Annotated in this window: 212 protein-coding genes and 5 pseudogenes; 89 read left to right on the top strand and 128 right to left on the bottom strand. The window is 55.6% G+C overall.

What is annotated here, in order from left to right:
- On the top strand, positions 1-392 hold a 392-nt coding region (locus CHR62_RS15600; RefSeq protein ID WP_158609104.1), incomplete at its 5' end, for a hypothetical protein.
- A 70-nt stretch (positions 393-462) separates the two neighbouring features.
- On the opposite strand, the gene CHR62_RS08730 is transcribed toward CHR62_RS15600, so the two are convergent.
- On the bottom strand, positions 463-1,956 hold the full coding sequence (locus CHR62_RS08730) for a PLP-dependent aminotransferase family protein (protein ID WP_123660666.1): 1,494 nt from the start codon (positions 1,954-1,956) through the stop codon (positions 463-465).
- A 111-nt stretch (positions 1,957-2,067) separates the two neighbouring features.
- On the opposite strand from CHR62_RS08730, the gene CHR62_RS08725 reads away from it, so the two are divergent.
- The 12 genes from CHR62_RS08725 to CHR62_RS08670 all read left to right on the top strand — a co-directional run bounded on the left by CHR62_RS08725 (position 2,068) and on the right by CHR62_RS08670 (position 15,212).
- The gene (locus CHR62_RS08725) at positions 2,068-2,925 is read left to right on the top strand and encodes a YggS family pyridoxal phosphate-dependent enzyme (protein ID WP_093971694.1); all 858 of its coding nucleotides are present in this window, start codon (positions 2,068-2,070) and stop codon (positions 2,923-2,925) included.
- A 44-nt stretch (positions 2,926-2,969) separates the two neighbouring features.
- Positions 2,970-4,295 carry a serine hydroxymethyltransferase gene (gene glyA / locus CHR62_RS08720; protein WP_093971693.1) on the top strand — a complete coding sequence of 442 codons (1,326 nt, stop codon included), beginning with the start codon at positions 2,970-2,972 and terminating at the stop codon, positions 4,293-4,295.
- Positions 4,296-4,368: 73 nt separating this feature from the next.
- Positions 4,369-5,046 carry a DUF1345 domain-containing protein gene (locus tag CHR62_RS08715; protein WP_233574922.1) on the top strand — a complete coding sequence of 226 codons (678 nt, stop codon included), beginning with the start codon at positions 4,369-4,371 and terminating at the stop codon, positions 5,044-5,046.
- Positions 5,047-5,184: 138 nt separating this feature from the next.
- Positions 5,185-6,075, top strand: coding sequence for a LysR family transcriptional regulator (locus tag CHR62_RS08710; protein WP_123660665.1), 891 nt, complete (start codon positions 5,185-5,187; stop codon positions 6,073-6,075).
- A 211-nt stretch (positions 6,076-6,286) separates the two neighbouring features.
- Positions 6,287-7,270, top strand: coding sequence for a DUF1852 domain-containing protein (locus CHR62_RS08705; protein WP_123660664.1), 984 nt, complete (start codon positions 6,287-6,289; stop codon positions 7,268-7,270).
- Positions 7,271-7,296: 26 nt separating this feature from the next.
- Positions 7,297-8,319 (top strand): methionine synthase, encoded by a 1,023-nt coding sequence (locus tag CHR62_RS08700; protein ID WP_123660663.1) that lies wholly within the window; start codon positions 7,297-7,299, stop codon positions 8,317-8,319.
- A 128-nt stretch (positions 8,320-8,447) separates the two neighbouring features.
- On the top strand, positions 8,448-8,945 hold the full coding sequence (locus CHR62_RS08695) for a flavin reductase family protein (RefSeq protein ID WP_233574920.1): 498 nt from the start codon (positions 8,448-8,450) through the stop codon (positions 8,943-8,945).
- Positions 8,946-8,982: 37 nt separating this feature from the next.
- Complete coding sequence (locus CHR62_RS08690) at positions 8,983-10,419, top strand: methylenetetrahydrofolate reductase C-terminal domain-containing protein (RefSeq protein ID WP_123660661.1); 1,437 nt, start codon at positions 8,983-8,985, stop codon at positions 10,417-10,419.
- Between the two features lie 389 nt (positions 10,420-10,808).
- A complete protein-coding gene (locus CHR62_RS08685) occupies positions 10,809-11,486 on the top strand; it encodes a type 1 glutamine amidotransferase domain-containing protein (RefSeq protein ID WP_123660660.1) in 678 nt (225 codons plus the stop codon).
- Between the two features lie 123 nt (positions 11,487-11,609).
- Positions 11,610-11,897 carry a twin-arginine translocation pathway signal protein gene (locus tag CHR62_RS08680; RefSeq protein WP_123660659.1) on the top strand — a complete coding sequence of 96 codons (288 nt, stop codon included), beginning with the start codon at positions 11,610-11,612 and terminating at the stop codon, positions 11,895-11,897.
- Positions 11,898-12,034: 137 nt separating this feature from the next.
- Positions 12,035-14,035 carry a LodA/GoxA family CTQ-dependent oxidase gene (locus CHR62_RS08675; RefSeq protein WP_123660658.1) on the top strand — a complete coding sequence of 667 codons (2,001 nt, stop codon included), beginning with the start codon at positions 12,035-12,037 and terminating at the stop codon, positions 14,033-14,035.
- A 7-nt stretch (positions 14,036-14,042) separates the two neighbouring features.
- Entirely contained in the window at positions 14,043-15,212 is a 1,170-nt protein-coding gene (locus CHR62_RS08670; protein WP_233574935.1) for an NAD(P)/FAD-dependent oxidoreductase, read from the top strand.
- A 112-nt stretch (positions 15,213-15,324) separates the two neighbouring features.
- On the opposite strand, the gene CHR62_RS08665 is transcribed toward CHR62_RS08670, so the two are convergent.
- Entirely contained in the window at positions 15,325-16,056 is a 732-nt protein-coding gene (locus CHR62_RS08665) for a spermidine synthase (protein ID WP_123660656.1), read from the bottom strand.
- Positions 16,057-16,676: 620 nt separating this feature from the next.
- Here CHR62_RS08665 and CHR62_RS08660 point away from each other — a divergent pair.
- Positions 16,677-17,348: a transporter gene (locus tag CHR62_RS08660; protein ID WP_158609103.1), complete on the top strand. Its 672-nt coding sequence runs from the start codon at positions 16,677-16,679 to the stop codon at positions 17,346-17,348.
- Positions 17,349-17,373: 25 nt separating this feature from the next.
- Here the strand turns inward: CHR62_RS08660 and CHR62_RS08655 are convergent, their stop codons facing one another.
- Both CHR62_RS08655 and CHR62_RS08650 read right to left on the bottom strand, forming a co-directional pair.
- Complete coding sequence (locus CHR62_RS08655) at positions 17,374-17,970, bottom strand: VOC family protein (protein WP_123660654.1); 597 nt, start codon at positions 17,968-17,970, stop codon at positions 17,374-17,376.
- A 97-nt stretch (positions 17,971-18,067) separates the two neighbouring features.
- A complete protein-coding gene (locus CHR62_RS08650; RefSeq protein ID WP_123660653.1) occupies positions 18,068-18,256 on the bottom strand; it encodes a hypothetical protein in 189 nt (62 codons plus the stop codon).
- A gap of 203 nt (positions 18,257-18,459) precedes the next feature.
- Between CHR62_RS08650 and CHR62_RS08645 the strand changes: the two are divergent.
- The 3 genes and pseudogenes from CHR62_RS08645 (at position 18,460) to CHR62_RS08635 (ending at position 22,581) form a co-directional block, all read left to right on the top strand.
- Positions 18,460-19,574, top strand: a pseudogene (locus CHR62_RS08645) (IS3 family transposase).
- A gap of 722 nt (positions 19,575-20,296) precedes the next feature.
- Entirely contained in the window at positions 20,297-21,007 is a 711-nt protein-coding gene (locus CHR62_RS08640) for a hypothetical protein (RefSeq protein ID WP_199722912.1), read from the top strand.
- A gap of 542 nt (positions 21,008-21,549) precedes the next feature.
- Complete coding sequence (locus CHR62_RS08635) at positions 21,550-22,581, top strand: aromatic ring-hydroxylating dioxygenase subunit alpha (protein WP_123660652.1); 1,032 nt, start codon at positions 21,550-21,552, stop codon at positions 22,579-22,581.
- Positions 22,582-22,732: 151 nt separating this feature from the next.
- Here CHR62_RS08635 and CHR62_RS08630 read toward each other — a convergent pair whose 3' ends face one another.
- Complete coding sequence (locus tag CHR62_RS08630; protein WP_119443155.1) at positions 22,733-23,482, bottom strand: IclR family transcriptional regulator; 750 nt, start codon at positions 23,480-23,482, stop codon at positions 22,733-22,735.
- 314 nt (positions 23,483-23,796) lie between these two features.
- On the opposite strand from CHR62_RS08630, the gene CHR62_RS08625 reads away from it, so the two are divergent.
- The 5 genes and pseudogenes from CHR62_RS08625 to CHR62_RS15820 form a co-directional block, all read left to right on the top strand.
- A complete protein-coding gene (locus tag CHR62_RS08625) occupies positions 23,797-24,564 on the top strand; it encodes an SDR family NAD(P)-dependent oxidoreductase (RefSeq protein WP_123660651.1) in 768 nt (255 codons plus the stop codon).
- 31 nt (positions 24,565-24,595) lie between these two features.
- Positions 24,596-26,044 carry an aldehyde dehydrogenase family protein gene (locus tag CHR62_RS08620; protein ID WP_123660650.1) on the top strand — a complete coding sequence of 483 codons (1,449 nt, stop codon included), beginning with the start codon at positions 24,596-24,598 and terminating at the stop codon, positions 26,042-26,044.
- Between the two features lie 243 nt (positions 26,045-26,287).
- Positions 26,288-27,559: a Rieske 2Fe-2S domain-containing protein gene (locus tag CHR62_RS08615; protein ID WP_119443158.1), complete on the top strand. Its 1,272-nt coding sequence runs from the start codon at positions 26,288-26,290 to the stop codon at positions 27,557-27,559.
- A 45-nt stretch (positions 27,560-27,604) separates the two neighbouring features.
- Positions 27,605-28,378: an SDR family NAD(P)-dependent oxidoreductase gene (locus CHR62_RS08610; RefSeq protein ID WP_119443159.1), complete on the top strand. Its 774-nt coding sequence runs from the start codon at positions 27,605-27,607 to the stop codon at positions 28,376-28,378.
- 109 nt (positions 28,379-28,487) lie between these two features.
- A pseudogene (locus tag CHR62_RS15820) lies at positions 28,488-29,536 on the top strand (IS3 family transposase); the annotation flags it as partial.
- Between the two features lie 249 nt (positions 29,537-29,785).
- Here CHR62_RS15820 and CHR62_RS08595 read toward each other — a convergent pair.
- The 6 genes from CHR62_RS08595 to CHR62_RS08570 all read right to left on the bottom strand — a co-directional run bounded on the left by CHR62_RS08595 (position 29,786) and on the right by CHR62_RS08570 (position 35,434).
- On the bottom strand, positions 29,786-30,742 hold the full coding sequence (locus CHR62_RS08595; RefSeq protein WP_123660648.1) for a PDR/VanB family oxidoreductase: 957 nt from the start codon (positions 30,740-30,742) through the stop codon (positions 29,786-29,788).
- Between the two features lie 96 nt (positions 30,743-30,838).
- Positions 30,839-31,549, bottom strand: a complete 711-nt coding sequence (locus CHR62_RS08590; protein WP_119442583.1) for an ABC transporter ATP-binding protein — start codon at positions 31,547-31,549, stop codon at positions 30,839-30,841.
- Positions 31,546-32,295 (bottom strand): ABC transporter ATP-binding protein, encoded by a 750-nt coding sequence (locus tag CHR62_RS08585; RefSeq protein WP_119442584.1) that lies wholly within the window; start codon positions 32,293-32,295, stop codon positions 31,546-31,548. The genes CHR62_RS08590 and CHR62_RS08585 overlap by 4 nt, the downstream gene beginning before the upstream one ends.
- Before the next feature lie 9 nt (positions 32,296-32,304).
- Positions 32,305-33,315 carry a branched-chain amino acid ABC transporter permease gene (locus CHR62_RS08580; RefSeq protein ID WP_179950537.1) on the bottom strand — a complete coding sequence of 337 codons (1,011 nt, stop codon included), beginning with the start codon at positions 33,313-33,315 and terminating at the stop codon, positions 32,305-32,307.
- 6 nt (positions 33,316-33,321) lie between these two features.
- The gene (locus CHR62_RS08575) at positions 33,322-34,203 is read right to left on the bottom strand and encodes a branched-chain amino acid ABC transporter permease (protein WP_123660673.1); all 882 of its coding nucleotides are present in this window, start codon (positions 34,201-34,203) and stop codon (positions 33,322-33,324) included.
- A gap of 76 nt (positions 34,204-34,279) precedes the next feature.
- Complete coding sequence (locus CHR62_RS08570) at positions 34,280-35,434, bottom strand: ABC transporter substrate-binding protein (protein ID WP_123660647.1); 1,155 nt, start codon at positions 35,432-35,434, stop codon at positions 34,280-34,282.
- A 521-nt stretch (positions 35,435-35,955) separates the two neighbouring features.
- Here CHR62_RS08570 and CHR62_RS08565 point away from each other — a divergent pair.
- Positions 35,956-36,210, top strand: a complete 255-nt coding sequence (locus tag CHR62_RS08565) for a hypothetical protein (protein ID WP_123660646.1) — start codon at positions 35,956-35,958, stop codon at positions 36,208-36,210.
- A gap of 285 nt (positions 36,211-36,495) precedes the next feature.
- Here the strand turns inward: CHR62_RS08565 and CHR62_RS08560 are convergent, their stop codons facing one another.
- The 3 genes from CHR62_RS08560 to CHR62_RS08550 all read right to left on the bottom strand — a co-directional run bounded on the left by CHR62_RS08560 (position 36,496) and on the right by CHR62_RS08550 (position 39,369).
- Positions 36,496-36,903 (bottom strand): LexA family transcriptional regulator, encoded by a 408-nt coding sequence (locus CHR62_RS08560; RefSeq protein WP_233574918.1) that lies wholly within the window; start codon positions 36,901-36,903, stop codon positions 36,496-36,498.
- 130 nt (positions 36,904-37,033) lie between these two features.
- The gene (locus tag CHR62_RS08555) at positions 37,034-38,248 is read right to left on the bottom strand and encodes a site-specific integrase (protein ID WP_119442588.1); all 1,215 of its coding nucleotides are present in this window, start codon (positions 38,246-38,248) and stop codon (positions 37,034-37,036) included.
- 176 nt (positions 38,249-38,424) lie between these two features.
- Entirely contained in the window at positions 38,425-39,369 is a 945-nt protein-coding gene (locus CHR62_RS08550; RefSeq protein WP_123660644.1) for a YicC/YloC family endoribonuclease, read from the bottom strand.
- Between the two features lie 134 nt (positions 39,370-39,503).
- Between CHR62_RS08550 and rph the strand changes: the two genes are divergently transcribed.
- The 6 genes from rph to ntrC all read left to right on the top strand — a co-directional run bounded on the left by rph (position 39,504) and on the right by ntrC (position 46,301).
- Positions 39,504-40,253 carry a ribonuclease PH gene (gene rph / locus CHR62_RS08545; protein WP_233574917.1) on the top strand — a complete coding sequence of 250 codons (750 nt, stop codon included), beginning with the start codon at positions 39,504-39,506 and terminating at the stop codon, positions 40,251-40,253.
- Between the two features lie 4 nt (positions 40,254-40,257).
- A complete protein-coding gene (rdgB, locus tag CHR62_RS08540) occupies positions 40,258-40,863 on the top strand; it encodes an RdgB/HAM1 family non-canonical purine NTP pyrophosphatase (RefSeq protein WP_123660643.1) in 606 nt (201 codons plus the stop codon).
- A 5-nt stretch (positions 40,864-40,868) separates the two neighbouring features.
- Positions 40,869-42,113, top strand: coding sequence for a radical SAM family heme chaperone HemW (gene hemW, locus CHR62_RS08535; protein WP_123660642.1), 1,245 nt, complete (start codon positions 40,869-40,871; stop codon positions 42,111-42,113).
- Between the two features lie 209 nt (positions 42,114-42,322).
- On the top strand, positions 42,323-43,735 hold the full coding sequence (glnA, locus tag CHR62_RS08530; protein WP_123660641.1) for a type I glutamate--ammonia ligase: 1,413 nt from the start codon (positions 42,323-42,325) through the stop codon (positions 43,733-43,735).
- Positions 43,736-43,757: 22 nt separating this feature from the next.
- Complete coding sequence (gene glnL / locus CHR62_RS08525; protein ID WP_123660640.1) at positions 43,758-44,810, top strand: nitrogen regulation protein NR(II); 1,053 nt, start codon at positions 43,758-43,760, stop codon at positions 44,808-44,810.
- A 3-nt stretch (positions 44,811-44,813) separates the two neighbouring features.
- Positions 44,814-46,301, top strand: coding sequence for a nitrogen regulation protein NR(I) (ntrC, locus tag CHR62_RS08520; RefSeq protein ID WP_123660639.1), 1,488 nt, complete (start codon positions 44,814-44,816; stop codon positions 46,299-46,301).
- A 111-nt stretch (positions 46,302-46,412) separates the two neighbouring features.
- Here the strand turns inward: ntrC and smpB are convergent, their stop codons facing one another.
- Complete coding sequence (gene smpB, locus CHR62_RS08515; RefSeq protein WP_093970109.1) at positions 46,413-46,871, bottom strand: SsrA-binding protein SmpB; 459 nt, start codon at positions 46,869-46,871, stop codon at positions 46,413-46,415.
- Between the two features lie 66 nt (positions 46,872-46,937).
- Here smpB and CHR62_RS08510 point away from each other — a divergent pair, with 66 nt between their 5' ends.
- Genes CHR62_RS08510 through CHR62_RS08500 form a run of 3 tightly spaced genes read left to right on the top strand, consistent with a single transcriptional unit; the run spans position 46,938 to position 48,869 of the window.
- The gene (locus tag CHR62_RS08510) at positions 46,938-47,369 is read left to right on the top strand and encodes a type II toxin-antitoxin system RatA family toxin (RefSeq protein WP_123660638.1); all 432 of its coding nucleotides are present in this window, start codon (positions 46,938-46,940) and stop codon (positions 47,367-47,369) included.
- The gene (locus tag CHR62_RS08505) at positions 47,362-47,712 is read left to right on the top strand and encodes an RnfH family protein (protein WP_123660637.1); all 351 of its coding nucleotides are present in this window, start codon (positions 47,362-47,364) and stop codon (positions 47,710-47,712) included. Before CHR62_RS08510 ends, CHR62_RS08505 begins: the two co-directional genes overlap by 8 nt.
- The gene (locus CHR62_RS08500; RefSeq protein WP_123660636.1) at positions 47,709-48,869 is read left to right on the top strand and encodes an enoyl-CoA hydratase/isomerase family protein; all 1,161 of its coding nucleotides are present in this window, start codon (positions 47,709-47,711) and stop codon (positions 48,867-48,869) included. The genes CHR62_RS08505 and CHR62_RS08500 overlap by 4 nt, the downstream gene beginning before the upstream one ends.
- Here the strand turns inward: CHR62_RS08500 and CHR62_RS08495 are convergent.
- Complete coding sequence (locus CHR62_RS08495; protein WP_123660635.1) at positions 48,845-49,822, bottom strand: folate-binding protein YgfZ; 978 nt, start codon at positions 49,820-49,822, stop codon at positions 48,845-48,847. The genes CHR62_RS08500 and CHR62_RS08495 overlap by 25 nt on opposite strands.
- A 133-nt stretch (positions 49,823-49,955) precedes the next feature.
- On the opposite strand from CHR62_RS08495, the gene mltG reads away from it, so the two are divergent.
- The 5 genes from mltG to CHR62_RS08470 all read left to right on the top strand — a co-directional run bounded on the left by mltG (position 49,956) and on the right by CHR62_RS08470 (position 54,425).
- Positions 49,956-50,954, top strand: a complete 999-nt coding sequence (mltG, locus tag CHR62_RS08490; protein ID WP_123660634.1) for an endolytic transglycosylase MltG — start codon at positions 49,956-49,958, stop codon at positions 50,952-50,954.
- A 1-nt stretch (position 50,955) separates the two neighbouring features.
- Positions 50,956-51,627, top strand: coding sequence for a dTMP kinase (tmk, locus tag CHR62_RS08485; RefSeq protein WP_123660633.1), 672 nt, complete (start codon positions 50,956-50,958; stop codon positions 51,625-51,627).
- Positions 51,628-51,629: 2 nt separating this feature from the next.
- Positions 51,630-52,673 carry a DNA polymerase III subunit delta' gene (gene holB, locus CHR62_RS08480; RefSeq protein ID WP_123660671.1) on the top strand — a complete coding sequence of 348 codons (1,044 nt, stop codon included), beginning with the start codon at positions 51,630-51,632 and terminating at the stop codon, positions 52,671-52,673.
- 77 nt (positions 52,674-52,750) lie between these two features.
- Positions 52,751-53,545: a TatD family hydrolase gene (locus CHR62_RS08475; RefSeq protein ID WP_123660632.1), complete on the top strand. Its 795-nt coding sequence runs from the start codon at positions 52,751-52,753 to the stop codon at positions 53,543-53,545.
- A complete protein-coding gene (locus CHR62_RS08470) occupies positions 53,535-54,425 on the top strand; it encodes an ankyrin repeat domain-containing protein (protein WP_123660631.1) in 891 nt (296 codons plus the stop codon). Before CHR62_RS08475 ends, CHR62_RS08470 begins: the two co-directional genes overlap by 11 nt.
- A 137-nt stretch (positions 54,426-54,562) precedes the next feature.
- Here CHR62_RS08470 and CHR62_RS08465 read toward each other — a convergent pair whose 3' ends face one another.
- The 4 genes from CHR62_RS08465 to CHR62_RS08450 are packed head-to-tail and all read right to left on the bottom strand — an operon-like array spanning position 54,563 to position 56,807.
- Entirely contained in the window at positions 54,563-55,375 is an 813-nt protein-coding gene (locus CHR62_RS08465) for an RsiV family protein (protein ID WP_123660630.1), read from the bottom strand.
- A gap of 12 nt (positions 55,376-55,387) precedes the next feature.
- A complete protein-coding gene (locus tag CHR62_RS08460; RefSeq protein WP_123660629.1) occupies positions 55,388-56,086 on the bottom strand; it encodes a glutathione binding-like protein in 699 nt (232 codons plus the stop codon).
- Positions 56,083-56,574 carry a glutathione peroxidase gene (locus CHR62_RS08455; RefSeq protein ID WP_123660628.1) on the bottom strand — a complete coding sequence of 164 codons (492 nt, stop codon included), beginning with the start codon at positions 56,572-56,574 and terminating at the stop codon, positions 56,083-56,085. Before CHR62_RS08455 ends, CHR62_RS08460 begins: the two co-directional genes overlap by 4 nt.
- A gap of 29 nt (positions 56,575-56,603) precedes the next feature.
- On the bottom strand, positions 56,604-56,807 hold the full coding sequence (locus CHR62_RS08450) for a heavy-metal-associated domain-containing protein (RefSeq protein ID WP_123660627.1): 204 nt from the start codon (positions 56,805-56,807) through the stop codon (positions 56,604-56,606).
- A 156-nt stretch (positions 56,808-56,963) separates the two neighbouring features.
- Here CHR62_RS08450 and cueR point away from each other — a divergent pair, with 156 nt between their 5' ends.
- Positions 56,964-57,371 (top strand): Cu(I)-responsive transcriptional regulator, encoded by a 408-nt coding sequence (gene cueR / locus CHR62_RS08445; protein ID WP_123660626.1) that lies wholly within the window; start codon positions 56,964-56,966, stop codon positions 57,369-57,371.
- Positions 57,371-58,330, top strand: a complete 960-nt coding sequence (locus CHR62_RS08440) for a glutathione S-transferase family protein (protein ID WP_123660625.1) — start codon at positions 57,371-57,373, stop codon at positions 58,328-58,330. The genes cueR and CHR62_RS08440 overlap by 1 nt, the downstream gene beginning before the upstream one ends.
- A gap of 13 nt (positions 58,331-58,343) precedes the next feature.
- Here CHR62_RS08440 and CHR62_RS08435 read toward each other — a convergent pair whose 3' ends face one another.
- On the bottom strand, positions 58,344-58,535 hold the full coding sequence (locus CHR62_RS08435; RefSeq protein ID WP_093970125.1) for a hypothetical protein: 192 nt from the start codon (positions 58,533-58,535) through the stop codon (positions 58,344-58,346).
- Between the two features lie 59 nt (positions 58,536-58,594).
- Between CHR62_RS08435 and CHR62_RS08430 the strand changes: the two genes are divergently transcribed.
- The 4 genes and pseudogenes from CHR62_RS08430 to CHR62_RS08415 form a co-directional block, all read left to right on the top strand.
- Entirely contained in the window at positions 58,595-60,052 is a 1,458-nt protein-coding gene (locus tag CHR62_RS08430; RefSeq protein WP_123660624.1) for a cytochrome ubiquinol oxidase subunit I, read from the top strand.
- Position 60,053: 1 nt separating this feature from the next.
- Complete coding sequence (gene cydB, locus CHR62_RS08425; protein WP_123660623.1) at positions 60,054-61,061, top strand: cytochrome d ubiquinol oxidase subunit II; 1,008 nt, start codon at positions 60,054-60,056, stop codon at positions 61,059-61,061.
- Complete coding sequence (locus CHR62_RS08420) at positions 61,061-61,207, top strand: DUF2474 domain-containing protein (RefSeq protein WP_123660622.1); 147 nt, start codon at positions 61,061-61,063, stop codon at positions 61,205-61,207. Before cydB ends, CHR62_RS08420 begins: the two co-directional genes overlap by 1 nt.
- 80 nt (positions 61,208-61,287) lie before the next feature.
- Positions 61,288-63,522: pseudogene (locus tag CHR62_RS08415) on the top strand (heavy metal translocating P-type ATPase); the annotation flags it as partial.
- Here CHR62_RS08415 and CHR62_RS08410 read toward each other — a convergent pair.
- Positions 63,498-64,685 (bottom strand): MFS transporter, encoded by a 1,188-nt coding sequence (locus CHR62_RS08410; protein ID WP_370318049.1) that lies wholly within the window; start codon positions 64,683-64,685, stop codon positions 63,498-63,500. The pseudogene CHR62_RS08415 and the gene CHR62_RS08410 sit on opposite strands and share 25 nt — an antisense overlap.
- Entirely contained in the window at positions 64,658-67,051 is a 2,394-nt protein-coding gene (locus tag CHR62_RS08405; protein ID WP_123660619.1) for a phosphoketolase, read from the bottom strand. The genes CHR62_RS08410 and CHR62_RS08405 overlap by 28 nt, the downstream gene beginning before the upstream one ends.
- 238 nt (positions 67,052-67,289) lie before the next feature.
- Between CHR62_RS08405 and CHR62_RS08400 the strand changes: the two genes are divergently transcribed.
- The gene (locus CHR62_RS08400; RefSeq protein WP_123660618.1) at positions 67,290-68,060 is read left to right on the top strand and encodes a response regulator transcription factor; all 771 of its coding nucleotides are present in this window, start codon (positions 67,290-67,292) and stop codon (positions 68,058-68,060) included.
- Positions 68,061-68,159: 99 nt separating this feature from the next.
- Here the strand turns inward: CHR62_RS08400 and CHR62_RS08395 are convergent, their stop codons facing one another.
- The 6 genes and pseudogenes from CHR62_RS08395 to CHR62_RS15810 all read right to left on the bottom strand — a co-directional run.
- Positions 68,160-68,864 carry an ABC-type transport auxiliary lipoprotein family protein gene (locus tag CHR62_RS08395; protein ID WP_123660617.1) on the bottom strand — a complete coding sequence of 235 codons (705 nt, stop codon included), beginning with the start codon at positions 68,862-68,864 and terminating at the stop codon, positions 68,160-68,162.
- Positions 68,861-69,781 carry an MlaD family protein gene (locus CHR62_RS08390; protein ID WP_123660616.1) on the bottom strand — a complete coding sequence of 307 codons (921 nt, stop codon included), beginning with the start codon at positions 69,779-69,781 and terminating at the stop codon, positions 68,861-68,863. The genes CHR62_RS08395 and CHR62_RS08390 overlap by 4 nt, the downstream gene beginning before the upstream one ends.
- A 3-nt stretch (positions 69,782-69,784) precedes the next feature.
- Entirely contained in the window at positions 69,785-70,570 is a 786-nt protein-coding gene (locus CHR62_RS08385) for an ABC transporter ATP-binding protein (protein WP_123660615.1), read from the bottom strand.
- The gene (locus tag CHR62_RS08380; protein WP_199722911.1) at positions 70,567-71,721 is read right to left on the bottom strand and encodes an ABC transporter permease; all 1,155 of its coding nucleotides are present in this window, start codon (positions 71,719-71,721) and stop codon (positions 70,567-70,569) included. The genes CHR62_RS08385 and CHR62_RS08380 overlap by 4 nt, the downstream gene beginning before the upstream one ends.
- Before the next feature lie 32 nt (positions 71,722-71,753).
- Positions 71,754-72,260 (bottom strand): arsenate reductase ArsC, encoded by a 507-nt coding sequence (locus tag CHR62_RS15815; RefSeq protein WP_233574933.1) that lies wholly within the window; start codon positions 72,258-72,260, stop codon positions 71,754-71,756.
- A 126-nt stretch (positions 72,261-72,386) separates the two neighbouring features.
- Positions 72,387-72,587, bottom strand: a pseudogene (locus tag CHR62_RS15810) (ArsR/SmtB family transcription factor); the annotation flags it as partial.
- Positions 72,588-72,687: 100 nt separating this feature from the next.
- On the opposite strand from CHR62_RS15810, the gene arsC reads away from it, so the two are divergent.
- Together arsC and arsH are read left to right on the top strand one after the other, a co-directional pair.
- The gene (gene arsC, locus CHR62_RS08370; protein ID WP_123660613.1) at positions 72,688-73,116 is read left to right on the top strand and encodes an arsenate reductase (glutaredoxin); all 429 of its coding nucleotides are present in this window, start codon (positions 72,688-72,690) and stop codon (positions 73,114-73,116) included.
- Positions 73,117-73,121: 5 nt separating this feature from the next.
- Entirely contained in the window at positions 73,122-73,838 is a 717-nt protein-coding gene (gene arsH, locus CHR62_RS08365) for an arsenical resistance protein ArsH (protein WP_123660612.1), read from the top strand.
- Between the two features lie 25 nt (positions 73,839-73,863).
- Here arsH and arsB read toward each other — a convergent pair whose 3' ends face one another.
- Complete coding sequence (gene arsB / locus CHR62_RS08360; protein ID WP_123660611.1) at positions 73,864-74,949, bottom strand: ACR3 family arsenite efflux transporter; 1,086 nt, start codon at positions 74,947-74,949, stop codon at positions 73,864-73,866.
- Positions 74,950-75,146: 197 nt separating this feature from the next.
- Here arsB and CHR62_RS08355 point away from each other — a divergent pair, with 197 nt between their 5' ends.
- On the top strand, positions 75,147-75,497 hold the full coding sequence (locus CHR62_RS08355; RefSeq protein WP_370318048.1) for a metalloregulator ArsR/SmtB family transcription factor: 351 nt from the start codon (positions 75,147-75,149) through the stop codon (positions 75,495-75,497).
- Between the two features lie 267 nt (positions 75,498-75,764).
- Here the strand turns inward: CHR62_RS08355 and CHR62_RS08350 are convergent, their stop codons facing one another.
- The 8 genes from CHR62_RS08350 to CHR62_RS08315 all read right to left on the bottom strand — a co-directional run bounded on the left by CHR62_RS08350 (position 75,765) and on the right by CHR62_RS08315 (position 86,733).
- Positions 75,765-76,226, bottom strand: coding sequence for a nucleoside deaminase (locus CHR62_RS08350; protein ID WP_123660610.1), 462 nt, complete (start codon positions 76,224-76,226; stop codon positions 75,765-75,767).
- 178 nt (positions 76,227-76,404) lie between these two features.
- The gene (locus CHR62_RS08345) at positions 76,405-76,890 is read right to left on the bottom strand and encodes a heme-binding protein (RefSeq protein WP_123660609.1); all 486 of its coding nucleotides are present in this window, start codon (positions 76,888-76,890) and stop codon (positions 76,405-76,407) included.
- Positions 76,891-76,995: 105 nt separating this feature from the next.
- Positions 76,996-77,604, bottom strand: coding sequence for a response regulator transcription factor (locus tag CHR62_RS08340; protein ID WP_123660608.1), 609 nt, complete (start codon positions 77,602-77,604; stop codon positions 76,996-76,998).
- The gene (locus CHR62_RS08335; RefSeq protein WP_123660607.1) at positions 77,601-79,145 is read right to left on the bottom strand and encodes an ATP-binding protein; all 1,545 of its coding nucleotides are present in this window, start codon (positions 79,143-79,145) and stop codon (positions 77,601-77,603) included. Before CHR62_RS08335 ends, CHR62_RS08340 begins: the two co-directional genes overlap by 4 nt.
- Positions 79,146-79,285: 140 nt before the next feature.
- Positions 79,286-81,877, bottom strand: coding sequence for an EAL domain-containing protein (locus CHR62_RS08330; RefSeq protein ID WP_123660606.1), 2,592 nt, complete (start codon positions 81,875-81,877; stop codon positions 79,286-79,288).
- Complete coding sequence (locus tag CHR62_RS08325; protein ID WP_123660605.1) at positions 81,877-83,205, bottom strand: HD domain-containing phosphohydrolase; 1,329 nt, start codon at positions 83,203-83,205, stop codon at positions 81,877-81,879. The genes CHR62_RS08330 and CHR62_RS08325 overlap by 1 nt, the downstream gene beginning before the upstream one ends.
- Before the next feature lie 14 nt (positions 83,206-83,219).
- Positions 83,220-84,485, bottom strand: a complete 1,266-nt coding sequence (locus CHR62_RS08320; protein ID WP_123660604.1) for an ATP-binding protein — start codon at positions 84,483-84,485, stop codon at positions 83,220-83,222.
- 19 nt (positions 84,486-84,504) lie between these two features.
- The gene (locus tag CHR62_RS08315) at positions 84,505-86,733 is read right to left on the bottom strand and encodes a diguanylate cyclase domain-containing protein (RefSeq protein WP_123660603.1); all 2,229 of its coding nucleotides are present in this window, start codon (positions 86,731-86,733) and stop codon (positions 84,505-84,507) included.
- Between the two features lie 268 nt (positions 86,734-87,001).
- On the opposite strand from CHR62_RS08315, the gene CHR62_RS08310 reads away from it, so the two are divergent.
- Positions 87,002-87,721, top strand: coding sequence for a Crp/Fnr family transcriptional regulator (locus CHR62_RS08310; RefSeq protein WP_123660602.1), 720 nt, complete (start codon positions 87,002-87,004; stop codon positions 87,719-87,721).
- Between the two features lie 29 nt (positions 87,722-87,750).
- Here CHR62_RS08310 and CHR62_RS08305 read toward each other — a convergent pair whose 3' ends face one another.
- Positions 87,751-88,203 carry an Hsp20/alpha crystallin family protein gene (locus CHR62_RS08305; protein ID WP_123660601.1) on the bottom strand — a complete coding sequence of 151 codons (453 nt, stop codon included), beginning with the start codon at positions 88,201-88,203 and terminating at the stop codon, positions 87,751-87,753.
- Positions 88,204-88,489: 286 nt separating this feature from the next.
- Between CHR62_RS08305 and CHR62_RS08300 the strand changes: the two genes are divergently transcribed.
- Both CHR62_RS08300 and CHR62_RS08295 read left to right on the top strand, forming a co-directional pair.
- Positions 88,490-89,644, top strand: a complete 1,155-nt coding sequence (locus CHR62_RS08300; protein WP_093970150.1) for an ABC transporter substrate-binding protein — start codon at positions 88,490-88,492, stop codon at positions 89,642-89,644.
- A gap of 137 nt (positions 89,645-89,781) precedes the next feature.
- Positions 89,782-90,204, top strand: a complete 423-nt coding sequence (locus tag CHR62_RS08295) for a universal stress protein (protein WP_093970151.1) — start codon at positions 89,782-89,784, stop codon at positions 90,202-90,204.
- Positions 90,205-90,209: 5 nt separating this feature from the next.
- Here the strand turns inward: CHR62_RS08295 and fumC are convergent, their stop codons facing one another.
- From fumC to CHR62_RS08280, 3 genes are read right to left on the bottom strand one after another with little or no spacing between them, the layout of a single operon-like run.
- Positions 90,210-91,625, bottom strand: coding sequence for a class II fumarate hydratase (gene fumC / locus CHR62_RS08290; protein ID WP_123660600.1), 1,416 nt, complete (start codon positions 91,623-91,625; stop codon positions 90,210-90,212).
- A gap of 32 nt (positions 91,626-91,657) precedes the next feature.
- Positions 91,658-92,695: a type I glyceraldehyde-3-phosphate dehydrogenase gene (locus CHR62_RS08285; RefSeq protein ID WP_123660599.1), complete on the bottom strand. Its 1,038-nt coding sequence runs from the start codon at positions 92,693-92,695 to the stop codon at positions 91,658-91,660.
- 10 nt (positions 92,696-92,705) lie between these two features.
- Positions 92,706-93,479, bottom strand: a complete 774-nt coding sequence (locus CHR62_RS08280) for an SDR family oxidoreductase (protein WP_123660598.1) — start codon at positions 93,477-93,479, stop codon at positions 92,706-92,708.
- 95 nt (positions 93,480-93,574) lie between these two features.
- Between CHR62_RS08280 and CHR62_RS08275 the strand changes: the two genes are divergently transcribed.
- The gene (locus CHR62_RS08275) at positions 93,575-94,183 is read left to right on the top strand and encodes a glutathione S-transferase family protein (protein WP_093970155.1); all 609 of its coding nucleotides are present in this window, start codon (positions 93,575-93,577) and stop codon (positions 94,181-94,183) included.
- A 143-nt stretch (positions 94,184-94,326) separates the two neighbouring features.
- Here CHR62_RS08275 and CHR62_RS08270 read toward each other — a convergent pair whose 3' ends face one another.
- The 6 genes from CHR62_RS08270 to CHR62_RS08245 all read right to left on the bottom strand — a co-directional run bounded on the left by CHR62_RS08270 (position 94,327) and on the right by CHR62_RS08245 (position 100,081).
- Positions 94,327-94,893 (bottom strand): VUT family protein, encoded by a 567-nt coding sequence (locus CHR62_RS08270; protein ID WP_233574916.1) that lies wholly within the window; start codon positions 94,891-94,893, stop codon positions 94,327-94,329.
- Complete coding sequence (proC, locus tag CHR62_RS08265; protein WP_123660597.1) at positions 94,890-95,729, bottom strand: pyrroline-5-carboxylate reductase; 840 nt, start codon at positions 95,727-95,729, stop codon at positions 94,890-94,892. Before proC ends, CHR62_RS08270 begins: the two co-directional genes overlap by 4 nt.
- A 36-nt stretch (positions 95,730-95,765) precedes the next feature.
- Positions 95,766-96,722, bottom strand: coding sequence for a LysR substrate-binding domain-containing protein (locus tag CHR62_RS08260; RefSeq protein WP_093970157.1), 957 nt, complete (start codon positions 96,720-96,722; stop codon positions 95,766-95,768).
- 36 nt (positions 96,723-96,758) lie between these two features.
- A complete protein-coding gene (gene recG / locus CHR62_RS08255; RefSeq protein ID WP_123660596.1) occupies positions 96,759-98,795 on the bottom strand; it encodes an ATP-dependent DNA helicase RecG in 2,037 nt (678 codons plus the stop codon).
- A gap of 39 nt (positions 98,796-98,834) precedes the next feature.
- The gene (locus CHR62_RS08250; RefSeq protein ID WP_123660595.1) at positions 98,835-99,221 is read right to left on the bottom strand and encodes a Rid family detoxifying hydrolase; all 387 of its coding nucleotides are present in this window, start codon (positions 99,219-99,221) and stop codon (positions 98,835-98,837) included.
- 83 nt (positions 99,222-99,304) lie between these two features.
- Complete coding sequence (locus tag CHR62_RS08245; protein ID WP_093970519.1) at positions 99,305-100,081, bottom strand: ferredoxin--NADP reductase; 777 nt, start codon at positions 100,079-100,081, stop codon at positions 99,305-99,307.
- A gap of 267 nt (positions 100,082-100,348) precedes the next feature.
- Here CHR62_RS08245 and CHR62_RS08240 point away from each other — a divergent pair, with 267 nt between their 5' ends.
- From CHR62_RS08240 to CHR62_RS08230, 3 genes are read left to right on the top strand one after another with little or no spacing between them, the layout of a single operon-like run.
- Complete coding sequence (locus tag CHR62_RS08240; RefSeq protein ID WP_093970160.1) at positions 100,349-101,389, top strand: Fe(3+) ABC transporter substrate-binding protein; 1,041 nt, start codon at positions 100,349-100,351, stop codon at positions 101,387-101,389.
- Positions 101,390-101,444: 55 nt separating this feature from the next.
- Positions 101,445-103,127, top strand: coding sequence for an iron ABC transporter permease (locus tag CHR62_RS08235; RefSeq protein WP_123660594.1), 1,683 nt, complete (start codon positions 101,445-101,447; stop codon positions 103,125-103,127).
- Positions 103,128-103,140: 13 nt separating this feature from the next.
- On the top strand, positions 103,141-103,926 hold the full coding sequence (locus CHR62_RS08230; RefSeq protein ID WP_123660593.1) for an ABC transporter ATP-binding protein: 786 nt from the start codon (positions 103,141-103,143) through the stop codon (positions 103,924-103,926).
- Between the two features lie 83 nt (positions 103,927-104,009).
- On the opposite strand, the gene CHR62_RS08225 is transcribed toward CHR62_RS08230, so the two are convergent.
- From CHR62_RS08225 to CHR62_RS08215, 3 genes are all read right to left on the bottom strand, one after another.
- Positions 104,010-104,963, bottom strand: coding sequence for an SPFH domain-containing protein (locus tag CHR62_RS08225; protein ID WP_093970163.1), 954 nt, complete (start codon positions 104,961-104,963; stop codon positions 104,010-104,012).
- A 62-nt stretch (positions 104,964-105,025) separates the two neighbouring features.
- Positions 105,026-105,451, bottom strand: a complete 426-nt coding sequence (locus CHR62_RS08220; protein ID WP_093970164.1) for an NfeD family protein — start codon at positions 105,449-105,451, stop codon at positions 105,026-105,028.
- Between the two features lie 123 nt (positions 105,452-105,574).
- Positions 105,575-106,201: a methylated-DNA--[protein]-cysteine S-methyltransferase gene (locus tag CHR62_RS08215; protein WP_123660592.1), complete on the bottom strand. Its 627-nt coding sequence runs from the start codon at positions 106,199-106,201 to the stop codon at positions 105,575-105,577.
- 61 nt (positions 106,202-106,262) lie between these two features.
- Between CHR62_RS08215 and CHR62_RS08210 the strand changes: the two genes are divergently transcribed.
- Positions 106,263-106,949, top strand: a complete 687-nt coding sequence (locus CHR62_RS08210) for a TetR/AcrR family transcriptional regulator (protein WP_158214018.1) — start codon at positions 106,263-106,265, stop codon at positions 106,947-106,949.
- Positions 106,950-106,992: 43 nt separating this feature from the next.
- On the opposite strand, the gene ppsA is transcribed toward CHR62_RS08210, so the two are convergent.
- Positions 106,993-109,356 (bottom strand): phosphoenolpyruvate synthase, encoded by a 2,364-nt coding sequence (ppsA, locus tag CHR62_RS08205; RefSeq protein ID WP_123660591.1) that lies wholly within the window; start codon positions 109,354-109,356, stop codon positions 106,993-106,995.
- A 159-nt stretch (positions 109,357-109,515) separates the two neighbouring features.
- Here ppsA and CHR62_RS08200 point away from each other — a divergent pair, with 159 nt between their 5' ends.
- Positions 109,516-110,349 (top strand): pyruvate, water dikinase regulatory protein, encoded by an 834-nt coding sequence (locus CHR62_RS08200; RefSeq protein WP_093970166.1) that lies wholly within the window; start codon positions 109,516-109,518, stop codon positions 110,347-110,349.
- A gap of 48 nt (positions 110,350-110,397) precedes the next feature.
- Here the strand turns inward: CHR62_RS08200 and CHR62_RS08195 are convergent, their stop codons facing one another.
- From CHR62_RS08195 to rpsB, 16 genes are all read right to left on the bottom strand, one after another.
- Positions 110,398-111,174 (bottom strand): RNA methyltransferase, encoded by a 777-nt coding sequence (locus tag CHR62_RS08195; protein WP_123660590.1) that lies wholly within the window; start codon positions 111,172-111,174, stop codon positions 110,398-110,400.
- The gene (gene rnhB / locus CHR62_RS08190) at positions 111,171-111,806 is read right to left on the bottom strand and encodes a ribonuclease HII (RefSeq protein ID WP_233574915.1); all 636 of its coding nucleotides are present in this window, start codon (positions 111,804-111,806) and stop codon (positions 111,171-111,173) included. Before rnhB ends, CHR62_RS08195 begins: the two co-directional genes overlap by 4 nt.
- Entirely contained in the window at positions 111,778-112,968 is a 1,191-nt protein-coding gene (lpxB, locus tag CHR62_RS08185) for a lipid-A-disaccharide synthase (RefSeq protein ID WP_123660589.1), read from the bottom strand. Before lpxB ends, rnhB begins: the two co-directional genes overlap by 29 nt.
- A complete protein-coding gene (gene lpxA / locus CHR62_RS08180) occupies positions 112,965-113,759 on the bottom strand; it encodes an acyl-ACP--UDP-N-acetylglucosamine O-acyltransferase (RefSeq protein ID WP_123660588.1) in 795 nt (264 codons plus the stop codon). Before lpxA ends, lpxB begins: the two co-directional genes overlap by 4 nt.
- Positions 113,759-114,211, bottom strand: a complete 453-nt coding sequence (gene fabZ / locus CHR62_RS08175; protein WP_093970170.1) for a 3-hydroxyacyl-ACP dehydratase FabZ — start codon at positions 114,209-114,211, stop codon at positions 113,759-113,761. Before fabZ ends, lpxA begins: the two co-directional genes overlap by 1 nt.
- Before the next feature lie 48 nt (positions 114,212-114,259).
- Complete coding sequence (gene lpxD, locus CHR62_RS08170; protein WP_093970171.1) at positions 114,260-115,354, bottom strand: UDP-3-O-(3-hydroxymyristoyl)glucosamine N-acyltransferase; 1,095 nt, start codon at positions 115,352-115,354, stop codon at positions 114,260-114,262.
- Between the two features lie 6 nt (positions 115,355-115,360).
- A complete protein-coding gene (locus CHR62_RS08165; protein WP_093970172.1) occupies positions 115,361-115,921 on the bottom strand; it encodes an OmpH family outer membrane protein in 561 nt (186 codons plus the stop codon).
- Positions 115,922-116,004: 83 nt separating this feature from the next.
- Entirely contained in the window at positions 116,005-118,341 is a 2,337-nt protein-coding gene (bamA, locus tag CHR62_RS08160) for an outer membrane protein assembly factor BamA (RefSeq protein WP_093970173.1), read from the bottom strand.
- A gap of 52 nt (positions 118,342-118,393) precedes the next feature.
- The gene (rseP, locus tag CHR62_RS08155; RefSeq protein ID WP_123660587.1) at positions 118,394-119,728 is read right to left on the bottom strand and encodes an RIP metalloprotease RseP; all 1,335 of its coding nucleotides are present in this window, start codon (positions 119,726-119,728) and stop codon (positions 118,394-118,396) included.
- 192 nt (positions 119,729-119,920) lie between these two features.
- Entirely contained in the window at positions 119,921-121,129 is a 1,209-nt protein-coding gene (ispC, locus tag CHR62_RS08150) for a 1-deoxy-D-xylulose-5-phosphate reductoisomerase (protein WP_123660586.1), read from the bottom strand.
- A 4-nt stretch (positions 121,130-121,133) separates the two neighbouring features.
- On the bottom strand, positions 121,134-121,979 hold the full coding sequence (locus CHR62_RS08145) for a phosphatidate cytidylyltransferase (RefSeq protein ID WP_123660585.1): 846 nt from the start codon (positions 121,977-121,979) through the stop codon (positions 121,134-121,136).
- 14 nt (positions 121,980-121,993) lie between these two features.
- On the bottom strand, positions 121,994-122,758 hold the full coding sequence (gene uppS / locus CHR62_RS08140; RefSeq protein WP_123660584.1) for a polyprenyl diphosphate synthase: 765 nt from the start codon (positions 122,756-122,758) through the stop codon (positions 121,994-121,996).
- A gap of 37 nt (positions 122,759-122,795) precedes the next feature.
- Positions 122,796-123,356, bottom strand: a complete 561-nt coding sequence (frr, locus tag CHR62_RS08135; protein ID WP_093970178.1) for a ribosome recycling factor — start codon at positions 123,354-123,356, stop codon at positions 122,796-122,798.
- Between the two features lie 13 nt (positions 123,357-123,369).
- The gene (gene pyrH / locus CHR62_RS08130) at positions 123,370-124,086 is read right to left on the bottom strand and encodes a UMP kinase (protein WP_093970179.1); all 717 of its coding nucleotides are present in this window, start codon (positions 124,084-124,086) and stop codon (positions 123,370-123,372) included.
- 131 nt (positions 124,087-124,217) lie between these two features.
- Positions 124,218-125,090 carry a translation elongation factor Ts gene (gene tsf, locus CHR62_RS08125; protein ID WP_123660583.1) on the bottom strand — a complete coding sequence of 291 codons (873 nt, stop codon included), beginning with the start codon at positions 125,088-125,090 and terminating at the stop codon, positions 124,218-124,220.
- Between the two features lie 89 nt (positions 125,091-125,179).
- Positions 125,180-125,932 carry a 30S ribosomal protein S2 gene (rpsB, locus tag CHR62_RS08120; RefSeq protein WP_093970181.1) on the bottom strand — a complete coding sequence of 251 codons (753 nt, stop codon included), beginning with the start codon at positions 125,930-125,932 and terminating at the stop codon, positions 125,180-125,182.
- 330 nt (positions 125,933-126,262) lie between these two features.
- Here rpsB and map point away from each other — a divergent pair, with 330 nt between their 5' ends.
- From map to CHR62_RS08100, 4 genes are all read left to right on the top strand, one after another.
- The gene (gene map / locus CHR62_RS08115; protein ID WP_093970182.1) at positions 126,263-127,072 is read left to right on the top strand and encodes a type I methionyl aminopeptidase; all 810 of its coding nucleotides are present in this window, start codon (positions 126,263-126,265) and stop codon (positions 127,070-127,072) included.
- A gap of 118 nt (positions 127,073-127,190) precedes the next feature.
- Positions 127,191-129,770, top strand: a complete 2,580-nt coding sequence (locus CHR62_RS08110; RefSeq protein ID WP_123660582.1) for a [protein-PII] uridylyltransferase — start codon at positions 127,191-127,193, stop codon at positions 129,768-129,770.
- 178 nt (positions 129,771-129,948) lie between these two features.
- Positions 129,949-130,428 (top strand): disulfide bond formation protein B, encoded by a 480-nt coding sequence (locus CHR62_RS08105; RefSeq protein ID WP_123660581.1) that lies wholly within the window; start codon positions 129,949-129,951, stop codon positions 130,426-130,428.
- A 377-nt stretch (positions 130,429-130,805) separates the two neighbouring features.
- Complete coding sequence (locus CHR62_RS08100; protein ID WP_123660580.1) at positions 130,806-131,948, top strand: porin; 1,143 nt, start codon at positions 130,806-130,808, stop codon at positions 131,946-131,948.
- Between the two features lie 393 nt (positions 131,949-132,341).
- Here CHR62_RS08100 and CHR62_RS08095 read toward each other — a convergent pair whose 3' ends face one another.
- The 12 genes from CHR62_RS08095 to CHR62_RS08040 all read right to left on the bottom strand — a co-directional run bounded on the left by CHR62_RS08095 (position 132,342) and on the right by CHR62_RS08040 (position 144,126).
- Entirely contained in the window at positions 132,342-133,301 is a 960-nt protein-coding gene (locus tag CHR62_RS08095; protein WP_093970523.1) for a VOC family protein, read from the bottom strand.
- Between the two features lie 79 nt (positions 133,302-133,380).
- A complete protein-coding gene (locus CHR62_RS08090; protein WP_123660579.1) occupies positions 133,381-134,880 on the bottom strand; it encodes an aldehyde dehydrogenase in 1,500 nt (499 codons plus the stop codon).
- 21 nt (positions 134,881-134,901) lie between these two features.
- Positions 134,902-135,720, bottom strand: coding sequence for an aspartate dehydrogenase (locus tag CHR62_RS08085; RefSeq protein WP_123660578.1), 819 nt, complete (start codon positions 135,718-135,720; stop codon positions 134,902-134,904).
- Positions 135,721-135,729: 9 nt separating this feature from the next.
- The gene (locus CHR62_RS08080) at positions 135,730-137,415 is read right to left on the bottom strand and encodes a thiamine pyrophosphate-binding protein (RefSeq protein WP_123660577.1); all 1,686 of its coding nucleotides are present in this window, start codon (positions 137,413-137,415) and stop codon (positions 135,730-135,732) included.
- Entirely contained in the window at positions 137,408-138,199 is a 792-nt protein-coding gene (locus CHR62_RS08075) for an SDR family oxidoreductase (RefSeq protein WP_093970189.1), read from the bottom strand. Before CHR62_RS08075 ends, CHR62_RS08080 begins: the two co-directional genes overlap by 8 nt.
- Positions 138,200-138,222: 23 nt before the next feature.
- Positions 138,223-139,200 carry an IclR family transcriptional regulator gene (locus tag CHR62_RS08070; RefSeq protein ID WP_123660576.1) on the bottom strand — a complete coding sequence of 326 codons (978 nt, stop codon included), beginning with the start codon at positions 139,198-139,200 and terminating at the stop codon, positions 138,223-138,225.
- On the bottom strand, positions 139,197-140,048 hold the full coding sequence (locus tag CHR62_RS08065; protein ID WP_123660575.1) for an alpha/beta fold hydrolase: 852 nt from the start codon (positions 140,046-140,048) through the stop codon (positions 139,197-139,199). The genes CHR62_RS08070 and CHR62_RS08065 overlap by 4 nt, the downstream gene beginning before the upstream one ends.
- A gap of 13 nt (positions 140,049-140,061) precedes the next feature.
- Positions 140,062-140,595: a cupin domain-containing protein gene (locus tag CHR62_RS08060; RefSeq protein WP_093970192.1), complete on the bottom strand. Its 534-nt coding sequence runs from the start codon at positions 140,593-140,595 to the stop codon at positions 140,062-140,064.
- Between the two features lie 16 nt (positions 140,596-140,611).
- On the bottom strand, positions 140,612-141,397 hold the full coding sequence (locus CHR62_RS08055; RefSeq protein WP_123660574.1) for an SDR family oxidoreductase: 786 nt from the start codon (positions 141,395-141,397) through the stop codon (positions 140,612-140,614).
- 12 nt (positions 141,398-141,409) lie between these two features.
- A complete protein-coding gene (locus CHR62_RS08050; protein WP_233574914.1) occupies positions 141,410-142,186 on the bottom strand; it encodes an ABC transporter permease in 777 nt (258 codons plus the stop codon).
- A gap of 77 nt (positions 142,187-142,263) precedes the next feature.
- A complete protein-coding gene (locus tag CHR62_RS08045; RefSeq protein ID WP_093970195.1) occupies positions 142,264-143,259 on the bottom strand; it encodes an ABC transporter substrate-binding protein in 996 nt (331 codons plus the stop codon).
- An 84-nt stretch (positions 143,260-143,343) separates the two neighbouring features.
- Positions 143,344-144,126, bottom strand: a complete 783-nt coding sequence (locus CHR62_RS08040; RefSeq protein ID WP_123660573.1) for an ABC transporter ATP-binding protein — start codon at positions 144,124-144,126, stop codon at positions 143,344-143,346.
- Between the two features lie 399 nt (positions 144,127-144,525).
- Here CHR62_RS08040 and CHR62_RS08035 point away from each other — a divergent pair, with 399 nt between their 5' ends.
- The 5 genes from CHR62_RS08035 (at position 144,526) to CHR62_RS08015 (ending at position 147,502) form a co-directional block, all read left to right on the top strand.
- Positions 144,526-144,846 (top strand): hypothetical protein, encoded by a 321-nt coding sequence (locus CHR62_RS08035; protein ID WP_093970197.1) that lies wholly within the window; start codon positions 144,526-144,528, stop codon positions 144,844-144,846.
- Positions 144,847-145,083 (top strand): recombinase-like helix-turn-helix domain-containing protein, encoded by a 237-nt coding sequence (locus CHR62_RS08030; RefSeq protein ID WP_093970198.1) that lies wholly within the window; start codon positions 144,847-144,849, stop codon positions 145,081-145,083.
- Positions 145,084-145,102: 19 nt separating this feature from the next.
- Complete coding sequence (locus CHR62_RS08025) at positions 145,103-146,140, top strand: aromatic ring-hydroxylating dioxygenase subunit alpha (RefSeq protein ID WP_093970199.1); 1,038 nt, start codon at positions 145,103-145,105, stop codon at positions 146,138-146,140.
- Positions 146,141-146,575 carry a RidA family protein gene (locus CHR62_RS08020; protein WP_123660572.1) on the top strand — a complete coding sequence of 145 codons (435 nt, stop codon included), beginning with the start codon at positions 146,141-146,143 and terminating at the stop codon, positions 146,573-146,575.
- Between the two features lie 108 nt (positions 146,576-146,683).
- Complete coding sequence (locus CHR62_RS08015; protein ID WP_123660571.1) at positions 146,684-147,502, top strand: IclR family transcriptional regulator; 819 nt, start codon at positions 146,684-146,686, stop codon at positions 147,500-147,502.
- Here CHR62_RS08015 and CHR62_RS08010 read toward each other — a convergent pair.
- From CHR62_RS08010 to aceE, 9 genes are all read right to left on the bottom strand, one after another.
- Entirely contained in the window at positions 147,479-148,252 is a 774-nt protein-coding gene (locus tag CHR62_RS08010) for an IclR family transcriptional regulator (RefSeq protein WP_123660570.1), read from the bottom strand. The two genes, CHR62_RS08015 and CHR62_RS08010, sit on opposite strands and share 24 nt — an antisense overlap.
- 3 nt (positions 148,253-148,255) lie before the next feature.
- Positions 148,256-149,392: an FAD-dependent monooxygenase gene (locus tag CHR62_RS08005; protein ID WP_123660569.1), complete on the bottom strand. Its 1,137-nt coding sequence runs from the start codon at positions 149,390-149,392 to the stop codon at positions 148,256-148,258.
- Between the two features lie 241 nt (positions 149,393-149,633).
- The gene (purF, locus tag CHR62_RS08000; protein WP_123660568.1) at positions 149,634-151,136 is read right to left on the bottom strand and encodes an amidophosphoribosyltransferase; all 1,503 of its coding nucleotides are present in this window, start codon (positions 151,134-151,136) and stop codon (positions 149,634-149,636) included.
- A 21-nt stretch (positions 151,137-151,157) separates the two neighbouring features.
- Positions 151,158-151,646: a CvpA family protein gene (locus CHR62_RS07995; protein ID WP_093970205.1), complete on the bottom strand. Its 489-nt coding sequence runs from the start codon at positions 151,644-151,646 to the stop codon at positions 151,158-151,160.
- The gene (locus CHR62_RS07990; protein ID WP_123660567.1) at positions 151,643-152,488 is read right to left on the bottom strand and encodes an SPOR domain-containing protein; all 846 of its coding nucleotides are present in this window, start codon (positions 152,486-152,488) and stop codon (positions 151,643-151,645) included. Before CHR62_RS07990 ends, CHR62_RS07995 begins: the two co-directional genes overlap by 4 nt.
- A gap of 17 nt (positions 152,489-152,505) precedes the next feature.
- A complete protein-coding gene (folC, locus tag CHR62_RS07985) occupies positions 152,506-153,816 on the bottom strand; it encodes a bifunctional tetrahydrofolate synthase/dihydrofolate synthase (RefSeq protein WP_093970207.1) in 1,311 nt (436 codons plus the stop codon).
- A gap of 30 nt (positions 153,817-153,846) precedes the next feature.
- Entirely contained in the window at positions 153,847-155,658 is a 1,812-nt protein-coding gene (lpdA, locus tag CHR62_RS07980; protein ID WP_123660566.1) for a dihydrolipoyl dehydrogenase, read from the bottom strand.
- A gap of 8 nt (positions 155,659-155,666) precedes the next feature.
- On the bottom strand, positions 155,667-157,373 hold the full coding sequence (gene aceF, locus CHR62_RS07975) for a dihydrolipoyllysine-residue acetyltransferase (protein WP_123660565.1): 1,707 nt from the start codon (positions 157,371-157,373) through the stop codon (positions 155,667-155,669).
- 13 nt (positions 157,374-157,386) lie between these two features.
- Positions 157,387-160,098, bottom strand: coding sequence for a pyruvate dehydrogenase (acetyl-transferring), homodimeric type (gene aceE / locus CHR62_RS07970; RefSeq protein WP_123660564.1), 2,712 nt, complete (start codon positions 160,096-160,098; stop codon positions 157,387-157,389).
- Positions 160,099-160,334: 236 nt separating this feature from the next.
- Between aceE and CHR62_RS07965 the strand changes: the two genes are divergently transcribed.
- The 5 genes from CHR62_RS07965 to CHR62_RS07945 all read left to right on the top strand — a co-directional run bounded on the left by CHR62_RS07965 (position 160,335) and on the right by CHR62_RS07945 (position 166,452).
- Positions 160,335-162,089: a PAS domain-containing sensor histidine kinase gene (locus CHR62_RS07965; protein WP_093970211.1), complete on the top strand. Its 1,755-nt coding sequence runs from the start codon at positions 160,335-160,337 to the stop codon at positions 162,087-162,089.
- Entirely contained in the window at positions 162,086-162,709 is a 624-nt protein-coding gene (locus CHR62_RS07960; protein WP_123660563.1) for a response regulator transcription factor, read from the top strand. Before CHR62_RS07965 ends, CHR62_RS07960 begins: the two co-directional genes overlap by 4 nt.
- Entirely contained in the window at positions 162,706-163,566 is an 861-nt protein-coding gene (gene folD, locus CHR62_RS07955; RefSeq protein WP_093970213.1) for a bifunctional methylenetetrahydrofolate dehydrogenase/methenyltetrahydrofolate cyclohydrolase FolD, read from the top strand. The genes CHR62_RS07960 and folD overlap by 4 nt, the downstream gene beginning before the upstream one ends.
- A gap of 73 nt (positions 163,567-163,639) precedes the next feature.
- Entirely contained in the window at positions 163,640-165,727 is a 2,088-nt protein-coding gene (locus tag CHR62_RS07950; RefSeq protein WP_123660562.1) for a M3 family metallopeptidase, read from the top strand.
- A 53-nt stretch (positions 165,728-165,780) separates the two neighbouring features.
- Positions 165,781-166,452 carry an SCO family protein gene (locus CHR62_RS07945; protein ID WP_123660561.1) on the top strand — a complete coding sequence of 224 codons (672 nt, stop codon included), beginning with the start codon at positions 165,781-165,783 and terminating at the stop codon, positions 166,450-166,452.
- Positions 166,453-166,510: 58 nt separating this feature from the next.
- Here CHR62_RS07945 and CHR62_RS07940 read toward each other — a convergent pair whose 3' ends face one another.
- The 11 genes from CHR62_RS07940 to xth all read right to left on the bottom strand — a co-directional run bounded on the left by CHR62_RS07940 (position 166,511) and on the right by xth (position 179,638).
- Complete coding sequence (locus CHR62_RS07940) at positions 166,511-167,902, bottom strand: dihydrolipoyl dehydrogenase (RefSeq protein ID WP_123660560.1); 1,392 nt, start codon at positions 167,900-167,902, stop codon at positions 166,511-166,513.
- A complete protein-coding gene (locus CHR62_RS07935; RefSeq protein ID WP_123660559.1) occupies positions 167,899-168,471 on the bottom strand; it encodes a nitroreductase in 573 nt (190 codons plus the stop codon). The genes CHR62_RS07940 and CHR62_RS07935 overlap by 4 nt, the downstream gene beginning before the upstream one ends.
- A 17-nt stretch (positions 168,472-168,488) precedes the next feature.
- On the bottom strand, positions 168,489-169,223 hold the full coding sequence (locus CHR62_RS07930) for a pyridoxine 5'-phosphate synthase (protein ID WP_123660558.1): 735 nt from the start codon (positions 169,221-169,223) through the stop codon (positions 168,489-168,491).
- Positions 169,220-170,689: an efflux transporter outer membrane subunit gene (locus CHR62_RS07925; protein WP_123660557.1), complete on the bottom strand. Its 1,470-nt coding sequence runs from the start codon at positions 170,687-170,689 to the stop codon at positions 169,220-169,222. Before CHR62_RS07925 ends, CHR62_RS07930 begins: the two co-directional genes overlap by 4 nt.
- On the bottom strand, positions 170,686-173,853 hold the full coding sequence (locus CHR62_RS07920) for an efflux RND transporter permease subunit (protein ID WP_123660556.1): 3,168 nt from the start codon (positions 173,851-173,853) through the stop codon (positions 170,686-170,688). Before CHR62_RS07920 ends, CHR62_RS07925 begins: the two co-directional genes overlap by 4 nt.
- A gap of 60 nt (positions 173,854-173,913) precedes the next feature.
- Positions 173,914-175,149 (bottom strand): efflux RND transporter periplasmic adaptor subunit, encoded by a 1,236-nt coding sequence (locus tag CHR62_RS07915; protein WP_123660555.1) that lies wholly within the window; start codon positions 175,147-175,149, stop codon positions 173,914-173,916.
- A 182-nt stretch (positions 175,150-175,331) separates the two neighbouring features.
- Complete coding sequence (locus CHR62_RS07910; RefSeq protein ID WP_123660554.1) at positions 175,332-176,126, bottom strand: ABC transporter ATP-binding protein; 795 nt, start codon at positions 176,124-176,126, stop codon at positions 175,332-175,334.
- Positions 176,127-176,130: 4 nt separating this feature from the next.
- The gene (locus CHR62_RS07905; RefSeq protein WP_123660553.1) at positions 176,131-177,021 is read right to left on the bottom strand and encodes an ABC transporter permease; all 891 of its coding nucleotides are present in this window, start codon (positions 177,019-177,021) and stop codon (positions 176,131-176,133) included.
- Positions 177,022-177,060: 39 nt separating this feature from the next.
- Positions 177,061-178,026 (bottom strand): ABC transporter substrate-binding protein, encoded by a 966-nt coding sequence (locus tag CHR62_RS07900; RefSeq protein WP_370318047.1) that lies wholly within the window; start codon positions 178,024-178,026, stop codon positions 177,061-177,063.
- Positions 178,027-178,079: 53 nt separating this feature from the next.
- Positions 178,080-178,850, bottom strand: a complete 771-nt coding sequence (locus CHR62_RS07895) for a spermidine synthase (RefSeq protein WP_123660552.1) — start codon at positions 178,848-178,850, stop codon at positions 178,080-178,082.
- Positions 178,847-179,638, bottom strand: coding sequence for an exodeoxyribonuclease III (gene xth, locus CHR62_RS07890; protein WP_123660551.1), 792 nt, complete (start codon positions 179,636-179,638; stop codon positions 178,847-178,849). Before xth ends, CHR62_RS07895 begins: the two co-directional genes overlap by 4 nt.
- A gap of 94 nt (positions 179,639-179,732) precedes the next feature.
- Between xth and CHR62_RS07885 the strand changes: the two genes are divergently transcribed.
- From CHR62_RS07885 to CHR62_RS07870, 4 genes are read left to right on the top strand one after another with little or no spacing between them, the layout of a single operon-like run.
- The gene (locus CHR62_RS07885) at positions 179,733-180,056 is read left to right on the top strand and encodes a hypothetical protein (protein WP_123660550.1); all 324 of its coding nucleotides are present in this window, start codon (positions 179,733-179,735) and stop codon (positions 180,054-180,056) included.
- A gap of 38 nt (positions 180,057-180,094) precedes the next feature.
- Positions 180,095-180,730, top strand: coding sequence for a guanylate kinase (gene gmk / locus CHR62_RS07880; protein WP_123660549.1), 636 nt, complete (start codon positions 180,095-180,097; stop codon positions 180,728-180,730).
- Between the two features lie 37 nt (positions 180,731-180,767).
- Positions 180,768-180,971 carry a DNA-directed RNA polymerase subunit omega gene (gene rpoZ, locus CHR62_RS07875; RefSeq protein ID WP_123660548.1) on the top strand — a complete coding sequence of 68 codons (204 nt, stop codon included), beginning with the start codon at positions 180,768-180,770 and terminating at the stop codon, positions 180,969-180,971.
- A gap of 13 nt (positions 180,972-180,984) precedes the next feature.
- Positions 180,985-183,261 carry a bifunctional (p)ppGpp synthetase/guanosine-3',5'-bis(diphosphate) 3'-pyrophosphohydrolase gene (locus CHR62_RS07870; protein WP_123660547.1) on the top strand — a complete coding sequence of 759 codons (2,277 nt, stop codon included), beginning with the start codon at positions 180,985-180,987 and terminating at the stop codon, positions 183,259-183,261.
- Positions 183,262-183,274: 13 nt separating this feature from the next.
- Here CHR62_RS07870 and CHR62_RS07865 read toward each other — a convergent pair whose 3' ends face one another.
- From CHR62_RS07865 to CHR62_RS07855, 3 genes are all read right to left on the bottom strand, one after another.
- Positions 183,275-184,111, bottom strand: a complete 837-nt coding sequence (locus CHR62_RS07865) for a peptidoglycan DD-metalloendopeptidase family protein (protein ID WP_199722910.1) — start codon at positions 184,109-184,111, stop codon at positions 183,275-183,277.
- A 75-nt stretch (positions 184,112-184,186) separates the two neighbouring features.
- Positions 184,187-185,050 carry a DMT family transporter gene (locus tag CHR62_RS07860; protein ID WP_123660546.1) on the bottom strand — a complete coding sequence of 288 codons (864 nt, stop codon included), beginning with the start codon at positions 185,048-185,050 and terminating at the stop codon, positions 184,187-184,189.
- A gap of 80 nt (positions 185,051-185,130) precedes the next feature.
- Positions 185,131-185,811, bottom strand: coding sequence for an ABC transporter ATP-binding protein (locus CHR62_RS07855; RefSeq protein ID WP_123660545.1), 681 nt, complete (start codon positions 185,809-185,811; stop codon positions 185,131-185,133).
- Between CHR62_RS07855 and CHR62_RS07850 the strand changes: the two genes are divergently transcribed.
- Entirely contained in the window at positions 185,810-186,487 is a 678-nt protein-coding gene (locus CHR62_RS07850) for an arylesterase (RefSeq protein ID WP_123660544.1), read from the top strand. The genes CHR62_RS07855 and CHR62_RS07850 overlap by 2 nt on opposite strands.
- Positions 186,488-186,605: 118 nt before the next feature.
- Here the strand turns inward: CHR62_RS07850 and CHR62_RS07845 are convergent, their stop codons facing one another.
- Positions 186,606-188,570 carry a SurA N-terminal domain-containing protein gene (locus tag CHR62_RS07845; protein WP_123660543.1) on the bottom strand — a complete coding sequence of 655 codons (1,965 nt, stop codon included), beginning with the start codon at positions 188,568-188,570 and terminating at the stop codon, positions 186,606-186,608.
- Positions 188,571-188,705: 135 nt separating this feature from the next.
- Here CHR62_RS07845 and CHR62_RS07840 point away from each other — a divergent pair, with 135 nt between their 5' ends.
- Positions 188,706-189,593, top strand: coding sequence for a 23S rRNA (adenine(2030)-N(6))-methyltransferase RlmJ (locus CHR62_RS07840; RefSeq protein ID WP_123660542.1), 888 nt, complete (start codon positions 188,706-188,708; stop codon positions 189,591-189,593).
- 83 nt (positions 189,594-189,676) lie between these two features.
- Here CHR62_RS07840 and CHR62_RS07835 read toward each other — a convergent pair whose 3' ends face one another.
- The 6 genes from CHR62_RS07835 to CHR62_RS07810 all read right to left on the bottom strand — a co-directional run bounded on the left by CHR62_RS07835 (position 189,677) and on the right by CHR62_RS07810 (position 194,093).
- Entirely contained in the window at positions 189,677-190,408 is a 732-nt protein-coding gene (locus CHR62_RS07835) for a pseudouridine synthase (RefSeq protein WP_093970528.1), read from the bottom strand.
- A gap of 91 nt (positions 190,409-190,499) precedes the next feature.
- Positions 190,500-191,234: an amino acid ABC transporter ATP-binding protein gene (locus tag CHR62_RS07830; protein ID WP_123660541.1), complete on the bottom strand. Its 735-nt coding sequence runs from the start codon at positions 191,232-191,234 to the stop codon at positions 190,500-190,502.
- Positions 191,235-191,249: 15 nt separating this feature from the next.
- Positions 191,250-191,939: an amino acid ABC transporter permease gene (locus CHR62_RS07825; protein ID WP_123660540.1), complete on the bottom strand. Its 690-nt coding sequence runs from the start codon at positions 191,937-191,939 to the stop codon at positions 191,250-191,252.
- A gap of 7 nt (positions 191,940-191,946) precedes the next feature.
- Positions 191,947-192,687, bottom strand: coding sequence for an amino acid ABC transporter permease (locus CHR62_RS07820; protein ID WP_093970234.1), 741 nt, complete (start codon positions 192,685-192,687; stop codon positions 191,947-191,949).
- Positions 192,688-192,705: 18 nt separating this feature from the next.
- On the bottom strand, positions 192,706-193,611 hold the full coding sequence (locus tag CHR62_RS07815) for an amino acid ABC transporter substrate-binding protein (RefSeq protein WP_093970235.1): 906 nt from the start codon (positions 193,609-193,611) through the stop codon (positions 192,706-192,708).
- Between the two features lie 143 nt (positions 193,612-193,754).
- On the bottom strand, positions 193,755-194,093 hold the full coding sequence (locus CHR62_RS07810; protein ID WP_093970236.1) for a P-II family nitrogen regulator: 339 nt from the start codon (positions 194,091-194,093) through the stop codon (positions 193,755-193,757).
- 126 nt (positions 194,094-194,219) lie between these two features.
- Here CHR62_RS07810 and argH point away from each other — a divergent pair, with 126 nt between their 5' ends.
- Positions 194,220-195,644, top strand: coding sequence for an argininosuccinate lyase (argH, locus tag CHR62_RS07805; RefSeq protein WP_093970237.1), 1,425 nt, complete (start codon positions 194,220-194,222; stop codon positions 195,642-195,644).
- 52 nt (positions 195,645-195,696) lie between these two features.
- Here argH and rlmD read toward each other — a convergent pair whose 3' ends face one another.
- From rlmD to surE, 6 genes are all read right to left on the bottom strand, one after another.
- Positions 195,697-197,007: a 23S rRNA (uracil(1939)-C(5))-methyltransferase RlmD gene (gene rlmD, locus CHR62_RS07800; protein ID WP_093970238.1), complete on the bottom strand. Its 1,311-nt coding sequence runs from the start codon at positions 197,005-197,007 to the stop codon at positions 195,697-195,699.
- A gap of 66 nt (positions 197,008-197,073) precedes the next feature.
- Positions 197,074-197,643 carry a Spy/CpxP family protein refolding chaperone gene (locus CHR62_RS07795; protein ID WP_123660539.1) on the bottom strand — a complete coding sequence of 190 codons (570 nt, stop codon included), beginning with the start codon at positions 197,641-197,643 and terminating at the stop codon, positions 197,074-197,076.
- An 86-nt stretch (positions 197,644-197,729) separates the two neighbouring features.
- Entirely contained in the window at positions 197,730-198,515 is a 786-nt protein-coding gene (locus tag CHR62_RS07790; RefSeq protein ID WP_123660538.1) for a 3'-5' exonuclease, read from the bottom strand.
- Positions 198,512-199,309 (bottom strand): peptidoglycan DD-metalloendopeptidase family protein, encoded by a 798-nt coding sequence (locus CHR62_RS07785; protein ID WP_093970241.1) that lies wholly within the window; start codon positions 199,307-199,309, stop codon positions 198,512-198,514. Before CHR62_RS07785 ends, CHR62_RS07790 begins: the two co-directional genes overlap by 4 nt.
- Positions 199,310-199,321: 12 nt before the next feature.
- Positions 199,322-200,164 (bottom strand): protein-L-isoaspartate(D-aspartate) O-methyltransferase, encoded by an 843-nt coding sequence (locus tag CHR62_RS07780; protein WP_093970242.1) that lies wholly within the window; start codon positions 200,162-200,164, stop codon positions 199,322-199,324.
- A complete protein-coding gene (gene surE, locus CHR62_RS07775; RefSeq protein ID WP_093970243.1) occupies positions 200,149-200,907 on the bottom strand; it encodes a 5'/3'-nucleotidase SurE in 759 nt (252 codons plus the stop codon). Before surE ends, CHR62_RS07780 begins: the two co-directional genes overlap by 16 nt.
- Before the next feature lie 120 nt (positions 200,908-201,027).
- On the opposite strand from surE, the gene plsY reads away from it, so the two are divergent.
- Entirely contained in the window at positions 201,028-201,681 is a 654-nt protein-coding gene (gene plsY, locus CHR62_RS07770; RefSeq protein ID WP_093970244.1) for a glycerol-3-phosphate 1-O-acyltransferase PlsY, read from the top strand.
- Between the two features lie 69 nt (positions 201,682-201,750).
- Here the strand turns inward: plsY and tsaD are convergent, their stop codons facing one another.
- Entirely contained in the window at positions 201,751-202,782 is a 1,032-nt protein-coding gene (gene tsaD, locus CHR62_RS07765) for a tRNA (adenosine(37)-N6)-threonylcarbamoyltransferase complex transferase subunit TsaD (protein WP_093970245.1), read from the bottom strand.
- Between the two features lie 160 nt (positions 202,783-202,942).
- Here tsaD and CHR62_RS07760 point away from each other — a divergent pair, with 160 nt between their 5' ends.
- Positions 202,943-204,238: an NCS2 family permease gene (locus CHR62_RS07760; protein ID WP_093970246.1), complete on the top strand. Its 1,296-nt coding sequence runs from the start codon at positions 202,943-202,945 to the stop codon at positions 204,236-204,238.
- A gap of 101 nt (positions 204,239-204,339) precedes the next feature.
- Entirely contained in the window at positions 204,340-204,717 is a 378-nt protein-coding gene (gene trxA / locus CHR62_RS07755) for a thioredoxin (protein ID WP_093970247.1), read from the top strand.
- 132 nt (positions 204,718-204,849) lie between these two features.
- Here trxA and CHR62_RS07750 read toward each other — a convergent pair whose 3' ends face one another.
- The 5 genes from CHR62_RS07750 to CHR62_RS07730 form a co-directional block, all read right to left on the bottom strand.
- On the bottom strand, positions 204,850-205,446 hold the full coding sequence (locus CHR62_RS07750; RefSeq protein WP_123660537.1) for a YigZ family protein: 597 nt from the start codon (positions 205,444-205,446) through the stop codon (positions 204,850-204,852).
- Between the two features lie 9 nt (positions 205,447-205,455).
- Positions 205,456-207,057 carry an ABC-F family ATPase gene (locus CHR62_RS07745; RefSeq protein ID WP_093970249.1) on the bottom strand — a complete coding sequence of 534 codons (1,602 nt, stop codon included), beginning with the start codon at positions 207,055-207,057 and terminating at the stop codon, positions 205,456-205,458.
- Positions 207,058-207,155: 98 nt separating this feature from the next.
- A complete protein-coding gene (locus tag CHR62_RS07740) occupies positions 207,156-208,118 on the bottom strand; it encodes an LD-carboxypeptidase (RefSeq protein ID WP_123660536.1) in 963 nt (320 codons plus the stop codon).
- Between the two features lie 90 nt (positions 208,119-208,208).
- Complete coding sequence (gene tadA / locus CHR62_RS07735; protein ID WP_093970530.1) at positions 208,209-208,778, bottom strand: tRNA adenosine(34) deaminase TadA; 570 nt, start codon at positions 208,776-208,778, stop codon at positions 208,209-208,211.
- A 46-nt stretch (positions 208,779-208,824) separates the two neighbouring features.
- Positions 208,825-209,673 (bottom strand): HAD family hydrolase, encoded by an 849-nt coding sequence (locus tag CHR62_RS07730; protein WP_093970531.1) that lies wholly within the window; start codon positions 209,671-209,673, stop codon positions 208,825-208,827.
- Between the two features lie 119 nt (positions 209,674-209,792).
- Between CHR62_RS07730 and CHR62_RS07725 the strand changes: the two genes are divergently transcribed.
- Positions 209,793-210,623 carry a universal stress protein gene (locus CHR62_RS07725; protein WP_093970251.1) on the top strand — a complete coding sequence of 277 codons (831 nt, stop codon included), beginning with the start codon at positions 209,793-209,795 and terminating at the stop codon, positions 210,621-210,623.
- Here the strand turns inward: CHR62_RS07725 and CHR62_RS07720 are convergent.
- The gene (locus CHR62_RS07720) at positions 210,620-212,131 is read right to left on the bottom strand and encodes an NAD(P)H-hydrate dehydratase (protein ID WP_123660535.1); all 1,512 of its coding nucleotides are present in this window, start codon (positions 212,129-212,131) and stop codon (positions 210,620-210,622) included. The genes CHR62_RS07725 and CHR62_RS07720 overlap by 4 nt on opposite strands.
- Positions 212,132-212,208: 77 nt before the next feature.
- Between CHR62_RS07720 and CHR62_RS07715 the strand changes: the two genes are divergently transcribed.
- Both CHR62_RS07715 and CHR62_RS07710 read left to right on the top strand, forming a co-directional pair.
- A complete protein-coding gene (locus CHR62_RS07715; protein WP_370318050.1) occupies positions 212,209-213,159 on the top strand; it encodes an ABC transporter ATP-binding protein in 951 nt (316 codons plus the stop codon).
- A complete protein-coding gene (locus tag CHR62_RS07710) occupies positions 213,156-213,917 on the top strand; it encodes an ABC transporter permease (RefSeq protein ID WP_093970254.1) in 762 nt (253 codons plus the stop codon). The genes CHR62_RS07715 and CHR62_RS07710 overlap by 4 nt, the downstream gene beginning before the upstream one ends.
- 65 nt (positions 213,918-213,982) lie before the next feature.
- Here the strand turns inward: CHR62_RS07710 and CHR62_RS07705 are convergent, their stop codons facing one another.
- Genes CHR62_RS07705 through CHR62_RS07695 form a run of 3 tightly spaced genes read right to left on the bottom strand, consistent with a single transcriptional unit; the run spans position 213,983 to position 215,558 of the window.
- Complete coding sequence (locus CHR62_RS07705) at positions 213,983-214,465, bottom strand: YajQ family cyclic di-GMP-binding protein (RefSeq protein ID WP_093970255.1); 483 nt, start codon at positions 214,463-214,465, stop codon at positions 213,983-213,985.
- A 17-nt stretch (positions 214,466-214,482) separates the two neighbouring features.
- Positions 214,483-215,208 (bottom strand): LrgB family protein, encoded by a 726-nt coding sequence (locus CHR62_RS07700; protein WP_093970256.1) that lies wholly within the window; start codon positions 215,206-215,208, stop codon positions 214,483-214,485.
- Complete coding sequence (locus CHR62_RS07695) at positions 215,205-215,558, bottom strand: CidA/LrgA family protein (RefSeq protein WP_093970532.1); 354 nt, start codon at positions 215,556-215,558, stop codon at positions 215,205-215,207. Before CHR62_RS07695 ends, CHR62_RS07700 begins: the two co-directional genes overlap by 4 nt.
- Positions 215,559-215,717: 159 nt before the next feature.
- On the opposite strand from CHR62_RS07695, the gene CHR62_RS07690 reads away from it, so the two are divergent.
- Positions 215,718-216,917 carry an MFS transporter gene (locus CHR62_RS07690; RefSeq protein WP_123660534.1) on the top strand — a complete coding sequence of 400 codons (1,200 nt, stop codon included), beginning with the start codon at positions 215,718-215,720 and terminating at the stop codon, positions 216,915-216,917.
- Between the two features lie 16 nt (positions 216,918-216,933).
- On the opposite strand, the gene CHR62_RS07685 is transcribed toward CHR62_RS07690, so the two are convergent.
- Complete coding sequence (locus tag CHR62_RS07685; RefSeq protein WP_093970534.1) at positions 216,934-218,319, bottom strand: GGDEF domain-containing protein; 1,386 nt, start codon at positions 218,317-218,319, stop codon at positions 216,934-216,936.
- A gap of 210 nt (positions 218,320-218,529) precedes the next feature.
- Between CHR62_RS07685 and pyp the strand changes: the two genes are divergently transcribed.
- Both pyp and CHR62_RS07675 read left to right on the top strand, forming a co-directional pair.
- Positions 218,530-218,916, top strand: coding sequence for a photoactive yellow protein (pyp, locus tag CHR62_RS07680; protein ID WP_123660533.1), 387 nt, complete (start codon positions 218,530-218,532; stop codon positions 218,914-218,916).
- A 9-nt stretch (positions 218,917-218,925) separates the two neighbouring features.
- A complete protein-coding gene (locus CHR62_RS07675; protein WP_123660532.1) occupies positions 218,926-220,152 on the top strand; it encodes an AMP-binding protein in 1,227 nt (408 codons plus the stop codon).
- Here CHR62_RS07675 and CHR62_RS07670 read toward each other — a convergent pair.
- Positions 220,145-220,822: a MarR family winged helix-turn-helix transcriptional regulator gene (locus CHR62_RS07670; protein WP_123660531.1), complete on the bottom strand. Its 678-nt coding sequence runs from the start codon at positions 220,820-220,822 to the stop codon at positions 220,145-220,147. The genes CHR62_RS07675 and CHR62_RS07670 overlap by 8 nt on opposite strands.
- Between CHR62_RS07670 and CHR62_RS07665 the strand changes: the two genes are divergently transcribed.
- The 3 genes and pseudogenes from CHR62_RS07665 to glmM all read left to right on the top strand — a co-directional run.
- Positions 220,822-221,115 carry a DUF3861 domain-containing protein gene (locus CHR62_RS07665; RefSeq protein ID WP_123660530.1) on the top strand — a complete coding sequence of 98 codons (294 nt, stop codon included), beginning with the start codon at positions 220,822-220,824 and terminating at the stop codon, positions 221,113-221,115. The two genes, CHR62_RS07670 and CHR62_RS07665, sit on opposite strands and share 1 nt — an antisense overlap.
- Before the next feature lie 438 nt (positions 221,116-221,553).
- Complete coding sequence (sul2, locus tag CHR62_RS07655) at positions 221,554-222,369, top strand: sulfonamide-resistant dihydropteroate synthase Sul2 (RefSeq protein WP_001043260.1); 816 nt, start codon at positions 221,554-221,556, stop codon at positions 222,367-222,369.
- Positions 222,370-222,455: 86 nt separating this feature from the next.
- Positions 222,456-222,698 (top strand): annotated as a pseudogene (glmM, locus tag CHR62_RS07650) (phosphoglucosamine mutase); the annotation flags it as partial.
- Positions 222,699-222,838 lie beyond the last annotated feature (140 nt).

The following is a 222,838-nucleotide window of genomic DNA, read 5'->3' as shown; positions in this document are numbered from 1 at the left end:
CACAACGATGGGTACTCTCCACGGTGCTCGAGCACCATACGTACAGCGCGTTCACGCACTTCGGGGGAAAATTTGCTTTGCTTCTTCATGGCTCCATTTTCTCAGATGTTGGAGCCTCCACAAATCCCGGGGCGCTTCAGAACATCTTTTATCTGCACTGCTTAGAGCCAGAGAAGTGGCCTATCTTCGATCAGCATACGTTTCGCGCGATGCAATACATTAAGACTGGCCAGATCGTTGAGATCGGTACGACGAATAAGCAGAAGTATGCAGCCTATAAAGATGAGTACATCCCTTTTCTACGCACTTTCGGAGGAAACAATGCCCGAAAAATTGATAGGGCGCTTTTCGCATTTGGGCAGTTCCTCAAACTTGCGGCAAGGTACGCCTAACCTTCATTTAGCGTATCGAATGGCACGCGGTCTGGTCGACTGCGGCTAGCCTACGGAACATCGCAATTTTCTACGAGAGTGCACGCATAATGCCCGCTAGCTTTTTTATGGCGACTTCCATCTCATGTGGGGCATGGGCAGCAAATCCCATGAGAAAGCCGGCTTTCAGCGGCTCTGACGCATGAAGTGAACTGAGTCCCAATAGATCAACACCCGCTTTTTTCGCGGAATCCACCAATTTTTTTTCGGAAATGTTTTTATTAAGCAGGCAGGGCATCTGCATCCCTCCGGCAGGCACGTACGACGTTACGAATTCACCTAAGTGCTTATGTATCAGTTCTGCCAGCGTGTCGCGTCGTTCGGCGTAAACAGCACGCATGATTCTTATATGCGCGCCGAAATGACCTCCCTCGATAAACCGAGCCAGTGTAAGTTGTGGAATGGCCGCGCTGTGGCCGTCCAGCAATGTGCGCGCTACCGTCATTGGAACCACCAGTTTTGAAGGCAGGATCATGTAGCCAATACGCAGGGCCGGAAATAATGATTTGGTGAACGTCCCGATATAAATGGTACGGTCATAGGGGTCTAGGCCCTGCACGCAGGCCGTCGGTTTACCTTCGTAATGAAATTCGCTGTCGTAGTCATCTTCGATGATCCAGCTTTGGTATTGCCTGGCCCATTCAATGATGGCTAACCGTCGGTCCAACGCAAGGGTGGCCCCGGTAGGAAATTGGTGTGACGGTGTGAGATAAACGGCCTTGGCTGAATTGCCGGATGTCTTTGCGGCGTTCTCAAGATGCTCCACCAGCAGGCCATTGGTGTCTAGCGGTACGGGTACACAAGTCAAACCTGCAGCATCGAATGCTTTCCGTGCGCCTTGGTAGACCGGATCTTCAATAAAAATTGAGTCCCCCGGGTCTAACAGCACGTTAGCGCATAGTGTCATCGCTTGTTGTGAGCTGGTCAGTACGACTATGCGCTCGGGTGTTGCGTGCGCACCGCGCTCGAGGTTCACATAATCTGCAATTGCGCGGCGCAGCGGCTCTAACCCTTGCGGGTCACTGTGCGTCAACGCCTTTGTTCCATATTCTTTAAGTACTTGTCGTTCCAGGCGTTCCCATGTCTGTAGTGGAAAATTGCGTGTTTCCGGTATGCCTGGCGCGAAGGGTCTAGGCGCCAGGAAGTCTCGCAAGCCACCGCCCTGGAACATTGTGCTACCGCGTCGGCTAAGAGGTCGAACCTCATCGCTAAGCTTGGTCTGCTGAACTGACTGACGTCTTGGGAGCCGATGTACTCGTTCCGAGATGAAGCTACCACTGCCAACACGCCGCTCAATAAAGCCTTCAGCATGCAGCTGGCTATAGGCCGATTCGATCGTATCGCGGGATACGTTTAGTGATTTCGCCAAGGCACGTGATGCGGGTAGCGGCTTACCGACGTCCAACGTGCCATCGAGAATCAATTGCCGGATGCCACGCTGTATGCGCGTATACAGCGGCAGGGCGTTTTGCGCGGGATCGCCGATCCAGGCTTTAACAGATTCGAGTTGGGCGTGTTTAAACAATTGGTCTGTATAGCTATAAAAAAATGGATGGGAACATCAGTCCATTTTAAAGCTATAAATTTGTTTGTCAGGTTTTCCCGTTCAATTGTTTTCAGGAACCCGTCCCAGGCCATGAAATCTGTCCCTGCATCTTCCCCCACTCGTTTGAGCGATCTCGCGCACCCCGCTGGGGCGGGCCTGATTACAAGAACCTGTCACGACCAGCATGGTCGTTATGCCGAAGCCCTTACGGTTAATGACTTCAGACGTAATTTGTCGACCGTACGTGCTCGTATTGATGCTGCCTGCCAGCGCGCTGGGCGTAACCCGTTGGCGGTACGTCTGTTGCCCGTGAGCAAGACCAAGCCGCAGTCTAGCCTGCGCATGGCCTACAAGGCAGGTTGTCGAATGTTCGGGGAGAACAAGTTACAAGAAGCCCATCAAAAATGGGAGTCCATGCAGGACCTAAGCGATCTTCAGTGGTCGATCGTCGGCCACCTGCAAAGCAATAAAGCCAAATTGGTGGCTCGATTTGCGACTGAGTTTCAAGCACTCGATAGCTTGCATATTGCCGAGGCATTGGATCGCCGCTTACAAGCGGAAGGCCGCGCGCTGAATGTATTCGTACAGGTCAACACTTCCGGCGAAGCGAGTAAGTATGGGCTGGCCCCTGAGGATGTGGGGGCATTCATTCAAGCGTTGCCTGCTTTTTCTGCGCTTCGTGTGCGTGGCCTGATGACGCTCGCTCTTTTCAGCGCTGAGGCTGAGCGAGTGCGTCAGTGCTTTGTGCTTCTACGCAGCCTGCGCGATCAACTCAGGCAGAGTGCGCCCGTTCAGGTGAGCCTGGACGAATTATCCATGGGCATGTCTGGCGATTTCGAGATTGCCGTTGAAGAAGGGGCCACCGTCGTGCGTATCGGGCAGGCCATTTTTGGAGGCCGAAATTTGCCCGATAGCCATTACTGGCCAAACAACGGCGATATCAGTTAGCTGATCAACTTACCTCATGAACTGCAAGAGCAAAGGACCAACCCATGCATGACACCTCCGCAACCCTTACGAATTTTGACCCCGAACTGGCTAAAGCGCTTGAGCATGAAAAACGTCGCCAGGAGGATCACGCTGAACTGATTGCTTCCGAGAATTACGCAAGCCCACTCGTGATGGCCGTCCAGAACTCTGTTTTTACTAACAAGTACGCAGAGGGCTATCCGGGCAAACGTTACTACAGCGGTTGTGAGTACGTGGACGAAGCCGAGAGGCTAGCCATTGAGCGAGTAAAAGCGCTGTTCGACTGCGATTACGCCAATGTTCAGCCACATTCGGGTGCTCAGGCCAATGCTGCGGTGTTTTTGGCACTGGCTAATCCTGGCGATACCGTAATGGGCATGAACTTAGCTCAAGGTGGCCACCTGACTCACGGTAATCCGTCTAATTTCTCGGGCAGACACTACAAGATCGTGCCTTATGGACTTGACCCCGAGTCGGGCCTGATTGATTACGACGAGATGGAACGCATCGCGCTGGAAACTCGACCCAAAATATTGATCGGTGGCTTTTCGGCCTACTCCCGCTATAAAGATTGGGAACGGATGCGCGCTGTTGCTGACAAGGTTGGTGCCATTTTCTGGGTAGATATGGCCCATGTTGCGGGTCTGGTAGCGGCAGACGAATACCCGGACCCACTGCCTCACGCTCATGTCGTGACCAGCACGACGCACAAGACCTTGCGCGGGCCACGCGGAGGGATCATTCTTGCTAAAGGCCAAAACGAGGAGTTCTATAAAAAGCTCAACTCTGCCGTATTTCCTGGTATTCAGGGCGGTCCGTTGATGCACGTTATTGCCGCTAAAGCGGTAGCCTTCAAAGAGGCGTTGGCACCTGAATTCAAGATCTATCAACGCCAGGTGGTATCAAACGCTCGCGCAATGGCTTCAGTCATCCAGCGGCGCGGCTACAAGATTGTTTCAGGCGGCACTGACAATCATCTGATGCTGATCGACCTGTCTGATAAGCCCTATACAGGCAAAGACGCCGACGCTGCGTTAAGCCAGGCATACATAACGACGAATAAGAATTCAGTACCCAACGACCCGCGCTCGCCATTTGTCACATCAGGATTGCGCATCGGCACACCCGCAGTAACGACACGAGGATTCACTGAGCCTGAGTGCGAGCTGCTGGCTGATTGGTTGTGCGATGTGCTGGATGCCTTGGAAGTCGGTAACGCTTCGCTAACGAAGCTCACTCAGACGACTCGCGAGAAAGTCATGGGTTTGTGCCGGAACTATCCCGTATATGTTCAGAATGACGCGGGTGACAACGTTACGTTAGAACTTGCGAAGGCGCGTTCTTATTGAGGCTCTTTTTTGCCCGCCCAGCACCACCGGCAATTTGCTACAGTACGAGCGAATCTTAGATAAGGGTGGGCCCATGATCGTTGAAAAAGATAAGGTGTCTATCGGATGGATGAGACGAAGCTGGCAGCGCATGCATCGGCGTCGTTACTTTACGGTCAGCGTTTTGATTTTTATTGTGCTCGCCATTGCGCTGGTATTTCTCGGGTTGCGCCCCGAGCTTGGCTTGCTCTTGGCTTTTGACATCGCTGTCGTGGCTTTTTTGGTCGCGACAGCCATCATGTTTTTCCGCTCAGATATTGCGTCCATCCGGGAACGAGCCCATAAAGAAGACGAAGATTATTGGGGGTTTTTGCTAAGTACGGCAGCCGTAGCAACCGTGGTGTTAGTGGCGTTGGCAGGGGGGCTGCATCCAAAGCAACAGGCAGATAGTCTTCATATTGTGCTTGCGGTGTGCAGCTTGGTTTTGGCCTGGTTGTTCATGCACACTATCTTCGCGCTGCACTACGCCCATGAGTTTTACGGCGACAACAAAAGTGAACATGCCGGCTTGTATTTCCCCGGTACCACTGACCCAGACTATTGGGATTTTGTGTATTTTGCGTTTGTTATCGGGATGACGTTCCAGGTTTCCGACGTGCAGATCAAATCACGGGAAATCCGACGCGTTGCCTTGGTGCATGGCCTGATTGCATTTTTCTTTAATGTGTTCGTTATTGCACTAAGTGTAAATATTGTGGCGGGGAATATGTGAGCTGTTGGCCTGTGGCGGTTGCGATCGGGCAACACTGAAAGCGTGTACGTGCAGCGCTAAGGCCCGTGATGATAAGAATGATTTTTGATGAAGTAAAATATTTTTATCTAAACAAAAAGTGAATTTAATTCATAGACCATGCTCGATCGTATTCATCTGTCCATCGTACAAGAGGTTGAAAAGCAAGGCTCACTTACCGCCGCTGCGACGGTTCTTCATGTCACACAATCGGCTCTGAGCCACAGCATGAAAAAGTTAGAGCAACAACTGGGTACTGATATCTGGTTGCGTGAAGGCCGCAGCCTGCGGCTGACACAAGCGGGCCAATATCTGCTTTCTGTGGCCAACCGGGTGCTGCCGCAATTGAGTTTGGCTGAAGAACGGCTACAGCAGTTTGCGCAGGGCGAGCGTGGCACGCTGCGTATCGGCATGGAGTGTCACCCGTGCTACCAATGGCTACTTAAGATTGTTTCGCCCTATCTGACTGCCTGGCCAGATGTAGAAGTTGACGTCAAACAAAAGTTCCAGTTTGGTGGCATTGGCGCTTTATTTGGCTATGAAATAGATCTTCTCGTCACGCCTGATCCACTGAACAAGCCAGGGCTGATATTTGAGTCCGTCTTTGATTACGAGCAAGTTTTAGTCGTTGCTGCCGATCATAGACTGGCCAAAAAGGAATTTATAACCCCCAAAGAGTTGACCAATGAGGTCTTGGTGACTTATCCGGTCCCTGTCGAGCGTCTGGATATTTACAGCATGTTCCTGACACCAGCAGGAATTACGCCCAAAAGCCATAAGCCCATCGAAACAACCGATATCATCTTGCAGATGGTCGCTAGCGGTCGCGGCGTAGCGGCATTGCCACGTTGGTTAGTACTGGAATACACAAACAAAATGAATATTGTTCCAGTGAAACTAGGCAAGCACGGGATTGCCAAAAACATCTTTCTTGGTATTCGTGAGGCTGACAAAGACATTGATTACGTGCGCTCATTTATCGACAAAGCAAAGGCTCTTGAGACGAAGTAACGAGATCCGCCTGGATAGGGTAGGGGGCTTCTTGATCTATGTTGTACATGCCGAAATTTGACCGGTGAATTGCTTGATTAAATCTATCGCATGAGAAAACATCATCAATAGATGAAATTAAATCACTTTTTTTCATGAGACGAATTGCCTAACATTCAACTCAAGCATCTATTCAAGATGCAGCGAGTTAAAAATTTAGGTTAGAAGTCACATGAATAAAGAGTTCACATTTGCCGTCAAGCGTACTCGTTTCGACGAGGACTATTGTCCTTCAGAAGCGACGCGTCTCACTACCAACTTTGCAAACTTGGCCAGAGGAACTGGTCGTCAAGAGAATCTGCGCGATACGCTCAAGATGATCGACAACCGGTTCAATGCCTTAGCGCATTGGGATAACCCGCAGAGCGATCGCTACAGTGTGGCCATTGACATCATTTCTGTTGAAATGGATATCAATGGCGAAAGCGCCGGGAACGGTCTTCCACTGATTGAAATATTGAAGACCAGTATCGTTGATCGAAAAACCAACGAATGCATCGAAGGCATCGCGGGCAATAGCTTTTCGTCTTACGTTCGTGACTATGACTTTAGCGTAGTGCTGCCAGAGCATAAAAAAGACGGTTCCGACTTCAGTCTGCCAGATAATTTTGGCGACCTTCACGGAAAACTTTTCAAAGCATTTTTGACCTCGGACGCCTACAAAGCGAACTTCTCCAAGCTACCCGTCATTTGCCTGAGTGTTTCAACCAGCAAGACCTATCAGCGCACCGACAACCAGCACCCCGTCTTGGGGGTCGAATATGTGCAGGACGACTACTCTCTGACCGACGAGTACTTCAGGAAGATGGGCATGGAAGTCAGGTACTTCATGCCTGCTAACTGCAAAGCTCCCTTTGCGTTTTATTTCTTTGGCGATTTACTCAACGATTACACGAATCTCGAGTTGATCAGCACGATCAGCACGATGGACACCTTCCAGAAGATTTACCGACCCGAGATCTACAACGCCAATGCTGAAGCGGGCAAGTTATATCGCCCACGCCTGACAAATCGGGATTATTCGCCGACCCGCATTATTTATGACCGTGAAGAGCGTAGCCGCCTGGCCGTTCAGCAAGGGAAATTTGCGCAAGAGCACTTTATCAAGCCGTATCAGGCGACGCTGGCGCAATGGGTAGCCAACGGCGCGCTTTAAGAATACTAACAATCAGGTTGTTCATCATGAAAAAATTATTACCGACGTCGACGGCGGGCAGTTTGCCCAAACCTTCCTGGCTCGCAGAGCCCGAGAAACTGTGGTCCCCTTGGAAAGTGCAGGGCGAAGCGCTGGTTGAAGGCAAGTTGGACGCGCTGCGTCTAGCTTTACAAGAGCAACAACTTGCCGGGATCGATATCGTCAGTGACGGCGAGCAGACACGGCAGCATTTTGTGACCACGTTTATTGAGCACCTGGATGGCGTTGATTTTGAAAAGCGCGAGACGGTCAGAATCCGTGATCGGTACGATGCAAGCGTGCCGACCGTTGTGGGTGCCGTCTCACGTCAAAAACCGGTCTTTGTTGAAGACGCAAAATTCCTTCGTCAATTAACCGATCAACCGATCAAATGGGCCCTGCCAGGCCCGATGACGATGATCGATACGCTCTACGACGCCCATTACAAAAGTCGTGAAAAGCTGGCTTGGGAATTTGCCAAAATCCTCAACCAAGAGGCTAGGGAGCTTGAAGCCGCTGGGGTCGACATCATCCAGTTTGATGAACCTGCATTCAATGTCTTCTTTGATGAAGTCAATGAATGGGGCGTTGCCACTCTCGAGCGGGCGATCGAAGGCCTAAAATGTGAAACCGCTGTTCATATCTGCTATGGCTACGGCATCAAAGCCAATACCGACTGGAAAAAATCGCTGGGATCCGAATGGCGGCAATATGAAGAAGCCTTCCCCAAGTTGCAAAAATCCACTATCGATATCGTTTCGCTGGAATGCCATAACTCGCATGTTCCTATGGACTTGATCGAGCTCATCCGCGGTAAAAAGGTCATGGTCGGTGCTATTGACGTGGCAAGCAACACCATTGAAACGCCCGAAGAAGTCGCTAATACGTTGCGAAAGGCACTTCAGTTTGTCGACGCCGACAAACTCTATCCTTGCACCAACTGCGGCATGGCGCCGCTGGCACGCAACGTGGCACGAGGCAAGCTTCGCGCCTTGGCAGCAGGCGCAGAAATTGTGCGACAAGAGCTTTAGAAATAACTTCGAGAGGACAAAGTTTCGTCGAATTTAACCAGCGACGACACTTTGTCCTCTTTCATTTCGATTTCTCCTCAATTCATAAAAGTGGTATGCAACACTCAGGCCCCACCATGTCATCCAACATGACGTCAATCGATTCGTCCCACTTTCGCAAAGCTCTCGGACACTATGCGTCGGGCATCACAGTCATTTCCTCGTTAGTCGAAGGTGAGCCAATCGGCTTCACCTGTCAGTCGTTCTACAGCGTATCGATGAATCCGCCGCTGGTGTCGTTCAGCGTCATGGCTGGTTCTGCCAGCTATCCGAAGATTCGCCAGGCAGGTCGATTTGCAGTCAACATCTTGTCAGATAAGCAGGTCCGAATTTCCAACCAGTTTGCCCAGAGGGGGGCCGATAAGTGGCAAGGCGTCGAATGGTGGGAATCGCCATTAGGCAATCCTGTCATCGCGAACAGCGTGCAATGGCTCGATTGCGAAATCTACGCCGGGCACGCAGCGGGTGATCACGTCATCGTGATAGGCGAGGTCAAAGCTTTAGGCCCCGAAGACTCGGCTGTAACGCAACCCTTGGTGTACTTTAAAGGGCAATATCACATCATTGCTGATCAAGCCGTAGCCTGAAACCTTATTCAGAAAGTACCGAGCCGTATTTAACGCAATGAAGCAAGCCCTGCTCGACGGCCAATTTTTCTGTGTATTGGAGATTATTCCTCGACAGTCATCGTCGAGCACCTCCGCACATAAAAAAATTTTGCGACGCGGACATTTAGCCGGTTGGCCCCTGTTTCTATCTTTCTCCGATAGGGTTGGTTTGCACTGCGATCTCAGCCCACTTGAGGGTGCAGCAGCACTGGGCGATCCGTCCTCATCGTTGCTCCATTTTTCAGGCAAGGATCGTGAACGCATAGACCTACTGCTCTACCTGGATGCGATGAAGGCCCGTGGTTTGAGCCAGTTATTGCTTCTAAGTGGTGATCGCTTGCCATGCCACCACCCCGAGCAGTCCCCGGTACACTATCTTGAGTCGGTTCCTGCATTACAGATTGCTCGTACACATTGTCCAGACTGGCTTCTGGGTGCAGCATTGAACCCATTTAAGTACCTCGAAGAAGAAGGCTGTGCCCAGTACCTGAAAGCGCAAAAAAAAATCTTGGCTGGCGCCGATTTTTTGACTTTGCAGTTGGGTTTTGATGCTGCCAAGCATCTTGAGGCGCAAACTTGGATGAGCGCCCAGGCGGATACGAAACCAATGCTTGCCTGCGTGATGCAGTTGACCGCTAAACGCGCAACTGGGCTTAATCATGTGCCAGGTATTGTTATCACCAAATCCATGCGTGCCGTCTTGGATCGCGAGCTGAATGTGTCCTTGAGCTACGCTGACACACGAAGCTTCGAGCGTCTGGGCTTGCAAATCGTCGGTCTTCAGCTGATGGGATATGCCGGGGTTTATGTGTCAGGTGTGCATGCCTTGGATGAGCTGATTGCATTGGAACAAGTCATCGGCAGGTATCGTGACCGTATAAGCTCCGTGGCTGATTGGATGGGACTGTGGTTGGAAAGCTGGGAGATACCAGGGGCTCCTAAAGTCTGCTTCACGCCAGAGAGTGCCAACTGGGAAATAGGGCAATCCGATGTTAAAGCATCCCATCTAGAGCAGCTGCGATACACGCTGCTGTCCAAGGTCCATCATCTATTTTTTAGTCGTTACGGATGGCTAAGCAAAGCGTTTGGCTGGAATGTGACGCGGCCTTTCTGGAAAAATAGTACTGCTGCCAGTGCACTGCACGCGTTAGAACGAGCCATTAAACGGCCGCTGGTCGGTTGTGATACTTGTGGTAATTGCCGCTTGCATGACACCTTTTATGTGTGCCCGGAGACCTGTCCCAAAGGCCTTGCCAATGGTCCTTGCGGTGGTACCCATCTTAATCGCTGTGAATTTGGTGATCGTGAATGCATACACAGCGTCAAATATCGTATTGCCAAATCTGTTAATCAATTGCCTTTACTAAGCCAGCCCGTTACACCGTGCATCGATGCTATAGACCGACGACAAAGTTCTTGGCCTAAATGGTTCAAGCAAGACCCTGATCGGTGAAAATAGCAACAAAGTTGCAAACTCAATAAAAGCTTAATTTTCAATTTTTGGTTACCTCAGAGCGAAAATTCAGCTATCTCGATTCTTTTCATCGAACGTGTGACTACGGCCGCACCAGCCTACCTTCTTTGGGTTTGACGCTCAACCTCCGCCAGTCCGATCCAAACTCAGTGCTCAGTTAAAGCGCATCCAAAGGTATTGAATACTTTCGTTAACTAGCAGAACATAATGTGGACATGCGTTGAATAAAGGTAGGTGGCTGGGGAAGACATTCCCGCTCCCATCTCAGCCAGCAATTTTAGTAAGCCGGTGGTTGGCGCAGCCAGCGAATAAGGCTGCGTCGACAAGGCCCCTCGCATTCCCATCCCCCCATTCAAAGAGGACAATTAATGAAAATTCTGATGATTCTTACTTCGCACGATCAGCTGGGGGATACCGGCAAGAAGACGGGTTTTTGGCTGGAAGAATTCGTCGCGCCTTATTACGTATTCAAGGACGCTGGCGCGCAGATTACAGTGGCTTCGCCGCATGGCGGGCAGCCGCCGCTGGATCCGAAGAGCGATGATTCGTCGGCGCAGACCGACGCCACTCACCGCTTCAAGAATGACCCGGCAGCTCAGGCCGTACTGGCCAACACGCAAAGGCTGAAAGATGTCTCGGCCGCTGACTTTGATGCTGTGTTTTATCCCGGCGGTCACGGTCCGCTCTGGGATCTGGCAGAAGACTCCACATCAGTCGCGCTGATTGAAGCCATGTTGGCCGCCGGTAAGCCAGTCGCTGCCGTATGCCACGCACCAGGCGTGCTGCGCGACGTTAAGTCGGCCGACGGCAAACCGCTGGTCCAAGGCAAGTCAGTCACCGGTTTCACCAATACCGAGGAAGAGGCCGTCGGTCTCACCAAAGTGGTGCCGTTTCTGGTGGAAGACATGTTGAAAAAGAACGGCAGCAATTACAGCAAAGCCGATGACTGGCAGCCATACGTAGTCAGTGATGGCCTGCTGATTACCGGTCAAAACCCGGCGTCATCAGAGCCCACTGCCAAGGCATTGCTGAAGATTTTGGGCTGATCAATCTTCGCGAATTTTGCCACCCTAATTTATTAGCATCAAACCTTTAATTTGAAACACAGATACGGTATAACCTTTAGATAAATTCAAATTAATACACGCAAACTCCAGGAGCTGCGGCCCATGAACACTAAGCGTAGAGACTTTATAAAAGGGTGCACCAGTGCGTGCGTGTTGTGGGTGCCGGGTTTGGCAGGTGCGGCTGCGTTGGGTAGCACATCTAGTCCGTCTGTTACCGATACCGAAGTACACATCGAAAAATCTATCAAGGCGGGCTTTGGTGGCGGCTTTGCATTGCGCGGGCATCGTCGCTCGGGTGATTTAACCTACGCCGAAATCGAGCATCGTGGCAACCGCTATACCGTGGCGTCGGCTGATCTGGTTGACTGGAAAGTTTTAAGCGCGGTCTGACCTTACTTTGCTTTGCCATATTCTTGGCTAGCGTTAAGCGTTGGCTTTCCCCTTATCTATTAGGGCCGTGCAAAGGTTGTTGATTAAATCGCGCTTTGCCTGATGCCCAGCAGATGCACCCCAAAAGGAGCCGCGTCGTGTCCCAAAAAATCAAAAGTATTCGCATCCATCCCGGTATTGGTCTTGCACGTATGGGGAACAGTGATGAGTTTTTTATCGGCCCAGAGGCACCTGGGGTTGTCGTTGATCCCGGCGGCAGTGGTGGCCCTGGCCCCGATGGCGGCACTTATCGCGACAGCAAAGCACGGCTTAAGCGTCAGGCGCAGCGCTATCGCGTGTATGCCTATGACGCCGACGGCAAGGTTGTTGCCGAGCTCACGTCAGACTCTGAGCTGGTCAAGTCTTTACGCTGGCGCGTTCATGTCAGAAACATGAAGGCGGCGAACTATGCGTTTCAGGGCGCTTATTTGTTTGACCCAGACGAGTTGCGCAATCCGTCCATTCAACCCGGCAAGAAGCCCATCGAGCGCACGCAACTGATCATTGATCCGGGGGTTCATACCATTACCTCGGGTCAGACAGAGCCCGTGGTCATGAAGGGCGATGTATTTACCGGTATTGAAAAGGGCAAGCTGCCTGGGGCCTTGCGGTTTGAGGGGTTTACGCCCAAAGATACGTCCCAAGAAGTTGAGGTGACGTACACGCCGGCAAAAGGTATTGAGTTAGGTCAGTTGCGGCTCGATGCACAAAGCCGTTTGTTGTTTGTGCCTGCCCCCGGAAAAGGGGACTGCGTCACGACACCCAAGGTAATGCTTTCGAACCCCAGCGAGTTCGTCGAGCCGCCCAACGGGCCGGAAAACGGTAAAAATCCGTTAACCAATCAGTTTGCGTACTTCAACGTGCCAGGCTGGTGGGACGACACTTGTGGCGGTGAAATTGACGCCACAGTAACGCTTAGCGACGGCACGGTGTTAAGCACACGGGACAACGTCAAGACAGAAACAGACGACGGCACTCGCAACCCCAACGCCGGCGCCTGGATCATCACGGCGCCGCCTAAGTATGCGCCCCATATGTACCACGTCGTGTCCATCCTCGACCGCGTGTACGAAGCCTTTCCAGAGGCCTATCCCAATGCAGGCAAAAAAACCAATTTTTATCGGGATATCTATCCGATATTTGCGAACGCGGTGCATTACGGCTGGGTTAGCGCAGAAGCGGCGGGGGTCTTGCCCGACGCCAAGAATAAAGGGCATGGTCCGGCCCAGTCCGCTAACTTGCTTAACCCTGGCTATTTGGCCTTGCTAAGCAATCCGGCCGAGAACATGAAGCCGATTCGGCAGACCATTTATCGCCTCATGCGTCACGCCCCTGGGCAGCGTGGGCGCTTGGTCGATTCGCTGATGCCGCCGCCTCCCCAGCGCCCGACCAGCTGGAAAAATGATGAATTTAAACGCGCCGAAGTCGATACCTTGATGCCCAAACTGTGGGGTACAGGGGGCAAACCCTTGCAAAATAAGCAATTAGGTATCGACCTGCCGGATCAGTTCCTGAGTCTGACGGACTGGCAATTGGCCCATCTGAAGAATTGGGCCGAAGGGGATTTTGAAGTTGGCGAGATGCAAAAGCCCGTCGCGTTTGACAAGTTGCCACTCAACGATCAGCCACATGCTCTGGATAGCGCCGCGCTGCAACCCACCATTGGTGGCGGATTTCACCCAGGCATCGAGTTCCCCTACCTGATTATTTATCGTGAGTTTTTTGCCGAGGCGTTCCGGGTTGGAAAAGACGTCGAACCCGGCTCGCTTTCGGCATTTATGTCCAGTCCGTGGCAGGGCGATTTCTGGTCGTGCAACGAGGCCTGGTGGCCCACGCAGCGTCCAGATATCGTCTTCGAATACGATGCCAATACCAAAACCCGCACCTATAAAGAGTGGTTCCGCGGTTACGACGCCGATGGCGAGCCCTTGTCGTCTACCGATGGCTATGAGCAGATGGCTTATGCCTGGCCAAAGCTGGGCATGGTGCTGCCTATCAAGACGGCCGATGGCGACTTCCTGAAAGATAACGGGTCTGTTGTGTTTGTCGAGCAAGAGCGAGATCCGTCATTGAACCGTCCGCCCGCCAAAGGGAACTGACCTTTTGGTGTCATCGCCTGAAGAAGCCACCGATACGGTATGGGACGTTATCGTTGTCGGTGGCGGGCCGGCCGGGTCTGCCACCGCAATAACGCTGGCCAAGTTTGGCCAGCGTGTTTTGTTGGTAGACGAGCAGGGCGGCGTTAAGTTCAAACTGGGTGAGTCGCTGCCGCCTTTATGTGTGGGTTTGGTCACGCACTTTTTAGGCGACATTGATGCGCCCGAAGCAGGGCTGTGCGGCGTGTTCCGGACGGCCGGAAACGTTTCTGTTTGGGCGTCCGATCAACCCCAGATCTCCGACTTCTTTTTTACCCAGACTGGTTTCGGTCTATGTGTTGATCGCGTGGCCTTCGATGACGCGTTACGTCAGAAGGCGGTTGCGGCGGGCGTGACACTGTTGACGGGAGCGCGCTTTGAGTCTTGCACTCGGCTTGTCAACCACACGTTCAACTGGCAACTGCAATGTGGCCATGGCGTGCCGGTGCACCAGGCGCGTTATCTGGTCGATTGTACGGGTAGACGTTCGGCCGTCGCCAAGGCACTGGGTATAACCGCCCTTGACACCGACGACAAGCTGTTTGCCTACGCACAATGGTTTGCAACGCCAACTCAAGATGACGACTGCTACACCCGGATCGAAGCCGGGCCGCATGGGTGGTGGTACACCAACCGTTTGCCCGGTGTGCAAGGGGGCATGACCAAGCGTCTGGTCGTTTTTCATACGGACAAAGACTTGCCGCATGCCAAGCTGGCGGCCACTGTCGAAGGTTTTCAGCAACTATTGGGTGACTCTGCCCATATTGGTTCTTTGCTGGCCGATCACGGTTATCGACCGTTCGGCACCATTCGGGGCGCTGCGGCCAACAGCCAGCGGCTGGCGTCGTTTTGCGGTGATGCCTGGATGGCTGTGGGCGATGCCGCCCAAGCTTATGACCCGTTGTCGTCCCAGGGTATCGATAAAGCGCTCAGGTCTGGTAGCCATGCGGGCCATCTGATTCACTATGCGTTATCAGACGGCCCGACCAACAGCGGCGCGCTTGGCCACGACAATCACTATATAGGCCAGTACGTTTTGCAGCAGCAACAACTGTGGGACAAGTACGCGTCACAACGCGATTTTTACTATCAGACCCAACCCCGATGGACAGACCAGCCATTTTGGCAGCGTCGTAGTTAGCAGCGTTGAAAAGATGATGGGGCGGCTGTACCGGCCGATTGCGGCCAATTTGGCGGACTACCAACGGGGCTGCTTTCAGCCAGATTGCAACAGTATTTTGGCGGTTTTCGCCTTACGCATCCCTAATGTCCTGGCTCATCCAGCTGTAAAGCCCTGCAACCCAGCTTTGGGCGTGCAGGCCGAATGCGGCAGAAACATCTTCGGCGCGTGCGTAAAGCGCGTCAAAATCGATTGACGGTGGCTGTTTAAAGGCAATAGCTACCATATTGCCATCGTGGACTTCAGGTAACCAGGCGACGGCAGGGAAGGCGTTTTCGATCATCCGAATGTGCGCAAGGTGTTCAGGCCAGTCGCAATACAGGTTTATGGTCATCATGCCTGTGCGTGACAGGATATTTGCGCAGGCCCCGTAGAAGGCTTCAGAGCTAAGAACTGGGCTATGTGCTTTTGCATCGTATAAATCAACCTGCAAAATATCGACCGAGCGGCGTCGCGAAAAATCTGTGACGTAATCTGCCGCATCCATGCTTAAAACCTTCAGTCGGTCGTCGTCGTTTGGTAACGCGAAGTGGCTTCGACATGCCTGAATAACTTCCGGGTTGAGCTCGACCGCTGTGATTCTTGAGAGCGCAAGGTGGTGGTAGCAAAATTTTGTTAGCGCCGCTGCGCCCAGGCCAAGCTGAACAATATGTGCGGCGTCGTCGCGAAACAGTAGCCACATCATCATTTGTTGAACGTACTCCAGCTCGATCGAATTGGGCTGGTCGATGCGCATTGTGCCTTGTACGGCGGCAGTGCCGAAATGCATGCTACGCACGCCGTCGAGTTCAACAATATTTACCATGAAAAATCGCTTTTTTTGCCGAGTATCAGCTAGTGCCGGTGTTCGTCAAATAGGCGCCGTACACGTTGTTCGAAATTGCTTGACCCACCCACGGGGGCTTGCTACGGTTTGCACGTCTGCGATGCCGCAGACTGTATGGTAACGGTAAGCCTGTTTTTGCATTTAACCCAACTTGCCTACCCATGCCGATCCGAACGCTTGGCAGGGCCGGTCATTACGATCGACCTGATGTGTTCCGCTTCGACCTTGACCGCACACCGCACACGACATTGCCCGAATCAACAGTGCAGCAGGGGGTGATTAGGGCTGCCAGTGCTTCGACTAAAGTGGTTTGAGCGGCACTCATTAAGATCCCCGAACGGATACTGCTTAGGTAAACTACGCGCAAAATAATGAAGTGCTCGATTTTGGGGACATGAAGCACGTTGTCGGTTCAGGATGGCGTGGTCTAGAAAAGCCGGCAGATTATTTCATCTTGAAAGACAAACATGCGATTCACTGTGTTGCCAAGGCGTTGGGCCTTATTGGCTTGTTTAGTTTTGCCGTGTAGCGCAAACGCCTTTTTTCCCTTTGATTTTGACGATGCAGATACCGAAGGCAAAGGGAAAAGCGAAATCGAGATGAGTTTCGCGTACCAAAAAGATCGTGCCATTGTCTTAAATGATGCCGGCGATGAAATGGAGGTCGCAACCGACGCGTCCAATACGCTGCTTTGGTCGTACACGTATGGCGTTACAGACAACCTTGACGTATTTATAAACAAAGCGCGCCAAGGCAATCCATATGCTGGCTGGCTAAACACGCAAGTGGGTGCACAGTGGCTCTTTGCGGGTGACCAGAATCGCGGATGGAGTTTTGCACTCATGCCCTCATTGATATTGCCTGTCAGCCAAAGAAGCGAGGCAAAGGGGCTTGGCTCGGCAAAAACCAACTTTGAGCTGATCTGGATTAGCTCATACGTGTCCAGTGACTATGAACTGCATTTTAATGTGGGGTACTCGGGTAATCGTTATTCCCGCTCAATAGAAGACGAGCCTCGCCGACATCTCTGGAGCGTTTCGGTGGCACCCATTTGGGTGCTTAATGAGCAGTGGTCTTTGGGGGTGAGCCTGGGCGCAGCCACGAATACCGACGACACAGGGAAGTACACCCCGTTTGGTCAGTTTGGCATCAGTTATACGCCGATTAAAAACGTGCAAGTTGGCCTGGGGGTAATGGTCTCGCCCAACTGGAGGAAAACAGACGGCAGTCGCAGTACAACGATGACTGCCGGTCTGTCTTATGACTTTTGAGGCTTCACATGAATTGGTGGGCTTTTCAACGCTCTGGTGACCAGAGCCGTGTTTTTGCATCTTTTTCGTAGGCCATGCCATTGGGGTAGCTGATCAGTTCAACATGCATGCCCCAGGGGGTCAGCACGTAGTTGATAGATTGGCCGGCCGCTGGGCCTTCTTTAAGTTCGAAAGGCCCCATAAAGGTCTTCAACCCAAGGGCCTTCGCCTTCTCTACAGCAGTCGCAATATCTTCAACATAGAAGGCAATGTGAGCTCCGCCATAATCACTGTTTCGGGGCAATTCTTTCTTTTGGTCCGGCGAACTGTACTGGAATAACTCGATATTTGAGCCATTACCGCAGCGCATCATGGCGATCTGATGAAGGACAGCGCGAGGATGGACATTGACAAGGTCCTGCATGAAAGTCCCTTTATCGTCACTGAATGGACCAAACCTCATTACCTCGGTGCAGTCTAGTACATCACGAAAAAAAGTAACGCCTTGCTCGATATCGGGTACGGTAAAGCCGATGTGGTCGATGCCGCGAACACCCGGAATGGCTTTGCCGTCAGAAGCCCAAACGCTGCTGAAGGACAACAACAAGGCCGCGCATGCGGTAGCCATGGTGAATCTTTTCATAGACGCTACTCCCAAAATATGTGAAAGAAAAAATAGTGACTAAGTCACCTCGAACAATATAAACCAGAGTGAATAGGGGTGTGCAGGTGTCGGTGCGCTACAGCACTTTGCTTTGTGGGAAGGTGATCAGGCGTGATTGAGTGGCGTCAACGCTATCCATGAACTGAACGGGGGCTTCTTTGATGTCCCAGTTCATTCCGGCTTGCTTTTGCCAGACCTCAATAGGCTGGTTTGGACTGAGTTGATTGCCCAAGCCAAGCCAGGGTGTTTGGCCGACATAGGCCATTTGTTCAACGAGGTGATCCGCACAGCAGGTACCTGACGGACCTGTAGAAGCGGTCTGGGCGATTAATAAAGTCAGACAAGCTTGTTGTCATCTTGAAAATCCTTGATTAGGGAAGGCGGCATAAAAAAGGCCCAGGGGTCGTAGACTTCCCTTTTTGAGCAACAAGACGAAAATAGAGGCTTCCTTTCTTTTTGGAGATTGGGATGAGGAAGTCGAAGTTCACGGAAAGTCAGATTGTGGCCATCTGGGCCGAGGGCGATGCCGGCTTGCCGGTGGCTGAGGTTTGCAGGAAACATGGCATCAGTAACGCGCTTTATTACCAGTGGAAAAGTAAGTATGCAGGGGTCTCGGTTAATGAGCTCAAGCGCGTACGAGAGTTGGAAGCCGAGAACAGTCGGTTAAAAAAGATGTATGCCGGGTTGGCGCTGGAGAATACGGCGATCAAGGATGTACTGTCCCGAAAGTTGTGACACCGGATGCAAGACAGGCGGCTGTTGCAGTCATGGTAACTGAGCATCGCCTGTCCAAGGCCAAGGCCTGCCGTTTGGTGGGCCTGTCGCGTACGGTGTTGTATCGGCCAAAAGTGGATCGATTAGCTCGAGACAGCGTTGTGATCGATGCTATTAACGACGTCATTGCCAAGCGCCCTCGCTGGGGCTTTTGGAAGTGCTTTGATCGGATACGGCTCGATGGTCACCGTTTTAATCATAAATGGGTCCATCGGGTTTACTGCGATATGGGACTGAACATGAAGCGCAGGACCAAGAAACGGATTCTTACTAGACCAGCACAACCTTTGGTTTGCCCTGGAGGTTTGAATGAGACTTGGACACTGGATTTTATGCGTGACACGCTCTATGACGGACGAGCATTCAGAACCTTAAATGTTATTGATGAAGGCAACCGAGAGGCATTGCGCATTGAAGTTGGCAAGTCCATTCCTGCGGCCCGAGTCGTCAGGGTGATGAATGAGTTGCTGCAGTGCTATGGCAAGCCCAAAGCGATTCGTCTGGATAACCGTGCCGAGCTAACAGCGCAAATTTTTATTGACTGGACACAGGCCAATGAAATCCAACTGTGGTTCATTCAGCCTGGCAAACCCAATCAGAATGCATTTATTGAGCGATTCAACAAAAGCTACAGGGAAGAGGTCTTGGATGCCAACCTGTCCAATACCTTGAGCGAGGTATAAGCCGCAACCGATGAGTGGGTCATGGGTTACAACGAATTCAGGCCCCACGAATCCTTGGGACGGGTGCCACCGACAACCTATATGCAACGAATTTTTAAACAGGAAATCTCTATTTCTGACTTATAGCCTTGACAGGGAAGTCTATTTATTATCAGATAATGATGAATGCCAACTCATTCATACTTTCAGGGGCAATGGGCTAGCTCTACCTAAAGAGAACATCGTTGCACTTATGGAAGTTCGACCCATCCTTCAATGATACGCACGCACTGGTGCATAGAAAGGATACTTGCGACCTGAAGCAGACATTGACCGCCCCCCCTAAAAGCTGAAATTAGTTTACAACCCTGTTTGATCGCAGACCGAAGGTGGCGTTAAAAACCCCCACACTCTGCCTGTTCGTAAGCTATAGTTTATCGATTTAAAACTTGTCGGATCTCGCGGAATTTTTATACTTGAACAACCCTGTGTCTAGAAACCTAGGCTACAAGCTACTGTCAGGCTGTTTCAGTTTCAAGAACAGCCCACAGGGTCCAGTTTATCCGACGGGTGTTATGCTTTAAATTACGCTAATAAACCTCTGCATGACCCCCTCGCTCTTACCAGCCACCGAAAGAGTTACACTCGCTCTCAGTCGTCTCATTTTTGAAAATCATGAGAGCTGCGTCAGCTGCGCACACGCGTTTCGAGAGGGTGAAACTTCAGTCGCTGGCTACGGACTGAACAACGAGCCGCTGTACGTTTGCAGTAGTTGCGCCAGCACAAAGCTAAAGGAAGTCGCACGGCGTACCTACTTCATGGAACGGCCCTATAAGGTGCCAGAGCCGAACGCCGTCCTATGGCGATACATGGACTTCACTAAGTACGCGGGTTTGCTATCAACAAAGTCGCTCTACTTTCCGAGTGCTGCGTGCTTTGATGACTCCTTTGAAGGAGCGAAAGGCTTAGCCAAGAGCAAACATAAGTGGGACGCTTTCTACCTTGAGCACTTCAGAAAATCCATTCGAAGTATCCCGCATAACGAAGGCGATCTTTTCCCGACTGAGGAAGCTATCGAAGAAAACGCGCAGAGACTCTTAGATAGCCTCGAAGATGTGGGGACTAGGGAGCGTGAAAGCACATTCATCAGTTGCTGGCATGAAAGCAGGTACGAGTCCGAAGCAATGTGGAAGCTGTATTCCACTTCAATGAGCCACGCCTTAGCCATCCAGACGACCGTGGGCTCCATTTATACTGCACTTGGTAAAAATCCAGATATTTCAATCGGCCGAATCGAGTACGTTGACTTCGATGAGTACTTCGCCGATGTAAATGGTGCCTTCTGGCGCAAACGAAAATCCTTTGAGCATGAACGCGAAGTTCGCCTTTTAGTCAGCGACGATAGCCAAGTAGCCTTGGGCCTTGCACTTCCATGCGATATTCCAACTCTTATTCAATCCGTGGTCGTTTCACCAAAGGCTCCCGATTGGTTCCTACTGCTCGTAGAAGACCTTACGGTGAAGTTTGGATTTCAATTACCTATAAGTAAATCAAGGCTGGCTGAACGGCCGTTTTTTTAAAGCTGTGACGTGACACTTCAATCGATAGGAGATATGTCGGCAATCCGGGTCATGCTTGCATCTCAAACGTTGAGCGACTGCTCTCGTCTGTCTCCACCGACGGCTATTGGCCGAAGGCTGCCAGAGCCGTACGACTGAAATCGGCCCAGAGTTGAGAGTCACGGATGTGTGGCTTGGCTTTAGCGCTATTTATTTATTACCTGTAACGATCATGGGGTAAGCCTGTGGTAGCTAAAGCGAATTATCACCAGCATCTAATCGCAGACCAAGCATGGAGTCTAACTTGAAATAAATTCAACGACTCGAAAGTCAGGGCGCTTCACTTTTCCGCATTTGTTGAGGAGGCTCATCTCAGCTACCCACCATTCTGAAATTTTAGTTCCGGCTCTTGCGTTAAAATGTCCGCTTGGTGTATATTATTATCGCCAGACGGACATTTTGGGCTCTATCATCAGTTCACATCGAAGATACATTGGTTCGTAATACGAGCTGGAAGAGTCTTAATCGTTGATTTGTTTTGTCGAGAATTATAGGAGAGAGACATGTTTCAAAAGAATGCGTGGTACGTAGCAGCAACCCCCGACGAAATTGATGGAAAGCCTCTAGGCAGAAAAATCTGTAATGAGCAAATCGTGTTTTATCGTGGCCCTGATGGCAAGCCGGTAGCCTTGGATGATTATTGCCCGCACCGCGGCGCACCCTTGTCGCTAGGCAAGGTAGAGAGTGGAAAGCTTATCTGCGGTTACCACGGATTGGCAATGGGAAGCGAGGGTAAAGCGGTTTCAATGCCAGGGCAGCGAGTCTCAGGTTTTCCTTGTGTACAAAGCTACCCGGTAGAAGAACGCTATGGCTTTATTTGGGTCTGGCCCGGAGACAAAGATAAAGCTGATCCCGAGCTAATCCACAAGCTTCACTGGGCGGACAACCCAGATTGGGCCTATGGCGGTGGTTTGTACCACTTCAATTGCGATTATCGATTCGTTATCGATAACTTGATGGATTTGACGCACGAAACCTATTTACATCCTACCAGTATTGGTCAGCGTGAAATTGAGGAAGTGCCTCCGACGAGTCGAATGGAAAATGGTAGCGCTATCACCAGTCGCTTCATGCATAACATCATGGCGCCACCCTTTTGGAAAGCTGCATTGAGGGGCAATAATCTCAAGGATGATGTACCTGTAGATCGTTGGCAGATCTGCCGCTTTTTTCCACCAAGTCATGTAATGATTGACGTGGGCGTAGCTCACGCTGGTCACGGTGGGTTTGAAGCTGATCCCGCGCACAAGGTGAGTAGCGTCGTGGTGGACTTCATTACGCCAGAAACTGAGACATCGACTTGGTATTTCTGGGGTATGGCGCGTAACTTCAATGCGCGTGACCAAGGGCTCACTGACCAGATTACTAGCAATCTTAGCAAAGTGTTTTTAGAGGACAAGGAGATGTTGGAGCGTCAGCAAGTTAATGTCGAGCGGACTCGTCGGCCTCTGCTCAGTCTCAATATTGATGGCGGCGGTATGCATGCGCGTAAGATTATTGATCAGCTTGTATCAGAAGAGCAGTCTACGTCGTGATTTGATGTGCAAGGCGCACGACATCTTATCTGATGTTGTACGCTACCGTTGAATTGAGCCTTATAAGTTAAAAAGACTAAGCCCCATGATTGGGGCTTAGTCTTTTTCCTGATCGTTTGACTCAGTTTTGTCGAGATCGCAGGTTTTAAACCTAACCACCAAGTTGACTTGATAGTGTCTTTGTTTCTGTCATGAGTAATTCGCCAAGCTCTTTGATTTGAGCAGTTCCTAATCTTACATTGGGGCCAAACACACCAATTGAGCCTGCGACCTGTGTTCCTCCGGTAAAAAAAGGTGCGGCAATAGCTACGGCGCCCGGGATAAGCTCTTGAAGACTAACGGCGTAGCCTTGCTGACGGGTTCTCGCCAATTCTTCTTGAAACTGCTTTGGGTCGAGATGAGTGTTTCTCAGGTACCCATTGAGTTGGTCTTGGTCAACGTCTGAGTACGCCAAGATGGCACGGCCACTCGCGCCCAGGACGATACTTTCGCGATAGCCCACACCCCTCTTAAAGCTTAACGGCTGAGCGCTAGGGAGCTCACTGATACATGTCCTGTAAGCGCCTTGAGGTATGAAAAGAGCGACAGTTTCACCTGTGGCTTCCCATATACGGCGTAGTACAGGCTTTGCAAATTCGCTTAGTTCAAAGCTCGATGTCCAGACGTGAACCAAGTGAGCGACCGATGGGCCAAGCCTGAACTTTTGTGGTTCTCCAACAGACATAACAAAGCCACTTTGTTCTAGCGTGTAGAGCAGTCTGTATAAAGTGGGTCTGCTGAGATCTACACGCTTTAGTAGTTCACCAGCGGATAGCTCATAGTCCGCTGCCGTGAATGCCATCAGGATATCCAGTGCGCGATCAACCGCGCGAACACTGTCCCCGAGCCTTTCTGTGGTCATGAAGTTCCTTCAGATGAATATTAAGTCGATACCTTGATCCGTAAAGACCCTGATAAAAAACACCGCAAGAATTTGTCCGTCAGACGTATAATAGTATCGTCTGGCGGACAAATTCAATAAGGTCACTGCTAAGGGCGGGTTGTACTGTTCATTGACACACACCAAATGGTCGTCATTAGCAGTCTCCTTGTAGCTCGAAATTCATCGCCCCAATGCCCTGATAATTACTGGAATTGTATCTGAAACAGCCGTCTGGCTACCAGACTAACGAAACACAAAAGATCCATTTAATCAAACCATTGAGGACTAAGAATATGGATAGGAGCAAAAAATTAAGCGGACGCGTTGCCATCATTACTGGATCTGCGCAGGGCATAGGCGCGAGCTACGCAAGCGCGTTGGCAGATGAGGGGGCTGCAATAGTGCTAGCCGATATTTTGGATGCTGAGCCATTAGCGCAAGAGATCCGCCAGCGAGGAGGGAAGGCGATGGCATTGAAGGTTGATGTCACCAGTGCGTCGTCGGTCAAGTCGATGGTGGCTAATTCGGTAGAAGAGTTTGGATCTGTCGATATTCTAATTAATAACGCAGCGCTATTCGGGAATGTTCAACCCAAGCCTTTTCTTCAAATTACATCCGAAGAGTGGGACCGAATGATGTCCGTAAACGTTAGGGGGGCGTTTGAATGTGTTAAAGCCGTTGCCCCGCAAATGAAAAAACAGAAGTACGGAAAAATCGTAAATATTGCATCTGGGACTGTTTTCAAAGGTATACCGTTGATGCTGCACTATGTGTCATCCAAGGGCGCCATCGTAGCAATGACACGTTGTTTGGCGCGCGAGTTGGGTGACGATGGAGTTCGGGTTAATACGCTGGCACCCGGTCTCGTAATGAGTGAGAGCGTCTTGGACAATCCAGCTTGGCGTGGAGCCGTTGTTCAAAATAATGTGAATAGCCGCGCAATCAAACGTGATGCTACGCCAGAGGATATGTGCGGAACGATGGTTTACCTGTGCTCTTCTGAGAGCGACTTTGTCACTGGGCAGGTGCTTGTTGTTGATGGTGGGTCAGTGACTCATTAATGACCGCCAACGTTCACTTAAGGGTATGTAGATGAAAAGTCGTAATTTAATCGATGGCAATTGGGTTGAGGCTATAAGTGGGGAGCGTGCTAAGAGTATTGATCCCTCCACCGCTTTGCCGATTGGATCTTTTGCGGCGGGTGCTCGGGCCGATGCACAAGCGGCAATTGTTGCTGCATCAAAAGCATTTGAAGATTGCCACTGGGCGCAGAATCCTCGGTTGCGCCAACTAGTGATGTTGCGCTGGGCAGATCGACTAGAGGAAAAATTAGAAGAGTTGGCAACACTCCTTGTAACGGAAAACGGAAAAATCATCTCTCACGCACGGGCCGAAATGGCGATTGCCATATCGGAAATTCGTTATTACGCTGGACTTGCCCGGCATATTCCAGGAAATGTTCTCGAGGTCGAACCGGGTGTATTTTCCACACTGTTGCGTGAGCCTGCCGGGGTCGCCGCGCTTATTATTCCTTGGAACGCCCCAGTTGCCTTATTGATTCGTTCCCTGACACCAGCCCTAGCTGCTGGGTGCACAGTCGTAATCAAGCCAGCGCCTCAGACTGTTCTGATCACGACTGAAATCATACGCGCTTTGCATGAAGATGAGGCACTCATGCCGGGCGTCGTGAATATGGTTGCAGAAACAGGGCATGAAGTGGCTCAAGAGTTTGTGACGTCGCCAGACGTTGCCGTTGTTAGTTTTACTGGGTCCAATTTGACTGGGCAACGCATCATGGCTGCAGCTGCGCCGACAATGAAAAAGCTGTCGCTGGAGTTGGGTGGTAAATCATGTGCTCTTGTTTTTGAAGACGCTGACATAGCTCGGATGGTCCCTATGCTAACGGCCGGTGCCATCATTATTTCAGGACAGCAGTGTACGGCCGTACGCCGGATTTTGGTGCATGACTCCAAATATGAGGAGGTGAAGCGAGCTTTGAAGGTGAGCTTTGAGCAGATTGTTGTAGGGCCCGGTCATCAAGCGGGAGTTGATATGGGACCTATGATTGATGAGGCCTCTTTGTCTTTGATCCAATCAAATATATTGGAGGCGACGGATATTTGCGATGAAGTGATAGTGAGTGGTGGACGTCTAGGCGGTGCACTTGCGCGAGGTTACTTTTTAACGCCCACGTTAGTTGCACATGATGACCCCTCCGCTGACTTCTGTCAGAAAGAACTATTTGGCCCTTTTGTGGTGTTGGAAAGGTTTGCGGATGAAGCGGAGGCAATTGCGAAGACGAACTTTACCGAGTACGGGCTCTCAGCCAGCATTTGGACACGTGACGGTGCCCGCGCAATGCGGCTGGCACGAGCACTTCGTAACGGTACCGTTTGGATTAATGACCACAATAAATTGTTTGCTGAGGCTGAGACTGGTGGCTATAAGCGTAGCGGTTTAGGTCGCTTGCACGGTCATGATGGTCTTATGGACTTTATGGAGATTAAGCACATTTACCAATCCGTAGGTGTTGCTGCGTGAACGTTTTTTGATCCTAACTGTAGATATATTTCTTTGCTGTTTGACTCTGAAACCCCGAGCTGCCGATAGGAAGCTCGGGGTTTTTCATTGTTAGCCAATGTTCCTTTGCGAGCCATAGTCTGGCCTATCCGACAGCCTATAACTAAGTAATAACCCGCATTTTAAGTTGCCATAAATATCCGTACAATGGATACTTATCTTGCTAGACGGACATTTGCCAACCAATCAAAGGAGTTAAACATCATGAATTTAGAAATGTCGGAAACATTAGTTCGTACTGGTTCAGGGACCCGCATGGGTAGTTTGATGAGGTGTTATTGGATACCTATCCTGAAGTCCAATGAGATCGCTGAGCCCGATTGCCCCCCCGTCCGTGTGCAGGTATTGAGTGAAAAGCTCTTGGCATTTCGCGATACAGATGGCAATCCAGGAATCATCGATGAGTTTTGTTCTCACCGAGGGGTGTCTCTTTTTTTCGGTCGTAACGAAGAGAATGGGATTCGCTGCGCATATCACGGTGTGAAGTTTGACCGAAATGGTCAATGTGTTGACGTGCCATCCTCGCCAAAGGCTTGCGCCCATATGCATATCAAGTCATATCCGTGCATTGAGCGTGGTGGAATTGTGTGGGCCTACATGGGATCAAAAGATCGCATGCCGCCACCTGTTGATCTGGAGTGGGTGACTTTGCCAGAAAGTCATGTCCATGTGTCGCGACGCTGGCAGGAGTGTAACTATTTGCAGGCTATGGAAGGTGGTATCGATACTGCGCACGTTTCATATGTGCACCGTTACGAAGTGGATATTGATCCAATGCACCAAGGCACAAAGGCGCTTGATTACATCAAGGCAGACGGCAATGTGGTGTTCGAAATCGAAAAGATGCCATTTGGATTGACTCTGTTCGGCCGTAGGAACGGAGAGGAAGATTCATATTACTGGCGAATCACGCAATGGTTGTTCCCCTGGTACACATTGATTGCCCCGTTTGGCGACCATTCCATGGCAGGTCACATTTTCGTGCCGATGGATGATCATAATTGCTGGGTTTGGAGCGTCAACTTCCATCCCCACAAACCTCTCTCAGACGAGGAGCGCCGTGAGCTCGAGCTCGGCAAGGGAATCCACGTAGAGTACGAGGAGGGCTCTCTGAGACCTAAGGCCAATAAGGACAATGACTATTTGATTGATCGACAGGCGCAGAAAGATAAGCGTTCATATAGTGGCGTCTTTGGTTTTGCACTTCAGGACTCATCATTGCAAGAGAGTATGGGGCCAATTCAGGATCGAGAAGCCGAACATTTGTTGCCTACTGATAGGGCAATTGTGATGGCAAGACGGATGCTTCACGATGCGGTAATTGGGATGGAGAAAGGAGAGCAGCCCCCTGCGTTAGATGCGGCGGCGCAGCATGTACGTTCAGCCGGCGTTCTACTGGATCGATCTGTGAATCCAGTTGAGTGGGCGCGTGCGCATCTGAACAACAACTTGGACAAGCCAATTTATACAGTCTGATAGATCTTGTTCAATTTAGGTGCACCATTTGAAGGGGTGTTTTAAGTGGGTAGATTAAGTAAAAAGAAAGCGTTGATTACCGGAGGTGGTGCTGGTATCGGCTCAGCATGTGCTCGATTGTTTTGTTCTGAAGGGGCAATTGTCACGATTGTCGATAGTGATAGGCAGTCGCTGGAACTTACGGTAGATTTAGTGAGGTCAACAATTCCTGACGCTTTGATTTCAAGCTTTGTGGCAGATGTTTCGTCAGCTGAGTTGGCTCAGTTGGCAGTTCAGCATTGTGTTGACTTCTCCGGCGGATTAGACGTCCTTGTAAATAACGCTGCTTGTCGGAATTATTCGACATTGGGTGAGGCCACTTTAGATGAGTGGAACGCCGTGGTATCCGTGAACTTGTTTGGAAATGCTAATTATTGCCGAGCATCTTTGCCGTATCTGCGTCAATCAGGGAGAGGCAGCATTGTGAATGTTTCGTCATGCTACGCAGTTAGTGGGCGTAAAGGAATGGGTCTTTACGACACCACCAAAGCAGGACAATTGGCGTTTACACGTACTTTGGCTCATGAGGAAGCATGCCATGGGGTCAGAGCCAATGTTGTTTGCCCTGGCTCAACCCTAACGGAATTTCATATTGCTAAAGCAGAAGCGAAGGGTAAGAGTGTTGATCAGCTTAAAACTGAGCGTAGTGTCACATCACTGCTTGGTCGTTGGGCTTCGCCAGAGGAAATTGCATGGCCAATTCTTTGGTTGGCTTCGGATGAGGCCTCCTTCGTTACAGGAGCGACCTTTATGGTTGATGGTGGATTGTCAGCTATGTGATTTACGTTGCCTTAGCGAATATATGGTATCCAAATAACCTTATATTAATAGACTCGGTGGGTGGATTGAGAATCTGTGACTTGTCCCGGCCTTTTCGATCCACTGTAACTTGAGACAATGGCCTCTTAGGCGGAGAGAGGAATATGAAGCCCGATACGGCGATGAACAGATTGTTCGAATCGTGCGCGAAACTGACAAGGATACGGTGGCCGAGGTCGCCAAGCGCCACGGTATAAGCGAAGCGACGATATATGCCTAGCGCAAGAAATTTGGCAGCCTGGAAACGGACGAAGTGAAGCGGCTAAAAACGCTGGAAGCCGAGAACGCCCGGCTGCGGAAGCTGCTGGTTGACAGGGAGCTTGAGATCGACGTGATGAAGGAGATCAACGCAAAAAAGTGGTGAGCGTACAGGGCCGATTAATGCAGGCACGATACGCCATTTCCCGTGGCGTATGCCAGCGTCGGGCCTGTGCGCTGATGAATGTCTCCCGCTGTGGTTTGTATTACACATTAAAGATGCCCGTAAAGGACGCCCCGGTGATTCAGGCTATGCAACGATTATCATAGTACCCACGTTTTGGTTCGCGCCGTATTCGTATCTTTCTGGGTCGTGGGGGCATTCAGGTTGGCAAAGAACGATGCTCACGCCTGTGGGGTCAAGCTGGTTTGCAAGTGCCGGCAAAACGCAAACGACTCCGCGTGGCTGGCACCCAGTGTCGCCCGTGTCTTCCTAACGGCAGAAAGAGCGTTTGGAGTTACGACTTCGTGTACGACGCCTGCGCCAACGGTCAGACACTTAAATGTTTGACCGTCGTGAACGAATACACCTGGGAATGCGTCGCCATTGACGTGGCCGTAAGCATTCGGGCCAACCGCGTGATCGACGTGCTTAGCCGTTTGGTGAGCTTGCATGGCTCGCCCTAATACCTTCGAAGCGACAACGGTCCGGAGTTTGTGAGCACGCAGCTGTTGCAATGGGCCGTGGATGAAAAACTCGAAACGGTTCTGATCGAACCGGGCAAGCCATGGCAGAACGGCACCAACGAGAGCTTTAACGGAAAATTCCGCGACGAATGCCTGTCGATGGAATGGTTCCGCAATCGCTTGGAAGCCCGGGTCATCATCGAAGACCGATGTCGCCACTACAATGAGATCCGACTGCAACAAGACATTTTTGGGGGGTGCTGGTGAGGCCAACTCCTACATATTTGAAATCTGAGCAGGTCTAACTATATTTGTACAGTGGTGCTTTTGCTTGAGTCCATTGTTCTGGTTCATGGCCTGGACCCCAGCATTCGATCGCTGTGCCATCGCGACGAACGACTGGGCCGCATTTTTGTTAGGTGGAGCTTATAATTCCCGGACGAGAAGGGCTTGCTTTGTGCCATTTGAGGAATGGTTGACGACCTACAGATCAAGCGTAAGCATTGCTGACTTAGCTCTAGAGCAGCAGGGCAGAATCTGGTTGTTAGCTGTTTTCTCTGCATCCGTCAGGTATAAATCACGGTGATCAGGTTCACCTTCGATAACGCGAGTAAGACAAGTTCCGCAAACGCCCTCCTCACAAGACACGGGTATGAATACGTCATTCTCTTCCAGCACCCTTGTAATTGACTTACCCGGTGCGACATCAAGAATAGTTCCCGAACTAGCGATTTTTACCTTGAAGACTTTGTCGCCGCTGGTATCGATTTCCCCTGCTCCGAAGTATTCAAAATGGATTTGGTCACTCGACCACCCGGCTTCTTTGGCTGAGTCGACGACATAGTCGATAAATCCTTTTGGGCCGCACACATAAAGATGAGTTGTTGGCGAAGGTTTAGCCATTAATGTTTTGAGATCAAGTTTCTGAGCATCATCACCGTCGTCGAAGTGGAAATGAACGCGGTCTGAAAACTCTGATGATTGAATCGTGTCCAGGAATGCAGTACGTTCACGTGACCGAGTACAGTAGTGCATTCTGAAAGCAGCATTGATGCGATTCAGTTGGTGTGCCATACTCAAAATCGGGGTTACACCAATACCGCCAGCTAACAGCAAGCTTTGATTTGCACTAATGAGCGGAAAGTGATTTTTCGGCGTGCTAATTCTTAGTACGTCGCCCACTTTGATTTTTTTATGGATAGCGACTGAGCCCCCTCTTGACTCGGCATCTTTCAGTACAGCGATTACATAGCGGTGACTTTCGGTGGAATCGTTCAGCAGTGAATACTGCCTAACGATTCCACCAGGCAGGTGTACGTCTATATGCGCACCCGCGGTGAAGTATGGTAGTTGTTTTCCGTCTACTTCGGCTAATTCAAGGCTGATGATATCAACGGCTTCAAAGATTTTATTGACAACAGTTACTGATAATTGATTCATTACATTTAAAGGTTTAGTTGAGAAACTAGGCTTAAGAGCGAATTGAGTTGAATAGAAAGGTGAGCATCTCGGGCTCTGTATGCTTTTGGAGGTATTTCAAACGCCTAGATATTGAGTTAACAATTCAGGTTGTTGAATTAGGGCTGCACTCTGTTTTTCATGGACAACCACACCTTTCTCAAGGACAACGCAGCGGTCCGTGTTGGCCAGTACCTTGCGATAATTCCGATCAACGATCAGGGTGGCTACGCCAGTTTCACGAATCGTTCCGATAATGCGCCATATCTCGGCGATAATGAGGGGCGCTAGTCCCTCTGTTGCTTCATCAAGGATTAACACGTCCGGGTTCGTCATTAAGGCACGACCAATCGCTAGCATCTGCTGTTCACCCCCCGACAGCTGTTGTCCACCGTGCCCAAGCCGCTCTGTAAGCCTTGGAAATGTCTCTAGAACACGATCGTAGCTCCAGTCGTTGCGTTCGTTAACTCCGGGACGAGCTGCGACCAGTAGGTTTTCGCGAACATTTAGGTTTGGAAAAATACCTCTGCCTTCGGGTACATAAGCTACGCCGAGGCGTGATACTTGATGAGGTGCTGAGCGTGTGTGGTCATCACCTCGGATTTTGATTTGTCCAGAGCTAGGTCGTACATGTCCCATAAGAGTTCTGATCAATGTGCTCTTTCCCATGCCGTTTCGACCTAGTAGACCAACAGATTCACCAGGATTAATTTTAAAATTGACATCAAACAGAATATGGCTCTCACCGTAGTGGGTGTTTAGACTTTTTGCTTCGATCAAACTGCTCATGCTTCATCCCCCAAGTAAGCTGTTTGCACATCGGGGTTATTGCGGATTTCCTCAGGTTCACCATGAGCGATTACGCATCCGTTCACCATAACGGTGATTTCGTCGGAAATGCGAAAAACAGCATCCATGTCATGTTCGACTAGTAAGACAGCATGTTCTTTCTTTAGGTCGTTTAATAGGCCAAGCATGCGATCGGTTTCTTCTGCCCCCATGCCAGCGAGTGGCTCATCGAGTAGGAGCACTTTGGGTCGAGTGGCGAGACACATCGCGATTTCGAGTTGGCGTTTTCCACCATGAGAAAGAAGGCCAGCTTTGCGATGGGCAAACTGTGATAAACCCGCGAGCTCCAGTGCGTGACTGGCAGCTTCATTAGTAAAGTCACATTTTGTATGTGGTGTGCCCCAATTCCAGAATTTCTGGTGCTTGGATTGCGCGGAAATTCGACAGTTTTCGTGGACTGATAAGGAGGGGAAGATTGTTGTGCGTTGATAGCTTCGTCCGAGGCCTGCTTGAGCTCGATCTGGTTGTGACCAGTCTGTTATGTCTTTATCCAACATCTTAATTTGACCCTCGTTGGGTGGGATTTCACCTGATAGCACACTGACAAGTGTGGACTTTCCCGCACCGTTCGTACCGATCACTGCATGGACAGCACCCTGATTTAGGTTGAGTGATGCGTTGTTAATGGCGATTAAGCCTCCGAAGCGTCGTGTTATGTTTTTTGCTGATAAAAGTGTTTGAGACATGCCTAGACCTTAATGTACTGTTGCTGAGCGTACTGTTGGTGATGGTTTTTTTTTGCCACGTCTTTTACTGAGCTGTTTCGGCAGACCGATCAAACCTGTCGGCATAAGTGCCACCAGCGCGATCACGGTGAGACCAAAAGTTAGGTGCCAGTGGACGGCAAACGCGCCAAAAATTGCTTCTGATTGGAAGAGTTCTTGCAGAAAAATGAGGCCAGCTGCTCCGATCATCGCACCCCATAGTCGACTGGTCCCCCCCAGAATGACCATGAATAGAACAATGCCCGATTGCTCCCAGCTCAGCAATTCCGGATTGACGTAGCCGTCCTTAATCGCGTACAGCACTCCTGCAAGGCCGCCAAATCCTGCCGCTACGATGTAAGCGGTGAGCTTGTAACCAAAGGTCGAATACCCGACAGCTCGCATACGCTGTTCGTTGACGTGTATACCTGTTAGCGCCGCTCCGAACCGTGAACGCATGAGGATGGTCAGAAAACCCCAAGTAAATATCAGGCATCCGAGGGTAAAGACATAAAACGAGTAATTGCTACTGATGTCGAGAAGAACAGCGTCTCCGATTCGTAATTCTGGGCGCGTATTCAGATAAATGCCGTCAGTACCACCCCCGAGTTTGGTGTCGTGAAAGACGTAGTAGGCCATTTGCGCAAATGCTAGCGTGACCATGATGAAGTACACCCCTTTGGTTTTCAGGGCTAAAGGACCTGTGATTAAGGCGTAAACCATGGCAGATATCACCGCTACAGGCACAAGCCATAAAAGGTTGCCAGCCGCGAATTCGGGCGACAGTAGCGTGACTGCGTAAGCAGAAACTCCAAAAAAAGCGGCGTGTCCTAGGCTGATCAAACCTGTGCATCCAACCAGTAATTGAAGGCTCAGTGCAAAAATACTGTAGATCATGACTTTGATGATCAACGTCGTGTAGTAGGCGGTTGTTATCATTGGTAAAAAGGCGATAACAATAACCAGTGTTAGCATCAAAAGAGTGCGAGATTTTGAATTCATTTCGCATCAGCCTTGTTTAAATAGCCCTTCAGGCTTGAAGAGGAGAATGGTTGCCATCATTATGTAGACGAGAACTCCGGCGACCTGAGGAAATAGAATTTGACCGAAAGTGTCGATAAATCCAATCAACATTGCGGCGATAAAGGCACCCTTAATCGAGCCGATGCCACCGATGACCACGACGACAAAGCAGATAATGATGACGGCATTCCCCATGCCTGGATACACCGATGAAACTGGTGCTGCAATTGCCCCCGCTAGTGCAGCCAAAGCAACGCCAAGTGCAAATACGACACGAAACAGTTGATTGATATCGATGCCCAGTGAGTTGATCATTTCCCGATTGCTGGCGCCGGCTCGGATCATCATGCCTAGTCGGGTGCGTGACAGTAGCCAATACATGAAGACAGCAACAATGATGCAAACCGCCGATATGAAAAGTCGGTAAGTTGGGTATGTCATGAGATCGCCAAGTTGAATAGAACCGCTGAGCCATTCTGGGGCCGATACGCCGTGTACATCGTTGTCGATGATAATGCTGCGTAGTTCCTCAAAAACCAAAATCAGCCCATAGGTCATAAGGACCTGTTGAAGGTGGTCGCGTGTGTACAGATAGCTGTAGAAGGCCCACTCAAGAAAATAGCCGAGTAGGGCAGCCAGAACAATGCAGACCAGAACAGTAGTAATGAAGCCCCCTCCCAGGTACTGCGCCACCAAAGGCTGGAGAGTAAAGGCCATATAGGCACCGATCATGTAGAAACTACCATGTGCCAGGTTAATAATGCCCATGATGCCGAAGATAAGTGTCAGTCCACTGGCTACTAAAAATAGCAGTAATCCATATTGGACAGCGTTCAGGCACTGAATAAGGTAAGTGGCCACGTCCACAACCGTTCCTTTTCTAAAGATTTGTGCCTCTTTCTTGACGATAAATTGATCATTGTCAAAAAAGAGGCGAGACAAATTAGAGTTTGCAGCCCCGTGCTGGGTCGGCAAGTTTCTCTACAGCAACTTTAACGATTTCATTTTTGCCATTCTTTACTTGGCGAAGATAAATATCTTGGATCGGATTGCCTGCAGCGGACAACTTGAATTGACCTCGGGGGCTGTCGACCACGGCGTTGCTCATAGCTTCATGCATTTGATCGCGTTTCTTGATGTCGCCTCCAACTGCTTTCAGGCCTGCGTCAAGTAACTGCGCCGCGTCGTAACCTTGTATCGCGTATACGTCAATCGGATTGGATGGATAGCGCTTCGAGAAACTAGCGCGGAAAGCATTGTCACGTGGAGTGTTTAAGTTGTCGGCGTAATGAAGCGTTGTTAAAAGGCCATCAGCTGAAGCACCTTGGGCTTCGAGAGTACCGTCGGTTAAGAAGCCGCTACCTAATAGTGGAATATTGGCAGCTAGGTTTGCGCCGGCATAATCTTGTACAAATTTGACTGCGCCACTACCCGCAAAGAAGGTATAAACAACGTCAGGCTTAATTGACGCAATTTCCGTCAATAGAGGCTGGAACTCAACGGTAGGGAAGGGTACAGTCAGGTGTCTGATTACTTTTCCGCCTTTCTCTTCAAAAGCCTCTTTGAATCCATCGGTCGATTCTTGGCCGGCAGCGTAGTTCCAAGTGATTGTGACGGCAGTCTTGTAACCCTTATCGATAGCGACCGGTCCCATCGCGTAGCCTGGTTGCCAATTTGAAAATGATGTTCGGAATACACCTTTGCTGCACAGTGGGCCAGTAATCGCATCAGCACCTGCATTAGGAATAATTAGTGTTACACCCGCATCCTTAGCAGCCTTTGCTAAGGCCATTGCTACGCCTGAGTGCACCGACCCGACCAGCACATCAACTTGGTCTCGTTTAATGAGTCTATTTGCATTGTCAGGACCTTTTGATGGATTGGATTCGTCATCGACCCGAAAGTACTGGATATCTTGACCTGCCAGTTTTCCACCTTGCTCTTCAACATAAAGCTTGAAGGCATTTTCGATCGTTTGTCCGATTGTTCCGTAAGCGCCACTGTACGGAAGCATGAAACCAACCTTTACAGTTGCTGAAGCTTGAGCGCAAGCGACTGTAAAGAGCGTTGCCGTGGCAAGAATCTTCAATTTCTTCATTTGTCTACTCCAGGTTATTTATTGACGCACAATACCGTCATTTTCAAAATGTCCATTAGGTGGACATTAGTATCATTTTATGTGAAGAGGTTTGTATCCGCTAGTCTTATAGGTAGGCACCTAGGGAAATCCCCACGTTGATCCGACGTTTTGCAGCACTTAGGCCATTTTGTTATATGACGGGTTAGTTGATGTGGCCTGTCCCGGCTTTTTGGATCTACGGTAACTTGAGATAATGGTCTCTTGGACGGAGAGAGGCACATGAAGAAGAACCGATACAGCGACTGGGTATTTCGGAGCAACGTGACCACTGATTTCGGCCGAACGTGACCGACGGTTTCGCTCCAACGTGACCGATTTTTGCCTTTGACCGAAATGGGCGGTCACGATAGCGAAATGGCCGGTCACGATGCCGTGACGGCATCCTACAGCGGCGTGACGGTGTTGCGCATAGAACGAACTTAAAGCGGGTACGCTTGCCGGTTTCCACGGAGAAGCCAATGCCCGCGCAAAGGATGACTATGCGTAAGATTAAAGATGTACTGTGCCTCAAATTGCAGGCAAGGTTGTCGCGTGAACACATTGCTACGGCCTTGCACATATCCAAAGGGGTCGTTGCCAAATACATCGGCCTGGCCGGCGCGGCGGGGCTGGACTGGACTGGACTGGACTGGGCGTCGATCCGTGACCTTGACGAAACGCAACTAGAACACCGTTTGCTAAGCAAGCCGGTCAAGCGGTCGGACTACGTGCTGCCAGACTATGGTCGAATCTAGCAGGAGTTGCAGCGAAAAGGCGTGACCCTCATGCTGCTGTGGGACGAATACCAGACCGAGTATGCAGTCATTGATTTCATTGCGCTCCTTTTACCCCCTAGACCTTGACCTGCTACTCGCCCACAAGAGACGATGAACCCCGATATCAAGAGTCGGAAAAGCATGACGCATGCTACTAACAAACTTGATCCATAAGATCGTTGTTGCTGAGCCCCACCAGGGGTTTGCCTTCGAGGCTTGGGCGCATCACGCGCTCGCAGGAGCAGTAAAAGCTGTTGCCGTCGATCAGGGCGATACGCTGCTGGTGTGTGGTCGAAACGTCCATGTCACTACTCTCCAGACATACAGCTCTTGCCCGTCCTTAAGCTCAATGTTGGCAAACGTAGGGTTGGCGCAGTCCAGCCGAACCACGCCTTTGCACTTGTAAAGGCGTTTGACGGTGTATTCCCCATCAACTACCGCCACCACAACACGTCCATGAGCCGGTGTGACTGACCGATCCACGAAGACGTAATCCCCGTCTTGAATGCCAGCGTCGCGCATGGAGTCGCCACGCACGCGCATGAAGAACGTGGCGTCGGGCTGCTTGACCAACAGATCATTTAGATCAAGCCGTTTCTGGGCATGGTCCTGAGCAGGGCTAGGAAAGCCGCATTGCACTGTGCTGGGTATGCCCCAGACAGTTACCGGCATTTGATTTACTGGAACGGGTTTGCCCATATTTTTACTGTGTATAGAAACAGTATTTTAGCGTTATATGAGCAACAAATTAATCGTCGGCAGAAAATTCCTAACGAGGAAAACGGGTCGATCCCTGCCTAGGCTAACCTGACATCATTGGTGCGAGCTTCTTGGCAAGCAGCTCCAAAGCTTCCCTTCGTTCATTGAAGTAGTCATGACGATTGTAAATGCCCTCTACACCTTTGAGTTTATGGTTCAAGCACCGCTCTGCCACGTGCCCAGGAACGCCTAGCGAAGCTAACAAGCTCCGGCAGGTGCGTCGTAAGTCGTGAACGGTGAAATGCGCCAGATCTTCCATTTTGTTTTCAGGTTGCACATCTTTGCCAGGGTCCCTACCAAACAGTTTGCATATCGCCCGATTCAGGGTGTCTTTACCCATGTGTGGCATTTTGCTCGACCGCCTATTTGGGAAAACATAGTCAGACCCAAATGCACGCACTTTAAGCTCGTTTAGCCACTGAATGGCTAAGTCAGGTAATGGGATGTCAATGGCAATACCCGACTTGCTTCGTTCTTTGGGCAGGTACCAAACCTTTTCGTTCAGGTCGAATTCGCTCCACTTTGCTTCCGTTAGCTCGCCTTTTCTGACGCCCAACAAGACTAAAAGCCCACAGGCCAAGTAGTTTTCCCGGGTAAAGCTAGTTGCTTCTTCTCTGAACTTCTTGAACGCAAATGTAAGCTCTTCGAAGCTCAGGGCTCTATCTCTGCTTTTTTCTATACCGCCAGCATCGTCTACCGAAAAGGCAAAAGCAGGGTTGCTGGAAACGATGTCTAGTTTGATGGCGTGATTAAACATCTGCTTGCAGTACAGCAACGCATCGTTGGCAATCGTTGGCCTGCCGCTTTCCGTAATGTTACGCAGAATCTGCCTGATATCGCGCCCCGTAACAGCCGCTGGTTGTATTTGCCCAATGACTGGGGCGATGTCTTTTGTGTAGACCCGGAAGGGGATGTGGTGGTGCTTCAGGCGCTTTTTATTGCCTTCGTGCCAGTCCTTGAAAAGGTCATCGACGCAGTTGATCTCGCCATAACTGGCTCTCTTCTTTGCAACGAGGGGGTCAAGACCCTCTCGGAGTTGCTTCATCTGCAAAGCCGCCGCCACTCGGGCATCTGCAAGCGAAAGGTCGTCCACCTTGCCTAGAGTCATTTCTTTGCGCTTTGCGTTGGATGTGTAACGCAACATCCAGTACGCACGACCAACTTTGGGAACGACAAGGTAAAGGCCATTGCCATCGGCGAACCGTCCGGGCTCCCCCCTAATTCGTGCGCTGACGGCCTTGCTGGTAAGTTCTGCCATAACCCCCTCCAAATGTACCCACCACCAGGCTTGGTGGGTATTACATCATACTCACCATTATACCCACCGATTTAGACTTGATTCTGGTGGGTATCAGTAGACACCCATGGAGTTTGGTTTTTATATAAACTATTGATTTTATTTGTTATGTTGACATAAGTTGACATCGATTTAAATCACTCAATATTCTGGGCCTGCTCCCGCATCTGCTCAATCAACAACTTCAAGTCAATCGCTGCGCGCGTTACTTCAATACCTGCCGCCTTTGACCCCAGCGTATTGGCTTCACGGTTCATTTCCTGGAACAGAAAATCCAGCCGCTTGCCTACGCTGCCGCCCGGGCTTTTACCTTTGCCAGTTCCCGCGGCTTTGGCCTCGCCGGTCGTCAATACATGCGAGAGCTCGTGCAGGTGCGATTTCAGCCGTGACAGCTCTTCGGCGACATCTACCCGCAGCGAAAACAATGAAGTTTCTTGTGCAATGCGAGCCGACAATTCGGCGCCGGAAATTTGCGCAAACCCGCCGGGGTTTGCCGCTTCAAGCGCCTCGCGCAGACGCGCGGCCAGTTTGGACTTGTGGTCGGACAGCATTTGCGGCAAGGCGGCCTCAACCTCGGCCACAATGTCGTTGATCGACGCTGCGCAATCGAGCATCATTTGCGCCAATCGTGCACCTTCGCGTTCGCGGTTGGCCTGCATGTCTGCCAGCGCAGCTTCCAGCGCCTGTACCGACAATTGCGTCCATACTTCGGGGTCAAAACCTTCGGCGTCGCCAGCACCTGAGCCTTTGATCAGTTCAGCCAGGGCAGGCGAGGGCGTTTCGGGCAAAACTGCGCGGGCTTGCGCCAGTTGTTCGGCCACTGTCTGTAAATAGCTTGTATCCAGTGCCTTGGTCGTTTCGCTGCGGGTACGGGTATACGACAGCCGCACCTCAACCTTGCCACGCGTCAGTTGTTGCGACAGTCGTTCGCGCAGGGCACCTTCAGCAAAGCGCAAATCGTCCGGCATCCGGAATGTCACGTCCAGATAGCGGCTGTTAACGCTGCGCACCTCAAGAGAGGCCATCCCGTCGGGACCTTCGGTGCGGGCATTGCCGAAGGCGGTCATACTGCGAATAGTCATGAAAGTATCCTGTGTTGTGGTTCGTGGCGCGCGCTGAAATGCTTTAACATTGACGCTTCTTCCGCGTCTGACCGGGCCGTTGCTGTGTGATGCCGTTAACGGCTCGCAATGCCCAACTTCAAAGGAATACACTTTTGTCCGTCACTCAAGCCGCTCGCCCGTCGGGTCGCGAGCTCAACGCTCTGCGCCCATTGTCTATCGTTACCGGTTTTACACGCCATGCCGAAGGCTCGGTGCTTATTAAGGCCGGCGACACGCATGTATTGTGCAACGCCAGCGTTCTTGAAAAAGTGCCGCCATTTTTAAAGGGGCAGGGCCAAGGCTGGGTTACCGCCGAATACGGTATGTTACCGCGCTCCACGCACACCCGTTCCGATCGCGAAGCCGCGCGGGGCAAACAAAGCGGGCGAACACAAGAAATTCAGCGCCTTATCGGCCGCAGCCTGCGGGCCGTGTTCGATCTGGAAGCCCTGGGCGAACGTACCTTGCACCTGGATTGCGACGTTTTGCAAGCCGACGGGGGCACACGTTGCGCCAGCATTACCGGCGCGTGGGTGGCTGCGGCCCTGGCGGTACGTACCTTGCTTAATAACGGCCTGGTCCAGCGCAACCCCATTAAAGATCACGTAGCCGCTGTGTCGGTGGGCTTGGTCAACGGTCGCCCGGTGCTTGACCTCGATTACCTTGAAGACTCGGGGTGCGACGCCGACATGAATATTGTCATGACCGGTAAAGGGCAATTTGTCGAAGTGCAGGGTACTGCCGAAGGCGAAACCTTCGATCGCCCGATGCTGGATGATTTGCTCGATCTGGCAACCGTCGGGGTAGCGCAACTGGTCAAGTTTCAGCAACAGGCGCTCGATCTGGCGCAGTCAAAAGGGTAAGGCCATGCAAAAAGTCGTACTGGCCTCGAATAACGCTGGCAAGCTCAAAGAGTTCTCTGAGATCCTCGCGCCTGCGGGGATTCAGATGGTGCCCCAAGGCGAACTTGGCGTACCCGAAGCCGACGAGCCTTTTGGTACGTTTGTCGAAAACGCCCTGGCCAAAGCCCGGCATGCCAGCAAATTAACGGGTTTGCCGGCTTTGGCCGACGATTCTGGCCTGTGTGTAGACGCGCTGGGCGGTGCACCGGGGGTGTATTCGGCACGTTTTGCTGCGTTAAACGGTTTTGAAAAGTCTGACGCGGCCAATAATCAGTATCTGGTCAGCCGGCTGGCCGGGCAAAGTAACCGCAAGGCGCGTTATGTGGCGGTGTTGGTATACGTTAGTTCGGCCGACGATCCCCAACCCATTATTGCCGAAGGCGTTTGGCCTGGCGAAATCATCGACGCCCCAAAAGGCGGCAATGGCTTCGGTTACGACCCTCATTTCTATTTGCCGACATTGGGTAAAACCGCGGCCGAGCTATCGGCTCAAGAAAAGAACCGTGCCAGCCACCGCGGCCAAGCCCTGCAGCAGTTGTTGCCCCGGTTGGCCGACCGGCTTGGGCATTAAACCTCATGCGCACCATTATTCCCATACAGCCGGCAAATGCTCCGGCTAGTGCGGCCCCTGCCACACCCGCGGGTGTGGCGCTATCGGCAGGCAGCGGCATTACGCTAACCAGCCTGCCGCCGCTATCACTGTATGTTCATGTGCCCTGGTGCGTACGCAAATGCCCTTATTGCGATTTCAATTCGCACGAGCTTAAAGGCGATCTTCCCGAAGCCGAATATCTGTCGGCCTTGCAGGCCGACCTGGAGCAGGCGTTACCCTTGATTTGGGGCCGCCCGGTCGTGTCGATATTTATTGGCGGCGGCACGCCTAGCCTGCTGTCGGCGCAAGCGCTTGACCAAATGTTGGCTATGTTTCGCGCCTGCCTTACCGTTTTGCCCGGTGCCGAAATCACATTAGAAGCCAACCCCGGCACGGCCGAAGCAGGTCGTTTTCGTGATTTTGCCGCGAGCGGCGTCAGCCGTATCTCGCTGGGTATTCAAAGCTTCAGTAATGCAGCCCTGAAAGCGTTGGGGCGCATCCATGACGCCGACCAGGCGCGTGCCGCCATCGCTATGGCGCAAGCGGCCGTACCCCGGGTTAATTTAGATCTGATGTTTGCCTTGCCCGACCAAACCCTGGATCAGTGTGATGCCGACCTGGCCGAAGCTTTGGCGTTCGGCACCGAGCATCTGTCGCTGTACAACCTGACGCTTGAACCCAACACAGTATTTGCCAAGTACCCGCCCAATATCCCGTCGGAAGACGACGCGGCGATCATGCAAGAGCGGGTCGCCGACACGCTGGCGGCGGCCGGGTACGAGCGTTACGAGGTCTCGGCCTATGCCCGTCCGGGCAAACGTTGCCTGCATAACCTTAACTACTGGGAATTTGGCGACTATTTAGGCATTGGCCCGGGTGCACATGGCAAGCTATCGTTTCACGATCGCATTATCCGTCAGGCCCGCCTGAAAAATCCGGCCAGTTGGATGACGCAAGTACACCAGCGCGACGGCAGTCATTTGGCGCAAGACGATGTCGTACCTGCGCAAGACCTGCCCTTCGAATTCATGCTGAATGCCTTACGTCTGCGCAGCGGCGTAAGTGCTGCCACGTTTACCGAACGTACCGGCGTACCGGTGTCGGCCATTGCGCCGGCCGTTGATCGCGCCGTACGCAAAGGCTTGTTGGTTGACGATCCCACTCGCTTCCAGGCCACGGCGCTGGGGTGGCAGTTTCTAAATGACCTGCAATCCGAATTTTTGGATTAATGTGTAAAAACGGTACAACCGCACCTTAAAACGCACCATAATAGTGCGTATGCACCAATGTGAGTCAGTCGTCGCCACGGCAGCAGGCAAATTAATTTATCCGTGGTGCATTTCCCATCCATTTTGGCGAATTAAAAGTTGGCACGCTTATTGCTTGTATAGGCGTACGCAGTATCGAATTGTTGACCCCTCATTGCTCAGGAGTTCTTATGTCCACCCCAGAAGATGTTGTGAAGTTCATTGCAGACAAGGAAGTCGCCTTTGTGGACTTTCGTTTTACCGACACGCTTGGTCGCGAGCACCACATGACGGTGCCTGCCCATACGGTCGATGAAGAAAAACTCGAAGCCGGCCAGGCTTTCGACGGTTCTTCGATTTCGGGCTGGAAGGGCATTGAAGCCTCCGACATGCTGCTGATCCCCGATGCCAAATCGGCACGTATGGATCCGTTCCGTGAAGAGAACACCCTGATCCTGACATGTGACGTTGTCGAGCCGTCGGATCTGAAAGGTTACGATCGCGACCCGCGTTCGCTGGCCAAGCGCGCCGAAGCCTACCTGAAGTCCAGCGGCCTGGGCGATACTGCCTATTTTGGTCCCGAGCCCGAATTTTTCGTTTTTGACGGCATTACCTGGAACGACGATGCGTCCGGTTGCTTCGTCAAGATCAAGTCTGAAGAAGGTTCATGGTCGCGCGGCCTTGAGCTTGAAGGCGGTAACCTGGGCCATCGCCCCAGCGTCAAAGGCGGTTACGTGCCTGTGCCCCCGGTCGATTCTTTCGCCGACATGCGCTCCGAAATGTGCTTGCTGCTCGAACAGCAAGGCGTGCCCGTTGAAGTGCACCACCACGAAGTAGCCGGCCCCGGCCAGCTCGAAATCGGCACCAAATTCAGCACGCTGGTCGAGCGCGCCGACTGGAACCAGATTTTGAAGTACACCATCCATAACGTTGCCAACGTTTACGGTAAAACAGCCACATTCATGCCCAAGCCTATCGTGGGTGATAACGGTTCGGGTATGCACGTTCACCAGTCCATCTGGAAAGACGGTCAAAACCTGTTTGCCGGTAACGGTTACGCTGGTTTGTCTGAATTCGCCCTGTATTACATCGGCGGCATCATCAAGCATGCACGTGCGCTTAACGCCATCACCAACCCCGGTACCAACTCGTACAAGCGCCTTGTGCCGCACTACGAAGCGCCCGTCAAGTTGGCTTACTCGGCCCGTAACCGTTCGGCGTCCATCCGTATTCCTTACGTCGGCAGCCCCAAGGCCCGTCGTGTCGAAGCGCGCTTCCCCGATCCTTTGGCCAACCCCTACCTGGCGTTCTCGGCCCTCATGATGGCCGGTCTGGACGGTGTACAGAACAAGATTCACCCCGGCGACCCAGCCGACAAGAATCTGTACGACCTGCCGCCCGAAGAAGACGCAAAAATCCCGACCGTTTGCGCCTCTCTGGAAGAAGCTTTGGCTGCACTCGATGCCGACCGCGAGTTCCTGACCCGTGGTGGTGTGTTCAGCAACGACATGCTCGATGCCTATATCGACCTGAAAATGGCCGAAGTCACCCGCTTGCGCATGACTTCGCATCCGGTCGAATTCGACATGTACTACAGCCTGTAAACCGGGCAGGGTGGATCGTGACATGACGCACCCCGAAAGTTACGATCTGCTCGCTACCGCAGTTTTGCTGCTCGATGGCAAAGGCCAGGTGGCCTTTGCCAACAGCAGCGCCGAAGAGTTGTTCGGCGTGTCGCGACGCCAAATGCAGGGCGTCCCTGCGCAGGCGTTGTTTCATGCCGACGAGGCGCTGGCGCATCGTTTTACCGACGCCCTGGCGGGCCGATTCGGCATTTTGCGTCAAGACGCCGCCATCCGAACGTCAACGGGGCAGAGCGTACCTGTCGGCTTGGTGCTGGTGCCGCTTGAACATCAGCCTTGGGTAGCGTTGCTCGAAGTCCGCAGCCTCGACCAGCACGATATGCTCGATCGCACGCTGCAGCTGACCAAAGAGCTCAATATCCAGCGCGAGTCGCTGCGCAACCTGGCGCATGAGGTCAAGAACCCGTTGGGTGGTTTGCGCGGCGCGGCACAACTGCTCGAGGTTGAGCTCGACGACTCGGCGCTGCGCGAATACACCCGCGTCATTGTGGCCGAGGCCGACCGACTTAGCAGCTTGATCGACCGCCTGATTGCGCCACAAGGCGACACGCTGGTGCGTAAGCCCTTCAATATTCACGAGGTGTGCGAGCGCGTGTATACGCTGGTCAGCGCTGAATATGCGCAAAAAATCCAGTTTGTACGTGACTACGATGCGTCTGTGCCCGACGTGCTGGGCGACCTGCCGCGCCTAGTTCAGGCCTTGCTGAATATCGCGCGAAACGCTTGCCAGGCGCTCACCGAAACGCCCGGGGCAGCACCGCCGCGTCTGGTGTTTCGTACCCGAATTGGGCGTCAGTTGGTGCTGGCCACCCGGCCGGTCAAGATGGGCGTCATTGTTTCCGTGATCGATAACGGGCCTGGCGTGGCGCCCGATCTTCACGACAAAGTTTTTCATCCGCTGGTGACGGGTCGTGCCAGCGGGAGTGGTTTGGGGCTCAGTCTTGCCCAGGAATTTGTGCAGCAACATGGCGGGGTGATCGAGTTCGATTCCCACCCGGGTCATACCGAGTTCCGTCTGATACTGCCGTTGGAGTAGTTTATGAAACCTGTCTGGATAGTCGACGATGATCAAAGCATCCGCTGGGTGCTCGAAAAGGCCCTGGCCCGTGTGTCGATTCCGACGCAGTCGTTTGCCTGCGCCGACGACATGCTCGAAGCCTTGGGTCACGATTCACCGTCGGTGCTGGTCACCGATGTGAGAATGCCGGGCAAAGACGGGTTGACGCTGCTGCAAGAGATCAAGGGTCAGCACCCCGATATGCCGGTGATTGTGATGACGGCCTACACCGACCTGAACAGTACCGTAGCCGCGTTCAAGAAGGGCGCCTTCGATTACCTGGCCAAACCGTTCGATATCAACGATGCGGTGTCGCTGGTGCAGCGCGCCATTCCGCCCGAACCTGTGGCTCCCGTTGCGGCAACGCCCGCCCGGGCCGAGTCCTCCGATGCGCCCGGACCGGTCATGATGAAGTCGTCGTCAGTGGCCATGCAGGAAGTTTTCCGCGCTATTGGGCGGCTGGCGGTATCGCCCGCAACCGTGCTTATTACCGGCGAGTCGGGTACCGGCAAAGAACTTATCGCGCGGGCCTTGCACCAGCACAGCCCTCGTGCCGCCGGGCCTTTTGTGGCGCTTAATGCGGCGGCCATCCCCCGCGATTTGCTCGAGGCCGAACTGTTCGGCCATGAAAAAGGCGCCTTTACAGGCGCCACCCAGCAGCGGCGGGGTCGGTTCGAAGAGGCCCACGGCGGGACGCTGTTCCTCGACGAAATTGGTGACATGCCTTTCGAGCTGCAGACCCGGCTGTTGCGCGTTCTGGCCGAAGGCAGTTTCTATCGGGTAGGCGGCTCGCAAGCGATCAAGGTCGATGTACGTATTGTTGCGGCAACGCACCAGCCGCTCGAGCAACGGGTGGCCCAAGGGCTGTTTCGCGAAGACCTGTTTCACCGATTGAATGTGATTCGGCTGCGCTTACCGCCGCTGCGTGAACGAAAAGAAGATATCCCGGCGCTGGCCGAGCTCTTTTTGCAAAACAGCGCCCGTGCGTTGGGCGTTGCCCCGCGTCGGCTGACCAGCGCGGCCCTCGAAGTGCTCAGGGCGTTTGATTACCCGGGTAATATCCGGCAGCTCGAAAACTTCTGCCATTGGCTTACCGTCATGTCTTCCGGGCAAGTGGTCGATGTCAAAGACCTGCCGCCCGAGGTCGCCCAGGCGAACGGGCAGCGTGTTGGCGCTTCGACTGAAGCACCACCCGCGTCAGCGACCCCCGCGGTGGCTGGTGGCGGGGTTGTTCACCCCCCCGCTGCAGGCGACTGGTTAAGCCTGTTAAGCAAAACCGCGCAAGACAAGCTCGAGCGCAACGAGCCTGCCATTATGGCCACGCTGACGCGTGAGTTTGAGTCGGTAATGATCAGTACGGCGTTGCGCCATTGTCGCGACCGAAAAGCCGAAGCCGCGCAGCGCCTGGGCATAGGGCGCAATACCCTGACACGCAAGTGCCAGGAACTGGGCATTAGCAGCGTCGACTGACCTTAAGCAGGTAAATGCCAGGCTTTGGTTATTAGCATCGTTACTGATACGCCGCGGGCCAGCTGCCCGCGCCCGGGCTCAGCGCCGTGCGCGGCTTAAGGCCCGGCAAGCTTAATCTTTATTCCGCGTATCGTGCTTCATGATGCGTTCTTTTTCGCGCGCCCAGTCTTTGTCGCGCGAGGTGTCGCGCTTGTCGTGCAGTTTTTTACCCCGTCCAAGGCCAAAGTCCAGTTTGATACGTCCGTTTTTATAGTGCAGGTTTAACGGCACCAGGGTGTAGCCGCGCTGTTCGACCTTGCCAATCAGTTTGCTGATTTCTTCCGCGCGCAGCAGCAACTTGCGCGTGCGGGTATTGTTGGGGTGAACGTGGGTAGAAGCCGTTGCCAGCGGGCTGATGTGCATGCCCACGATAAAGATTTCGCCATCGCGCACAATGACGTAGCTTTCTTTAATTTGAACATGCCCGGCCCGGATCGCCTTGACTTCCCAGCCCTCGAGCACAAGCCCGGCTTCGAAGCGGTCTTCAATAAAATAATCGTGAAAGGCTTTGCGGTTGTCGACAATGCTCATTAGGGTAGGGGGCTTGGTGTATAAACGTTAAAATCAACCTTACATTCTATCCACTAAACCGAATCAATGCATACTGTTCAGCGATCTGTTCTTGTTCCTTACAACTGTGCCCAAATGTTTGACCTGGTCGCAGATGTCGAAAAGTACCCCGAATTCATGCCCTGGTGCGGCGGTTCAACGGTGCAATCGCGCGACGAACACGGCATGCAGGCCTCTATTACCATCAGCTTTGCCGGTATCAAGCAGGCCTTTACCACGCGCAACCGGCATGCCTATCCCACGCAAATCAATTTCGAACTGGTCGACGGCCCGTTTTCAAAGCTGTCGGGCAAGTGGGAGTTCATCGAACTGGCCCCCGACGCCTGTAAAGTCGTCTACACCATGGAGTACGCGTTTTCAAGCCGTGCGCTTGAAATGGTCGTCGGGCCGGTATTCAACCGCATCGCCACCAGTTTTATCGATTCGTTCACCCAACGAGCCCAGGCGTGTTATGGCTGAGCCCGCAGTCGTGCACATTGAAGTCATTTACGCGTTGCCCGATGCGGTGTGGCGCAAATCGCTAACGTTGCCGCAAGGCGCATGCGTCAGCGATGCCCTGCAGGCCAGCGGCTTGGCCGCCGATTACCCCGAGCTGTTCACCGCTGCCCCGTCAACGGGCATTTACGGCGTGGCCTGCGCGGCCGACCACATACTGGCCGACGCCGATCGGGTCGAGGTTTATCGGACGCTGCGTTTCGACCCCAAAGAGTCTCGCCGGCGCCGGGCGCTGCACCGCTTCGCGACCAAAAAATCCCTTAAAGGGGGCAAGCCTTCGCGCCGCAATGTGCAGGTACGGGCATGAAGGCGTCACGGCCACAAGCTGGGTCGGGCGAACCCGCTCCGGTACTGTTCAGCACACTGCCTGCGGCGGGCGGCTACAACTTGGGGCTTATTACCCTGAACCAGCCCCAGGCGCTAAATGGGCTGTCGCTCGACATGGCGCGGGCCATGTCAGCACAACTTGCGGCCTGGGAGTCTGACCCGACCATTGCCATGGTTATTATGCGCGGCGCAGGCGAAAAGGCGTTTTGCGCCGGCGGTGATTTGCAGGCTATTTACCCCAGCCTGCCCCAAACGCCTTACGCCAGCGGTTGGCAAAACGAATACCTGCGCACGTTTTTTCAGGTCGAATACACCCTCGATTATCAAATTCATTGCTATAGCAAGCCGGTGCTGTGCTGGGCCAATGGCATTGTGATGGGGGGTGGGGCCGGCCTGATGATGGGGGCCAGTCACCGGGTGTGCACCGAAACCACCCGTTTTGCCATGCCCGAAATCGTGATCGGGCTGTTTCCCGACGTGGCCGGCAACTGGTTGCTTAACCGCATGCCGCAGGGCGTTGGCCGGTTTCTTGCCTTAACGGGTAGCATCATCAATGCGTCCGATACCCACTATCTGGGCATCGTGAACCACCGCCTAGCGTCAAGTACATGGCCGGTTTTATTGCAACGTTTACAGGCAGTTCGGTGGCACGACAACAGGGCAAGCAACGACGCCTTGCTTGATGCTTGCCTGGATGACCTGAAAATGCCGGCCTTACCGCCCGGCCCGGTGCAGCAACATGCGCAAGCTATGGCCGATTGGGCTAACGCCAGCGATTGGCGGGTGGTGTATCGCAATATTGCGGCACTAGAAAGTGCCGATGACCCCTGGCTGGTGCAGTCTGCCCAGCGCTTGCGACATGGGTGTCCGGCCGCCATCGCCCTGGCGTTTCAAACGCTGACGCGCGCCAAAACGATGTCGTTGGCGCAGGTGTTTCAAATGGAATACACCGTGGCACTTAATGCGACGGCTCGCACAGATTTCAGGGAGGGTATCCGGGCGTTGCTGATTGAAAAAACCGGCAACCCCCGGTGGTCACCGCCCAGCATCGAACAGGTCGACGACGATGTCATCGCCACCCTGTTCGAACCGACCTGGCCGGCGTCGCAGCCTCACCCGTTGGCCACAATGGCATAGGGCAAGTCTTGCAGCACAATGGCGGGGCCGTTGGCAGTGCCAACCCGCAAGTCGGCCTGGCCCACGTCGGCCAGTTGCACTTCAAGCAGCACATGGGCCTGGTTATTGACGACCACGGCGTTAACGATGCGGCCCACGGGGGAGTCGGGTGCACCGGCATGAAACGTGTCGGTGCCGGGTGCGATGCCAGGCACAGTCGAAGCCGAGTCGAGGGCAACCACGCCACGCGCCATACGGCGCTTGACGGTGCCCCGATAGTGGCTGCGGGCCACGACTTCTTGGCCCGGGTAACACCCTTTGGTGAAACTAACCCCGCCAATCAGGTCAAAGTTAAGGGTTTGCGGGATGAACATGTCTTGGGTGGCCAGTTCGACCCAGGGCAACCCGGCGGCGATATCGGCGGCATGCCAGGCGCTGGTTGCGGCCGAGTCAGCGCCTTCGGAGGCTGAAGCGCTGTTGGTGGTGTCGATATGCCACCAACGAGCCTGGCCTGGGTTTGCACAAGGAGCGGCAATAAATGCCCCTGCCATCGTTTCGACAACGGTATAGGGTGCAGGTTGTTTGGGCCACGACGCGGCAGCGGCCGCAGCGGCCGGGGGCACCGCATCGGGCGTTGCGCAGCTTACGCCTTGAACCATGGCAGGCAGCAGGCTTAATTTAACTTTGGCCCGCAGGACAAACATGGACAAACGTTTTACTATGGCGGGCGCGATATCGTTCCGGATCAGGGCCCGATAGGTGGGGGCTTGGGCATTGGCCACTTGCCACACCACCATGCTGGCCAGCATGCGTCCTTTGGGCGTGCAGTAAGCTGCCAGGCAAGCATGCCCGGGTGTCAGGCCAGCAATATCGTTGCTCAGCTGGCCTTGCAAAAAGCCGGCGGTGTCGTCGCCAACGGCCTCGATAACAGCAAAATCGGCCAGTACGGTTGTCGTGCAAGAGGTTTCGGTCATGGGCTTTACATCAGGTTCGTAAGGTTTGGCATTATCGTTTTATGATAACGACCTTCTTCAGGGTTTGTCAGGATAACTCGGCTGTCTGAAGGGCTATACAAGCCCGGGCGACCACAGGACGCGAATGATACGGATGTTTAAAAAAGGTTTGTTGTGGCTGTTGGTTTTGATGATGGTGCTTTCGGCGGCGTTGGCCGGCGGCGCCTGGTACTGGGCGCACACCGCCGTTACGCTAAAGCAAGACCCGGCCGATTATCTGGTTGAAAGCGGTGCCGGCCTGCGCGCCGTGGCCCGCAGCATGAACGACGCCGGTGTCATGATTAATGAAGACCTGTTCGTGCTGATGGCGCGTCTGACCGGTTTCGACACGCAAATCAAGGCAGGCGCCTACGAGGCCCGGCTGGGCGATACCCCGCGCGGTTTGCTCGAACGCATGGCCAGTGGCGACATGATGCAGACACGTCTGACCTTGGTCGAGGGGTGGACGTACGCCCGTATCCGCGACGAATTGCGCAACAACCCCGACGTCAAGCAAACGCTCGAGGGTGTCAGCGATGCAGCCCTCAAAGATCGTCTGGGCATCGACAGCCCCAGTCTTGAGGGATGGTTCTACCCCGATACCTATGTATTTACGCCGGGTACGTCCGACTTCGACATTTTGCGCCGTGCCTATGCCGCGCAAAAAGAGATGCTCGACAAGCTCTGGGCGGCGCGCCCGGATGGCCTGCCCCTTAAATCGCCCTACGAAGCCCTGATTCTGGCATCTATCGTCGAAAAAGAAACCGGGCATGCACAAGACCGTGATCGCGTCAGTGGGGTGTTCATCAACCGGCTGCGCCTGGGCATGCCCTTGCAAACCGACCCGACTGTCATTTACGGTATGGGCGACAAGTATCAGGGGCGTATCCGTAAAGTCGACCTGCAAACCGATACCCCCTGGAATACCTACACCCGAGGTGGCTTGCCGCCCACACCTATTGCCAGCAGCGGGCGTGCCGCGCTCAACGCTGCGCTTAATCCCGAATCACACAAGTTTTTGTATTTCGTCTCGCGCGGCGACGGGACCAGTGAATTTTCCGAAAACCTGAACGCACACAACCGTGCCGTCGCCAAATACATTCTGGGGCGCTGACATGTCGGCCAAAAAAGGGCTTTTTCTTACACTCGAAGGCTTGGACGGCGCCGGCAAAAGCACGCACATCGATTGGCTGATCGGGCAACTGCAAAGCCACGGCGTTCGTGTGGTGTCAACGCGCGAGCCTGGCGGCACGGCGGTGGGCGAAGCCCTGCGCGATATGTTGCTGCATCAGCCCATGCATCTTAAAACCGAAACCTTGCTGATGTTTGCCGCACGTTGCGAGCACATCGAGCAGGTCATCCGCCCCGCGCTGGCGCGTGGCGACTGGGTATTGTGCGATCGTTTCACCGACGCAACCTTTGCCTATCAGGGCGGAGGACGCGAACTGGGCGGCGCGGCCGTTACCGCGCTAGAGCAATGGGTGCATCCCGACCTTCAGCCCGACCTGACCTGGTTGTTTGACGTGCCCTTGGCCGTCGCGCGGCAACGCCTGGCGGCGACCCGCACGCTAGACCGGTTCGAACAAGAGGGCGATGCTTTTTTCGAGCGCACCCGTGCGGCGTATCACACCCGCGTTGTCGCTCAGCCCGACCGTTTTCGAGTGATTGACGCCACGCAGTCCATTGAACACATCCGTACGGTGTTGCAGCATCACGTCGACGCGGCCGTCACAGGCTGGCGCACCGAACATGTCCGCGGTCAGCATCCGCTCGGGTTTTCGTCATGACGGTGTCCGTTCCTCAGTTTCTACCCTGGCAGCTTGATCAGGCCCGTGCCTGGCTGGGCAACCGCGATCGCTTTGCACATGCCTGGCTGATTCATGGTCTTGCCGGCATCGGCAAGACCCGGTTCGCGCTGGCGGCTGCGGCCGGTTTGCTTTGCGAAAGCCCGAAAGACGGCCTGGCGTGTGGGGCATGTTCGGCTTGTCAATGGTTGGCTGCCGGAAACCATCCCGATTTGCGGCGTATCCGCCCCGACGCCATTGCGGCGCTCGAGGGCGAAGATGCCGAATCTGCCGATGCCACGTCATCTGCGTCGAAAAAAACGCCTTCCAAAGATATCCGCGTCGAGCAGTTGCGCAGCCTGCACACCTGGTTCAATACCGCCACGCATCGTGGCGGATACCGAGTAGCCGTGCTGTATCCGGCCCATGCCCTGAATCAGGTGTCGGCCAATGCCTTGCTCAAGGTGCTTGAAGAGCCGCCCGAGCACACGGTGTTCTTGCTGGTGTCCGATGCACCTGACCGCTTGCTGGCAACGCTGGTGTCGCGTTGCCGTCGGCTGCCATTGGCCGTGCCTGAGCGGGTGCAAAGCGCCGCATGGCTAGAACAACAAGGCATTCAAACCCCCGACTTGTGGCTCGATGCCGCTGGCGGCGCACCCCTGAAGGCGCTCGAGGCCGCGCAAAGCGGTGAGGCCGCCTGTCCGCAATGGCTCGAATCGTTGGCGCGCATGGTGGCTGCGCCGGCGTTACCCGACCCGGGGCCCACCGCCGATGCCCTCGAAAAGCTGCCGGTTGCAGTGTGGGTCGATACCTTGCAACGCTGGTTCGTCGACCTGATGCTGGCGGCGCACAATACGCCGGCCCGGTATTACCCGGGTTTGTCGAAGCTGTCGCACCAGGTGGGTGGCGCGGCGGCGCCGCAGGCGCTGGCCGATGCGGCCCGCTGGCTGGCACAGCAACGAGCACTGGCCGAGCACCCGCTTAACGCCAAGTTGCTGGCCCACACAGCGGCCCAGCGCATTATTGCGGCTTGCGCCCGCTGCAGCTAACACAAGTACAAGCACGCCAATGCCCCGGCCGGCTGACGCAAGTACAATACCCGTATTCGTTTTTTGTTGGTTCTATCATGTACGTCGATTCCCATTGCCACCTCGATTTCCCCGAACTCGCCGATAATCTCGACGACATCCTGGCGCGTATGCAGCAAAATCAGGTGGGCCATGCACTGGTTGTCAGTGTTAATTTGCCGAACTGGCCGCGCCTGCTCGAGCTGGTCAAGCCGCACGACAATCTGTCGGCCTCGGTTGGCGTTCACCCCGACTACGAAGACACCACCGAACCCACCGTCGACGACCTCGTGCAGCGAGCCCAGTCTTCAGAAAAGGTCGTGGCCATCGGTGAAACCGGGCTCGATTACTTTCGATTGTCCGAGCCGCTCGACTGGCAGCGCAACCGGTTCCGTACGCACATCCGGGCCGCCCGACAGGCTGGCCTGCCGCTTATTGTGCACACCCGCGAGGCCCGCGAAGATACGCTGCGTATCATGAAAGAAGAGGGCGCCGACCAATGCGGCGGTGTGCTGCATTGCTTTACCGAGTCTTGGGAAATGGCCCAGGCCGCCATCGATATGAATTTTTATATTTCGTTGTCGGGCATTGTCACGTTCAAAAAAGCGCAAGAGTTGCAGTCGGTTGCCGAACGCTTGCCTATCGATCGTCTGCTGATCGAGACCGATGCACCTTACCTGGCGCCGGTACCGCACCGTGGCAAAACCAACGACCCGTCAAAAGTCATCCATGTTGCCGAAAAAATAGCCGAGTTGCGTGGCATTACAGTGGCCGACGTAGCTCGCCAGACCACCGACAACTTCTACACGCTGTTCAGTAAAGTCAAGCGCAAGGAAGCCGCTCATGTCCAGTAAGCATTACTCTGCGGGTATTGCAGCGCGTTTGGGCCGGTTAAGCGCCGCCGTGCTGCTGGTGGCAGGTACCGCCGTCGGAGCCGTGTCGCCCAACTGGTGGGTCGATATCAAAAACGACCGGGTCGAAAGCGTAAAAACCGAGCTGGCCCTGGGCGAAGACCCCAACGTTAAATCGGCCGATGGCGAGCCGGCCATTATGCAGGCCATACGCGACGAAGCCTGGGGTGTCTACGATTTGCTTTCAAAGCATCGTGCGCTCGACGTCAACATTACCAATAAAAACAACGAAACACCGCTCATGTATCTGGCGATTGTGGGCGATATCGAACGCTCAAAAGCGCTTATTGCGCGCGGTGCCCAGGTTAACCGCCTGGGCTGGACGCCGTTGCACTACGCCGCTTCAAAAGGCCGTGTAGAACTGGTCCGGTTCTTGATCGCCAATAAAGCCCTGGTCGATGCGCCGTCGCCCGACGGTACAACACCGTTGATGATGGCCGCGTTTTCGGGCAGCGAAAATACCGTCAGGGCATTGCTGGACGCGGGCGCCGAAGTCACGACGCAAAATCTGTCCAAGCTCGATGCCGCCGATTGGGCACGCAATAAAAATTTTACGTCGCTGGCCGACCGGCTTGACGCATTAATTGATAGCACCCTGGCCCAGCGTTACGGCCGCCAGGGTGGGCCGGCGGCGGCTGTTGCTCGTCCGGTTGCCCCCATTGCACCGCAGGTGCAAGCGCCCAGGGCGCCTGCCGCACCGTCACCCACATTAGCCAGTGACCCTAACGCGCCCACCTTGGCCACCGATCCAAATCAAACTCCGGAAGCCGGCTCTACATCGCGCTATTTCGACCTCGACCGCTTCGAACGTCAGGACAACTAAAACGCCCATACCGGCATTGCCGGTATGGTGTTAGAAAGCAGGGGTAGCGGGTGGCCGGGGCAGCGGGTGCCTGTATATGCACCCGCCTTAGCCAAAAACGCTCAAGCAGACCGAAAGCTTGCGGCCTATGACGTCGGTCAGCTTCCGGACGTTGCCGGCAAATATTCGCTGCGTAAAATGCCTTGCAACTGAGCATAAGGCACCAAAAGTTCGGGCAAGCCCGACGAATACGGCGCCAGTTCGTAAGAGCCGTATTTGGCCACCAGCCCCATGTCAGTCAGGGCAAAATTGTCGGTGGGTTGAAACGGCCAAAGCCGCAAATAGCCGTCGGGGTCGTTTTTATAATCGGGCTGCGTATCAAGCCACTGGGTATGCGCGGCCTGCAGCGCCGCCACATAGGCGTCGTACTGACCCGGGCGCAGCACATTGGCCAGGCCAAGTACTTTTTCGGTCTGGTTGTCCCAGTTTAAAAACTGGGTGGCCGTAACGCCGTGCGCCGCGCCCGTAAAGTACTGGCCGGTTATCAGTTCTATTACGGTCAGCCCCTGGCTGCGGTAGCGCGTTTTTGCCGACAAAATAACCTCGTCGCGAGACGCGGCGGTTTTCCAGAAGTAGTCTTCGAATTCGGCAATGGTGGTGTAGGGGGTGGTGGGTGCTTCGCCAATGCCCGTCATGGTCGCCAGGGCGTGATCGATCAGTGCACTTAACTTGGCGTGGCCGGGAAATACAATCGAATCAACCACGAGTTTTGGGCAGTCGCCCTTGCACCCGGGGCGGGTGCGCTCGTACTTGACGGGCTGCGTAAACAGCCCGGATTTCTCGGTTTGCGAAGCCACCTGGCCAGCCGGAATCAGCGAGATATTTTGCGCAGGCCCGCTGGCACAGCCTGTCAGTATCAGCAGGCTTGCCAGCGCCCAGGCCGGCCGATTTACAAAAGAAACTGTCGTCATGGCGTGTTGGCCTTACTTGACGGTATGGGCGCCTTGCCCAAACAAAATCTTTTTGGCTTCTTCCGACTGCACTGTTGGGTTGGGGTTGACCCGGGCGGCGTGCGCATAGGCGCGCTGTGTGGCAGGGCGCGCCGCGATGGTGTCAAACCACCGCTTTAAATGGGGGAAGTCGTCGAGGTTTTGCTGTTGCTTGTCATGCGACACAATCCAGGGGTAGCTGGCCATGTCGGCGATGGAGTAATCGCCGGCGATGAACTCGCGATTGGCCAGGCGCTTATTCAGTACGCCATACAAGCGCGCTGTTTCGCGCACATAGCGGTCGATGGCGTAGGGGATTCTCTCGGGGGCATAAGTGCCAAAATGGTGGTTCTGGCCGGCCATGGGCCCCAGGCCCGCCATTTGCCAGAACAGCCATTGCATAACCTCGAAACGGCCACGCATGTCGGCGGGCAAGAATTTGCCGGTTTTCTCGGCGAGGTACTGCAACATGGCGCCAGATTCGAACAGGGCGACAGCCGCGCCGCCATCGGCAGGGGCGTGGTCGACCATGGCCGGGATGCGGTTGTTGGGCGAAATTTCAAGAAAATCAGGCTTGAACTGATCACCTTTGCCAATATTGACCGGAATGATCTTGTACTCAAGCCCCGCTTCTTCAAGAAACAAAGTAATTTTGTGGCCGTTTGGGGTGGTCCAGTAATACAGGTCGATCATGAGGTTCCTTCGAGTGCAGCAACAATGTCTTTTTCGAGGTCGGCCGGCGCGGTCGTTGGGCTGTAGCGTTTAATGACCCGGCCGTCTTTGCCCACCAGAAACTTGGTGAAATTCCACTTGATGGCTTCAGAGCCAAGCAACCCGCGCTTTTCTGATTTTAGCCATTGAAACAGCGGGTGTGCTTTTGGGCCGTTGACATCGATTTTGTCGAACAACGGAAAGGACACCCGGAAACGAGTGTCGCAAAAATCGCGGATTTGCGCGGCGTCGCCGGGTTCTTGGCTTCCGAACTGATTGCACGGAAACGCCAGCACGACAAAGCCCTGTGCCTGGTACTGCTCGTAAAGTGCTTGAAGCCCCTGATACTGAGGGGTAAAGCCGCAGTTCGAGGCCACATTGACAACCAGGGCAACCTTGCCTTTGTAGTGGTCAAGGGCCTGGTCGGTGCCGTCGTTCAGGCGGGCGGTAAATGTGGTCAATGCGCTCATTGGGGCTGGCCTGTGTTGTGTAACCGTAGTTATGCCGCTTCCAGTTGCGGCGTATACCCGGCTTCTTCAATAACTTTTTTCACTTCGTCTACGCCGGGCACGTCTTCGACCCGTACTTTATGCTGCGCCAGGTCGAATTCTAGTCGTGCTTGCGGGAAAGCGGCCTGAACAGCCTTGGTGATAGTGCCCACACAGTGGTTGCAGCTCATATCGTTAACGGTAAATTCAATCATGATGGCCTCCGGAAGAGATGGATAAGCGCTCATCGTAAAGCTTCCTATAATAGGAAGGTCAAGCAGGCAAAGGCCAAGGGCGGCCAAAGCCTTGTCTTTTTAATCAGCCTTGGTGCGTATTGCGCCTTGGGTATGCCGCATTTTGAAGGATACACGATGAACATCGGCCAGGCAGCAAAGCGCGCCGGGGTTAGCGCCAAAATGATAAGGTACTACGAGTCGATCGGGCTTATTGCGCCGGCGGGGCGCACCGAGGCAGGCTATCGTCAGTACGCGCAAGGCGATCTCGACGCCCTTAAATTTATCAAGCGTGCCCGAGACCTCGGCTTTTCGCTCGAGCGCATTCAAACCTTGCTCGAACTTTGGCAAAACCGCAGCCGCAAAAGCCACGAGGTCAAGGCGCTTGCCCTGGCGCACATCGAGGCGCTTGACCGCGACATTGCCCGGCTGGTCGACATTCGCAAGCAGCTCGAGAATCTGGCCAGGCATTGCCACGGCGACGATGCGCCGGCCTGCCCGATACTCGACGACCTGGCGCGCAGCGCCGACACTACGGAGAAATAATGGGTTTACTTATTGACGGAAAGTGGCACGACCAATGGTACGACACCAGTAAAACAGGCGGGCGGTTTGTACGTACCGAAGCCCAGTTCAGAAACTGGATCACTCCAGACGGCAGCGCCGGACCAAGCGGGCAGGGCGGCTTCAAGGCCGAGGCCGGGCGTTACCACCTGTACGTATCACTGGCCTGCCCTTGGGCGCATCGTGCCCTGGTTTTCCGTGCCATCAAAGGTCTCGAGGACATGATCGGCGTTTCGGTGGTGCACCCCCATATGGGCGACCAGGGGTGGGCGTTTACGCCGGGCGACGGGGTTATCCCCGACACGGTCAACCAATGCGGGTTCATGCACCAGTTGTATACGCTGAATCAGTCTGACTATTCCGGGCGGGTCACGGTGCCCGTGCTGTGGGACAAGCATCAGAAATGCATCGTCAACAACGAGTCCTCTGAAATCATCCGTATGTTCAATTCGGCATTTGATGCTGTCGGCGCCAGCAAGGGCGACTACTACCCCCAATCGTTGCGCCCGGCCATAGACGCGGTCAACGAACTGGTTTACGACAAGGTCAACAACGGGGTGTACAAGGCGGGTTTTGCCACCAAGCAAGCCGCTTACGACGAAGCCGTGACCGATCTGTTCGATGCTCTGGACGCGCTGGAAGCCCGGTTAGGCGAGCAACCCTGGCTGGCAGGCGACCAGGTCACAGAAGCCGACTGGCGTTTGTTTACGACGTTGATCCGCTTCGATGCGGTTTACCATGGTCATTTCAAGTGCAACCTGAGGCGGATTGCCGACATGCCCAATCTGTGGCGCCTGACCCGTTTGCTGTATCACTGGCCCGGCGTCGCGCAAACCATCAACTTCGACCACATCAAATCGCACTATTACGGCAGTCATCCCTCCATAAACCCAACCGGTATCGTGCCCAAAGGGCCCGTGCTGGTTTTCGATCCCGTCTAGGGCGAACCTGAGGTCAAGGCTTGCGGTGCAGCGGGTCGTGCGTCCCCTGGCGCTCGCTCTGCTGGTCGTGCCCCGAGCCAATCTGACTGGTGTGGCCCTCTTTTTTGCTGCGGTGCTGTTCGCTGCGATGACTGGTCTGCTGCTCGCGTGTCGTGTCGTCGCTTTGGGGTTTGACTGGCTTTTTTTTGTCTGAACGCAAAGTCATTTGGCACCTCTATGGTTTAAGCTAGCACAGTAAAAATATGCAGATCTGGAGTTGTTGCGATGGATATCGATGCGTTGTTGCTTGCCCGAATACAGTTTGCGTTCACGATATCCTTCCACATTATCTTTCCGGCCATTACCATCGGGCTAGCCAGCTATTTGGCGGTACTCGAAGGGTGTTGGCTTAAAACCCGCAACCCCGTCTATCGCGATCTTTACCATTTCTGGATAAAGATCTTTTCCGTCAATTTCGGTATGGGTGTGGTGTCCGGGCTGGTCATGGCTTACCAGTTCGGCACAAACTGGAGCTTTTTTTCCGAGTTTGCGGGTAGCGTTACCGGTCCGTTATTGGCATACGAAGTCCTCACCGCTTTTTTCCTCGAAGCCGGCTTTTTAGGTGTGATGCTATTCGGCTGGAACCGGGTTGGCCCGGGCTTGCACTTTTTCTCAACCATCATGGTGGCGCTGGGCACCCTGATGTCGGCTACCTGGATTCTCGCGTCCAACAGCTGGATGCAGACGCCGGCCGGCTTCGAAATCGTTGACGGCCGGGTCATTCCGGTCGATTGGTTGGCGGTTATTTTCAATCCGTCGTTTCCGTACCGGCTGGTTCACATGGTGATTGCGGCGTTTCTTGCCACGGCGCTTATGGTCAGTGCATCAGCCGCTTGGCATATGTTGCGCGGCAATCGCAGTGCACCCGTTAAAAAAATGTTCGCCATGGCCGTCGCCTTAATTGTTTTGGTGGCGCCATTGCAGGCGTTCGTGGGCGACGCCCATGGCCTTAATACGCTCGAGCATCAACCCGCCAAGCTGGCCGCCATCGAGGGCCACTGGGAAAACAAACCGGGCGAATCTGTACCGCTGGTGGTTTTTGGCTGGCCCGACATGCAGGCCGAAACCAACCGGTTTGCTCTCGAAATTCCTCATCTGGGCAGCCTGATCCTCACGCATAGTCTCGATGGGCAGATCCCGGCGCTTAAAGATTTTCCGCCCGAAGACCGCCCGTACGTGCCTATTGTGTTCTGGTCATTCCGTATCATGGTTGGTCTTGGCTTTCTGATGATTGGTCTGGGGCTATGGGCGGCCTGGTCGCGTTGGCGCGGGCACTTGTACGAATCGCGCAACCTGCATCGTTTTGCGCTGGCCATGGGGCCTGCCGGCCTGGTTGCTATTCTGGCCGGCTGGTTCACCACCGAAGTAGGGCGCCAGCCCTGGGTGGTGTACAACGTCATGCGTACGGCCGATGCCGTGTCGCCGCACGGTCCTTACGAGGTTGGCCTGACGTTGTTGTTGTTCATTGTGGTGTATTTCATCGTGTTCGGCGCTGGCACGGTTTATGTGCTCAAACTCATCGGCAAAGGCCCCAAGCCTTATGTCGAGCCGCCGCCGGCACCGACAGGTTCACTGGTGTCTGCGGTATCCACGACTGCAACGGCAGCAGCGCCGGCGGCAACGGCCAGCCGGCCCTTGTCGGCGGCCCTGCACAATGACTCTGCCAACGCAAAGGAGCACTAAGATGGGTATCGATCTGCCCTTGTTGTGGGCCATTATCATTTTGTTCGGCGTCTTCATGTACGTCGTCATGGACGGTTTCGACCTGGGTGTCGGGATACTGTTTCCGTTTTTCGGCGCCAAAGATGACCGCGACGTCATGATGAACACCGTCGCGCCGGTATGGGATGGCAATGAGACCTGGCTGGTTTTGGGCGGGGCCGGTTTGATGGCCGCGTTTCCCCTGGCTTATGCGGTAATTCTCGAAGCCTTCATGCTGCCGCTTATCTTCATGCTGCTGGGCCTGGTGTTTCGCGGTGTGGCATTCGAATTTCGCTTCAAAGCCTCTGATCAAACGCGGCATTGGTGGGACAAGGCCTTCATTTTGGGTTCGGCCAGCGCGGCATTTTTCCAGGGCGTCACGCTGGGTGCGTTTATCGATGGCATTCATGTGGTCAATCGCAGCTATGCCGGCGGCGTCCTCGACTGGCTGACACCGTTTACGGTATTTACCGGATTTGGCGTCATTGTGGTTTACGCGCTGCTGGGCTGCACGTGGCTCATCTTCAAAACCGAAGGGCCGCTGCAAGCGCGTATGTTGCTGGTGGCCCGCCCGTTAACGATTGTGATGTTGGCGGTGATCGCTGTCATCAGCCTCTGGACCCCGCTTATCCATCCCGAAATCGCCCAACGCTGGTTCTCACTGCCCAATATTTTCTACTTTGCGCCGGTGCCGGTGCTGGTATTGCTTGCCACAGTCATGCTGTGGCGGGTATTGGGGCGGCAGCCCGAGGCAGGGCCGTTTTTGCTGACGCTGGCCCTGGTGTTTTTGGGGTACACCGGCATGGGTATCAGTATCTGGCCTAATGTCATCCCGCCCGACGTTTCCATCTGGGACGCGGCCGCGCCGCCGCAAAGTCAGGGGTTTGCGCTGGTCGGCGCTTTACTCATCATCCCGCTTATTCTTATGTACACCGCGTGGTCTTACTATGTGTTTCGCGGTAAAGTCCGTGTGGGCGACGGGTACCACTGATGACGGCACCTCAAAACCCACCCCCGTCGTCGTGGCGCAAGCGCCTGGGTTGGCTGGTCGTGTTATGGCTGGGGGGTGTGCTGGCATTAAGTGCATTTGCAGGGTTATTACGCCTTATCATGAATTGGGTTGGCATGACCGCTTGACCTTCCCATAAGGTAAAGGTTTATGCTGGCGTTATCTTAACTATCGGCATCAAACCACCATGAAAACTGTCCACGCCAGCTTGTCTGTCCAAGGGATGACCTGCGCATCCTGTGTCGGCCGCGTCGAACGTGTGCTGCGTGCGTTGCCCGGGGTCACCCAGGCCAACGTCAACCTGGCTACCGAAAGGGCCGAAATTGACCTTGACGATGCTGCATTGGTCGAGCAAGCCATTGCCGCGATCGAAAAGGCAGGCTACAGCGCGTCTCGCATCAACAACCAGGCAGAAGACAATCTGGCTCAGCGCCAGGCCGAAGAGGCCGGCAGGCTGCGGTTGTCATTGATTATTGCCGTGCTGTTCGCGTTCCCGGTGTTTGTGCTCGAAATGGGTTCGCACCTGATTCCGGGCATGCATCACTGGGTTGCACAAAACATTGGTGTGCAAAACAGCTGGTATGTGCAGTGGCTTTTCACAACCATTGTGCTGTTCGGGCCTGGATGGCGGTTTTTCAAGGCTGGGGTGCCTGCCTTGCGGCGTGGCGCACCCGACATGAACTCACTTGTTGCCGTAGGTACCAGCGCGGCTTATGTGTATTCGGTCGTTGCCGTGCTGTTGCCCCAGTGGCTGCCCGAAGGTACCGTCAATGTCTACTTCGAAGCCGCCGCCGTTATTGTGGCCTTGATATTGCTGGGGCGGTTTCTTGAAGCACGCGCCAAAGGCAACACCTCCGAAGCCATCCGGCATTTAATGGGCTTGCAGGTCAAGACAGCGCGTGTTGTGCGCGAGGGGCAAGCCGTCGACACTGATATTCAGCAGGTCAGGCAGGGCGATGTCGTCGAAGTGCGTCCGGGCGAGCGCATTCCGGTCGATGGCGAGGTTATCGAAGGGCACAGCTTTGTCGACGAATCCATGATCAGCGGCGAGCCGGTGCCGGTCGAGAAAACGACCGGCAGCCGATTGGTAGGCGGCACCGTTAACCAGACCGGCGCGATGACGTTGCGGGCCACCAATGTGGGCAGTAACACTGTATTGGCCCAGATCATCCGTATGGTTCAGCAAGCCCAGGGCGCCAAACTGCCTATCCAGGCCATGGTCGACCGCATTACATTGTGGTTTGTGCCTGCAGTCATGCTGGCGGCCTTGCTGACGTTTCTGGTGTGGCTGGTGTTTGGCCCAAGCCCGGCGTTAACATTTGCCGTCGTCAATGCAGTGGCCGTGCTTATTATTGCGTGCCCCTGTGCCATGGGTTTGGCGACGCCAACGTCCATTATGGTGGGCACCGGGCGCGGGGCCCAGATGGGGGTGCTGTTTCGGCAGGGCGAGGCTTTACAGTCGCTGCGCGATGCGCGTGTGGTTGCGGTAGACAAAACCGGAACGCTGACCATGGGGCGCCCCGAACTGACCGACTTTATCGTGGCCGACGGCGTCGACAAAGACGCGACGCTGGCCATGGTTGCTGCGGTCGAGTCGCGTTCCGAGCACCCCATTGCTCAGGCCATTGTCAAAGCCGCGCAACAGGCCGGGCTGGCTTTGCCGACGCTGACCGGGTTCGAATCCGTTACTGGCTACGGGGTCAATGCGCGTATCGATGACCGCACAGTGGCTGTCGGCGCCGACAGATACATGCGAAAACTCGGGTTGGATGTCGGTGCGTTCAGTGCCGAGGCCGAGCGTATGGGCACTGAAGGGAAAACGCCCATGTATGCCGCCATTGACGGCCGTTTGGCGGCCATTATCGCGGTTGCCGACCCGATCAAAAACACCACGCGCGGTGCGATTGATGCCATGCATCAACTGGGCCTTAAAGTCGCCATGATTACCGGCGACAACCAGCGCACGGCCCAGGCCATTGCCCGGCAGTTGGGTATTGATGAAGTCGTGGCCGAGGTGCTGCCCGATGGCAAAGTCGAGGCCGTCAAGCGACTGCAAGCGCAATATGGCCCGGTTGCCTACGTTGGCGATGGCATCAACGATGCGCCAGCGCTGGCCTGTGCCGATGTCGGGGTGGCCATTGGCACGGGTACCGATGTGGCCATGGAAGCTGCGGATGTCGTCCTAATGTCGGGCGACCTGGGCGGCGTCCCCGACGCCATTGCGTTATCAAAGGCCACCATTAACAACATTCGCGAGAACCTGTTTTGGGCGTTTGCCTATAACGTGGCCCTGATCCCTATTGCTGCGGGGGTGCTGTACCCGGCCTACGGGATATTGCTGTCGCCTGTTTTTGCCGCGGGTGCGATGGCGTTGTCGAGCGTGTTTGTGGTCAGTAACGCGCTGCGGCTAAAACGGTTTCAGCCGCCGGTACGTGCGCGGTAAACCGCGCGGCCGCCAAACACCAGGCCTATCGACGCCACCAGTACACCGGCCGCAACTATGCCATCCCAGCCAAAGTATTGATAAATGGTTGCGGCCGCAAACGAACCCGACGCGCCTCCAAGAAAATACACAGTCATGTAGCCGGAATTTAGGCGGTTGCGCAGTTCGGGGTTGATGCGCATGACCGCACCCATATTGCTGACGTGCAACAACTGCGCGGCCAAATCAAGCACAACCACGCCGATAATCAGCGCGGCCAACGACGTTTTACCCAGGCCCAGCGGTAACCATGCCACCAACAATAAAACCAGGCTGATCAGCGTGGCTTCACGGTTTTTCCCACGGTCGGTCATGCGGCCGGCCCAATTGGCCGCCAGCGCTCCGGCAATGCCGGCCAACCCGAACAGGCCAATGACGGCTTCGGTATATTGATAAGGCGGCTGGCTGAGCAAAAATGCAAGCGGTGTCCAGAAAAGGGCGAACAGTACAAAAGACAGAAACCCAAGCAGCGCGCGCAGCCGCAGGACGGGTTCGGTTCTGAACAGCTGGACAACCGAGCCGATGAGCTCGTTGTAGATGATGCGGGTTTCGCTGCGATGAGTGGGCAAGCTGCGCCACAACATGACGGCCAGTAGTATCAGTACGGCGGCTGCCACAAAATACACAATGCGCCAGCTGCCCAGGCTGGATAACCCGCCCGACACCGTACGACCCAACAAAATGCCAATAAGCAGGCCGCTCATGAGCATGCCGACCGCGCGGCCTTTGGCGTTGACCGGCGCCATGAGTGCGGCAAATGGAACCAGCACCTGCGTAACTGCCGAGAACAAACCCGTCATGGCCGTACCCAACAACAGCCAGGGCAACGAAGGGGCCAAGCCGCTGATCAGCAGCCCCGCCGCCGTCAATGCCATCATCAGCACAATCAGCCCGCGTTTTTCGAACTTGTCGCCCAAAGGAACAAGAAACATCAGCCCGACCCCATAACCGACCTGGGACACCGTCACAATAATACCCACAGCCGCGTACGAAACGCCCAGATCTGCGGCGATGGAGTCGAGTAAAGGTTGCGGATAATAGTTGCTGGCGACCGCGGCGCCGGTGGCAATGGTCATCAGCCACAGCAAGAACGGGCTCAATGCGTGGCCTCCGGCCATGTCCAATTTGAAATATCTGCGGTATCGGTACCGTATTCGTGGGCGTGGGCCACCGCTGCCATACGCTGCTCTTTTAAATACTCTTTGAAATGGGCGCCGGTATTCTGAAGCCGGGGCACATGGTCAATGGCATCAATCGCAAGGCTGTAGCGATCGATGCCGTTCTGGATGGCAAGCTCTAGTGGTGTGTTGATATTGCCCTTTTCGCGGTAACCCCGCACATGGAAGCCGGCGTGATTGGTGCGACGGTAAACCAGCCTGTGGATTAGCCAGGGGTAGCCATGGAACGCAAAGATAACGGGTTTGTCGCGTGTAAACAGCGCGTCGAAATCACGGTCATCAAGGCCATGCGGGTGTGCAGACGCCGACTGCAGCCTGAACAAATCAACCACATTGACGAATCGTAGCTTCAGGTCAGGCAAATGTTGCCGGAGCAGGGCAGCGGCGGCCAAGGCTTCTTGGGTGATGATGTCGCCGGCGCAGGCCATGACCACATCGGGCTCATTGCCGGCGTCGGTGCTGGCCCAAGACCAGATACCAACCCCTTTGGCGCAATGTGCCGCGGCCTCAGGCATGTCCAGATACACCAGATGAGGCTGCTTGTCGGCCACAATTACGTTGACATAGTCGGTGCTGCGCAAGCAGTGGTCGGCCACGCTAAGCAGGCAATTGGCGTCGGGCGGCAGGTAAATGCGTGCAACTTCGGCGCTTTTGTTGCATACAACGTCTAAAAAACCGGGGTCTTGATGGGTAAAACCGTTATGGTCTTGTCGCCATACCAGCGACGATACCAGAATGTTCAACGACGACACCGGTGCGCGCCACCGGGCCTCTTGGCGAGATTTATCGAGCCATTTGGCATGTTGGTTAACCATCGAATCCACAATATGCACGAACGATTCGTAGGTATTGAACAAGCCGTGCCGCCCTGTCAGCAGATAACCTTCCAGCCAGCCCTCCAGCGTGTGTTCACTCAGCATCTCCATGACCCGGCCGTCGGGGGCTAAAAAGCCGCCGTCGGCGTCTTGGGGCAGCGTATTTGCCAGCCAGGTTTTGGGGCTGGCTTCGTAGGCAGCTTGCAGGCGATTCGAGGCGTTTTCGTCGGGGCTGAACAAGCGGAAATTGTCGGGGTTGACGACCATAATGTCGCGCAAGAATGGGCCGAGCGCGCCAGTGGGCGACACCCGGCTTTGTGCATGCCCCTTGAACGGAACGGCATAATCCCGAAAACCCGACAGCCTAAGCGGCTTGCGTAAACGCCCGCCATTCGCATGCAGGTTAGCCCCCATGCGTCGATGGCCTTCTGGAATGAGCGCTAGAACGTCGGGCGCAGGGTGGCCATCGTCATCGAATAGCGTTTCGGGCGAGTAACTGCGCATCCAGGCTTCCAGTGCAGCCAATTGCCCAGGGTTACTATGAACGTCGGCCAGCGGCACCTGATGTGAGCGCCACGACCCTTCGATGGCATGCCCATCCCAACTTTTGGGGCCCGTCCAGCCTTTTGGCGTACGCAACACAATCATGGGCCAACGCGGTCGGTGGGCCACGCCGCTGGCACGCGCCTGCGCTTGCGCCTGGCGAATGCTGGTGACGCAATCTTCAAGTGCTTTTGCCATGGCCTGGTGCATGGTCGTAGGGTCGTCGCCTTCAACAAAGCAGGGCTCCCACCCGTAGCCCCGAAACAACTGCTCAAGCTCTTCGTGAGAAATACGCGCCAACAACGTCGGGTTTGCAATTTTGTAGCCGTTCAGGTGCAAGATAGGTAAAACCGCGCCGTCACGAATGGGGTTTAAAAACTTGTTGCTATGCCACGCAGTAGCCAGCGGCCCGGTTTCGGCTTCGCCGTCGCCTACGACGGCCGCCACGATAAGGTCGGGGTTGTCAAATGCCGCCCCGAACGCATGCGATAGGCAATAACCAAGCTCACCGCCCTCGTGAATCGAGCCCGGAACTTCGGGGGTGCAATGGCTTCCTAACTGGCCTGGAAACGAAAATGCCCGAAACAGGGCGGTCATGCCGGTGGCATCACGGCTTTTATCGGGGTAGACGTCCGTATAGCTGCCCTCGAGCCAAGTGTGCGCCAACACCGCAGGCGCGCCATGGCCCGGGCCCGACAGATAAATCATGTTCAGGTCGTGCGCCTTGATAACGCGGTTCAGGTGCGCCCAGATAAAAGTTTGGCCTGGGCTAGAGCCCCAATGCCCCAGCAAACGTGCCTTGAGGTGGCTGCGCGTCAGTGGCGTCTTGAGCAGCGGGTTGTCCTTCAGGTAAATCATACCTGCGCACAAATAGTTGCTGGCACGCCATAATGCATCAAGTTTGTTGATGTCGGCTTGTGTCAGAATGTTATCATTCTGGTTAGGGTTGGACATAGACCAAGACTCCGCTCTAAATGCCCACGGGGCGCAAGTGTTAGGGGCAAAGTTTACCCCGCTTGAAAGCATTTGCAGCAATGTCGTTTTTTATTGCACTTATATACAACTTTGGTTACGATAAAACGGCTTAATAAATCCTTAAGACGTCTGAATCAGGTCAACAGATTTATGTAGCACAACTTCCAGATGGCCAACCCGCGCTGTCAAGAAGGGGACTCAAATTATTACCATCGCCGTGGTGGCCCGTAACACCTTATTACGTACGGGCGTCTTACAGATTCTCACCGACGTCGTGCCAGGCGTGTCATTACAGGGTTTCGCGTACAGCGACCTCGACCGTCACCCCGATCCGGCGGTTTGTTACGACTTGTTGTTGCTATCCATCGCTTCCCACGAACGTCAAACATCGCTGGTTTTAGCCAGTTTGAAGGCTTTTGCGCCTAAAAAAATAGTGCTTATGGCCGAGGGACCACCCGATCGTGCCGCTATCGAAAAGTTGCCGCCGCAAGTGGTGGGCTACATCGACAAGGCCGCGCCGCCCGAAGTATTTATTGCGACAGTGCGTAGGGTCATCGAAGGCAAACCCGGTTTTCCCTGGCCTGTAACTGCAACAACACTCGACGTGGTTTCATCCATCAATGTGTCTGTTCGCGAAGTCTTGCCCACGACCAAACCACAGCAGTCCTCTGCAGGCGGCCTGCCTGTATCGTCTATTTTTGCCTTAGGCACGGCAGCACTATCGGCACCTGATTCTGAAGCCGACCTGCTGGGTCTGACACCGCGCCAATACGAAGTGCTGGTCTTGTTGTCACGCGGGCACGCCCTTAAGTCGGTATCGCGTCTGCTTAATATTTCGTTAGGTACAACCAAAGCCCACACCGAGGCCGTCTATCAGCGTCTTGGCGCCCATAACCGCAACGAAGCCGTTTATATTGCCCGGGCCAAAGGCGCGCGGCTCGAATGGGAGCCCGAGCCGGTCAATACCCGGACCAAATCCATCGCCTGACCGCCGTCAGGCTTTTTTTTACCCTTTCATGGTTGCCCGTTTCGGCTACGCGGCGAGCGTTGTCTTATTTGGGCTCGATCTGCACGTGCCCAAATAGGGCTAATTGCTATGACCCCGGGTTGCGTCTGCGCGCAACGTGACGGTCTGGGTTGCCCATTGGGCAACATCCTGACCCAATTGCCGGGTAGCCTCGCCGAAGGTTTCAATTACCGAATCAAATTCGGCATTAGGTACCGGCCTTGAGAGCGCAAAGGACCGAATTGCAATGACTTTGTTGTCAAAGGTGTCGACCAACGTGGCATCGAAATGAACGAGCACGCGGCGCGGGTTGCTTGCGGCGTCGACCTGAAAGGCATACAGCTCGCCGCCCAACTGATATCGGGCGGATACGTTCGCATCGTCGGTGGTGACCGCTTGCCATTGTTGCTTGCTTTTAAAGGCTTGCGACACGTGGTTTCGCACAAGGCGCGGTGCGGCGTCGTACCACCGCACTCCCTGGTAGGCCATGACCTGATATGGCGCCTGCGAAACCAGGATGCGTGTACCGTTCAAGGTCGGGCTTGACGCCGGCGTATTGATGCGGATCGATGGGAGTTCTGACTGCGCGGTCGATGGCGACCGGCTTGCTGCCCCCACACCTGGCGAGGTATTTGTCGCAGTACTGTTTTGCGACGACGTGCTTGCAGCCCACAGCGGCAATTCGTAAACAGTAACGGGCGGCTGTTCGGGAAGCACCGAGCAAGCCGTCAGTGCGCCCGTTGCAAGCGTCATCAAAAACAGAGCCAGGAAACGGTCTCGCATCATGGTGCAACCTCTTTAAGTGATTCAGCACCCAACAGATAACCTGCAGGGTTGTTGTCCAGTTTGCGCAAGTTATTGCGCAGTGCCGCCAGCGTCATGCGCAGTTCTTGCAGTGTTGGCCCCAATTCATTCAAGCCTTGTAGCCCTGCTGACACTGCACCCTGGTTTGACTGCACCAACTGCGCCACGTTGGCTGCCGCGGCATCGACCGAGGCCAGCGCCGTCCGGGCCTGTTGCATAGAGGCCGTACCTTCGACCCGGATAAGGCGATCGGCGGCTTGTAATGTCGTTGTAAATTGCTGCGTTGCCGCCGTCAGCGTTTTAATCAACGTCTCGATATCATCGCGGTTATCCGCCAATGCGCCAGATACGGTTTCAAGGTTTTGGATTGTCCGCGTAAAGCTCTCGGCATTTTGCCCAGATAAGAACTTGTTGGCGTTGGTCATCAGTTCGGCCATGCCGGTGACAAGAGAGTCTCCGTTTTGCATGAACTGGGCAATGGGGGAGGGCGTTGCAATGATTTCGGGGTATTCTTGCCCTGGCTTTGCCGTCAGTAATGGGCTACCTGGCTGGCCAGAGCTAAGTGCGACGACTGAAATACCGGTAATGCCCGCCAGCATCAACCGAGCGCGCGTGTCGGTTTGAATGGGGATACCGTCCTGAATGGTTATCAGCGCCCTGACATTACGCACATCGTTCGGGTCGAGAGAAAGCGCCGAAACTTCGCCGACTTTAATCCCATTGAACTGTACTGCGCTGCCACGTGACAAGCCCCTTACAGGTTCGTTGAAGATCACCGTATATGTAGCAACGGCTGTGTCTTTACCGTACTTGCCCAGCCATAAGGCGGCAATCAACCCGGCAGTAATCACCACCAAGGTAAAAAGTCCTATCAAGACATGATGCGCGCGTGGTTCCATGATTCAGGTATCCGTAATAGCCTGTGCAGCGTTCTTGGCCGAACGACCGCGCGGCCCATGAAAATAATCTTGTACCCAAGGGTCGTTGCATTGCTCGACTACGGGTAAAGTGTCGGCGACCAGCACCTTGCGTTGCGACAATACCGCCACGCGGTCGCAAATGGTGTAAAGGGTATCTAGGTCGTGGGTGACTAAAAATACGGTTAAGCCCAGGGCATCGCGCAACGTCAGCAACAACTGATCGAATGCGCCAGCGCCAATGGGGTCAAGGCCAGCGGTGGGCTCGTCAAGAAAGAGAATTTCGGGGTCAAGCGCAAGGGCTCGCGCCAGCGCAGCCCGCTTGATCATGCCACCCGATAACGACGCCGGGTACTGGTCGGCCGATTTGGCCGGTAAACCAGCCAGACCGATTTTCAGGCGAGCCAGGTGCTCGGCACGCTGCCGACTCAGGCCCAGGTGCTCAATGAGCGGTAGGGCAATGTTCTCTAGTACAGTTAGTGACGAAAAGAGAGCGCCGCGCTGAAACAGCACGCCAAAACGCCGTTGGGTGTGTGGCCGGCTGGCCGTAGGCCCATAGACATCAAGCCCACCCACCCGCACCGAGCCGACTGCCGGGCGTTGAAGCCCGACAATAGTGCGTAACAGCACCGATTTACCCGACCCGGAGCCGCCCACCACGCCAAGAATCTCGCCTCTGTACACTTGAAGGTCAAGCGCCTGGTGCACAATGTGACTGCCAAAACGGTTCGTGACGTCTTTGACGTCGATGATGATCTCCCGGGACGTCACCAGCCCATCTCCAGAAAGAACATGGCGGCAATCGCATCCACCAGAATGACCACAAAAATGGACTGCACCACCGCCGACGTGGTGTGTTCACCCAACGACTGCGCGCTTCCCTTGACCTTGAAACCTTCAAGGCAGCCGATGATGGCGATAAGGTAAGCAAAAATAGGGGCTTTGGCCATGCCCAATACAAAATGCCGCAGCTGAATATCGCGTTGGAAAATCGACATGAACATAGACGGGGAAATGTCGAGCGCGAGGGCGCACACCAACATACCCCCCAAAATGCCACTGACCATGCCGATAAATGTTAGCAGGGGGAGGGCAATAAGCAGGGCGATAATGCGCGGTAGCACCAGCAGGTTGATCGGGTCTAATCCCGTCATGCGCAAGGCATCGATCTCTTCGTTGCCCTTCATTGAACCCAGTTGGGCAGTAAAGGCACTGGCGGTGCGCCCGGCCATAAGAATCGCCGTAAGCAGTACGGCAAACTCGCGCAAAAAAGAAAACGCCACCAGGTTGATGGTGAATACCGACGCACCGAAGTCGGCGAGAATCGTCGCGCCCAAAAAGGCGACCACCGCGCCCACCATGAACGTCAGCAGGGCGATGATCGGGACGGCATTGAATCCGGTTTGCTCGAGTTGTGCGACGACGGCCGTAACGCGCCAGGTTCTGGGACGAAGGCACGTGCGGGCCAGCGCCTCGAAAGTGACGCCCATAAATCCCAGCAGGTCGCGGGCCTGGTGCGCCGTCTGTTCGACCGAAGCACCAACACGCGCAAGAACCTCGCGCGGCGTCGAGGCAGGTTTCGGCTCGGGCGCGTCGGGCACTAGACTGGCGGCCTGTATCACTGCGTTTAGCAAGGCCTGTCGTTCGGGCGACAACGCTTCGAACAAGCCAGGTTGATTACCGACCAGGTCAACCAGCAATTGCGCGCCCGACGTATCAAGAGCTGTAATACCCGACATGTCGACGACGGAAAGCTCGCTGCGCGCCGCCTGAATTGAGGCCAGGCGCGGCTTGTGTTGCACAACGATGTCGTAAAGGTCGTTGTAATGTTCAAGCGTCCAGTCTCCGACCGCGACCAGATGCGAGGCCTGGTCGTGCGTTTCGAAGTGTAGTTGCGGAGGCTGGGGGGTATGTTGTGTCAATGCGCTACCGGGGAAACCCCGGAACGCCAGGGTCAAGCAGATACGGGGTGTAAGCCAATGGCCGTCAGTTCGCGATGAATCGCTGATTTTTCAAGCTTGTCGATGGGCATGTTAGCAAAAAGCGAGATACGGGTGGAGATCTGTCGAAATATTTTGTCGAATACGACCCGCTTTTGTATCTCGGTGCCGATGGCGGCCGCCGGATCCTCGAACCCCCAATGTGCGGAGATAGGGTGCCCTGGCCAGATCGGACAGGCTTCTCCTGCTGCTTTGTCGCACACCGTGATGATGAAATCCATTTGTGGGGCATCAGGTGCAGCGAACTCGTCCCAGCTTTTACTGCGCAAGGTACTGGTGTCGTACCCCAAGGACCTGACTTTTTCGAGCGCAAAAGGGTTAACCCCTTCGCCCGGCATGCTGCCCGCACTGTAGGCTTTGAAGCGGCCATGTCCCATGGTGTTAAGCAGTGCTTCGGCCATAATGCTGCGCGAAGAATTGTGCGTGCACAGAAAGAGTACGTTATAGATCTTGTTTGTCATGGTAGTGGTGTCCGGCGTAGGTGTAAAAGATAAGTCGTCGGCGCACCAGCCCGACGGCAGTGAAGGGCAGGGGTTACCGCTGCAGCAATTTTCGGTCAGGTAAGACAGCAGGCCAGTCATGGCCGCATAACGGGCCGAGTAAAATACAAACCTGCCTTCTTGCCGCGCATCCAGCAAACCGGCATTCACCAGTTCTTTTAAATGAAAAGACAACGAAGACGGCGAGTTTTTGGTCAGACGGGCCAGTTCGCCGGCGGGCAAACCGTCAGGGCCCTTTTGTACCAGCAGGCGATAAACTTCAAGCCGCGACTCGTGCCCAAGCGCCATTAATGCCTTGACCGCGTCTTTGATATCCATATATAGACTCTTTCCATTCAACATTTCAATTATAATTGAAATGTTGAAACAACTAAACAGGATTTTGATCATGTCAAACGTCACGATTTACCACAATCCAAAGTGCGGCACGTCGCGCAATACATTAGCCCTGATCCGTCATGCTGGCATCGAACCCAATGTGGTGCTGTATCTTGAAACACCGCCAACGCGCGAAACCATTCAAAAAATGGCGGCCGATGCAGGGCTAACGCTACGCGAAGCCATGCGCGAAAAGGGCACGCCTTATGCCGAAATGGGATTAGACAAGCCAGAGGTTTCCGATGCACAGTTGCTTGATGCCATCGAGGCTCACCCAATACTTCTGAATCGCCCATTTGTTGTGACAGAGAAGGGCACGCGTCTATGCCGTCCGTCAGAGGTTGCTCTGGAAATACTGCCCGCCATGCCGGCTAAAGCCTTTGCCAAAGAAGACGGTACGCCGATGCTCGACGCGCAGGGCCAACTGATCAAAAAGTAATAGTCATGGCGTACTACACCCCCGAAGACCTATCCCTGCCCAATCTAGATAAAAGGTATTTTTCACCGCCTGATACCGGGCTTTTGCAGACTGCCAACGCCAGCCATCACAAACCGCGCATTTTGCTGTTGTATGGCTCGTTACGGCCTCGTTCATTCAGTCGGCTGCTGACAGAAGAGGCGGCCCGAATTCTTGTACATCTGGGCGCCGATGTGCGCATATACAACCCAGCCAACTTGCCACTGGCCAATAGTGTGCCGGCAGAGCACCCCGAAGTTCAAGCGTTCAGGGCGCTGTCGTTGTGGTCTGAAGGGCAGGTATGGTGCAGCCCCGAGGTCCATGGTAGCGTGACCGGCTTGTTCAAGAACCAGATAGACTGGCTGCCTCTCGAGGTGGGGAGCATCCGCCCCACGCAAGGCCGTACGCTGGCGGTGATGCAGGTCAGCGGGGGCTCTCAGTCATTCAATGCGGTTAACTCTTTGCGCGTGCTCGGGCGATGGATGCGTATGGTGACTATTCCTAACCAGTCATCGGTACCCAAGGCTTATCAAGAGTTCGATGACAACAACCGCATGAAATCATCGGCTTACTACGACCGTGTTGTCGACGTGATGGAAGAACTGATCAAATTTACCTTGCTGACGCGTGATCGGTCCGATTACCTGACCGATCGTTATAGCGAACGCAAGGCTTCCGAAAAAATGGCGGTCGACCAGCTCTAAGGCAAACAGCGCGCTTAAAGAACCGTCAACGCTGGGCCATTGCCACCCGGTTGTACCAATCGCGGCTACGGTTAATGGTCCGTACCAGCCAGAGCATGACCGGGACTTCTATCAGTACGCCGACGACGGTTGCCAGTGCAGCACCCGAATCGAAGCCGTACAAAACAATGGCCACGGCGACCGCCAACTCAAAGAAGTTTGACGCGCCGATCATGGTCGAGGGCCCGGCAACGTCGTGCCGTACTTTCAATTTGCGGTTCCACACATACCCCAAGCCGGCGATGAACAGGGTTTGCAACAAAATGGGCACGGCCAGAATAGCAATGATGAGCGGTTGCTCGATAATCGCCTGGCCCTGAAATGAAAACAGAAGGACAAGGGTCGCAAGCAGCGCAACAATAGAGTAGGGGCCAATTTTTTCCAGGGCGCTGGCAAAGCCTTGTTGGCCGCCGCGCTTTACCAGCCAGCCGCGTAGCGCCTGGGCAATTGCCAGCGGGATAACGATATACATCACCACCGACAGCGTCAGCGTATCCCAGGGTACCGGAATCGATGAAACGCCCAAAAGCAGAGCAACAATAGGCGCAAACGCAAACACCATGACCAAGTCGTTCAGCGCGACTTGCGTCAGCGTAAAGTTGGCGTTGCCACGGCATAAGTTACTCCACACAAACACCATGGCGGTGCAGGGTGCCGCACCCAGCAAAATAAGCCCGGCCATGTAACTGTCGAGCTCGTCTGCGGGCAACCATGGGGCGAAAACAATCTTGATAAAAAACCAGCCGAACAATGCCATGCTAAATGGCTTGATGGCCCAATTGATGGCCAGCGTAACTCCCATGCTGGCACGTTGGTCATACACTTCACGCAGGGCACCAAAGTCAATTTTCATCAACATGGGGATAATCATGATCCAGATCAGGACACCCACCGGAATATTGACATGCGCGACTTCCATGGCGCCAATGGCCTGCGCGGCGTCTGGCCAGTACAAGCCCAGCAGGGTACCGGCAGCAATGCACAGGGTCACCCACACGGTAAGGTAGCGTTCAAAAAAACTAATAGGTGCGCCGGCAGCTTGTTTACCGGCAATTTCGCATTGGCTGGACATGGGTTTCCTTATCGAGTTTGGCTTTATCAACGCTTAAGCCAGGTCAGCAAAAGCCTTGGCTAAGCTTAAGTATCCGGACGTCATTTGAGCGCCTATTATATATCTGCTTTTCCGCATATGCGGAATTAAGTTGTTGACGATATACTAAGTAACCCCCAAGGTGGTCCGTATCTCTTCATAGTCGGTAAATTCTCATCATGATGACAACAACGAATCCGGTGTCTTTTTTTAAATGCATGAGCGACGAAACCCGCGCCCGGATCATGCTTTTGTTGGCTGCTGAAGGCGAACTCTGCGTCTGTGATCTCACCGTAGCCCTGGATGAAGGTCAATCGAAAGTGTCTCGTCATCTGGCGCAGTTGCGTAATTGTGGCTTGCTTGAAGACCGGAGAGACGGTCAGTGGGTGTATTACCGAGTGGCGCCAAGTTTGCCCGATTGGGCCACGGCGTTATTTACTCAGTTACGCATCGCATACGCCCAATGGCTGGCCACCGATGCAGCGCGCTTGAAGCAATCACGAAAGGAAACCGGCTCGGCTTGTTCTTGATGAACACAAACAATGGCATGCAAACCAGGGGCAAAATAGCCATGGAAGTTCATCTGCTTTTACTCTGAATAATTCGCATAATGTATATTATGTAAAGTCAATGAAACGAAAGCGCCTTAATATCCCCTAAGCGTCCGTACAACTCATACTGCTCCCATCAGTGTCCAGTCGGACCAGCCGTCATCCGCGAGGCCTAGCCGACACAGATCGCCAGCAAAGTAAACAAAACAAAGCAGCACGTTAATGTCGAAGGCCAGCGGCCCGACGCTATTGCTGGCGCTTCCAGTACGAATACAGCTCCGCCCTGTCGTCCAGGCGCGCTGGCACGTGGTGGACTTTCATGGACTGTTCCGCACGAGGCTTGGCCAGGTCGGCATAGACCTGCGCCGTGGACAAGCCAAAGGGTTCGCCGTCTTCGTTGGAATAGGCATAGGTAACGTCCTGGATGCCGGCCATGCGCATGGCAGCCATGCACATAGGACACGGATGGCCGCTGGCATACACAGAGCAACCCGCCAGCGAGGCCGAACCCAGCGCCCGGCTTGCCGCCCGGATGGCGAGGAGCTCGGCGTGGGCCGTCGGGTCGTTCGTCGTCATGATTTCGTTGACGCCCTGGGCAATGACTTTGCCATCCTTGACGATCAGCGCTCCGAAGGGGCGCCCGCCTTTGTCGGCATTGGCATAAGCAAGTTCAATAGCCTGCAAGAGAAAATTGGCGTTCTTTTCCATACTGTTCACTCCTTACTAATCTAACGTTCGCCGGCGGCGAGCAAAGCGGTTTCCCGCAAGCCCAAACGCAAGCCTCGCCCATGAGGGCGAGGCCAGGCAAAGCAGCTGCCATGCAGAAACTCAAGTGTGCGACAAGTGGCAAAAGCCCAAGCCGGCACGCCGGAATTCTTCACACAGTTTATTCTGCGCCGATAGCTTTGAGGCCGGCGGCAGCGCAAGCCGCGTCGATATCGCCCGACGGCGCGCCGCCAACACCGATACCAGCCACCAGCGCCTTGCCGAACTTGACCGGCAGGCCGCCAGCCTGAATCACCATGCGCGGATCCATGTCGCGCAGGCCATCATTGGCGGGCTTGCTGGCGATGAAATCGGCCAACCCGGCGGTATCGCGGCCCATGCCGGCCGACGTAAAGGCCTTGCCTTCTGCGCTGCTTGCGGTATGAGGACCGGAATTATCAGCCTTGAGCAATACCTTGGTGGAGCCGTCGCGGCCGACGACGGCGACGCTGACGTTATGGCCTTGGTCGCCGCAAGTCTTCAGGGCGACCTGGGCAGCCTGGGTGGCCAACTCCAGCGGCAGGTACGGAGCGGTGGGCAATTGCGTAGCGGCGGATGCCAGAACGGGAGCAAACAAAAGAGCTGCGAGGGAAAGATTGCGTATCATTTTTGTTTCCTTATTAAACAAAACGGTTTGTTGGGTGAACGATTAAAGAATACTGCGCTCAGCATTACCGCAGTATTCGTAGGTCTCGCACACAACTACGTAGTTCTACGCAGAACCGTTGCCCTCGAGCCATAAACGCGTCAACTCGGCCTGAGAAGTCGTACCCAGCTTTCCTCCGATGGCCGCCCGATGCGTATCGACTGTGCGCGGCGAAAGCCCCAGTCCGTCCGCAATTTCTTTGGTGCTAAAGCCCTGGGCCACGCGATCGAGTATCTGGCGTTCGCGCGGCGTCAGCGCGGCCAGCAAGTTCAGTGTTTCCGCCCGTTGGGCCAATTGCCTCAAGCTGCGCTCAAGCACCTCTTGCCCCTTTTGTATGGCGTCGATCAGGTCCTGTTCATCGACGGGCTTGGACAGAAAATCCACCGCGCCATTGCGGAATGCGCGCCTGCAGGCCTCTATGTCCCCATGGCCCGAGATGACAATGGCGGGCCAATCGACGCCCTTTTCAATCAGCTGCTGCTGCAGCTTCAGCCCCGAAATCCCTGGCATGCGGATATCCAGGATCAGGCAGCCGGGCTTGAGCTGCGCAACCTGCGCAAGAAACGCCTGGGGATCATTGAAGGCAAAGGCCTTGATCCCAACGGTGGACAGCAGCAGGATCAGGGCGCGGCAAACGGCCTCGTCGTCGTCCACCAGATAGACCGGATGCATCATGGCGCAAGCTTCCTTGAAGGATTCGACGATTTCAATGTGATCCTGAATGTCGTACCGGGCCCTGCTTCGGCCAGGAATATTTCTCCACCAGCGCGCTCTATCAGGCGCTGGCTAAGTGCCAGACCCAGGCCTGTACCATCAGGTCGGTTCGTCGTAAATGGCGTAAACAGCCTGTCGCGGATCTCGGGCGCAATGCCCGGGCCATTATCGGACACATCAAGCGTCACCCCCGACGCCGACTGCTTCAGGGTAACGGCCACGCGGCCTTGCTCGGGCGCTACCGCCTCGAGCGCATTGCGCACAAGATTGAAGACGACCTGCTCCATTTCCACCGAATCTGCCTTAACCTCCACCTTCGACGCGGGGACGTCGAAATCCAGCCTGACCTTGCGCGCGGCCGCCTGGGGCGCCAGCAAGGCTTGGACATTGCCCAGGGCTTCGCGCAAATCGAACACCGAAGCGCTTTCAAGTTGGGGCCGCGACCAGTTCCGGAACCGCTCAAGAATAGCGGAAGCCCGCTTGGCCTGCGCGATTGTATCGTCAACTACCGGCGCCAGGTCTTGCCTATCAGCCTCTTCCCGGCCCAACAACCTGCGGCAAGCCTGCACTTGGGCCAAAATCGCGGTCAAGGGCTGGGTAAGCTCGTGGGCAAGGCCGCTGGCCATTTCGCCTAGCGCATTCACGCGCGAAGCGTGCGCCAGACGGGACTCCAACGCGCTCAGGCGTGCCTGCTCTACCGCCGCCCTCGCCCGGGCCCGCTGCCGCCAAGCCGCCAGCACGACCGCATATGCGGCGCTGACCAGCAAAAGCGTCAGCACCGTCGGCAACCACGGCAAAAGGTCACTCAAGCCAATGCGCATGCCTGTTTCAAGTAGTAAAGGCTGCGAAGCGCTGGCTAACACTCTCGAAAACCGGACGGTATCCACCGAAAAAGGCCCACGGCTGACCAGAGGCGGACCGCCGTCCGGCATGGACAGCCGCAAGGCCACACCACGCTCCGACCAGAACGGACTGGCCTCTTCAATGAGCTTGCCCGCATCGATACCCAGCATCAGGCCGTAACGTGCCTGCGCCGTATTGGGGCTACGTTTGACCAGGATGTAGTGATCGGCACGGCCGGGGTAGGCCAGCAAGGCCAGGCTTCCGTCGGACGCCATGGCGGCAGTACGCACAATCTTTACCAGTTCGGGCGTACGCGGCCCCAGCCCGACAGGTTCTAATCTGGGGTCCAGCGGCACAAGCTGAACATCGTCGATACGGGGATAAAACTGCGTAATGGTCGCTGCCACATCAAGAAAAAGGCCCTGATGCACATCATCCGAAGCCACGGCGATGGCGGACAAAGCGGTCAAGTGTGCATCGTGCTGGTCCGCACGCTGCGATGACAGCCTGTACAGGACATCAGTTTCTTGCTCGAGTGCGCCAACCAGCGACCGGTACTGCCAGGCCGCCAACGCGCCGCCCGCAACCAGCAACAAAAATACCCAGACCGAAATCCGGCAGGCCAGGCTCCTGAAAATCAAAGGGCTATGAGACGTCATCCGTTCCTTACCACTGACGAATCCAATATCTGTTCTGGACTCGATACGACAAACATCATGGGGCTCTTCATCATAAACGGGGGGCAGCGGTATTCATTAGACTTGTTTTTGCGAAGAATTCGTCATCAAACAACGAGATCTCAAACATCAGACACATGCCCGCCCTGCCGCGCAGCCACTTTAAACGCATTGGCCAACTCTTGGCGCAGCTCGGCTTCGTCCCAGGGTTTGGTTAGAAACTTGTAGATGGCGCCATGATTGATGGCTTCGGTAACCGATTTAAGATCGGAATAGCCCGACAAAATAATACGCACAGTGCCCGGGTGAATATTTTTGACGCGCCGAAAAAATTCGGTGCCCGTCATTTCGGTGAGCCGTTGGTCAGACAAAATCACTTTAATCGGGTGTGCGGCCAGAATATCAAACGCCTCGCGGGTGGTCGTGGCCTTGTAGATGGTGTAGCCGTCACGCCGAAGCAGCCGCTGCAGTGCTCGCAAAATATTTTCTTCGTCGTCCAGCAGCAATAGGGTGCGCCCTTCGTCAACGTCTTCTTGGCGTGTGGGCAAAGCCTCTACCCCACCGTTACGCTGAAGGCGCTCGGCCAAATCCCGAACCGGCATGGGTCTGGCAAACAAGAAACCCTGAAACTCATCGCAAAAATTGCGCTTCAAGAACCAGTACTGCGCCGCTGTCTCAACGCCTTCGGCAACAACCTTTAAATTAAGGTGATGCGCCAAGCTGATGATGACTTTGCTAATGGCGGCATCGTTGCGGTCGCTGGCGATTTCTTTAACGAAAGAACGGTCTATTTTTATCTTGTCGACGGGCAGGTTTTTTAGATAGCGCAAGCTGGAATAACCGGTGCCGAAATCGTCTACCGAGACTTTGACACCCAATGCCTGCAGGTTATGCAGTTTGCTGATGGTGTCATCGACCTGCTCTAGCAGAACACCCTCGGTTATTTCAATCTCAAGGCTATCGGCGGGTAAGTCGTATTTGGACAGCATGTCGGTGACATCGCGGACGAAGTCGGGGCGTTGAAAATGAAGCGGCGACACATTGACAACAAAAGGGAAATCAACGAGCACCTGAGTTTTCAATTCGCGCAGGTTGCGGCAGGCCGCTTCGAGCACCCATTGGCTTAAGGCGTGAATCAGCCCTGCTTCTTCTGCCAAAGGTACAAAAACAGAAGGCGAAATGTAGCCGCGTTCGGGGTGCGGCCATCGAAGTAACGCTTCGGCCCCCATGACGCGGCCCGTATAGCCGTTAACAATAGGCTGATAGTGCAATACGAACTGCTCTGTGTCGAGCGCGCGCTGCAGGTCGGCCCGCAACGCAAGCCTTACTTCGACATTACTGCTGAGCTCGGGGGAGTATTCACGCCAGGTATTACGCCCTGTACGCTTGGCATAAGTAATGGCCAGGTCTGCTTCACGGAGTAAATCGGCCGGTTGCGCCAAAGCGCCGTCGGCAAAAGTAATGCCGGCGCTGGCCGTCAGGTGCAGCTCTATTGATTCGTGCCGATAGGGCTTGCGAATAGCCGACAGAATCTTTTTGGTGCACTGAATGACATCGGACTTACCAACGCCGGCCATCAAGACAATAAACTCGTCACCGTCAAGGCGCGCAACCATATGATTGGGCTCGACCACATCACGTATACGGCGTGCCACTTCGGCCAGAATCTGGTCGCCTGCTTGCAGGCCTATAGAGTCATTGATCAGCTTCAAGCCGTTAAGGTCGAACAACAACACAGCAATGCGGTCGCCCGACGCCCGGCTGCTTTCACTGGCGAGGGCTAACGCACTTAAAAAGCTGCGTTTGTTGGGTAGCGCGGTCAGGTGATCGTGCGACGAGGCGTAGTCGAGCTCGGCCGAACGCTGCATTAGTATGACCGAGATGCGTACGGTGCGAGTGAGCAACCACGTAAAAACATAGCACACCAGAAACAACAGGTCGGGCAAATAGCGGCCTAGTGGCGACACCGTCGAAAACGCGTCTTGCTGCGGGCGCAGTTGCCCGAAGAACTCGAAATACATGCGGCGGTCTTGCTCGGCCAGCACAAACCAGACCAAGACGGCGACACATGTTCCTCCTAGACTGATGACCGTTAAAGGGACATTTCGTACCGGAATAGCCAAGGGTTTTTGGCTGGCCACCACTACCGCGTAGGCTGCAATCATGCCTAATATGACCCCTATTTTGCTGTATACCCCTGTTGCATTGGTACTTAAGACCGACAAGCCGGAGACATTGAACAGCAAACCCAGCGCCAGCCCGCCGACAAACACCCCACTGACAAAACTGAACTGTCGCCCTTGCATCCCCCTGGACTGCACCCAGCACAACAAAAAGATAGCCGCTGATGCGGCCATCGGGATAAGCACCCACTGCGCACTCAAAAGCCCATTAGCCAAAAGCACACCAAAGGCAGATGCCGCAAGCGGCTGACTCAATTTGCGCCATCGGCACAGCGCCACCAGCGACAAACCACACAACAGCCAGGCCGCCAACACCCATAACGAAAACAGCGGTGCCATCTTGGCGATGTATGTTGACCAAACACAGTCGGCAATGCCAAACAAGCCAAACCACAACAAGGCTTTGCCCGGGATCAGGACATCGAGACACCGTACGGTATTGTCGTTGTGGTCGCCGTGGGCGGCAAATGGCCCTACCCCCGGTCCTGGATTAGGCGTTTCGCTGCCTTGCTGGCGTTGGACAATGGGCATCACCCTTCTTGTTCCTCTTCGGCGGGTAAGCGAACATAGATGGTGTAGCGTGTTTCCTCGTTCTCTTCGAAGTCTTGCAGCTTGCGAATCAGACGCTCGGAAATGACCGCCCCTTCGCGCAACAACAGCATGCCTTCTAAATTATGCAGGTTGCGGGCAATGATCATGCCGGGCTCCAGCGTATCGGTTTTATGCAAAATGACGTCAGCCGGCTCTTGATGGGCCTCGGCCTCGATTTGCTTGGCCATTTCGACAAAGTCGTAACACAGGGTCGGGTCGTAAAGCCGCCCTGCAAATTTGGGCATGTTTTCGACCACTTCGGCTGTCGGCACCTTGCGTGCAAACACCATACCCATCTGTATCTCGACATAGTCAACCGCAAGCTTCAAAATACGCGCGCCTAACGGAATATTTTCTCCGGTCAGGCCGTCAGGAAAACCCGCGCCGTCCCAGCGCTCTTGATGATGTCGAATAATGATTGCCGCGTCATGAACCGGTTCGAGCGCCATGAGCAAGCGTTCTCCGGTTTGCGGATAATCGCGATAGCGCAAACGCTGATCACGCTCCATGAGTTCGGGCGGCAAAGCAATAAGCGGGTCGTTCCAGGTCAGTTTGCCCACGTTGTACAACGCGGCAGCCATGACGACGTCGTCGGTAAACTTCTGCGGGTACGCTTTCAGTTTGCAAAACGCACGGACCAACTCGATGATTTCCCGATTGGTTTGACGGCTTCGCGGCAGACGCTGGCTTAACAACGATGAAAACACTTCGGTGGCCGTAACGTAGGCGTGTTTCAGTGCCCGATGGGCGTCTGTCAGCATTTCGGCCGTGCGCGTCAACTCTTCGGTACGTAAGGCCACGCGCGCCTCGAGCTGCCCATTGGCTTCTTGCAAGGCTTTGTTTTGCTGTTGGGTAAGCTGTTGCAATCGTGCGCGGTCGCGCTGCAAATACTGGTGGGCCAACGCCTGGTCTATCGATCTCATCAGGTCGTCGGTATCACAAGGCTTGGCAATGTACCTGAAGATCCTGCCTTCGTTAATGGCTTTGATGGTTTGCGCGTTGTCTTCGTAGCCCGTTAACAATATGCGCATCACGTCGGGCCAGCGATGTTCAATTTCTCCCAGCAATGTGGGGCCATCCATGCCTGGCATACGGCTATCGGAAATGATCAGGTCGATGGGTTCGCGCTGGAGTACGTCGAGAGCCGCCACGCCACTGGTTGCCGAGTGGATTTGAAACGTCTGACCGCGTAACGCTCGCGTCAGGCTACTGATGACATTGGGTTCGTCGTCGACAATGAGGAGTCGGGCTTCTGTGGGGTGGGACATCGCAATATCCTCTTTTACGATGCCGGTAAGGCTTCGGGGTTAACAGGCAACCAGACCCGTAACTTCGTACCCTTTCCTGGCGTTGAAACAACGTCGATACGACCGTGATGCTTTTTGACAATATTGAACGAGAGCGAAAGGCCTAATCCGGTGCCCAACCCTGCGGGTTTGGTGGTAAAAAAAGGGTCGAACATGCGCCGTTGTATGTCGGGCGAAATGCCAACGCCGGTGTCTTCAATCTCGAACCAGACCCAAGTACTTTCGTGGCCAGATCTTATGGTGATTGTGCCAGAATTCGTAATGGCCTGAAGTGCGTTCATGAGCAAATTCATGACCACCTGGTTAATTTGAGACACACTGCACATAACATTGGGTATGTCACCCAATTCGGTTACGACGTTCGCCTTGTATTTGATCTCGTTACCGGCAACCAGTAATGTCGACTTGATCCCGTCGTTCAGGTTGGCAGAACGCAGGGTGTCGTCGTCGGTGTACGAAAAATACTTGAGCGCAGCAATGATGCTTTTGACCCGCTCCACCCCTTCTTCCGACTCGCTGATCAGGTCTTCGATATCGTTACGAATGTAGTCGTATTCAAGCGCACGCTTTAGCTGGCGTAAATCGTCTATGCCATTGACATGTTCAATGGCATCAATGATTTTCAGCATGTCTTGCATATACGACTCAAGGGTTTTCAGGTTTGAAAATACATAACCTATGGGGTTGTTGATTTCATGGGCCACCCCTGCCGCCAGTTGCCCCACCCCGGCCATTTTTTCGTTTTGCATGAGCTGGGCGGTGGTGTGTTCGAGCTGGCACAGCAGCGCCGCATGGCGCTCTAGCTGAACGCGCTGCAGTTGCTGGACAGCGCGGGCGTAGTCGCGATGGTGTTTTGCACCATCATTCTGGTCGTAAAAGAAAAGTGCATAACTGGGCTCGCCGTGTGCGGTTTCGTGGGGAAAGCAAAGTAATGAGTCGAGCCGGCCGCGAGGTGTCGCGATATGCAACACGAACACATCGGGCAAATCAAGCACCTTGAACGACGACGAAACCTGACCAATATAAGACGGCTTGGGCGCACCGGCCGCCGGGCCAAACGGCCAGCCTTGGGTTAATACCTCTGGGTACAAGTGCTCAAACGGCATGCCGGCCACTTCGCCAGGCGTGTGGCCGCTCCAGTCGGCCATCCAGCGATTAATATGTAGGATGACGCCGTTAGCGTCGACCACAACAACCGCCAGCGGCGTGTTTATATCGAGCACATTGTCGAGATCCTGCATGTGGACCGCCTACCGCTATTTAAACGGGTGAAGCCGTGTCGTCGCGTGTTGCCTTCTTCATACGATACAGGCCTTCGTCAGCCTGCTGAAGCAGTGTGGGCATGTCTAGCCCGTCTTGGGGATAGTAGGCAATGCCCAGACTGGCGCCAATACCGACTGTCTGCCCGCCAATGATAAACGGTTCGAGCATGGCACGACGAATCTTTTCGAGAACCGTTTTGCCGCCCTCTTCTTCGGCGACTTCGGGCAACAGCAATACAAATTCGTCGCCGCCGATACGAGCGACGGTATCGGAGGCGCGAACGCACAAACACAGCCGTTCGGCGACTTGTTTTAGCAGTTCGTCGCCGAACACATGCCCGTAGGTATCGTTGATGGCTTTGAAGCGGTCGAGATCGACAAAGACCAGCGCCAGGATGGTGTCGTGGCGCTCGGCCTGCAGCAACGCCCGATTACCGCGCTCGATCAGCAAGCTGCGGTTGGCCACCCCTGTAAGGTCGTCGTGCCAAGCCATTTGCTGCAGCTGCATTTCGTATTCTTTTTGGCGTGAAATGTCGGAAAACACGCCGACATAGTGCTTGACCCGTTGGGTATGGGGGTCACGTATGGCGCTAAGTGTGAGTACCGTTGGGACAATCTGGCCATCGGCTCGCTTGGCCCAGGCCTCGCCCTTCCATTGGCCGTCAGTCTCGACCGTACCGACGGCATTGCGGAAGAATGCCTTGTCGTGCCGGCCGGACGGTTTATGAATGAGGCCCAGAAACCATTGGCCGCTGGCTTGTTCTTTGGTGTAACCGGTAATTTGCGTAAAGGCCGGGTTGACCGACATGACGTTGCCACGGTGATCCATGAGCACCAAGGCGTCGCCGGCATGTTCGACAGCCGCTACCGTTAAGCGCAGGCTTTCTTCAAGCAGCTTCTGGCAAGTGATGTCGATCCACTGCCCCAACAAGCAACGTTGGCCGTTGAAATCTATGATTTCAAGGTTGATGAGCAAGTATGACTCTTTACCGTTTATTTCGGTGTGAAGTTCGAAGTCGCGAACTCGGCCATGCTCGTGTACTTGTGCAATGAGCTCGTTACGGCAGCGGTTAGGCGGCCATAGTCGCAGTTCGCTGGTAGTGCGCCCAACAATCTGCTCGAGCTGTAAACCCATGACACGCATCATCTCGTCGTTGGCGTCGAGACACAGGCCAGTGTCGTAACTGGTGATCAAGCTGGGAATAGGACTGTTGCGAAAGGCGATTTCCCATCGTTGCTCGGATTGTCGAGCCCGCTCTGCCGCCTGCCTTTGTTCGGTAACGTCTTGAATGGTCCCGGTAATGCGCACTGGCTTGCCGGAAATATCGAACCGCCCCTGGGCTTGCACCAGCAAATGCTTGAAGCGCCCGTCTTTGGCTATGACCCGGTGCTCGACGGTGACAATGGGATGCTCCTGGCGCTGTGCCCCGGCAAGCATGGTTTGCAGATGTACCTGGTCTTCGGGCGGCACTATCGCGTACAGCGCGTGCAGATCGCGTGGCAACGACTCGGGGGTTAAGCCTAGCACTGCGGCGGTATCAAGGTTGCCGTGCAACTGCAGGTTGACCAGATTCAGTTCCCAATAGGCCATGCGAGCAATGCGATGGGCTTCGGCCAGTTTGGCGTTATTGTCGTAAAGTTGTTGCTCGAGATGGCGCGCTTCAATGAACTGGCCGATATCGCTGCTTAATGCCTGAAACAGGCCCAGCGCATGGGCGCTGCAAACCCGCGGGCTGCGACTGAACAGTTCGAGCACACCGTAGATATTGTCGCCCACCCTAAGCGGTAACCCCATGCCAGACGTCAGCCCCAGCACCATGGCCTCGCGATTTCGAGCCCAGGCGGCATTAGGCGCAATTTGCTCGATGAATATCAATGCCCCCCGCTTTTGCGTTTGGTGGGCCAAACAAGCGTCCAAGTCGAGCTTTGGGTCTTGGGTAACCTGCAAGAAATTAGCAGCGTCGAGCGCAGGGTGATGCCAGGCGCACTGGAACTTGATACCGCCGGGGGTGTTTAACCACATGATGCCCAGGTCCCAGCCATCGCCGCGTACCACGCGTTCGAGGGTGCTGCTTAAGCCCTGTCGCAAACCGTGCGCGCCCGAAAGCGCCTGCACGACGTCGTAAAGCAGTTGCAAGCCTTCGGTTGATGGCGCACGACCAAGCTGCGCAATGGCTTCGGCACCCAGAGCGTGTTCTTGAACTTGATCGGGCGGGGCATTAACCATTTATGTTCCAGTAATGTGGCGCAAAGCAAGCCATAGCTATAGGTGCCGCTGAGCCCCTGCTGATGACAAAACTTATAGCATAGGTTGCTTTAGGCGCAATCGCAACAATTTGTTAAATGCATCTAACCCCATCTAGGGCAAACCCTTATGTTGGATTGGCTCCCGTCAAATGGCTTACTTTGTATCGTAAGCGAGCCCTGGCCTCTATACTGCACGCAACGCGTACTGCAAGGGTCGCAAGCTGTCGTTTGCCCGCCCGGGAGAGCTCATGTACAGCCTTGAAAATACCGCAGCCCCGCCCATCATCCTTTCGTTGCTGCAATGCTTGGCGCCGACTCAAAGCGCCCAACAGGTGGTGGGTTCAAATATTCAGGCCGTCAACACGATACCAAGTCATGCCTTCGCACTGAAAAGGTTGCGACCTCGCCAAGTGCTGTTCAGGGAGGGGCAACCATTCAACAACATTTATCTTGTACGTACCGGCTACCTTAAAACGGTACGTCACACCGACACCACCCACGAACGCGTATTGCATTTTCCAATGATGCTTGATTGGGTGGGATTGGAAGGCATAGGGCTGGGTAATCATGGTTACGATGCCATTGCCCTTACGCACACAGAATTAGTTACCCTCCCCTTCAACGGTTTGTTGAATGTGGCTCGACAAGATCCAAAGTTGGAGCGCACGCTCTATGAAGCGTTTAGTCTGGCTCAAAGCGCTCACGAGCGCGACGCCGATTTGATGGCCGTTGTCGGGGCCGAGCAACGCGTGGGCCGATTTCTGGCGCTGCAGGCGCATCGTCATGCCCGGCGCGGGTTGCCTGCCTCGGCTTTTGCGCTGCCCATGACACGCAAAGACATTGGCGCCTTTCTGGGGCTAAGCCTGGAAACGGTGTCCCGTGCGCTGTCGGCACTAGACGCGCGCGGCACGATTTGCGTCGACCGACGCACCATCCATATTATTAACGCACAGCACCTTGCCAAATAACAATCAGCGTCATACGAAGGCGCTGATTGTTAGTCGATGCTCAGGGTTTTAGCGCCATTACCGCCAGCTTTTTTAGGCAGGGTCAGCTCAAGCACACCGTCTCGGTAACGCGCGTTTGCCTTGCCTTGGTCGATGTCGTGCGCCAATGTAAAGCTGCGCATCTGTTCGCCAAAATAGCGTTCGCGACGCACCACTTTTTCATCTTTTTTCTCTTCCTTTTCCTGGCGTACCTGGGCCGAAATACTGACTTGATTCCCGTCAATGCTGACTTTGATGTCGTCTTTTTTTACACCCGGTATTTCAGCTTTAATGCGATAAGCGTCGTCGCTTTCAGCCACATCCATCCGAATGGCAGGCTCGGCGTCAAACGTTTGCAAGCTAGGCCTGAAGCGAAAGTCGTTAAAGAAGGTTTCGAGATTTCGAAACGGCTCGAAACGGGCCAGGTCATTGAAGGAACTGATGGGGGTTAATTTGTTGGCCATGGTGAGAAGCCTCCGGTTAGACAAAGACGATAAAGACAACAGGACTTGAACTGCACCAAATCATCGTAGTGATGCTCGCTGCAGCAATGTTTGACGCTCATCAAATTTCCAGGCTCCGCCAAACGGCTACGGTAATTGCATCTGGCACGAAAGCCTGGCCCCTTCGCCCAAACCTTTCTTTTCTTCTCGCCCTGTTTGCTGCCCCTGGTTGGCTGCGCGCCTTGACCGCATAAAAATTTATCCGTAGAGTTCAGACTCCACCGAAAACAATATCAACGGAGACACTATGAAATTCACCCGTAAACTGGCCTCGCTGGCCGTCGCCGGCACGCTTGTTTCTTTCTCGCTGGCCGCCCATGCCGACATCAACGTCGGTATTTCTTTGTCCAGCACTGGTCCGGCCGCAGCGCTGGGTGTACCCGAACGCAATACCGTCCCGCTCTTCCCCACCGAAATCGCGGGCCAAAAGGTTAATTACATCGTGCTCGACGATGCGACCGATGCTTCCCAAGCCGGTAAAAATGCACGCAAGCTCGTCACTGAAGACAAGGTCGATATTTTGTTCGGCTCTTCTGCCACACCCACTAGCGTGGCCATGGCCGAAATCGCCAACGAGTACCAGGTGCCTCAAATTGCAGTCGCACCCCTTGACCTGCCCGCCGACAAAGACAAATGGGTATTCCGCTCACCCCAGCACGTACGCCTTATGGCAGGCGCACTGGTCGACCACATGAAAGCCAACGGCGTAAAACGTCTGGGCTTCATTGGTTACGCCGATGCTTACGGCGAAATCTGGCTGAAAGAAACTAAGCCTCTGGCCGAAGCCGCCGGCATCAAAGTGGAAGACGTCGAGCGCTTTAACCGCAACGACACCAGCGTGACGGGTCAGGCCGTGAAACTGGTGGCTGCCAAGCCCGATGCCATACTGGTGGTCGCTTCGGGCACGCCCTCGGTCTTGCCCCAGGTCACACTGCAAGAGCGCGGTTTCAAAGGTCAAATCTATCAAACCCACGGCACGGCAACCAAAGAATTCATCCGGGTAGGTGGTAAAGCCGTCGAGGGCACTATTTTGCCCGTTGGTCCAGTTGTCGTCGCCAGTCAGTTGCCCGACTCGCACCCGTCCAAGCAAGCGGGTATCGACTACACCCGTCGTTACGAAGAAAAATACGGTGCGGGTTCCTTCTCTTCGTTCGGCGCGCAAATTTACGACGCCTATTTGTTGCTGGAAGCCGCCGTTCCGGTGGCACTGAAATCGGCCAAGCCAGGTACACAAGAATTCCGTGCCGCCCTGCGCGATGCGCTTGAGCAGTCAAAAGAAGTCGTCGGGCTGCATGGTGTTTTCAATATGACACCCACCGATCACTTCGGCCACGACGAGCGTGCACGCATGCTGATTCGTGTTGAAAACGGTGATTGGAAACTGATCTCCGACAACAAGTAAACTGGGCTTTTCCGCCGGCGGGCGTGCCTTCGGGTACGCCCGTTTTTATTTGGCATCCATAGGCTTGGGCAAGATAGCGTCCTTTCTGGGTAGCCCTACTATAAAATGATAGCCATCACTTATTTTCAGAGGTCAAAATGAATACGATTCTGGTGCCCGTCGACGGTTCGCAACACGCTTTACATGCCGTCAAGGCGGCCATTACTGCGGCAGGTAAAACCGGCGCCAGTCTTTACGTCATCACCGTGCAGGCACCCGTATTTACTTCAAACGTCAAACGTTTTGTAGCCCCCGAAACTATCGACGAGTACTACCACGACGAGGGTGAAAAGGCCCTGAAAGACGTGCGCGAATTGCTGAATACCGAGGGTGTGGCAGCCAGTGTCGAAATTATGGTCGGCCCGGTGGCCGAAACCGTGGTCGAATATGCGCAAAAGCACGGCTGCGACCTGATTATTATGGGCACGCGGGGTATGGGTGCAGTGTCAAACCTGGTGTTGGGTTCTGTGGCTACCAAAGTTATCAGCTTAAGCCCGGTACCGGTAATGCTGGTCAAGTAAGCCGGCTAGTCCGCATAGCGCGTGTTTTCGGGCCCGGTCATTGCTGCCGGGTCTACCCACTGATCGTACTGGCTGGCCGTTAAGTATCCCAATGCCAATGCGGCTGCGCGTAAAGTGGTCGATTCGGCATGTGCCTTTTTCGCGATGGCGGCGGCCTTGTCGTAACCAATGTGGGGGTTAAGGGCCGTGACCAGCATTAAATTTTGCGACAGATTGTGCTCGATACGACCCATATCGGGTACAAGCCCTGCAGCGCAATGCGCATTAAACGTCTGGCACGCATCACCCAGCAATTGAACGCTTTCAAGCACGTTGTGCACCATGACTGGCTTGTACACATTAAGCTGGAAATTACCCTGTGTACCAGCAAAAGCCGTTGCCGCATCATTGCCAAACACTTGCACGCACACCATCGTCAAGGCCTCGCATTGGGTGGGGTTGACCTTGCCGGGCATAATCGAAGACCCTGGCTCATTTTCCGGGATTTGAAGTTCGCCAATGCCGCAACGCGGGCCGCTGGCCAGCCAGCGCACGTCATTGGCCATTTTCATCAGACCACCGGCCAGCGTGCGTAGCGCGGCCGATACGTCAACCAGCGCGTCGTGTGCTGCCAATGCAAAAAACTTGTTAGGTGCCGACCTGAAGGGCAACCCGGTTTCCTGGGCAATATATGCTGCGGCCCGATTGCCGAATTCGGGGTGAGCATTCAAGCCTGTACCGGTTGCTGTACCGCCAATGGCCAAATCATAAATACCTTCAAGTGCACGGCTAACCGCCGCAAGGCCGAAATCGATTTGTGCGACCCATTGGCCTACCTCTTGCCCCAAGGTAATAGGTGTGGCGTCTTGCAGGTGTGTACGGCCAGTTTTTACGATGTCTTTAAATTCGGCAGATTTTTCTGCCAGCGTATTGCGCAGGCCTTGAACCGACGGGATCAAGTGCATGGTTACTTCACACGCCACGGCAATGTGCATGGCGGTCGGAAATGTGTCGTTAGACGACTGCCCTCGATTGACGTGATCGTTAGGGTGAACGGGATGCTTGCCGCCGCGCACCGCGCCAGCAATTTCGTTGGCGCGACTGGCAATAACCTCGTTGGCATTCATATTTGATTGCGTGCCCGAGCCCGTTTGAAAAACCACCAACGGGAATTCGGCGTCGAGCCTGCCCTGCACGACCTCGTCGGCAGCCTGTACAACGAGCTGGGCAATATCAGGCGACAACTCGCCCAAGACAGCATTAGCCTGCGCTGCCGACTTCTTAAGCACACCCAGGGCGCGAATAATAGACGCCGGCCAAACAAACCGCTGCACGCCAATTGGAAAGTGTTCGATAGAGCGCTGGGTTTGTGCCCCCCAATAGTGGGCCTCAGGGACCTTGATTTCGCCCATGCTGTCGGTTTCGATGCGGTACTTGGTCATGATGCCCCCTGATGTTGAACTGCCTGCTGAGGTTACCCCGGGTTCTGCAAGCGCTTTGCCCACCATTGCAGGGTATCGAGCAAACGGTTGGCAAAGCCCCATTCATTATCAAACCACACAAACAAATTGGCAAAGCGCCCGCCATTCAGCCGGGTTTGACTGGTGTCGATAATGGCCGAATGTCGATTATGGTTGAAGTCTATAGAGGCGTGCGGATGGTTGGAACAGTCGATCAGACCCGGCAGGGTTGAGGAAAACAGCTCGAAATGCCGATTCAGTGCAGCAACGTCGGTAGCCGATTGCAATGTGACCATCAAGTCGATGGCAGAGACGTTCAGCGTGGGAACCCGGATGGCTTTTGCCTGGACTTTGCCGCCGAGCTCGGGTAACAAGCGCTCTACCCCCTTCGCGAGCCCCGTAGACACAGGCACGATGGACTGCATGGCCGAACGCGTCCGTCGGAGGTCGGTATGGTGGTAGCCATCGATAAGCGGCTGATCGTTCATGACCGAATGCAGCGTAGTTAAAAATGCGTGTTCTATTCCCCAGTGCTGATCGAGTTGCTGCAATACAGGCACAATGGCGTTGGTGGTGCACGAGGCGTTAGACACCAGTTGTTCGGGCCCCTGCAACTGCTTGTGGTTCACACCGTAAACAACCGTGCAATCGACGTCGGTAGCGCTATTTGCCGGGTGCGACAACAATAAACGCGGGCAACCCGCATGTATAAAGCGCATCAGGTCGCCTCGCGTACCGTATTGCCCAGAACACTCAACAACCAGATCAACATCGTGCGCTCGCCAATCTACGGATTCGGGCTGACGCTCGTGTGTTACGGCAATATCGGTGCCATTGACGCGTAAACCCAAGGGGCCAACATCGACCTGCCCCGGGAAAATACCGTGTGTCGAATCGTAGCGCGACAAATAAACCATACTGTCCAGATCAGACGGCTCGTTGATAAGGACGATTTGGAATATGGACTCAAGGCGCGACTCGTAAAGCGCGCGCAAAAAACTGCGACCGATCCGGCCATAGCCATTGATGGCAATGCGTAATACCTGAGACATTGAGATTCAACTAAAAAGTGACTGAAAAACCACCATCGACGACCAGCACATGGCCATTGACGTACGACGCACTTGGCGAGGCCAGGAACACCGCAGCGCCGGCGATCTCGCTGGGCTGCGCCCAACGGCCCAACGGGTTGCGCCCCACCACAACAGGGCCCCGAATCGGATCTGCTGCCAGTTCGCGATTGCTTTCTGTGGCAAAGGTACCAGGGGCAATGCCATTGCTGGTGACACCGTAGGGCCCGTATTCGACGGCAAGGCTATGCACCATGCCTTGCAGCCCAAGCTTGGCAATGGGGTAAATAGCGTCGCCCGGGCGCGCCAACGGGCCGGCAATAGAAGTTAACGTAATAATGCGACCGCCCTGCGCCGGCTTAGCCAGCATGCCAGCGGCAGCCAGCTTCGATAAATGAATGGCCGCAACCAAATTAACTTGCATCATCTGGGCAATGTCATCAAGGGTTGAGGCCCCCAGCGACTTGCGTATGCGAATGCCAACGTTATTGACCAAAATGTCGGGCGTGCCCACCTGCACCTGCAACTGCTCGTAGGCCTGGCGCTGCCCTTGCAAATCGGCAATATCTTGTACCCAGCCCTGGGCCTGAAAACCCGCACTGCGGATGCGGGCAACAGCGGCCTCGACCCGCGCAATATCACGCCCATTAATAATCACGGTTGCACCGCTGGCAGCGTATGCGCAGGCAATGGCATAGCCCAGGCCCTGAGTAGAACCCGTAACGAGTGCAAGTTTATTGTTCAAAGAAAAGTCGGGCGCATGCATAATGTGCAAACCTGCAGAAGGTGGCCGTTTTATCGGCCAAAATTACTGTGTCACCCACAGCAAAAATCTGAATTCAACAAAACAGAAGGATACCAATGAAACTGTATTATCTGCCCGGCGCTTGCCCTCTGGCCACGCAAATTGTGCTCGAATGGATGAAACTGCCTTACGAGCTTCAGGCCGTCAGCCGCGACGAACTCAAACAACCGGCATTTCTTGCACTCAACCCCATTGGCTCGGTGCCCGTATTTCAAGACGGCGACTTCACTCTGACCCAGAGCGTCGCGATTGTTGAATACCTGACCGACCTGCACCCGGAATCGGGCTTGCATGGCAGCGATGCGCGTGAACGCGCCGAAGTGCGCCGTTGGTTGAATTTCTGCAATTCCGACCTGCACCGTACGTTCTCGCTGGTATTTGCGCCGCAAAATTTCTCCGCCGATGAGGCGGGTAAAAACGTTTTGGTCAGCAAAGCCACTGAACGGGTACAGTTTTTGTTTGGCGTGGCCGACAAGCAGCTCGAAGGTAAAGACTACCTGACTGGCAAGAAGTCAATTGCCGACCCCTACTTGTTCACGATCATGACCTGGGCCAAGTTCAAACAAGTTGATCTGAGTGCATACAAAAACCTGGCACGCTTTTTTGACGTGATGGCTAACGATCCGGCCGTTCAGCAGGCACAGAAACGCCAGCAAGAAGGCTAATGCGTTATAGAGCAGAAGACGTTCGCGTCACCGCGCAAGTGCTATCTGCTTAAAAATACCGCCGTAAAATACATAAAGGGGCCGTTAAGGCCCCTTTATGTTGACGCTGCCTGGTAAGACAGCAAGTGAAAGCTTTTACCGTTTTACACCGACGCGGACACCGAACGTGACTCTGGGCGTCCCAGGTTCCACATGAGGGCGCGAAAAGGCGCCAGCAAAGCCAGGTTGACCACCAGCTTCACAGCCAGGTCGCCTACCAGCAGCGATGTCCAGTCGATGCCGGTACCGGCAAAGGCAAGGCTGAAGAACAATATGGTATCGAGCGTTGCGCCAGCGACACCGCCAATGAAGGGTGCGCGCCACCAGGCCTGATTACGTAAACGGTCGAACACGTAAATATCTAGGAACTGGGCGAACAAAAAGGCAAGGCCCGACGCCATGGCGATACGCGGCGTGGCCACCCAGAACGAAAAAATAACCGCAATGATAAAACCAACGGCAGCAACGCGACGCGCGGCCGACGGGCCAAAACGACGGTTGATCAGATCGGCTACCAGGAAGGCGATAGGATACGAAATAGCGCCCCAGGTTAACCACTGGTTAATGGGGTATTGCACCAGAATGTTGGAGCCGACCACCACAATGGCCATGGCAATAACGGCAATACCAATCTGGAGCGCCGACATGGGCACATTAACTTTTGAGTTCATTTGGAAAATTCGCGGGCTAGCTCGGAGGCCCGATTATACGCCGCCTGCATGGCATCGTGAACCATAGGTGTAAAACCCTGTTGTTCAAATACCGAAAGCGCAGCCGCTGTGGTGCCGCCCTTCGATGTCACGCGTTCGCGCAGAGTTGCAGGCGATTCGGGCGACAAGCCGGCCAACTGCGTGGCGCCGTTCAGCGTAGCCAGCGCCAGCATGCGTGACTGTTCAGCAGACAACCCCAGCTTTTCGCCGCCGGTAATTAGGGCTTCGAGAAACAGAAAGACATAGGCCGGCCCGCTGCCCGACAGTGCCGTCACGGCATCGAGCTGGTCGTCGTTGTCGACCCAAACGACTTCCCCCACGGCTTTAAGCAACTGTTGGGCCACATTACGGTCGGTGTCTGAAACGCCGTCAAGCGCAAGCAAGCCAGAAATACCGGCCTTGACCAGCGACGGCGTATTAGGCATACAACGTACCAGCCGCGTCCAGGGCTGGTCGGGCGTACCCAGCCAGCGCGCCAGCGTGGCACTATCGATACCTGCGGCAATGCTGATGATCAGAGTGTCGGGCTTGAGATAGGGGCGGCACGCTGCTACCGTCTCTTTCATGACCTGGGGCTTGACCGCGAAAATCCAGACCTTTTGGCCGGCAAGCTCGGGCCCAGGCGCTGCAGCCGTACCCACCCCTTGCGCCGACCAGCGTTCGCGCGTGGCCTCGTCAATATCAATAACGTGCACATCACCGGCGCCGCAACGTTTGCCGATAAGACCGGCACCGAGCGCCGAAGCCATATTGCCGCCGCCGATAAACGCCAGCGAAAGTTCGTAATTTGAAAACATGATGAAGAGGCCTGTAAGCGTTGATTTGGCTGCTGATCAGGGGGCAAAGGATACCATGGGAGCATCGGTATCGAGATACGAGACGCCCGGTAAATCGCACTGCCGAACCGCGCGGATCAAGGCTTCCATTGCTTCGCGACGCGGAAAGCTCTTGCGCCACGCGATGACAACACGGCGATCGGGGACGGGTTTACTGAACGGAATGTAAGTTAACAAGTCATTGGGGGCGCCCGAGGTGGGCAAGGAGCTGACGGGCAGCACCGTAATGCCAATACCTGCAGCCACCATATGCCGAATGGTTTCTAGCGAAGAACCTTCGAAACTGCGCTGAATGCCGTCATTGCTGGCCGAGAAACGCGCCAGTTCAGGGCATACTTCGAGCACCTGGTCTCGAAAGCAGTGACCTGTGCCCAGCAATAGCATGGTTTCTTCTTTAAGCTCAGATGCACTAATGCTGGAACGCTTCGCCCAAGGGTGTCTCTTGGGGACGGCGACCACAAAGGGCTCGTCGTAAAGCGGCCGCACTTCAAGCCCCGTATCCGGAAACGGCAGCGCCATGATGGCGCAATCGATCTCCCCCTGGCGCAGTAGTTCAAGCAACCGTGAGGTAAAGTTCTCTTGCAGGATCAATGGCATTTGCGGGGTGATCTCGATTTGCGCCGGCACCAGGCGGGGCAGCAAGTAAGGCCCAATGGTGTAAATCACCCCCACTCGCAGCGGCCCGGCCAACGGGTCATGCCCCTGACGCGCAATCTCGCGTAAATTGGCCGTTTCTTCAAGCACGCGCTGCGCCTGCGCAATGACCCGCTCGCCAATCGGCGTCACCGACACCTCGTTGCCGCCGCGTTCGAAAAGCGTGACGCCCAGCTCTTCCTCAAGCTTGCGAATCGCCACCGAAAGCGTCGGCTGACTGACATAGCAAGCATCTGCAGCCCGACCAAAGTGACGCTCGCGGGCGACGGCGACTATGTATTTAAGTTCAGTGAGCGTCATATTCGGCTCCGTGTATAAAAACTGAATGAAAGGGCATCAGGTTCGCAGAAAGTCTTGTTTACCCCGCATCCATCGACCCAAGTGTCTATCCACCGTTTCGGGTTGGGCGGCCAATAATTCAGCGGCGAGTTGCTGCGCTTGCTCTACAAGGCCTGCGTCGGTTTCAAGGCTGGCAAATCGCAAAATCTGCGCGCCCGACTGCCGTACCCCTAAAAATTCGCCCGGCCCACGAAGATCGAGATCACGTCGGGCAATTTCGAAACCGTCCGTGGTTTCGTACATCGCGCGCAGACGTTGCCGGGCAATGGCCGAGAGCGGGTTTTGGTACAGCAGAACACAGACCGACTGAGCGCTACCCCGCCCTACCCGTCCGCGCAATTGATGCAACTGAGCCAACCCAAAACGTTCGGCATGTTCGATGACCATTAGTGAGGCATTGGGCACATCGACACCGACTTCAATCACGGTTGTGGCCACCAGCACCTGAATACGTCCAGCACGAAACTCATCCATGACTTGGGCTTTCTCGGCAGGCTTCATGCGGCCGTGTACCAAGCCGACCGTCATACCCACCAGCATCTCGGACAATTGCTGGTGGGTGTCGACGGCCGTTTGCAATTGCAGGGCTTCGCTTTCTTCGACCAGCGGGCACACCCAGTACACTTGGCGCCCGCGAGCCACTTCGGCGCCGATATGCGCAGTCAGTTCATGTCGCCGGGTATCGGCCAACAGCTTGGTCACCACCTGCTGACGCCCGGGAGGCAGTTCGTCAATCACCGACACATCCAGGTCGGCAAAAAAGGTCATAGCGAGCGTTCGCGGAATAGGTGTCGCGCTCATGTTGAGCTGATGCGGTATGACATTGTCGCTGTCCACGGACAACTCGCCCTTTTTGCTGAGCGCCAAACGCTGACCCACGCCAAAGCGGTGTTGTTCATCCAAGATAATCAACCCCAGGTTGGCAAATTCAACTTTGTCCTGAATAAGCGCTTGCGTTCCTACAACCAGCTGCGCCTGTCCGCTTTTAATGGCTTGCGCAGCTTCTCGACGCGTTTTCTGGGTCAGGCTGCCGGTTAACCACACTGTGTTTATACCCAATGGCGCCAGCCAGTCGACCATCTTGTGCAAATGCTGTTCAGCCAGAATCTCGGTAGGCGCCATGATCGCTACCTGGGCGCCGGCAGAAATAGCGTGCACCGCTGCAATGGCTGCCACGACGGTTTTGCCGCTACCTACATCACCCTGCAACAAACGGTGCATAGGGTGGGCGCGTTGCAAATCGCTCAGAATTTCGTCAACCACCCTACCCTGCGCAGCCGTTAGCTTGAACGGCAAACGGGCATGTAAAGCCTTAAGTAGCTGTGTATTTTGAGGCTTAAGTAATGGCGCCCGTTGCGACAAACGCTGCGCCCGGGCGCGTGCCAGCGACAATTGCTGGGCCAGCAGCTCATCAAACTTGATGCGGCGCCAAGCGGGGTGTTCGCGTTCAAGCAAATCGGCAGCCGACACACTGGGCGGCGGATGATGCAAGGCACGAATAGCCTGCGCAAACGGAACGAGCTGGAAGCGCTCTCGAATATCGTCGGGCAAAGTATCGGACAAGTCGGCCGATTCAAGCGCTCGATCGATAAGCTTACGTAATGTGGGCTGCGATAGCCCTTCAGTGGTGGGATAAACCGGCGTTAACGCGGCAGCAAGCGCTCCACCTGCTGCAGCGACACGCGGATGTACGATTTCCGGGCCATTGAACCCGGCGCGTACTTCGCCCCTTACCCGGACCAACCGCCCCTTGAACACCTGCTTTTGCTGGCTGGGGTAAAAGTGCAGCCAGCGTAAAGACAGGCGTCCGGTATCGTCGCCCACCACGGCCACCAGTTGCCTGCGAGGCCTGAGCTGGACCTCGCTGTGCAGCACCGTACCCTCGACTTGCACCGACTGGCCGGGCTGAGCCGACCCGATAGGCAACAACTGCGTTTCGTCTTCGTAACGCAGCGGCAAGTGAACGATATAGTCTTGCGGCGTATGCAAACCAAGGCGTTGCAGACGACGCTCGGTTGCTGACGATGTAGCCACGTGGTTTAGACGGCGTCAGAAATAAGAATGCGAAAAACGCTAAATAACGATAATCGCTTCGACTTCGAATTGTGCGCCTTTGGGCAAACTAGCCACGCCGATAGTCGAACGCGCCGGGAACGGTTGCGGAATAATGTCGGCCATGATGGCGTTTGCGCTGGCAAACTTGGAGATATCGGTCAGGTACAGGGTGAGCTTGACGATAGAGCCCAGCGAGCCGCCAGCGGCCTCGATGACGGCCTGCATATTGGCAAACGCCTGACGAACTTGGCCCTCGAAGTTTTCGGAAACCAGTTCGCCGGTGGCGGGTTCGAGGCCGATTTGCCCTGACAAATAAACGGTTTTACCGCCGTCGGTGGCGATAGCCTGTGAATAGGGGCCTACTGCGGCCGGTGCAGCGTCGGTTTGAACAACGTGTTTTGCCATGATGTGTCTCTGTATAAGTCAACAAGTAACTATCAGAGTTTAAACATCTATAGACAAAATTAACAGCCCCCTACCCTTTTGACTTACTTTTCTACGAAAGCGCGCTCGATGACGTAGTCACCGGGTTCGCCCACACCGGGCGAAACCACGAAACCGCGACTATCGAGCATTTTGCACAGGTCTTCGAGCATGGCCGGGCTACCGCACATCATGGCGCGGTCGGTTTCCGGGTTGAGCGGCGGCAAGCCGGTGTCTTCAAAGAACTTCCCGCTTTCAATGACGGTTGTGATGCGACCGGTGTTACGGAACTCTTCGCGTGTGACGGTGGGGTAGTACACCAACTTTTCGCGCACCATCTCGCCAAAGAACTCGTTATTGGGCAGTTCGTTCTGGATGTAGTCAGAGTAGGCCAGCTCGCTAACCTGGCGGACACCGTGCATCAGAATGACTTTTTCAAAACGCTCGTATACTTCCGGGTCTTTGATAATGCTCATGAACGGGGCCAGACCGGTGCCGGTACCGAACAGGTAAAGGTGCTTGCCAGGCTTCAGGTCGTCGACGACCAGGGTACCGACCGGTTTACGGCTGACCAGAACTTCGTCGCCTACTTTCAGGTGCTGTAAGCGCGATGTTAATGGGCCGTTGGGCACTTTAATGCTCAGGAATTCGAGGTTTTCTTCGTAGTTGGCGCTGGCAATACTATAGGCGCGCATCAGCGGCTTACCCTCGACTTCCAGGCCCAGCATAACGAAGTGGCCGTTATGAAAACGCAAGCCGGCGTCGCGCGTTGTCGTAAATGAAAACAGGGTGTCGTTCCAGTGATGAACGCTGAGGACTTTTTCGGTGTTGAAGGCGGCCATAGTGTTTGTGCTCGCTAATATATTAATAACGCGGGTGTTAGCTTTAATATTGGTGGCTGGCATGATAACGCACCGACCAAACAGCTTTTGAATAAGCATATACGAAACATAGTATTAGCGTCTACATATTAAATATAAAAACAACGCATATTTTCAAAAAATTTAAGCGTATACGCTACATATATACTGGTTTACCCCATTATATGCTAAGCTTGTTGAGAATCATTGCTATTTACAAACGCGTTCCAACCCTTACGGAGTACCTTCATGCGTCACACCCGTTCGTTCATGCCCGCACTGCGCGCCCTGGCGCTCGCCGGCCTGGCTGCCGTTTCTACAGCCGCCGCTGCCAGCGAAGTCAATTTGTACACCACGCGCGAACCTGGTCTCATCCAACCCATTCTTGACGAATTCAAGAAAGATACTGGCATTGCCGTGAACACGGTATTTGTCAAAGACGGCTTGCTTGAACGCGTCCGCGCCGAGGGCGATAAATCGCCGGCCGATGTACTGATGGTCGTCGATATCGGTAACCTGATCGATCTGGTGCAAGGCGGGATTACCCAGCCTGTACAGTCCGAAACCCTCAACGGCGTGATCCCCGCCAATTTGCGCGACCCCGCCGGCCAGTGGTATGCACTGTCGTTGCGCGACCGCGTGGCGTATGTCGCCAAAGAGCTCGACATCAACGCCCTCACCTACGAAGACTTTGCCGATCCTAAATACAAAGGCAAAGTGTGCATTCGCTCGGGCCAGCACCCCTACAACACCGGCCTGATCGCGGCCATGATTGCCCACAATGGTGAAGAAGCAACCGAAAATTGGTTGCGTGGTGTCAAGGCCAACCTGGGGCGCAAAGCAGCCGGCGGTGACCGCGACGTTGCCCGTGACATTCTGGGGGGTATTTGCGACGTGGGTATCGCCAACGCCTACTACGTCGGGCGCATGAAAAACGCCGAGCCCGGCACCGATAACTACAAATGGGGCGAAGCCATTAAAGTCGTACGCCCGACATTCGCCAACGACAAAAGCAAGGGTACGCATGTAAACGTGTCGGGTGCAGCTGTTGCCAAACACTCGCCCAACAAGGCACAGGCCGTTCAATTACTTGAATATCTTGTGTCCGAGAAGGCCCAGAACCTGTACGCTAACGCCAACTACGAGTATCCTGTGCGCGCCGGGGTTAAACTAGACCCCGTTGTGGCCAGTTTTGGCCCGTTGGTTGTCGACCCCTTGCCACTTGCCGAGATCGCAAAACATCGTCAGCAAGCCAGCAAACTGGTAGACAAAGTTGGATTCGACCAATAACACCCCTTTAACCCTATCCGGGGCTGGGCGCACCAGGGGCGCCCAGTCTGTTTATTTGCAGGAAGCCAAGCGCTTGCAGTTGCGTCGTATTTTCTGGAACTCCGATACCGGCTGGCGGCTTGGTGCGATTTTCATTGCGTTGTGCGTTGTCACGCCCATTCTTACCTTGGGCTGGCTCGCTTCGCAAGGGTCGCTCAGTCACTGGGCGCACTTGCTCAACTTCGTGATTCCCACAGCATTTGTCAACACGGTACTGTTGCTGCTGGGGGTCGGCGTTCTGGTCACATGTCTGGGTACCGGCGCCGCATGGCTGGTCACGGCGTTTTCATTTCCTACTCAACGCATGTTGTCATGGGCGCTATTGCTGCCTCTGGCAGTACCCACCTACATCGTTGCGTTTGCCTATCTCGATATTCTTCACCCCATAGGGCCGCTGCAAGGGCTCATTCGCGACATACTCGGCTACAGTAGCCCCCGCGAATTCCGTCTGCCCGACTTACGCGGTCTGCCCGGCGCCATATTTTTGCTGGGCTTCGTGCTGTACCCCTACGTTTACTTGTCCACGCGCGTCATGTTTGCCACTCAGGCTGCCAGCTTGCTCGAAGCCGGTCGTATTCTGGGGCTTAGCGGGCGTGGCGTTTTTCTTAAAGTCGCCCTGCCGCTGGCACGCCCGGCTATCGCTGTAGGGGTCAGCCTGGCATTGCTCGAAACCCTTAACGACATTGGCGCGTCCGAATTCCTTGGTGTGCAAACACTCACCGTGTCGGTCTACACCACCTGGGTTACTCGGTCTGACCTGGCTGGTGCGGCGCAAATTGCGCTGGCCATGCTGGCTATCGTCGTTGCGCTCATTTTGCTTGAACGTCACGGGCGCAAGCGGCAGCGTTACGCCAACACCCAGCGCATGCGCCCTATTCAGCCCAAGCCGCTTAAAGGCGCCGCGGCACTTATTGCCATCGGTCTGGGCTGGGCACCTATCATCATCGGCTTTGTGGCCCCGGCTCTCTATCTGCTTAACCAAACCATCAAGCACCTGCACATTGCCGGCGGCGTATCCAGTCAGTTAATACAAAGCGGTCTCAATACCATTGGCATTGCGTTAGTCGCTACGCTGGTCGTGGTTGTGTGCGGCATCGTGGTCACCTGGGCAGCGCGCAGCACCCGAAACGCTTCGCCATACGCCTTCACCAAACTATGCGCTCGCGTCTCCACCGTAGGTTACGCCCTGCCGGGCACTGTGCTGGCCATCGCCTTGCTGACGCCTCTTAACCTGGTCGACGATGCCATTGCCTGGATAGCCCAAGGGCTAGGCAATACATCACCAGGCTTGTGGTTAATGGGGTCTTCTACGGCCTTGGTCTGCGCCTATGCCATTCGCTTCATGGCCATTTCCGTCGGGGGGCTCGAATCAGGCCTCGCGCGCATCCCGCCCTCATTAGAGCAGGCATCTCGTTTGCTGGGTGAAACGGCCACCGGTACTTTACGTCGTGTTCACCTGCCACTGCTGCGACCCGCTATTGGCGCCGCTGCCCTTCTGGTGTTCGTCGACACCATGAAAGAGCTCCCGGCGACCCTGCTCTTGCGCCCGGTCAACTTCGAAACGTTGGCAACCTGGCTTTACGCCGAAGCGGCACGTGGCACCTACGAAGAAGGTGCTGTGGCAGCGCTTGCTATTGTGCTGGCGGGCTTGTTGCCGGTTATTGTGCTGGCGCGCAGTCAATTAAAATCCGGACACTAAATACGCTGCATCCATGTCAGAAGAACTATTAAAGCTTAACGATGTCTCGCTCGCCTACGACACGCCCGAAGGGCTGTTGCCAGTTGTCAACCACCTATCCCTGGGGCTTGAAAAAGGTCACATTGGCTGCTTGCTAGGGGCATCGGGTTGCGGCAAGACAACGGTGTTGCGCGCTATTGCCGGGTTCGAGCCGTTACGTACTGGCACGATCGGCTTGGGAGCTATCGTCTTGTCATCGCCCGACTTCATGGTCGAACCCCAAAATCGTAACGTAGGCATGATGTTTCAAGACTATGCCCTGTTCCCCCACCTCACCATCGAAAAGAACATCGGATTTGGGCTGCAGCATCTCGAGAAGCCCGCGCGCAGCAAACGTGTCGAAGAAATGCTTGAACTTGTCGGGCTGACGGACGTGGCCCGGCGCTACCCGCACGAATTGTCGGGAGGCCAACAGCAACGCGTCGCCCTGGCGCGTGCTCTGGCGCCCGAACCTGAGCTTTTATTGCTCGATGAACCCTTCTCGAACCTCGATGTCGATACGCGTGAACGACTGGCATTTGAAGTACGCGACATTCTGAAAAATACCGGCCATACCGCCCTACTGGTCACGCACAACCAGGCCGAAGCCTTCGCCATTGCCGACCGTATCGGCGTCATGGAAAAAGGCGTCATTGTGCAATGGGATACCCCCTACGGCTTGCATCATCAGCCAGCCAGCGCCTTCGTGTCCGATTTCATTCGCCGCGAAGCCCTGATGGCACAGCGCGCTCAGGCCTACCTGCGCGGCGAAGGCAGTTAAAGCTCTACTGATATGACCGTCGGCAAGGAGGGCCAAACGCTCCTTGACGTGGTGTCGGCAGCTGAACGCACGACTAAGTCTAACTAAGCCCCCGAGCCGGAGCCGCCCTTACCGGTTTTGTTGATAATAGTCATGGCCGAAGCAATCATGCCGCCCATATCAGCTAGGTTGGCCGGCAGAATGAGGGTGTTGCCTTGTTTGGCTACATTGGCAAACGCATCAACATAACGTTCGGCCACATTCAGGTTGACGGCTTCGATCCCACCGGGTTGGTTAACGGCGTGTGCAACTTGAGTAATGGCTTTGGCCGTCGCTTCGGCCACCACCAGTACTGCGCGAGCCTCGCCTTCGGCCTTATTGATCTCGGCCTGCTTTTCGCCCTCTGAACGAGCAATAAAGGCTTCACGTTCGCCTGTGGCGATATTGATCTGCTCTTGACGACGGCCTTCGGACGCGGCAATAAGCGCCCTTTTTTCGCGTTCGGCCGTAATTTGCGCCTGCATCGCACGCAGAATTTCGGCTGGCGGGGTGAGATCTTTGATTTCGTAGCGCAACACCTTGACGCCCCAATTCAGGGCCGCTTCGTCGAGTGCGGCAACCACGGCGCTGTTGATCAGCTCGCGTTCTTCGAAGGTACGGTCGAGCTCCATTTTGCCGATGACAGAACGCAACGTAGTTTGCGCCAACTGCGTGATGGCCGAGATATAGTTGGATGACCCATACGAGGCACGCATCGGATCGGTGACTTGAAAATACAAGACGCCATCAACTTGCAGTTGGGTATTGTCTTTTGTGATGCAAATCTGGCTAGGCACATCGAGGGGGATTTCTTTGAGCGAGTGCTTGTAGGCCACTCGCTCGATGAACGGAATCACAAACCCTGCACCTGGCGACAAGGTGCGGTCGTATTTGCCCAAACGTTCGATAACCCAGGCATTTTGCTGGGGCACAATGGCAATGGCCTTGATGATGATGATGAAGGCCAGGGCGAGACCCACAATGGTCACAAAAACGGAGAAATCCGGGTCGAAGAACATTAAACCACCTTAGAAGAATAGAACGGCGTGCTTTTAGCAGGCCTGAGTTACGACCGAATGAATCAGGCCCTGTCGTCGGGCACAACGACTAGTGTTGAACCTTCGATTTCGATAATGCGGTGCTGGCCGGAAACGGGTGAAAAACCTGGGGCCAGCCGGGCAGACCACAAAGCCCCACGATACCGCACATGCGCGGTATCGTTTGCCCCCCAAGAGGTAATGCTGACGTGTGCGCCGATGTCGAGGTTGACGTCTTTGTTGCGAGCCGCGTTGACCTCGCGCTTTTTAAGTACGTGCGTCTTGCGCAGTACTAGCAAACCCAATATGGCCACTACGCCAGCCGCCACGATTTGCAGACCTAACCCCGCCCCTGCCCAGGCGGCAACCCCGCCCGCAGCGAGGCCCAATGCAATAAGCAGCAAATAAAATGTGCCGCTTAATACCTCGCCAATAAGCGCTGCCAGTGCAAAGGCAAACCAGAACCACATAAAACACTCCTTACGCTATTGAAACCAAGGTTGCATGGTACGCGGGCATCGTGCCTGTATCGTCAAACCCACTTGCCCCGATAGGCATCCAATTAGGGCGTAGGCGACGGTGCCATGCATCCATTACGCCAGCGCCCAGCCTTCATGCAACAACAGGCTGCATTTGCGATGCAACCCGCCGCCATAACCGGTCAGCCGACGGTTGGCCGCCACAACCCGGTGGCATGGCACGATGATGGAAACCGGGTTGCGCCCGACCGCCACGCCAACGGCCCGGCTGGCGGCTTTATCTCCCAGGGCATGCGCCAGTTCGCCGTAAGACACTAATGCACTATAGGGGATGTCGAGCAAGGCTTGCCATACTTTTTTCTGAAATGGCGTGCCTTCAAGTTGTAGGGGCACCGAAAACTGGGCAAGTGTCCCGGCAAAGTAGGCTTGCAGCTCTTGAGCAGCCAACTCAAAAATATCGCGGGCTGACGCAGTGTCAGTTGTCGGGCCCAATGCGTCGAGCACGCCAACACGCAGTTCGGCACCCAACCCAGAGTCAAAGTCAGGGCGTTGCGTACCCTGACTTGTACGGCGTCCGGATATGCGGATATCGCGCAGTACCCTGCCGTTGATCTCGCCGGCGGTTGGGTCGCTGATGACGCCGGGTGCTGCTGTGTCTGACGACGATACGCGGCCTACCGGCGGGCAGTCACGCTGATCGGAAAAATACAAACCCGTGAGTGCCTGACCGTTAGACGTCATGACAAGCCTTCCCAGTGAAGTGGGCAGGTGTGCGAAAAAGACCGATGATGACGCGCACTTCATGGAAATTGCCTATACTTATTACTGTACGGTTTGGTTAACCTTGTCCATACCAGCCATTATTACTACAGCGTTCATGCGAAAAAAAACCGAGGCCCGCCGCGAAGCCATTTTAACCACTGCGCTTGAAGTCTTTCGTGAAGAAGGTTTCGAAGCTGCGTCAATGTCGCAAATTGCAGCTAAAGTGGGGGGCTCTAAAGCCACGCTTTATAACTACTTTTCGTCTAAAGAAGACCTGCTGCTGGCCGCCATGCACCACTCGGCTATGGCGCTAGGCCGAGATATTATGGCACTGATCGGTTCGTCGGGCGACCTGCGTCGGCAACTCGAGCGCTTTGCGCAGTCGTTATTGTCGGTATTGGCCGACGAAGACACGCTCAAACTCATCCGTGTCGCCATTTCGGTCAGTGGCCACTCCGGTATTGGCAAACGCTTTTTCGACCTGGGCACCGAAGTCGTCTGGTGCGAAATGGCCCAGTTCATGGCACGACAAGTCGCGGCCGGCCACCTGCAGGACGAAGACCCCGAAGTGCTGGCCACACACTTACGATGCCTGTGCGATATGGACCTGATTGGCAACTTGATGCAGGCCAATAAACCGCCAACTCAAAAAGCGCTTGATGAAAAAGCCAAATTGATCGCCGACCTGTTCTTGCGCACACACGAAAAGAAGCCACAAGCCAAATAAAAAACGCCGGGGATACCCCGGCGTTTTTTTGTACCGCTAAGTCTTACTTGGCCAGACGCTGCCAGGTATCGACAACAGTGTCGGGGTTAAGCGACATTGACAAAATGCCCTGATCACGCAACCAGTCGGCCAAGTCCGGATGGTCGCTGGGGCCCTGACCGCAGATACCGACATATTTTCCTGCCTTCAGGCAAGACTGGATCGCGCGGCTGAGCATGAACTTGACGGCCTCGTCGCGCTCGTCGAAGTCGGCTGCCAAGAGCTCCATGCCCGAATCGCGGTCAAGACCCAGTGTGAGCTGTGTCATGTCGTTCGAGCCGATGGAGAAGCCGTCGAAGTGCTCGAGGAACTGATCAGCCAAAATGGCGTTAGACGGTACTTCGCACATCATGATGACGCGCAGACCGTTTTTACCGCGCTCGAGGCCATGGCTGGCCAGCAAGTCGATGACTTTACGGGCCTGGTTAACCGTACGTACAAACGGCACCATGATTTCGACGTTGGTCAGCCCCATTTCGTCGCGTACTTTCTTAAGCGCTTCGCATTCCATGCGGAAGCACTCTTCGAAGTCTTCGGCAAGGTAACGCGACGCACCACGGAAGCCCAGCATGGGGTTTTCTTCTTCGGGCTCGTAGCGCGAACCACCAACCAGCTTGCGATATTCGTTTGACTTGAAGTCGGACATACGAACAATGACTGGCTTGGGATAAAACGCTGCACCGATAGTCGCGACGCCTTCAGCGAGCTTTTCAACGAAGAAGGCACGCGGGCTGGCGTAACCACGCGCTGCTGATTCGACGGCCTTTTTAAGCTCGCTGTCGACGTTGGGGTAGTCGAGCACAGCTTTGGGGTGCACATTGATGTTGTTATTGATGATGAACTCGAGGCGAGCAAGACCCACACCGGCGTTGGGGATTTGCGAGAAGTCGAACGCCAATTGGGGGTTACCCACGTTCATCATGATTTTCACACCGATCTCGGGCATTTCGCCCCACTGGACTTGCTCGATCTCGGTTTCGATCAGACCGTCGTAGATACGACCTTCGTCGCCTTCAGCGCACGACACGGTGACCTCTTTGCCGTCAGCCAGAACGTCGGTGGCATTGGCACAACCCACAACCGCAGGGATACCGAGCTCACGGGCAATAATGGCTGCGTGGCAGGTGCGACCGCCGCGGTTAGTGACAATGGCCGAGGCCAATTTCATGACCGGTTCCCAGTTGGGGTCGGTCATATCGGTAACCAGGATATCGCCGGCGCGGACCTGGTCCATTTCGGAGATATCAGCCACCACACGGACTTTACCCGAGCCGATTTTTTGCCCGATGGCACGGCCGGTCACCAGTACTTCGCCAGTGGCTTTCAGGCGATAGCGCTCTTGAACGTCGTGTGCTGCCTGTTGCGACTTGACGGTTTCGGGACGTGCCTGAAGGATATAAATTTTGCCGTCGATACCATCGCGACCCCATTCGATATCCATGGGGCGGCCGTAGTGCTTTTCAATGATTACGGCGTAACGCGCCAGTTCGATGACTTCTTCGTCGGTCAGAGAGTAACGGTTGCGCTCGGACACGGGGACATCGACGGTGCGAACGGCAGCGCCCGATGTACGCTCGATGTCGAATTCCATTTTAAGGAGCTTGGAACCAATACGACGGCTGATGATGGGGTAATGACCCGCAGCCAACGTAGGTTTAAACACATAGAATTCGTCAGGGTTGACGGCGCCCTGCACGACAGTTTCGCCCAGGCCGTAAGACGAGGTGATGAAGACGACATCGTCGAAACCGGATTCGGTGTCGAGTGTGAACATGACGCCGGCGCTGCCCAGGTCAGAACGCACCATGCGCTGAATGCCGGCCGACAAGGCGACTTCGGCGTGGGCATAGCCTTTGTGTACGCGATACGAAATGGCGCGATCGTTGTACAACGATGCAAAAACGTGGCGAACCTTGTCGAGTACGTCGTCGATGCCGACAACGTTAAGGAAGGTTTCTTGCTGACCAGCGAAAGAAGCGTCGGGCAGGTCTTCGGCGGTAGCCGAGGAACGTACCGCAAACGAACCCTTGCCGTCGGCGTCGAGTTTGGCGAACGATTCGCGAATGGCTTGTTCGAGTTCGGCCGGGAATGGCGTTTCGATGATCCATTGACGAATTTGTGCGCCAGCATTGGCCAGTTCGCGAACATCGTCGGCATCGAGTGTAGACAGGCGCTGAGCAATACGGTCGTCGAGGCCGGTTTGCTTCAGGAAGCCGCGGAAAGCGTCGGACGTGGTGGCAAAGCCGCCAGGCACGCGCACGCCGGCACCAGCCAGCTGGCTGATCATTTCGCCCAGGGACGCATTTTTGCCCCCGACCGAGTCAACGTCCGTCATGCGGAGTTGCTCGAAAGGTACTACATAAGACATAAAGTCACCTTTAAACACTATAGAAGAAAGCTTGTTTGCTTATGGCATAGCGTGAATTGACTTAAAATCTACGCACTAAGCAAACCAGCCTTGCCTTCTTCAAGCCAAAGGCAACACGCAATTGTACCTTTTCCCAACTTTAATGGGCTAGCCTTTGTAATGACTTCTACTAACGTCGAACGTACCGTCTTTATCGTCTCTGACGGCACCGGCATTACCGCCGAAACCTTCAGCCATTCTGTGCTGTCGCAGTTTGAAGAGGCCCAGTTTCGCTCGACGCGGCTTCCATTTATAGACAGCCGCGAAAAAGTGCAAGAAGCCGTCGCTAAAATTAACCGTTGCGCTCAAGAGACGGGCAAGCCGCCGCTCATTTTCAGCACACTGGTCAACCCCGATATGGCTGCCTTGCTAAAAGATGCAAACGGCATCTTCCTTGACCTGTTTGGCACCTTCGTCAAGCCGCTCGAAGAGGCCTTGGGCATGAAGTCCAGCCATTCCATCGGGCGCTCACACGGCAGCGGCACATCGCAAAAGTATCGTAACCGCATCGAAGCCATCAACTTCAGCTTGTCGCACGACGATGGCCAATATGTACACGGGCTCGACAAAGCCGACGTCATCCTGGTTGGGGTGTCGCGCTGCGGCAAAACACCCACCAGCCTGTATCTGGCCATGCAATACGCCATCAAGGTGGCCAACTTTCCGCTCATCCCCGAAGACTTCGAACGGGGCACGCTGCCCGCCACGCTGGCGCCCTTCCGTAAAAAGCTGTTCGGTCTTTCCATTCAGCCCGAACGCCTGTCCGAAGTGCGCAACGAGCGCCGCCCGAACTCCAAATACTCCACGCTAGAGCAATGCCGCTACGAGGTTGCCGAGGCCGAACGCCTAATGCGTATCGAAAGCATCCCGTTTGTGTCGACCACAACGCGATCCATTGAAGAAATATCGACCAAAGTGCTGCAAGAGGTCGGGCTGGAAGCGCATATCTACTAAGATTGCGCGTAGCTGCACGGGGCCGGTCAATAATGCGGGCCGGCGCCCTCAATGTGCCTGGTGTTGCCGAAGTTGCTCGTACAGGCATACCGCCGTTGCCACCCCGACATTCAACGACTCAACGGCGTCGCTTTGCGGGATAAACACCCGCAGATCGGCGCGCGCCAACAGAGCCGGGTCGACCCCCTGCCCTTCATTTCCGGCCAACCAGGCGCAGGCCTTTGGCAATTCAAGGCTGTACAACATTTGACCCTGCTCTAGGGCAGTAGCTACCAGCGGCACCCGCAATCGCTCGCACAGCGCATGTAGATCGAGCTGTTCATATACTTGCAGCGCAAAGTGGGCGCCCTGGGCGCTTCGCAGCACTTTGGGTGACCAGGCGGAAACCGACCCTTCAGACACAAACACCTGCTTTATGCCAACCGCTGCCGCCGTACGTAGCAACGTACCCAAATTACCTGGGTCTTGCACACGATCGAGCCAGAGCACGTTGCCAGAAATAGAGGCAGGCAAATCGGGGCTCGGTCGCTTCACCACAAAACATACGCCCTGCCCTTGTCCTGCAACCTGAGACAAACGCGGATATAGCGCGGCATCAAGCGTCAACCCGACATCAGCGTCAATGTGCTTGGCCAAACGCTGAAGCGCCGCACTTTGCGCCAGCCGCTCGGCGTCGAATACCGCCCAGACTGGAAGCCCTTGATGACGCAGCCATTCTTCACACAGATGCACGCCTTCAAGCAACACCTGATCCGACACTTTGCCGGCGGACACGCGCAGCAGTTGCTTGTACTGAGGGTTGTCGCGCGACTGGAGATGCTTCACAGACACGCCCCTTCGATGGACACCATGTCGCGTACAGGCGCAAAGCTGCGGCGATGTGCCAGACAGGGCCCGTACTGCCGCAGCCGCTCAATGTGCAGGGCCGTGCCGTATCCCTTATGCTGATCAAAACCGTAAACGGGGTACAAATCGTGCAGGCGGTCGCAATCGGCGTCACGCGCTGTCTTTGCCAAAATCGATGCTGCCGAAATAGCTTTGACTTTGCTGTCGCCTTTTACGATGGCCTGTGCCGGGGCGACCAGCCCAGCAGGCACACGGTTACCGTCAATCAGTATCTGGCTTGGTCGTACCGCCAGGCCCTCGCAGGCCCGACGCATCGCCAAAAAAGTGGCCTGCAGAATGTTCAGGGCGTCAATTTCCTCGACACTGGCCTGTGCAATGCACCAGGCCACAGCGGTACGCCGAATCTCTTCGGCCAAGGCATCACGGCGTTTGGCCGTCAGCTTTTTAGAATCGTTCAAACCCTCGGGAATGCCGGTTTCGGGCAGGATGACCGCCGCCGCGTAAACCGGACCCGCCAACGGGCCCCGGCCTGCTTCGTCTACGCCAGCGATCAAGCCGGCCGGGATTGCCATATCGAATAAGTCAGCCTGCATGGCGGGTAGCCACATCATAAATAGCCCGAGCGGCCAAGGTAGGAGTATCGCAGCGAAGGGTATGATGCATGGCCAAAAACCGCTGAGCCAGTGTTTCTGCCCTTGCTTTATCGGTCAAGGCTGCCCAGGTCGCGTCGGCCAGTTTTTCTGGTGTCGCGTCGTCTTGCAGCAGCTCGGGTACCGCAAAATCATTCAACAGCACATTGGGCAAACCCACCCAAGGCACATAGGGCTTTTCCTGCCCCGACTTCCAGGCCATTAAGCGGCGCATCATGGGCGACAGCACATACGAAATAACCATGGGCCGCTTGAATAAAGCAGTTTCAAGTGTGGCGGTGCCGCTGGCAACCAAAACCGCATCGGCAGCTTCCATGGCATCCCAAGCTGCCGGCCGGCCGGCCGTGGTGCTGCGATCGATAATTTTTAAATTGCGCACTGGGTATGCCGCCAGAATGGCCTCAAATTCGGCCCGCCGCTGGGCATTGACCATGGGCACCAGCAATTGCAGCGCCGGGTCTTGGGTTTGCAAAATGCGCGCTGCCTGCAAAAACCTCGGGGCCAGCAAACGAATCTCAGAAGCGCGGCTACCAGGTAACACGGCGAGTACGCGCGCGCCGGCATCCAGGCCCAGTTGCTTGCGCATTTGGATTCGATCGGGTTCAAGCGGAATTAAATCGGCCAACGGATGGCCGACAAACGTGACCGGGATGTCTTCCTTTTCGTAGATGGCCGTTTCGAACGGGAACAGCACCAACATATGCGAGACCGATTCGCGTATCTTGTGAATACGGCTATATCGCCAGGCCCAGATCGACGGGCCCACGAAATGAACGGTGGGGACACCGGCTTGCTTAAGCTGATGCTCGAGTCGCAGATTAAAGTCAGGCGCGTCGATACCCACGAAAACATCAGGCCGTTGTTCAAGCCAATGCGATTTGACGTCGTGGTAGGTTCGCAGCAAGCCGGGCAAGCGCTTTAAGGCATCGACATAGCCAAAAACAGTCAAAGCCGCCATATCGTGCCGGCAGTCAAGACCCTGGGTGCGCATGGCCGGCCCACCAATACCGTCGAAACGAACATCAGTGGTGGCAATAGCCCCGGACTGCAGCCCCGCCATGACCCGTGCGGCCAACAGGTCGCCGGACGGCTCGCCTGCGACCATCCCGATATGCAAGGTCATGGCCGAACGATGCCGCGACCTTCAACAGAGAGGAAGTCGATAAGCGGCTGAAGGGCTTCTGCGGCATCGGGTCGATCTTGCTGGAGCACACGCATTTGCGCAACAGCCTCGTCGACTTTAAGTTGTCGGCGAAACAACAGCTTGTAGGCTTCTTTCAGGGCGGACACAGCTTCGGGACTGTAGCCGCGACGGCTCAGGCCCTCGGTATTGACGCCAACCGGGCGAAAAGGGTCGCCAGCACCAATAACGTAAGGTGGGATGTCTTGACGGATGGCGCTGTTGCCCCCCACCATACTGTGCGCGCCGATACGAACAAATTGATGCGCCGCCGTAGAACCACCAATGATGGCCCAGTCTTGAATATGGATATGACCAGCCAACTGAACGTTATTGGCAATAATGGTGTGACTTCCCACCTGGCAATCGTGTGCAATGTGCACATAGGCCATGATCCAGTTATCGTCTCCAACGCGGGTGACGCCTACGTCTTGTACCGTGCCGGTATTAATGGTGACATACTCGCGCACCATATTGCCGTTGCCAATTTCCAGGCGGGTAGATTCGCCCTTGTACTTTTTGTCTTGCGGCATGCCGCCAATAGAACAAAAACGGTAGAACTCGTTGTTTTCGCCAATGGTCGTGTGGCCATCGATAATGCAATGCGGCCCAACGACGGTACCCGCCCCAATGACCACGTTAGGGCCAATCAGGCTGTAAGGGCCGACCGTAACATTGGCACCCAGCTGCGCGCCGGGTGAAATGATGGCCGTAGGGTGAATTAATCCCGACATCAGTCTTCCAGCACCCGGATCGCGCACATAAGCTTGGCCTCGGCCACTTCTTGACCATCGACGGTAGCGCGGCCTGTGTACTTGCACATGGTACGGCTGATGCGGTCGGCGGTAACTTCGATGCGCAACTGGTCGCCGGGCACTACAGGACGGCGGAAACGCGCACCGTCAACACCCACCAGGTAATAGGCAATTTTCTGGTCTGCAGGGTTAACGTTGGAATCGCCTTCGAACGAAAACAAGGCCGACGCCTGAGCCATGGCTTCGATGATGAGAACACCCGGCATGACCGGGTGGTGCGGAAAGTGGCCCGTGAAGAAGGGCTCATTCATGGTCACGTTTTTAAGGGCGACAATGCTTTTGCCCGGCACCATTTCAAGCACACGATCGACGAGCAGCATCGGGTAACGATGCGGCAAACGCGCCATGATTTGTTTGATATCCAGTTCCATATCCTGTCCTACATAAGCACGCCAACGGCGCGATATTTTGTAATGATTTTATTGTTCGTTTTGAGGCGCGTTTTTTTCACACGCCCGTACACGACGACGCAGGTGGGCGAGTTGCGATACGACTGCCGCATTTTTTTGCCAATGGGTATGCTCGGCAAACGGATAGACGCCGGTATACCGGCCAGGCTCTAGCACATTAGACGTAATGGCCGTGCCACCAGAGACATGGACGTCATCACCCAACACGATATGCCCGGACAACATGGACGCCCCGCCGATGGTGCAACGCTGCCCAATGACCGTAGAGCCGGCAACGCCCACGCATGCGGCCATGGCGGTGTGATCACCGACCTTTACGTTATGAGCCAGCATGATTTGATTGTCGAGTTTTACGCCGTTGCCGACAACGGTATCGTCGAGCGCACCGCGATCGACAGTGGTGTTGGCGCCAATTTCGACATCGTCGCCAATACGCACGCCGCCCAGCTGGGCAATTTTGGCCCAAGCGCCCTGCCCCTTGAACGGGTCGGGTGCAAAGCCAAAGCCATCAGCGCCTAATACCACGCCGCTATGCAATATAGCCCGATGGCCCACGCTCACGCCGTGGTACAGCGTAACCCGCGCATGCAGGAGGCTGTCATTGCCGACGGACGAACCTTGCCCGACAATACAACCGGGCCCAAGACGGGCACCGGCGCCGATAGAAGCTTCGGCTTCGATGACGCAATGTGGGCCAATACTGGCCCCCGGACCAATGCGCGCGCTGGGATCGACAACGGCAGACGGATGAATGCCCGTTGGCAACTGCTCGAGACGATGCTGGTCGAACCACTGCGCCAGCAAGGCATACATTAAGTAGGGCTGGCTGCAGATAACCGCGTGGAACTGAGGGCCCGGCGCCAGAGCATCAAATACGTCTTGCGTAAGAATGACGGCCGCTGCTCGACATTGCGCCACCTGATCTTTAAGCCGCGGATTCGACAGAAAGCTGACTTCGTCGGGACCGGCAGAAAGCAACGAGCCTATACCCCTTATATGGGATGTAGGCTCGTTGATTAACCGGTAGTCTAGCCCGACCTTATTGGCACTGCGCAACAGGTCGGAAAGAGAAGGCGCCTGTTCAGGCGCTAACAACACCGGCATAACACATTAACCGCCGAGGGCCTTAAGTACCTGGTCGGTAATGTCAACTCGGGGGCTGACCGTAACGGCATCTTGAATGATCAGGTCGTAGCCCTGGCTGTCGGCGATTTGCTTGATCGCGGCGTCGGCCTTTTCAACGATAGAGGAAAACTCTTCGTTACGACGGCGATTGAAGTCTTCCTGGAATTCGCGACGCTTGCGCTGCAAATCGGCATCGATATCGGCCAATTCGCGTTGACGCTTGACCCGGTCAGACTCGGACAACACAGGTGCGTCTTTGTCGAACTGCTGCGCCTTGTTGCGCAGGCTGTTAGCCAGGTTTTGCAGCTCTTGATCGCGACGCTTGAACTCGCCTTCTATCTTGGCCTGGGCTGCCTTGGCGGGCTTGGAATCACGCAGGATGCGTTCGGTGCTCACGAAGCCGACTTTGGTGCCCTGGGCCTGGGCAGGCGCAGGCAGCGTAACCAGCGTTGCGGCGCCCAGAACAGCTGCCATAGCCAAAGCGCGTTGACCGCGAACCAGGCTACGGGTTAATGCAGAAACTTTCAAAACTAATTCAGACTTCATGAAAAATCTACCTTGCAAGTGCAGAGATAAAAAAACTATTGTGCCATTAAACGCGCCGAATTAAAAACTCGGCGCCTGATGGATTAAAAGCCTGTGCCGATCTGGAACTGGAAGGCCTGGAGATCGTCGCCGCCCTTGGCGTTAAGCGCTTTACCCCAAGAAATTTCGAGCGGGCCCATAGGAGACTCCCAGGACAAGCCCAAACCAGCCGAGTAACGCCAGCCGCACGGATCTTCGACCTGATTACTAATGCCCGTTGCACATGCACCGCCGCCCGTGTTGGCGATTTGACCAGCGTCGGCAAATACAAACCAGCGCAGCGTACGATCACGCGTGGCGCCAGGGAACGGCAGGTACAGCTGCGCGTTGGCAATCATGCGCCGCGAACCCCCAAGGTAGTCGCCCGTACGGACATCACGTGGGCCCAGCGATGCGCCTTCGTAGCCACGGACGGAACCCAGACCGCCTGCATACATGTTCTTGATGACCGGGAATGTTTTGCTGCCATAGCTACGTGCCCAGTCGATCTTGGCATTTAGCGCCAGAGTAAAGCTTCGCCCTAACGGAACATAATACTGTTGCTGACCGCTAAGCATGTAGTAGCGCAAATCGGCCGTAGAGACGTCAGCGCCTAAACGAGTGTAGCTACCTTTACGCGGAGCAATGGCGCTGTCGCGAGTGTCTTTCGCCCAACCAAGGTTGAAAATGACGGCATTGGTACTGTCGCCATACTCGTTGGTGAAATCGGTGTAAGCCTGTGGGGGATCGTAGAGCTCGAGCTTGTTATGTTCGAAGGTTGCACCTGCAAACACGCGGTCGTACTCGGAAATGGGCACCCCGAAGTTCATGCCACCGCCGTAAGCCGTAACACGGTAGTCGCCACGATCACCGCTGCCGGTGTCGTAAGGCGTTGTACGCCGGTAGTACAGCGACGTCGTTTTGCTGATACCCTCGGTTGTCCAGTACGGGTCGGTGTGCGCTACAACCAGGGTACGGTTGGTTTTACTGGTATTTACTTGCAACGAAAGGCTGTTGCCACTGCCAAAGATGTTTTCTTGGCTGATACCCGCCGACAAAATAACCTTGTCGGTAGAACCGTAACCCACCCCCAGGTTAATAAGACCTGTGGGCTTTTCTTTCACGTCGACGTTGATATCGACCTGGTCCACCGAACCGGGTACTGGCGCGGCATCAACGTTGAGCTCGCTGAAGTAACCGAGACGATCGATACGGTCGCGCGACTCTTTGATGCTGCTCGAGTCGTACCAAGCCGACTCTTGTTGACGCATCTCGCGACGAACAACGACATCGCGTGTACGTGTGTTACCCCCGATTTGAATGCGGCGGACATAAACACGACGACCCGGGTCGACGTAAAAGGTCAGGTCGGCTTCTTTGGTTTCGCGATCAAGCTGAGGGTTGGGGTTGACGTTGGCAAACGCATACCCCAGGCTACCGAGGTAATCGGTAATAGCTTTGACACTGGCGTTAGACACTGCGGCAGAGAACGTTTCGTTTTCTTTAACTTGAATAAGCGGACGAATCTGGTCGTCGAGCCCAAGCAATTCACCGGCCAACTTAACGCTGCGCACCTTGTAGGGCTCGCCTTCGTTAACGGTGATGGTGATGTATATGCTTTGGCGATCGGGCGAAATGGTGACCTGAGGCGGCTCCATTGTAAATTCTAGGTAGCCACGATCGAGATAATAAGACCGGATCGCTTCAAGGTCGCCTTCAAGCTTTTCGCGCGAATACTTGTTGGTACCTGTGTACCAAGTCATGATGCCGCCCGTTGTCAGGCTCATTTCATCGCGCAAGTCGCTAGCCGAAAAAGCTTTGTTGCCTACAAAGTTAATTTGGCTGATCGTAGCTACGTCACCTTCGAAAATATCGAAAGTGACGCCTACGCGGTTGCGTGGCAAGGGCGTGATGATAGGTGTAACTTCGACACCATATTTACCCTGCGACAAATACTCTTGCTTTAATTGAAATTCGGCCTGCTCGAGCGCGGCGCGGTCGAATACGCGGCCGGGGCCGAAACCTACTGACCCGAGTGCCTTGTTAAGCGCTTCGGCATCGAAAGCCCGCATACCGTTAAAAGTAACCGACGCAATAGTAGGACGTTCTTTTACAGCCACCACAATGACGTCATTTTGGGTGTCGATATTGACGTCGCTGAAGAAACCAGTAGCGTAAAGACGCTGAATGGCTTCGGCGGCTTGCTGTTCGGTAAACTCTTGCCCGACCTTGACTGGCAAATAACTGAAAATAGTACCGACATCGACGCGCTGGACACCTTCGACGCGAATATCTTTGACAACAAATGGTGTGAAGGCGTTGGCCAGGCCCGGGGCCAGAAACGCAGTCAGCACCAATGGCATGACGCGGCGGGCTAAAGAGAACTTACGACGAAACGACATCCTGGGGGATCCTTAGACGATCTGGTGGTGGTGGATTGTACGGCACAACGTGTTAACTGAAAAGACGCACAAAGTCATTAAAAAAGGCCAGACTCATGAGCGCCGCCAGTAACCCCAGGCCAATGCGCTGGCCTTGTTCAAGCCAAGCGTCGGGCACGGGCTTGCCGCGTACAATTTCAAGCAAGTAATACATTAAATGGCCGCCGTCGAGCATAGGTATGGGCAGCAAATTCAAAACGCCGATACTAACACTGATAAGCGCCAGAAAACCGATATACGCGGCCAAACCAATGCGTGCCGACTGGCCCGCGTAATCGGCAATAGTGACAGGCCCGCTGATATTACGCACCGAAACGTCTCCCGTCAGCATGCGACCCATCATTTTCAGTGAAAACCAGGCGGTCTCTGCAGTGCGTTCGAGGCCGCGCCATACGCTTTCAAAGGGCCCGTAACTGACTGACACCATGGGGAAGTCGGCCCCCAACATGACCCCTACCCGGCCCACTGTTTGCCCATCGGGGCCGGCCTCTGGACGCGGGGTGACGGTAAAGGACAAAGCAACGCCATCACGCAACACCGTGACTGGCAGCGGCTGATCGGCACTGGCCTGCACCTTATCAACAAACGCTTGCGGGCCGGGCTTGTCGAGTTCGCCCAAACGAATGATTTGATCGCCGTCTTTCAAGCCCGCCGCCTGGCCTGCACCGCCGTCAATCACCTGCCCCACCTTTAGCGTAGGCGCGTGCAACGCCAACCCGGCTTGCAGCAAGGGATCTTCGGTTTCGGGGGTAATATTTGCCGCCTGCAACGCCAAACTTCTTACACGTTGCGTACCTTCTGCGGTGTCAACCTGAAGATCGGCTCGCCCGCCCGAGGCGACAAGGTCGAGCAACGACCAACGCGCTTCGCTCCAGGACTGCACGGCTTGGTCATTGACAGCCACAATGCGGTCGCCCTCTTTTACGCCAGCCATCGCTGCAGCGGTATTGGGGGCTGGTTCGGCCAGTATGGCGGCGGGCTCTTGGGTACCAACCATACTTAAGCCGGCGTAAAGCGCGGCAGCCAACAGCAAATTGGCTATGGGGCCAGCGGCAACAATAGCAAAACGCTGCCCTACCGGCTTTTGATTGAAAGATTCAGCTTGCTGCGCCAACGTTGCATGTTCGGGCGGGTCGTCTTGCATTTTGACGTAGCCGCCAAGCGGAATCGCCGAGAGCGCCCACTCGGTGCCATGGCGGTCGGTACGGCGCACCAAAACGCGACCAAAACCTACCGAAAACCGTAGCACCCTGACCCCACACCAACGGGCCACCCAGTAATGCCCAAGCTCGTGAAAAGTGATAAGGAGGCCTAGCGCGACAGCAAACGCCAGCAAGGTAAACAACATAAAAGCCTAGAAATAGTAGACGCAACGAAACATTTTAACCGGGTGCAAGCAGCGCCCGGTAGATATCTTGCTGGTTTATTTAATATAGCGCAACGGACTCAGGCCGATGAAGTTGCTATCGCAGAAAGACTACCGGAATACGGCGCTGATTACGTAATGACTTTAGACGTGTCAGCCCCAATACCACTGCGATCATGAGTCGAGCGCAAACTGACGGCATAACGCTTCAGCCCTGGCCCGCGCAGCACGGTCAAGCGCCAGCACGTCTTCCAGCGATGCCGGTGCTTGACCAAAACTTGACGCCAGACTTTGCAGACTGGCATCGATGACCTCTGCAATGGCCATGAACGAAATGCGTCGGTCAAGAAATTGCGCAACTGCCACCTCGTTAGCAGCATTCAAGGCTATACAGGCTCCCTGCCCTGCGCGCAAGGCATCGAATGACAAACGCAAGCACGGAAAGCGATCGAAATCTGGGGCTTCGAAATCGAGACGCCCCTTCGCGGCCAAATCGAGCAACCCGACACCACTGGCAATACGGTCGGGAAAACCCAAGCCATAAGCAATAGGCGTACGCATATCTGGCTGACCCAATTGCGCCAGCACAGACCCGTCGTCATATTCGACCATTGAATGCACCACGCTTTGCGGATGCACCAGCACCTGAATAGCGTCGACCGGCATGGCAAACAGCCAATGGGCCTCGATGACCTCCAACCCTTTGTTAAGCATAGTGGCCGAATCGACGGAAATCTTACGGCCCATGCTCCAGTTCGGGTGAGCGCAAGCTTGCTCGGGCGTGACGGCAGCCAAATCAGCTAACGGTGTATTACGAAACGGCCCACCAGACGCGGTAAGCACCAGCCGTCGTACGCCGCGCGCCGGCGCAGTCGGGGCACTGGCCCGGTCGCCGTGAGGCAAGCATTGAAAAATAGCATTGTGTTCGCTGTCGATAGGCAGCAATTCGGCACCATTACCGCGAACCGCTTGCATAAACAGATTGCCCGCCGCCACCAGCGCTTCTTTGTTGGCTAATAAGACGCGTTTGCCAGCCTGCGCAGCAGCCAGCGCGGAAGGCAAGCCCGCCGCCCCTACAATGGCTGCCATGACCGTGTCGACCGCGCCGTCGGCGGCGGTGTCGACCAAGGCCTGGGCACCCACACGCACTTCAGGCATGACGCCGGGGCCGCGGCCCCACACTTGACCAAACTGCTGAGCCGCCGCGTCGTCGGGCACCACAACCACCTGAGCCCCAGTGCGTGCGGCCTGATCCGCTAATTTTTCGATGCGGCTATGCGCTGTCAGGGCATAAACAGAAAACGTGTCGGGATGCCGGGCAATAACGTCGAGCGTACTTTCGCCAATAGAACCCGTAGAACCAAGAATACATACGGACTGCATGCCACTAAACCCCTACAAGCAACAACGCCAGCGGAGCAACCGGCAATAACGCATCGATGCGGTCGAACACCCCACCATGCCCGGGCAAGAGGCCACTGGAGTCTTTAAACCCGGCGCGCCGCTTGAGCAAAGACTCGAATAGGTCGCCCACAATGGAAATAGCCGCCAGCAAAACGGCAAAGCCCAATGCGGCGACAAAGGACCATTGCTGCAGCAGGTCGGCACCAAAGGTACCAGGCCAAATACTGCTGGCCATCGTCCAGACTGTGGCGGCGATAACGCCGCCGAAAGCACCTTCCCAGGTTTTGCCGGGGCTAACACGCGGGGCGAGCTTGTGACGACCAAACGCCTTGCCACAAAAATAGGCGGCAATATCGGCGAACCAGATCAGCGCCAATAACGACACCAGATACCAGGGACCTTTATGCAACAGCAAAATAATGACTGACAGCCAGGCGGCCAACAAAGCAACAACGGCCGCAATGCTGTAGAAAATACTAGGCGCCGAACGCTGCGCATCGCCTCGAATCACGGAGGGCATGGCGACACCCAGCCAAAACAAAACGGTTAGCCACAACAGAGGCAATAACGCAACATTAGCCACGCTGATGAGCAGTTGCTGGCCGCTGGCGGTAAACAATATCGCCGAAGTCGACACAACAAAAACAGCGCCAGCCGTCCAGGCCCAGGCAGATACGCAGCGTGGCAGAGTAAGACGCAACCACTCCCACAGCGTAGCGGCCGCAGCCAACCCTAAAATAAGGGCCAATGGCCAAATTTGTGGCGCCAGCACGGCAGCCAGCAGCACGGCTAGCATCACGACGGCGGTAACAACGCGCTGAGCCAGCATAAGCAGACAGCCCCTTAATATTTTGATTTTTTGGCCAGCTGTTCGCTGGTGCGACCGAATCGCCGCTCTCGGTGGCGATACCAGTCAAAAGCCTGCCCCAGGGCATTGGCATCGAAATCGGGCCAATAGGTCGGCGTGAAATACATTTCGGTATAGGCCAACTGCCAGATCAGGAAGTTGGATACGCGCTGTTCACCGCCTGTGCGAATAAACAGGTCTGGTTCGGGTGCCCAAGCCATTGTCAGACGGTCGGCCAACATCGACTCGGTAATGGCGTCTGGCGTCTGCGCCAGTTCGGGATGATCTTTCAGCAGCTGTCGCGTAGCCTGCAAGATGTCCCACCGACCGCCGTAATTGGCGGCAATTGTCAGGTGCAGAACGTCATTATGAGCGGTTCGAGCCTCGGCTGCCTTGATCAGGTCTTGCAGGCGCGGCTCGAAGGCAGACAAATCGCCCACCACGCGCAGCCTTACCCCCTGATCGGCCAGCTTCCCCACTTCCTTTTCGAGCGTCTGAACGAACAGGCGCATCAGTAAAGAGACCTCTTCCTGTGGCCTGCGCCAGTTTTCAGAGCTGAACGCGAATAACGTCAGGTACTTGACACCGGCACGGCCACAGCCTTCAATGGCGCGCCGTACCGCCTGCACACCCCGCACATGCCCTGCCGTGCGTGGCAAAAATCGCTGGGTCGCCCAACGGCCATTCCCGTCCATAATGATCACCACATGGCGAGGTGTATCGGTGGCGTCGGGAATGGACTGCGTCGAGCTGACTGACATAGGCACTGAAGATACAGGGTAATAAAACGACGGTTGACTACACCGTCATGATTTCGGCTTCTTTTTGGGCAACCAGCTTGTCGATTTCGGCAACGTGCTTGTCGGTCATTTTTTGAACCTCATCTTGCAGACGACGCTCGTCATCTTCAGAGATTTCTTTGTCTTTGACCATTTTTTTAGCCGAATCGTTGGCATCACGACGCAAATTACGAATAGCCACTTTGGCGTCTTCGCCTTCGGAACGAACCACCTTGGTCAGATCACGGCGACGTTCTTCTGTAAGCGCCGGCATCGGCACACGGATGTTGTCACCCATAGACACGGGATTTAGTCCAAGATCGGAATCGCGAATGGCTTTTTCGATAGGACCCACCATGTTTTTTTCGTAGGGCTGCACGCTAAGCGTACGGGCATCGACCACGGTAACGTTGGCGACCTGACCTACGGGTACAGGCGAACCGTAGTACTCGACCAGCACGTGATCGAGGATACCGCCATGAGCGCGGCCAGTACGAATTTTGGACAGGTTGGTCTTGAGCGCATCGACACTTTTGATCATGCGCTCTTGTGTAGATTGTTTGACTTCTGAAAGACTCATTTCCGTTCCTTTGTCAGACGTGTACCAGGGTGCCTTCGTCTTCGCCCTGAACAACGCGGGCAAGCGCGCCCGGCTTGTTGATCGAAAACACCTTGATAGGCAATTTCTGGTCGCGGCACAGCGCGAAGGCCGTGGCGTCCATGACTTCAAGACGACGCACAATGGCTTCGTCGAAACTGATGCGATTGTATCGGGTGGCGTCGGGATCTTTGTTGGGATCGGCACTGTAGATGCCATCGACCTTGGTGGCTTTGAGGACCACTTCAGCACCGATTTCGGCGCCGCGCAATGCTGCAGCAGTGTCGGTGGTAAAGAAGGGGTTACCCGTACCCGCCGCAAAAATAACGACCTTGCCCTCTTCGAGGTAACGCAAAGCTTTGGGGCGAATGTAAGGTTCGACCACCTGGTCGATATTCAGCGCCGACTGTACGCGGGCGTCAAGGCCCCGATTTTTTAAAGCGTCTTGCAAGGCCAGCGCGTTCATGACGGTGGCCATCATGCCCATGTAATCGGCCGTCGCACGGTCCATACCTTGGGCGCCGGGCGCTACCCCACGAAAAATATTGCCGCCGCCAATAACAATGGCCAGCTCAATACCCAATTTGGCGACCTCGGCGATATCTTCGGTCATGCGCAAGATGGTACTGCGATTGATCCCGTAAGCGTCTTCACCCATCAGCGCTTCGCCGGACAGTTTAAGAAGAACACGCTTGTACGATCTGGTGGTCATAAGAATTTCCTGTAGAAACAGCCCGTAGTGTGGCCTGATGCGTGACAATGCCCAAGCACGTTTGTGCCCGGGCATTATGACACTACTTGCATGTTACGCCGAAATAGGCGCAACGCAGAAGTTGAAGACGCTTAGTTGCCGGCAGCAGCAGCTACTTCGGCCGCAAAGTCCTCTTGCTTCTTCTCGATGCCTTCACCCACTACATACAGGGCAAAGCGAGCGATAGAAGCATTCTTTTCCTTCAGCATCTGCTCGACTGACTGCTTGTCGTTCTTCACGAAAGGCTGCGACAGCAAAGTAACTTCTTTCAGGAACTTGGCCACGGCACCTTCGACCATTTTGGTCACGATATCGGCAGGCTTACCCGACTCTTGTGCTTTCTGCTCGGCAACCGAACGCTCTGCAGCGATATCTTCGGCGGCAACGCCACTCGCGTCGAGCGCTTTAGGTTTGGTGGCTGCAATGTGCATGGCCAGGTCCTTACCGACTTCTTCGTTGCCTGCGAAGTCAACCAGCACACCGATGCGGCCGCCGTGAACGTAGCTGGCCAACTGGTTGGTTGTTTCGAAACGCTGGAAGCGACGAACCGACATGTTTTCGCCGATTTTACCGACCAATTCAGCGCGAACGGACTCAACCGTGCCGGCACGGAAAGCCATTTCGGACAAAGCGGCGACGTCGGCAGGGTTCTTTTCGGTGATCAGCTGTGCCAGATCGTTGACAAACGCGATGAAGTCGTCGTTTTTGGCGACGAAGTCGGTTTCGCAATTGACTTCAACAACAGCACCCTGCTTGCCGTCGGCAGCAATAAACAGGCCGATCAGGCCCTCGGCTGTAATGCGGCTGGCCGCTTTGCTAGCCTTGTTACCCAGTTTAATGCGCAAAATTTCTTCAGCACGGGCCATATCGCCTTCGGCTTCGGTCAGTGCTTTTTTGCATTCCATCATGGGCGCGTCGGTTTTCTCGCGCAGTTCTTTAACCATCGATGCGGTAATTTGAGCCACAGTTTTCTCCAATTCAGTAAAAGACGCCCCGGGTTTACCGGGGCACGAGTCAGTAACAGCGGGGCCGCGTGTAGCGGCCACAACGGGCGTTACTCGCCGCGCTCTTCCTCGACCTCGACGAACTCTTCTTCGCCTTCAGCCACTTCTTCGACCAGGCCGTTCAGGCGCTGCTCACGACCTTCCAGGACGGCGTCGGCCATGCCACGGGCGTAAAGTGCAATAGCTTTAGCAGAGTCATCGTTACCCGGAATGACGTAGTCAATACCTTCGGGCGAGTGGTTGGTATCAACAACCGCAACCACGGGGATACCCAACGTACGTGCTTCGGCAACAGCAATTTTATGGTAGCCAACGTCGATGACAAACAGCGCATCAGGCAACGTGTTCATGTCTTTGATACCGCCAATGGCCTTGTTCAGCTTGTCGAGTTCGCGTTCGAACATGAGCGCTTCTTTTTTGCTCATTTTTTCGGTTGCGCCTTCGGCTTTCTGAGCTTCCATGTCTTTCAGACGCTTGACCGAGCTTTTAACCGTTTTGAAGTTGGTCATCATGCCGCCGAGCCAACGGCTGTCGACGTAAGGCATACCGCAACGAGCGGCTTCTTGAGCGACCAATTCGCGCGCAGCACGCTTTGTGCCGACGAACAGGACGGTGCCGCCACGGGCCGCAGTTTGACGCATGAACTTCGCAGCTTCTACGTACTGGGCAACGGTTTTTTCGAGGTTGACGATGTGGATTTTGTTACGCTGACCGAAGATGAACGGAGCCATCTTGGGGTTCCAGTAACGGGTTTGGTGGCCAAAGTGCACACCAGCTTCAAGCATTTCACGCATCAAAGACATTTAAATTCTCCAAGGGTTTGGTCTTGTACCCAACCTGTATTTGCAAGCGGCCCGCAGGCCTGGACTAAACTAGCCAGACCAAGACGTTAAAAAACGTCAGTTCGGGCCCCGCGCAAACACCCTAAGGTGGCCGGGCACGCGATTTAAAATAAACAAAAGTGTTTTCCTGCTATTTACCGACCTGGTTGCCTCAGTTAAGCCAAAGGCCTACCGAGTTATTAAGCCAAAGGCCCGCCAAGATATTTAACCCCGGCCACGCCAACCAACAGTCACTAAATTCAGGAAAGCCTATAATTCTACTATCTTTTTACCCATAGGCTCAAGTTGCACATGACCACCCCTTTAGTCACCGACCCAATCGACCTGGATAAAATGCGCGCGGCCTGCCAAGCGGCAGCCCAAACGCTCGACTTTCTGACGCCTCACGTCAAACCGGGCGTCACCACCGGCGAACTCGATCGCTTGTGTGTCGACTTCATTACCAACGAACTAAAAGTTAAGTCGGCCACTATCGGCTATGCACCGCCGGGGTACCCGCCGTTTCCGGGCGCCATTTGCGCATCAGTCAATCATGTCATTTGCCACGGCATTCCCGGCGACAAGGTCTTAAAAAACGGCGACATCATCAATATAGACGTCACCGTAATTAAAGACGGGTGGTTTGGCGACACCAGCCGTATGTTTTTTGTAGGCGAACCATCTATCTTGGCGCGTCGCTTGGTCGAAACCACCTACGACTGCATGTGGCTGGGTATCGAACAAGTCAAGCCTGGCAATAAACTGGGGGACATCGGGTCGGCCATACAAAAGCATGCAGAAAAACAAGGGTTCTCGGTCGTACGAGAATACTGCGGCCATGGCGTAGGCCAGAAATTTCACCAAGACCCCCAAATTTTGCACTACGGCAAGGCAGGCACCGGCATTACACTTGAACCCGGCATGATTTTCACGGTCGAACCCATGATTAACGCCGGCCGCCGCGACATCCGTCAGTTGGCCGACGGCTGGACAGTCGTCACGCGCGACCACAGCCTGTCCGCCCAATGGGAACACAGCGTGCTCGTCACCGACACCGGATACGAAATACTCACGGCTTCGCCCGGCATGCCCGCCCCACCTGCCTTTGTGGGCCAACCCTAACGCTTGCGCCGGCACGTGCAGCATACGACATCGTTCTCGATTTTTCCTGTATTGCACTAAATACAGAGCATGTGGCGGCAGGACGGCTTAACCACCTTAATTTTTTTGCCATCAAAAAATGACCCCTGCCCGCCTGAACGACCTGCGAGAACACTACACCCAGCGGCGCAACGAGGTCATTGAGAGCTATCGAAAACACCTACGGCCCGAAAAGCTGCTGGGCGGCTTGCGACGCGTAACCGACCAGACCCTGCGCGACATTCTAAAAATTAACCCACTGCCACCAGGCGCCTGCTTGGCGGCTGTTGGCGGGTATGGTCGAGGCGAGCTGTACCCCTACTCCGATATTGACCTACTGATACTGCTCGCCCGCGAACCCGACAGCGTGGATCGGGTTCGCCTTGAAGCCCTGGTAACCGCACTTTGGGATCTGGGCTTCGACGTCGGTCATAGCGTTCGCACCCTGGCCGACTGCCAGCGCGAGGCTGCCAACGATATTACCGTTGAAACCGCGCTAATGGAGGTTCGATGGCTAGCGGGCAGCAAGCCGCTCCTCGCTTCACTGCAAACGGCAATGGCCGACCAGCGCGATCCACAAGCATTTTTCCAGGCCAAACGCGCCGAAATGCAGCAGCGCCATGCGCGACACCAAGATACGCCCTATTCACTTGAGCCCAATTGCAAAGAAGCGCCCGGCGGCCTGCGCGACCTGATGGTCATATTATGGATAGCGCAGGCCTCGGGAATTGGGCAAACCTGGCAAGAAATCGGCCAGACCGACCTGCTGACCCCGGCCGAGTATCGCGCGCTGCGTCGCGCCGAACTGGCTTTTAAACGGCTGCGCATAGAATTGCATCTGCTGGCGAGGCGTCGCGAAGACCGCCTGCTGTTTGACCTGCAACCGGCACTAGCCAAAATTTACCGCTTCGAAGCCACCAAAACACGCCGGGCCAGCGAACTGCTGATGCAGCGCTACTATTGGGCGGCACGCGTGGTTAACCAGCTAAATACCATTCTGATGCAGACATTCGAAGAGCGTTTATTTGCCTCGCCGGATGTAAAAGCAACCCCGATCGACGACGACTTCAGCGTCATTCATAACCGGCTGGATATTCGTCGCCCCGATGCGTTCGAACGCAACCCTACGCTACTGCTCAAGGCTTTTTTGGCGGTGCAAGAACGCCCCGAACTGACCGGCCTGTCGGCGCAAGTTATGCGCGCCATGTGGCATGCCCGCCGATTGATCGACACCCAGTTCCGACGCAACCCGGTCAACCGTTACCTGTTCATGCAAATATTGCAGCAGCCGCGCGGTATTGTGCATGCCCTGCGTCGCATGACCCTACTGAATATTTTGCCGCGTTACCTGCCCGAATTTCGCAAGATTGTGGGGCAGATGCAGCACGACTTGTTCCACGCCTATACGGTAGACCAACACACCTTGCGCGTTATTCGCAATTTGCGCCGGTTTACCATGCCCGAACATGCGCAAGAGTATCCGCTGGCCAGCCAGCTGATTGCCGACATGGACAGGCATTGGCTGCTATATATAGCAGCGCTTTATCATGATATTGCCAAAGGCCGGGGCGGCGATCACTCCGAGTTAGGCGCCAAAGATGTCAAACGCTTTTGTCGTCAGCATGGCGTATCGACAGAAGACACCGACCTGGTTGTATTTTTGGTGCGCGAACACTTGACCATGTCGACGTTTGCGCAAAAGCGCGACTTGTCCGACCCGCGCACCGTTCACGAATTTGCCCGGCGCGTGAACAGCGAACGACGACTGGCCGCACTTTACCTGCTAACGGTAGCCGACATTCGAGGCACCAGCCCCAAGGTATGGAACTCTTGGAAAGGCAAACTGCTTGAAGACCTGTATCACCTGACACACGACGCACTGGGGGGCACACCCCCCGATACCGGTACTGTACTGACCCAGCGCAAAGAGGCTGCTGCAGCAGAGATCCGTTTGCTTGGGCTGCGCGACGAAGCGCGCGAAGCTTTTTGGCGGCAGCTCGACGTTGCTTATTTCTTACGTCACGATGCCGCCGAAATTGCCTGGCACACCCGCCATTTGTATCATCGGGTGGATACTGACGAACCCGTTGTCAAAGCGCGTGTCATTGGCCAAAACCAGGGGCTTCAAATCATGGTCTATATCAAAGACCGCCCCGACCTGTTCGTGGCGATATGCGGGTATTTCGACCAACATACATTAAGCATTCAAGACGCCCGTATTCACACCACACGCCACGGGTGGGCGTTGGACAGCTTTATTGTCTTGCTGCCGCAGCACGACACCGATTACCGCTCGTGGGCGAGCCTGATCGAGCACGAGCTGGCCGATGCACTTAAACAAAACCAGCCGCTCCCGCCCGAGCGCCCTGCCGAAGTCTTACGCAAACGCATGTCACGGCGGTCTCGTGTATTTCCGATTGTCCCCAATATTGCGCTTGAGCCCGACGAAAACTCAAAGTCGTGGCGCTTGGCTATTACTTCATCTGATCGCCCTGGCTTGTTGTATAGTCTGGCCCGTGTTTTTGCGCGCCACGCCATCGACCTGAAAATGGCCAAAGTGCTTACCCTGGGCGACCGTGTCGAAGACGTATTTATTATTGAGGGCGACGTTCTTGAACACCCCCGCGCGCAATTGCAGTTTGAACGTAACTTGCTGGGGCAATTAAACGATGGCGGCTAATACCGTGTCGCAGGGCGTTGTCTGACGCGCTTTCGACACATACAGGTTCTGTCGCCGACCATTCCCCAGTTAGCCACAGATAACGCTTGCTACACGCTTTTAAATTAACGATTTCCAACGCAAGTGCCGCTGTACCGAAAAGCACGGCGCACATGACCTCTTTAGAATCAGATTAAATATGCTGCCTACGTCCCGTACCCTGCTTCGCCTTGTCGCCTTTCTTTCAGTGCTTGCTGTCGCCGTTGCACTAGTGTCTCAGCATTATTTCGATATGCGCCCCTGCGCCTGGTGCGTATTCCAGCGCGTTATCTTTATTGCGATTGCTGTGGTTGCCTGGCTGGGTAGTTTGGGCAAAGGGCCTGGCGTCCTGCAAAAACTTAGCGCTTTGATCACATTACTCTTGAGTTTGGGCGGCATATTGTCAGCCTGGTATCAGTACACCGTTGCAGCCAAACTGTTCTCGTGCGATCTGACCTTTGCCGACCGCTTCATGGCTCAGTCAGGGCTAGAGGCCGCCCTGCCCTGGCTGTTTGGCATTTATGCCACATGTGCCGATGCCCGCGTTCATTTACTGGGCGTCGAATACGCCATTTGGGCTCTGGCTTTGTTCGTCGCCCTGGCGCTTATCAGTGTTTTTGTTGTTTTACGCCGACGCTAACTTGTCGTAAAAAAACAGCAGAATAGCGTCACAATCGTGGCGCTATTCACCAAAACGTCACAATTACGTTGTTTTTACAACACATCCGTGAACAAAAAAGGGTTTACCCTTATCGTCGTCACAAACCCCTGTCCGTACACTCACTTCAACGCTCAAGAAACGTAGTGCTATCAAGCAAATACGTCATAACAAAAATAGCAGTTCAGGGGTAATTCTCATTTTTTTGCAGTCGTGTTGCCGGGTTTCTAACCCAACAGCAACTGCTTTTCTTGGTGCGAAGTTTTTACAGTCCGTAGTAAAGTGACGCAGTTGGTTGCATTACTAAAAACAGTGCCGCCAAACGGCATACATTTTCATCAACGTTGGAGAACTAACCAATGAAGTTAAAAGCACTCACCGTGGGCCTGGCCCTCTCGTTCCCCGCACTGGTTGCCGCTCAAGGCACTAGCGTGACCCTGTACGGTACGATTGATACCGCTATCAACTACACCAATAACATTGGTACCGGCGAAAACAACTACACCGGTTTCAACACTCAGACTAACTCCTGGCCTTCCATGTGGGGCCTGCGCGGTTCCGAAAAAATCAGCGACAACCTCGAAGCTGTTTTCAAACTGGAATCGGGCTTTAACTCGGCCGTCGGTAGCTCCAACCAAGGTGGCCGTTTGTTCGGTCGTGAAGCCTGGGTCGGCCTGAAAGGCGACTGGGGTCAAGTTGCATTGGGTCGTCAATACAGCATGCTGTTCTGGTCCATGCTCAACTCCGACATCATGGGCCCCAACGCTCATGGTCTGGGCGGCCTCGATGGCTACATTCCCGATCGTCGTCAAGACAACGCCATCACTTACCGTGGTACGTTCTCGGGCGTGACGCTCGGCGCTTCCTACGCTAAAGGCCGTGATGCTGCTGGCGGTTGCGACGTAAACTACAGCCAAGAAAATGCTTGCTCGTCCTACAGCGCTATGCTGGGCTACGACGCCGCCACTTGGGGTGCTAACGTCGCTATCGACGTCCTGAAAGGCGGTGACGGCACAAACTGGCGTGGTTCGGGCTTGACCAACACTCAAGACGAAGACCGTCGCGTGGCATTCAATGCATGGGCTAAGTTCGACGCCTTGAAATTGGGCCTTGTTTACATCAACCGTAACACTGACGGCACTATCGGCTCCTCAAGCCGCATCGTAAACGGCGCAACACAAAACTACAACCTCGGTGATCGCTCAGACCTCTGGTCGCTGGGTGCAGCTTACGCCCTGACACCAGCTGTTACTATCGACGGCTCGGTTAACTACATCAAATTCAAGAACGCTTCGGAAAGCTCGAAGTCGATGTTGTACGTTGCACGCGTCAAGTACGCACTGTCCAAGCGCACTTCGGTTTACGCTTCGGCAGCTTTCGTCAACAACAGCGGTGTAGCTAACAGCGCGGCGAACTCCGGTTCGATCGGTGCACAGGCCTACACACCTGCAGCTGGCAACAACCAAACTGCCTTCATGACTGGTGTTCGCCACAACTTCTAATCACCTTGGTGATCCGGTCGGGCTCGTTCCCGACCGGTTTCATCGGTTGATTAAGGTTTAAAACGAAGCTTTGCTTCGTTGTAGTAACAGAAGTACCGTAGATTTGAGTTTTTAACCGGGTGATGCCGAAGGCATTTACCCGGTTTTTTTATTGCGGGCCACCCTTACTTGCATAACACGTAACCAAAGCGCCAATGCATTTGATGTTCTGGGGCTTTAGTGAAAGATGCTGTGCGGCTCTGGGGGGCTCTGAGGGCTATCAGGACAGGGTTAGATGCCGTATAAATGCCAAAAACCCCCAATGTCGGATAATGACATTGGGGGTTTTGCGTTTCAGCGTGCGGCGCGTTCTAAATTAACCTACCAACGCTGCGGTAGCGACTGCAATTACGCTTATTTGCGATCGGTTAGAAACTTGCCTTCGGGCGCAGCGACATTCTTCTGGCGACGAGTATTGCCATCCAGTCCGCCGTCAACTGCCCACTCAGCAAAGCGTGTGGGGCCGGGTTCGAACTCACGGGGCTCCCAGGCATCGGTTAATTGATCTTCGTCGGCGTAGTATTCAATCAGCCCGCCAGCGGGGTTAACGAAGTACCAGAAATAAGCTGATGAGATGGGGTGACGGCCGGGGCCGAGCTGGGTTTTCCAGCCGCAACGATCGAAATGCAAACCACCGCCGAACACTTCATGAATGTCGCGCACTGCAAAGGCCACGTGGTTCAGGCCGACCTTTTTATCAGGGGTTTGCAGCAGAAACAAGTCGTGGTGGCCGCCGTCGGCGTCGCAACGCATGAATACACCGCGACCGGGATAGCGATCGGACGGGACAAAACCGAATTTTTCGGCATAAAACTGCTCGACAGCCGCAACGTCGCTGACGAAGAACACAACGTGACCCACTTCGATGGGCTGGGCACGTTCGTACACCGGGCTACGTGCGTTGATACGCGGCTTACTGTTCCAGGTATTGCTTTCACCACAATCGACGCTAACGTCGTGCTTGCGCGTTTTTTGAAAGCTGACCAACATGCCGTTAGGGTCGATACAAGACACTCGACCACTGTCGTGCTTAAAGCCCGCCACGTCGGCCAGGCGACCGGCAAAGCGTTCGACAACGTCGTCAGACGACACGCCCCACACCACATGGCGCAAGGTTGGGCCGGCTTCGATAGGGGCCGGGTAGTCTGGGTCGTTGGCTTTCACGACGTTAACCAGACAACCATTCAGCGTCGAAAACACCAGTTTTTGCTCGCTATCAGACTTGAGCGTCAGGCCCCAGTCGGCAAAGAATTTGCGGCAGGTGTCAAAATCATCGGCACCATACGTAATTTCGTCGATTCCTAGTACATCCATTTCAATTCCTTCGAATAGTGCAACCCCGAACGGTTTGGGGCGCAGCAGGCCATTGCCCGACACGCCCTGCCCGTTGGTGCTATACCCCTGCCCAAGGCAACGGTTGTTCGTTCATGCCCCAGTACACGCTTTTCTGTTCCATGTACTGCAAAATACCTTGACGGCCTTTTTCGCGGCCCAGGCCGCTGTCGCGCCAACCGCCAAAAGGCGTTGAAATAGAAAACACTTTATAGGTGTTGATCCACACATTGCCGGCTTTAACGGCCTTGGCCAATGACCAGGCCTTTTTATAGTCTTGTGTCCAGATACCGGCGGCCAGCGCATAAACGCTGTCGTTCGCCTGTTCTACAAGATCGTCAATATTGTCAAAAGGCATCACCACCAACACCGGCCCGAAAATTTCTTCCTGGCAAATGGTTTTGCTGTTGTCCAAGCCTTCGATAATGGTGGGCAGGTAGTAACTGCCTTTCTCGTAAAGTTCGCCTGCGGGACGTTGGCCACCGCACAACACGCGGCCACCCTCTTCTACACCGATTTTTACGTAGCGCTCAACCGATGCACGATGGCTGTCGCTGATAAGCGGCCCCATTTGAGTGCTTTCGTCGGCTGGATCGCCTACCCGCAATTGCTTGGCCCCTGCCACCAGGCGGGACAAGAACTCGTCGTAGACCGCGCGGGCCACGAACAAACGAGAACCGGCAATACACGACTCGCCCGACGAACTGAAAATACCATACAACACACCAGCCACCGCGTGATCCAGATCAGCATCTTCCAGCACCATTGTCGGCGACTTGCCACCCAGTTCGAGAGAGGCGGGCATGAACTTATCGGCAGCAATACCGGCAATGTGTCGGCCTACGGAGGTCCCACCGGTAAATGAAACCCGTCGTACCAGCGGATGCCGAGTGATCAGATCACCAATGACCGAGCCCTTGCCGGGCAATACGCTGACCAGCCCCTTAGGCAAACCTGCCTCATCGCAAATACGAGCCAGTTCGAGCGCCATCAAGGGGGTAATTTCAGCCGGTTTCACAACGACCGCGTTACCGCCCGCCAAAGCAGGCGCCATCTTCTGCGCCTCGCTGGCGATGGGCGAATTCCAGGGTGTGATAGCCGCCACGACGCCCATGGGTTCGTAGACACTCATAGACATGAAGTCGCCACGCGACGGCGTGATGGTGTCCTCCAGGGTTTCGCATGCTGACGCAAAAAACTGGAATGTACCGGCAGCGCTGGCCACCAGGGCACGGGTTTCGTTGATGGGCTTGCCGTTATCCAGTCGTTGCAGCTGGGCAAGATGCTCGGCTTTTTCGCGAATAAGCTGTGCAATGCGATACAACACCGCAGCACGCTCGTGGGGTTTGCGTTGTGCCCAGCCGCTGGTTTCGAAGGCTTTCTGGGCGCCTTGAATCGCCGCCTCGACGTCGTCAGGGCTGGCCGCATTCAACGTAGCGACGACCTCGCCGGTGGCGGGGTAGTGAGTGGCGTAGGTGTTGCCCTGCCCCAAGCGCCATTCACCGGCAATGCAAATAGGCTGCGCATCAGCCCAAACGGGCAATACATCGGGTTTATTCATGACTTCCCTTTGAATACAAGGCTAAACGGCAACGGCCGCAACACGGTTTTTGAGCGCACGAACGACGCTGTACACCGTAAGCGCCGAGGTTTTGGGGTTGCTGGCCAACGGCTTACCTTTTAACGTAACGCCCATAAAACCAAACGCACCCTGCGCCTCGTAGTAATGAATGTTTTCGGAAACCGTTGGGTCGGCGTACAACTGCACGGTGGTACGGTCAAGACCGATGCCCGCCAACGAGAGCGTGGCGGCTACGTTGGCGTTTTTAGGATATAAACGCGCCGCATCGCGTGCCGAACCCTCAAAGAACAACGCTTTTTCTTTCAGGTTACGCAGATCCAGCTTGTCTTCGGCGGGCGTGCCCAACCAACCCAAAGGCGGCTTGCGCCCAACGTAAGTTACCGAGTCAAGCCCTGCAACGCGGGCGGCCGCCAACGCATCAATACCGCCAATGGCACCCGACAGCAAATGCACTTGTGTGTCGCCGGCCTTAGCGGCCGCTTCCAGCGCCTCGGGCAAGCCGGGCTCTGACAGCGCGCCAATAGAAACCACCATGCAAGGCACACCGGCCTTCAGGGCCGGCAGCACGTGCGTTTCGATAGCACTGTGGCCAGCGCATTCGACCAGTAAGTCGGGGCGGTCATTAAGCAAATCTAGCGCAGCGGCGACCGTTACTTGGGCACCGCGCGCACTGTCACCCAACTTTGTACGCGCTTCGTCTTGATGACCCTCAGGCACAATAATGCGAGTCAGGGCCAGGCGCGGCTCGTCGGCGATCAAATCGAACACCGACTGGCCAATCGCGCCAAAGCCCACCATGGCAATACGTTGAACAGACATAACGACCCCTTACGAGCTGAGCGTGATGGGCTCGGGCTGGTTAACGGGTGGCCCTGCAAAAGCCGTTTTAAATTTGCCGATAGACAGCATGTCGATCTCGATCATGAACGGACCGGTTTGCGCATTTGCACGGCTTAATGCGGCACCAAGGTCTTCGAGCTTCGAAACCCGAACATGAGGCATGGCAATGGCTTCGCACAGCTTGGCGTAGTCGGGGGTGTGCAGGTCAACATAATGACGACGACCGCCATACTGCGCATCCTGGATGTTCTTGATTACGCCATAACCTTTGTCGTTCATCAGCACGATGACCATATCGGCCTTCTCTTGCACAGCCGTAGCCATTTCACCCAGGTTAAGGATGAAGCCACCGTCGCCAGCAAGCGTCCAGGTCTTTTTACCCGATTGCGTCTGCGCGGCACCAATGGCGGCGCCGATGCCCATTGCCAAGCCTTGGCCGATACCGCCACCTAAAGCATGAACGCCGGCCTTCGCATCGTTCAGATACAGATAACGGTTACCCCAGGTACTGTTGGAAACGGTAACGTCGCGCACCCAGTTAAAGTTTTTACCGACTGCCGACTGCAGTTCGCTAACCAATTTGGCATAAGGGCCAAGGCCGTCGACCAAACCCGCTACAGCGGCCTGCTTGGCTGCGGCAAGATCAGCCTGGAACGCTGGGTCGACGGACAGCTTGCCTTCCAGACGATTAGCCAGCCCTTCGAGCACCAACAAAGCGTCACCATGCACGAAAGCATCTGTTTCGTAGCAGCGGCCTTCAGACGCCGGATCGGCATCAACGCGATACAGCGGGCGCGGCAGCTTCAGCTGATACTTGAGGGTCTCGTTACCGCGCAAGCGCGAACCCACAACGACCATGGCATCGCAGGTTTGGTAAAACGCCTCGACGGGCTTGTGCAGGTTAAATGCGCCCAACGATTGAGGGTGGTCTTCGGGAACAATGCCGCGACCCTGTGTACTCGTAACCACACCAAAGCCAAGTGCCATCAGACGTTGCACGGCCTTGCCTGCGTGACGTGCACCGCCACCCAGCCACAGCAACGGGCGCTTGGCGCCGGCCAGACGTTCGGCCAAGCGATCGAGCGCGGCCTCGGCAGGTTGGTAAACCGGCACCTCAAGCGGGCGCAGGTCGGTCGGCATGGCAATCAGTGCGCCTTGAATATCGATCGGGATTTCGACACTGACCGGGCCAGTCGGCGCCGTCATGGCGATTTGTACGGCGTGCTTGATGGTGCTGAGCGCAGTCTCGGCGCTGCGCACACGAAACGCTGCTTTAGACACCGCATGCAACATCGTCAGTTGGTCGGGTGCTTCGTGAATGTAAGAAAGATTCTGGTCGATGTATTGAGTTTCGATCTGGCCGGTAATGTGCAACATGGGGGTGCCCGCCGTCAGCGCTTCGACCATGGCGCCGGAAGCGTTACCGGCTGCGGTGCCTGTACTGGTCAGACACACGCCCAGTTCGCCTGTTGTACGCGCATAGGCGTCGGCCATGTTGGTGCCGCCGGCTTCACCACGAGCGGGAATGAACCGAACAACACCGCGCTCGCCGAAGGCGTCGAGAATAGGCATATTGTGAATCGAAATCACACCGAATGCAGTCTTGACCCCGCACTCTTCCAGGAATGCAGCGATGGCTGCCCCAACGGTTACTTCTACGTTTGTTTTATGCATGGCGGGATACTCCTCCGGAAACATCGATATGGGAGCCAGTGGTATAAGAAGACAAAGGTGTGGCTAAGAACAGAATGGCGCGGGCAGCCTCTTCAGGACGACCCAGACGGCCCAATTGGATATGCTTGCGACGCGCCAGGTTCAGCGACCACGTTTCCCAGCTTTCGCTCTGGTCTTCGCGGGCTTCAAAGCGCCGACGCCATTGGCCGGAATCGACCAAGCCAAGCAAAATACCATTGACGCGAATGCCTTTGGGAGCGAACTCAGTCGCCATCGAACGCACGAGGTTCATGACGCCGGCACGAGCGGCCGACGTGGCCACCATGTGCGGCTCGGGCTGCGCAGCCAACAACGAATTAACGCAGACGATCGCCGCGTCGTCGTGTTGTTCAAGGGCCGGCAAAAACGCACGCGTGGGGTTAATCACCGAGAAAAACTTCAGACGCAGCTCTTCTTCCCATGCAGCATCGTCGGTGTCGGCAAAGGTCGACAACCGCCCTTGCCCCGCGTTATTTATCAGCATCGACACGCCACCCAACGACTCGCGCACGCTGGCTGCAAATGTGCGCACCTGATCAGCGTCGAGCACATCGCAAGCCTGTGCAAATATACGGCGACCGGGGAAGTCAGCCTTCAGCTTGGCCACCACGCTATTGAGGCGTTCGGCGCTGCGGCCACACAGCGCAACATCGGCGCCCTGCGACAGCAACAGTCTGACCGTAGCCAGCCCGATACCGGATGATCCGCCGGTGACGACTGCGACCTTTCCTTCAAGGTTAATCATGTGTTCCTCTTGCATTGAAACCATTAATGTTGTGAGTTTGTCGCAATGACAATGTGATCTAGCAAGCCCGACAGCTCACGCGCCGCACGGCAAGCCTGGCTTGCCAGGTGCGACAGCCGCGCCGTGTCGTCGTCGGCGCTGGACACTGTAATGCCCAGCGATGCAATAATTTTTTGACCGCCACCCCATACGGGTACGGCCAACGTCGCAATTCCTGCCTCGTAGTAGTCTTTATCAAAGACGTAATCGGTCTGCCTGTCGTGTTGCATCAGGCGGTAAAGCTCAGCTACCGTGGCCGGTGTTTTATCTGTCACCTGATGCAAACGCTCTTCGGGGTATAAAGTTTGCAGCGCCTCGAAAGACAAATCACGCAACAATACGCGACCAAACAAGGTAGCGTGGGCAGGCAAACGCGTCCCCAAATGCACTGTGTTGGCGTAAGGGCTGTGCTGGGCCACTCGCCCAACGTACACCACCGAGCGGCCATCACGAACCACAAGATTGCAGGTGCAACCCGTGACATCGCGCAGGCGCTCGAGTATGGGGCGGGCCAACTCCGTTAAATCTTTGGTCGCCATGGGCTCGAAGCCCAATCGCAACACCGCAGCCGTCAGACGATAGTCACGGCCTGTCGCATCGCGCTCTATAAAACCCAATTGCTCGAGTGTGGTCAGCAAACGGAAGACGGTCGAGCGCGGGATACCCAACCTGCGTGCTATTTCAGGGGCGGAAAGCACGGGTTCGTGACGACTGAACTGCGACAAGATCAGCAGGCCACGCTCCAGGCCAGGCACCGTGTATTTGTCTTTCTCTTTTTCGGCGGCATCACTTAGCGCAGGGGAAGAGATCGAAATAGACGACGCCGGTAAAGCAGTATCGCCGCCCTCGTTCAACTGGGAAACTGATGCCTCATCCCAACCCGATTCCGTATTTGAATGGGCACACGCCACGCGATCGTGTGACGTAGCGGTTGGGGTATCGACATGCAAAGTATCGCTCATGCCCGCCCCGTCTTATTTGTTAGCGCCTGGCCAATCAACGCAGCGACCCGAGCGGGCTGCTCGATATAGCATGCGTGACCAGCGCCTTCGACCAACCCAAAAGCTAACTCATGAGTTTGCGCATAGGCCGCCGACTGTTCTGGCGTGGTCACGATATCTTTGTCTCCGCAGTACACGCGGCAGTTTTCGGGCGTAAAGCCACTGTAGCGGTTGATGTCATCGCCACACAGCAATTCGACTGCCTGTCGATAACCCGCCTGGTTCAGACGCATAGCATTAGCGGTGACTGCCGCCCTTTGCGGCTCGTCTGCAGCGTCGGACAGCAGCCTTGCCGGCAATGCTTTGGCCATGCCAGCGATGCCCAACTGATCGAGGTTGGCCAAACGCCCCTGCCGAACTTGATCGGCACGAGGCGACCCGCCGTAACCCAAAGCTGGGCTGAACACCACATAAGCACGTGCCCTGGACGTGGGTAGGCTGCTATAGCCGGCGGCCATCAGGGCACCCAACGAATGCCCCACCAGCACACAATCGGAGATACCAAGCGCATCGAGCAAGGCATCGAGCCGGGCGGCGTAGTCGGTTGCCAAAGGCGTCGCCTGAGGTAATGGATCAGACTCGCCATATCCCGGGGCGTCCCAGGCAATGACGTGCGCACGGTCGGCCAGCAACCCTGCGCACTGCGCCCACGAGCCCGCACCAGAACTGATGCCATGCAACAGGACGATGGTGTGAGGCCCATGGCCGCACTCGCGTATGGCCACGTCGCCCAAACGCGTGCTCACCCGCCGCGCGGTAAACGCGGGCTCGGAAACAGCGGCGACGGGCGTAACGGACGAGTCGTGCATAAGAAAACCTAAACTAACCGCGCTTGATTTTCGACAGCGGGTGCTCGGGCGGATACGTAGGTGTAATGGGCTTTTTGGCACCAAGCATTACACACATCAACGCATCTTCGTCACCAATATTGATCTCTTCGCGATACACCCCGGGCGGAACCGATACCAGATCGCGATCAGTCAGAATGGTTTCGAAACGTTCGCCATCCTTTTCCAGAATCAGCTTGAGTTTGCCGCGAATGACGAAGAAGACCTCTTCGACATCGGTGTGCAAGTGCGACGGGCCTTCGTGACCAGCCGGGATCACCATGGTCGAGAACGTAAAGTTTTCGGACGGCACAGTGTTGACGTCGGCAGCCACGCCGGTACCACCAGTACCCACGTAACGCATTTGCGCGCGACGGTACTTAGGATCGTAATCGGCCTGAAACTTAAGGGCATCCCAGTCGTACTTGCGGGTAGAGAACCGCGCAATACGCGTTGTCATCCAGTCTTCAAAGCTTGCGCCTTCCGGGCGGACCCAGGTTGGTTGATCGTTAACTGCTTGCTCGCTCATAAACTCACCTATAGATTTAATGCATGACAAAGCCGCCATTGACAGCCAGGAGTTGGCCAGTCACGAATCGCGACAGGCCCGATAAGAGAAAAGTCACCACGCCACTGACGTCGTCGGGCACCTGCTGGCGCTGAATGGCCCGCTGGTTTTCGTAAAGGTCATGACGATGCTGCGGCACATATTCGGTGGCCTCAACCAACGTCAGGCCCGGCGCGACGGCGTTAACAGTGATGTTGTCATTGCCCAATTCGCGCGCCATAGAGCGCGTCATGGCAATGACTGCACCCTTGCTCGCCACATAAGCCATCAGGTTAGGTGCGCCCCAGAGTGCAGTGTCGGAAGCCAGGTTGACCACGCTGCCTTGCCCCGATGCCCGCAGTGCCGGCAAGCAGGCCTGCGTCATCAGCCAGGTACCCCGTACATTGACCGTCATGACTTTGTCGAATACGTCGGCTTGAAGGTCGACCATATTCTTGCCGCCCGAATTGGTAATGGCCGCATTGTTGACCAAACCGTCGAGCCCGCCGAGCAGTTCAGTCGCGCGCTCGGCGCACTGCGTAATGGACTCGGGGTTGCTTTGGTCAAACACCACGGCATGCACGTCATGGCCTTGGGCTTTGAGTGCGGCAGCCGCGGCATGCAGCTCGTCGGCCAGAATGTCGGCAATAACAACTGAAGCACCGGCCGACAATACTTGGCGGGCGAACTCGAGTCCCAGGCCACGGGCTGCGCCCGTGACCAGGACACGGCGACCTGCAAGCAGGTTGCCGGCCACATTTGAGGCGTGATTCGTTGCGCTCATGTGATGGCTTCCTTATACCGTCGTAGTGTTAACTTTGGGCACATAGTGCAGGCAACGGCGTTCAGCCCAGACCACCAGGGCGTACGCCACAATACCAATGACGGTCAGCCCGAAGATGGCGACGAACACACCTGCGGTGTTCCCCTGGCCTTCAGAGTCGACCAGCAAGAAACCAAGCCCTTTGTTGCCGCCAACCAGTTCGCCCACGGTAACGCCAATGACAGCGAGCGTTGAACCAATACGCAAACCCGAGAACAGCGCGGGCAGCGACGATGGAAACTCGACCAGACGGAAAATCTGCCAACGCGACGCATTGAGCGTGCGCACCAGATTGACCATGTCGGGATCAACCGTACGAATGGCCGACAACACGTTGATCATGATGGGGAAAAACACGATAAGAATGCCCACCAGAATCTTGGGGTAAATGGTGTAGCCCATCCACATTACAAACAGCGGAGCAAACGCAACTTTCGGGGCGATCTGCAACGCCAAAATGTAAGGGGACAAAATGGACTCGGTGGTGGGCGACAGGCCCAACACCACACCCACGAACAAACCCAGCATGGCGCCGAGAATGAAGCCAAGCACGACCTCAAGCGCGGTGTAACCGAAGTGCTCGACCAGGTTGCCATCGTGCCACATCCGGAACCCTTCGGTGACCACCGAAGTGAACTTGGGCCAAATGTATTCAGGCGTGCCCAGCCAGCTTGGCAACCACTGCCAAGCGGCCAGCACGAGGGCCAGGACGGCCAGACTACAAGTTAACGTAAATGCATGCTTGGACATGCCTGCTCCTTTCGTAGGTGATGGATGACTGGATGCGCCTACGGGTGCGTTAACACTGGCCGCGGATGAATCCAGACTCATTGACCAGCTCCAACGAACTGGTTGGTGTAAAGGTCTTCAAGCTTCGAAGCTTTGCTGACAACACCTTCTGAAACGTAAAAGTCTTGCACTTTAGCCAGGCGGTCGACGTTCATTTGACCAGGCACTTGCTGGTTGGCATACACGTACTGATTGAACAGATCGAAAATCTGACGAACTTCGCCTTCTTTGCCCTTGAACGCAGGGTTGGCTTCAACATAAGAAGCCACGGCCTTGTCAGTGTCTTTCATGATGAGTGTCATACCCTTGAGCGTGGCGCGAACCATTTTCTGGATGAGCTCAGGGTTATTCTTGATCGACTCGTCTGAGGCCAGAATGGCCTGGGCCATGCTGTCGAACAGTTCGTTGGCGGGCATTAAATCGACCTTAGTGCCTGCCGTACGAGCACTGACCACCCAGTCAGGCACACCGGCCATAGCATCGGTTTTACCCGACGAGAACAACTGCCACACACCTGCCGGGCCTGCGGCCTGGATGTTGGCGTCTTCGCGTGTCAGGCCAGCTTTACGCATCGTGCCAAGCAGCGCGTAGTAGGTGGTATCGGTATAGGCCATGACCGAAATAGTTTTGCCTTTCAGGTCAGCGGGCTTGTTGATGGGCTTGTCGGCGTGTGAAGCTATCAGGGTCAACGAACCAGCACCCAGAACGGCCACGGCTTTGACCGGGATACCGTTGGCGCGAACAATAATAGGCGTATCGCCAATGGCGCCGCCAATAACGGCATTGCCAGCACCAATTTGCTTGGCCACATCAACACCACCCTTGCCCGTCACGAAGTTGACCTTCAGACCTTCATCAGCAAAATAGCCTTCTTTTTCGGCAATCAGCCAGGGCGCAAACGAGGGCAACGTTTTTGGCGCCGGCAACAGATAGGTCACTTCCTGCAAGTTTTTGCCGGCTTCGGCAGCCAGCACTGCCGATGTCGAAAACAATGCGCAAGCGCCCAGTGCGGTCATGGCAAATAGTTTTTTCATTACTTCCTCCGGATTTTTAGGGGTGTTGAGGACTGCGTGAATATAGATAGATCATGGGATGCACCCAGCGATGTATGTCTCGCTTTAGTGCAGGGCTTCTTCCTTGCCGATTTTCAGCAAGTCCATCAGGCGGCCAACCAATGGCCCGACTTCGGCCATTTTTCGACGCTCAAGCGGGTTCTCGCGCAAAGGCAAATCGATGGGGATTTCTTCGATAATTGTGCCGGGACGCTCGCTCATGACGAGCAACCGGTCGGACAGCGCAACAGCTTCGACCAGATCGTGGGTGATGAACAAAGCCGTACGTTTCTTTTCGTAGAGCATCTCGGCCAGATCTTGCTGCAACACCATTTTGGTCTGCGCATCCAGCGCCGAGAACGGCTCGTCGAGCAGCATGACTTGAGGGTCTACCGCTAACGTACGCGCCAGAGCCGCACGCTGGCGCATGCCGCCAGACAACTGATAGGGATAATGTTTTTCAAAACCCTTAAGGTGGCATTTGTGCAGCAGTTCGTGCGCCACTTTCATGCGTTCGGCATGCGGCACACCCGCGATCTCGAGCCCCAACGCCACGTTATCTTCGATGGTGCGCCATTGCATCAACAAATCTTTTTGCAACATGAACGCCACTTCGCGTACAGGCTTGGTCACCAGCTTGCCTGCGACGTAAACCTCGCCTTCGGTCGGGGCATACAACCCCGAGCCCATATTGAGCAACGTGCTTTTGCCACAACCCGACGGCCCGATCAACGACACGACCTCGCCCTTCTGGATGGACAACGAAACATTGGTGACCGCCGTAATGGGCTTTGAGGTTTGCTTGTCGATAAACGACTTGCGCACGTTTCGGAATTCAATTTCAACCATTAGGTCGGGCTCCTTGATAGCGCATTAAGGCGTTGAGTCAGGACTCATGACACGCACAATGCGTTTTATATATGAACTGGCGTTTTGTGAATTGAACAAACTTTATCGCTTGAGCTCATCTTAATACATTAGGGATAACCCTTTATCAGGTGAAATGAAGCGCAAAATAAACGCAAAATGTCATTATTTTTTTGATCTTGAGTATAAAAATATTCGATTTTTTTCAAATACTTATAAATTACCGCCACCTATTTTTAGGGGTTTATACCAATAGCTCACCCATCGACACAGACCTAAACTACCTAAAAATAAAACGTCGTTTAATATATGGAACAAACGCAGAAGCCAGTCATTGTACGCAAAGATATGCTTCGTCGTTACACCTAACCGGAGTCCTTAATGTCTGCCGACACCACCCTGCTAACGGTCTTTCTAAAACACGACCAATCGCAGAATCTCGACACCATCCAAGGTAAGCTTAAAGCGGCCGAATGGTGGGATCGCTTCCCGCCTGAGGGCGTTGAAATTGTGTCCTGGACGGTCGCCATGGGCTTCGGGCAAATCGTCACGCTGCGTGTGCCGCCGCACCTGCTCCCCATCGTCAACGTCGAGCTCGAACGCTCGGCCTGGGGTGTTTTCACTACCGAATGTTTTCCCACATATGACTTTATTCCTGTGCGCGAACGGATCAAAGAACGCGTACGCAACGGAGGCCAATAAATGCTAGACCGCTACCTCACGCCTTGCTACCTGGAACCCCACCAGGCCCGCACAAAAGAGCCCACCGCCTACGAGAACCTGCTGGGCGACTCGCTCGAACGCGCCTTTGCGTCGGGCATCGACACCCTTGAGCCGCTGGTTGAATTCCTGAATGCGCAGGGCCCGCAACCGCTCACCACCGACCTCTGGACGCCCGAGGTGCTGGCTGCTGAACTCAGCCGCCTGGCCGCCGAATAATCTGCAACAGGAACGACTCATGACCACTGCTAACGCAACCAACACTGCGAACAACGAAGAGGCTATCCAGAAGATCCTGACCGATGGCCTGAAAGACCTTTGGTACGCTATCTGTCCGTCGGATTTCGTGAAAGAAACGCCCATTTCTTTGCGCCGTTTAGGCCACAAATTGGTGCTGTGGCGCGACGCCGAAGGCAATCCTCACTGTCTGGAAGACCATTGCCCGCACCGCGGCGCACCGCTGTCATTCGGTATTCCACTGGGCAATAAAATTGCCTGCGGCTACCATGGCGTAGAAGTCCGCAGCGACGGCACTGTTGTTTCGGTGCCTGGCAGCCCAGGCTGCAAGCTCGAAGGCTCCCGCCCTACGCGTGCTTTCCACCTGAAAGAAAGCAACGGCGTCATCTTCATGTTCAATTCGTCGGAAAACATCGACGAACCGCCACCACTGGTCCTGCCAGAGCAACTCGTGTCCGACGAGTACTCGTCATTCCTGTGCTACACCGAATGGCGCGGCGACTACCGCTACGTGATTGACAACGTCATGGACCCGATGCACGGCACTTACCTGCACAAGCAATCGCACAGCATGTCGGTCGGTTCGCGTTCGGCTCAGTTCCAGTTGCGCGATACTGACCACGGCGTCATCTTCGAAAAAGCCGGTCAACGCGACGTCAACTTCGACTGGTCTGAATGGGCGGACACCGGCCTGCACTGGCTGCGCCTCGAGATCCCCTACCCCAAAACCGGCGGCCCTGGCGGTAACTTCGGCATTATTGGTTGCTACACCCCCATTGCCCCCAACATTGCCGCCGTATTTCACTGGCGCACCCGCAAGGTTTCGGGCTGGCAGCGCGATGCGTGGCGCTTCTTGTACAAAAACCGCCTCGAGGCGCGCCACTGGGCCGTGCTTGAGCAGGATCGGGTCGTGCTCGAACAAATGGAACCCGACGCCAACCAGCGCGAGCACCTGTACCAACACGACGTCGGTATTACCCGTGTCCGTCGTCAGTTGCGCAAGCTGGCCACCGAACAACTGGCACGCGGTGTGAAATAAATGACCCTTGCAGCCGCCCTCTCGGTCAGGCATGTCGTGGTGCCCGAGGCACCCGAGCCCCCGAACGCGACCTGGTCAAACTGCTTGGTCGTGGGCAATGAAGTTGTCATCTCGGGCGTCACGGCCAATCCGGCTACCGACGCCCAGGGCAACATCTTATCCACCCATGCCCAGGCTACTCGCATTATTGAAAAAATCCAGGCTATGCTGGTTGCCGCCGGCGGTAGTCTGGACAACATCTACAAACTGGTGATTTATGTCACCGATATCAACGACAAGGGCGTCGTGTCGGAAGTACGTCAGGCTTGGTTCAAGTCGCCTTTCCCCTGCTCGACCTTGGTCGAAGTCAAAGGGTTTGCGTTCCCGAACCTGACCATCGAAATAGACGCCTTCGCCCGTCTTGACGTCTTCATGAGTCAAGCAACCCGTAACTGAACCGGGTCAATAGTTTTGGCTGTGCGCCCGCTGTTCCGGGCGCGGTTGCTGGCGGCATTGTTCTATAGGACAATGCCGCTTTTTAGTTCATATATAAAACAAATAATTATGGCTGCAATAGAACCCTTGACCATCGGGCAAGCCGCGGAGACAGACAAGACCGAAAAATATTCGGTGCCCGGGCTTGAACGCGGCTTACGCATACTTGCCGAGTTTTCGCGACAAACGCCGACCCTGACAGCCCCAGACCTGGCACGCCGGCTACAGGTGCCACGCACGACCGTTTTCCGGCTGTTGGTTACCCTGGAAAACCTGGGTTTTGTCGAACGTCTGAACAACGGTAGAGACTATCAATTGGGCACCGCCGTGCTAAGACTAGGCTTCGAATATCTGGCCTCGTTGAGCATTACCGATTTAAGCCGCCCTATTCTTGAGCGCTTGCGCAACGAAACCGGTTACTCGTCGAATCTGGTAATTCGTGATGCGCGCGACATTGTCTATGTGCAAAAAGTGGCGCCATCCTCGGTATTCAGCAGCTCGGTTCACATTGGCACCCGACTGCCCGCACACGCCACGGTGCTGGGGCGGGTACTGCTTAGCCACCACACCCTCGACCAATTGCAACGGCTCTACCCTGAAGAGCGTTTGCAAGCTCACGGCCCAAACACGCCTGCGACCGTACACGACTTGTTTCGCTTGCTTCAAACTGACAAGGAACGCGGGTATGTGCTGGAAGAAGGCTTTTTCGAATCGAATATTTCGACCATTGCCGCCCCGGTATTTGATGATACCGGCAAGGTAACGGCCGCCCTTGGGCTTACCGTACCTGCCGTCCATATCCCCGACGTTGATCGCGATATTCTTATCGCCAAAGTGGTATCGGCGGCACGCGAACTATCAATGTCACTGAACGCTCGAAATATTTGAAATTGACGACAGTTGCCGAACGGACTGCATGATTTTTTGGCCCACTTGCGCCTGTACCGATGGGTCATCGAACCGAGCCGATGGCCCAGCCACACTCAGCGCGGCAACGGGTTGGCCGTCAGGCCCTAAAACAGCGGCCGCGCACGCGCTAATGCCTTGCTCCAACCCCGAATGACTCCAGGCGACGCCACTGCGGGCTATGTCGTCCAGCTGCGCGGCCAACTTTTCGGGCGAGATATCTGCCGACGATGCGAGCCTGCTGACGCCGCCGCCGTCTGCTGCACGTCGGGCGGCCAGTATCGCTTGCCCCGGAGCCGCACGATGTGCCGCAACCCGACTGCCTATGGTGATGAGGCTAACCAACCCGGCCGGCGGCATTTCACGTACAACGTAAACGATATCTTGCCCATCGGGCAGGCTAAGATAGGCCGCAAGACCCAAGGTTTGACATAAATCGCGCACGACACGCCGCCCCGCCGCGACCAGATCGTGGCCCGCCAATGCCGTTGCCGACATCGTCAAGTAACGAAGCCCCACCTGGTGTCCGCCTCCGGGCAATTTTTCGATCATGCCCTCGTGCTCGAGCGTAGCCAGCAAACGCATGACGGTCACCCGGTTAACATCGATCAGACGCCCGACTTCGCTGAGGTTTTGCGTATTACCGCCCTGCGCGATGTATTCGAGCAGGCGCAAGCCCCTTATTACGGGGGTGACCAGCGCATTGGTAGACGTGTCGTTATCTTCAGCCATAGTTTATGTCTGTGCGACCAAAGGTACTGACCAGGCGTCATAGGCATAGACCCAGTCAGCGTTGGTGCCCGCCTTCAGCCAATTATTGCCGCGTGAACCAATTTGTATCTGCGCGGTTCGCTCGTGACGGGCCTGTTGATAGGCCTGCAGCGCCTCAGGCACGGTCGCGAACTGTGCATCATTCAGGCACCGAGCCAGCACAACGCCGTCTTCGATCGCCTGGCCTGCGCCTTGCGCCATAAAGGGCATCATGGGGTGGCAGGCATCGCCCATCAGCACGCATTGGCCGTCAAACCATTTGGGCAACGGGTCACGCACATACAAGGCCGACTTCAACACGGTGTCGCAGGCATCAAGAAACGCGCGCGCCTGCGGATGAAAGTCCGCATACAACGATTGGAACTCGCTGACATCACCCGGCGCGGTCCATGATTCCAGATTCCAGCCTTCTTGAGGGATGGTGGCAAAAATGAACATATCTTTTCCACTATTCAGCGGGAAAGTTACGATTTGCACTTCGGGTGTAGTCCCCCACCACTTGGTAAAAGCATCCAGATCGGGCAGTCCGGCCAGTTTTTCGGTGGGGACAACAGCCCGATATGCGACCACGCCGGTAAATTCAGGCTGCTCGGGCCCAAACAGGGCTGTGCGTACCGATGAGTGAATGCCGTCAGCCCCGATCAGCACATCGACGGTGTCCTGACTGCCATCTTCAAAGCCGATGTGTACTTTGCCGTCGCGTTGCTCAACCGTTTTTACCCGTTTTTTGAACTGCACCGAACCAGGCTGAACCGCGTTTTCAAGCGCTGTCATCAGATCAGCCCGATGCATGGTGAGCTGGGGCGCGCCATATTTTTGCTGTGCTGCATTGGCCATTTCAATACGTGAAGTTTCTTCGCCCGTGACACCATCGCGGCTGATGCGAAACGTAGGACGTGCAGCGGTTTTACGTAAAGCATCGCCAACGCCCAGACCATCAAGGGCGCGTACGGCATTGGGCGTCAGGTTGATATCGGCCCCGACACGCGCGAATTCGCGCGCCTGTTCATACAAAACAACGGTCTTACCCATTTTTTGCAGGGCAATGGCCGCCGTTAAACCGCCAATGCCTGCCCCTGAAATGCCAATACGCTGTGCCATGATTTTTATCCCTTACGACAAAAAGTTCATTTATGAACAATATGTTCATATTTTATACATCGTGAAGAGAATCATCCATTAGGGTTCACCCTGATCGCAAGCAAGTAAGCATTATCCGATGGCAATTGCCCGAAGACCGCACATGGATGGCCAAAGAAAATGCCCCCAAGAACCTGTGTTCTTGGGGGCATTAAATGACGCTTTCTAGAAATACTAAGCGCGATAATTCGATGCTATTGCATTAACTGTCGTCACTACCCGTACCCTGGTTGTCAACCGAAGGTACAGCACCGCCGCGCGTCTGACTCAAGCGCTCAAGGTAGCTGGCATCGATATCGCCAGTGATGTACTGCCCGTTAAAGCAAGACGACTCAAAGGTACGCATGGCCGGGTTCAAGTCGGACAAGGTGCTTTCAAGGTCGGACAATGCTTGATACACCAGGCCGTTGGCACCGATTTCTCGGGCGACGGCATCGGCATCGCGCTCGTGAGCAATCAGCTCGGATTGCGTGGGCATATCGATACCGTAAACATTAGGGAAACGCACAGGCGGTGCTGCAGAAGCGAAAAACACTTTGTTGGCACCGGCCTCACGTGCCATGTCAACAATCTGGCGACTGGTGGTACCGCGCACAATCGAATCATCGACCAGCAATACATTTTTGCCCTTGAACTCCATGTCGATGGCGTTCAGCTTTTGACGCACAGACTTCTTGCGTACAGCTTGCCCCGGCATGATGAAGGTGCGGCCCACGTAGCGATTTTTGATAAAGCCTTCGCGGTAATTTAGCCCCAGGCGCGCCGCCAACTGCATCGCCGAGGGGCGTGAAGAATCGGGGATGGGCATGACAACGTCGATCTCGCCCAAACGCAACGACTTGGCGACGTTGTCGGCCAGATATTCGCCCATACGCAGGCGCGCATCGTAAATCGAGACGCCGTCCATGAGCGAATCGGGACGCGCAAAGTAAACATATTCGAACAGGCAAGGCACCAGTTGCGGGTTATCGGCACACTGGCGGCTGCTTAAATTACCGTCAAGATCAATCAGTACGGCTTCACCCGGAGCGATGTCACGCACAAAGTTAAACCCACAACCTGACAACGCCACTGACTCCGACGCAATCATCCATTCGACGCCTTTGTCGGTTTCTTGAGCACCTAAACACAAGGGGCGGATGCCGTAAGGGTCGCGAAACGCCACCATGCCAAAGCTGGCCACCTGCGCAATCACGGCATACGCACCCTTGACACGCCGATGCACTGCCGAAACCGCTTTGAACACGGCGCTTTCATCAAGAGAAGCACCCGTTGCCGCCATTTGCAGTTCGTGCGCAAACACATTCAGCAAGACTTCGGAATCGGAGTTGGTATTGATGTGGCGACGATCGATGCGAAAGAGTTCTTCGCGCAACTCGCGCCAGTTGGTCAGGTTGCCATTATGAACAAACGTAATGCCAAAGGGAGCGTTGACATAAAAGGGTTGGGCTTCGTCGACGCTGTCGCTGGAACCGGCCGTGGGGTAACGCACTTGACCCAGACCGCTGTTGCCAGGCAGCGAACGCATATTACGCGTGCGAAACACATCACGTACCAGCCCATGGGCTTTGTACATGCTGAAAAATTGATCATACGACGTGGCAATACCTGCAGCGTCTTGACCGCGGTGCTGCAGTAGCAACAGGCTGTCGTAAATGATCTGGTTCACAGGGTTACGGCCGGCAACCCCAACAATTCCGCACATGACTGATTCCTGAAATAAAACTTAGTAAGGCAACCATGCCGCCAAAGATGGCGGCAACATTTGTTTAATGGCCTGCACCCCCTGCACCACAACCGGCGACAGGCGGGCATCGCGCCACCACGGTTCTTTAGGCAGGTCGGTATAACCGCCCAAAGACACCAAAATCAATACAATCAAGGCACCACGCAAAACGCCGAACACGACACCCAGGCCGTGATCTGCCGGTGTGAGGCCGGTTTTTTTAATTAATGTGCCCAGCGTTACATTAATCAGGCCTACCAATAGCAGGACCAAAATAAAGACGGCCGCGTAAGCCACGGCAGTACGTAGCAAGTCGTTGACAATGAAAGGCGACAGCCACACCGAAGTACGCGGCCCCCACCAAATGGCCGCTAAAAAAGCGGCCAGATAGGCAATGAGAGATAGAATTTCTTTGACCAGCCCACGCAGTAGACCCAAAAACCCCGACACAGCCAATATGGCCAACACGATGTAGTCGAAGCTGGTCACTTGCTTGAGATAAAGCCGTTGTCGTAACCCAGCGCACGCAAGCGGGTTTGTGCCGCCTGAGCCGCTTCGCGAGACGGGAACGGGCCGACGCGCAAGCGGAACGTAGGCTTGCCGCCCGCCGTAGCCGACTGAACAAACGCGTTGGTAACGCCCGCTTCAAAAAGCTTGTTTCGACGCGCGATGGCGTCTTGTTCTGTGGTGTAGGCCGCAATCTGAAGCACGAATTGGCCAGACTGCGACGGCGTTGACAACGCAGCTGCAGCAGGTTTCCTACCTTCGAGCAATGCCAGGGCAACCGCCCCGTCGTCGGTACGGCTATCGGGACGCGCGGGTGGGGTTTTTGCGGGCTCGGCGGGTTGGGTCGGCGCTGCGGTCGGTGCCGACGAAGACGTACCTGCAGGTGCTGACGCCCCGGACGCTGTCGATGCAGTGCCCGTTGAGGCACTGGCCCCTGAAGCAGATCCAGCGACCGAAGAAGACGAAGCCGTCCCTGCACTACCGGCGGTAGCTGCGGCACCTTCTTGCGGTGCTTCAGGCTCGGGAAGCTGTTCGATAGTAATTGCGCCCGGCTTACCGCCTTGTGCACCATTGGCCAGGTCAACCAAAGCCTGATCAGGCGGCGGCATGACTGCAGGCACCACAATGGGGCTGACCGGACCGCCGGGTGGCGGATCGGTATCGATGAGCATGGGCACCACAATAACTGCTGCCACAACCAGGGCCAACGCACCGACAAGGCGCCGACGCGCGCGAACGCGCATTTCGTTGGCCTGAGCTTCGGCCGGACGTACAGACGTACGACGCCCGGCGCTTGAATCAGACCCTTTAGAGAAAAACCCCATGACGACCCGTAGTGACGTTAGCTGACTTTGCGGCCAAGATGGTCTAAAACCGGTCCAACCGCATGAAACGAACCAAACACAAGAATTCTATCATTGTCGGCCGCCTGTTTTTGTGCCGCAGCAAAAGCCTGAACCGGATTGTCAAACATCGAAACAGTCACGGGCTCGTCTTTGCCTTCCTGAGGACCAATGACTTTATAAATATGCTCGGCCATCGCCTGGGCTGTAGCGGCGCGCGGGCCATCAAGGGTCGCGCAATACCAGTGATCGATACGCGGCGCCAACTTGGCCAGGGTTTCGTCAATGGCCTTGTCGGTAAACATACCCACTACCGCATGCGTGTAAGGGTAAAAGGGCATGCTGTCGAGATTTTGCGCCAGCACAGCCGCCGCATGCGGGTTATGCGCAACGTCGAGCACAACGGCCGGCGTACCGGGCAAAATTTGCATGCGTCCCGGTAAGGCGACTTGCGCCAGACCAATACGAACGGCCTGTTGCGGCACGACCAGACGGTCGCGCAGGGCTTCAAGCGCTGCCAATACAGCGCTGGCATTAAGCAACTGATTCGCGCCGCGCAACGCCGGATACGCCATACCGCTGCGCCGCTGATTACGCCCGCCATAAGCCCATTGTTGACGATCGCCCGAATAATTGAAATCGCGACCAAACAGCCATAAGTCGGCGCCAAGTTCGGTGGCGTAGTCAACCAGCGTTTGCGGAGGAACAGGGTCAGCGCAAATCGCCGGACAATCTTTACGATAGATGTGCGCCTTTTCCCAACCAATTTTTTCGCGGGTATCGCCCAGCCACTCGGTATGGTCGATATCGACGCTGGTAATGATGGCGCAATCACTGTCAATGATATTGACAGCGTCTAGTCGCCCGCCCAGGCCTACTTCCAGAATGGCGACGTCGACTTCACTGTCAGCAAATTGCAGTAAAGCGGCCAGCGTGGCGTATTCGAAATAACTTAAAGAGATGTCGCCCCGGGCCTGATTGATGCGGTCAAACTGCTGAATAATTTGTGCATCGGTGGCGCTTGCACCATTAACCCGGATGCGCTCGTTAAAGTGCACCAGATGCGGCGAGGTATACAACCCAACCTTGTAACCCGCTGCCAATAAAATGGCCTCGAGCATGGCGCAAGTTGAGCCCTTGCCGTTGGTGCCCCCCACCGTAATCTTGACAAAGCCCGGCGCATCGACGCCCATGCGCTGGGCCACCGTCTGGATGCGTGTCAGCTCCATGTCGATGGCTTTGGGGTGGGCACTTTCAAGATAAGCCAGCCAGTCGTTTAATGAACTGGCTGTGGTGGGAGTTTGCAACATAGCAGGTATTAACGCCAAAAAAAACCTATTTTACCTGCGCCGAGGCGGCGGAAGATCGGTACAAGAACCATGGGCCACTTCGGCCGCCATACCAATAGACTCGCCTAGGGTGGGATGCGGATGGATGGTTTTACCGATATCGACGGCATCGGCGCCCATTTCGATGGCCAACGCAATTTCGCCGATCAGGTCACCCGCATGGGTACCCACGATACCTCCGCCCACAATACGATGGGTTTCAGCATCGAACAGCAACTTGGTAAACCCTTCGTCACGCCCGTTGGCAATCGCCCGACCCGACGCCGCCCAGGGGAACAACCCCTTGGTTACGGCAATGCCCTGTTGTTTGGCATCGTCTTCGGTTAACCCAACCCATGCGACTTCAGGGTCGGTATAAGCTACCGACGGAATGACACGTGCGTCGAAGAAGCTCTTCTGGCCGGCAATAACCTCAGCCGCCACATGCCCTTCGTGCACAGCTTTGTGCGCCAGCATGGGTTGGCCGACGATGTCGCCAATCGCAAAAATATGCGGCACGTTCGTGCGCATTTGACGATCAACCGAAATGAACCCGCGATCGGACACCGCAACACCAGCATTTTCGGCACCAATAGCGCGCCCATTGGGCGTGCGCCCTACGGCTTGCAACACCAAATCGTAGCGTTGTGGCTCTTTGGGCGCGCCTTTACCTTCAAAGGTTACCCAAATACCATCATCACGCGCTTCGGCGCCCACGGTTTTGGTTTCGAGCATGATGTTGTCAAAGCGATGGGCATTCATTTTTTCCCACACTTTGACCAAGTCACGGTCGGCGCCTTGCATCAAACCGGTCTGCATCTCGACAACATCGAGACGCGCACCCAAGGCGGAATACACCGTCCCCATTTCGAGGCCGATAATGCCACCGCCCACGATGAGCATTTTTTGAGGCACGGCGGGCAACTGCAACGCGCCCGTCGAGTCGACAATACGAGGATCTTTAGGCAGGAAAGGCAGTTTTACCGACTGACTGCCGGCCGCAATAATGGCCGAGGCAAACTTGACGACCTGAGCATTACCCTGGGCATCGGTGACCTTCAAGTGGTTGGGGTCGACAAACTGGCCGTTACCGTTCACAACCTTGACCTTACGGGCCTTGGCCATGCCAGCCAACCCACCCGTCAACTTAGACACCACACCGTCTTTATAGGCGCGCAAGGCATCAAGGTCGACTTCAGGTTTACCAAACGAAAAACCATGCGAAGCCAGCGACTGGGCCGCTTCTGCCACGCCGACCGTGTGCAGCAAGGCTTTTGAAGGAATACACCCTACATTCAGACAAACCCCGCCCAAGGTGGCATAGCGCTCGACCAGTACGACGGACAGCCCCAAGTCGGCGGCACGGAAGGCCGCAGAATAACCGCCGGGCCCGGCCCCGAGCACCACGACGTCGCATTGGATATCAGCGGAACCAGCATATGCAGCCGACGCAACCGACACATTAGCCGGCGTTGACGATGCCCCGGTTTGAGCTGACGTGTTTCTTTCAGCCGTTGCGCCTGTGGCTGGCGCAGCAGCTTGGCCTGCGGCGGAAGCCGACGCTTTGTCAGTGTCGGCGGCGCCTTGGGCGGCATCGATCTGCATCAGCGCCGCCCCTTCAGCGACCTTGTCGCCCACCTTGACCAGGATCCGGGTCACAACCCCGCCCTGCTCGGCCGGAATTTCCATGGACGCTTTGTCGGACTCGACCGTGATCAGGCTTTGTTCGGCCTTGATGGTGTCACCTACATTCACCAGCACTTCGATGACTTCGACCTCGGCGAAATCGCCAATGTCGGGAACTTTCAGTTCTACGCTGCTCATGGGATCCCTTATAGCGCGATACGACGGAAATCAGCCAGCAGGCTGCCCAGATACGCGTTGAAACGCGCCGCCGATGCGCCGTCGATGACCCGGTGGTCGTACGAGAGCGACAACGGCAACATCAGGCGGGGCTGAAACGCACTGCCATCCCACACCGGTTGATGACTGGAGCGCGAGACACCCAGAATGGCCACTTCTGGCGCATTGATAATGGGTGTAAACGACGTACCGCCAATACCGCCCAGCGACGAAATGGAGAAGCAGCCCCCTTGCATCTGAGCGGGCGACAGCTTACCGTCGCGCGCCTGCTTGGCCAGCTCGGAGGTTTCGGCTGCAATATCGAAAATACCTTTTTTATCGGCATCACGAATTACCGGCACAACCAAACCATTGGGCGTATCGGCCGCAAAACCAATGTGGTAATACTGCTTGAGAATCAGGTTATCGCCTTCAAGCGAGGCATTGAACTCGGGGAACTTCTTGAGCGCAGCCACACATGCCTTGATCAGGAAGGCCAGCATAGTGACTTTGACCCCCGATTTCTCATTTTCTTTATTGAGCTGAACGCGCAGAGCTTCCAGGTCAGTAATGTCGGCAAGGTCGTTATTAGTAACGTGCGGGATCATGACCCAGTTGCGGCTCAGATTCGCACCCGACAGCTTTTTAATACGCGATAGCGGGCGCGATTCGATCGGACCAAATTTGGCAAAATCAACCTTGGGCCAATCGATTACGCTGAAGCCGCTACCCGAAGCCGAGCTGGTCGGCGCTGAACCACCTGCCAAGGCCTGCTTGACGAAGCCGCGAACGTCATCAATGACAATACGGCCTTTCGGGCCGCTGCCGCCAACCCGCGTCAGGTCAACACCCAGTTCTCGCGCAAACTTGCGCACCGACGGCGACGCGTGCGGCAACTTGTTCAGTGGCCGATCATTGCCATAGGCCTCGGTTGGCGAGGGACGCGCGGGCGGTTCGCCCGCGGGGCGGGCCTGGTCGGGCACGGCTACTGAGGTCGCTGTCGAGGCGCCAGAGGCCAGGGAAGCACTATTGTTCGTGTCGCTTGCCTCAGACGCGCTTGCCGCTTGCGAAGCGGCGCTGGCTGCAGCAACCGGCTCGCCCGAAGTTTTGACTTCAATCAGCGCCGAACCCTTGCTGACCTTGTCACCCACCCTTACCTTGATGGCCGTCACTACGCCCGCATGAGAAGACGGCACTTCCATGGACGCCTTGTCGGATTCGACTGTGATCAGGCTTTGGTCAACCGCTACGGTGTCGCCCTCGGCCACCAGCACCTCAATAATCTCGACTTCAGGGAAATCGCCAATATCGGGGACTTCGACCACAACGGACCGACTTGCCGCTGCAGGCACCGAAGCTGCGGCCGGCGCAGCAGAAGCCGCTACGGGTGCAGTCGCCTGCGTAGCACGCACGTCGTCAGCCGGTTTGGCGGCAGGGGCTGACGCAGCCCCTTGCTCGGCAGCCTCGAGCTCAAGAATCAGAGAGCCTTCTTTGACCTTGTCGCCCACGTTGACCTTAACGGACTTGACCTTGCCCGCTGCGGTTGACGGGATTTCCATCGAGGCCTTGTCGGACTCAACAGTAATCAGGCTTTGCTCTTCTTTAATGGTGTCGCCCGGGGCGACCAATACTTCAATAACTTCTACATCGTTAAAGTCGCCGATATCGGGTACCTTAACTTCGACGAGGTTGCTCATGTCGTCTCCCTGATCAGGCGTATTGTGGGTTGGCTTTGTCTGGGTTGATCCCGTATTTCTTGACCGCTTCTGCGACTTTCTCGAGCGGGATCAAACCATCGTCGGCCAACGAACGCAACGCAGCCACCGTCACGAAACGACGATCGACTTCAAAGTGTTCGCGCAGCTTGGCGCGGAAATCGGAACGGCCGAAACCATCGGTACCCAACACTGTGAAACGGCGGTTGTCGGGTACGAACGGACGGATTTGGTCGCCGAAGAGCTTGACGTAGTCCGTAGAGACCACGATGGGGCCTTTGGTACCTTGCAACTGTTGCGTAACGTAAGGTGTGGGCAGATCTTTCGCATCGGGGCGCAGCAAACGCTGGCGCTCGCAATCAAGACCGTTGCGACGCAGCTCGGTAAAGCTGGTCACGCTCCAGATGTCGGAGCTGACGCCCCAGTCTTTCTCGAGCATGTCTTGTGCGGCAATGACTTCACGCAATATGGTGCCCGAACCCATAAGCTGGACGCGCAACTTGTCGTTGTCGCTGCCATTGCTCTTGAGCTTGTACATGCCCTTGATAATGCCCTCTTCGTCGCCGGCTTTCAGGCCAGGCTGGGCATAGTTCTCGTTCATGACGGTAATGTAGTAGAAGACATTTTCCTGGTCTTCTACCATGCGCTTGAGGCCGTTCTGAATAATGACCGCAAGCTCGTGCGCGAACGTAGGGTCGTAGGACACGCAGTTAGGAATGAGCGCAGACATGATATGGCTGTGGCCATCTTCGTGCTGCAAGCCCTCGCCGTTAAGCGTAGTGCGCCCTGCGGTACCTCCCAGCAAGAACCCGCGTGCCTGCATATCGCCTGCCGCCCAAGCCAGGTCGCCAATACGCTGGAACCCAAACATGGAGTAGTAGATATAGAACGGGATCATGATGCGGTTATTGCTGGCATACGACGTGGCCGCCGCGATCCAGGAGCTGAACGCACCGGCTTCGTTGATACCCTCTTGCAATAACTGACCGTCGGCAGATTCTTTGTAGTACATGACCTGGTCTTTATCGACCGGGGTGTACTTCTGACCTTCGGGAGCATAAATACCGATCTGACGGAACAACCCTTCCATACCGAACGTACGGGACTCGTCGGCCAGAATAGGCACAACGCGTGGCGCCAACGCCTTGTCGCGAAGAATCTGGTTAAGAATGCGCACAAAACCTTGCGTAGTCGAAATTTCGCGGCCTTCGGCGGTGGGTTCGAGCACAGGCTTGAACGCCTCCAGCGCGGGGGCCTTGAACTGTTCGGTGGCCCGCGGGCGACGCTTGGGCAGGTACCCACCCAGCGCCTGACGGCGTTCGTGCAGGTATTTCATCTCGGGCGAGTCTTCGGCCGGCTTAACGTAAGGCAAAGCCTCGAGCTGGTCGTCGGGCACCGGAATATTGAAGCGGTCGCGGAACTCGCGGATGGTGTCGAGGTCGAGCTTTTTCTGCTGGTGCGAGGGGTTTTTGGCCTGGCCGACATGACCCATGCCGTAACCCTTGATGGTTTTGGCCAGAATGACGGTGGGCTGCCCTTTATGGTTGACGGCCGAACTGAAGGCCGCATAAACCTTGTGCGGGTCGTGACCGCCACGGTTCAAGCGCCAGACATCTTCGTCACTCATGCGGCTGACCAGCTCCAGCAACTTGGGGTGCTTGCCAAAGAATTTTTCGCGTACGTAGGCGCCATCGTTGGCCTTGTATGCCTGATACTCGCCGTCGACGGTTTCTTCCATGATGCGGCGCAAAATGCCTTCTTTGTCGCGCGCCAAAAGCGGGTCCCAGTAGCCGCCCCACAGCAATTTGATGACGTTCCAGCCACTGCCGCGGAAATCGCCTTCAAGCTCTTGAATAATTTTGCCGTTGCCACGCACGGGGCCGTCAAGGCGTTGCAGGTTGCAGTTAACAACAAAAATAAGGTTGTCGAGTTTTTCGCGTGCGGCCAGGCTGATGGCGCCGAGCGATTCGGGTTCGTCCATTTCGCCGTCGCCGCAGAATACCCAGACTTTGCGCTTGCTGGTGTCGGCAATGCCACGGGCATGCAGGTACTTAAGGAAGCGAGCCTGATAAATTGCCATGATGGGCCCAAGGCCCATAGACACCGTCGGGAACTGCCAGAAATCGGGCATTAGCTTGGGGTGCGGGTACGAAGACAGCCCCTTGCCGTCAACTTCCTGACGGAAGTTGTTAAGCTGATCTTCGCTTAAACGACCCTCGAGGAAAGCACGGCCATACACACCGGGCGAACTATGGCCCTGAAAATAAACCAGGTCACCGCCATGATCTTCTGTTTCAGCATGCCAGAAATGGTTTTGACCACAACCGATCATGGTAGCCAAAGAGGCGAACGAAGCGATGTGACCGCCAAGGTCACCGCCGTCAGGTGGCGAATGGCGATTGGCCTTGACCACCATCGCCATGGCGTTCCAGCGCACATACGAGCGAATCCGGGCCTCGAGGGCCAGATTGCCAGGGTGTGCAGGCTCGAGCCCGGGCGGGATGGTGTTGACGTACGCGGTATTGGGCGAAAACGGGATATGAGCGCCGGAACGACGCGCCAGATCAATCAGGCGTTCGAGCAAAAAGTGGGCGCGTTCGGGGCCTTCTTGTTCAAGAACAGCCTGAAGCGCTTCGAGCCATTCTTGGGTTTCGACAGCGTCAATATCGGCTTGCGACGCGGCACCGACTTTTTCAAGAGAGGACATTAGAAGTCTCCTGTGTGTTGTATGTGAAACTTAGCCTGATGAAAGCCGTGAACCCGTTGTAGCACGTAATTTACACGCGCGAAAACCCGCGACCTTGGCGTAAGACTGCAGCCATTCTAGGAAAGTGTTCAGCTTTGATCAAGCGAAATTTCACTTTATGGCATGAGTTTTTATAATGTGAAAAACAAAGGATTATGCATAGGGCTAAAATAGCCGCGTCGAGTACATCTACCACTATGGCCACACCTCCCCGAAAGTCCCTCATTCCAACGACGTTTTACGAGCAGGCGCAAAAGCGACGCGGCCTTTATTGGCTGACGCCTTTCATTGTCCTGATCTTGTACCTATGCGTTATGGGGGCGTTTTTCTGGATGCAGCGCATCCAGAACGACAGCGTCATGTTTGTCACTATTGACCAGGAGGTCCGCCAGCAGCGCCTGCTTATGTTGGTGGTGGCGTTATCATTGGTTATCGTGGTCAGTCTGCTGGCCTTGTGGCGCTATACCCGCTTTCGTACCCGGGCCGAAGCCGCACTGCTGGCCGAAACCGGCTTTCGTCGCGCCATGGAAAACTCCATGTCCACCGGGATGCGCGTTTTCGACATGCAAGGACGAATTGCATACGTCAACCCTGCGTTCTGTCGCATGATCGGCTGGAACGAAGCCGACCTGATCGGGCGCACCACGCCCTTTCCGTACTGGATCCCAGGGCGTCACGCCGAACATCAAGAAACACTTGACCTGCTGTTGTCCGGACGCACCCCAAGCAGTGGCCTTGAAATTGAAGCCCAACGGCGCGATGGCTCGCGCTTTACTGCACGCATGTATGTATCGCCTTTGCGCGACCACAACGGTGACCAGATCGGCTGGATGACGTCCATGACCGATATCACCGAGCCCAAACGCATTCGCGAGGCCCTGACGGCCGCACACGAACGCTTCATGACCGTGCTCGAGGGCCTCGACGACGCCATTTCGGTCGTAGCCGACACCCCAGACGGTCTTGAGCTTCTGTTTGCCAATCGTACCTACCGACGCTTTTTCGGTGCGCAATCGGCCGGGCACAGCGAACTGCTGGGCGGGCGCCTGGGGCGCTTCACCGACGAAACCATCGACACTTACTCCAATTCAGCGCAGCGCTGGTTCGAAGTGCAGCACCGCATGCTGGCCTGGACGGATGGCCGACGCGTAAGGCTGCAGGTGGCCCGAGACATCACCGAACGGCGCACACACGAAGAAGAATCCCGCATACAGCAAGAAAAAATTCAGCTCACGAGCCGCCTCACCACCATGGGTGAAATGGCATCGTCGCTGGCGCACGAGCTGAACCAGCCGCTAACCGCCATTGCCAACTACAACATGGCGGCGGTGGCCATGATCAAAGCGGGCAAGGCCTCTCCAGAAACCCTGCTTGATGCCCTAGAAAAAGGCGCAAGACAGGCTGAACGAGCAGGCAAAATCATCAGCCGCATCCGCGAATTCGTCAAACGCAGCGAACCGCGCCGCCAGCGTGTGCCCGTCAACCGTATCCTTGACAACGCCATTTCATTTGCCGAAATCGACGCCCGCAAGCGACAGGTAGTGATCGAAAAACACCTGCCCGATGACCTGCCCGACGTTCTGGCCGACCCCATTCTTATCGAACAGGTATTATTGAACCTTTTGAAAAATGGCGTCGAGGCCATGGAGCACAGCGAATATCGCACGCTGCATGTCGTGGTATCCAATCAATCGACCATTGTCGAAGTCGCGGTCATCGACCGCGGGCACGGCCTGAAAGACCCCGAGCGCCTTTTCGAACCGTTTTACAGTACCAAGTCAGAAGGTTTGGGCATGGGCTTGAACATCTGTCGTACCATCATCGAGTCGCACCACGGTCGCCTATGGGCGGTTGCCAACCCCGATGGCGGTACGATTTTCAGGTTCACCCTGCCTCGTGCCGCTCAAAACGAGCCCAACCCGCCAGAGAATCACCAGGAGTTGCAAGCATGACCACAATTGTTTCCGATACCGTTTTCATCGTCGACGACGACGAGGCCGTCCGTGACTCGTTGCGCTGGTTGCTCGAAGCCAACGGTTACCAAGTCCAGGCCTTCGAAAGCGCCGAAATCTTCCTAGACTCCTACGACCCTGATCAGGTCGGTGTGCTGATTGCCGATGTACGTATGCCCGGCATGAGCGGTCTCGAGTTGCAAGAGGCGCTGATTGCACGCAACTCGCCCCTGCCGATCGTATTCATTACAGGCCACGGCGACGTCCCCATGGCGGTGTCCACCATTAAAAAGGGCGCCGTTGACTTCCTCGAGAAGCCCTTCAACGAATCCGACCTAAGAACGATTGTTGCGCGCATGCTCGAACAAGCCACCGAGCGCGCATCTAAAGCACAAGCACAAAAGAATCATCAGGCAGTGCTTAGCCGACTGACCACGCGGGAACAACAAGTACTCGAGCGGATCGTCGCAGGCCGCCTGAACAAGCAAATTGCCGGCGACCTGAACATCAGTATTAAAACCGTCGAAGCACACCGCGCGAACATCATGGAAAAACTCCAGGTCACCACGGTTGCCGACTTAATGAAAATTGCACTGGCCGGTGCCGAAGGAAACGTATGACGGCTCGTATTATCGATGGCAAATTGCTGTCAAACGCCATCAAAGAAGAGGTCGCCCAGCGCGTCGCTACCCTGAAGACCAATGGCCTTACCCCGGGTCTGGCGGTTGTGCTTGTAGGGGAAGACCCGGCATCCAGTGTGTATGTTCGCAATAAAGCTGCAGCTTGCGAAAAGGCAGGGCTACATTCCGAAGTCATCCGTCTGCAGGCCGACATCACCGAAACCGCCCTGCTCGACGTCGTGCGCGGCTTGAACGCCAACCCGCGCATTCACGGTATTTTGGTTCAATTGCCCCTGCCCGCACACCTCGACGCTGCCAAAGTCATCGAAACCATTGCGGCCGATAAAGACGTCGATGGCTTTCACATCAGCAACGCCGGCTTGCTCATGACAGGTCAGCCGCTATTTCGTCCCTGCACGCCTTACGGCATCATGAAGATGCTCGAATCTGAAGGCGTCGCCTTGCGCGGCGCCGAAGCCGTTGTCGTCGGCGCCAGTAACATCGTCGGCAAACCCATGGCCATGCTCTTGCTTGCTGCAGGCGCCACGGTCACCATCTGCAACTCAAAAACGCGCGATCTGCCCGCCCAAACGCGCCGGGCCGATGTCCTGGTTGTGGCAACTGGTCGCCCCGAAATGATTACCGGCGACATGGTCAAGCCAGGCGCGGTGGTCATTGATGTCGGCATCAACCGACTGCCCGACGGCCGCCTGACAGGCGACGTCGAGTTTGCATCGGCCAGCCAGGTCGCAAGCGCCATCACTCCTGTCCCAGGCGGCGTCGGCCCCATGACCATCGCCATGCTGCTCGTCAATACGCTCGAAGCCGCGGAACGTTCTGCCGGCTTGCGTGTCTAAACTGCATGTCATCTGCGTTGGTCCGCCGCTGGCAGGCTGACGCAGCCGCTGCAATCCTCTCTTCGTTGTGCTCATGAATCAAAATCCTTTGCTCGTTCCCATCGACACCCTGATCGACTACGCCGTGGTTCAACCCGCGCACATCGAGCCGGCCGTCAAGACGCTTATCGAAGAAACGCGCAATGCCATTGAACAAGCGGCATCGCCGCAAACCCCCGCCACCTGGGAATCCTTGATCGATCCGGTTGAAACCGTATCGGGTCGCCTGTGGCGCGCTTGGTCGGTTGCAGGCCACCTGAACGCCGTTGTCAACACGCCGGAACTGCGACAAGCCTACAATCAGTGCCTGCCGTTAGTCACCGAATTCTCGACCTGGATTGGCCTGCACAAAGGCCTGTACACCCAGTACCAGCGCCTGCACAACAGCCCGGAATTTGCACAATTACCCCCCGTGCGGCAACGCATTATCGAACTGGCGCTGCGCGACTTCCGGCTAAGTGGCGTTGAACTCGAGGGCGAGGCACGCGAGCAATATGCCCAAATCTGCGACGACGAAGCCCAGGCCTCGCAAAAATTTTCTGAAAACGTACTCGACGCCATTGACCAATGGTTTTTTCTTGTCGAAGACGCCGCACGCCTTGAAGGCATCCCTGCCGATGTCTGCGATGCCGCCAAGGCCGATGCCGAAAAGAACGGCCAAACAGGCTGGCGCCTGACACTGAAAATGCCGTGCTACCTGCCAGTCATGCAGTACGCCAAAGACCGCAGCCTTCGCGAAACGCTTTACCGTGCCTACGGCACAATTGCCTCCGAGCAAGGCGATACCCGTTTCGACAACACCCCGCTCATCGAACAGTTGCTTGACTTGCGTGCCCGCGAAGCTCGGCTCCTGGGTTTTGCCAATTTCGCCCAAATGCGTCTCGAAACGCGGATGGCCGACAACGCAGACCAGGTGCTCAACTTTTTGCGCGAACTGGCAGCGAAAGCAAAACCTCATGCACAACGCGATCTGGCTCAGTTGCAGGCCTTCGGACGCGAAACCCTGGGTATCGATAGACTCGAACCCTGGGACAACGCTTATGTCTCCGAACGCTTACGCGAAGCGCGCTATGCCTACTCCGAAGACGAAATCAAACAATACTTTACCGAGCCCAACGTCGTAGCCGGCTTGTTTGGTGTTGCCAAAACCTTGTTCGGCGTAGAGGTGCGCGATACCGGCCTGACGGCCTGGCACCCCGATGCGCGCGTGCTTGAGGTACTGCGTGATGGCGAACCCTGCGGGCACTTGATGCTCGACCTGTACGCACGCCAGGGCAAGCAAAGCGGCGCCTGGGTCGACAGCGAACGAACCCGCCGCCGTGCCAACGGGCAATTGCAAACGCCTGTGGTCTACCTCACTTGCAATTTCACGCCGCCAGCCAATGGCAAACCGGCGCTGCTTACGCACGACGACGTCATCACCCTGTTCCACGAAGCCGGCCACGCCCTGCATGCCCTGCTCTCCATGGTCGATGACCCCGGCGCGTCCGCCTTCGCCAGCGTCGAATGGGATGCAATCGAACTGCCCTCGCAATTCATGGAAAACTTTTGCTGGGAATGGAAAGTCGTCACACAGATGTCATCGCATGTCAGCACCGGCGAACCTTTGCCCCGCGTCTTGTTCGACAAACTCCTGGCCGCACGCAACTATCAAAGCGGGATGCAAACTGTCCGTCAGATTGAGTTTTCGCTGTTCGACATGCGCATCCACAATCAAGCCAACGGCCTGCCTATTGCCGACGTCATGCAAGCCCTCAACGAAGTACGTAACGAAGTCGCCGTGCTTTTCCCGCCAGAATGGCACCGCTTCCCGCATAATTTTTCGCACTTGTTTGCCGGCGGCTATGGGGCTGGCTACTACAGCTACAAGTGGGCCGAGGTCTTGTCGGCCGATGCCTATGCCGCATTCGAAGAAACTGCCCTGACCACCGAATCCGGCGAACCCGATACGCTCAACGCCGAAACCGGCCGCCGTTTCCGCGACGAGATACTGGCGGTTGGCGGTGCGCGTCCGGCGGCTGAATCGTTCCGTGCGTTCCGTGGCCGCGATGCGCAAGTCGACGCACTGCTACGGCATAGCGGCATGTCCGAATCCGCTGCCGATAACGCACAACCGGCGTAACGACGTCGCCCCTGCGGCCGTTTCACCTCGTTTACTTGTATCAGGGTCACACCATGCAATTTTCGCTAAAAGGCAATGTACAACGTTTTGTCTCTACCGCTATCTTTACCGTGATTGCGGCCGCCGGCCTATTGGCCACCAACCAGGCACTGGCCAACGCTTTACCTGGCGACCCGGCGCTAGCCGACACCCCCCGCGAAACCCAAGTACATAAAATCCGGGGCTTTTTGCCCGACTTGCGTTTTAGCTTGGTCGGCCCGGGCGAAGCGCCTGTTACGGCAGCCACCTACAAAGGCAAAGTGGTCATGATGTTCTTTGGCTATGCAAGCTGCCCTGACATCTGCCCCACGACCATGGCGCAGCTTTCACAGGTCATGCATGGGCTTGGCGACCAAGCCGACAACGTACGAATTCTATTCATCAGTGTCGACCCGCACCGTGATACCTCTGAAAAGCTCCAGGCCTATGTACAGGCATTTGATACGCACGCTATTGGGCTAACGGGCAGCGAAAAGCAAATAGCCGAAGTTGCACGCCGCTACCGGGTGGCCTACCAAATCGAAAAGCCACGCGCCGACAACCCCGACGCCTACGAAGTGGCCCACAGCCGGGGCATTTATATTTTCGACGCCGATGGCAAGGCCTCGATTCTGGCATCGGATAGCGAATCGGTTGAAGCCCTGACAACCGCAGTACGCAGCTTGCTGCCCGTCACACAGCAATAAGATCTCGAAACACCGTGCATCAGCCCACGGTTCGCATAAAAATGGCCCCGCCGTTTAATCAGGCACTGATTTGTCGATTTGCGTCTCGCAATGCCGTGCGCAAGCCTTCCTCAATCACCGGGTGATAAAACGGCATATCAAGCATTTGTGAAATCGTCATGCCTTGCTGGCAAGCCCACGACAACAAATGACCCAGGTGCTCGGCCGCCGGGCCGACCATTTCAGCCCCCAGAAACCTGCCGGTTTGCTGCTCGGCGTACACACGTAACAGGCCACGGTTCTTGAGCATAACCCGCGAACGCCCTTGATCGGCAAAGTCAACCTCGCCAATAACAACGCCTCTGTCAGGCAACTGATTGAACCGCAAACCAGCATGCATGACCTGAGGGTCGGTAAACACCACCGACAGCGGTGCCCGTCGCGTACCCGCCGATACCGCAGGATACGCCGCCGCATTCTGCCCGGCGATACGGCCATCGTCTGCCGCTTCGTGTAGCAGTGGCCATTGCGCGTTGACATCGCCAGCCAGAAATACAGGCACACCATCAAGCTGCAGCGTTTGCCGGTTAAATGCGGGCATGCCTCGATCATCGAGTTCGGCCAGCGTGTTCTCAAGCCCAAGGCCTGCAACGTTGGGGCGACGTCCGACGGCCAATAAAACATAATCGTAGTGTTCGGTGTGTTGCCCACGACGATCGCGATACTGAACACGAACCCCTTGATCGCTGCGCTCAACCGAGCTCACCTCGGCATTCAGGCACAGCGGGAACTCTGCGCTGAACGCCTGAAAGGCACTGCCGCGTACGGCAGGATCGGAAATGCCCGCCAGGCCGTCGCTGCGCCCCAAGACGGTCACGCGCACGCCCAGACGAGCCAACGCCTGCCCCAGTTCAAGGCCAATCACCCCGGGGCCGACAACCAGAACACTATCGGGTAAGGTGTCCCAGGCAAATACGTCGTCGTTGATAATGGCGCGATCGCCCAGGCCAGCGTACATATCGGGCACAACCGCCGAAGAGCCCGTAGCAATAACGACACGCGACGCTTCGACAACCGTGTTGTCGCCTACCTGCAACTGCGTATTTCCGATAAAACGGGCATAGCCACGCAAGCGATCTGATGTCGGGATACCATTAACGCTGTCAAGCACAAACCCGACAAAACGGTCGCGCTCTGATTTGACACGCTCCATGACCTGATGACCGTCGATACGGATCGGACCATCGACATGAACGCCAAACGGCGCGGTATGTCGCGCATGATGCGCTGCTTCAGCGGCAGCAATAAGCAGTTTGGACGGCATACAACCCACGCGGGCGCATGTGGTGCCATAAGGGCCACCCTCGATCAGCAACGCGCTTAGTCCTGCTGCCTTGACCGCACGATATGCGGCCATGCCTGCCGTGCCGGCACCGATAACGGCGACATCGGTACGACGGGTCTGGCTCATTTCCATTCAGTCACGAAATCTTGGTAGTCGGGACGTGCGACCGGATCAGGCGTACCGATCGGTGTGCCAATAGCCAGATACCCCAAGAATAGGTAATCAAGGCCGTCGTAACCCAGAGCTTCGTTGACCTCATCTACATAAGTCCCCAGGCCAGTGCTCCAGAATGCCCCATAGCCCAACATATGCGCTGCATTAAGCATGTTGGTGGCAGCCGCCCCAACGGCTAGCACACGCTCGTGCTCGGGGATTTTGGTATTGCTGTGGTCGATACGGCAAGCCATGCCCACCAATAAAGGCACCTTGGCCAGCCAACTGCGAATAGAGGCTTCTTTTTCGTCAGTTAAAGGCTTGCCTGCGCGACGGGTAGCACCAATGGCCAGGTCGGCAAACTTGCCCACGGCCTGATCACGAATCAGCGTAAAGCGCCAGGGGCGCAACTTGCCATGATCGGGCGCGCGCATGGCGGCTTGCAAAATAAGATCGAGATGCGCATCGGTAGGCCCCGGCGCTTGTACAAACTTGTTCGATTGACGTGACAACAGAAAATCAACAGCACTAACAGATGACATGCATAATCCTTAAAGTTTTAGCCCGTTTGCGCGGCCCGAATCATGAGCGCCTTCATGTCGCGAATCGCCTTTTCCCAGCCATCGAAAACAGCGCGAGCCACAATGGCATGCCCGATATTCAATTCGGACACGCCGGGTAAAGCAGCCACGTGATGCACATTACCATAGTGCAAACCATGGCCCGCATTAACCCGTAGACCATGCGATACCCCAGCAACAATGGCCGCCCGTATGCGTTCGAGTTCACTGCCTTGCTCGGTCGACCCCTCGGCCGCTTCGGCAAACGCACCCGTATGTATTTCAATAATAGGCGCACCCGCCTCGCGGGCCGCGGCGATCTGTTCAGCGTCAGGGTCGATAAACAACGACACCCTGATGCCTGCATCGGCCAACTGCTTGACCGCCGCTTGCACCTGACTGAAATGGCCTCGGACATCGAGTCCGCCTTCTGTGGTCAATTCGGCACGCTTCTCGGGTACCAGACAAACGTCTTGTGGCAACACCCGGCAAGCGATGTCCAGCATTTCCGTCGTAATGGCACACTCCAGATTCATACGCGTCAACAAACGCGGACGAATAGCAAACACATCGGCATCTTGAATATGCCGGCGGTCTTCGCGCAAATGCAAGGTAATGAGGTCTGCCCCGGCCTGCTCTGCGCGCACAGCCGCTTCGATAGGGTCGGGGTAGGCCGTGTGACGCTGCTGGCGCAGCGTGGCGACATGGTCGATATTGACGCCGAGCTCGATCATGATGCGTCTTTACTTGCTTCGGGGGCTGCTGCCGATGGCGCCGCCGAGTTTTCGAGCCAGCCGCCGCCTAACGCTTTGTAAAGCTCGACACGGTTCATCAGCGAGTTCAGCCCGGTATCCAGAAAACTGCGCTGCGCGTTATACAAAGTGATTTCGGCAGCCTGCACCTGCAGGAAGCTGTCAATACCATTGTCGTAGCGCAACTGCGCAATTTTCAAGGACTCAGCCGCCGATGTTTCGAGGTCGCGCAATGCGTTCAATTGTTCGGCATAGGTCGCTTCCCCCGCCAAAGCATCGGCCACTTCACGAAACGCCGTTTGAATCGACTTTTCGTATTGCGAGACGGCAATATTTTTGCGCGCTTCGGCCAGGTCGAGGTTACCCCTGACACCGCCCGAGAAAAGCGGCATCGTCAATTGGGGGGTAAATGACCAGAAACGGTTAGCCCCGCTGAACAACCCACCCATGGCACCACTGGCAAAACCCAGCATGCCGGTCAGTGAGATATTGGGAAAGAATGCTGCCCGGGCTGCGCCGATATTGGCGTTGGCGGCCAACAAGCCGTTTTCGGCCGCAATGATGTCGGGACGACGCGTGAGCAAATCGGACGGCAAGCCTACCGGAATTTGCGCCAGCAACTGATCTTGACTAAACGCCGTTGCCTGCGGCAAGTTGGACGGTGTTGTGCCCAACACCAGCAACAAGGCGTTTTGCGCCAGTTGTTCAGCCCGACGAATTTCTTGTAGATCGGCACGTACCGAGTCAAGCTGGCTCTTGGCCTGGTACAAATCAAGCGACCCAGCAACGCCAACGTCGTACCGTTGCTTGATCAGGTCATAAGACGCCTGACGCGCCTTGAGCGTGCGCTCGACCAAAGCCCGCTGCTGCTCGATGGCGCGTAACCTGAAATAGCTTTCGGCCACTTGCGAAACGAGCGTTATATGTACCGTGCGGCGCGCCTGCTCGGAAGCCAGAAACTGCTGATAAGCCGCTTCAGACAAATTACGTACCCGACCGAAGAAATCGAGCTCGAACGAGGTAATGCCTACACCGGCCTGATAGACCCGGGTAACGCTGGGCGCCGACGCCCCGCCTGCACGCAGGTCGTCGGGCATGCTTTGAATAGACGCGTTGCCGCCAACGCCGATGGTAGGCAACCGCTCGCTTTGCTGAATGCCGAACAAAGCGCGTGCCTCTTCGACTCGGTCGATAGCGATACGCAAGTCACGGTTATTTTCAAGGGCTACCTGAATCAACGACTGCAGCTGCGGATCGCGAAAAAATTCACGCCAGCCCAGGTCGGCCGAAGCACTAACCGGCATGGCCGCCGGTGATGTCGGCGCGTTGGGGAACATACCCGGCACCGGCGCGACCGGACGCTCGTACTTGGGGGCCAAAGAGCAGCCCGCGAGCACCAGACTGGCTAGCACCGGCGCCAAAACAAATTTCAATGTAGAACGTGTCATGCTTGCCCCCCATCGTTGCCGGTCTGGGGTTCCTGAGTCGGTTGTGAAGGCTTGCCCAGTAGTTTAGGGCGTGTCTTGAAAATCGTCATGATGACTACAAAAAAGGTCGGCACAAAGACCATCGCCAAAGGCGTGGCGGCCAACATGCCCCCTAGCACCCCAAGACCCACCGCGTTCTGGCTGGCTGCGCCCGCTCCGGTGGCAATGGCCAATGGCACCACACCCAAAATGAAGGCGAACGACGTCATGAGGATGGGACGGAAACGCAGCTTGGCAGCCTCGATTGTTGATTCGACCAGACCCTTGCCATCGGCATAGGCATCTTTGGCAAACTCGACGATAAGAATGGCGTTTTTAGCGGCCAGACCAATTACGGTAATCATGCCGACCTGGAAGTACACGTCGTTGGACATGCCCAGCGCTGAGACCAGACCGACGGCGCCCAGCATGCCCAACGGCACCATGAGCATGACCGACAACGGGATCGCCCAGCTTTCGTACAGCGCGGCCAACAACAGGAAAACCACAAGCATGGCCAGACCCATAAGAATAATGGATTGACTGCCCGCCTGGATTTCCTGGTAAGAAAGGCCCGTCCATTCATAACCGATTCCCGGCGGCAACTCTGCAATCAGGCGTTCGATTTCGGCCATGGCTTCGCCGGTGGAATAACCGGCCGCGGCACCGCCACCAATACGAATGGATTCGTAACTGTTATAGCGAACGACTTGAACCGCGCCTTGATCCCAGGTGGTGGACACGAAGGACGACAACGGCACCATCTTGCCTTGATTGTTACGCACGTTCAGCTTGAGAACGTCTTCAACCGACATACGAGCGTGCGCGTCAGCCTGCACCCAGACATTCTGCATACGACCCGCGTTCGGGAACTTGGAGACGTAGGAAGAACCAAGCGACGTCGCAATCATGGTGGAGACTTCGCTGAAACTCACGCCAAGCGCAGCCGCCTTGTCACGATCGATATCGAGGCGCAGTTCGGGGCCCGCACCCAGACCCGTGATACGGGTATTGGCAAGAATGGGGCTTTGCTGTGCCAGCTGCAAGAGTTGCTGCGAAGCCGCCATCAGCGCCTCGTGACCAATACCGCCACGGTCTTGCAGGCGCAAATCGAACCCCGACGCGTTACCCAATGAAGAAATGGCCGGCGGCACAATGGCGAATACCATGGAATCGGGCAGACCGAACAACAAACTTTGCGTGGCCTTGCCGGCAACCGCCTGGGCGGAGTTCTCCGGGCCGGGCCGATCTTCGAAGGATTTCAGGGGCACAAAGGCCAGGGCGGCATTCAGACCATTGCCGTTAAAACTGAAGCCTTGCACCGTCACCACGTTTTCAACGCGCGGGTCATTCATAAAGAACTGCTCGACACGCTCGATGGTTTCCATGGTCCGGTTCGACGTTGCCCCCGAAGGCAGCTCCATGTTGGCAATAAGGTAGCCCTGGTCTTCTTCAGGCAAGAACGACGTGGGCAACTTGGTGTAAAAGAAACCCAATGCCCCAAGCAGCACAACATAAATGAGCATTATCCGGCCGGTGCGCTTGAGACTGCGACCTACCCACCCCTCGTAGCGATGCGTAACGCGGTCGAAGGAACGGTTAAACCAACCAAAGAAACCTTTTTTCTCGTGGTGCGCGCCCTTGGCGATAGGCTTGAGCAAAGTTCCGCACAAAGCCGGCGTGAAGGTCAGCGCCAAAAAGCCCGAGAACAAAATGGATACCGCCATGGCGATCGAGAATTGGCGGTAAATAATGCCCACCGAACCGCTCATGAACGCCAACGGGAAAAACACCGTGGACAGTACCAGCGTCATGCCCACCACGGCGCCGCTGATTTGCGGCATGGCAAGCTTGGTGGCCTCTTTGGGCGGCAGGCCGGTTTCCACCATGATGCGCTCGACGTTCTCGACCACCACAATGGCATCGTCAACCAAAATACCAATGGCTAGCACCATGGCAAACATGGTCAGCACGTTGATAGAGAACCCCGCGGCCAACATGACCGCAAACGCACCCAGCACACATACGGGCACCACCAGCGCCGGAATCAACGTATAGCGCACGTTCTGCAAGAACACGAACATCACGATGAACACCAGCACCATCGCCTCGAACAAGGTGTGAACCACCTGTTCGATAGAGATTTGTACGTAAGGTGTTGTGTCGTAAGGAATGGAGTATGTAACACCGGCCGGGAAGAATTTGGCCAGCTCTTTCATTTGTTGCTTGACGCCTTCGGCTGTCGACAAGGCATTGGCATTTGTCGCCAGCGACACCGCAAAGGCCGCCGTGGTTTTGCCATTAAGACGAGCGCCGAACTGATAGTTGTCGGAACCTACTTCGACCCGCGCAACGTCTTTGACTTTGACACTTGACCCGTCTGGATTCGCCCGGAGCACAATATTCTCAAAGTCGGAAACCGAGGACAACTCACCGTTGACCACAATAGGCGCCGACACCCGCTGATCATCGGGGTTTGGCGGGGCGCCTAGAATGCCAGCAGAAATCAGCGTGTTTTGCTGGGCAACTGCTGCATTGACCTCGGACATGCTGAGATTGAAACCCACCATTTTGGCCGGGTCGACCCAGATGCGCATGGCCTTGGGCGCGGCAAACAAACGGAAGTCGCCCACACCCGGCACGCGCGAAATCGGGTTCTGGACATTACGCGAGATGTAATCGGCAAGCGTGACCTGGTCCATTGAGCCGTCGTCGGACGACAAAGCGACCACCAACAAGAAGTTGGAATTGGCCTTGCTGACCCGAAGCCCTTGCTGCATCACCGCCGCAGGCAATTGAGCCGTTACGTTCGAAATGCGGTTTTGCACATCAACTTGTGCAAGTTCAGGGTCAGTTCCGGGTGCAAAGGTCGCCGTGATTTGTGCATTGCCGTATGAGTCGCTGACCGACTCGTAGTACAACAGGCCGGTTGCCCCGTTGAGCTCGTTCTCGATGACACTGGCCACCGAGTTTGCGACGTCTTCTGCCGATGCGCCAGGGTAACTGGCTTGAATGGACACGGCAGGCGGCGCAACTTCGGGGTATTGCGATACCGGCATATTCGGAATCGCCAGGAGGCCGGCCAGCGTAATGGCCAAAGCAACAACCCAGGCAAAAACCGGTCTTTCGATAAAAAACTGTGGCATGTGCGCTTACTCTAGATTCGATTTGAAAGGGGCACACCCGGTGTGCCCCGACCGTCTGGATTAGTCTTTGGCTGGCGCAGCGTCGGCCTGGCCGTCGCCGGCTGGCTTAGGCGCCTGCCCTTGCGGGTTTGCGCCCGAACTTTGTGCATCAGCATTCCAGGGTTGCGGCGCAACCGGTGCGCCTGGACGGATCTTCTGGAAACCTGCAACGACCACGACATCGCCAGCCGAGACCCCTTTTGTGATCAAGTAGCTGCCGCCAACCGACGGCCCGACCGTCACCGGCACAGTCTTGGCTACACCCTCTTGTACGATGACCAGAGAGCTGTCTCCGTTGGTGTCGCGCTGTACTGCTTGCTGAGGTACAAGCAAGGCCTTTTCGTCAACACCCTGATCAAGCCGCACACGCACATACATGCCCGGCAACAGAATTTGGTCGGGATTAGGCACTTCGGCACGCAAGCTGACCTGACCGGTAGACGGATCGACAGAGACACCCGAGAACAACAACTTACCAGCTTGATCGTATTCGGTGCCGTCTTCGAGCAGTACCCTGACTTGCGTGCTGCCGTCTGAGGACTGCGTCAAAACGCCGCTGGCAATGGCCTTGCGCAGCTGAGCAAGCTGTGTCGTAGACCGCGTGATATCGACATAAACGTTATCAAATGACTGGACATCGGCCAGCATGGTAGCCTCGGCTGCACTGACCAGGGCACCTTCAGTGACATAGGCTTTGCCAATACGACCGGCGATAGGCGACGTCACTTTTGTGTACCCCAGATCGATGTCGGCAGACTGCAGGGCAGCCTTGGACGCAGCAACGGCGGCATCGGCTTGTGCGGCAGCGGCCATGGCGTTGTCATATTCTTGCTGGCTGACAGCACGATCTTTGACCAGACGCGCATACCGATTAGCCAATAGCCTTGCACTACGGGCATCGGCCTGGGAACGCTGCAGCTGAGCCGCCGCTTGGTCGCGCACGGCCTTGTAAGGTGCAGGGTCTATAGTGAAAAGGTGCTGGCCCTCTTTAACGTTGGACCCTTGCTGAAAATTGATAGCAGTAACTATACCGGTAACCCGAGCCCTGACCTGGGCGTCTTGCAGCGCAGAGACGCGGCCGGGCAAATCGACGGTGACAGTGGCCGCCTTGGGCTCGACCGTAATGACACTGACCGGAACCTTCATGCCGCCAGGGCCCTGTGCTGGGGGATCGCCGCAAGCGACCAGGGTAAGAACTGAAAAAAGTACAGCTAGGCGTGCTTTACTCTGCAGAGCGGGCAGCAGAAGATTTGGCATGTAACGGCTCCGGCTAAAACCCGGCTGTGCGGGCGCACGCCGGGCCTGTAAGGTTTGGTAAAAAAGCAGTATATCACGAAACCCACCAGTACAGTAATGGCGAATTCATTACAAAACTTTACTGCACACAAGCAAGTTTGACCAGACCGAAACAAGGCGCAAACGTGCGAAGTACCGCTGAATTACCCTAGCAAAAGGGCGTCGTCAGACACCGTTTCACCACGCACACGCTCGAACATGGCCAGTAGCTTGGGCACGTCCATACCCTCGCGCTCTGTTCCGGAAACATCGAGCACAATGTTACCCTGATGCAGCATGATTGTGCGATCTCCGACATCAAGCGCTTGTCGCATACTGTGCGTGACCATCAGCGTAGTCAATTTATGCTCGTGCACAATTTTGCGGGTCAGGTCGATGACAAAGTTTGCCGTACGCGGATCAAGCGCGGCCGTATGTTCGTCGAGCAACAAGATTCGCGAAGGCTGCAACGTCGCCATCAACAGACTGACTGCCTGGCGCTGCCCACCCGACAGCAACCCAATACGATCGGTCAGCCGATTTTCAAGCCCCAGACCCAGCGTTGCAAGGGCGGCCCGAAACTGTTCGCGTTGTGCCTTGCGCACAGCTCGCGTCAAACCGCGCCGCTGCCCCCGACAAAACGCCAGCGACATATTCTCTTCGATCGTCAGGTCTTCGCAAGTGCCCGCCATCGGATCTTGAAATACCCGCGCCACGCGTGAAGCGCGCGCCCAGACCGGTGCGCGGGTGACCTCAGTGCCGTCGATGACGATACTGCCCGAATCAACGGATAAATCACCCGAAACGGCGTTGAGCAAGGTTGATTTGCCCGCCCCGTTGGAACCGATAACCGTAATGAACTGCCCTGTCGGAATGTCGAGCGACAAACCGCGCAGTGCACGAGTTTCGATGGGCGTTCCGGCATTAAACGTAATGTGAAGGTCTTGTGCTTTCAGCATGACATTACCCCTTGATGCCCGAACGCAGGCGCTTTTTAAGTAGCGGGATGACCAGAGCCACGGTCACCAGCACAGCCGTAATCAAATTAAGGTCTTGCGCCTGCAAACCGATAAAGTCGGCGTTAAGGGCAAGCGCCACAAAGAACCGGTAAAGCACAGCGCCCAAAATGGCGGCCAGGGTCATGAACAGAATACGGCGCGACGACAAAACGCTTTCGCCGACAATGACAGCAGCCAGACCAATGACAATGGTACCGATACCCATGGAGATATCAGCCCCGCCCTGCGACTGTGCGAACAATGCACCGCCCAGCGCACAAAGCGCGTTGGCGATGGCCAGCCCCAGTATGACCATTGAGCCGGTAGCCACGCCCTGAGCCCGCGCCATGCGCGGGTTGGAGCCCGTAGCCCGCATGGCCAGACCCGACTGGGTGTCCAAGTAGGCATCGAGCAGCAGCTTGACCACCAGCACGATCAGCACCATCAGCAACGGCCGGAAGACAAAGTCATCGAGGCTTTGAGGTTGCAATTCGGTGAAGACCGTAGGGTCGGTGATGAGCGGGATATTGGGTGCGCCCATGACACGCAAATTTATCGAATACAACGCGATCATGACCAGGATACTGGCCAGCAAATCCATAATTTTGAGCCGAATATTTAGCCACCCCGTCAGGGCGCCGGCCAGGGCACCAGCGGCCATAGCCGCCAGAGTTGCTATAAACGGATCGACATCAGCGCCAATCAGTACCGCAGCTACAGCGCCGCCCAACGGAAAGCTGCCGTCGACGGTCAGATCGGGAAAACGCAGTATGCGAAAAGAAATCAAGACGCTCAAGGCGACCAGGCCAAAAATAAGGCCGATCTCCAGAGCCCCCCACATCGAATAAATGGACATGCCAGCTCCGGGCCGGGGCTACCCCGGCCAGATGTGAATTTATTGAATGACGTTTGCCGCCGATTTGATCAGGTCAGGCGACAACGTCACCCCCTGCTTTTTGGCGGCGTCCAGGTTCAGGTGCAGCTCGAGCTTTTCGCCCATTTGAGAAGGCATCTCGCCGGGCTTGGCCCCTTTCAGGATCTCGACCGCCATAGCCCCAGCCTGCAACCCCAGGTCGTAATAATTGATACCCAGCGCTGCTATTGCTCCCCGCTTGACGCTGTCGGGGTCGGAAGCCACCAGCGGAATCTGAGCGTCGTTACCGACTTTGACCAGCGCCTCGTAGGCCGAAACCACGTTGTTGTCGGTGCTGGTATAAATAACATCGACACGACCGATAAGACTGCGCGCGGCGGCCCCCACATCGACCGTACGTGGCGCGCTGACCTCGGCCAGAGTCATGCCGTAATCGGGCAGCAGTTCACGCATCTGACGCACAACTACCGCAGAATTGGCCTCGCCGGGGTTGTACACCATACCCACTGTTTTGGCGTTGGGCACCACCTGTTTGATCAACTCGATTTGACGCGTCAGTTCAAGCTGATCGGAGACCCCGGTAACGTTGGTGCCCGAGGGCTCGAACGACGGCACTAACTGAGCTTCGACGGGGTCAGTCACTGCCGCATAGACCACTGGAATGTTTTTGGTGGCCGCCACGACAGCTTGCGCCGACGGCGTGGCAATAGCAACAATGACGTCCGGCTTGTCACCGACAAACTTACGGGCAATTTGTGCCGCAATAGCGGTATTGCCCTGCGCCGTCTGGAACTGCCACTCCAGGCCTTTGTCTTCGGTAAACCCAGCCTTTTCTAGTGCTGCTTTGACGCCATCTTTCAGCGAGTCAAGCGCGGGATGCTCGACAATGGAAGTGACGGCGACCGACTGGGCCCCCGACAAGGCAGGCAACGCGAGGGCCAGGGCCATTACGGCGCCCATTACAGGTTTAATCATTGCTGACCGCATAGAGGTTCTCCTGAAAATAATGAACGCTATTTTACTGAAACCTTAAAAACAGATTAAAAGCTCGCACGGCCTGTAGACCGAGTCTGCGACAACAAAGAACGTGCCCACTGCACAGCCGGCAAACCGTAATCGCGCTCGACGACATGGGCGCGGTCAAGTAGCTCGGCCACCGAGACATCAAGCAACGGTCCTTTCAAGGCCAGTATCACCCGATTGCCAGCGTCAATCTCCGGCAGCTCGATCACCCGTCCGTCAAAGACCTCGCGAATCCGTTGGATGTTCTTTGGAAAGCTGGCATGGTCGCCGAACAGGTTCACTGTCACAACGCCAACGTCATCCAGCGCGTGATAACAATCCTGATAAAACGCAAGGGAGTCGCGCACAGGGCCTTGCGCCTCAGCATCGTACAAGTCCACCATAAGCGCGCGAAATCGCCCTACGTTTTCGGGGCGCGCCACCCAAAGAGCGGCGTCGTCATGATCAATCACCGACCGCTTTGATTCAGGCAAGCGAAAATAAGCGCGGCAGATCGCTGTAACAGCAGGATTCCATTCGGCAGTGATCAGTTGCGAAGCCGTTGTCTTGTGCGCAAAGCGTAACAACGACCCGGCACCCAGGCCCATAAAACCCAATGTATCGGTTCGGGTCGGCTCTAAAAACAGCAACCAGCTCATCATTTGCTGCGTGTAGGCCAGCACCAGCTCGGCGGGCCGCTTGACTCGCATGGCCCCCTGTACCCACTCTGAGCCAAAGTGCAAATACCGTACGCCATCAAACTCCGACAGCGTCGGCTCGTCGGCAGGCCCCGGCGCCAGCTTGGTCATGACAGCCCCTTGAAATCGAGCGTAGCCACCACCGGCGTGTGATCGGACGGTTGCTCATTGCGCCGCGGCGTCTTATCGATGATGCACGCGGCGCAGTGCGGCACCAGAGGCGCCGACAGCAAGACGTGATCGATACGCAAGCCGGCATTGCGTCTGAAGGCAAACTGACGGTAGTCCCACCAACTAAATGACTTCTCTTCTTGCTCGAACAAGCGGAAGGCGTCGGTAAGCCCCAGCGCCAGCAAGCGCTGGAAAGCTGCGCGCTCAGGTTCGGACACAAGAACATCGCCCGCCCATTTGGCCGGATCATGCACATCAGCATCGGCGGGCGCTACGTTATAGTCGCCCAAAATGGCGAGCCTAGGGTAGCGCTGCATTTCGTCGCGCAACCAATCGTGCAACGCAGCAAACCACTCAAGCTTGTAGGCGTATTTATCACTATCTACGGCCTGCCCGTTAGGGCAGTAGGCACTGATGACACGGATATCGCCTACAACAGACGGCAGGGTCACTGCTATCACGCGCTGCTGCGGGTCTTCGAAGTTAGGCAAGTTAACTTGCACGTCGGTGCCGACCTCGCGCGACAGCACCGCTACCCCATTGTAGGTTTTTTGCCCTGCCCAACTGGCTTTGTAGCCCAGCTCGGCCAGCGCCTCAACCGGGAATTTTTCTTGCGGCAATTTCAGCTCTTGCAAGCAAAGCGCATCGACAGGGTTGGCCTCAAGCCAGGCTATTACTTGCGGCAGCCTGACCTTAAGCGAATTGACGTTCCAGGTAGCTAATTTCATTGTGGTCAAATCACGACTAGAGAAAAGCGCACTAGCGTAGCATTTTCAGGGGCCAGACGCGCAATGCCCCCCGCGCGTAAGTTACAATCCAGCAATGAAAGTATCCAGCCAGATCGTGTCCGCCCTGCCCCAGGGCCTTATCCTCGATGTCATCATCGAAGACCTGACTTTTACCGCCTACGTGGTTGTCAGCGCACCCGACATCCACCTGGTGGCCGAATTCGTCTCTCCCGAGGCCTATCAGCAGGCCAATGACTGGCACGTCACGGCCATCGAGACCGCCGACGATGCCGAAAACCAGGTGCGCGACATCGCGTTCAACATGAACCTGAATGATGCGGCCGTTTTTTTGTGCGCCGACACCGCCGCCTACGAAGCGACCCTCGAAGCGCTCGGTCAGGCGCCGCTGGCTGGCTAATGCTATGCTCACGCCCTTCACGCTAACGTAAATCTGTCATGACGATTTCTTCCGGCTCAATATTCATGGTGGTTGCACCCAGCGGCGCAGGCAAGTCCAGCCTGGTCAACGCCCTGCTCGATCAAGACTCCAGCATTATGCTGTCTATTTCGTGCACCACACGAGCCCCCCGCCCCGGCGAGGTCGACGAACAACACTACCGGTTTGTCACCCAGGACGAATTCCTCGTCATGCGCGACAACAACGCGCTGCTCGAATGGGCCGAAGTCCATGGCAATTTTTACGGCACCCCACGTGACCGCATCGAAGAAGCCACACGCGCCGGGCGTGATGTACTCCTCGAAATCGACTGGCAAGGCGCGCGCCAAATCAAAAAGCACTTTCCCGACGCCATAGGCATTTTTATTTTGCCGCCGTCCATCGAAGCTCTCGAAAGCCGCCTTAAAAAGCGCGGGCAAGACGCCCCCCATGTCATCACCAAGCGTTTACTGGCCGCAGGCAGCGAAATGTCGCATGCTTCAGAATGCCAATATGTTATTATTAATCAAGAATTTAGCGTCGCTTTAACACAGCTCTCGCAAATCATTTCGGCAGCCCGTTTGCGCTACCCGGCACAAGCGGCACGCCATGCTCAATTATTTTCCCAACTGGGCATCAGCCCAACGGCAAATTAAGTCGTCGTAACCCATTGTTTACCAAGGACATCACACCATGGCCCGTATCACCGTAGAAGATTGCCTCGCCAAAATCCCTAACCGCTTCAACCTGACATTGGCAGCAACTTACCGTGCGCGCGAGCTGGCCCAAGGTCACGAATCGCGCATCGAAAGCAAAGACAAACCCACCGTAACGGCACTGCGCGAAATCGCCTCCGGCGTTACCGGCATCGAAATGCTGCGTAAAGTACCTACCTAATTACTGAGCGTTTATGGCGTTCTCCAGTCTTCGCGATGCTTCAACAGGGCTACTTGCTGTCTTCAGAAAAGGGCCCCGGCTGCGACGACGCGCCCAAAAAACAAAAGGGCGGCAGGGTGCCGCACCTGAACTCGCTTCCGCCTCGCCTACCATCGCATCGCTGGCGCCATTAACCCAAATTCTGGCGCAGTACCTCGACGAAAAAGACATCGAACGGGTCAAAGAGGCTTACCGGTTTGCCGACCAGGCCCATTTGGGGCAGTTCCGCTCCAGCGGCGAACCCTATATTTCTCATCCCATAGCAGTCACAGAAATCTGCGCCGGCTGGAAGCTCGACGCTGATTCCCTAATGGCAGCCTTGCTGCACGACGTCATGGAAGACCAGGACGTCCCCAAACACGAACTGGCCGAGAAATTCAGCCCTGATGTCGCCGAGATCGTCGACGGCTTGTCGAAACTTGACCGGCTCGAATTTGCGACCAAAGCAGAGCAACAGGCCGAAAGCTTCCGCAAAATGCTGCTGGCCATGTCGCGTGATGTGCGCGTCATTCTTATCAAGCTGGCCGATCGTCTGCACAATATGCGAACGCTCGACGCAGTCAGCGCCGAAAAGCGTCGCCGTGTGGCACGCGAGACGATGGAAATTTACACACCCATCGCGCATCGGTTGGGGCTTAATGCGCTGTACCGCGAACTGCAAGACCTATGTTTTCAGGCCACCTACCCTAACCGCTACGACGTCATTAAAAAAGCGGTCATGGCGGCTCGCGGCAACCGCCGCGAAGTGCTAGGCAAAATTACAGACGCAGTCAGAGTGGCCCTGCCTGCAGCCGGCATCGAAGCCGAAGTCAGCGGCCGCGAAAAATCACTATTTGGCATCTACAAAAAGATGCTCGAACAGAAAAAGTCATTCTCCGACGTACTCGATATCTACGGATTCCGGGTGGTCGTGCATACCCTGCCCGAATGCTATCTAGCCCTGGGCACGCTCCATCAGCTTTATCGTCCGGTACCCGGTAAATTCAAAGATTACATCGCCATCCCAAAGCTCAATGGCTATCAGTCTTTGCACACCACGTTAGTGGGCCCATATGGTACGCCAGTCGAATTCCAATTTCGCACCCGCGACATGGATCGCGTTGCCGAAGAAGGCGTCGCGGCGCACTGGCTGTATAAAAACGACGACAGCAACCTTAATACGCTGCAGAAGCGCACGCACCAGTGGCTGCAATCGTTACTCGACATTCAAAGCCAAACGGGCGACTCGGGCGAATTCCTCGAACACGTCAAGGTCGACCTGTTTCCAGACGCGGTTTATGTATTTACCCCGCAGGGCAAAATTGTCTCGCTACCACGGGGTGCAACGCCTGTCGACTTCGCTTACTCCATCCACACCGATATCGGTAACCAAGCGATTGCCTCAAAAATCAACGGCGAATTTTCGCCATTGCGTACCGAGCTTAAAAGCGGCGATGCGGTCGAAATCATCACTTCCCCGGCCTCTCGCCCCAGCGCACAGTGGCTGAATTACGTGCGCACTGGGCGCGCGCGTTCTGAAATCCGCCACTACCTGCGCACTGTCAAATATGAAGAATCCGTCGCCTTCGGGCGCCGACTCCTCATGCAGGCTTTCGACCAGATCGGCCTCGACTACCCGGCCGACGAAGACGCCAACTGGGATAAACTCGCCAAAAGCTCGGGCGCTTCGTCTCGCGAAGAAATTTTGGCAGACATTGGTCTGGGTAAGCGCCTTGCCGCAGTGGTTGCACGCCGTTTTGCCCCCGAGAACCCCATTTTAGCCACCACTGCAGCCGCCGTCGACGAGCTCACCTCAGCGCATGCAGCGTCTATTCTGATTCATGGCAACGAAGGCCAGGCCGTGCAACTAGCCAGTTGTTGTGGCCCCTTGCCAGGCGATGCCATTGTAGGGGGCATTCGGCTAGGCCATGGCCTGGTTATTCATATGGCCGACTGCCCAGTCGCGCAGCGCCAGCGCACCAAAGAGCCCGAGCGCTGGGTATCAGTGGCCTGGGCTTCAGATACCGCACGCCACCTGAACACGCGCCTTGATGTTACCGTGATAAACGAACGAGGCGTGCTGGGTCGTCTGGCAGCAGAAATTACCGACGCAGGCTCGAACATCACTCACCTGACCATGCAAGACGAGGCCACTGCCACCGGCTTGCTGCATCTTACCGTGCAGGTCGACAGCCGCAAGCATCTGGCTCAGGTCATACGGGCCATACGGCATGTGCCGCAAGTACAAAAAATTGTACGGGTGAAAGGCTAGCCTTCAGCGGGCTTTATTTCTTGGCCATGAACAATGCCGGATCAACGCGCTGATTGTTCAGACTGACATTCCAGTGCAGATGTGGGCCCGTGGCTCGGCCGGTAGCCCCCACTTTGCCAATTACTTGCCCACGCTTGACCTGCTGCCCCACCGTCACATTTTGCGCCGATAAATGGCAGTACATGGTCACCAGACCCTGGCCGTGATCAATGAACACGGTTTTACCATTGAAGAAATAATCATCGACAATGGTCACGACGCCGTCGGCAGGCGCCTTGACTGGCGTACCCGTGGGCACGGCGAAATCGAGCCCTGAATGCGGGTTACGCTCTTCGCCGTTAAAAAACCGCCTCAACCCGAAGGGGCTGGACAAACGACCCTGCACAGGTGGATCGAGCAAGATATTGCTGGGGGTGTCCGGCCTGAACTGCGCATAAGCAGCCATCTGAGCGTTGTACTCACGCTCGAAACGGGCCAGCTGCTCGGGGTCGGGAGACACATGCTTTTTATTTTTTAACGTAATGTGCTGCGACTTATATTCGCGAGCGCCGACATTAAAAGCAATGGCTTTGCGCCCCTGGGGCAAGTCCGCCTCAACGGTTTGTTTCCCCGGCTTGACGTCAAGCCCTATACCGACCAAAGCAATATAGCGGGCATCACTGTCTTTAATGACCATTACCGGATGGCTTTTGTACGTTACGGCCGGCGGCTGCGGCAACAGCCCCAAATCGAGTACGGCAACCCCGCCCGGAAACGGGTGGTTAAGTGTGCGTGCGATATAACCTTGTGCCTGCGAAACACCCGACAACACCATCAACAAAAAAACAGCCACGAACCTTTGGAACAACATCTTTACCCCAACAATACATTTATTAAGCCGGCACAGCACAATTTACACATATTAGATAGCTATGCGCCGCAGCCGCTAGGTTGCCCGACGTGTATTGCAAATAAGCACGCCCGACAACACCACGACAAACCCAATAAGCTGGATAAGTGTCAGGCGATCGCCAAATATGAGATAGGCCTCGATGGCGACCAGCGCGGGCGACAGAAACATTAGCGAAGACGCCGTAGCGGCCTGCCCTCGCCGAATAATGTAAATAAGCAGCATTGTGCCAATACCCGTCAGCACAAATGCAGCCCAGAGCAAAGACGCCCACAACTGAGGCGACCAATCCCAGCGGGTTTCACCCAAAATAACGACAAACACCCCGGTAAAGAACAGTGTGCCAAAATTTTGCAACGACAGGGCGACACGAATATCGACCGCCTGAATGGATGTCTTTTGCACAATTGTGCCGAAGGTAATCGACAACACGGCCAGCACGCCGATAAAAAAGGCCCATAACGGGAACGCGCCAACCCCAGTATTCATAAGGGCCGGCTGAACTACCAGGAACACGCCGATCATACCCATGAAAATGCCGAACCAAACACGCCGTGTTGGGATCTCTTTGAGAATGGGGATAGCCAATACGGCCGTCAACAAGGGCTGCACCGACCCAATGAGCGCCATGACTGCCGGCGGCACGCCACCTGCAATAGCCCAGAACACCCCGCATAAATACATGCCCTGCAGCAAAATACCCGCTAGCATATGCTTGGGCACCTCGCGTAGGGGCGGCCACTGGACCTTGCCATATAGCGCAATGCCGGTGAACAGCACCGCTGCAATACAAATGCGCACAAACAAGAATAAAGTCGGGTCGGCATACGGCACAATGGCCTTGCCTACAATAAACCCCGTTGACCAGATAAATACAAACAGTGCTGCTATAAAAAACATTTTTTATTGTGTCCCGTGTAGTCTCCCCGCCGTAACATACCACAGGGCGACCAAGACCACATACGGCAGCAGCACATAGATCAGGCCGGTAGCGCCGCTATCGATCCGGCATGTAAACGTAACTCGCGGTCGCAACGCGCAGCAACGGCAGGGTCATGGGTCACCATGACCAGCGTCGCACCCTGCTCTTTCAGCAACTCAAACATCAGCTCGATAATTTTCAGCCCGTTTTGCTCATCTAGGCTACCGGTAGGTTCGTCGGCAAACAACACGTCGGGCTTGACCACAAAAGCACGCGCCAACGACACGCGCTGCTGCTCACCACCCGACAATGTCTTGGGATAATGATTGGCACGGGCCGACAAACCGACGCGCTCAAGCATTTGGCGCGCCGCCTGCTCTGCCGGGCGCCCAGCCAGCTCAAGGGGCAACATCACGTTTTCGAGCGCAGTAAGATTGGGCAGCAATTGAAATGACTGAAATACAAAGCCCACATGACGCGCACGAAGCGCAGCCCGTCCTTCTTCATCTAAATCAAATAACGACTGCCCCATCAAGCTGACCGTACCCGAGGAGGGAACATCGAGGCCGGCCATGAGTCCAAGCAACGTTGACTTGCCCGACCCGGATGCCCCGGTAATGGCCAAGGCCTCACCCGCACGGGCGGTTAGACTAACGTTATCCAGAATAGTGAGTGTCCCTGTGGCGTCGGACACACGCTGACAAAGGCTTTTAACTTCTATAGAACAAGGCAGATTCATGCGAACTCGTTGGCTGTTATGTGTGGCGACCCTATTGTGCCTGATAACCAGTACGGTGATACGGGCAGAGCCCGCGACATCCCCCGTTCAACCCCCGGGCATTCTGGTCATTGGCGACAGTCTGTCGGCCGAATACGGGCTGCGCAGGGGCGCAGGCTGGGTCAACCTTCTTACTGACCGCCTGGCACAAGAAAAATTCAATTTTCGGGTCAATAACGCCAGCATCAGTGGCGACACAACCAGCGGGGGCAAAAGCCGTCTGCCAGCCGCACTTGAACAGTATCAACCCCATATCGTCATCATTGAACTGGGCAGCAACGATGCCTTGCGCGGGCTGTCGCTCGATATGACGCGCGATAACCTGACCGACATGATCACCATGACCCAAAACGCGGGCAGCAAGGTTGTTTTGGTAGGCATGCAAATCCCGCCCAATTACGGCCGACAATACACCGAAGCGTTCAAGGGCCTGTTTACCGAACTGGCCAAGGCACACGACACCGCCCTGGTGCCGTTTTTGCTGGATGGCATAGCTGCCGACCGCCAGATGTTCCAGTCGGATGGGATTCACCCCAACGAAGATGCTCAGCCGGTATTGGCTGAGAACGTTTGGGGCGCGCTTGAGCCTTTATTGTTAACGACCAATGCCCGAAAAGACACACGCGTCGCGAACTAAATAAGCACAATACAAAAACCCGCCCATTTTGCTGTTAATGCATTTAATCCGACAACAAGCGGGCTAAATGACGACATACAAAATGGGCGGGTTCTGATTAGGGTAACCGGCCTGATTGTTATTGCTGCTCGGTTTCACCCTGAATAGCGGCCTGTGCGTCGGGCAAAATTTCCACACCCAAGGTTGTACGCATGGCTTTAAGCACGGCACGCTCTTCGGCTCGGCCCCATAAATTGTTGAGCTCTTGAGGCAAATTTGCCAACGCCTGGCCGCCGTCGTTACCTGGCGTAACGCCTTCAAGGCGAACCAGGACATAGCCCGCCTGGCCCGACACACCGGCGTAGGCAGGCAACGTTTCGGCCGGCATGCGGAACGCAGCCTCGAGTGCCTGCGCACTCATATTCTGTGGGCTTACACGGCTAACCGTAAGCGAAGAGCCAAAGCCTTCGGGAACGGTGCTGCCGTTGGCACCACGATACTTTTCAAGATCGGCCTCGCCGGCTTTACGGGCCAGATCGAGCGCCTGCTCTTGCACCAGGGCTTCGCGAATAAACTCTGACACCTGATCGAGGGGCTGAATGCTCGCGGGGATAACTTCATCAACACGCACCACGACCAGAGTGTCGGGGGTAATTTCGATGACACCAGAGTTTTGTTTCTCGGCCATGAGTGCGGGCGAGAACAAGGCGCGACGCACACGCGCATCTTCGAGAATAGAAGCATCAGGGCCCGCTGAAGCCGCCTGCCCTTGAACCTGTTGCTCGGGCAGAAGGCGGTCTTGCGCAATGCCCGTCGCGGTACGGATCTCGACGCCCAGAGCCTGAGCGGCCGGCGCGAGTGTCGTAGCATTGTCGTAGGCCAGGTCGCGCAGGCTTGAGGCCATTTCGGCGAAGCGCTCGGCACCCAGTTGGCGACGGATTTCGGCCTCGACCTTAGCCTTGGCTTGTTCGAAAGTTTCACCGCGTTCGGGTTCAACTTCGGAAGCCATGAAAACGTGGAAACCATCAGGCCCTTCAACCACACCCGATACATCACCCTGATTCAGGGCAAAAATGGCGGTTTCCAGCTCGGCGGGCAAAATACCGCGGGTGATCCACCCCAGACGCCCGCCGTCTTTGGCCGTGCCTATGTCTTGCGACTCGGCCCTGGCGACGTCGGCAAACGAAGACTTGTCAGCCGCCACTTTTTCGGCCAGCGACTGTGCTTTAGCGCGGGCCGCTTCACGCTCTTGAGCGGACGCGTCGGCGCCTGACTTGATCAGGATATGGTTCAGCAACACGCGGCCCGGCAACACATAACGCGACTTGTTCTGGTCGTAGTAGGCCTGCATTTCGGCTTCGGTAGGCGCAGGAAGCGCCTTCATGGCGGCGGCTTCATCAAGGACAAGGTACTGGGCACGTACGTGCTCGGGAACCTTCAGACGATCTTCGTTCTTGCTGTACCAATCTTTGACCTCGGCATCAGACACTTTGACCTGATCGGTATAAGCACTGGCTTCGTATACTTTAAGGCGCAGGGTGCGTTGCTCGGTGAGGGCGTGACGCAAACCCGTGACGACCGAGGCGGGAACGCCAGCCGTAAAGCCAATAGGGCCCAAAACACGTTGCAAGGCGAGCTCGCCCCGCTGACTTTGTTCGAAATCGCGGCTGCTGATGCCCATTGAGGCCAGAACTTCGTCGTAGCGCTCGGGGGAAAACTGACCGCCGACTTGCAATTCGGGGATGGCGGCAATGGCACGACGCAAGACGTTGTCAGAAACACTAAAATGCGCCTTGGCGGCGGTTTCAATAACAACGCTACGATCAATCAGCGACTCGAGGAGATTCTCGCGGGCCTGAGGGTTATCGAGCAAAGACGGGTCGAATGCAGCGCCCATGTTGGCCTGCAACTGCTGCATCTGGTTGCGCTGTGCCGCATTGAAGTCTTCCAGGGTAACCGAGGCGTCGCCAATCTTGACCAGGTCTTTATTGCCCGAAACATAATTGGTGTACCCGCTGATACCCACTAGCGCGAACGACGGGAAAATCAGGATGACAAGGACAAGCAGCATCAGACGCTGATGCGTACGGATAAAATCGAACATTAATTCAACCCACAGAGTCGCCCGCGCGCCATAGCGTTACGTGACGATTTATACCCAAAAAAATTACGGCCTTAATACGGTGCAGCGAGTTTACCACCGGTTCGGGCCACACCCAATTTTATAAAAGGCACGCCCTTGTTCAGTTACCGCCACGCTTTTCATGCCGGCAATCACGCCGACGTACTTAAACACAGCATTCTGGTGCAAATTCTTGATTACTTCAATCAAAAAGACACACCTTACTGGGTAATTGACACCCATGCCGGCGCCGGCATTTACGACCTGACCGACGAATGGGCGACCAAGAACGCCGAATTTACTGATGGACTGGACCGCGTTCTGGCTACTGAAAAGCGTCCGCCCATGATCGAACGCTACCTTGAAGCAGTGGGCGATTTCAACCCCGACGGCGTAGCCAACTACTACCCTGGGTCACCCTGGCTAGCCATGCAGGCGTTGCGCCAAAAAGACCGCCTGCGCCTGTTTGAGCTACACCCCAACGAAATCGCCATACTGCAAGAAAACCTGGCGCAACAAGACCGAAGCGTGCAAAAAAAGGTCATGGTGTATGAGCAAGACGGATTCACCGGCCTAAGAGCCTTGTTGCCGCCGCCAACGCGCCGCTCCGTCACCATTATCGACCCGTCGTACGAAGCCAAGTCAGACTATCGGGCCACCTTGCAGTGCGTACAAGACGCCTTGCGGCGATTCCCGACCGGATGCTACGCCGTTTGGTACCCGCTGGTGCAGCGACGTGAGGTCACCGAACTTCAACGTAGCCTTGAAAAACTTAAAGATTGCAGCTGGGTCAACGCCACGCTAAGCGTGCGCAAGCCGCCCAGCGACGGCTTTGGCCTATTTGGCAGTGGTATGTTTATTATTAACCCGCCCTATACGCTGCACGATGCACTGGCCCGTGCGTTGCCGTGGCTGTCAAAAACGCTGGCGCTCGACAACCGCGCAACGTTTACGTTAAAAAAATCGGGGGCTTCGAAAGACAAACCCAAAGACAAAGGCGACTGAAGCCGGTAGGCTAGGCGGCGCTGCCAACGCGCCGCCGAACTTGGCCTCATGAACAAAAAGGCAACCGCCAAAAACCGGCTTGATTAGAACTGTTCGCCTTCGCGCAAATATCGCCACTTACCTGGGGGCAAATCGCCCAATACAATGCGCCCCATGCGCACGCGCTTCAGGCCCACGACCTTAAGCCCCACTTGCTCGCACATCCGGCGAATCTGACGTTTTTTGCCTTCCCACAAAATAAAGCGCAACTGATCTTCGTTTTGCCACGAAACCTCGGCGGGTTTGAGGGTTTGGCCATCTAGACTTAGGCCGTGGTTAAGCAACTTGAGCCCGTTACTGCTGATCTTTCCGTCGACCCGAACCAGATACTCTTTCTCGATGTCGGAATGCTCGTCGATCAATTGACGTGCGATACGGCCATCTTGGGTCAATACCAGCAGCCCTTGTGAATCGATGTCCAGACGCCCGGCCGGTGCAAGCCCGCGAAGATGGCTACGATCAAACTGGATCGTCGACTTTTCGGGGCGATACTGGGTTTTTTCTGAAATGAGCGTTGCTGCTGGCCGGTAGCCGCTTTCGGCCTGCCCTGACACATAACCCACCGGCTTGTTCAACAAGATAGTGACCCGCGCCGTCTGACGCTTCTGGGCCTGGCGATCGAGGGTGATTTTTTGCTGCGGGTAGGCCTTGCTGCCCAGTTCGGACACCACAACGCCGTCGACACGGACCCAGCCGCGCTCGATATAGCTATCGGCCTCGCGACGCGAACACATTCCGCGTTCGGCCATGAGTTTTGAAATTCTGATTTTTTCCATAGCCGCCATTGTATGCATTCCCGATGCGGCACGGTTGCCGACCGACCATTGCACCGTTCAGACGTTGTATGGCTGCGTCAAAAATAACAAACTAGTGCGCCAGAATCTTTGATAGAAAATGACGGGCGCGCTCGGAACGGGCTTCTGGATTATCAAAGAACTCCAGTTTCGGGCAATCCTCAACAATCTGACCCTGATCCATGAAGACAACGCGATCTGCGACCTTGCGCGCAAAGCCCATTTCATGGGTCACCACCATCATGGTCATGCCTTCTTTAGCCAGATCAACCATGACATCCAGCACCTCGTTAACCATTTCCGGATCGAGCGCCGAGGTGGGTTCATCGAACAGCATGGCAATCGGGTCCATGGCAAGCGCACGCGCAATGGCAACCCGCTGCTGCTGGCCGCCTGATAGCTGGCCCGGAAATTTGTGCATGTGATCGGCCAACCCTACCCGCGTCAAAAGCGCCCTGCCACGATCGGCAGCTTCAGTTTCAGATCGCCCAAGCACTTTGACCTGAGCCAGGGTGAGATTACGCATGACCGACAAATGAGGAAACAGCTCGAAATGCTGGAATACCATACCTATGCGCGACCGCAACTTGGGCAAGTTGGTACTTGGCGCTCCTACCGAAATGCCGTCTACCCAAACCTCGCCCTGTTGAAAAGGCTCGAGCCCATTGGCGGTTTTAATCAGCGTGGACTTGCCGGACCCCGATGGGCCGCACACAACAACGACCTCGCCGCGACTGACTTGCGTGGTGCAGTTTTTAAGTACCTGAAAGTCACCATACCACTTGCTTACATTTTTAAATTCGATCATGCAATACTTACCGGATCAGCGCACCACTGCGGTTCGCAGCTGAAGCCGTCGAACCAGGCGTGATGCCACATAAGAAATAACAAAATAGACCACCGCCGCGAAAATGAACATTTCTACCAAGCGGCCGTCGCGTTGCGCCACGATATTGGCGGCACCCAGGAAGTCGGTTAACGACAGCACGTACACGAGCGAGGTATCTTGAAACAACACAATGACCTGAGTGAGCAATACCGGCGTCATGTTGCGAAACGCCTGCGGCAAAACAATAGTGCGCATGACGCCAAAATAATTCAGACCCAGCGCATACCCCGCGTCGAACTGGCCACGAGGTACCGACTGGATACCCGCACGCATGATTTCGCAAAAATACGCGGCTTCGAAGAGCGTAAAGGTAATGAGCGCCGAGGTGAACCCACCCACGGGCACAGGTGCACCCGCGCCCGTTAGCCAACCCACAATATAGGGCACCAGAAAATAAAACCAGAAAATAATAAGAATGAGCGGCAGTGCCCTGAAAATATTGACATAGCCGCCGGCAAGGGCCGATACCCAACGACGTGAAGACAGACGCATCAGCGCCAGTATCGTCCCCAAAACCAGCGCCAGCAGGGTCGACATAACCGTTAGCTTCAACGTAAAAACCAGCCCGGTACCCAGCAAATAAGGCAAGGCATCGATGATGACGGCGAAATCGAAATGACCCATGCCCACCCTACTTTGCCGTACCCATGAAACCGGGTACTTGCAACCATTTTTCAAAACGCCGCATGACGACCACAATAACAATATTGATGAGCACGTACAGCAACGTCGCTGCCGCAAATGACTCGAAAATCTGGAAGCTGAACTCTTGCATCGAACGTGCCGCACCCGTAATTTCGAGCAGACCAATGGTAAACGCCACTGAAGAGTTCTTCACCAGATTGAGCGCTTCGGAGGTTAGCGGTGGCATGATCATGCGCACCGTAGCAGGCAGCAGCACATGACGGTAAACCTGCGACCGACGCAGCCCCAGGGCAGTAGCGGCCATGGCCTGCCCTGAAGGCAAAGCCTCAATGCCCGCCCGCACTTGTTCGGCCACCCGGGCCGACGTAAACAGGCCCAGACACACCACCGCCGTCCAGAAGGTGCTCAGGACCGGGTCGGACTGCTTGATGAAATCGCCCCAGGCCTGCGGCAAAAGCTCGGGCACCACGAAGTACCAGAGAAACATTTGCACAAGGAGTGGGATATTGCGAAAAAGCTCGACCCAGGCGCGACAGCAGGCCACAACGCTGCGTCGCCCGGTGGTATTGAGCACGCCCACCAGAAAACCCAACATCAGGGCCAGCACCCAAGCTGCAACAGACACGCCCAGCGTCCAGTAAAGGCCACCAATGAGCGTGTCAAGATAGGTGCCTGTCCCGTCGGGAGAAATCTCCCAGAAAACGGACCAGTTCCAGTTGTAATTCATACCGCGGCCCTGTGCGGGTTACGGCAAGACATAAGCGGCCGGATCGGGCGAATCGGTGGGGTTTTGAATGACCTTGCGCAATTCGGGGGTCATGGGCCAGTTAAGTTTGATACTTCGCGGCGGGATGGCCTGCATGAACCACTTGTCGTAAAGGGTATCAAGCCGGCCATCGCGCATCATCGCTTTAACCGCATCGTCAACCACCTTTTTGAAGGCCGGATCATCTTTGGGCAGAATGATGCCGTAGGGCTCGGTGGTATAGGCTTTTTCGCTGATCATCCAGTCTTCGGCGTTTCGCGAATTAGCCACCAGCCCCGCCAACAAAATGTCATCCATGAAAAACGCCACCGCGCGGCCACTGCTGACAGTAAGGAAAGCTTCGGAGTGGTCTTTGGCTGTGATGATCCGCATGCCCAGGTTTTGTTCAGCATTGGCCTGGGTTAGCCACCGCAAGTTGCTGGTGCCTGCCGTAGACACCACTGTTTTACCTTTGAAATCGGCCAAATCAGACAACCCGGAGGTTTTCAGGGCCGCAAACCGGGTAGCCGTCACAAACGTAGTGGGCGCAAAACTAACCTGCTCTTGACGCTGGGCGTTATTTGTCGCCGAACCGCAGGTTAGGTCGACCGTACCATTGGCGACCAGCGGAATACGCGTGGACGACGTAACCGGCACTTGCCGTACATTAAGCTGCGTCAGCCCCAGATGCTGCTTGACGGCATCGACGATGCCATGACAGATGTCCATGGAATACCCGACGGGCTTCTGCTGGCCGTCGAGGTAGGCAAAGGGTATGGAAGATTCGCGGTAACCCAGTGTGATCTGACCGCTTTCTTTGATTTTATCGAGGCGACCCTGCGCATGCACAGACGACATGCCGCCCACCGTAACGGCGGCCGCCAAAACAATAGACAATAATCTCATGACTTCTCCTGTAACCTGACACATCTTTTTTAGTATGCCCGAACTCGGTCTGGATGACCTCGTGACATACCCTAGGTTTTACAGGAATTAACGCAAGATAACGCCGCGATAAACACCACAGATAGGTTCGGCGGCGTTTAGGTTTACAAGGCTTCGGGGCCGCTTTCGCCGGTACGGATACGGATGGCTTGCTCGACGGGCATGACGAAAATCTTGCCATCGCCGATTTTTCCGGTGTGTGCCGCTTTAAGGATGGCCTCGATGGATTGCTCGACAAGGGCGTCGTCGACCACCAGATCGATACGAATTTTGGGCAGAAAGTCGACCACATACTCGGCCCCCCGATACAGTTCGGTGTGCCCTTTTTGTCGGCCAAAACCTTTGACCTCGGTAACCGTTAGGCCGCTCACGCCGATCTCGGCCAGCGCCTCGCGCACTTCGTCGAGTTTGAAGGGCTTGATGATGGCAGTGATGAGTTTCATGCGGGCTCCGGGACGTTGTTTGATATGTTTTGTGTTGGCGAACCGCCCAAACAACGCGAACCGTAAAGCCGGCGCACTGCGGGCATAACGCTAAAATTATCGCACGCTCCCTTATAATTGCGCACTATGTCAAAAAATACTCACTCCGCAAGCCAAGACCAGTTCGCCAACAAGGCCCAAGCCTGGTCTGCACGTTTTTCCGAACCTGTTTCCGACCTGGTCAAACGCTACACGGCGTCTGTCGATTTCGACAAGCGCATGGCCGCGTTCGACATCCAGGGGTCGCTGGCACACGCCGACATGCTTTCGGCCATTGGCATTATCAGTGCCGACGACTTGGCCGCCATACAAAAAGGTATGACGCAGATTCTGTCCGAGATCGACGCTGGCCAGTTCACTTGGTCGCTCGACCTTGAAGACGTACACCTGAATATTGAAAAGCGCCTGGTCGAGCTGGTGGGCGACGCCGGCAAACGCCTGCACACTGGCCGGTCGCGTAACGACCAGGTGGCCACCGACATCCGTCTTTGGCTGCGTGCCGAGATCGACATCGCCATCGACCTGTTGCGCCAGTTACGGCACAACCTGGCCGCCCTCGCCAAAACACACGCTCATACCATTCTGCCGGGCTTTACGCACCTGCAGGTGGCCCAACCCGTTACCTTTGGCCACCACTTGCTGGCCTACGCCGAGATGTTCGCGCGCGATGCCGAGCGCCTTCAAGATTGCCGCAAACGGGTTAACCGTCTGCCGCTGGGCGCGGCCGCGCTGGCGGGCACCACCTACCCTATCGACCGCGAACGCGTTGCCCGCACGCTGGGGTTCGATGACATCTGCCGCAACTCGCTCGACGCCGTCTCCGACCGCGACTTCGCCATCGAATTCTGCGCTGCCGCCGCACTCATCATGACGCATATTTCGCGCATGTCCGAAGAGCTGATCATCTGGATGAGCCCGCGTGTCGGTTTCATCGAGCTGGCCGACCGCTTCTGCACCGGCAGCTCTATCATGCCGCAAAAGAAAAACCCCGACGTACCCGAGCTGGCTCGCGGAAAAACCGGGCGGGTTAACGGCAACCTGATCGGCCTACTTACCCTGATGAAAGGCCAGCCACTGGCCTACAACAAAGACAACCAAGAAGACAAAGAAGGCCTGTTTGATTCGGCTGACACCATTCGCGACACACTGACGATTTTTGTCGATATGGTCAACGGCATCAAAGTCAAGCCCGATGCCATGCGCGCGGCCGCACTACAGGGTTTTGCCACCGCCACCGACCTGGCCGACTACCTGGTAAAAAAAGGCGTGCCCTTTCGCGACGCCCACGAAACCGTTGCCCATGCGGTACGTACCTGCGAAGAGCAAAACTGCGACCTGGCCGACCTCAGCCTTGAACAGTTGCGGGCATTTAATGCATCAATCAATGAGGACGTCTTCGACGTTCTGACACTCGAAGGTTCGGTAGCCGCTCGCAATCACGTTGGCGGTACCGCACCGCAGCGTGTACTAGTAGAAGCCGAGCGCGTGCTTAAAGACACCGCAGCAACATAATCTGCCGCGTTAAACATGTGCAGTGTTAAAAAAGGGGCCCTCGGGCCCCTTTTTATTCGAACACGGCAATCGACTCAACGTGCCCCGTATGCGGAAACATATTAATGGCGCCGGCTGCCAGCATACTGTACCCCCCTTCGTTCACCAAAATACCGGCGTCGCGCGCCAGTGTCGCAGGGTTACAAGACACATAAACAATACGCTTGGGCCGCTCGTCAGGCGTTAGCGCAGATAACGCTCGTGCCACGGCTTCAGCCCCATCGCGCGGCGGATCGATCAGCATTCGGTCAAAGTACGCCAGGTCGCGCAACCAGGCCACATCAACCTCGAACAAATTAAGCACTGCAAAATCGGTAGTATCGGCCAGGCCATTAGCTGCAGCCGCTTCACGAGCACGATCAATCAGGGTTTTACTGCCCTCGATGCCCACGACTTCGCGAGCTTGGGTTGCCAAAGGCAACGTAAAGTTACCCAGACCACAGAACAAATCGGCAACGCGGTCGTTAGGCTGAACATCGAGCAGCGACAGCGCCCGCGCAATCAACGTTTGGTTAATGGCATGATTGACTTGAGTAAAGTCGCTGGGGCGATAGGCCATACGCAAACCAAATTGCGGCAACACATATGCCAGACGATCGGCATCTTCAGGCAACATGGGCTGAACGGTTTCAGGCCCTTTGGGCTGCAGCCACCAACTGACGTTATGCGCTTGCGCAAAAGCCATCAGCAACGCCTGATCAGCTTGCGTCAACGGCTCCATATGACGCAACAGCAACGCCGTGGTCTCATCACCTACCGCGACCTCGATTTGCGGGATGGCCTTGGGAATGCTGAGCCGGCCGATCAATTCGCGCAACGGCACAAGCATAGCCGACACATGAGGCGGCAGCACCAGGCACTCGGTCATGTCGGCCACATAAGCGCCCCGCTTCTCCCGAAAACCAACCAGCACCCCGCCCTTTTTATGCACCAGCCTGACAGACAGACGAGCGCGGTAACGGTAGCCCCAGACGGGACCATGCATGGGCGGCAAAATACGGTGTGGATGCACTTTGCCAATATGCCAAAGCGCGTCTTCAAGCGCACGTTGCTTAACCGCAACCTGGGCGGCTGGTTCGACGTGCTGCATTGCACACCCTCCGCACACCCCGAAATTGGGGCACTTGGGCGTTACACGCTGTGAAGATGAGCGCAAGATGCGCTCGGTACGCGCTGTATCGAACGACGGCTTGCGACGAACGATGTTCGCCACAACTTGCTCGCCGGGCAAGGCGCCCTCGACGAACACAACTTTGCCGTCGTGGCGGGCGACACCCCGGGCTTCAAGGTCGAGCGACTGAATATCAAGAACTAATTCGGACATGGGCTATTAGCGTGTGCAAAAAACGGTTAGGGCCGAATTTTGACACTCTAACGCCCATAAGTCGAATCAGGATGCCGGGCCGCGCTGCATGCGTTCGCTCTTGCGCTCTTGCTTATGCTCGGCGCGCTCGGCGAGCAGCGTCGACACTTTCTGGCGTTGCGTGTCATCCAGTGCATCCCAAACTGCCAGCCATTTATCGGTAATACTGGCGCGGGCCTGGATCATTTGCGCTTGCCGGTCGGCCATGGCTTTCGCCTGCGCGCGTGGGTCGGCTTTACCGGCCTTAAGCGCGTCGAGCTGTGCACTGCGCTGCGCCTGAATATCGGTGCGATGCGCTGACCAGGCCGCTTTTTGCGCGTCGCGCGCGTCTTTAACTAACGCCTTCTGAGCATCGGTCAGCGCAAGCGTGTCGAGTTGCTGCTGACTGATCATGCCGTATCCGGGGATCACCATCCCCTTTTGCGCATGCTCCATGCGATTGCCCTTGCGATCGTGATGGCTATGCCCGCGTTTGGCGTCTGCCGCGACGGGCGCTTGATCACCAGCGGTTGGCGCAGCGATAACGGGGGTGTGTAGCGCAACACTTGCAGCGATAGCCGCCAAAGCAGACGCAACGATAGAAGATTGACGTGCCATGATGAAATTCACCTGTAATGATTAAGGAAGCTTCATTGTCAGGTGAAGTACGTTTCGAGCTTGTTTCAGTCCGGGGTGAAAATCTTTCAACCGGTTTCGGCGTCCCAGGCGGCCAGGTATTCGCGCCAATGCGGAGCCTCGGATGCCGAAAGCGTTTGCCGGACGAGATCGACTTCGTTTTGATAGGCGACCGCATCGAGCTCGCCCTTAAGTAAACGAAACCGGCAGTAAACCAGCCAGGTGTTGACCACATCGGTTTCGCAGTAGGCGCGCACCTCGTCTTGTCGACCAGATGCCCAGGCGTTCCAGACCTGACTGCCATCCATGCCCAACTTGCCCGGAAAGCCACAAAGCTTGGCCAGCTCGTCGAGCGGCGCGTTGGCACGACCATTGTATTTGGCAAGCAAGTCCATCAGATCGATGTGGCGGTTGTGATAACGACTGATGTAGTTGTTGTATTTGAAGTCGCGGTCGTCTTCACCGGTGTCCCAATAGCGAGGCGCGGGTACCGCATGAATAAGGCTGCGGTAATGCAATACCGGCAGATCGAAGCCCGAACCGTTCCAGCTAATCAGCCGTGGCGTGTAGTGTTCGATGGTTTTAAAAAAACCGGCGATCAGTGCCGCTTCGGGATCATCGGGCTTACCCAGGGTTTTGACACGAAACCCCTGGGCATCACGAAATACGCAACCCACAACAGCAATTTTTTGCAGATGCAATGGCAAGAAATTGGAGCCGTGCGACTGCATGCGCGCCGCCTGCGCCGCCTCGACCACCTGTGCGTCGGTCAGATCGGCACCCCACCCGTTAAGGCGACGCAATCCCTCGACATCAGGGATGGTTTCGAGGTCGAAAACCAGAGTCGGCGTCATCGGGAAGGCAAATAAGCCAGTGGGTTTACCGGTGTACCGCTGCGACGGATCTCGAAGTGCAGTCTGGGCGAAGTGGTATCGGTCTGCCCGATCTCGGCAATTTTTGCGCCTTTGCTTACTTCTTGGCCGGTTTTAACCATGAGCTTGTGGTTGTGCGCATAAGCCGTGATAAAGCCGTTGGAATGGCCGATAAGAATCAGGTTGCCCAGACCGCGCACACCGTTGCCGGCGTACATGACTTTGCCGGATGCCGCTGCGGTAACCGGATCGCCCACCTTACCTTCGATATCGATACCCTTGGTGTTGGCAGTAAACCCCTGGATGATTTTGCCGTTGGCAGGCCAGCCCCACGATACAAGGGCCGCATCGCTGGCACGCGAGGGTGTAGCGGATGACGTGTCGGGCGCCTTGGCAGGCGTTGTGGGCGCCGGCGCAGGGGCAGGTGCACTGGCCATATCGGCATTGCCGCTAAGCCGCAGTGTTTGCCCAACCCGCAACTGGCTGGGATCGCTAATGTTATTGAGCCGAATCAGCGTATTGACATCGACATTATGCGTTTGCGCTATTTTGTATAGCGTGTCGCCGGGGCGCACGACATAAATACCACCCGCCGCAGATACAGAACCACCGCCACTCGACATATCGCTGACAGGCGCTTGCGTTTTACGTGACGCGCAACCCGCCAGCGCCACCATCAGCAACACACCGGCGATGCGCAGCCCCCTGGCATAGCGCGCGGGCGTGTGTGATTGAGGCCGAGCAGAAGCGCCAGACGTAAACGACTCTGCGTACATAAGAAATCTCCCTTACAACTGTGTTCCCGCGCGAAGCGGAACAAAACGAACTGATTCTAAATCTTGACGGGCGAAACTGGACGGGCCCGTACGTTCAACCAAAATAAGCCGTTGATTCGATGTGCCTTCGGGCGCAATAAGGCGCCCGCCAATAGACAACTGATCGAGCAACGCCTGCGGAATTTTTATGCCGGCCGCTGCAACCAAAATGGCATCGAAAGGCGCCGATGCCGGCAAACCGAGCATACCATCACCGAAAGACAACCTGACCCGTGTAGACAGCTTGAGCGCGCGCAGGTGCTCTCGTGCCAGGTCATAAAGCCCGCGGATACGCTCGATGGCATAAACATCGCGAACAAGTTGCGACAGCACGGCAGCCTGGTAACCACAACCTGCACCCACTTCGAGAACCCGGGACGGGACGCGACTTTCGCACACCACGGAAATCATGCGCGCCACGACCCAGGGCTGGGAAATGGTCTGACCATAGCCGATAGGCAAAGCGGCGTCTTCGTAGGCTCTGCTGGCCAACCCTTCGTCGACAAACAAGTGCCTGGGCACCGCCAGCATGGCCCCAAGCACGCGTTCGTCGGTAATGCCCTGGATACGCAGACGCTGTACCATTTGCGCCCGCAGACGATCGGAATTCAGGCCGAGATTGGCCTGAATGCGATCGACCCCGGCAACAGGCGCCGACGTTGCGGCACCAGTGATGACAGGTTTGCGCGCGGTCAAGCCCGGCGCACTGACCCGTGCATTGCTGTTGCTGACCGTCAGCCCATGCCCCAGACTGGAGCGGCCAAACCGATTGACCGTACCAGTACCAAACGGCGACCGGGTTACGGGTTTTCGCATAGCGGGCCAGCCCACCGGGTAACGGCGTCGAGCTGCTCGTGATAGGTAAGGTCAAGCCTGAGGGGCGTGACCGACACGTAGTTTTCTTCGATAGCGGCAAAGTCGGTGTTGGCCCCCGCGTCGAATACGTTGCCAACAGGGCCTATCCAGTAGACGGGCTCGCCATAGGGGGTTGCGCTTTTGATAACGGGCTCGGAGGGATGGCGCTTGCCCAGACGCGTCACCCGAGTACCAGCGAGCTGAGACGATGGCACCGCCGGAATATTGATGTTGAGCAACACTTTGCTATCGAGTGGCCGAGCAATATGATGCTCGACTACCTGACGCGCGACACGGGCAGCGTTATCGAGGTGTTGCCAGCCCCGCTCGACCAATGAAAACGCTATGGACGGAATACCGAACAGGTAGCCTTCGGTGGCGGCGGCAACCGTACCCGAATACAAGGTGTCGTCGCCCAAATTGGCGCCATTGTTAATGCCCGAAACGACCAGATCGGGGCGAAAATCGAGCAAGCCCGTTAACGCGATATGCACGCAATCGGAGGGTGTGCCATTGACGTAATAAAAGCCATTGGCGGCCTGCCGAACCGATAAAGGACGATTGAGCGTGAGTGAGTTTGACGAGCCGCTGCAATTGGTTTCGGGTGCAACGACCGTGATATCGCCCAGACCACGCAAAGCTTCGGTCAACGCCTCGATACCTGCCGCGTTGTAACCATCGTCGTTGGACACTAATATGCGCATTACGCTTCCATTTTGCTCGTATGAATGTGGCCAATTGTACCCGCTCGAAAACGACATGGGTGGCCTGTACAAGGTAGAATTGCCGCGCCTTGATTTTTAGTAAACGGAGTCGCTCCTGTCATGACTGTAATGATTGCCCTGGCTGTCAGCCTGCTTATTATCGCCGGCGCCTACGTGCTGGGCTCCATCCCGTTCGCGGTTGTCGTCAGCCGGCTCATGGGCTTGCAAGACCCCCGCACATTCGGTTCGAAGAACCCCGGCGCAACCAATGTATTGCGCACTGGCAACAAAAAAGCCGCCTTGTTGACGCTTGCGGGCGACGCGCTGAAAGGCTGGGTTGCCGTTTGGCTGGCAAAGACACTGGCCTCTGATTTTTCACTGGATACCTGGGTGATTGCGGCGGCTGCAGTGGCCGTGTTCCTGGGCCACCTTTACCCGATGTTTCTGGGTTTCAAGGGCGGCAAAGGCGTGGCGACGGCACTGGGCGTGTTGCTGGGTTTGCAGCCCCTGCTTGCGCTGGCAACCGTGGCTACGTGGCTGATTGTGGCTTATGCCAGCAAGTATTCTTCGCTGGCCGCTATTATGGCCGCCATTTTCGCGCCGCTGTATTACCTGTTTGGCGGCAATATTGCCTGGCGGCTTGAATCGAATATTGCCTTGGCCATCGTCGTCATCAGCGTCATGCTGTGCTTTCGCCACAGCGCGAATATCAGCCGCCTGATGAAAGGCACCGAACCACGCGTCGGGGCGTCAAAACAAAAAAACAAAGCCTGAACAACACGCGGCTTTTAATGCCGCGTGTATCTGAGCCTGCCACCGAGGGACACTACAGGCAGACTACGTCTAAATATCGTGCAACCCCCAACGCGGCCTGACGGTAAACGCATGAGACGAAGTCGACAAATCGACGAGACCGGCATTTACCCGCTGTGCGGCGGCAAACGCGATCATGGCGCCATTATCGGTACATAACGACAGCGGCGGGAAAAACACCTCGCCACCACGACGCGCCATTTCGCTTTCCAGACGATGCCGCAAATGCCTGTTGGCGCCCACGCCACCTGCAACCACCAAACGTTTCAGCCCGGTCTGCTTCATGGCCTTTAACGACTTGGACGCCAGCACATCAACAATAGCGGCTTCGGTGGCCGCCGCCAAATTGGCCTTGGCCGTTTCGAACGCCTCGCCGCCATTGACATCAAACGACTTCATTCGGGTCAGTACAGCTGTTTTCAGACCGCTGAAACTGAAATCAAGATCACCACTATGCAACATGGGGCGCGGCAAATCGTAGACCGTTGCGTCCCCCTGCTCGGCTAGCTTGGACAAAGCTGGCCCACCCGGGTAACCCAGGCCCATCAGCTTGGCAGACTTGTCGAAGGCTTCGCCGGCGGCGTCGTCGAGTGTTTCGCCCAGCAAGGCATAACGCCCCACCCCGTCGACCCGCATGAGCTGGGTATGCCCACCCGAAACCAGCAACGCTACAAACGGAAAATCCGGCTTAGGAGTGGCCAGTAACGGCGACAGCAAATGCCCCTCGAGGTGATGCACAGGAATAGCGGGACGACCCAACGACCAGGCAATAGACTGCGCCACGCTCGCCCCTACCAGCAAAGCGCCCGCCAACCCGGGCCCCGCCGTATAGGCAACGGCGTCAACGTCAGCCAACGTCATGCCTGCCGCCGCCAGTGTCTCGGACGTTAACGGCAACACCCTTTGAATGTGGTCGCGCGACGCCAGTTCGGGCACAACTCCGCCATACTCTTGGTGCATTTTGATTTGACTGTGCAGCGCGTGCGACAGCAAGCCGCGTTCAGTACAAACCAACGCGACACCGGTCTCGTCGCAGGAACTTTCATAACCAAGAATAATCATGTGGGCACAGTGTCGGACAAAATCGTTGGAAACCTAATAAATATGCGGGTAATTACGGTCTGAAATTAATACTGCACAGGGAAAATACGGCTTAGAATTGCACCGTCGTATTACCTAATATTCAAACTTGAAATAATTCATTGCCTAGGGAGGGCGCTGTATGCTTGAAAACCTGTTTAAGCTGCGAGAACACGGTACCAACGTACGCACCGAGATTTTAGCGGGTGTGACGACGTTTCTTACGATGGCCTACATTATCTTTGTGAACCCGGCCATTCTTTCGACCACCGGCATGGATAGCGGCGCCATTTTTGTCGCCACCTGCCTGGCTGCAGCCATCGGTACCCTGATTATGGCATTTGTTGCCAACTGGCCTGTCGGCATGGCGCCGGGCATGGGGCTTAACGCCTTCTTCGCCTTTACCGTCGTTGGTGCCATGGGCTATTCCTGGCAGCAAGCACTGGGTGCAGTGTTCATCTCCGGGATCATCTTCCTGATTCTTACCGTCACCGGCGTACGTACCTGGATTGTCGAAGGCATCCCCAAGTCGCTGCGCTCGGCTATTGTGGCCGGTATTGGCCTTTTCCTGGCCATCATCGCCCTGAAGAGCTCTGGCGTTGTTGTCGGTAACGAAGCCACGCTGGTTGCACTGGGCGATTTGACAGCCCCGTCTACCCTTTACGCCATCCTGGGCTTGTTCATCATTGCCGCCCTCGACGCCCTCAAGGTACGTGGCGCCATCCTGATCGGCATCCTGGCCATCACCATCCTGTCGATCCTCATGGGTCATCAACAGTTTGGCGGTGTGTTCTCTACCCCGCCAAGCCTGGCGCCCACCTTCATGCAACTCGACGTCATGGGTGCATTAAGCTTTGGCTTTGTTCACGTTATTCTGGTTCTGGTTTTGGTCGAAGTCTTCGACGCCACCGGCACCATGATCGGCGTTGCCAAGCGTGCCAACCTGATGCCTGAAGGCAAGCCAAACCGCCTGGGTCGCGCCCTGTTTGCCGACAGTACCGCTATTGTTGCCGGCTCTATACTTGGCACCAGCAGCACCACTGCCTACATCGAAAGCACCTCGGGTGTACAGGCCGGCGGCCGCACGGGTCTTACCGCCCTGACAGTTGCCGTGCTGTTCGTATTGGCGCTGTTCCTGGCGCCTTTGGCTGGCTCGGTACCTGCCTATGCTACTGCACCTGCCCTGCTGTACGTTGCTGGCCTGATGCTGCGCGAAGTGGCTGAAATCGACTGGCATGACGCTACCGAAGCCACACCGGCTGCCCTCACTGCCGTCGCCATGCCGTTCACCTACTCTATTGCCAACGGTCTGGCCTTCGGCTTCATCAGCTACGTTGTGCTTAAGATCATCACCGGCCGCATCAAACAAATCCACCCTGCTACCTTCATTGTGGGTGTGTTGTTCGTTATCAAATACACCTATTTCGGCGGACACTAAAGCGGCAACGTGCAATAAAAAACATAAACCAGTAAACTGGTAATCACTAGTAAAAACTAACAAGCGGCTTCACCAGCCGCTTTTTTATTTCGGGAGCCCGCATGAGTACGATCGAACTGACCAAAGACACCTTTCAGGCTGCCGTCCTCGACGACAAACCGCTTATCGTTGACTTCTGGGCCCCCTGGTGCGGCCCTTGCCGCAGCTTTTCACCGGTATTCGAAAAGGTCGCTTCGCAACACGACGACATCACCTTTGCCAAAGTCAACACCGAAGACCAAGAAGAACTGGCGGGCGCACTGGGCATCCGTTCCATCCCGACACTCATGGTGTTCCGCGAACAGGTTTTGCTGTTCAATCAGCCCGGCGCCCTGTCGGCCAGCCAGCTCGAAGAGCTGGTGACTCAGGTCAAGAGTATTGATATGGCGCAGGTTCATGCCGATATCGCTGCCCAGCAGCAGCAACAGCAAGGCGAATAAAAGCCTGCTGGGGCGGCCAACAACAAAAATGCCCCTGGCAGACCATCGCAATAAAAAACGCGCCCGCTCAACGGGCGCGTTTTTTATAAGCAAAAGGTTTAGGACTGAGGTAGCCTGCCCGGTACAGACGAGTCAATTAGCACCGGTCGCAACATCAACGCGGCCCTGTCCACGCGTCAGGTTAGCAAACTCTGTAGTGAACGCAGCTAAGTGCTTAACGGGGATTTCCAGTTGCCAGCATACGCCTTGCGCGTTAAATGTTTCGGCAACAACTACGGCACCGTAGCCTGCCAACCTTGATTGCACCAAGGCCATATCCGAGAACCGCACTTCGCAATCGACGCGTGACTTTTCTACCCGCTGTATTTTTTCGGCCTGACGCAAACATTGGGCCGCCGCGCCGCCGTAGGCGCGAACCAACCCTCCGGTGCCCAGCTTGATGCCGCCGAACCAGCGTACAACCAGCACCGCTACTTCGTCGAGCTGCTGCCCCTCTATTGCCTGAAGGATGGGCTTACCCGCTGTGCCTGTCGGCTCGCCATCGTCGTTAAACCGGTAAGCCTGGCCCACTTTCCAGGCCCAGCAGTTATGGGTTGCCGCCGGGTCGCTGTGCGCGGCAATGAAGGCGGCTGCATCTTGTGCACTTTGCACCGGCGCAGCCCAAACCGCGAAACGACTTTTGCGTACTTCTTCTTGAAACGAAACCGTGGCAACTAGTGTGTACGTCACGGCAAAGCGTTAGCCCTCGATACCCCGAGACGCGAGATAGTCGTCGTAACCGCCCGCGTAGTCAACGACCTGACCATCGTGCTGGATTTCGAGAATGCGTGTGGCCAAGCCCGACACGAACTCGCGGTCGTGCGAGACAAAGAACAGCGTACCTTCGTATTTTTCAAGGGCATACTGCAATGACTCGATCGATTCCATATCGAGGTGGTTGGTGGGCTCGTCGAGCAACATAACGTTATGACGACTCAGCATCAGGCGACCAAAACTCATTCGGTTCTTTTCGCCGCCCGACAATACCTTGACCGACTTAACGATGTCGTCGGCAGAAAACAGCAGACGCCCCAAGACTGAACGCATTGCCTGGTCGTCGTCGCCCGGCTGACGGAAATTGGCCATCCAATCGAAAAGATTATCGTCGGACTGGAACTGATCGGAAACGTCTTGGGCCATATAGCCCAAGTCGGCGTTTTCGGACCACTTGATACTGCCCGCATCGGGGGCCAAATCGCCCGCCAGCATGCGCAGCAACGTGGTTTTACCGACACCGTTGGCCCCGATAATTGCGATTTTTTCGCCAGCCTCGACCATGGCCGAATAAGGCCGGATCACAGGGTGGTCGTAGGATTTGGAAATGCCTTCGATAGTCACGGCAAGACGATGCATGACTTTCTTTTGCTCGAAGCGGATGTACGGGTTCTGACGCGAAGACGGCTTGACCTCGATGGTGTCGGCTTTGATGCGATCGATTTGCTTTAAGCGCGACGTCGCCTGACGCGATTTGGACTTGTTGGCAGCAAAACGACGCACGAAGTCTTGCAGCTCGGCGACACGCTCTTTGGCTTTAGCGTTGACGGCACTGACGCGTTCACGGGCCTGGGCTGCAGCCAACATGTAGTCGTCGTAGTTGCCTGGGTACACGCGCAGTTCGCGGTAATCCAGGTCGGCCATGTGCGTACATACCTGGTTCAGGAAGTGACGGTCGTGGCTGATGATGATCATCGTGCTTTGGTAGCTGTTCAGCACGTTTTCCAACCAGCGAATGGTATTGATATCGAGGTTGTTGGTGGGTTCGTCGAGCAAAAGCACGTCGGGGTTTGAAAACAACGCCTGCGCCAGCAAAATACGCAGCTTCCAGCCCGGTGCGATTTCGCGCATAGGCAGATTGTGCTGTTCGACCGGGATTTCCAGACCCAACAGCAGCTCGCCTGCGCGGGCCTCGGCGGTGTAACCATCGTATTCGGCAAACTTGGCCTCGAGGTTGGCCGCTTCCATGTAATCGTCTTCAGTGGCCTCGGGGTTAGCATAAATGGCATCGCGGCGCGCCATGACATCCCACATTTCGGCGTGGCCCATCAAGACGACGTCGAGCACCCGGATATCTTCATAGGCGAACTGGTCTTGACGCAATTTACCCAGGCGTACTCCGGGTTCGAGCGATACGTTCCCCGACGAAGACTCGAGGTCTCCGCCAATGATTTTCATGAAGGTCGACTTGCCGGAACCGTTGGCCCCGATCAGACCGTAGCGGTTGCCCTCGCCAAACTTAACGCTGACGTTTTCAAATAAAGGCTTGGGACCAAACTGGATCGTAAGATTAGCGGTAGAAATCACTTAAAACGTATCACCAAAAACAGGGTTGACCGGATGGGGCACACAACGCGTAACCCACCATCACAAAACAAAAATTAAGGTTAACCCGGTAGTTTACCCTAATGCTCGTCGAGCACCAGATAAGCCATGCCTTTTTCGGTGGCGATGCCGACATGTTTACCTACCGGCAACGTGGCCTTGACCCGCACATGACCATAAGGCAAGCCGGTTACCACAGGCACTTTAACGGTTGAGCGCAACCACTTGATCACACTGGCCATATCGAAACCATTATCGTTTTTAGCCAGCTTGTAATCGGTGAAGTGGCCCAGCACGATAGCTTTTTGACGGCCCAGAATACCCGCCTGCCATAGCTGGCTCAGCATGCGTTCGACCCGGTACGGGTGCTCGGCCACGTCTTCAAGAAACAAAATTCCACCGTCGATGTCCGGCATGTACGGCGTGCCAACCAAGGCCGCCACCATAGCCAGATTACCGCCCCACAATACGCCGCGCGCATCGACCTTGTCGGCATCAGGCGATTCAAAACTTAAAATTTCAAGCTGGCCGCTTAGGGCTTCGTTAAATAGCGCAGCGGTCAGATCGTCGAGCTTTTTGGCGCCAAAGTCGCCTACGGCCATCGGCCCCGAAAAACTTTGCGCGCCGGTTTTAGCCAATAACGCCAGGTTGAACAGCGTGAAATCGCTCAGCCCCACAAACTGCTTGCCGCTTTGCGCCACTGCCGCCCAGTCGATAAATGGCAACAGGCGGCTCAGCCCGTACCCGCCACGCGTCGCCATAACAACGGGATGCTTCTGTTTGAGCGCCCGCTGTATACCCGCCAGACGCTGCTTGTCGGTACCCGCAAAACGTTCGTGTACGGCCAGCGCGGTGCGATCGACGGTGGTTTTAAAGCCCAACGCCTGCAGGCGCTGACAAGCCAGGTCGACGGCCGCGGGGTCGGAAACTGCACCCGAAGGTGAGATCAGGTAAATACCGTCGGGTGCGGGCTGGCAGTGGTCATGATGAGAGTCGTGATCATGGTGATGATCGTGGTGCGCGGCAGAGGCTTGAACTGGCATGGATGGAGGCAAACCGAAAAAGGGCTGAAGTGACACTGCTTTGGCAGAACCAAAAGGGTAACGCAACACCAACGCAGCAAGAAAAACAGTTTATGACGAATCCTCACCCCGCAGTGGCGGGAAGGTGCCCGACTGTGGCGACGAAGCATCCGTCTGCGGCAGCGAGGCATCTGGCAAAGTCGGTATGAGATTGGCCAGTGGTGGCTTGCCCTTTTGCGCACGAATAGCGGCACGCCGCGCGCGGAAAAAGTCGGACAGCAACGTGCCGCAGGCGTCGGCCAACAAACCGCCGGCCACCTGGGTATGATGATTGATCTGATCGATAGCGGCAATATCCAGCACGCTGCCGCACGCGCCCGTTTTGGGGTCGGCTGCCCCGAAGACAACCTGGGAGACGCGCGCATGCACCATGGCGCCCATGCACATTGTGCAGGGCTCGAGCGTGACGTAAACACGGGCCCCGGGCAACCGGTAGTTGCCCAAACGCGCGGCAGCATCGCGCAATGCGACGATTTCGGCATGAGCGGTGGGATCGTGATCGGTGATGGTACGGTTGTAGCCCGTGCCAATAATGCTGCCTTCAGCATCAACAACCACAGCACCCACTGGCACCTCGCCGATTTGCGCAGCAAGCGCAGCCTGGTCCATCGCCTGCTGCATCGCCCAGTGATCAGCCGGGGTAAAGAGGTCGGCAGGCATAGGTACGTCAGCCGACATACATTCGCGAATTCAATGTAATGCGCCCGGCCAGACTTTCTACGGCCTCTTCAAGCCATTGATAAAGCTCGGCATCTTCGTCGTAACGTGCCTGATTCAGATTCGACACTCGCCCCTCTTGGATAAAGCCCCAAGCCCGACTGCGCTTTTCGCGGTGTTTTCTGTCCCAGACGCCAAACGCTACGCCGCCCGACTTACGTACTAATGAGAAACACGGAATGTCGGTATAGCCGTCGCCAATAAAAATCATTTGCTGAAAGGGAATGCGCAGTTTGTCTTGATCGACTTTGCGATTGACCTCGAAAGGTTTGTTGCGCGACGCTGTGCCGACGATACCCTTTTGGATATGAAACAGATAACGCGTTTTATCGGTAAAACTGACAATGCGGCGCGGAAAATGAATTCCGCCATCGGGACCATAAATAAATTCAGAGGCCCAGATATCGGTGAACTCGTGGGCAATAGGCGTATGGCGAACGACATCGCCAATACCGCTGGAAATAAGATAAAACTCGAGCTGCACTTGCGGGTGCGCTTGCCGAACATGACGGCGCAAGCGATCGAACAGCGTAGTGACACCGTCGTGCAGCGGCAACCGCTGGCCCCATGCCTTAAGCCGCTCTTGAGTGATCAAGCCATGTTTTTGGGACTTTGACAGCTCGATCATTTCGTGAAGATACGCAGGTACCGGGTCCCAGTCATGGTGGTCGAGCAATGGGCCCACCCGGTCAGACCAGAACTGGCCGGCATCGACGCCTATTTCAGTTAGAAACCCGCTGGTACTATCGGGGGCAAGGGTATCGTCAAAATCAAAAACCAGGGCAATGACATCGGACATAGTATTTTTAGCGCTGCGAACTTTGCGTTTAATCAAGCTTATGGCCGATTTTCGTATTTAGAATCGAAACTGACGAAAACCGGAGTCCAACCCACTTTATAACCCGTCAGGAGACGCGCATGCTGGGACGTATCGCTATTGATCTTACCAAAGACAACAACCAAGTTCGCCGCCTCGAAACTACGCTGCGGCTAGCAAAAACGCACAACGCTGAAGTCGTCGGCGTCTACCCCAGCCCGGAGCCCTCCGATTATTTGCGCGACGGCAGCCTCATTCCTCGCGAAGTTAGCCAGATGATGACCGCCCATTTGGCGCAAGAACGCGACGAAATGAAATCGTTGTTCGAGGAGCAAGCCGCCGCAGCCGGTGTCAAGGCCACCTGGCGCAACCCCAAAGGCCTGTCGGAAGAAGTGCTGGCCTTGCATGCGCGATACTGCGACCTGGTCGTCATGAGCCAGACCGTCAAGCAAACTTCTAGTTTTCGCCCCAGTATCGCCGAAGCCGTAATTACGTCGGCGGGCCGGCCGGTGCTAATGGTGCCTTATATTGGCGAACAACGCCCAGTGGGTTCCCGAATTTTGGTGTGTTGGGATCACGGCCGTCGCGCCGCCCGTGCGTTTGCCGACGCCGCGCCCATTTTGGCCAACGCCAAAGAAATCGTCATCGTCAGCATCGACGAGCGATCGAACCGCCTGGTATCGCAGGATGTTCACGAAGAAGATATCGAAACCTATTGCGTTTCAAAAGGCTATGTCAAGCCTCGACGCGTACGCCTGGACAGCGCCAGCGCGGGCATTGGCAACACAATATTAAACGCCGCCAGCGACCATGGTTCTGACCTGATCGTTATGGGGGCATATAACCGTAGCCGCGCCAGCGAATGGATGCTCGGGGGAACCTCAAAAACCTTACTCGACTCGATGACGGTACCCATTCTTTTTTCGCACTAATAAGCCAGGCCCCCCGCATGCCGGCCCTCTGGGCCGGCATCGCCGTACAGCTCACGTAATACTGCCGGCACGTACCCCGGCAAATCATCAGATACCAACCCAGGGCCAAAACGGGTAGCTGCACGGGCATGAACCCATGTGGCTGCACATGCAGCCCAAAACGGGGGCATACCCTGCGCCATCAAGCCGGCAATTAAACCTGTCAAAACATCCCCCGTACCCCCTGTGGCTAAAAACGCCGGTGCATTGGTATTGACGACGGCCTGACCGTCGGGCGCAGCAATGACGGTATCGGCGCCCTTCAGCAACACCACTGCCCCTGAACGCTGCGCAGCCTCACGCGCCCGCGTCAGCTTGTCGGTGTCGGCGTCCCCAAACAAGCGCACAAACTCGCCCTCATGCGGGGTCAACACGCACTCGTGGTGCAAAGCCGACAACAATGACTGGGGCTGCGCCGAAAATGAGGTAATGGCGTCGGCATCGAGCACCAGGCGCCGACCGGTTGCCAAAGCACCCAGCACCTGTTCGCGAGTTTGTCCGCCGACGCCGGCCCCGGGGCCGATCACCAGCACGTTTTTGCGGCTGTCACTGAAAATATCGCGCAGGCTGCCCATATCGGTAAACGGCGTGACCATAATGCCTTCGAGAGCAGCGGCATATACCGGCCATGCAAACACCGGTGCAGCAACCGTCACCAACCCTGCGCCAATACGCGCCGCAGCGCGGGCCGACAAACGGGCAGCACCTGTCATGGTCTGCCCACCCACCACCAGCACATGCCCGCGGTGATACTTATGCCCTTCAAGCGACGGCCAGGGAAAATGGCGCTGCCAAAGCGCGGGGCTATTTTCAAAAGTAGCCGGCGCGATAGTGTCGAGCACGTCAGGGGCAATACCAATGTCTGCCAGTTCAATTTCTCCGCACAACCCGCGACCCGGAAACAGCACATGGGCAGGCTTTTTTCGAAAAAATGTGACGGTCAGGTCGGCGCGCGCCGCCACCCCTTGCACCCGACCCGTGCGACCATCAAGCCCGCTGGGCAAGTCGACCGCGCATACGGCCAGGCCGCGATGCCGAACCGCTTCAATGAACTCGGCCGCGTCGCCGGTAACCGGCCGGCCAAGGCCTGCCCCAAACAAGGCATCAACCAATAACTCGGCCTCGTCGAGCAAGCCGACGGATAACGTTTGAACAACGCCTTCCCACAAGGCCGCATGGTGTGCGGCATCGCGGCCCGACGGCCGAGTGCCGTTGAGCGCCCCAACCTGCACCGGCCAGCCATGCGCCGCCAGATGCCGTGCCACCACATAACCGTCGCCGCCATTATTACCGGGGCCACAGGCCACCAATACAGAGCGGCGCGGCCAGCGACGCATAATGGCCTGCGCGACGGCACGCCCGGCGGCTTCCATCAGGTCAATGCCCGATACTCCTCGTGCCACGGTCGCCGCATCGGCCTGGGCCATTTCAGCGGGTGTCAATAACGCCGTTGGTTCGTGTGTGCTCATGGTAGTCTTTATACTGATACGACCTGCCGGCCAATGCATTTAATCTTAGGGCAAATCGGGCCGGCTGCGTATCGGCGATTCATCAGAACGAGGGCTGTGTGGCATCACCTATTATCTCTATCCGCAACGTATCCAAGACCTACGCTTCCGGGTTTCAGGCGCTGGATAACATCAACCTGGATATTCATCGCGGCGAGATCTTTGCCCTGCTAGGCCCGAACGGCGCCGGCAAAACAACGCTTATTAATAGTATTTGCGGCCTGGTCAATTTAACCGCCGGGCAGGTGACCATTGACGGCTTCGACAACGTAAAACAATACCGGGAAGCCCGCCGCTGCATCGGCCTGGTACCGCAAGAACTTACCGCCGAAGCCTTCGAAAAAGTATGGAATACCGTCAGCTATAGTCGTGGGCTGTTCGGCAAGCGCCCCAACCCTGCGCTTATCGAAAAAATCCTCAAGTCGCTGTCGCTCTGGGACAAACGCAACAACCGCATGCTGACCTTGTCTGGTGGCATGAAAAGGCGCGTTCTGATTGCCAAGGCACTGTCACACGAACCGCCGGTATTGTTTCTTGACGAACCTACGGCCGGGGTCGACGTTGAACTGCGCAAAGGCATGTGGGACGTCATTCGCGGGCTCAAGCAAGAAGGCGTCACCATTATTTTGACTACGCATTACATTGAAGAAGCCGAAGAAATGGCTGATCGCGTCGGGGTGATACGCCAGGGGCGGCTGATTTTGGTCGAAGACAAACACACCCTGATGCGTTCGTTTGGTAAAAAGCAACTTACCCTTGAACTAAAGCAAGCGCTAACCCGCTTGCCCGATACCTTGCAAGACCCGCACATTGCGCTGTCAGCCGACGGCCGACAACTGGTGTACACCTACGACACCAAAGACGACACCGCCGACATTGCCGCCCTGATCGACCGCCTTTATCGGGCCGGTATCGTATATACCGACCTGCACACGCGCCAAAGCTCGCTTGAGGATATTTTCGTCGACCTGATCAAGGAGACGAAATGAACGTACAAGCCATCAAGGCCATTTACATGTTTGAAATGTATCGCCTGCGCCGCAACCTGTCGCAAAGCGTGCTGGCCCCTATTTTGTCGACGTCGCTTTACTTTGTGGTGTTTGGGTCGGCCATTGGCAGTCGTATGGCGGATATCGACGGGGTCAGTTACGGCGCCTTTATTGTGCCGGGCCTGATCATGCTGTCAGTCCTGACGCAAAGTATTTCCAATGCGTCTTTCAGCATCTATTTTCCGCGCTTTACAGGCACCATCTACGAGCTGCTATCGGCACCGGTTTCGTATATAGAAATTTTGATGGGCTATGTAGGAGCCGCGGCGAGCAAATCGCTGGTACTGGCCCTCATCATCATGGCGACCGCAACATTTTTTGTGCCCTTGCGCATCGAACACCCGGTCTGGATGGTGGTGTTTTTAGTGCTGACTGCCCTTACGTTCAGCTTGTTCGGATTCATTATTGGCGTGTGGGCCGACAGCTTCGAAAACCTGCAGATAGTGCCGCTGCTGATTGTGACGCCGCTCACATTTTTAGGCGGCAGCTTCTACGCCATTAGTATGCTGCCGCCGTTTTGGCAGGCCGTTAGCCTGCTTAACCCGGTGGTTTACCTGATCAGCGGATTTCGCTGGAGCTTCTACGGCGCGGCCGACATCAGCCTGCCGGTTAGCCTGGGCGTAACACTGGGCATTTTGGCTGCTTGCTTGGGCATTGTGGCCTGGATATTCAAGACCGGTTACAGGCTGCGCAATTAGCCCATTGAAAACGCCGCCCTGATGGGCGGCGTTAACGTTGACGGATAGCCGCAAAAACCCGCGGCCTAATCGCGGAAGTTATTAAACTGCAACGGTAGGTCGACTTCTTGCTGACGCAGCAAGGCAATGGCCGACTGCAGGTCATCGCGCTTTTTCCCGGTGACACGCAATTTGTCACCATTGATCTGGGTTTCGACCTTGAGCTTGGCCGCTTTAATCGCCGCAATCAGCTTTTTGGACACCGATTGTTCGATACCCTGGCGTACCGTCACTTTTTGTCGTGCGCCAGATACGTTCTCGGCAATTTCACCCTCTTCAAGGCAACGCACATCAATGCCGCGTGCCGACAAGCGACCGCGCAAAATATCAAGCATCTGACGAAGCTGAAACGGGCTGGGCGCCACTTGCGTGACCACATACCCCTCAAGCTCGAAGGTGGCATTACTGCCCTTAAAGTCAAAACGGCTGACCAGTTCCCGATTGGCCTGGTCGACCGCGTTGCTTAACTCGTGTTTATCGACTTCGGAGACGACGTCAAAAGAAGGCATGACAATTTCCTTGAAAATTAAAACAAACCAAAAAGCTTGAGCACCAGCGGCACCGCCAGCGCAGTAGCGATCCCGTTAAGACACAACCCCAGCGCAGAGAATGCACCGTTGGTTTCGCCTACCTGTATCGCTTTGGCCGTACCGATGGCGTGGGCCGACAGCCCCTTGGTAAAGCCGTGAATGACCGGATCGCTGATGTGTAATACGCGCAAAATAGGGCCGGTAATAATAGCGCCTGCTATTCCGGTAATGGCTACTGCCACCGTTGTAAACGATGGCAACCCGCCGGTTAGCTGGGCCACTTCCATGGCTATGGGCATGGTGGCCGACTTGGGCGCCAATGACAATAGGGTTTCGGTAGAGGCCCCAAACAGCCAAGCAATACCCAGCGCCGAAAAAATGGCGGTAAAACAGCCAACCACTAGGGCCACGGCCAAAGGCTTCCAGATACTTTTAAGACGAGTCAGCTGGCTGTACAGCGGCACAGCCAGCGCGACGGTTGCGGGGCCGATCAGAAAGCTCATGAAGCGGGTGCCCTCTTCGTAAGCCTGAAAAGGCGTGCCAGAGACCACCAAAAGCCCAACGATGGCCACAACCGACGTCAGCACCGGCAATAAAAACGGGTGACTGCCTGAACGCTTGTAGAGCATCAGAGCCAACAAGTAAATGACGGTTGTAACGGTAACCCACACGAGCGGCGATGCCTGCAACCCCGACCATAAAGACATCAAGGCGTCGGTCATGATTGCCCCCGATTCTGGCGCTTGAGCATCCAGGACAGGGTGAGCGCCGTTACCACGATGGTAATAGCCGTACCCAAAATGCAGGCCAGCAGAAACGGCAGCCATTCGGCCGCAATGCGATCGAAGTGCAGCATAATGCCGGCCACGGCCGGAATGAATAGCAGCATCAGGTGCTGCAGCACGTGCTTGGCCGTATCGCGCAGTGCCGCTGGCAAGCGACCACGCCACACCAGGCCGGCAAACAGCAATAGCAACCCCACCAGCGCACCTGGCACTGGCAACTGCGTCAAGCGCACAAACACTTCGCCAACCAACTGCAACACAAGCAATACCGCCACTGCGGTCAACACCGGCATGTGTTTTCCCCTTTATTGATTTGTTGCACCCAGACCAGGATGACCACGCGTGGTCATCGCTTGTTCAAATGTCAGTCAGGTGCACCGTTCTACAATACACAGAACCAATGGGCACAATGCCCAACATCGCTATTTTTTCACCAAGACCTCGTCGTGCCTACCCATAATACAGAATTCAGCCTGCGCAAAATTGCGGTTGCCGCCTTTGGCCCATCGTTGCTGTTTGGTATTGGCGAAGGCGCAATTTATCCGATCATCGCACTGACTGCACGCGAGCTGGGTGCGTCGGTAGCATTGTCCGGGCTTATTGTGGCCCTGATCGGTATCGGCTCATTGCTCAACAATATCCCGGCGGCTTTGTTTATTGCCCGATTCGGCGAGCGCCTTGCCATGGTAGGCGCCTCGTTGCTGAGCCTCATCGGCTTGCTATTGTGCCTGCTGGCGCCACATGCCCTAGTGCTGGCTTTGGGCGTGCTGCTTATCGGCATGTCGAATTCAGTCTTTTTACTGGCACGGCAAACCTATCTGACCGAAGTGGTTCCCATCGGCATGCGGGCACGGGCGCTGTCCACCCTGGGTGGCGTCACGCGTATCGGACTTTTTGTCGGCCCCTTTCTTGGGGCCGGCGTTATGCATTTTACGGGGCTGTCAGGCGGCTACCTGGTGGCGCTGGCCGCTGTGGCCGCAGCCGGTGCTTTGGCTTTCACTATCCCCGATTTCGAACACAAGCCCGCTGCACAGGCCCCTGGCGACAAGCCGGCCGGCCCAAAACCTAATTTACGCAATATTGCCCGCCGTCATGCGCGCACCTACCTGACGCTGGGGCTGGGATGCGTCTGCGTCATGGCCATTCGTTCATGTCGACAGGTGGTTATCCCCTTATGGGCCGCACACATCGGCGTAGACGCTACCACTACCGCCGTCGTGTATGGGCTAATGGGGGCCATCGACATGCTGCTGTTCTATCCTGCAGGCAAAGTCATGGACAAAAAAGGACGGCTTTGGGTCGCCCTGCCCTCGATGATCATCATGGGCAGCATGCTGCTCATCATGCCCTTTACCACAAGCCTGTCTGCCTTCATCGTTGTCAGCATGATTCTGGGGTTTGGCAACGGAATTGGGTCGGGGCTTATCATGACGATAGGTGCAGACGCGTCGCCGTCCGAGGGAAGACGCCAATTTTTGGGGCTGTGGCGCCTGCTATCAGATATTGGCGGCAGCACCGGGCCACTAATGCTGTCAGGCATAACCGCTTTAGTTTCGCTAGGTGCCGGCGTTGCCATGGTAGGCGGGCTGGGGTTTGCCGCGGCCTGGGTGTTCTGGCGGTGGTTGCCCAGGCCACAGCAGCACTGAGCAACAGGCGCATAGCTCACAATAAGGCGTTACCCTTGCGGTGCGCGGCCGCCAGCAGCGCCGCTTGGCAAACCTTGGCTTTTTTCTCCAGGTACATACTTTTATCGGCGAACTCAATCAATTGCGATTCATCTGTACCGTGCTCGGGGTAACGCGCAAGCCCAATACTGGAAGCAATGTTAAAGCTGTGCCCGTTCAAGACACATGGTTGGCTAAATACGTCACGGATTTTTTTAGCGATTACTTCGGCTTGCTCTGGCAATGGGCTGCGATGCAACAACACAATAAATTCATCGCCACCCACACGAGCGACGGTATCCGATTCGCGCACACACAGCTTCAGACGCCTGGCCACTTCTTTTAGCAAAAGGTCTCCGATGCCGTGGCCCAAGGTGTCGTTGACTTGCTTGAATTTATCTATATCAAGATAAAGCAATGAAAAACACGCTTGCTCTCGTCGGGCTATCGACAATGCAACCTTCAGACGGTCGTATAGCAATGCGCGGTTGGGCAGGCCAGTCAACTGATCGTACTGCGCCATTTGCTTGAGGCGCATCTGCATTTGCTGACGCTCAATGGCAGCAGCGATTTGCGTCGAGACAAACTGCAACAAAGCCTGATCTTCGTGGCTGTAGCACAACCCGCCGGGATGCCTGTTAAGCACAATGACACCGATAACTTCGTTTTGCGACTTAAGCGGCACGCCTAACCACGCCACGGGTTGCACACTTGAAGAAACATCAAGTTCGGCAAGATATGGCCGCATTGTGTCGGGCGCCAGCAATATGGGTAGGCCCGTACGGACAATTTGACGACAGAGTGGGCCGGAAATTTCCTTGAGCAGTGCCAACCTACGGCAGCCGGCATTTTCCGGATACGGAAAACCAAGCTCGCCTGTTTCGGAGTCGATCAACGCAACCGAGAAATCATCAACCGGTAACAGCGTGCCCACAATCTGATGAAGATGCTGAAATAACGTCAACACATCATCGGCGCGGTGAGCGGCTTCGGAAATGGCGTAAAGAGCCGCCTGTAAAGATTCGGCCCGCTTTCGTTCAGTAATGTCGCGCGCAACGCCAATACGTAACTGGTCGGCCGACGACCACCGCGCCGACCACATGATGTACACAACCTGCCCGTCTTTACGGACATAGCGATTCTCGAAGTGAAGCTGCGGGCAACCAGACATGACCTCTTGCACCGATGTGCGAGTGCGTTCGCGGTCTTCGGGCAGCATCAGGTCGAACATGTTTTTGCCAATCATTTCTTTTGGCGTGTAACCGAAAATACGTTCGCACGACGCGCTTGCGAAGACGATGGAGGCATCCAGGTTAACCGCAAAGACAGCGTCCATCAGAAGATCAACGAAGCTGGCCATCGGCGTGTAGGCGTTCGGTTGCATATGAAAATTATAAAGCGTGACAACCATTTTTCGCGGTATTTTTCTCCCCATCTGGAACTGCACAACACACCCAGGCATTGAACCGAATTTGTCCTAGACAAATAAAATATTTAAGCGTATCGTTTGAGCATAGTTACACGACAGTAATCAAATACATCGCTTTGTGTAAATAGAAGCCAATTTCAGCTCAAAACCCTTAAGGCCAAACGAATGAAAGAACTCGACATTATTGCTTTTGGTAAATCAGACATCGAAAACACCCTCGGGAAAATGTCTTCCGGCGAAATAGATAAATTGGCGTTCGGCGCTATTGAACTAGACAAAGATGGGACAATTCTGAAATACAACTCGGCTGAAGGCGCCATTACAGGGCGTAACCCCGCCGACGTAATCGGAAAGAACTTCTTTCGCGACGTTGCTCCCTGCACGTCTAAAGCCACCTTCAAAGGGGTGTTCGATGCCGGTGTCAAAACAGGCGACCTGAACACTATTTTCGAATACGTTTTTGACTACCAGATGAAGCCGACAAAGGTCAAAGTTCACATGAAACGGGCCATCAGCGGCGACACGTACTGGATTTTTGTTAAACGCATCTAGGCGAAAAAAATGACAGGGCAATCGGCATCACCAACCTGCTGGTGGGAACAACCGGGTGTCCTGCATCGCGTCGTCTGCGATCTGCTCAACGCTGAGTTGACAACGATGCGCAGACGGCCGCTCTTGCACACCCTGCCCTGGCCCAACGAGCTGCACCTTATTCGTGACCTGGGCGCCGACTCGCTAGAATTGCTGTCGCTGGCCACCAGCTTGTCGGAACTGCTGCACATACATCGGTCCGGTATTGAAGACTACTTGCTGGCCAGGCTTGAAATACAAGATTGGGTTTCGGTCGCCTACACCAGCCTAAGGCAACATAGCGCCGACATTACCTTCAGCACATCGGGCAGCAGCGGCACACCCAAGCGGTGTGAACACAGCCTGGCGTCGCTGCAACAAGAAATTAGCGAACTGAGCGTTTTGTTCGACGGGCGTAGACGTGTACTAAGCGCTGTGCCGGCGCACCACATTTACGGGTTTTTATTCACAGTTTTACTGCCACAAGCCTTGAGCATTAAGGCCGAGCAGATTATTGATGTGCGAACCAGCAGCCCAGGCGCATTGTTATCGGCCATGCAGCCGGGCGACCTGGTTATTGGTCACCCCGATTATTGGCAAAACTTAGCGCGCTTGGCACGCGCATTGCCAGATAACGTCGTCGGCGTGACATCGGGCGCTCCATGCCCCAACGCAGTGGCTATTGATATGCGTGCTGCAGGGCTAAATAAGTTGGTACAAATTTTTGGCAGCAGCGAAACTGCGGGTATTGGGTGGCGCGACGATGAAACTGCCCCATACACCTGCTTTGCCTACTGGCAAGCACAAGACGACGGCGCCGCACTTGCCCGGCGTATGCCCGACGGTGCAACGGCCCGATTCACGCTGCAAGACCACCTGACCTGGCAAGATGAAAACCATTTCAGGCCAGCAGGCCGCCGTGACCAGGTCGTACAGGTGGGTGGCATTAATGTTTTCCCGGCGCGAGCGGCTAAGGTCATAGCGCAGCACCCCGCCGTACAAGACGTTGTCGTCAGGCTAATGCGTGCAGACGAAGGCAACCGCCTTAAAGCATTTGTAGTGCCCCGCGCAGGCTACGAGGACGATTTGATGCTGGCCGAAACACTCGCCGAATGGGCCAGCGCTGGGTTAAGTGCAGCCGAACGGCCGGCAACCTATACCTTTGGCGCGGCATTACCCCGGCAAAGCAACGGTAAGCCTGCCGACTGGATTATTTGATCGCTGTGCGGAGCGTTTGAAGTTCGCCAACAAGCGCTGCTAGCCGGCTTGGATCGACCCAACCAAAGAGCTCAGCCGCGATCTGGGCCTCGGCATCGCTGAAAAATGCACTAGCCATAGCACCAGCTGAGGTGATTTGCAGCAGGTGGCTGCGCCGATCGTCTGGGTGTGGCTCACGGCGTAGCAGCCCGGCAGCGACAAGTTCATGCACTACGCGGGCGATCTGTCCCTTATCACGTCCAACTCGTTGCACAAGCCCTTGCTGGGTGATACCCGGCGCCTGCTGACAGACCAACAGTAGACGATAGTGTCTCGGCCCGAGCCCGGCTATCGGGCCTTCAACATTAAGACGCAACTGAATCGCCTGTCTGATGTTGGTGAAGAGACTGGTCAGCTCGTGCAGCAAATCTACCGGCGCTTTCGCAGGCAGGCGAACTTCCGAGCCGGAAGTATTAGAAAAGGTGCTCATACGGATATGGTTGTATATGTCAACTAAAATTGATAGAATGTTGACATTATCAACCAATATCCCGATTTTGTCATGAACCGACCCGTCGCCATGCCGTGGCTTGAGCGGCGTGCCGTAAGAGGCTATCGGCCCAGCAGCACAGCCGGGCTGAGTGCCGAAGGTGCACGTGCAATTTTCAACACATCGATAGGAGCCAACCAATGAAGCAACACCGTTACCGCGTAACCCTGGAGTATCTAGCCGATGCCAATGGCAACCCCCAGCAGTGCGACCCGTTGGTGTTCGAGGTGGGTAACCACGACGAAATTTTCGGCATCGTCGAACGTGTTCGCAGCCGCGAAGTGCTAGATGCGCAAGCTACTGCTGCATTGGTCGTCGGGCAAAAGCTGTTCGGCGAAGTGATGTTGGAGAATCGCAGCAATCCGCTATTTGCCGACTTACGGCCACATTTCCTTGCGTACATCAAGAAACTAAAGGGTTCAGTCAAGCAGTAAGAAGACCGGTCGATCTGGCGCTTCCCCTTGCTGCCCGCCCGTACCATAAAAAAAGCCACTAAGCCCGCAAAGATGCGGGCTTAGTGGCTTTTGATGGCTTCAGGTGCCTGGCTATGCCGCCAGACGATGGATCACTCCCACTCTATTGTAAACAAGACATTTTTATCTTTTATATTCAATGGCTTATTTTCCTGCTAATTGGTAATACCATGAAAAATACCATGCTCAGAAAAGGCTTAACAATATTTTGAAAAATTGCCTACTGAGCGCTGCCGCACAGCTCCATAGGCCGCTTTCCTGGCTTTGCTTCCAGATGTATGCTCTTCTGCTCCTGCAGCTAATGGATCACCGCAAACAGGTTACTCGCCTGGGGATTCCCTTTCGACCCGAGCATCCGTATGAGACTCATGCTCGATTATTATTATTATAGAAGCCCCCATGAATAAATCGCTCATCATTTTCGGCATCGTCAACATAACCTCGGACAGTTTCTCCGATGGAGGCCGGTATCTGGCGCCAGACGCAGCCATTGCGCAGGCGCGTAAGCTGATGGCCGAGGGGGCAGATGTGATCGACCTCGGTCCGGCATCCAGCAATCCCGACGCCGCGCCTGTTTCGTCCGACACAGAAATCGCGCGTATCGCGCCGGTGCTGGACGCGCTCAAGGCAGATGGCATTCCCGTCTCGCTCGACAGTTATCAACCCGCGACGCAAGCCTATGCCTTGTCGCGTGGTGTGGCCTATCTCAATGATATTCGCGGTTTTCCAGACGCTGCGTTCTATCCGCAATTGGCGAAATCATCTGCCAAACTCGTCGTTATGCATTCGGTGCAAGACGGGCAGGCAGATCGGCGCGAGGCACCCGCTGGCGACATCATGGATCACATTGCGGCGTTCTTTGACGCGCGCATCGCGGCGCTGACGGGTGCCGGTATCAAACGCAACCGCCTTGTCCTTGATCCCGGCATGGGGTTTTTTCTGGGGGCTGCTCCCGAAACCTCGCTCTCGGTGCTGGCGCGGTTCGATGAATTGCGGCTGCGCTTCGATTTGCCGGTGCTTCTGTCTGTTTCGCGCAAATCCTTTCTGCGCGCGCTCACAGGCCGTGGTCCGGGGGATGTCGGGGCCGCGACACTCGCTGCAGAGCTTGCCGCCGCCGCAGGTGGAGCTGACTTCATCCGCACACACGAGCCGCGCCCCTTGCGCGACGGGCTGGCGGTATTGGCGGCGCTGAAAGAAACCGCAAGAATTCGTTAACTGCACATTCGGGATATTTCTCTATATTCGCGGTTCAGCAGGCATGTCCCCTTTGAGGGCGACCCGACGACAGGATAATCGACCTTATGGTGCGCAAATATTTCGGCACAGACGGTATTCGTGGCAAAGCCAACGAAGGCGCGATGACGGCGGAAACCGCCTTGCGCGTCGGCATGGCGGCTGGCCGTGTCTTTCGTCGCGGTGACCACCGCCATCGTGTCGTGATCGGCAAGGATACGCGCCTGTCGGGCTATATGCTTGAACCCGCGCTCACAGCCGGTTTCACCTCGATGGGCATGGACGTATTCCTTTTTGGCCCGCTGCCGACAACGTATAGGAAGAATAAACGCCCTTTTCACCCAAGTCCAACAGCTTTGGACCGCAGTTGACTCTTTCGACACCCCTGCGATGCAACCCAATCCGGCTGACGGGGAGCCAGCAACGCTGAAAATTTACCCTCCTCTTTCCC

This window comes from Pusillimonas sp. NJUB218 (assembly GCF_003788685.1).
In the GTDB taxonomy this organism is placed as follows: Bacteria; Pseudomonadota; Gammaproteobacteria; order Burkholderiales; family Burkholderiaceae_B; genus Neopusillimonas.
The sequence above is the reverse complement of the archived record's forward strand: the minus strand, read 5'-3'. Positions and strand labels throughout refer to the sequence as shown.

Coding starts and splice junctions, on each gene's coding strand:
- fabZ (WP_093970170.1), bottom strand. CDS start 114,211: ATGGAACTGGATATCAAACAAATCATGGCGCGTTTGCCGCATCGTTAC.
- CHR62_RS08475 (WP_123660632.1), top strand. CDS start 52,751: ATGTACGTCGATTCCCATTGCCACCTCGATTTCCCCGAACTCGCCGAT.
- CHR62_RS08350 (WP_123660610.1), bottom strand. CDS start 76,226: ATGGAAAAGAACGCCAATTTTCTCTTGCAGGCTATTGAACTTGCTTAT.
- CHR62_RS07990 (WP_123660567.1), bottom strand. CDS start 152,488: ATGGGGTTTTTCTCTAAAGGGTCTGATTCAAGCGCCGGGCGTCGTACG.
- CHR62_RS08220 (WP_093970164.1), bottom strand. CDS start 105,451: ATGTGGTTCTGGTTTGCCTTTGCACTGGCAGCGCTTATTGGCGAGGTA.
- lpxB (WP_123660589.1), bottom strand. CDS start 112,968: ATGACCTTGCATATCGGGATGGTCGCAGGCGAGCCGTCCGGCGACCTG.
- arsH (WP_123660612.1), top strand. CDS start 73,122: ATGGCGTACTACACCCCCGAAGACCTATCCCTGCCCAATCTAGATAAA.
- trxA (WP_093970247.1), top strand. CDS start 204,340: ATGAGTACGATCGAACTGACCAAAGACACCTTTCAGGCTGCCGTCCTC.
- tsaD (WP_093970245.1), bottom strand. CDS start 202,782: ATGATTATTCTTGGTTATGAAAGTTCCTGCGACGAGACCGGTGTCGCG.
- aceF (WP_123660565.1), bottom strand. CDS start 157,373: ATGAGCAACCTCGTCGAAGTTAAGGTACCCGATATCGGCGACTTTAAC.
- CHR62_RS08230 (WP_123660593.1), top strand. CDS start 103,141: ATGTCAGAAGAACTATTAAAGCTTAACGATGTCTCGCTCGCCTACGAC.
- CHR62_RS07790 (WP_123660538.1), bottom strand. CDS start 198,515: ATGACGCCGACTCTGGTTTTCGACCTCGAAACCATCCCTGATGTCGAG.
- CHR62_RS08300 (WP_093970150.1), top strand. CDS start 88,490: ATGAAATTCACCCGTAAACTGGCCTCGCTGGCCGTCGCCGGCACGCTT.
- CHR62_RS08355 (WP_370318048.1), top strand. CDS start 75,147: ATGATGACAACAACGAATCCGGTGTCTTTTTTTAAATGCATGAGCGAC.
- CHR62_RS08015 (WP_123660571.1), top strand. CDS start 146,684: ATGGCTGCAATAGAACCCTTGACCATCGGGCAAGCCGCGGAGACAGAC.
- CHR62_RS07795 (WP_123660539.1), bottom strand. CDS start 197,643: ATGGCACGTCAATCTTCTATCGTTGCGTCTGCTTTGGCGGCTATCGCT.
- CHR62_RS08450 (WP_123660627.1), bottom strand. CDS start 56,807: ATGATTGAATTTACCGTTAACGATATGAGCTGCAACCACTGTGTGGGC.
- CHR62_RS08345 (WP_123660609.1), bottom strand. CDS start 76,890: ATGATACGCAATCTTTCCCTCGCAGCTCTTTTGTTTGCTCCCGTTCTG.
- bamA (WP_093970173.1), bottom strand. CDS start 118,341: ATGTCGTTTCGTCGTAAGTTCTCTTTAGCCCGCCGCGTCATGCCATTG.
- CHR62_RS07940 (WP_123660560.1), bottom strand. CDS start 167,902: ATGAGCCAGACCCGTCGTACCGATGTCGCCGTTATCGGTGCCGGCACG.
- CHR62_RS08695 (WP_233574920.1), top strand. CDS start 8,448: ATGACGTCAATCGATTCGTCCCACTTTCGCAAAGCTCTCGGACACTAT.
- CHR62_RS07700 (WP_093970256.1), bottom strand. CDS start 215,208: ATGACCGACGCCTTGATGTCTTTATGGTCGGGGTTGCAGGCATCGCCG.
- CHR62_RS08620 (WP_123660650.1), top strand. CDS start 24,596: ATGAAAAGTCGTAATTTAATCGATGGCAATTGGGTTGAGGCTATAAGT.
- CHR62_RS08500 (WP_123660636.1), top strand. CDS start 47,709: ATGAAGGCGTCACGGCCACAAGCTGGGTCGGGCGAACCCGCTCCGGTA.
- CHR62_RS08025 (WP_093970199.1), top strand. CDS start 145,103: ATGACCACTGCTAACGCAACCAACACTGCGAACAACGAAGAGGCTATC.
- CHR62_RS07915 (WP_123660555.1), bottom strand. CDS start 175,149: ATGCCAAATCTTCTGCTGCCCGCTCTGCAGAGTAAAGCACGCCTAGCT.
- CHR62_RS08315 (WP_123660603.1), bottom strand. CDS start 86,733: ATGGTTAATGCCCCGCCCGATCAAGTTCAAGAACACGCTCTGGGTGCC.
- CHR62_RS08200 (WP_093970166.1), top strand. CDS start 109,516: ATGACTTCTACTAACGTCGAACGTACCGTCTTTATCGTCTCTGACGGC.
- CHR62_RS08010 (WP_123660570.1), bottom strand. CDS start 148,252: ATGGCTGAAGATAACGACACGTCTACCAATGCGCTGGTCACCCCCGTA.
- plsY (WP_093970244.1), top strand. CDS start 201,028: ATGACTGTAATGATTGCCCTGGCTGTCAGCCTGCTTATTATCGCCGGC.
- CHR62_RS08070 (WP_123660576.1), bottom strand. CDS start 139,200: ATGAGCGATACTTTGCATGTCGATACCCCAACCGCTACGTCACACGAT.
- CHR62_RS07665 (WP_123660530.1), top strand. CDS start 220,822: ATGAAGCAACACCGTTACCGCGTAACCCTGGAGTATCTAGCCGATGCC.
- CHR62_RS08005 (WP_123660569.1), bottom strand. CDS start 149,392: ATGGCACAGCGTATTGGCATTTCAGGGGCAGGCATTGGCGGTTTAACG.
- CHR62_RS08640 (WP_199722912.1), top strand. CDS start 20,297: ATGGACTTCACTAAGTACGCGGGTTTGCTATCAACAAAGTCGCTCTAC.
- pyp (WP_123660533.1), top strand. CDS start 218,530: ATGAAAGAACTCGACATTATTGCTTTTGGTAAATCAGACATCGAAAAC.
- fumC (WP_123660600.1), bottom strand. CDS start 91,625: ATGACCAAGTACCGCATCGAAACCGACAGCATGGGCGAAATCAAGGTC.
- CHR62_RS07910 (WP_123660554.1), bottom strand. CDS start 176,126: ATGCTGAAAGCACAAGACCTTCACATTACGTTTAATGCCGGAACGCCC.
- cydB (WP_123660623.1), top strand. CDS start 60,054: ATGGGTATCGATCTGCCCTTGTTGTGGGCCATTATCATTTTGTTCGGC.
- CHR62_RS07710 (WP_093970254.1), top strand. CDS start 213,156: ATGAACGTACAAGCCATCAAGGCCATTTACATGTTTGAAATGTATCGC.
- CHR62_RS07830 (WP_123660541.1), bottom strand. CDS start 191,234: ATGATCGAATTTAAAAATGTAAGCAAGTGGTATGGTGACTTTCAGGTA.
- glyA (WP_093971693.1), top strand. CDS start 2,970: ATGCATGACACCTCCGCAACCCTTACGAATTTTGACCCCGAACTGGCT.
- purF (WP_123660568.1), bottom strand. CDS start 151,136: ATGTGCGGAATTGTTGGGGTTGCCGGCCGTAACCCTGTGAACCAGATC.
- CHR62_RS08020 (WP_123660572.1), top strand. CDS start 146,141: ATGACCCTTGCAGCCGCCCTCTCGGTCAGGCATGTCGTGGTGCCCGAG.
- CHR62_RS08055 (WP_123660574.1), bottom strand. CDS start 141,397: ATGAGCGCAACGAATCACGCCTCAAATGTGGCCGGCAACCTGCTTGCA.
- CHR62_RS08470 (WP_123660631.1), top strand. CDS start 53,535: ATGTCCAGTAAGCATTACTCTGCGGGTATTGCAGCGCGTTTGGGCCGG.
- CHR62_RS07950 (WP_123660562.1), top strand. CDS start 163,640: ATGAATCAAAATCCTTTGCTCGTTCCCATCGACACCCTGATCGACTAC.
- pyrH (WP_093970179.1), bottom strand. CDS start 124,086: ATGACCACCAGATCGTACAAGCGTGTTCTTCTTAAACTGTCCGGCGAA.
- CHR62_RS07675 (WP_123660532.1), top strand. CDS start 218,926: ATGACAGGGCAATCGGCATCACCAACCTGCTGGTGGGAACAACCGGGT.
- CHR62_RS08660 (WP_158609103.1), top strand. CDS start 16,677: ATGAGTTTCGCGTACCAAAAAGATCGTGCCATTGTCTTAAATGATGCC.
- rpsB (WP_093970181.1), bottom strand. CDS start 125,932: ATGTCTTTGATGCGTGAAATGCTTGAAGCTGGTGTGCACTTTGGCCAC.
- CHR62_RS07965 (WP_093970211.1), top strand. CDS start 160,335: ATGGCCACACCTCCCCGAAAGTCCCTCATTCCAACGACGTTTTACGAG.
- CHR62_RS08405 (WP_123660619.1), bottom strand. CDS start 67,051: ATGTCCAACCCTAACCAGAATGATAACATTCTGACACAAGCCGACATC.
- xth (WP_123660551.1), bottom strand. CDS start 179,638: ATGAAATTAGCTACCTGGAACGTCAATTCGCTTAAGGTCAGGCTGCCG.
- CHR62_RS07920 (WP_123660556.1), bottom strand. CDS start 173,853: ATGCCACAGTTTTTTATCGAAAGACCGGTTTTTGCCTGGGTTGTTGCT.
- CHR62_RS08105 (WP_123660581.1), top strand. CDS start 129,949: ATGCTGCCTACGTCCCGTACCCTGCTTCGCCTTGTCGCCTTTCTTTCA.
- CHR62_RS08650 (WP_123660653.1), bottom strand. CDS start 18,256: ATGGCCTATGTCGGCCAAACACCCTGGCTTGGCTTGGGCAATCAACTC.
- lpdA (WP_123660566.1), bottom strand. CDS start 155,658: ATGAGCAGCGTAGAACTGAAAGTTCCCGACATTGGCGATTTCGCCGAG.
- surE (WP_093970243.1), bottom strand. CDS start 200,907: ATGCGCATATTAGTGTCCAACGACGATGGTTACAACGCGGCAGGTATC.
- CHR62_RS07885 (WP_123660550.1), top strand. CDS start 179,733: ATGAAAGTATCCAGCCAGATCGTGTCCGCCCTGCCCCAGGGCCTTATC.
- CHR62_RS15815 (WP_233574933.1), bottom strand. CDS start 72,260: ATGACAAACAAGATCTATAACGTACTCTTTCTGTGCACGCACAATTCT.
- CHR62_RS08455 (WP_123660628.1), bottom strand. CDS start 56,574: ATGAGCGCATTGACCACATTTACCGCCCGCCTGAACGACGGCACCGAC.
- CHR62_RS08295 (WP_093970151.1), top strand. CDS start 89,782: ATGAATACGATTCTGGTGCCCGTCGACGGTTCGCAACACGCTTTACAT.
- CHR62_RS07820 (WP_093970234.1), bottom strand. CDS start 192,687: ATGAATTACAACTGGAACTGGTCCGTTTTCTGGGAGATTTCTCCCGAC.
- CHR62_RS08095 (WP_093970523.1), bottom strand. CDS start 133,301: ATGGATGTACTAGGAATCGACGAAATTACGTATGGTGCCGATGATTTT.
- tadA (WP_093970530.1), bottom strand. CDS start 208,778: ATGCAGCAGGCGATGGACCAGGCTGCGCTTGCTGCGCAAATCGGCGAG.
- CHR62_RS08550 (WP_123660644.1), bottom strand. CDS start 39,369: ATGACTATTCGCAGTATGACCGCCTTCGGCAATGCCCGCACCGAAGGT.
- rnhB (WP_233574915.1), bottom strand. CDS start 111,806: ATGATGTGGCTACCCGCCATGCAGGCTGACTTATTCGATATGGCAATC.
- CHR62_RS08270 (WP_233574916.1), bottom strand. CDS start 94,893: ATGAACTCAAAAGTTAATGTGCCCATGTCGGCGCTCCAGATTGGTATT.
- arsC (WP_123660613.1), top strand. CDS start 72,688: ATGTCAAACGTCACGATTTACCACAATCCAAAGTGCGGCACGTCGCGC.
- folD (WP_093970213.1), top strand. CDS start 162,706: ATGACGGCTCGTATTATCGATGGCAAATTGCTGTCAAACGCCATCAAA.
- map (WP_093970182.1), top strand. CDS start 126,263: ATGACCACCCCTTTAGTCACCGACCCAATCGACCTGGATAAAATGCGC.
- CHR62_RS07720 (WP_123660535.1), bottom strand. CDS start 212,131: ATGAGCACACACGAACCAACGGCGTTATTGACACCCGCTGAAATGGCC.
- tmk (WP_123660633.1), top strand. CDS start 50,956: ATGTCGGCCAAAAAAGGGCTTTTTCTTACACTCGAAGGCTTGGACGGC.
- CHR62_RS07845 (WP_123660543.1), bottom strand. CDS start 188,570: ATGTTCGATTTTATCCGTACGCATCAGCGTCTGATGCTGCTTGTCCTT.
- CHR62_RS07685 (WP_093970534.1), bottom strand. CDS start 218,319: ATGCAACCGAACGCCTACACGCCGATGGCCAGCTTCGTTGATCTTCTG.
- frr (WP_093970178.1), bottom strand. CDS start 123,356: ATGAGTCTTTCAGAAGTCAAACAATCTACACAAGAGCGCATGATCAAA.
- CHR62_RS07895 (WP_123660552.1), bottom strand. CDS start 178,850: ATGACCAAGCTGGCGCCGGGGCCTGCCGACGAGCCGACGCTGTCGGAG.
- CHR62_RS08245 (WP_093970519.1), bottom strand. CDS start 100,081: ATGGCCGCCTTCAACACCGAAAAAGTCCTCAGCGTTCATCACTGGAAC.
- CHR62_RS07930 (WP_123660558.1), bottom strand. CDS start 169,223: ATGATCGAGCTCGGCGTCAATATCGACCATGTCGCCACGCTGCGCCAG.
- CHR62_RS08690 (WP_123660661.1), top strand. CDS start 8,983: ATGAAGCAAGCCCTGCTCGACGGCCAATTTTTCTGTGTATTGGAGATT.
- CHR62_RS07780 (WP_093970242.1), bottom strand. CDS start 200,164: ATGCGAAAACCCGTAACCCGGTCGCCGTTTGGTACTGGTACGGTCAAT.
- rdgB (WP_123660643.1), top strand. CDS start 40,258: ATGCAAAAAGTCGTACTGGCCTCGAATAACGCTGGCAAGCTCAAAGAG.
- CHR62_RS08705 (WP_123660664.1), top strand. CDS start 6,287: ATGAATAAAGAGTTCACATTTGCCGTCAAGCGTACTCGTTTCGACGAG.
- CHR62_RS07855 (WP_123660545.1), bottom strand. CDS start 185,811: ATGAATCTGCCTTGTTCTATAGAAGTTAAAAGCCTTTGTCAGCGTGTG.
- CHR62_RS07860 (WP_123660546.1), bottom strand. CDS start 185,050: ATGTTTTTTATAGCAGCACTGTTTGTATTTATCTGGTCAACGGGGTTT.
- CHR62_RS08570 (WP_123660647.1), bottom strand. CDS start 35,434: ATGAAGAAATTGAAGATTCTTGCCACGGCAACGCTCTTTACAGTCGCT.
- CHR62_RS08090 (WP_123660579.1), bottom strand. CDS start 134,880: ATGAATAAACCCGATGTATTGCCCGTTTGGGCTGATGCGCAGCCTATT.
- CHR62_RS08565 (WP_123660646.1), top strand. CDS start 35,956: ATGCGTAAGATTAAAGATGTACTGTGCCTCAAATTGCAGGCAAGGTTG.
- arsB (WP_123660611.1), bottom strand. CDS start 74,949: ATGTCCAGCCAATGCGAAATTGCCGGTAAACAAGCTGCCGGCGCACCT.
- CHR62_RS07730 (WP_093970531.1), bottom strand. CDS start 209,673: ATGTCCGATGTCATTGCCCTGGTTTTTGATTTTGACGATACCCTTGCC.
- CHR62_RS08210 (WP_158214018.1), top strand. CDS start 106,263: ATGGAAATTGCCTATACTTATTACTGTACGGTTTGGTTAACCTTGTCC.
- CHR62_RS08465 (WP_123660630.1), bottom strand. CDS start 55,375: ATGACGACAGTTTCTTTTGTAAATCGGCCGGCCTGGGCGCTGGCAAGC.
- CHR62_RS08045 (WP_093970195.1), bottom strand. CDS start 143,259: ATGAAAAAACTATTTGCCATGACCGCACTGGGCGCTTGCGCATTGTTT.
- gmk (WP_123660549.1), top strand. CDS start 180,095: ATGACGATTTCTTCCGGCTCAATATTCATGGTGGTTGCACCCAGCGGC.
- CHR62_RS08225 (WP_093970163.1), bottom strand. CDS start 104,963: ATGTTCTTCGACCCGGATTTCTCCGTTTTTGTGACCATTGTGGGTCTC.
- ispC (WP_123660586.1), bottom strand. CDS start 121,129: ATGCAGTCCGTATGTATTCTTGGTTCTACGGGTTCTATTGGCGAAAGT.
- CHR62_RS07725 (WP_093970251.1), top strand. CDS start 209,793: ATGCTGGGACGTATCGCTATTGATCTTACCAAAGACAACAACCAAGTT.
- CHR62_RS08280 (WP_123660598.1), bottom strand. CDS start 93,479: ATGCATGCGCCCGACTTTTCTTTGAACAATAAACTTGCACTCGTTACG.
- CHR62_RS08685 (WP_123660660.1), top strand. CDS start 10,809: ATGAAAATTCTGATGATTCTTACTTCGCACGATCAGCTGGGGGATACC.
- CHR62_RS08110 (WP_123660582.1), top strand. CDS start 127,191: ATGACCCCTGCCCGCCTGAACGACCTGCGAGAACACTACACCCAGCGG.
- CHR62_RS08040 (WP_123660573.1), bottom strand. CDS start 144,126: ATGGTTGAAATTGAATTCCGAAACGTGCGCAAGTCGTTTATCGACAAG.
- lpxA (WP_123660588.1), bottom strand. CDS start 113,759: ATGTCGGGATTAATTCACCCTACGGCCATCATTTCACCCGGCGCGCAG.
- CHR62_RS08460 (WP_123660629.1), bottom strand. CDS start 56,086: ATGATCGACCTGTATTACTGGACCACCCCAAACGGCCACAAAATTACT.
- CHR62_RS08585 (WP_119442584.1), bottom strand. CDS start 32,295: ATGTCTCAAACACTTTTATCAGCAAAAAACATAACACGACGCTTCGGA.
- CHR62_RS08035 (WP_093970197.1), top strand. CDS start 144,526: ATGTCTGCCGACACCACCCTGCTAACGGTCTTTCTAAAACACGACCAA.
- rpoZ (WP_123660548.1), top strand. CDS start 180,768: ATGGCCCGTATCACCGTAGAAGATTGCCTCGCCAAAATCCCTAACCGC.
- CHR62_RS08330 (WP_123660606.1), bottom strand. CDS start 81,877: ATGCCCATTGTCCAACGCCAGCAAGGCAGCGAAACGCCTAATCCAGGA.
- CHR62_RS08435 (WP_093970125.1), bottom strand. CDS start 58,535: ATGACTTTGCGTTCAGACAAAAAAAAGCCAGTCAAACCCCAAAGCGAC.
- mltG (WP_123660634.1), top strand. CDS start 49,956: ATGTTTAAAAAAGGTTTGTTGTGGCTGTTGGTTTTGATGATGGTGCTT.
- CHR62_RS08250 (WP_123660595.1), bottom strand. CDS start 99,221: ATGGCAAAACACGTTGTTCAAACCGACGCTGCACCGGCCGCAGTAGGC.
- CHR62_RS08100 (WP_123660580.1), top strand. CDS start 130,806: ATGAAGTTAAAAGCACTCACCGTGGGCCTGGCCCTCTCGTTCCCCGCA.
- aceE (WP_123660564.1), bottom strand. CDS start 160,098: ATGTCCTCTCTTGAAAAAGTCGGTGCCGCGTCGCAAGCCGATATTGAC.
- cueR (WP_123660626.1), top strand. CDS start 56,964: ATGAACATCGGCCAGGCAGCAAAGCGCGCCGGGGTTAGCGCCAAAATG.
- CHR62_RS08590 (WP_119442583.1), bottom strand. CDS start 31,549: ATGAGCAGTTTGATCGAAGCAAAAAGTCTAAACACCCACTACGGTGAG.
- CHR62_RS08505 (WP_123660637.1), top strand. CDS start 47,362: ATGGCTGAGCCCGCAGTCGTGCACATTGAAGTCATTTACGCGTTGCCC.
- CHR62_RS08510 (WP_123660638.1), top strand. CDS start 46,938: ATGCATACTGTTCAGCGATCTGTTCTTGTTCCTTACAACTGTGCCCAA.
- CHR62_RS08145 (WP_123660585.1), bottom strand. CDS start 121,979: ATGCTGGCTCAGCGCGTTGTTACCGCCGTCGTGATGCTAGCCGTGCTG.
- CHR62_RS07825 (WP_123660540.1), bottom strand. CDS start 191,939: ATGGGTCATTTCGATTTCGCCGTCATCATCGATGCCTTGCCTTATTTG.
- CHR62_RS08665 (WP_123660656.1), bottom strand. CDS start 16,056: ATGGTAAATATTGTTGAACTCGACGGCGTGCGTAGCATGCATTTCGGC.
- proC (WP_123660597.1), bottom strand. CDS start 95,729: ATGTTTTCAAATTACGAACTTTCGCTGGCGTTTATCGGCGGCGGCAAT.
- uppS (WP_123660584.1), bottom strand. CDS start 122,758: ATGTCAGTCAGCTCGACGCAGTCCATTCCCGACGCCACCGATACACCT.
- CHR62_RS07785 (WP_093970241.1), bottom strand. CDS start 199,309: ATGTACGCAGAGTCGTTTACGTCTGGCGCTTCTGCTCGGCCTCAATCA.
- CHR62_RS08325 (WP_123660605.1), bottom strand. CDS start 83,205: ATGTCCCACCCCACAGAAGCCCGACTCCTCATTGTCGACGACGAACCC.
- CHR62_RS07945 (WP_123660561.1), top strand. CDS start 165,781: ATGCAATTTTCGCTAAAAGGCAATGTACAACGTTTTGTCTCTACCGCT.
- glnA (WP_123660641.1), top strand. CDS start 42,323: ATGTCCACCCCAGAAGATGTTGTGAAGTTCATTGCAGACAAGGAAGTC.
- CHR62_RS08275 (WP_093970155.1), top strand. CDS start 93,575: ATGAAACTGTATTATCTGCCCGGCGCTTGCCCTCTGGCCACGCAAATT.
- CHR62_RS08420 (WP_123660622.1), top strand. CDS start 61,061: ATGACGGCACCTCAAAACCCACCCCCGTCGTCGTGGCGCAAGCGCCTG.
- rlmD (WP_093970238.1), bottom strand. CDS start 197,007: ATGTCCGAATTAGTTCTTGATATTCAGTCGCTCGACCTTGAAGCCCGG.
- CHR62_RS07760 (WP_093970246.1), top strand. CDS start 202,943: ATGCTTGAAAACCTGTTTAAGCTGCGAGAACACGGTACCAACGTACGC.
- rseP (WP_123660587.1), bottom strand. CDS start 119,728: ATGTTGTTTACCTTGCTGGCGTTTGCTGTCGCGCTAGGCCTCCTTATC.
- CHR62_RS08725 (WP_093971694.1), top strand. CDS start 2,068: ATGAAATCTGTCCCTGCATCTTCCCCCACTCGTTTGAGCGATCTCGCG.
- CHR62_RS07925 (WP_123660557.1), bottom strand. CDS start 170,689: ATGACACGTTCTACATTGAAATTTGTTTTGGCGCCGGTGCTAGCCAGT.
- CHR62_RS07810 (WP_093970236.1), bottom strand. CDS start 194,093: ATGAAACTCATCACTGCCATCATCAAGCCCTTCAAACTCGACGAAGTG.
- CHR62_RS08430 (WP_123660624.1), top strand. CDS start 58,595: ATGGATATCGATGCGTTGTTGCTTGCCCGAATACAGTTTGCGTTCACG.
- CHR62_RS07870 (WP_123660547.1), top strand. CDS start 180,985: ATGGCGTTCTCCAGTCTTCGCGATGCTTCAACAGGGCTACTTGCTGTC.
- CHR62_RS08305 (WP_123660601.1), bottom strand. CDS start 88,203: ATGGCCAACAAATTAACCCCCATCAGTTCCTTCAATGACCTGGCCCGT.
- glnL (WP_123660640.1), top strand. CDS start 43,758: ATGACGCACCCCGAAAGTTACGATCTGCTCGCTACCGCAGTTTTGCTG.
- folC (WP_093970207.1), bottom strand. CDS start 153,816: ATGTTGCAAACTCCCACCACAGCCAGTTCATTAAACGACTGGCTGGCT.
- CHR62_RS08395 (WP_123660617.1), bottom strand. CDS start 68,864: ATGATGCGAGACCGTTTCCTGGCTCTGTTTTTGATGACGCTTGCAACG.
- CHR62_RS08260 (WP_093970157.1), bottom strand. CDS start 96,722: ATGACGCTCACTGAACTTAAATACATAGTCGCCGTCGCCCGCGAGCGT.
- CHR62_RS08060 (WP_093970192.1), bottom strand. CDS start 140,595: ATGAGCGAGCAAGCAGTTAACGATCAACCAACCTGGGTCCGCCCGGAA.
- CHR62_RS08615 (WP_119443158.1), top strand. CDS start 26,288: ATGAATTTAGAAATGTCGGAAACATTAGTTCGTACTGGTTCAGGGACC.
- CHR62_RS08715 (WP_233574922.1), top strand. CDS start 4,369: ATGATCGTTGAAAAAGATAAGGTGTCTATCGGATGGATGAGACGAAGC.
- CHR62_RS07865 (WP_199722910.1), bottom strand. CDS start 184,111: ATGTTGTTCCAAAGGTTCGTGGCTGTTTTTTTGTTGATGGTGTTGTCG.
- CHR62_RS08680 (WP_123660659.1), top strand. CDS start 11,610: ATGAACACTAAGCGTAGAGACTTTATAAAAGGGTGCACCAGTGCGTGC.
- CHR62_RS07705 (WP_093970255.1), bottom strand. CDS start 214,465: ATGCCTTCTTTTGACGTCGTCTCCGAAGTCGATAAACACGAGTTAAGC.
- lpxD (WP_093970171.1), bottom strand. CDS start 115,354: ATGCCGGTGTTGTTAGCGCCTGAACAGGCGCCTTCTCTTTCCGACCTG.
- CHR62_RS08085 (WP_123660578.1), bottom strand. CDS start 135,720: ATGTCTGTTCAACGTATTGCCATGGTGGGCTTTGGCGCGATTGGCCAG.
- CHR62_RS08625 (WP_123660651.1), top strand. CDS start 23,797: ATGGATAGGAGCAAAAAATTAAGCGGACGCGTTGCCATCATTACTGGA.
- CHR62_RS08075 (WP_093970189.1), bottom strand. CDS start 138,199: ATGATTAACCTTGAAGGAAAGGTCGCAGTCGTCACCGGCGGATCATCC.
- CHR62_RS07815 (WP_093970235.1), bottom strand. CDS start 193,611: ATGAGATTATTGTCTATTGTTTTGGCGGCCGCCGTTACGGTGGGCGGC.
- CHR62_RS07740 (WP_123660536.1), bottom strand. CDS start 208,118: ATGCCAGTTCAAGCCTCTGCCGCGCACCACGATCATCACCATGATCAC.
- CHR62_RS08630 (WP_119443155.1), bottom strand. CDS start 23,482: ATGACCACAGAAAGGCTCGGGGACAGTGTTCGCGCGGTTGATCGCGCA.
- CHR62_RS08320 (WP_123660604.1), bottom strand. CDS start 84,485: ATGCAGGATCTCGACAATGTGCTCGATATAAACACGCCGCTGGCGGTT.
- CHR62_RS08340 (WP_123660608.1), bottom strand. CDS start 77,604: ATGATGCATCCGGTCTATCTGGTGGACGACGACGAGGCCGTTTGCCGC.
- CHR62_RS08165 (WP_093970172.1), bottom strand. CDS start 115,921: ATGAAGTCTGAATTAGTTTTGAAAGTTTCTGCATTAACCCGTAGCCTG.
- CHR62_RS08310 (WP_123660602.1), top strand. CDS start 87,002: ATGTACAGCCTTGAAAATACCGCAGCCCCGCCCATCATCCTTTCGTTG.
- CHR62_RS08440 (WP_123660625.1), top strand. CDS start 57,371: ATGGGTTTACTTATTGACGGAAAGTGGCACGACCAATGGTACGACACC.
- argH (WP_093970237.1), top strand. CDS start 194,220: ATGTCAAAAAATACTCACTCCGCAAGCCAAGACCAGTTCGCCAACAAG.
- CHR62_RS07850 (WP_123660544.1), top strand. CDS start 185,810: ATGCGAACTCGTTGGCTGTTATGTGTGGCGACCCTATTGTGCCTGATA.
- CHR62_RS08495 (WP_123660635.1), bottom strand. CDS start 49,822: ATGACCGAAACCTCTTGCACGACAACCGTACTGGCCGATTTTGCTGTT.
- CHR62_RS08655 (WP_123660654.1), bottom strand. CDS start 17,970: ATGAAAAGATTCACCATGGCTACCGCATGCGCGGCCTTGTTGTTGTCC.
- ntrC (WP_123660639.1), top strand. CDS start 44,814: ATGAAACCTGTCTGGATAGTCGACGATGATCAAAGCATCCGCTGGGTG.
- CHR62_RS08635 (WP_123660652.1), top strand. CDS start 21,550: ATGTTTCAAAAGAATGCGTGGTACGTAGCAGCAACCCCCGACGAAATT.
- CHR62_RS07960 (WP_123660563.1), top strand. CDS start 162,086: ATGACCACAATTGTTTCCGATACCGTTTTCATCGTCGACGACGACGAG.
- CHR62_RS08335 (WP_123660607.1), bottom strand. CDS start 79,145: ATGACGTCTCATAGCCCTTTGATTTTCAGGAGCCTGGCCTGCCGGATT.
- CHR62_RS08215 (WP_123660592.1), bottom strand. CDS start 106,201: ATGACGTCTAACGGTCAGGCACTCACGGGTTTGTATTTTTCCGATCAG.
- CHR62_RS08285 (WP_123660599.1), bottom strand. CDS start 92,695: ATGTCTCAGGTATTACGCATTGCCATCAATGGCTATGGCCGGATCGGT.
- CHR62_RS08710 (WP_123660665.1), top strand. CDS start 5,185: ATGCTCGATCGTATTCATCTGTCCATCGTACAAGAGGTTGAAAAGCAA.
- CHR62_RS08065 (WP_123660575.1), bottom strand. CDS start 140,048: ATGCACGACTCGTCCGTTACGCCCGTCGCCGCTGTTTCCGAGCCCGCG.
- CHR62_RS08050 (WP_233574914.1), bottom strand. CDS start 142,186: ATGTCCAAGCATGCATTTACGTTAACTTGTAGTCTGGCCGTCCTGGCC.
- ppsA (WP_123660591.1), bottom strand. CDS start 109,356: ATGTCTTATGTAGTACCTTTCGAGCAACTCCGCATGACGGACGTTGAC.
- CHR62_RS08080 (WP_123660577.1), bottom strand. CDS start 137,415: ATGCATAAAACAAACGTAGAAGTAACCGTTGGGGCAGCCATCGCTGCA.
- CHR62_RS08240 (WP_093970160.1), top strand. CDS start 100,349: ATGCGTCACACCCGTTCGTTCATGCCCGCACTGCGCGCCCTGGCGCTC.
- CHR62_RS08555 (WP_119442588.1), bottom strand. CDS start 38,248: ATGGCAGAACTTACCAGCAAGGCCGTCAGCGCACGAATTAGGGGGGAG.
- hemW (WP_123660642.1), top strand. CDS start 40,869: ATGCGCACCATTATTCCCATACAGCCGGCAAATGCTCCGGCTAGTGCG.
- CHR62_RS08595 (WP_123660648.1), bottom strand. CDS start 30,742: ATGAATCAATTATCAGTAACTGTTGTCAATAAAATCTTTGAAGCCGTT.
- CHR62_RS07900 (WP_370318047.1), bottom strand. CDS start 178,026: ATGCGGTCAGCAATGATTAAACCTGTAATGGGCGCCGTAATGGCCCTG.
- CHR62_RS08030 (WP_093970198.1), top strand. CDS start 144,847: ATGCTAGACCGCTACCTCACGCCTTGCTACCTGGAACCCCACCAGGCC.
- CHR62_RS08560 (WP_233574918.1), bottom strand. CDS start 36,903: ATGCCGGTAACTGTCTGGGGCATACCCAGCACAGTGCAATGCGGCTTT.
- CHR62_RS07935 (WP_123660559.1), bottom strand. CDS start 168,471: ATGTCATCTGTTAGTGCTGTTGATTTTCTGTTGTCACGTCAATCGAAC.
- smpB (WP_093970109.1), bottom strand. CDS start 46,871: ATGAGCATTGTCGACAACCGCAAAGCCTTTCACGATTATTTTATTGAA.
- CHR62_RS08700 (WP_123660663.1), top strand. CDS start 7,297: ATGAAAAAATTATTACCGACGTCGACGGCGGGCAGTTTGCCCAAACCT.
- CHR62_RS07905 (WP_123660553.1), bottom strand. CDS start 177,021: ATGTCCATTTATTCGATGTGGGGGGCTCTGGAGATCGGCCTTATTTTT.
- CHR62_RS08580 (WP_179950537.1), bottom strand. CDS start 33,315: ATGAATTCAAAATCTCGCACTCTTTTGATGCTAACACTGGTTATTGTT.
- CHR62_RS08390 (WP_123660616.1), bottom strand. CDS start 69,781: ATGGAACCACGCGCGCATCATGTCTTGATAGGACTTTTTACCTTGGTG.
- sul2 (WP_001043260.1), top strand. CDS start 221,554: ATGAATAAATCGCTCATCATTTTCGGCATCGTCAACATAACCTCGGAC.
- CHR62_RS07835 (WP_093970528.1), bottom strand. CDS start 190,408: ATGGAAAAAATCAGAATTTCAAAACTCATGGCCGAACGCGGAATGTGT.